The organism is Bradyrhizobium sp. USDA 4486 (assembly GCF_054057995.1).
This window is the reverse complement of the sequence record NZ_JBSRZV010000001.1, coordinates 1,190,590-1,415,016: the sequence shown is the minus strand read 5'-3', so window position 1 is coordinate 1,415,016 and position 224,427 is coordinate 1,190,590. Positions and strand designations below refer to the sequence as shown.

General features: G+C 64.1%; 221 protein-coding genes, 1 tRNA gene, 4 pseudogenes and 1 riboswitch (1 of these 227 only partly in view). Of the genes and pseudogenes, 111 read left to right on the top strand and 115 right to left on the bottom strand.

Annotation, left to right across the window (positions count from 1 at the left end):
- The 5 genes from ACVWY3_RS06850 to ACVWY3_RS06830 form a co-directional block, all read left to right on the top strand.
- Positions 1–9 carry the 3' end of a GNAT family N-acetyltransferase gene (locus tag ACVWY3_RS06850; protein ID WP_456843305.1) on the top strand. 420 nt of this gene lie to the left of the window's left edge, so the window shows 9 of its 429 coding nt (coding positions 421–429); the start codon falls outside the window, past its left edge; it ends in the stop codon at positions 7–9.
- Between the two features lie 267 nt (positions 10–276).
- Positions 277–1,524 (top strand): MFS transporter, encoded by a 1,248-nt coding sequence (locus ACVWY3_RS06845; RefSeq protein ID WP_456837788.1) that lies wholly within the window; start codon positions 277–279, stop codon positions 1,522–1,524.
- Positions 1,525–1,577: 53 nt separating this feature from the next.
- Positions 1,578–2,753 (top strand): MFS transporter, encoded by a 1,176-nt coding sequence (locus ACVWY3_RS06840; protein WP_456837787.1) that lies wholly within the window; start codon positions 1,578–1,580, stop codon positions 2,751–2,753.
- A gap of 57 nt (positions 2,754–2,810) precedes the next feature.
- Positions 2,811–3,422 (top strand): PilZ domain-containing protein, encoded by a 612-nt coding sequence (locus tag ACVWY3_RS06835; RefSeq protein WP_456837786.1) that lies wholly within the window; start codon positions 2,811–2,813, stop codon positions 3,420–3,422.
- 320 nt (positions 3,423–3,742) lie between these two features.
- Positions 3,743–4,366, top strand: coding sequence for a transglutaminase-like cysteine peptidase (locus tag ACVWY3_RS06830; RefSeq protein ID WP_456837785.1), 624 nt, complete (start codon positions 3,743–3,745; stop codon positions 4,364–4,366).
- A gap of 115 nt (positions 4,367–4,481) precedes the next feature.
- On the opposite strand, the gene ACVWY3_RS06825 is transcribed toward ACVWY3_RS06830, so the two are convergent.
- From ACVWY3_RS06825 to glsA, 5 genes are all read right to left on the bottom strand, one after another.
- Positions 4,482–6,245 carry a CYTH and CHAD domain-containing protein gene (locus tag ACVWY3_RS06825; RefSeq protein WP_456837784.1) on the bottom strand — a complete coding sequence of 588 codons (1,764 nt, stop codon included), beginning with the start codon at positions 6,243–6,245 and terminating at the stop codon, positions 4,482–4,484.
- Positions 6,246–6,694: 449 nt separating this feature from the next.
- A complete protein-coding gene (locus ACVWY3_RS06820; RefSeq protein WP_456843304.1) occupies positions 6,695–8,020 on the bottom strand; it encodes an amidohydrolase family protein in 1,326 nt (441 codons plus the stop codon).
- 40 nt (positions 8,021–8,060) lie between these two features.
- A complete protein-coding gene (locus ACVWY3_RS06815) occupies positions 8,061–8,624 on the bottom strand; it encodes an HdeD family acid-resistance protein (protein WP_456837783.1) in 564 nt (187 codons plus the stop codon).
- A gap of 386 nt (positions 8,625–9,010) precedes the next feature.
- A complete protein-coding gene (locus ACVWY3_RS06810; RefSeq protein ID WP_456837782.1) occupies positions 9,011–10,714 on the bottom strand; it encodes an MFS transporter in 1,704 nt (567 codons plus the stop codon).
- The gene (glsA, locus tag ACVWY3_RS06805) at positions 10,715–11,713 is read right to left on the bottom strand and encodes a glutaminase A (RefSeq protein WP_456837781.1); all 999 of its coding nucleotides are present in this window, start codon (positions 11,711–11,713) and stop codon (positions 10,715–10,717) included.
- 367 nt (positions 11,714–12,080) lie between these two features.
- Here glsA and ACVWY3_RS06800 point away from each other — a divergent pair, with 367 nt between their 5' ends.
- The gene (locus ACVWY3_RS06800) at positions 12,081–12,290 is read left to right on the top strand and encodes a hypothetical protein (protein WP_456837780.1); all 210 of its coding nucleotides are present in this window, start codon (positions 12,081–12,083) and stop codon (positions 12,288–12,290) included.
- A gap of 18 nt (positions 12,291–12,308) precedes the next feature.
- Here the strand turns inward: ACVWY3_RS06800 and ACVWY3_RS06795 are convergent, their stop codons facing one another.
- Positions 12,309–13,016 (bottom strand): GntR family transcriptional regulator, encoded by a 708-nt coding sequence (locus tag ACVWY3_RS06795; RefSeq protein ID WP_456837779.1) that lies wholly within the window; start codon positions 13,014–13,016, stop codon positions 12,309–12,311.
- A gap of 273 nt (positions 13,017–13,289) precedes the next feature.
- On the opposite strand from ACVWY3_RS06795, the gene ACVWY3_RS06790 reads away from it, so the two are divergent.
- The 6 genes from ACVWY3_RS06790 to ACVWY3_RS06765 all read left to right on the top strand — a co-directional run bounded on the left by ACVWY3_RS06790 (position 13,290) and on the right by ACVWY3_RS06765 (position 18,940).
- Positions 13,290–14,276: an ABC transporter ATP-binding protein gene (locus ACVWY3_RS06790; protein WP_456837778.1), complete on the top strand. Its 987-nt coding sequence runs from the start codon at positions 13,290–13,292 to the stop codon at positions 14,274–14,276.
- A gap of 42 nt (positions 14,277–14,318) precedes the next feature.
- On the top strand, positions 14,319–15,605 hold the full coding sequence (locus tag ACVWY3_RS06785; protein WP_456837777.1) for an ABC transporter substrate-binding protein: 1,287 nt from the start codon (positions 14,319–14,321) through the stop codon (positions 15,603–15,605).
- Positions 15,605–16,564, top strand: coding sequence for an ABC transporter permease (locus ACVWY3_RS06780; RefSeq protein WP_456837776.1), 960 nt, complete (start codon positions 15,605–15,607; stop codon positions 16,562–16,564). Before ACVWY3_RS06785 ends, ACVWY3_RS06780 begins: the two co-directional genes overlap by 1 nt.
- Positions 16,564–17,442, top strand: a complete 879-nt coding sequence (locus tag ACVWY3_RS06775; protein ID WP_456837775.1) for an ABC transporter permease — start codon at positions 16,564–16,566, stop codon at positions 17,440–17,442. Before ACVWY3_RS06780 ends, ACVWY3_RS06775 begins: the two co-directional genes overlap by 1 nt.
- A 21-nt stretch (positions 17,443–17,463) precedes the next feature.
- On the top strand, positions 17,464–18,195 hold the full coding sequence (locus tag ACVWY3_RS06770; RefSeq protein ID WP_456837774.1) for an aspartate/glutamate racemase family protein: 732 nt from the start codon (positions 17,464–17,466) through the stop codon (positions 18,193–18,195).
- 250 nt (positions 18,196–18,445) lie between these two features.
- On the top strand, positions 18,446–18,940 hold the full coding sequence (locus ACVWY3_RS06765; protein ID WP_456837773.1) for a hypothetical protein: 495 nt from the start codon (positions 18,446–18,448) through the stop codon (positions 18,938–18,940).
- Positions 18,941–19,124: 184 nt separating this feature from the next.
- Here ACVWY3_RS06765 and ACVWY3_RS06760 read toward each other — a convergent pair whose 3' ends face one another.
- Together ACVWY3_RS06760 and ACVWY3_RS06755 are read right to left on the bottom strand one after the other, a co-directional pair.
- Positions 19,125–19,520 carry a hypothetical protein gene (locus tag ACVWY3_RS06760; protein WP_456837772.1) on the bottom strand — a complete coding sequence of 132 codons (396 nt, stop codon included), beginning with the start codon at positions 19,518–19,520 and terminating at the stop codon, positions 19,125–19,127.
- A gap of 105 nt (positions 19,521–19,625) precedes the next feature.
- Positions 19,626–19,934, bottom strand: a complete 309-nt coding sequence (locus ACVWY3_RS06755; protein ID WP_456837771.1) for a hypothetical protein — start codon at positions 19,932–19,934, stop codon at positions 19,626–19,628.
- A gap of 140 nt (positions 19,935–20,074) precedes the next feature.
- Between ACVWY3_RS06755 and ACVWY3_RS06750 the strand changes: the two genes are divergently transcribed.
- Positions 20,075–20,239, top strand: coding sequence for a hypothetical protein (locus ACVWY3_RS06750; RefSeq protein WP_456837770.1), 165 nt, complete (start codon positions 20,075–20,077; stop codon positions 20,237–20,239).
- Here the strand turns inward: ACVWY3_RS06750 and ACVWY3_RS06745 are convergent.
- Both ACVWY3_RS06745 and ACVWY3_RS06740 read right to left on the bottom strand, forming a co-directional pair.
- A complete protein-coding gene (locus tag ACVWY3_RS06745; RefSeq protein WP_456837769.1) occupies positions 20,236–20,766 on the bottom strand; it encodes a gamma carbonic anhydrase family protein in 531 nt (176 codons plus the stop codon). The two genes, ACVWY3_RS06750 and ACVWY3_RS06745, sit on opposite strands and share 4 nt — an antisense overlap.
- Positions 20,767–20,850: 84 nt before the next feature.
- The gene (locus ACVWY3_RS06740; protein WP_456837768.1) at positions 20,851–21,180 is read right to left on the bottom strand and encodes a DUF6949 family protein; all 330 of its coding nucleotides are present in this window, start codon (positions 21,178–21,180) and stop codon (positions 20,851–20,853) included.
- 219 nt (positions 21,181–21,399) lie between these two features.
- Between ACVWY3_RS06740 and ACVWY3_RS06735 the strand changes: the two genes are divergently transcribed.
- The gene (locus ACVWY3_RS06735) at positions 21,400–22,107 is read left to right on the top strand and encodes a hypothetical protein (RefSeq protein WP_456837767.1); all 708 of its coding nucleotides are present in this window, start codon (positions 21,400–21,402) and stop codon (positions 22,105–22,107) included.
- Positions 22,108–22,607: 500 nt separating this feature from the next.
- On the opposite strand, the gene ACVWY3_RS06730 is transcribed toward ACVWY3_RS06735, so the two are convergent.
- Together ACVWY3_RS06730 and cysE are read right to left on the bottom strand one after the other, a co-directional pair.
- The gene (locus ACVWY3_RS06730; RefSeq protein WP_007602550.1) at positions 22,608–22,826 is read right to left on the bottom strand and encodes a DUF3126 family protein; all 219 of its coding nucleotides are present in this window, start codon (positions 22,824–22,826) and stop codon (positions 22,608–22,610) included.
- 122 nt (positions 22,827–22,948) lie between these two features.
- Positions 22,949–23,773, bottom strand: coding sequence for a serine O-acetyltransferase (gene cysE, locus ACVWY3_RS06725; protein WP_456837766.1), 825 nt, complete (start codon positions 23,771–23,773; stop codon positions 22,949–22,951).
- A gap of 291 nt (positions 23,774–24,064) precedes the next feature.
- Here cysE and ACVWY3_RS06720 point away from each other — a divergent pair, with 291 nt between their 5' ends.
- Positions 24,065–25,429, top strand: coding sequence for a hypothetical protein (locus ACVWY3_RS06720; protein WP_456837765.1), 1,365 nt, complete (start codon positions 24,065–24,067; stop codon positions 25,427–25,429).
- Positions 25,430–25,699: 270 nt separating this feature from the next.
- Here the strand turns inward: ACVWY3_RS06720 and ACVWY3_RS06715 are convergent, their stop codons facing one another.
- On the bottom strand, positions 25,700–26,113 hold the full coding sequence (locus ACVWY3_RS06715) for a hypothetical protein (protein WP_456837764.1): 414 nt from the start codon (positions 26,111–26,113) through the stop codon (positions 25,700–25,702).
- A 108-nt stretch (positions 26,114–26,221) separates the two neighbouring features.
- On the opposite strand from ACVWY3_RS06715, the gene ACVWY3_RS06710 reads away from it, so the two are divergent.
- Positions 26,222–27,157, top strand: a complete 936-nt coding sequence (locus ACVWY3_RS06710; protein ID WP_456837763.1) for a LysR family transcriptional regulator — start codon at positions 26,222–26,224, stop codon at positions 27,155–27,157.
- A gap of 432 nt (positions 27,158–27,589) precedes the next feature.
- On the opposite strand, the gene ACVWY3_RS06705 is transcribed toward ACVWY3_RS06710, so the two are convergent.
- The 5 genes from ACVWY3_RS06705 to ACVWY3_RS06685 all read right to left on the bottom strand — a co-directional run bounded on the left by ACVWY3_RS06705 (position 27,590) and on the right by ACVWY3_RS06685 (position 33,391).
- Positions 27,590–28,801, bottom strand: a complete 1,212-nt coding sequence (locus tag ACVWY3_RS06705; protein ID WP_456837762.1) for an IS91 family transposase — start codon at positions 28,799–28,801, stop codon at positions 27,590–27,592.
- 11 nt (positions 28,802–28,812) lie between these two features.
- Positions 28,813–29,739, bottom strand: coding sequence for a tyrosine-type recombinase/integrase (locus ACVWY3_RS06700; protein ID WP_456837439.1), 927 nt, complete (start codon positions 29,737–29,739; stop codon positions 28,813–28,815).
- A gap of 218 nt (positions 29,740–29,957) precedes the next feature.
- Positions 29,958–30,689, bottom strand: a complete 732-nt coding sequence (locus tag ACVWY3_RS06695; RefSeq protein WP_456837761.1) for a Crp/Fnr family transcriptional regulator — start codon at positions 30,687–30,689, stop codon at positions 29,958–29,960.
- Between the two features lie 693 nt (positions 30,690–31,382).
- A complete protein-coding gene (locus ACVWY3_RS06690; RefSeq protein WP_456837760.1) occupies positions 31,383–32,138 on the bottom strand; it encodes an alpha/beta fold hydrolase in 756 nt (251 codons plus the stop codon).
- A gap of 116 nt (positions 32,139–32,254) precedes the next feature.
- On the bottom strand, positions 32,255–33,391 hold the full coding sequence (locus tag ACVWY3_RS06685; RefSeq protein WP_456837759.1) for a hypothetical protein: 1,137 nt from the start codon (positions 33,389–33,391) through the stop codon (positions 32,255–32,257).
- A 307-nt stretch (positions 33,392–33,698) separates the two neighbouring features.
- On the opposite strand from ACVWY3_RS06685, the gene ACVWY3_RS06680 reads away from it, so the two are divergent.
- Positions 33,699–33,944, top strand: coding sequence for a zinc-finger domain-containing protein (locus ACVWY3_RS06680; protein ID WP_456837758.1), 246 nt, complete (start codon positions 33,699–33,701; stop codon positions 33,942–33,944).
- 19 nt (positions 33,945–33,963) lie between these two features.
- On the top strand, positions 33,964–35,166 hold the full coding sequence (locus ACVWY3_RS06675) for an FAD-dependent monooxygenase (RefSeq protein WP_456837757.1): 1,203 nt from the start codon (positions 33,964–33,966) through the stop codon (positions 35,164–35,166).
- 19 nt (positions 35,167–35,185) lie between these two features.
- Here the strand turns inward: ACVWY3_RS06675 and ACVWY3_RS06670 are convergent, their stop codons facing one another.
- On the bottom strand, positions 35,186–35,608 hold the full coding sequence (locus ACVWY3_RS06670; RefSeq protein WP_456837756.1) for a twin-arginine translocation pathway signal: 423 nt from the start codon (positions 35,606–35,608) through the stop codon (positions 35,186–35,188).
- A 173-nt stretch (positions 35,609–35,781) separates the two neighbouring features.
- Here ACVWY3_RS06670 and ACVWY3_RS06665 point away from each other — a divergent pair.
- Both ACVWY3_RS06665 and ACVWY3_RS06660 read left to right on the top strand, forming a co-directional pair.
- A tRNA-Leu gene (locus ACVWY3_RS06665) sits at positions 35,782–35,870 on the top strand.
- A 222-nt stretch (positions 35,871–36,092) separates the two neighbouring features.
- Positions 36,093–37,610, top strand: coding sequence for a hypothetical protein (locus ACVWY3_RS06660; protein WP_456837755.1), 1,518 nt, complete (start codon positions 36,093–36,095; stop codon positions 37,608–37,610).
- A gap of 34 nt (positions 37,611–37,644) precedes the next feature.
- Here the strand turns inward: ACVWY3_RS06660 and ACVWY3_RS06655 are convergent, their stop codons facing one another.
- Both ACVWY3_RS06655 and ACVWY3_RS06650 read right to left on the bottom strand, forming a co-directional pair.
- A complete protein-coding gene (locus ACVWY3_RS06655) occupies positions 37,645–38,973 on the bottom strand; it encodes a hypothetical protein (protein ID WP_456837754.1) in 1,329 nt (442 codons plus the stop codon).
- Between the two features lie 178 nt (positions 38,974–39,151).
- The gene (locus ACVWY3_RS06650; protein WP_456837753.1) at positions 39,152–39,931 is read right to left on the bottom strand and encodes a crotonase/enoyl-CoA hydratase family protein; all 780 of its coding nucleotides are present in this window, start codon (positions 39,929–39,931) and stop codon (positions 39,152–39,154) included.
- Between the two features lie 91 nt (positions 39,932–40,022).
- On the opposite strand from ACVWY3_RS06650, the pseudogene ACVWY3_RS06645 reads away from it, so the two are divergent.
- Both ACVWY3_RS06645 and ACVWY3_RS06640 read left to right on the top strand, forming a co-directional pair.
- Positions 40,023–40,609 (top strand): annotated as a pseudogene (locus ACVWY3_RS06645) (TetR/AcrR family transcriptional regulator).
- 109 nt (positions 40,610–40,718) lie between these two features.
- Positions 40,719–41,969 (top strand): multidrug effflux MFS transporter, encoded by a 1,251-nt coding sequence (locus ACVWY3_RS06640; protein WP_456837752.1) that lies wholly within the window; start codon positions 40,719–40,721, stop codon positions 41,967–41,969.
- A gap of 197 nt (positions 41,970–42,166) precedes the next feature.
- Here the strand turns inward: ACVWY3_RS06640 and ACVWY3_RS06635 are convergent, their stop codons facing one another.
- Positions 42,167–43,762, bottom strand: coding sequence for a glycosyltransferase family 39 protein (locus ACVWY3_RS06635; RefSeq protein WP_456837751.1), 1,596 nt, complete (start codon positions 43,760–43,762; stop codon positions 42,167–42,169).
- 298 nt (positions 43,763–44,060) lie between these two features.
- A complete protein-coding gene (locus ACVWY3_RS06630) occupies positions 44,061–45,230 on the bottom strand; it encodes a lactonase family protein (RefSeq protein WP_456837750.1) in 1,170 nt (389 codons plus the stop codon).
- A gap of 239 nt (positions 45,231–45,469) precedes the next feature.
- Between ACVWY3_RS06630 and ACVWY3_RS06625 the strand changes: the two genes are divergently transcribed.
- Positions 45,470–46,423, top strand: coding sequence for an ABC transporter substrate-binding protein (locus tag ACVWY3_RS06625; RefSeq protein WP_456837749.1), 954 nt, complete (start codon positions 45,470–45,472; stop codon positions 46,421–46,423).
- 311 nt (positions 46,424–46,734) lie between these two features.
- Here the strand turns inward: ACVWY3_RS06625 and ACVWY3_RS06620 are convergent, their stop codons facing one another.
- Entirely contained in the window at positions 46,735–48,345 is a 1,611-nt protein-coding gene (locus tag ACVWY3_RS06620) for an ABC transporter substrate-binding protein (protein WP_456837748.1), read from the bottom strand.
- A gap of 268 nt (positions 48,346–48,613) precedes the next feature.
- On the opposite strand from ACVWY3_RS06620, the gene ACVWY3_RS06615 reads away from it, so the two are divergent.
- The 8 genes from ACVWY3_RS06615 (at position 48,614) to ACVWY3_RS06580 (ending at position 58,837) form a co-directional block, all read left to right on the top strand.
- Positions 48,614–49,744, top strand: a complete 1,131-nt coding sequence (locus ACVWY3_RS06615; RefSeq protein WP_456837747.1) for a M20/M25/M40 family metallo-hydrolase — start codon at positions 48,614–48,616, stop codon at positions 49,742–49,744.
- 146 nt (positions 49,745–49,890) lie between these two features.
- Positions 49,891–50,832 carry an ABC transporter permease gene (locus ACVWY3_RS06610; RefSeq protein ID WP_456837746.1) on the top strand — a complete coding sequence of 314 codons (942 nt, stop codon included), beginning with the start codon at positions 49,891–49,893 and terminating at the stop codon, positions 50,830–50,832.
- 17 nt (positions 50,833–50,849) lie between these two features.
- The gene (locus ACVWY3_RS06605; protein WP_456837745.1) at positions 50,850–51,740 is read left to right on the top strand and encodes an ABC transporter permease; all 891 of its coding nucleotides are present in this window, start codon (positions 50,850–50,852) and stop codon (positions 51,738–51,740) included.
- 106 nt (positions 51,741–51,846) lie between these two features.
- Positions 51,847–53,496, top strand: coding sequence for an ABC transporter ATP-binding protein (locus ACVWY3_RS06600; RefSeq protein ID WP_456837744.1), 1,650 nt, complete (start codon positions 51,847–51,849; stop codon positions 53,494–53,496).
- Between the two features lie 205 nt (positions 53,497–53,701).
- Positions 53,702–55,207 carry a M81 family metallopeptidase gene (locus ACVWY3_RS06595; protein WP_456837743.1) on the top strand — a complete coding sequence of 502 codons (1,506 nt, stop codon included), beginning with the start codon at positions 53,702–53,704 and terminating at the stop codon, positions 55,205–55,207.
- 14 nt (positions 55,208–55,221) lie between these two features.
- Complete coding sequence (locus ACVWY3_RS06590; protein WP_456837742.1) at positions 55,222–56,385, top strand: M20 aminoacylase family protein; 1,164 nt, start codon at positions 55,222–55,224, stop codon at positions 56,383–56,385.
- Between the two features lie 2 nt (positions 56,386–56,387).
- Complete coding sequence (locus ACVWY3_RS06585; protein WP_456837741.1) at positions 56,388–57,806, top strand: amidase; 1,419 nt, start codon at positions 56,388–56,390, stop codon at positions 57,804–57,806.
- Between the two features lie 140 nt (positions 57,807–57,946).
- The gene (locus ACVWY3_RS06580) at positions 57,947–58,837 is read left to right on the top strand and encodes a crotonase/enoyl-CoA hydratase family protein (protein WP_456837740.1); all 891 of its coding nucleotides are present in this window, start codon (positions 57,947–57,949) and stop codon (positions 58,835–58,837) included.
- 137 nt (positions 58,838–58,974) lie between these two features.
- On the opposite strand, the gene ACVWY3_RS06575 is transcribed toward ACVWY3_RS06580, so the two are convergent.
- Positions 58,975–59,952, bottom strand: coding sequence for an NADPH:quinone oxidoreductase family protein (locus ACVWY3_RS06575; protein WP_456837739.1), 978 nt, complete (start codon positions 59,950–59,952; stop codon positions 58,975–58,977).
- Positions 59,952–60,560, bottom strand: coding sequence for a DsbA family protein (locus ACVWY3_RS06570; protein ID WP_456843303.1), 609 nt, complete (start codon positions 60,558–60,560; stop codon positions 59,952–59,954). Before ACVWY3_RS06570 ends, ACVWY3_RS06575 begins: the two co-directional genes overlap by 1 nt.
- Before the next feature lie 239 nt (positions 60,561–60,799).
- Here ACVWY3_RS06570 and ACVWY3_RS06565 point away from each other — a divergent pair, with 239 nt between their 5' ends.
- Positions 60,800–61,822, top strand: a complete 1,023-nt coding sequence (locus tag ACVWY3_RS06565; protein ID WP_456837738.1) for a methionine synthase — start codon at positions 60,800–60,802, stop codon at positions 61,820–61,822.
- Positions 61,822–62,055 carry a hypothetical protein gene (locus tag ACVWY3_RS06560; protein ID WP_456837737.1) on the top strand — a complete coding sequence of 78 codons (234 nt, stop codon included), beginning with the start codon at positions 61,822–61,824 and terminating at the stop codon, positions 62,053–62,055. The genes ACVWY3_RS06565 and ACVWY3_RS06560 overlap by 1 nt, the downstream gene beginning before the upstream one ends.
- Positions 62,056–62,068: 13 nt before the next feature.
- On the opposite strand, the gene ACVWY3_RS06555 is transcribed toward ACVWY3_RS06560, so the two are convergent.
- From ACVWY3_RS06555 to ACVWY3_RS06545, 3 genes are all read right to left on the bottom strand, one after another.
- On the bottom strand, positions 62,069–62,716 hold the full coding sequence (locus ACVWY3_RS06555) for a hypothetical protein (protein WP_456837736.1): 648 nt from the start codon (positions 62,714–62,716) through the stop codon (positions 62,069–62,071).
- A 156-nt stretch (positions 62,717–62,872) separates the two neighbouring features.
- Positions 62,873–63,400: a xanthine phosphoribosyltransferase gene (gene gpt, locus ACVWY3_RS06550; RefSeq protein WP_027560125.1), complete on the bottom strand. Its 528-nt coding sequence runs from the start codon at positions 63,398–63,400 to the stop codon at positions 62,873–62,875.
- Positions 63,401–63,434: 34 nt separating this feature from the next.
- Complete coding sequence (locus ACVWY3_RS06545) at positions 63,435–64,172, bottom strand: competence/damage-inducible protein A (RefSeq protein WP_456837735.1); 738 nt, start codon at positions 64,170–64,172, stop codon at positions 63,435–63,437.
- Between the two features lie 277 nt (positions 64,173–64,449).
- Between ACVWY3_RS06545 and ACVWY3_RS06540 the strand changes: the two genes are divergently transcribed.
- The 5 genes from ACVWY3_RS06540 to ACVWY3_RS06520 all read left to right on the top strand — a co-directional run bounded on the left by ACVWY3_RS06540 (position 64,450) and on the right by ACVWY3_RS06520 (position 69,528).
- Positions 64,450–65,868 carry a circularly permuted type 2 ATP-grasp protein gene (locus ACVWY3_RS06540; RefSeq protein WP_456837734.1) on the top strand — a complete coding sequence of 473 codons (1,419 nt, stop codon included), beginning with the start codon at positions 64,450–64,452 and terminating at the stop codon, positions 65,866–65,868.
- Positions 65,869–65,873: 5 nt separating this feature from the next.
- On the top strand, positions 65,874–66,818 hold the full coding sequence (locus ACVWY3_RS06535) for an alpha-E domain-containing protein (RefSeq protein ID WP_027560128.1): 945 nt from the start codon (positions 65,874–65,876) through the stop codon (positions 66,816–66,818).
- Positions 66,819–66,931: 113 nt separating this feature from the next.
- Positions 66,932–67,780: a transglutaminase family protein gene (locus ACVWY3_RS06530; RefSeq protein WP_456837733.1), complete on the top strand. Its 849-nt coding sequence runs from the start codon at positions 66,932–66,934 to the stop codon at positions 67,778–67,780.
- A gap of 206 nt (positions 67,781–67,986) precedes the next feature.
- A complete protein-coding gene (locus tag ACVWY3_RS06525) occupies positions 67,987–68,745 on the top strand; it encodes a peptidase (RefSeq protein WP_456837732.1) in 759 nt (252 codons plus the stop codon).
- A gap of 24 nt (positions 68,746–68,769) precedes the next feature.
- Positions 68,770–69,528 (top strand): SDR family oxidoreductase, encoded by a 759-nt coding sequence (locus tag ACVWY3_RS06520; RefSeq protein WP_456837731.1) that lies wholly within the window; start codon positions 68,770–68,772, stop codon positions 69,526–69,528.
- A 157-nt stretch (positions 69,529–69,685) separates the two neighbouring features.
- Here ACVWY3_RS06520 and ACVWY3_RS06515 read toward each other — a convergent pair whose 3' ends face one another.
- On the bottom strand, positions 69,686–70,951 hold the full coding sequence (locus ACVWY3_RS06515; protein WP_456837730.1) for an MFS transporter: 1,266 nt from the start codon (positions 70,949–70,951) through the stop codon (positions 69,686–69,688).
- A 133-nt stretch (positions 70,952–71,084) separates the two neighbouring features.
- On the opposite strand from ACVWY3_RS06515, the gene ACVWY3_RS06510 reads away from it, so the two are divergent.
- Positions 71,085–72,335: a NupC/NupG family nucleoside CNT transporter gene (locus ACVWY3_RS06510; protein ID WP_456837729.1), complete on the top strand. Its 1,251-nt coding sequence runs from the start codon at positions 71,085–71,087 to the stop codon at positions 72,333–72,335.
- A 26-nt stretch (positions 72,336–72,361) separates the two neighbouring features.
- Here ACVWY3_RS06510 and ACVWY3_RS06505 read toward each other — a convergent pair whose 3' ends face one another.
- The 3 genes from ACVWY3_RS06505 to ACVWY3_RS06495 all read right to left on the bottom strand — a co-directional run bounded on the left by ACVWY3_RS06505 (position 72,362) and on the right by ACVWY3_RS06495 (position 74,803).
- On the bottom strand, positions 72,362–73,573 hold the full coding sequence (locus tag ACVWY3_RS06505; RefSeq protein ID WP_456837728.1) for a rhomboid family intramembrane serine protease: 1,212 nt from the start codon (positions 73,571–73,573) through the stop codon (positions 72,362–72,364).
- 222 nt (positions 73,574–73,795) lie between these two features.
- Positions 73,796–74,323 carry a cupin domain-containing protein gene (locus ACVWY3_RS06500; protein ID WP_456837727.1) on the bottom strand — a complete coding sequence of 176 codons (528 nt, stop codon included), beginning with the start codon at positions 74,321–74,323 and terminating at the stop codon, positions 73,796–73,798.
- A gap of 192 nt (positions 74,324–74,515) precedes the next feature.
- The gene (locus ACVWY3_RS06495; RefSeq protein WP_456837726.1) at positions 74,516–74,803 is read right to left on the bottom strand and encodes an usg protein; all 288 of its coding nucleotides are present in this window, start codon (positions 74,801–74,803) and stop codon (positions 74,516–74,518) included.
- 396 nt (positions 74,804–75,199) lie between these two features.
- Between ACVWY3_RS06495 and ACVWY3_RS06490 the strand changes: the two genes are divergently transcribed.
- The gene (locus ACVWY3_RS06490) at positions 75,200–75,514 is read left to right on the top strand and encodes a co-chaperone GroES (RefSeq protein WP_456837725.1); all 315 of its coding nucleotides are present in this window, start codon (positions 75,200–75,202) and stop codon (positions 75,512–75,514) included.
- Positions 75,515–75,559: 45 nt separating this feature from the next.
- Complete coding sequence (gene groL / locus ACVWY3_RS06485; RefSeq protein ID WP_057029537.1) at positions 75,560–77,200, top strand: chaperonin GroEL; 1,641 nt, start codon at positions 75,560–75,562, stop codon at positions 77,198–77,200.
- Positions 77,201–77,267: 67 nt separating this feature from the next.
- Here the strand turns inward: groL and ACVWY3_RS06480 are convergent, their stop codons facing one another.
- Positions 77,268–77,423 carry a S26 family signal peptidase gene (locus ACVWY3_RS06480; RefSeq protein WP_456837724.1) on the bottom strand — a complete coding sequence of 52 codons (156 nt, stop codon included), beginning with the start codon at positions 77,421–77,423 and terminating at the stop codon, positions 77,268–77,270.
- Positions 77,424–77,580: 157 nt separating this feature from the next.
- Complete coding sequence (locus tag ACVWY3_RS06475) at positions 77,581–78,414, bottom strand: LysR family transcriptional regulator (protein WP_456837723.1); 834 nt, start codon at positions 78,412–78,414, stop codon at positions 77,581–77,583.
- 129 nt (positions 78,415–78,543) lie between these two features.
- Here ACVWY3_RS06475 and ACVWY3_RS06470 point away from each other — a divergent pair, with 129 nt between their 5' ends.
- Both ACVWY3_RS06470 and ACVWY3_RS06465 read left to right on the top strand, forming a co-directional pair.
- Positions 78,544–79,137 (top strand): cysteine hydrolase family protein, encoded by a 594-nt coding sequence (locus tag ACVWY3_RS06470; protein ID WP_456837722.1) that lies wholly within the window; start codon positions 78,544–78,546, stop codon positions 79,135–79,137.
- 12 nt (positions 79,138–79,149) lie between these two features.
- Complete coding sequence (locus ACVWY3_RS06465) at positions 79,150–79,773, top strand: glutathione binding-like protein (protein WP_456837721.1); 624 nt, start codon at positions 79,150–79,152, stop codon at positions 79,771–79,773.
- 78 nt (positions 79,774–79,851) lie between these two features.
- Here the strand turns inward: ACVWY3_RS06465 and ACVWY3_RS06460 are convergent, their stop codons facing one another.
- Entirely contained in the window at positions 79,852–80,916 is a 1,065-nt protein-coding gene (locus ACVWY3_RS06460) for a DUF2778 domain-containing protein (protein WP_456837720.1), read from the bottom strand.
- Between the two features lie 735 nt (positions 80,917–81,651).
- On the opposite strand from ACVWY3_RS06460, the gene ACVWY3_RS06455 reads away from it, so the two are divergent.
- Entirely contained in the window at positions 81,652–82,176 is a 525-nt protein-coding gene (locus tag ACVWY3_RS06455) for a FecR domain-containing protein (protein ID WP_456843302.1), read from the top strand.
- A gap of 75 nt (positions 82,177–82,251) precedes the next feature.
- The gene (locus ACVWY3_RS06450) at positions 82,252–84,141 is read left to right on the top strand and encodes a CHASE2 domain-containing protein (protein ID WP_456837719.1); all 1,890 of its coding nucleotides are present in this window, start codon (positions 82,252–82,254) and stop codon (positions 84,139–84,141) included.
- Between the two features lie 151 nt (positions 84,142–84,292).
- On the opposite strand, the gene ACVWY3_RS06445 is transcribed toward ACVWY3_RS06450, so the two are convergent.
- The gene (locus tag ACVWY3_RS06445) at positions 84,293–85,618 is read right to left on the bottom strand and encodes a hypothetical protein (protein WP_456837718.1); all 1,326 of its coding nucleotides are present in this window, start codon (positions 85,616–85,618) and stop codon (positions 84,293–84,295) included.
- 230 nt (positions 85,619–85,848) lie between these two features.
- Here ACVWY3_RS06445 and ACVWY3_RS06440 point away from each other — a divergent pair, with 230 nt between their 5' ends.
- The 7 genes from ACVWY3_RS06440 to ACVWY3_RS06410 all read left to right on the top strand — a co-directional run bounded on the left by ACVWY3_RS06440 (position 85,849) and on the right by ACVWY3_RS06410 (position 91,781).
- Positions 85,849–86,592 carry a class I SAM-dependent methyltransferase gene (locus tag ACVWY3_RS06440; protein WP_456837717.1) on the top strand — a complete coding sequence of 248 codons (744 nt, stop codon included), beginning with the start codon at positions 85,849–85,851 and terminating at the stop codon, positions 86,590–86,592.
- The gene (locus ACVWY3_RS06435; RefSeq protein WP_456837716.1) at positions 86,589–87,431 is read left to right on the top strand and encodes an NAD-dependent epimerase/dehydratase family protein; all 843 of its coding nucleotides are present in this window, start codon (positions 86,589–86,591) and stop codon (positions 87,429–87,431) included. The genes ACVWY3_RS06440 and ACVWY3_RS06435 overlap by 4 nt, the downstream gene beginning before the upstream one ends.
- A gap of 8 nt (positions 87,432–87,439) precedes the next feature.
- Complete coding sequence (locus ACVWY3_RS06430; protein WP_456837715.1) at positions 87,440–88,405, top strand: ATP-grasp domain-containing protein; 966 nt, start codon at positions 87,440–87,442, stop codon at positions 88,403–88,405.
- Positions 88,383–89,063 carry a metallophosphoesterase family protein gene (locus ACVWY3_RS06425; protein ID WP_456837714.1) on the top strand — a complete coding sequence of 227 codons (681 nt, stop codon included), beginning with the start codon at positions 88,383–88,385 and terminating at the stop codon, positions 89,061–89,063. Before ACVWY3_RS06430 ends, ACVWY3_RS06425 begins: the two co-directional genes overlap by 23 nt.
- A 9-nt stretch (positions 89,064–89,072) precedes the next feature.
- Positions 89,073–90,047, top strand: coding sequence for a glycosylase (locus ACVWY3_RS06420; RefSeq protein WP_456837713.1), 975 nt, complete (start codon positions 89,073–89,075; stop codon positions 90,045–90,047).
- The gene (locus ACVWY3_RS06415; protein ID WP_456837712.1) at positions 90,044–90,994 is read left to right on the top strand and encodes a hypothetical protein; all 951 of its coding nucleotides are present in this window, start codon (positions 90,044–90,046) and stop codon (positions 90,992–90,994) included. Before ACVWY3_RS06420 ends, ACVWY3_RS06415 begins: the two co-directional genes overlap by 4 nt.
- Before the next feature lie 73 nt (positions 90,995–91,067).
- Positions 91,068–91,781 (top strand): class I SAM-dependent methyltransferase, encoded by a 714-nt coding sequence (locus tag ACVWY3_RS06410; RefSeq protein ID WP_456837711.1) that lies wholly within the window; start codon positions 91,068–91,070, stop codon positions 91,779–91,781.
- A 138-nt stretch (positions 91,782–91,919) separates the two neighbouring features.
- Here the strand turns inward: ACVWY3_RS06410 and ACVWY3_RS06405 are convergent, their stop codons facing one another.
- Positions 91,920–92,660, bottom strand: coding sequence for a WbqC family protein (locus tag ACVWY3_RS06405; RefSeq protein ID WP_456837710.1), 741 nt, complete (start codon positions 92,658–92,660; stop codon positions 91,920–91,922).
- A 210-nt stretch (positions 92,661–92,870) separates the two neighbouring features.
- Positions 92,871–93,626, bottom strand: a complete 756-nt coding sequence (locus tag ACVWY3_RS06400; RefSeq protein ID WP_456837709.1) for a glycosyltransferase family 25 protein — start codon at positions 93,624–93,626, stop codon at positions 92,871–92,873.
- A 278-nt stretch (positions 93,627–93,904) separates the two neighbouring features.
- Between ACVWY3_RS06400 and ACVWY3_RS06395 the strand changes: the two genes are divergently transcribed.
- Positions 93,905–94,939, top strand: coding sequence for a dTDP-glucose 4,6-dehydratase (locus ACVWY3_RS06395; RefSeq protein ID WP_456837708.1), 1,035 nt, complete (start codon positions 93,905–93,907; stop codon positions 94,937–94,939).
- A gap of 158 nt (positions 94,940–95,097) precedes the next feature.
- Positions 95,098–96,306: a DegT/DnrJ/EryC1/StrS family aminotransferase gene (locus ACVWY3_RS06390; protein WP_456837707.1), complete on the top strand. Its 1,209-nt coding sequence runs from the start codon at positions 95,098–95,100 to the stop codon at positions 96,304–96,306.
- Between the two features lie 38 nt (positions 96,307–96,344).
- Here the strand turns inward: ACVWY3_RS06390 and ACVWY3_RS06385 are convergent, their stop codons facing one another.
- The 4 genes and pseudogenes from ACVWY3_RS06385 to ACVWY3_RS06370 form a co-directional block, all read right to left on the bottom strand.
- Positions 96,345–97,850: a glycosyltransferase family 39 protein gene (locus ACVWY3_RS06385; protein WP_456837706.1), complete on the bottom strand. Its 1,506-nt coding sequence runs from the start codon at positions 97,848–97,850 to the stop codon at positions 96,345–96,347.
- 6 nt (positions 97,851–97,856) lie between these two features.
- Positions 97,857–98,991 (bottom strand): annotated as a pseudogene (locus tag ACVWY3_RS06380) (glycosyltransferase family 2 protein).
- 240 nt (positions 98,992–99,231) lie between these two features.
- Positions 99,232–99,423: a hypothetical protein gene (locus tag ACVWY3_RS06375; RefSeq protein ID WP_456837705.1), complete on the bottom strand. Its 192-nt coding sequence runs from the start codon at positions 99,421–99,423 to the stop codon at positions 99,232–99,234.
- 112 nt (positions 99,424–99,535) lie between these two features.
- Positions 99,536–99,916 carry a hypothetical protein gene (locus ACVWY3_RS06370; RefSeq protein WP_456837704.1) on the bottom strand — a complete coding sequence of 127 codons (381 nt, stop codon included), beginning with the start codon at positions 99,914–99,916 and terminating at the stop codon, positions 99,536–99,538.
- Positions 99,917–100,031: 115 nt separating this feature from the next.
- On the opposite strand from ACVWY3_RS06370, the gene ACVWY3_RS06365 reads away from it, so the two are divergent.
- Entirely contained in the window at positions 100,032–100,853 is an 822-nt protein-coding gene (locus ACVWY3_RS06365; protein WP_456837703.1) for a DUF72 domain-containing protein, read from the top strand.
- Between the two features lie 109 nt (positions 100,854–100,962).
- Complete coding sequence (locus ACVWY3_RS06360; protein ID WP_456837702.1) at positions 100,963–101,424, top strand: DUF488 domain-containing protein; 462 nt, start codon at positions 100,963–100,965, stop codon at positions 101,422–101,424.
- Between the two features lie 84 nt (positions 101,425–101,508).
- Here the strand turns inward: ACVWY3_RS06360 and ACVWY3_RS06355 are convergent, their stop codons facing one another.
- From ACVWY3_RS06355 to ACVWY3_RS06315, 9 genes are all read right to left on the bottom strand, one after another.
- A complete protein-coding gene (locus tag ACVWY3_RS06355; protein ID WP_456837701.1) occupies positions 101,509–102,423 on the bottom strand; it encodes a PhzF family phenazine biosynthesis protein in 915 nt (304 codons plus the stop codon).
- Positions 102,424–102,545: 122 nt separating this feature from the next.
- Positions 102,546–103,439: an amidohydrolase family protein gene (locus tag ACVWY3_RS06350; RefSeq protein WP_456837700.1), complete on the bottom strand. Its 894-nt coding sequence runs from the start codon at positions 103,437–103,439 to the stop codon at positions 102,546–102,548.
- A gap of 22 nt (positions 103,440–103,461) precedes the next feature.
- Positions 103,462–104,703: an MFS transporter gene (locus ACVWY3_RS06345; RefSeq protein ID WP_456837699.1), complete on the bottom strand. Its 1,242-nt coding sequence runs from the start codon at positions 104,701–104,703 to the stop codon at positions 103,462–103,464.
- A 48-nt stretch (positions 104,704–104,751) separates the two neighbouring features.
- On the bottom strand, positions 104,752–105,483 hold the full coding sequence (locus tag ACVWY3_RS06340) for a GntR family transcriptional regulator (RefSeq protein WP_456837698.1): 732 nt from the start codon (positions 105,481–105,483) through the stop codon (positions 104,752–104,754).
- A 431-nt stretch (positions 105,484–105,914) separates the two neighbouring features.
- The gene (locus ACVWY3_RS06335; protein ID WP_456837697.1) at positions 105,915–107,222 is read right to left on the bottom strand and encodes an adenylate/guanylate cyclase domain-containing protein; all 1,308 of its coding nucleotides are present in this window, start codon (positions 107,220–107,222) and stop codon (positions 105,915–105,917) included.
- 109 nt (positions 107,223–107,331) lie between these two features.
- A complete protein-coding gene (locus tag ACVWY3_RS06330) occupies positions 107,332–108,495 on the bottom strand; it encodes an ABC transporter permease (RefSeq protein WP_456837696.1) in 1,164 nt (387 codons plus the stop codon).
- Positions 108,492–109,424 carry an ABC transporter ATP-binding protein gene (locus ACVWY3_RS06325; protein WP_456837695.1) on the bottom strand — a complete coding sequence of 311 codons (933 nt, stop codon included), beginning with the start codon at positions 109,422–109,424 and terminating at the stop codon, positions 108,492–108,494. The genes ACVWY3_RS06330 and ACVWY3_RS06325 overlap by 4 nt, the downstream gene beginning before the upstream one ends.
- A complete protein-coding gene (locus ACVWY3_RS06320; protein WP_456837694.1) occupies positions 109,421–110,209 on the bottom strand; it encodes an HlyD family secretion protein in 789 nt (262 codons plus the stop codon). The genes ACVWY3_RS06325 and ACVWY3_RS06320 overlap by 4 nt, the downstream gene beginning before the upstream one ends.
- A complete protein-coding gene (locus ACVWY3_RS06315; protein ID WP_456837693.1) occupies positions 110,206–110,895 on the bottom strand; it encodes a TetR/AcrR family transcriptional regulator in 690 nt (229 codons plus the stop codon). The genes ACVWY3_RS06320 and ACVWY3_RS06315 overlap by 4 nt, the downstream gene beginning before the upstream one ends.
- Positions 110,896–111,002: 107 nt before the next feature.
- Between ACVWY3_RS06315 and ACVWY3_RS06310 the strand changes: the two genes are divergently transcribed.
- Genes ACVWY3_RS06310 through ACVWY3_RS06300 form a run of 3 tightly spaced genes read left to right on the top strand, consistent with a single transcriptional unit; the run spans position 111,003 to position 112,222 of the window.
- Complete coding sequence (locus ACVWY3_RS06310; protein ID WP_027560176.1) at positions 111,003–111,338, top strand: ArsR/SmtB family transcription factor; 336 nt, start codon at positions 111,003–111,005, stop codon at positions 111,336–111,338.
- On the top strand, positions 111,335–111,796 hold the full coding sequence (locus ACVWY3_RS06305) for an SRPBCC family protein (protein ID WP_456837692.1): 462 nt from the start codon (positions 111,335–111,337) through the stop codon (positions 111,794–111,796). Before ACVWY3_RS06310 ends, ACVWY3_RS06305 begins: the two co-directional genes overlap by 4 nt.
- Before the next feature lie 12 nt (positions 111,797–111,808).
- On the top strand, positions 111,809–112,222 hold the full coding sequence (locus tag ACVWY3_RS06300) for a GFA family protein (protein WP_456837691.1): 414 nt from the start codon (positions 111,809–111,811) through the stop codon (positions 112,220–112,222).
- Between the two features lie 67 nt (positions 112,223–112,289).
- Here the strand turns inward: ACVWY3_RS06300 and adhP are convergent.
- The 11 genes and pseudogenes from adhP to ACVWY3_RS06245 form a co-directional block, all read right to left on the bottom strand.
- A pseudogene (gene adhP / locus ACVWY3_RS06295) lies at positions 112,290–113,313 on the bottom strand (alcohol dehydrogenase AdhP).
- Between the two features lie 139 nt (positions 113,314–113,452).
- Positions 113,453–113,863: a DUF2000 family protein gene (locus tag ACVWY3_RS06290; RefSeq protein WP_456837690.1), complete on the bottom strand. Its 411-nt coding sequence runs from the start codon at positions 113,861–113,863 to the stop codon at positions 113,453–113,455.
- A gap of 121 nt (positions 113,864–113,984) precedes the next feature.
- Positions 113,985–114,374 carry a DUF4189 domain-containing protein gene (locus ACVWY3_RS06285; protein ID WP_456837689.1) on the bottom strand — a complete coding sequence of 130 codons (390 nt, stop codon included), beginning with the start codon at positions 114,372–114,374 and terminating at the stop codon, positions 113,985–113,987.
- Positions 114,375–114,596: 222 nt separating this feature from the next.
- Positions 114,597–116,201: an NTP transferase domain-containing protein gene (locus ACVWY3_RS06280; protein WP_456837688.1), complete on the bottom strand. Its 1,605-nt coding sequence runs from the start codon at positions 116,199–116,201 to the stop codon at positions 114,597–114,599.
- On the bottom strand, positions 116,198–116,899 hold the full coding sequence (locus ACVWY3_RS06275; RefSeq protein WP_456837687.1) for an XdhC family protein: 702 nt from the start codon (positions 116,897–116,899) through the stop codon (positions 116,198–116,200). The genes ACVWY3_RS06280 and ACVWY3_RS06275 overlap by 4 nt, the downstream gene beginning before the upstream one ends.
- 2 nt (positions 116,900–116,901) lie before the next feature.
- Positions 116,902–117,225, bottom strand: a complete 324-nt coding sequence (locus tag ACVWY3_RS06270; protein ID WP_456837686.1) for an XdhC family protein — start codon at positions 117,223–117,225, stop codon at positions 116,902–116,904.
- Positions 117,226–117,235: 10 nt separating this feature from the next.
- Positions 117,236–118,438, bottom strand: coding sequence for a vWA domain-containing protein (locus ACVWY3_RS06265; protein WP_456837685.1), 1,203 nt, complete (start codon positions 118,436–118,438; stop codon positions 117,236–117,238).
- A gap of 122 nt (positions 118,439–118,560) precedes the next feature.
- Positions 118,561–119,484, bottom strand: coding sequence for an AAA family ATPase (locus tag ACVWY3_RS06260; protein ID WP_456837684.1), 924 nt, complete (start codon positions 119,482–119,484; stop codon positions 118,561–118,563).
- 61 nt (positions 119,485–119,545) lie between these two features.
- Complete coding sequence (locus tag ACVWY3_RS06255; RefSeq protein WP_456837683.1) at positions 119,546–120,352, bottom strand: FAD binding domain-containing protein; 807 nt, start codon at positions 120,350–120,352, stop codon at positions 119,546–119,548.
- A gap of 29 nt (positions 120,353–120,381) precedes the next feature.
- Positions 120,382–120,867 (bottom strand): (2Fe-2S)-binding protein, encoded by a 486-nt coding sequence (locus ACVWY3_RS06250; RefSeq protein ID WP_456837682.1) that lies wholly within the window; start codon positions 120,865–120,867, stop codon positions 120,382–120,384.
- A 134-nt stretch (positions 120,868–121,001) separates the two neighbouring features.
- Complete coding sequence (locus tag ACVWY3_RS06245) at positions 121,002–121,448, bottom strand: SRPBCC family protein (protein ID WP_027560188.1); 447 nt, start codon at positions 121,446–121,448, stop codon at positions 121,002–121,004.
- 186 nt (positions 121,449–121,634) lie between these two features.
- Between ACVWY3_RS06245 and ACVWY3_RS06240 the strand changes: the two genes are divergently transcribed.
- The 3 genes from ACVWY3_RS06240 (at position 121,635) to pcaC (ending at position 124,387) form a co-directional block, all read left to right on the top strand.
- Positions 121,635–122,990, top strand: a complete 1,356-nt coding sequence (locus tag ACVWY3_RS06240; protein ID WP_456837681.1) for a 3-carboxy-cis,cis-muconate cycloisomerase — start codon at positions 121,635–121,637, stop codon at positions 122,988–122,990.
- A gap of 96 nt (positions 122,991–123,086) precedes the next feature.
- Positions 123,087–123,869: a 3-oxoadipate enol-lactonase gene (pcaD, locus tag ACVWY3_RS06235; RefSeq protein WP_456837680.1), complete on the top strand. Its 783-nt coding sequence runs from the start codon at positions 123,087–123,089 to the stop codon at positions 123,867–123,869.
- A 125-nt stretch (positions 123,870–123,994) separates the two neighbouring features.
- Entirely contained in the window at positions 123,995–124,387 is a 393-nt protein-coding gene (gene pcaC, locus ACVWY3_RS06230; RefSeq protein WP_456745766.1) for a 4-carboxymuconolactone decarboxylase, read from the top strand.
- Here pcaC and ACVWY3_RS06225 read toward each other — a convergent pair.
- Positions 124,349–124,885 (bottom strand): hypothetical protein, encoded by a 537-nt coding sequence (locus ACVWY3_RS06225; RefSeq protein ID WP_456837679.1) that lies wholly within the window; start codon positions 124,883–124,885, stop codon positions 124,349–124,351. The two genes, pcaC and ACVWY3_RS06225, sit on opposite strands and share 39 nt — an antisense overlap.
- Positions 124,886–125,102: 217 nt before the next feature.
- Positions 125,103–125,270 carry a hypothetical protein gene (locus ACVWY3_RS06220; RefSeq protein WP_456837678.1) on the bottom strand — a complete coding sequence of 56 codons (168 nt, stop codon included), beginning with the start codon at positions 125,268–125,270 and terminating at the stop codon, positions 125,103–125,105.
- Positions 125,271–125,544: 274 nt separating this feature from the next.
- Here ACVWY3_RS06220 and ACVWY3_RS06215 point away from each other — a divergent pair, with 274 nt between their 5' ends.
- The 5 genes from ACVWY3_RS06215 (at position 125,545) to ACVWY3_RS06195 (ending at position 130,642) form a co-directional block, all read left to right on the top strand.
- Positions 125,545–126,462 carry an ABC transporter permease subunit gene (locus ACVWY3_RS06215; RefSeq protein ID WP_456843301.1) on the top strand — a complete coding sequence of 306 codons (918 nt, stop codon included), beginning with the start codon at positions 125,545–125,547 and terminating at the stop codon, positions 126,460–126,462.
- Between the two features lie 10 nt (positions 126,463–126,472).
- The gene (livM, locus tag ACVWY3_RS06210) at positions 126,473–127,798 is read left to right on the top strand and encodes a high-affinity branched-chain amino acid ABC transporter permease LivM (RefSeq protein WP_456837677.1); all 1,326 of its coding nucleotides are present in this window, start codon (positions 126,473–126,475) and stop codon (positions 127,796–127,798) included.
- The gene (locus tag ACVWY3_RS06205) at positions 127,795–128,625 is read left to right on the top strand and encodes an ABC transporter ATP-binding protein (RefSeq protein WP_456837676.1); all 831 of its coding nucleotides are present in this window, start codon (positions 127,795–127,797) and stop codon (positions 128,623–128,625) included. The genes livM and ACVWY3_RS06205 overlap by 4 nt, the downstream gene beginning before the upstream one ends.
- Complete coding sequence (locus ACVWY3_RS06200) at positions 128,622–129,362, top strand: ABC transporter ATP-binding protein (protein WP_456837675.1); 741 nt, start codon at positions 128,622–128,624, stop codon at positions 129,360–129,362. Before ACVWY3_RS06205 ends, ACVWY3_RS06200 begins: the two co-directional genes overlap by 4 nt.
- Positions 129,363–129,523: 161 nt before the next feature.
- Complete coding sequence (locus tag ACVWY3_RS06195; protein ID WP_456837674.1) at positions 129,524–130,642, top strand: branched-chain amino acid ABC transporter substrate-binding protein; 1,119 nt, start codon at positions 129,524–129,526, stop codon at positions 130,640–130,642.
- Between the two features lie 82 nt (positions 130,643–130,724).
- Here ACVWY3_RS06195 and ACVWY3_RS06190 read toward each other — a convergent pair whose 3' ends face one another.
- The gene (locus ACVWY3_RS06190) at positions 130,725–131,111 is read right to left on the bottom strand and encodes a response regulator (RefSeq protein WP_456837673.1); all 387 of its coding nucleotides are present in this window, start codon (positions 131,109–131,111) and stop codon (positions 130,725–130,727) included.
- Positions 131,112–131,339: 228 nt separating this feature from the next.
- Here ACVWY3_RS06190 and ACVWY3_RS06185 point away from each other — a divergent pair, with 228 nt between their 5' ends.
- The 3 genes from ACVWY3_RS06185 (at position 131,340) to ACVWY3_RS06175 (ending at position 135,562) form a co-directional block, all read left to right on the top strand.
- Positions 131,340–134,165, top strand: a complete 2,826-nt coding sequence (locus ACVWY3_RS06185) for a PAS domain S-box protein (protein WP_456837672.1) — start codon at positions 131,340–131,342, stop codon at positions 134,163–134,165.
- 138 nt (positions 134,166–134,303) lie between these two features.
- Positions 134,304–135,299 carry a P1 family peptidase gene (locus tag ACVWY3_RS06180; RefSeq protein WP_456837671.1) on the top strand — a complete coding sequence of 332 codons (996 nt, stop codon included), beginning with the start codon at positions 134,304–134,306 and terminating at the stop codon, positions 135,297–135,299.
- A 50-nt stretch (positions 135,300–135,349) separates the two neighbouring features.
- On the top strand, positions 135,350–135,562 hold the full coding sequence (locus ACVWY3_RS06175) for a KTSC domain-containing protein (protein WP_456837670.1): 213 nt from the start codon (positions 135,350–135,352) through the stop codon (positions 135,560–135,562).
- Between the two features lie 8 nt (positions 135,563–135,570).
- Here the strand turns inward: ACVWY3_RS06175 and ACVWY3_RS06170 are convergent, their stop codons facing one another.
- Entirely contained in the window at positions 135,571–136,374 is an 804-nt protein-coding gene (locus ACVWY3_RS06170; RefSeq protein ID WP_456837669.1) for an EF-hand domain-containing protein, read from the bottom strand.
- Between the two features lie 254 nt (positions 136,375–136,628).
- Here ACVWY3_RS06170 and rpe point away from each other — a divergent pair, with 254 nt between their 5' ends.
- A complete protein-coding gene (gene rpe / locus ACVWY3_RS06165; RefSeq protein ID WP_456837668.1) occupies positions 136,629–137,330 on the top strand; it encodes a ribulose-phosphate 3-epimerase in 702 nt (233 codons plus the stop codon).
- 287 nt (positions 137,331–137,617) lie between these two features.
- Here the strand turns inward: rpe and ACVWY3_RS06160 are convergent, their stop codons facing one another.
- Entirely contained in the window at positions 137,618–137,803 is a 186-nt protein-coding gene (locus tag ACVWY3_RS06160) for a hypothetical protein (protein WP_456837667.1), read from the bottom strand.
- A gap of 28 nt (positions 137,804–137,831) precedes the next feature.
- Between ACVWY3_RS06160 and ACVWY3_RS06155 the strand changes: the two genes are divergently transcribed.
- Positions 137,832–138,023 (top strand): hypothetical protein, encoded by a 192-nt coding sequence (locus ACVWY3_RS06155; RefSeq protein WP_456837666.1) that lies wholly within the window; start codon positions 137,832–137,834, stop codon positions 138,021–138,023.
- A 211-nt stretch (positions 138,024–138,234) separates the two neighbouring features.
- On the opposite strand, the gene ACVWY3_RS06150 is transcribed toward ACVWY3_RS06155, so the two are convergent.
- From ACVWY3_RS06150 to ACVWY3_RS06130, 5 genes are all read right to left on the bottom strand, one after another.
- Positions 138,235–139,668 (bottom strand): protein kinase domain-containing protein, encoded by a 1,434-nt coding sequence (locus ACVWY3_RS06150; protein WP_456837665.1) that lies wholly within the window; start codon positions 139,666–139,668, stop codon positions 138,235–138,237.
- Positions 139,669–139,674: 6 nt separating this feature from the next.
- Positions 139,675–140,415, bottom strand: a complete 741-nt coding sequence (locus ACVWY3_RS06145; RefSeq protein WP_456837664.1) for a metallophosphoesterase family protein — start codon at positions 140,413–140,415, stop codon at positions 139,675–139,677.
- A 116-nt stretch (positions 140,416–140,531) separates the two neighbouring features.
- On the bottom strand, positions 140,532–141,137 hold the full coding sequence (locus ACVWY3_RS06140; RefSeq protein ID WP_456837663.1) for a hypothetical protein: 606 nt from the start codon (positions 141,135–141,137) through the stop codon (positions 140,532–140,534).
- Positions 141,130–141,801, bottom strand: a complete 672-nt coding sequence (locus tag ACVWY3_RS06135; RefSeq protein ID WP_456837662.1) for a hypothetical protein — start codon at positions 141,799–141,801, stop codon at positions 141,130–141,132. The genes ACVWY3_RS06140 and ACVWY3_RS06135 overlap by 8 nt, the downstream gene beginning before the upstream one ends.
- Positions 141,798–142,583 (bottom strand): MotA/TolQ/ExbB proton channel family protein, encoded by a 786-nt coding sequence (locus tag ACVWY3_RS06130; RefSeq protein ID WP_456837661.1) that lies wholly within the window; start codon positions 142,581–142,583, stop codon positions 141,798–141,800. The genes ACVWY3_RS06135 and ACVWY3_RS06130 overlap by 4 nt, the downstream gene beginning before the upstream one ends.
- 201 nt (positions 142,584–142,784) lie before the next feature.
- Between ACVWY3_RS06130 and ACVWY3_RS06125 the strand changes: the two genes are divergently transcribed.
- From ACVWY3_RS06125 to ACVWY3_RS06115, 3 genes are all read left to right on the top strand, one after another.
- Positions 142,785–144,155, top strand: coding sequence for a sensor histidine kinase (locus tag ACVWY3_RS06125; protein ID WP_456837660.1), 1,371 nt, complete (start codon positions 142,785–142,787; stop codon positions 144,153–144,155).
- A gap of 7 nt (positions 144,156–144,162) precedes the next feature.
- Entirely contained in the window at positions 144,163–144,813 is a 651-nt protein-coding gene (locus tag ACVWY3_RS06120; protein ID WP_456837659.1) for a response regulator, read from the top strand.
- Between the two features lie 97 nt (positions 144,814–144,910).
- The gene (locus tag ACVWY3_RS06115; RefSeq protein WP_456837658.1) at positions 144,911–145,216 is read left to right on the top strand and encodes a hypothetical protein; all 306 of its coding nucleotides are present in this window, start codon (positions 144,911–144,913) and stop codon (positions 145,214–145,216) included.
- A 28-nt stretch (positions 145,217–145,244) separates the two neighbouring features.
- On the opposite strand, the gene ACVWY3_RS06110 is transcribed toward ACVWY3_RS06115, so the two are convergent.
- Entirely contained in the window at positions 145,245–145,832 is a 588-nt protein-coding gene (locus ACVWY3_RS06110) for a TetR family transcriptional regulator (protein WP_456837657.1), read from the bottom strand.
- Between the two features lie 546 nt (positions 145,833–146,378).
- Here ACVWY3_RS06110 and ACVWY3_RS06105 point away from each other — a divergent pair.
- Entirely contained in the window at positions 146,379–147,551 is a 1,173-nt protein-coding gene (locus ACVWY3_RS06105; protein WP_456837656.1) for a M20 aminoacylase family protein, read from the top strand.
- A 139-nt stretch (positions 147,552–147,690) separates the two neighbouring features.
- Here ACVWY3_RS06105 and ACVWY3_RS06100 read toward each other — a convergent pair whose 3' ends face one another.
- Positions 147,691–149,598: an acyl-CoA synthetase gene (locus tag ACVWY3_RS06100; protein ID WP_456837655.1), complete on the bottom strand. Its 1,908-nt coding sequence runs from the start codon at positions 149,596–149,598 to the stop codon at positions 147,691–147,693.
- A gap of 249 nt (positions 149,599–149,847) precedes the next feature.
- On the opposite strand from ACVWY3_RS06100, the gene ACVWY3_RS06095 reads away from it, so the two are divergent.
- Together ACVWY3_RS06095 and ACVWY3_RS06090 are read left to right on the top strand one after the other, a co-directional pair.
- On the top strand, positions 149,848–150,945 hold the full coding sequence (locus ACVWY3_RS06095) for a SecDF P1 head subdomain-containing protein (RefSeq protein WP_456837654.1): 1,098 nt from the start codon (positions 149,848–149,850) through the stop codon (positions 150,943–150,945).
- A 240-nt stretch (positions 150,946–151,185) separates the two neighbouring features.
- Entirely contained in the window at positions 151,186–151,992 is an 807-nt protein-coding gene (locus ACVWY3_RS06090; protein ID WP_456837653.1) for a Crp/Fnr family transcriptional regulator, read from the top strand.
- A gap of 7 nt (positions 151,993–151,999) precedes the next feature.
- Here ACVWY3_RS06090 and ACVWY3_RS06085 read toward each other — a convergent pair whose 3' ends face one another.
- Positions 152,000–152,641 (bottom strand): glutathione S-transferase family protein, encoded by a 642-nt coding sequence (locus ACVWY3_RS06085; protein ID WP_456837652.1) that lies wholly within the window; start codon positions 152,639–152,641, stop codon positions 152,000–152,002.
- A gap of 210 nt (positions 152,642–152,851) precedes the next feature.
- Between ACVWY3_RS06085 and murI the strand changes: the two genes are divergently transcribed.
- The 7 genes from murI to ACVWY3_RS06050 all read left to right on the top strand — a co-directional run bounded on the left by murI (position 152,852) and on the right by ACVWY3_RS06050 (position 159,771).
- Positions 152,852–153,649 (top strand): glutamate racemase, encoded by a 798-nt coding sequence (murI, locus tag ACVWY3_RS06080; protein ID WP_456837651.1) that lies wholly within the window; start codon positions 152,852–152,854, stop codon positions 153,647–153,649.
- Between the two features lie 61 nt (positions 153,650–153,710).
- Positions 153,711–154,484 (top strand): HpcH/HpaI aldolase family protein, encoded by a 774-nt coding sequence (locus tag ACVWY3_RS06075; RefSeq protein ID WP_456837650.1) that lies wholly within the window; start codon positions 153,711–153,713, stop codon positions 154,482–154,484.
- Between the two features lie 71 nt (positions 154,485–154,555).
- On the top strand, positions 154,556–154,939 hold the full coding sequence (locus ACVWY3_RS06070) for a cupin domain-containing protein (protein WP_456837649.1): 384 nt from the start codon (positions 154,556–154,558) through the stop codon (positions 154,937–154,939).
- Positions 154,940–155,052: 113 nt separating this feature from the next.
- Positions 155,053–155,820 carry an acyltransferase gene (locus tag ACVWY3_RS06065; protein ID WP_456837648.1) on the top strand — a complete coding sequence of 256 codons (768 nt, stop codon included), beginning with the start codon at positions 155,053–155,055 and terminating at the stop codon, positions 155,818–155,820.
- A 298-nt stretch (positions 155,821–156,118) separates the two neighbouring features.
- Positions 156,119–156,736, top strand: a complete 618-nt coding sequence (gene rpsD, locus ACVWY3_RS06060; protein WP_008564227.1) for a 30S ribosomal protein S4 — start codon at positions 156,119–156,121, stop codon at positions 156,734–156,736.
- A 462-nt stretch (positions 156,737–157,198) separates the two neighbouring features.
- Complete coding sequence (gene ltrA / locus ACVWY3_RS06055; protein WP_456837647.1) at positions 157,199–158,578, top strand: group II intron reverse transcriptase/maturase; 1,380 nt, start codon at positions 157,199–157,201, stop codon at positions 158,576–158,578.
- Between the two features lie 125 nt (positions 158,579–158,703).
- A complete protein-coding gene (locus ACVWY3_RS06050; RefSeq protein WP_456837646.1) occupies positions 158,704–159,771 on the top strand; it encodes a threonine aldolase family protein in 1,068 nt (355 codons plus the stop codon).
- Between the two features lie 55 nt (positions 159,772–159,826).
- On the opposite strand, the gene ACVWY3_RS06045 is transcribed toward ACVWY3_RS06050, so the two are convergent.
- The 4 genes from ACVWY3_RS06045 to grxD are packed head-to-tail and all read right to left on the bottom strand — an operon-like array spanning position 159,827 to position 163,305.
- Entirely contained in the window at positions 159,827–161,110 is a 1,284-nt protein-coding gene (locus tag ACVWY3_RS06045; protein ID WP_456837645.1) for a serine hydrolase domain-containing protein, read from the bottom strand.
- Positions 161,091–162,377 (bottom strand): serine hydrolase domain-containing protein, encoded by a 1,287-nt coding sequence (locus tag ACVWY3_RS06040; RefSeq protein WP_456837644.1) that lies wholly within the window; start codon positions 162,375–162,377, stop codon positions 161,091–161,093. Before ACVWY3_RS06040 ends, ACVWY3_RS06045 begins: the two co-directional genes overlap by 20 nt.
- Before the next feature lie 46 nt (positions 162,378–162,423).
- The gene (locus ACVWY3_RS06035) at positions 162,424–162,975 is read right to left on the bottom strand and encodes an O-acetyl-ADP-ribose deacetylase (protein WP_456837643.1); all 552 of its coding nucleotides are present in this window, start codon (positions 162,973–162,975) and stop codon (positions 162,424–162,426) included.
- 3 nt (positions 162,976–162,978) lie between these two features.
- A complete protein-coding gene (grxD, locus tag ACVWY3_RS06030) occupies positions 162,979–163,305 on the bottom strand; it encodes a Grx4 family monothiol glutaredoxin (RefSeq protein ID WP_027560233.1) in 327 nt (108 codons plus the stop codon).
- Between the two features lie 228 nt (positions 163,306–163,533).
- Here grxD and egtB point away from each other — a divergent pair, with 228 nt between their 5' ends.
- Positions 163,534–164,832: an ergothioneine biosynthesis protein EgtB gene (gene egtB / locus ACVWY3_RS06025; RefSeq protein ID WP_456837642.1), complete on the top strand. Its 1,299-nt coding sequence runs from the start codon at positions 163,534–163,536 to the stop codon at positions 164,830–164,832.
- Between the two features lie 49 nt (positions 164,833–164,881).
- A complete protein-coding gene (gene egtD / locus ACVWY3_RS06020; protein ID WP_456837641.1) occupies positions 164,882–165,853 on the top strand; it encodes an L-histidine N(alpha)-methyltransferase in 972 nt (323 codons plus the stop codon).
- A gap of 195 nt (positions 165,854–166,048) precedes the next feature.
- Here egtD and ACVWY3_RS06015 read toward each other — a convergent pair.
- Positions 166,049–167,252 (bottom strand): annotated as a pseudogene (locus ACVWY3_RS06015) (low temperature requirement protein A).
- 42 nt (positions 167,253–167,294) lie between these two features.
- On the bottom strand, positions 167,295–167,531 hold the full coding sequence (locus ACVWY3_RS06010; protein ID WP_456837640.1) for a BolA family protein: 237 nt from the start codon (positions 167,529–167,531) through the stop codon (positions 167,295–167,297).
- Between the two features lie 194 nt (positions 167,532–167,725).
- Between ACVWY3_RS06010 and ACVWY3_RS06005 the strand changes: the two genes are divergently transcribed.
- Complete coding sequence (locus tag ACVWY3_RS06005) at positions 167,726–168,085, top strand: DUF427 domain-containing protein (protein WP_456837639.1); 360 nt, start codon at positions 167,726–167,728, stop codon at positions 168,083–168,085.
- A 146-nt stretch (positions 168,086–168,231) separates the two neighbouring features.
- Here ACVWY3_RS06005 and ACVWY3_RS06000 read toward each other — a convergent pair whose 3' ends face one another.
- Positions 168,232–168,405 carry a DUF1328 domain-containing protein gene (locus ACVWY3_RS06000; protein WP_456837638.1) on the bottom strand — a complete coding sequence of 58 codons (174 nt, stop codon included), beginning with the start codon at positions 168,403–168,405 and terminating at the stop codon, positions 168,232–168,234.
- Positions 168,406–168,592: 187 nt separating this feature from the next.
- Between ACVWY3_RS06000 and ACVWY3_RS05995 the strand changes: the two genes are divergently transcribed.
- A complete protein-coding gene (locus ACVWY3_RS05995) occupies positions 168,593–169,780 on the top strand; it encodes an acyltransferase family protein (protein ID WP_456837637.1) in 1,188 nt (395 codons plus the stop codon).
- 90 nt (positions 169,781–169,870) lie between these two features.
- Here the strand turns inward: ACVWY3_RS05995 and purL are convergent, their stop codons facing one another.
- Entirely contained in the window at positions 169,871–172,081 is a 2,211-nt protein-coding gene (gene purL / locus ACVWY3_RS05990; protein WP_456837636.1) for a phosphoribosylformylglycinamidine synthase subunit PurL, read from the bottom strand.
- 187 nt (positions 172,082–172,268) lie between these two features.
- On the opposite strand from purL, the gene ACVWY3_RS05985 reads away from it, so the two are divergent.
- Complete coding sequence (locus ACVWY3_RS05985; protein ID WP_456837635.1) at positions 172,269–172,730, top strand: PaaI family thioesterase; 462 nt, start codon at positions 172,269–172,271, stop codon at positions 172,728–172,730.
- Between the two features lie 143 nt (positions 172,731–172,873).
- Here ACVWY3_RS05985 and ACVWY3_RS05980 read toward each other — a convergent pair whose 3' ends face one another.
- Entirely contained in the window at positions 172,874–173,470 is a 597-nt protein-coding gene (locus ACVWY3_RS05980) for a TetR/AcrR family transcriptional regulator (RefSeq protein ID WP_456837634.1), read from the bottom strand.
- Between the two features lie 138 nt (positions 173,471–173,608).
- Here ACVWY3_RS05980 and ACVWY3_RS05975 point away from each other — a divergent pair, with 138 nt between their 5' ends.
- Positions 173,609–174,007 (top strand): RidA family protein, encoded by a 399-nt coding sequence (locus tag ACVWY3_RS05975; protein WP_456837633.1) that lies wholly within the window; start codon positions 173,609–173,611, stop codon positions 174,005–174,007.
- A 28-nt stretch (positions 174,008–174,035) separates the two neighbouring features.
- Here the strand turns inward: ACVWY3_RS05975 and ACVWY3_RS05970 are convergent, their stop codons facing one another.
- From ACVWY3_RS05970 to purC, 5 genes are read right to left on the bottom strand one after another with little or no spacing between them, the layout of a single operon-like run.
- Positions 174,036–174,998: a tripartite tricarboxylate transporter substrate binding protein BugD gene (locus tag ACVWY3_RS05970; protein WP_456837632.1), complete on the bottom strand. Its 963-nt coding sequence runs from the start codon at positions 174,996–174,998 to the stop codon at positions 174,036–174,038.
- Positions 174,999–175,007: 9 nt separating this feature from the next.
- A complete protein-coding gene (purQ, locus tag ACVWY3_RS05965) occupies positions 175,008–175,709 on the bottom strand; it encodes a phosphoribosylformylglycinamidine synthase subunit PurQ (protein ID WP_456837631.1) in 702 nt (233 codons plus the stop codon).
- Positions 175,706–175,960, bottom strand: coding sequence for a hypothetical protein (locus ACVWY3_RS05960; protein ID WP_456837630.1), 255 nt, complete (start codon positions 175,958–175,960; stop codon positions 175,706–175,708). Before ACVWY3_RS05960 ends, purQ begins: the two co-directional genes overlap by 4 nt.
- A gap of 11 nt (positions 175,961–175,971) precedes the next feature.
- Positions 175,972–176,214, bottom strand: coding sequence for a phosphoribosylformylglycinamidine synthase subunit PurS (gene purS / locus ACVWY3_RS05955; protein ID WP_456837629.1), 243 nt, complete (start codon positions 176,212–176,214; stop codon positions 175,972–175,974).
- 13 nt (positions 176,215–176,227) lie between these two features.
- The gene (gene purC, locus ACVWY3_RS05950; protein WP_172782948.1) at positions 176,228–176,995 is read right to left on the bottom strand and encodes a phosphoribosylaminoimidazolesuccinocarboxamide synthase; all 768 of its coding nucleotides are present in this window, start codon (positions 176,993–176,995) and stop codon (positions 176,228–176,230) included.
- A gap of 332 nt (positions 176,996–177,327) precedes the next feature.
- On the opposite strand from purC, the gene ACVWY3_RS05945 reads away from it, so the two are divergent.
- Together ACVWY3_RS05945 and purB are read left to right on the top strand one after the other, a co-directional pair.
- Positions 177,328–177,651 (top strand): DUF1476 domain-containing protein, encoded by a 324-nt coding sequence (locus tag ACVWY3_RS05945; protein WP_456837628.1) that lies wholly within the window; start codon positions 177,328–177,330, stop codon positions 177,649–177,651.
- 94 nt (positions 177,652–177,745) lie between these two features.
- Positions 177,746–179,176 carry an adenylosuccinate lyase gene (purB, locus tag ACVWY3_RS05940; RefSeq protein ID WP_456837627.1) on the top strand — a complete coding sequence of 477 codons (1,431 nt, stop codon included), beginning with the start codon at positions 177,746–177,748 and terminating at the stop codon, positions 179,174–179,176.
- 69 nt (positions 179,177–179,245) lie between these two features.
- On the opposite strand, the gene cynS is transcribed toward purB, so the two are convergent.
- The 4 genes from cynS to ACVWY3_RS05920 form a co-directional block, all read right to left on the bottom strand.
- Entirely contained in the window at positions 179,246–179,734 is a 489-nt protein-coding gene (gene cynS, locus ACVWY3_RS05935) for a cyanase (RefSeq protein WP_456837626.1), read from the bottom strand.
- A gap of 100 nt (positions 179,735–179,834) precedes the next feature.
- Positions 179,835–180,764 (bottom strand): ABC transporter ATP-binding protein, encoded by a 930-nt coding sequence (locus ACVWY3_RS05930; RefSeq protein ID WP_456837625.1) that lies wholly within the window; start codon positions 180,762–180,764, stop codon positions 179,835–179,837.
- A 153-nt stretch (positions 180,765–180,917) separates the two neighbouring features.
- Positions 180,918–181,757, bottom strand: coding sequence for a nitrate ABC transporter permease (gene ntrB / locus ACVWY3_RS05925; RefSeq protein WP_456837624.1), 840 nt, complete (start codon positions 181,755–181,757; stop codon positions 180,918–180,920).
- A gap of 82 nt (positions 181,758–181,839) precedes the next feature.
- Positions 181,840–183,219 (bottom strand): CmpA/NrtA family ABC transporter substrate-binding protein, encoded by a 1,380-nt coding sequence (locus ACVWY3_RS05920; protein WP_456837623.1) that lies wholly within the window; start codon positions 183,217–183,219, stop codon positions 181,840–181,842.
- Positions 183,220–183,379: 160 nt separating this feature from the next.
- Here ACVWY3_RS05920 and ACVWY3_RS05915 point away from each other — a divergent pair, with 160 nt between their 5' ends.
- On the top strand, positions 183,380–185,326 hold the full coding sequence (locus tag ACVWY3_RS05915) for a sigma 54-interacting transcriptional regulator (RefSeq protein ID WP_456837622.1): 1,947 nt from the start codon (positions 183,380–183,382) through the stop codon (positions 185,324–185,326).
- Positions 185,327–185,443: 117 nt separating this feature from the next.
- Here ACVWY3_RS05915 and ACVWY3_RS05910 read toward each other — a convergent pair whose 3' ends face one another.
- Genes ACVWY3_RS05910 through ACVWY3_RS05900 form a run of 3 tightly spaced genes read right to left on the bottom strand, consistent with a single transcriptional unit; the run spans position 185,444 to position 188,070 of the window.
- Entirely contained in the window at positions 185,444–186,319 is an 876-nt protein-coding gene (locus ACVWY3_RS05910; protein WP_456837621.1) for a sulfurtransferase, read from the bottom strand.
- A 60-nt stretch (positions 186,320–186,379) separates the two neighbouring features.
- Positions 186,380–187,492, bottom strand: coding sequence for an acyl-CoA dehydrogenase family protein (locus tag ACVWY3_RS05905; RefSeq protein WP_456837620.1), 1,113 nt, complete (start codon positions 187,490–187,492; stop codon positions 186,380–186,382).
- A gap of 35 nt (positions 187,493–187,527) precedes the next feature.
- Positions 187,528–188,070 carry an OsmC family protein gene (locus ACVWY3_RS05900; protein ID WP_456837619.1) on the bottom strand — a complete coding sequence of 181 codons (543 nt, stop codon included), beginning with the start codon at positions 188,068–188,070 and terminating at the stop codon, positions 187,528–187,530.
- A 246-nt stretch (positions 188,071–188,316) separates the two neighbouring features.
- On the opposite strand from ACVWY3_RS05900, the gene ACVWY3_RS05895 reads away from it, so the two are divergent.
- Positions 188,317–188,970 (top strand): TetR/AcrR family transcriptional regulator, encoded by a 654-nt coding sequence (locus ACVWY3_RS05895; RefSeq protein WP_456837618.1) that lies wholly within the window; start codon positions 188,317–188,319, stop codon positions 188,968–188,970.
- A 121-nt stretch (positions 188,971–189,091) separates the two neighbouring features.
- On the opposite strand, the gene ACVWY3_RS05890 is transcribed toward ACVWY3_RS05895, so the two are convergent.
- On the bottom strand, positions 189,092–190,291 hold the full coding sequence (locus tag ACVWY3_RS05890; protein ID WP_456837617.1) for a TrmJ/YjtD family RNA methyltransferase: 1,200 nt from the start codon (positions 190,289–190,291) through the stop codon (positions 189,092–189,094).
- Between the two features lie 339 nt (positions 190,292–190,630).
- Here ACVWY3_RS05890 and ACVWY3_RS05885 point away from each other — a divergent pair, with 339 nt between their 5' ends.
- Complete coding sequence (locus ACVWY3_RS05885; RefSeq protein WP_456837616.1) at positions 190,631–191,845, top strand: NADP-dependent isocitrate dehydrogenase; 1,215 nt, start codon at positions 190,631–190,633, stop codon at positions 191,843–191,845.
- A gap of 129 nt (positions 191,846–191,974) precedes the next feature.
- On the opposite strand, the gene ACVWY3_RS05880 is transcribed toward ACVWY3_RS05885, so the two are convergent.
- Together ACVWY3_RS05880 and alaS are read right to left on the bottom strand one after the other, a co-directional pair.
- Positions 191,975–193,201, bottom strand: coding sequence for a cyclic nucleotide-gated ion channel (locus tag ACVWY3_RS05880; protein WP_456837615.1), 1,227 nt, complete (start codon positions 193,199–193,201; stop codon positions 191,975–191,977).
- A gap of 6 nt (positions 193,202–193,207) precedes the next feature.
- Positions 193,208–195,889 carry an alanine--tRNA ligase gene (gene alaS, locus ACVWY3_RS05875; protein WP_456837614.1) on the bottom strand — a complete coding sequence of 894 codons (2,682 nt, stop codon included), beginning with the start codon at positions 195,887–195,889 and terminating at the stop codon, positions 193,208–193,210.
- 222 nt (positions 195,890–196,111) lie between these two features.
- Positions 196,112–196,200: riboswitch (glycine riboswitch) on the top strand.
- 146 nt (positions 196,201–196,346) lie between these two features.
- Between alaS and gcvT the strand changes: the two genes are divergently transcribed.
- The 3 genes from gcvT to gcvP all read left to right on the top strand — a co-directional run bounded on the left by gcvT (position 196,347) and on the right by gcvP (position 200,912).
- On the top strand, positions 196,347–197,495 hold the full coding sequence (gene gcvT / locus ACVWY3_RS05870; RefSeq protein ID WP_456837613.1) for a glycine cleavage system aminomethyltransferase GcvT: 1,149 nt from the start codon (positions 196,347–196,349) through the stop codon (positions 197,493–197,495).
- An 8-nt stretch (positions 197,496–197,503) separates the two neighbouring features.
- Entirely contained in the window at positions 197,504–197,872 is a 369-nt protein-coding gene (gcvH, locus tag ACVWY3_RS05865; protein WP_456837612.1) for a glycine cleavage system protein GcvH, read from the top strand.
- 175 nt (positions 197,873–198,047) lie between these two features.
- Positions 198,048–200,912: an aminomethyl-transferring glycine dehydrogenase gene (gcvP, locus tag ACVWY3_RS05860; protein WP_456843300.1), complete on the top strand. Its 2,865-nt coding sequence runs from the start codon at positions 198,048–198,050 to the stop codon at positions 200,910–200,912.
- Between the two features lie 284 nt (positions 200,913–201,196).
- On the opposite strand, the gene ACVWY3_RS05855 is transcribed toward gcvP, so the two are convergent.
- The gene (locus ACVWY3_RS05855) at positions 201,197–201,820 is read right to left on the bottom strand and encodes a hypothetical protein (protein ID WP_456837611.1); all 624 of its coding nucleotides are present in this window, start codon (positions 201,818–201,820) and stop codon (positions 201,197–201,199) included.
- A gap of 337 nt (positions 201,821–202,157) precedes the next feature.
- A complete protein-coding gene (gene recA / locus ACVWY3_RS05850) occupies positions 202,158–203,246 on the bottom strand; it encodes a recombinase RecA (RefSeq protein ID WP_456837610.1) in 1,089 nt (362 codons plus the stop codon).
- A gap of 486 nt (positions 203,247–203,732) precedes the next feature.
- On the opposite strand from recA, the gene ACVWY3_RS05845 reads away from it, so the two are divergent.
- Positions 203,733–203,891, top strand: a complete 159-nt coding sequence (locus ACVWY3_RS05845; protein WP_456837609.1) for a hypothetical protein — start codon at positions 203,733–203,735, stop codon at positions 203,889–203,891.
- 802 nt (positions 203,892–204,693) lie between these two features.
- Here the strand turns inward: ACVWY3_RS05845 and ACVWY3_RS05840 are convergent.
- The gene (locus tag ACVWY3_RS05840; protein WP_456843299.1) at positions 204,694–204,951 is read right to left on the bottom strand and encodes a DUF2798 domain-containing protein; all 258 of its coding nucleotides are present in this window, start codon (positions 204,949–204,951) and stop codon (positions 204,694–204,696) included.
- A gap of 377 nt (positions 204,952–205,328) precedes the next feature.
- Here ACVWY3_RS05840 and ACVWY3_RS05835 point away from each other — a divergent pair, with 377 nt between their 5' ends.
- Positions 205,329–205,562 carry a DUF6894 family protein gene (locus ACVWY3_RS05835; protein ID WP_456837608.1) on the top strand — a complete coding sequence of 78 codons (234 nt, stop codon included), beginning with the start codon at positions 205,329–205,331 and terminating at the stop codon, positions 205,560–205,562.
- Positions 205,563–205,571: 9 nt separating this feature from the next.
- Here the strand turns inward: ACVWY3_RS05835 and ACVWY3_RS05830 are convergent, their stop codons facing one another.
- Positions 205,572–205,826: a hypothetical protein gene (locus ACVWY3_RS05830; RefSeq protein WP_456837607.1), complete on the bottom strand. Its 255-nt coding sequence runs from the start codon at positions 205,824–205,826 to the stop codon at positions 205,572–205,574.
- Positions 205,827–205,933: 107 nt separating this feature from the next.
- The gene (locus tag ACVWY3_RS05825; protein WP_456837606.1) at positions 205,934–206,233 is read right to left on the bottom strand and encodes a hypothetical protein; all 300 of its coding nucleotides are present in this window, start codon (positions 206,231–206,233) and stop codon (positions 205,934–205,936) included.
- A gap of 365 nt (positions 206,234–206,598) precedes the next feature.
- On the opposite strand from ACVWY3_RS05825, the gene ACVWY3_RS05820 reads away from it, so the two are divergent.
- Both ACVWY3_RS05820 and ACVWY3_RS05815 read left to right on the top strand, forming a co-directional pair.
- The gene (locus ACVWY3_RS05820) at positions 206,599–207,063 is read left to right on the top strand and encodes a PaaI family thioesterase (protein ID WP_456837605.1); all 465 of its coding nucleotides are present in this window, start codon (positions 206,599–206,601) and stop codon (positions 207,061–207,063) included.
- 227 nt (positions 207,064–207,290) lie between these two features.
- Positions 207,291–207,533, top strand: a complete 243-nt coding sequence (locus ACVWY3_RS05815; protein WP_456837604.1) for a PilZ domain-containing protein — start codon at positions 207,291–207,293, stop codon at positions 207,531–207,533.
- Between the two features lie 44 nt (positions 207,534–207,577).
- Here the strand turns inward: ACVWY3_RS05815 and ACVWY3_RS05810 are convergent, their stop codons facing one another.
- Positions 207,578–209,683 carry a pyrroloquinoline quinone-dependent dehydrogenase gene (locus tag ACVWY3_RS05810; RefSeq protein ID WP_456837603.1) on the bottom strand — a complete coding sequence of 702 codons (2,106 nt, stop codon included), beginning with the start codon at positions 209,681–209,683 and terminating at the stop codon, positions 207,578–207,580.
- The gene (locus ACVWY3_RS05805; protein WP_456837602.1) at positions 209,631–209,861 is read right to left on the bottom strand and encodes a hypothetical protein; all 231 of its coding nucleotides are present in this window, start codon (positions 209,859–209,861) and stop codon (positions 209,631–209,633) included. Before ACVWY3_RS05805 ends, ACVWY3_RS05810 begins: the two co-directional genes overlap by 53 nt.
- A 167-nt stretch (positions 209,862–210,028) precedes the next feature.
- Between ACVWY3_RS05805 and ACVWY3_RS05800 the strand changes: the two genes are divergently transcribed.
- Together ACVWY3_RS05800 and ACVWY3_RS05795 are read left to right on the top strand one after the other, a co-directional pair.
- A complete protein-coding gene (locus ACVWY3_RS05800; protein WP_456837601.1) occupies positions 210,029–210,433 on the top strand; it encodes a hypothetical protein in 405 nt (134 codons plus the stop codon).
- A 156-nt stretch (positions 210,434–210,589) separates the two neighbouring features.
- Positions 210,590–210,916 carry a hypothetical protein gene (locus ACVWY3_RS05795; protein WP_456837600.1) on the top strand — a complete coding sequence of 109 codons (327 nt, stop codon included), beginning with the start codon at positions 210,590–210,592 and terminating at the stop codon, positions 210,914–210,916.
- Between the two features lie 56 nt (positions 210,917–210,972).
- On the opposite strand, the gene ACVWY3_RS05790 is transcribed toward ACVWY3_RS05795, so the two are convergent.
- Positions 210,973–211,440, bottom strand: a complete 468-nt coding sequence (locus tag ACVWY3_RS05790; RefSeq protein WP_456837599.1) for a DUF6691 family protein — start codon at positions 211,438–211,440, stop codon at positions 210,973–210,975.
- A gap of 5 nt (positions 211,441–211,445) precedes the next feature.
- Positions 211,446–211,874 (bottom strand): YeeE/YedE family protein, encoded by a 429-nt coding sequence (locus ACVWY3_RS05785; protein ID WP_456837598.1) that lies wholly within the window; start codon positions 211,872–211,874, stop codon positions 211,446–211,448.
- 169 nt (positions 211,875–212,043) lie between these two features.
- On the opposite strand from ACVWY3_RS05785, the gene ACVWY3_RS05780 reads away from it, so the two are divergent.
- Positions 212,044–213,213, top strand: coding sequence for a GNAT family N-acetyltransferase (locus tag ACVWY3_RS05780; RefSeq protein WP_456837597.1), 1,170 nt, complete (start codon positions 212,044–212,046; stop codon positions 213,211–213,213).
- A 6-nt stretch (positions 213,214–213,219) separates the two neighbouring features.
- Here ACVWY3_RS05780 and ACVWY3_RS05775 read toward each other — a convergent pair whose 3' ends face one another.
- Both ACVWY3_RS05775 and ACVWY3_RS05770 read right to left on the bottom strand, forming a co-directional pair.
- Entirely contained in the window at positions 213,220–213,885 is a 666-nt protein-coding gene (locus ACVWY3_RS05775; RefSeq protein ID WP_456837596.1) for a DsbA family oxidoreductase, read from the bottom strand.
- A gap of 82 nt (positions 213,886–213,967) precedes the next feature.
- A complete protein-coding gene (locus ACVWY3_RS05770) occupies positions 213,968–214,789 on the bottom strand; it encodes a helix-turn-helix domain-containing protein (RefSeq protein ID WP_456837595.1) in 822 nt (273 codons plus the stop codon).
- A 57-nt stretch (positions 214,790–214,846) separates the two neighbouring features.
- Between ACVWY3_RS05770 and ACVWY3_RS05765 the strand changes: the two genes are divergently transcribed.
- Positions 214,847–215,221: a hypothetical protein gene (locus ACVWY3_RS05765; protein WP_456837594.1), complete on the top strand. Its 375-nt coding sequence runs from the start codon at positions 214,847–214,849 to the stop codon at positions 215,219–215,221.
- A gap of 131 nt (positions 215,222–215,352) precedes the next feature.
- On the opposite strand, the gene ACVWY3_RS05760 is transcribed toward ACVWY3_RS05765, so the two are convergent.
- Positions 215,353–215,607: a hypothetical protein gene (locus tag ACVWY3_RS05760; protein ID WP_456837593.1), complete on the bottom strand. Its 255-nt coding sequence runs from the start codon at positions 215,605–215,607 to the stop codon at positions 215,353–215,355.
- Positions 215,608–216,210: 603 nt separating this feature from the next.
- On the opposite strand from ACVWY3_RS05760, the gene ACVWY3_RS05755 reads away from it, so the two are divergent.
- Positions 216,211–217,650 (top strand): DUF1254 domain-containing protein, encoded by a 1,440-nt coding sequence (locus ACVWY3_RS05755; protein ID WP_456837592.1) that lies wholly within the window; start codon positions 216,211–216,213, stop codon positions 217,648–217,650.
- Positions 217,651–218,201: 551 nt separating this feature from the next.
- On the opposite strand, the gene ACVWY3_RS05750 is transcribed toward ACVWY3_RS05755, so the two are convergent.
- Complete coding sequence (locus ACVWY3_RS05750; protein ID WP_456837591.1) at positions 218,202–218,723, bottom strand: Cache 3/Cache 2 fusion domain-containing protein; 522 nt, start codon at positions 218,721–218,723, stop codon at positions 218,202–218,204.
- 1,002 nt (positions 218,724–219,725) lie between these two features.
- On the opposite strand from ACVWY3_RS05750, the gene ACVWY3_RS05745 reads away from it, so the two are divergent.
- Entirely contained in the window at positions 219,726–221,909 is a 2,184-nt protein-coding gene (locus ACVWY3_RS05745) for a PAS domain-containing sensor histidine kinase (RefSeq protein ID WP_456837590.1), read from the top strand.
- Position 221,910: 1 nt separating this feature from the next.
- Positions 221,911–222,306, top strand: coding sequence for a response regulator (locus ACVWY3_RS05740; RefSeq protein WP_456837589.1), 396 nt, complete (start codon positions 221,911–221,913; stop codon positions 222,304–222,306).
- A gap of 10 nt (positions 222,307–222,316) precedes the next feature.
- On the opposite strand, the gene ACVWY3_RS05735 is transcribed toward ACVWY3_RS05740, so the two are convergent.
- A complete protein-coding gene (locus ACVWY3_RS05735) occupies positions 222,317–222,676 on the bottom strand; it encodes a nuclear transport factor 2 family protein (RefSeq protein WP_456837588.1) in 360 nt (119 codons plus the stop codon).
- A gap of 365 nt (positions 222,677–223,041) precedes the next feature.
- Between ACVWY3_RS05735 and ACVWY3_RS05730 the strand changes: the two genes are divergently transcribed.
- Complete coding sequence (locus tag ACVWY3_RS05730; RefSeq protein WP_456837587.1) at positions 223,042–223,239, top strand: hypothetical protein; 198 nt, start codon at positions 223,042–223,044, stop codon at positions 223,237–223,239.
- Positions 223,240–223,268: 29 nt separating this feature from the next.
- Here the strand turns inward: ACVWY3_RS05730 and ACVWY3_RS05725 are convergent, their stop codons facing one another.
- Positions 223,269–223,607 carry a response regulator gene (locus ACVWY3_RS05725; RefSeq protein ID WP_456837586.1) on the bottom strand — a complete coding sequence of 113 codons (339 nt, stop codon included), beginning with the start codon at positions 223,605–223,607 and terminating at the stop codon, positions 223,269–223,271.
- Positions 223,608–224,427 lie beyond the last annotated feature (820 nt).

Sequence of the window (224,427 nt, the reverse complement as noted above, 5' to 3'; positions counted from 1 at the left end):
TTTATGTGAAGGCGCTGGCCGCGTAGCTTGCGACCACAACCACCGCCGTCATCTTGAGGTGCGCGCTCTTGCGCGCCTCGAAGGATGGGCTGCTAGCGCCTGTGGCTCATCCTTCGAGGCTTCTCCTTGCGTGCGAATGCATCGCAAGGTTCGCACCTCAGGATGACGACGGAGTGTGTGGCAACTGTGCATGGCAGATGCGCAAGCACGTCCAAGTGCCTTGAGCACTCACCTGCCAGCGTGTATGGCCGGATGAAATCCCATCCAGGTGCCCCCTTGAATCCCCTGCCCCATTCTCCCGTGGTCGCGTCCGGATCGTTCGCGGCGATGAAGTCCGTGCGGTACCGGCTCCAGTTCATCGCCTATGTGCTGGCAATGATGGCCGACAATATCGAGCATGTGATCAGCTATTGGGTGGTGTTCCAGAAATTGCACTCGCCGACATTGGGCGGCTTTGCCGTGCTGTCGCACTGGCTGCCGTTCCTGCTGTTCTCGGTCGCGGTCGGCGGGCTCGCCGACCGGTTCGATCCGCGCCGGATCATCCAGTGCGGCATGCTGCTGTTCATCGCGGCCTCCGCCGGCTGGGGCTTCTTCTTCCTCACCGACACGATCCAGATGTGGCACGCGATGCTGCTGCTGGTGATCCATGGCTGCGCCGCGGTCCTTTGGCAAACACCGAACCAGTTGCTGCTCTACGACCTCGTCGGCCCCGCCGATCTGCCGAGCGCGGTGCGGCTCAATGCGATGGCGCGCTATCTCGGCATCCTGGTCGGGCCTGCGGTCGGCGGCATCATCATGCTGACGCTCGGTACCTCGCACGGCATCATCTTCAACACGCTGTTCTACCTGCCGATGCTGCTCTGGCTGTTCTGGGCGCCGGTCCGCGACAGCAGCGTGGCGGTGCGGCGCTTCGCCGTCCGCGGCCTCGCCGACATTATGCTGACCATCCGCGCCATCGGCACCGAGCCGGTGCTGACGGCGATGACCTGGCTTGCCGGCCTCACCTCATTCATGATCGGCAATGCCTATCACGCCCAGATGCCGGGCTTTGCCGGCGATCTCGGCCATGGCGATCCCGGCGTCTCCTACAGCGTACTGCTCGCGGCGGACGCCGCCGGCGCGCTGCTCGCCGGCATCGCGCTGGAGTCCTGGGGGCGCCTGAAGGGCACGCCGCGCACCGCGATCATGCTCGCGATGCTCTGGAGCGCCGCACTGCTCGGTTTCGCCGCGATGCGGATCTATCCGGTCGCGATCGTGCTGCTGTTCTTTGCCGGCTTCTTCGAATTGTCGTTCAACACCATGGCGCAGGCGCTGGTGCAACTGAACGCGCCGCACGACATCCGCGGCCGCGTCGTCGGGCTCTACAACATGGCCGGACTCGGGATGCGGGCGTTCAGCGGCATCACCGTCGGCGTGTTCGGCGCTGCGATCGGCATCCACTGGTCGCTCGGCCTCTCGGCCGCGGTGCTGCTGGCGGTGCTGCGCCTGCTCTATGGGCGCGCGGCGAGGAAGGCGGCCGGTTGACTCCCGCCCCTTCCCACCGCACGCTCGGCGGAGGGACACGGGGAGACGAGGCGTTGCGCAATCGCTGGGGCATTCTTGCGATCCTGTTCCTGGTTCGCCTCACCATCGCGTTCCAATTCCAGAGCGTGGCCGCGGTCGCGCCGCTGCTGCAACAAAGCTTTGGCGTTGGCATCGCCGACATCGGCATCCTGATCGGGCTCTATTTCACACCCGGCATCGTCCTGGCACTGCCGGGCGGCGCGATTGGCCGGGCGCTCGGCGACAAACCCACGACGATCGCCGCGCTGGTGCTGATGACGGCGGGCAGCCTCGTCATGGCCTCAACCGACATCTGGGGCTGGCAGTTGGCGGGCCGGCTCGCCTCCGGCGCCGGCGGCGTGCTGCTGACCGTGCAGCTCACCAAGATGGCCACCGACTGGTTCACGGGAAAGGAGATCGCGACCGCCATGGCGATCTTCGTCAATTCCTGGCCGGCCGGCGTTGGGATCTCGCTGCTGCTATTGCCGGCGCTGGGCACTGGCTATGGCGCGGGCAGCGTATTCCTTGCCGCGGCCGCCCTGACCGCGATCGGCATTGTCCTGATCGCATTCTATCAGCCGCCGCCAGGAGCAACGGCCGGCCCGGCCGGCTCGGGCCGGCTCGATCCCCTGGCGCTGCTGGCGGTGATCGTCGCGGGCGCGATCTGGGGTCTCTATAATGTCGGCTTCGCCATGATCTTCTCGTTCGGCCCGTCCCTCCTCGTCGAGCGCGGCTGGAGCATCGCCGCGGCGGGCTCGGCGATCAGCGTGGTGATGTGGCTGTCGGTGATCTCGGTGCCTACAGGTGGCTATCTCGCCGACCGCTTCAAGCGACCCTTTACACTGGCGATCGCGGCAAGCCTCATGGTGGCCCTGCTGCTGGCTTGGCTGCCGAGGTCGGAGGCCGTCATCACCATCCTCGTTTTGATCGGCCTGATCGGCGGCCATCCGGCCGGCCCGATCATGAGCCTCGCCGCCCGCGTGCTCGCCCCGGAGACGAGGGCGATCGGGATGGGCGTGTTCTACACTCTGTTCTATGCCGCGATGATGCTGGGACCGGCCATTGCGGGCCGGCTCGCCAAATCGGCCGGCACCGCCGCGGTCGCGCTCGACCTCGGCGCGCTGACGGTCTTGGCCTGCCCGCCTTTGATGTGGCTTTTCGAGCGCATTGTGTCTGTCCGCCATCGCCGCGCGATCCTAACGCGGCATTAACCCTATGCACCTTAGGGTCGTGCCGGACTCCGCCAGGCGGGGGGTCGGGTAGTGAAAATGGCGTTGGCGAACAAAAAATTTCTTCCGGCCGCCGAGGAACGTCGGCGTTTCCAGCGGGTGAAGGTTCACCTGCTCGGCCGCTACATGCTGCCGGACCGCCGTGAATTCCCCTGCCAGGTGATCAACATGTCGCCGGGCGGCCTGGCGCTGCTCGCGCCCGGCATCGGCAATGTCGGCGACCGCGTGGTCGCCTATCTCGACCATATCGGCCGCGTCGAAGGCAAGATCACCCGCATCATCGACAATGGCTTTGCCATGACGATCGGCGCGACGCCGCGAAAGCGCGACAAGCTTGCGGCGCAGCTGACCTGGCTCGCCAACCGCGACATCCTCAATTTGCCCGAGGACCGCCGCCACGACCGTATCGTGCCGCGCAACCCAATCGCGGTGCTGACGCTCGAGGACGGCACCAAGATGACCTGCCGCATCATCGACCTGTCTTTGTCCGGTGCTGCCATTGCGGCGGAGAACCGGCCACCGCTGAGATCGACGGTTTTCCTCGGCCGGGTCCAGGGCCGTGTGGTCCGCAACCTCGAAGACGGCTTCGCGCTGGAGTTCATGCACGAGCAACCGGCCGAGACACTCGAAGAGAGCGTTACCGCGCGGTAAAGCGCGAGCGCAGCAAAACCACTGTTTTTCCAGCCCAAGAGGCGGCCTCCGCGATGCGGACGCCGCCTTTTTCGTGCGCCGTGACCGGGTTAACGCCGGCGCGCGGGCGCGCGGAAACGGTAGTTCCGTCAGCGTTTCCGCGTTAACCGCTAAAATTTGAATCAATTGCAATATTCTCAAACTTTATTCGAAATCGATTCAAGTATAGATCGAATTCGCCCGCAGTTTTACTTGCATTCATCTCGACTTGACTTGGTCGACTTAGCGGCAACTCAAAAGCTCCATGCGAAATGTGGTCCCAACAAGAAACGGGGGCCACGATGTTCGACTTCAGGGGACAGGGGAAAGGGCTGGCGGTCGCCGCCATGCTCTTCGGGATCAACGCGGCAGCGCAGGCCGGCGAAGGCCGTCTGCTCTACGCGAGCCTCGGCGACACCACGCGTGCGCCGATCGGCTGGGTCGAGTTCTGTGCGGATAATGCCGCGCAGTGCCAGGGCGGGCCGACGCAGCCGCGCGATATCGTGATGTCGCAGACGGCATGGCGCGACCTCGTCAAGGTCAATCGCTGGGTCAACGAGACCGTGAAGCCTTTGACCGACCAGGAGCACTGGGGCGTGATCGAAAAGTGGTCGCTGCCAACGGACGGCTACGGCGACTGTGAAGACTACGTGCTGTTGAAGCGCAAGATGCTGATGGATGCCGGATGGCCGCGCGAGGCCCTGCTCATCACCGTCGTGCGCGACAAGAAGGGCGAAGGCCACGCGGTGCTGACGGTGAAGACCGACAAGGGCGAGTTCGTTCTCGACAACCAGAACGAGAACGTCGTCGCCTGGACGGAGACCGGCTACCGCTTCGTCAAACGCCAGTCGCAGAGCGATCCCAACGTCTGGGTCTCGCTGGGCGATACCAGGCCGGCGATCTCCACCGCCAGCGCACGAGATTAGGAACGAGACAACGAGTTACGCGACCCGGTCACATCCCCACCCCTCCCCGTCCCAGACCGGTTCGCGCGCGCCCAGCCATCCCCCAATGGCTGGGCGCATCTTTTTTGGGATGCGATCAGCCTTGCGATGCCCACGGCACGCGCGCGGCAGTGAAATCGCGCCACGTGCTTTGCAAGGTGGGCTGCACGCCGACCGAGGCGCGCGCCTGCCAGCCGGCGATCGCGGCAGCCGCTATGGCACTCTCGGGGGACTCGCCACCGAGCCCTTCGAGCAGCGAGGCTGTGACGGCCATGTCGTTGAAGGCGCCGAGCTCCTCCTGCAGGCCGGCGAGCCGGCGCGAGTAGCGTCTTGCGGATTTGCGATCGGCAAACAGCGGCAGCAGGAACTCGCTGAGATAGCGCAGACGCTTGGCCGCGAGCCGCACCCGGTGCACCTGCTCGGCCGACAGCGACTTGAAGCGGCGGCCGCGCCTCAGCACCTTGGCGTGCTGCTCCGACAGGATGCGCTGCGCGAAATTGACCGCGGGCTCGGCGAGCTGGCCGAGATCTTCGGCGGCGACGTCGTTGCGCCAGCCCCGCGTCTCGATCCAGCCGCCGAGGCCGATCAGGAACAGCGCGCAGCGGCGATCGCCCAGCGCGCGATGCGCCTTGCGATAGGCCTCGGACTGGCGCCTGGCCGCGGCCCGCCCCAGCGTTTCGAAACCCGCGAACGCCGGGCAAGCCGCCGCGATCGTCGGCAAGGTGTCGAGCTGGAACACGTCCCAGTCGCGCGCGGCGGACAGGTCCTGCGCCAGCCATTTGGTTTCCGAGCGCAGCACATCGAGATTGCTGAGCGCGCCGACCGATCGCATCAGATCGAGCGCCGAGCGAAGCCGCCGCAGCGAGACGCGGAGCTGATGCACGCCTTCCGGATTGCGGCCATCCTCGGCCGCCGGCAGCGATTGCAGCAAATGGTGGAAGCAGGAGCGCAGGATGGTCTCGAAGGCCTCGTCGAGCGTCACCGCCGGGTCGAGCTGAAGCCTGCGCGGCCGGCGTGCCGACGGCGGCCTGCCGGCGGCAAGGTCGAAGCCGCGCGCCGACTTGCTCCGGATCGACGGCTTCACAGCCCCGTGCTCCGCAAGACGCAGTGCGATCTCGTAGATCGTGCTGGCGCTGCCGCTCTTGAGTTCAAGCTCGATCTCGCTCACCGGCAGCGATCGCTCGCCGGCGATCAGCTCGCCCTGGTCGAAGGCGATCTCGACCGTACCGGACGGCAGGTCGATGATCCGTGCGTGGCGATGGATGTCGGCGGTGAAGACGGCTTCGAGCGGCTGCATCTCGAGCTGCCCGCGGAGCTTCTCCGGAATGAAGGGCATCGCCAGAGCGAGATCCGGCGCGAGCGAGGGAACGCTCGCCTCCCATTCGCCGCGGCGCAGCGGATCGTCCGCAGCGTCGGTCTTCACGGTCTGCACGAAACGCGCGCCGTTCTGGCGCACGCGCAGGCTGAGGCCGCTCTTCCGAAGCGCGCGCTCAGGCGTGTCGTAGTAGACCGATTTGAGATGCTTGCGCGTCCCCTTGTTGCGCGCGTTGCTCGCGATGATCGGCGCGGCATTGAAATGCGCCATGCGCTCTGCATCGACGAGAAGCTTGAGCTCGATCTCGCCCGCGGCGCGCGCGGCGACAGTCGATTGGGCTGGTTCCGGCGCGGGCAGCGCATCCAGCGGCGGCGTCTGATCACTCACGGCGCCCTCGACGGTCTCTGAATCCGCGCCCCGCTCGGCCGGATCAATCTGGCCGTGGAAGCCGGCGACGACTTGCGTTCTCTTGTTGTCCTTTGGAACAGGATTCCCGTCCGGCGCGCCCGGAGTCTTGCGGGCCGGCGTTGCGTCTGACTTTAGCATTTTACGATGACATGACAGTTCGATGACAGAACGTCAGCATATAGCGGGTGCCGTGCGCGAGGAATAGTAACGTTACGCTGCAGCGCATGATCGTCCACACGACGTTCAGGACGCAAATTCAGGCAAAGCTTGTCACAATCGGCTTGACGCCCACGAATTAAATTTGCCGTGCGACCCGGCAAGTGATCGAATTGACAGCGAATCTCGTCACTCTCGAAAGCGAGATGAACGCGTCAGCGAGCTTGACTCAATGCTAGCCGAGAAATTCTTCCTGGTTCTGGAGACGCTTAGAAGTCACGCATCCGATGACCGGCCCGAAATTGTGACAAGCCCTGCGAGGCCGCCTGCAATCCCGGAGATTGCGTCGGCCTCGCCGCGCAAGAAGCCGGCACCCGACGATCGCAACTAGAAGCGCTCCAATGTCGCAAGGCCGCGATGCGCCATGCGCGTCAATGTGCAAGACTGTTCTTGTAGATCCGGCCGCCCTTCATGATCACGACAAAATTCTTCGCGGGATCTTCGACGAGCGCGATGCTGTCGAGCGGATTGCCGTCGACGAGCAGGAGATCGGCGAGTGCGCCCTCTTCCACCACGCCGAGCTTGCCGGGATAGGGATTGCGCAAGCCCGAGAGGCTCAACAATTCCGCATTGGCCGACGTCGCCATGGCCAATGCTTCAGCCGGCGTGTACCAGCGCGTCAGTGCAGCGAGCATTGAGCCCTGCTTCTCCGCCAATGCCTGTGAGAACAGGACGTCGGTGCCGAACGCGGTCTTGATCTTGTACTTCTTCGCGAGCGCGTAGACGCGATCGGTGCCGGCGACCACCTGCCGCATCTTGTCCTGCTCCGCGGGCCCGAGCGCCGCGGCACCGGACAGGTCGAGGAACGGCTGCGTGCTGAGCCAGATGCCCTTCTCTGCGATCAGTTTCGCACTCGCCTCGTCCATGAGATGACCGTGCTCGATGCATCTCACGCCGGCCGCGATCGAGCGCTGGATCGCGGCCGGCGTGTAGGCGTGCGTCGCAACGTAGGTGCCCCAACTGTCGGCGGCTTCGAACGCCGCGCGCAGCTCGGACTCGGTGAAGGTCGAGACGTCGAGCGGGCTGAATGGCGAGGCGACGCCGCCGCCCGCCGTGAGCTTGACCTGCGAGGCGCCCTGCATCAGTTGCTCGCGCGCGCGCACGCGCACCTCGTCCGGACTGTCCGCAACCATGCTGGCGCCGATCATCTCCATGCGGCTCAGCATGCCGCCGATCGTGCGCGGCAGATCGGAGAGCTGCCGGAAGTCGCCGTGTCCGCTGGTGATGGTGATCACGGCACCGGACGGATAGATGCGCGGACCGGCGACCAGATCTTCGTCGATGGCCTGCTTCAGGCCGAAGCTCGGTCCGCCCATGTCGCGTATCGTGGTGAAGCCGCGCATCAGCGTTGCAGTTGCCTCGCTGGCAGCGAGCAGATTGTTGTAGCCGATATCGCCTGCGAGCGCGGCCATCGGCGTCGGGCGCACCAGCATCGCGTGCCAATGCGCATCGATCAGCCCCGGCATCAGCACGCGCCCGCCGCCGTCGATCACCTGCCCAGTGGCCGCGATGTCCGCGGTCGCGATCTTCTCGATCGTCCCGTTTTTGACGAGGACATTGGACGCGGCGGAAAGCGCGGCGTTCTTTCCGTCAAAAATCCTGATGTTGCGGAACAGGACGGCAGAATTGTCTTGAGCCGTTGCGGGCAGCGCGCTGCAAGCAATCGCCGCCAGCAGGACGGCCAGCCTGGCGAGCATACTCAATCCCGGCATGGTCAATCTCCGCGCGTCGACGCCGCTACGCCGTTGCAGCCTTGGGCCGCCACGCCAGAGTCAGCCAGCCGATGCCGTGCGACAATAGGTCGATGCCGAGCAGCATTCCGAGCACCCAGAGCCCGGTCATTGGAAACCCCGTGAGGATGACGAGGCCCGCAAGCACGCCAAACAGACCGGACGCCAGCATGATGCCGCCGCCCTGCTGCCAGCGGCCAAATCCGATCAGGATGCGCACCACACCGGAGATGAAGAGTGCCAGTCCGAGCGCATAGGTCAGCAGCAGCACGCCAGTCAGCGGCTGGCTGACGAGAATGATGCCGAAGGCGATGTAGAGAATCCCGAGCACCACCTGCCAGAGGAACCCGCCCCAGCCCTTGGTCCAGAATGCGTGGAAGATCTCGAAGGCGCCGGTCGCGATCGCCATCCAGCCGATGAAGAGCGCGCTGATCACGGTGAAGAACGCAACGTCGCCCAGCACCATCAGTCCCGCGAACACCATGAAGAGACCCAGCAGGACGCACACCCAGCGGGATGGTTGCGGTAGGCCGGTTGAGCCCATCGGCGTGCTATGGTCGTAAGTCGTCATGACGTCCTCCCTCGATTAACGCCAACGCCAGCCACAATGCCGGCGTCCACGATGCCACCAGCATACCCAGCGCCGCCGCTTGCGATACCGCGGCCGCGGCCGATGTGGTGGACGGTGCGGCGGTCGGTGTGGTGGACGATGCGATGGGCGGTTGACCGTGTCCGGCAACGGACGGGCATCCTGCGCATAGATCTGGCCGGCAGGATCGCGCCGGCCCGGGGCTGGACGGTCGGTCGGTGAGGCCTCAGGCAGAGCCGCAGCATCCCCTGACCACAGGCTCGCGCCCGCGCCTGCAAGGATCACGCCTCCGAACAGCGTGCGCAGTGCAGCGCGGCGATCCATTTCATTCATCGGGCTCTCCTTCACCAAGCCTCCTGCCCACGAACTCACGTCTTTGCAGCGGATTCATCATTCGGAATCTCGCCCGGCAGATAATGCGGAAGCCGGCCGGCCGGGATGATCGCGATCAGGGCGAGGCCCGCCATGATGAGCAGCCCGATCTTCAGCGCGCGCAGCCTCGCGTCGGTATTGATGCGTACGGCTTCGGCGACCTGTTGCGGCGAGCCGTTGGTGCGTTCCAGAACGCTGCGCAGGCGGTCGTTGCTGACGAAGGTGATGTTGTCGAGATCGACCTGGGCCTGGAGCTCGGGCGTCAGCACCGGGCTCGCCGTGATCCTGCCGAGCGCGATCGTGCTGAGCAGACCGACCATCAGCGCACCCGCAACGGCCGTTCCAACCGCAGAGGCCAGGTTCTGCGTCGTCCCGCGTAGGGACCCGACGTCGCCGGCGAGTATCTTCGGCGATGACGTCACCAGGACGTTGAACAACAACGTCACGAGCGAGCCCTGGCCGATGCCGAACAGGACCAGCCCGAACAGCACCGGAACCTCGCTCCAGTCGTTACGCACCACGAACGCGAGCCAGGCCAGCCCGACGGTGCAGAAGACAAAGCCGTAGCGGCCGATCTGGCGCGGCGTCAGCCGGTCGTAGACATTGACGATCAGCATCGCGGCGAAGAAGACGGTGAGGTTGAACGGCATCATCGCGATCGCAGTGGCGAGCGGCGTGCGTCCCTGCACGATCTGGATGTAGAGCGGCACGGTGAAGTTCAAGGCGGCCTCGAGCGCCACCACCGCGAACAGCGCATAGACGGCGCAGCGTTCTTCGGGAGAGTCGATCACCGCTAGCGCCAACAGCGGTGTCCTGCCGGCCGCCTGCCGCCGGTGCGTCCACATCAGGAATGCCTGGCCCAGCACGATGCCGAGCACGATCATCACCGGCGCGGGCGAAAGGCCGAGCAGATCGAACGGCGCGTTCGCCGTCGCAACGGCAAGGCCCCATCCGTTCAGATTGTTGAAGCCGAAACTGATGAGGACGATCGCACTGGCGGCGAGCAGGACGCCGACGAGATCGATCTCCACATCGGGCCGGCCATGATCGGGCTTGAGACGGAAGCTCAGCAGGAACACAATGGCGGACGCTGCAATCAGGATACCGAACGCCGGCCGCCAGCCGATATAGGTCCCCAGCACGCCGCCGATGATGAAAGCAAGGACGCCGGCGGCCGCACGTGCCGAACCAAGCGCACCAAGTGCGGTTGCCTGCTGCTTGCCAGCATAATTCTCGGCAATCAGCGCAACCAGCGAGGGCACGATCACCGATCCTGCGGCGCCGCAGAGCGCCTGCGCCGAGATCATGACGGAAGCGGACGGGCTGAACGTCATCATCAGCTGTGAAATGAAAAACAGCACGACCGCGACGCGGAACACCTGCAACGCGCCGAAACGCTGGGCGAGCTTGGCGCCGAGCATCACGAAACCCGCGACCAGCATCGAGTAGGCTACGATCCCGGTCGCGACCGTGGTCGGCGGCACTCCGAAGCTTGCGACCATGCCGCCCATCGCCACAGGCAGCGACGCGACATTGTACGACATGATCATCTGCCCCAGCGCGATCGCGATCATGGGAATCCAGGACGCGCGCTCTTCCTGGTGAATGCCGCCGATCGACATTGTCTGCGTGACCATGGCGTCCTCCGGCTTGATCAGCGTTGCGATCGGTCGGCAAGAGCCGCCGATCCCTTTGACCATTCATTGTTCCGGTTGCGATACCAACAAATCCATCCCCAGCCGCTGCGACAGGAATTTTGCGGCCAGCTGTCCCCGCACACTGTTGCCGGCGGCATCGAGCGGCGGCGCAAAAGTGCCGAAACCGCCCTTGCCGGGCGACACGGCGACGATGCCGCCCCCGATCCCGCTCTTTCCGGGCAGCCCGATGTCGTAGAGCCAGTCGCCAGACGTCTCGTAGAGCCCGGCGGTGATCATGACGGCGAGCGCGTAGTGGCACACCGATGCATCGACCACGCGCTGCCTGGTGACGGGATTGACGCCGCCGTCGGCGAGCGTCGCGCCCATCACGGCAAGGTCACGGGCACTGACGTTGAGCGAACACTGACGCGTGTAGAGATCGGTCGCTTCCTTTGCGTCGCTATAAATGCGGTCATAGCTCTCCAACAGCCGCGCAATGCTGCGGTTGCGAAAATTGGTCTGCGACGCTGACGCGTAGACCTCCTCGTTAAGCGGGAGCTTGCGGCCGGCAAAACGCGAGAGCCCGTCATGGATAAACCTCCAGCGCGCTTCCGCAGTCGTGCCCGGCGCGAGGCTGGTTGTCGCAATCGCTCCCGCATTCACCATCGGGTTGGTGCGGCCGCTGCCCTGCTCGATCGCGGTGAGTGAGTTGAAGGGAAGCCCGGTCGCATTGGCGCCAAGCTTGGCGCGCGCCTCTTCGGGCCCGATGGCCTCGCAGACCAGCGCGAACAGGAACGGTTTTGATACGCTCATGATGGTGAATTCGTAATCGACGTCGCCGGCGCCGTAGACGCGCCCGCTGGTTCCAACGACACAGACGCCGAACAGCTCGCTCGGAACCCGGGCGAGCGCTGGATAGACCTGCGAATTGTTGCCGTCGCGATTTGATTTGAACCGTCGCTGCGCGTCGTCCACGAGCGCCTGCACCAAGTCCGGTCCAGGCAGATGGCCCGTCGATACGTAAGCCGGTTCCCGCTGATCGGCGACCGAACGCAACGCCATCGCACCACTCCGCAGAACGGACTTCAACCGAAGACGACTTCAGCTGAAGAGCTCAACGTCAGCTCCGTTCTAGAGCTCGATACGCACGATCACTTTGCCCGCAGACTCCGCATCGAGTCAATTTACAACCGAAGGGCGATTTAGCACTTCAGCCATCTCGTACGATAGGAGATGATTATTCTCTGGTAAGCAGGGCTGCCCGCTTGCATCGACTTCAAGTCAAATGGCAACCGTTCGCGCGGCAGATGCGGTCAACGAAAGATTGCAACCGCGCCACGCTAGAGTACGATCGCGGCCATGGTCCCGCGGGGATGGGCGGGACAACGGCTTGAAAGCGAGGGGCGAGATCTGAACGACGAGGCGTGACATGGTGGCGCAAACGAGTGACGGACACATTCTGCTGGTCAAGAAGCTCGGCGGACTCTTCGCAATCATCATCGGATGCCTGCTGACCGCGGTCGGCGTGACCTTTGAATCCAGTGGAACGACTTTCGTCGGCGTTCTCTTCCTGGTGCTGGGCGCTGTCTTGCTGGTGCTGAAGATCGTCAGGCGAAACGACGGATCGTCGCTGCCATAGCCAGCCGGCGCGGTTCGCTTATGCACCCAGAACGTCGGCGAGCCGCAGCTCGTCGGCGGCGGGATCCTTTAAAAACAGCTCGGCTTCGATCTCGTTCAGATGCGACAGCATCTGCGCACGCGCAGCCTGCTTGTCGCGCTTGCGGATCGCGGCGACGATGCCGGCGTGATGATCGGTGCCGCAGGCCGGCGTGTCGTGGCGGCGGTAGAGCAGGATGATGAGCGAGGAGCGCGCGATCAGCTCCTTCAGGAATCCGAGATAGATGCTGTGGCCGCTCATCTCTGCAATGAGACGGTGAAACTCGCCGGAAAGGCGGACGGAGGCGCGAGCATCGCCGCGCAGCTCGGCCTCGCGCTCTTCGGTAAGATGTTGCTGGAGACGATCGATCCAGACAGGTGACGCCGCATCGATCGCACGATCGACGATCGTCGGCTCGATCAGACGGCGCGCCTGGAACACTTCGCGGGCATCGGCCGGTGTCGGCCGCGCGACGAAGGCGCCGCGGTTCTTCTCGATGTTGACAATGCCTTCATGCGCGAGCTGTTGCAGCGCGGTACGCACCAGCGTGCGGCTCGCGCCATAGATTTCGCCGATCTCGTCCTCGCCGAGCTTCGTACCCGGCAGCAGACGGTGCTCGAGGATAGCTGCAGTCACGCCCGCCCTGATCCGGCTGACGCGATCGCTCGCATCTGGCGCATCGGATTTTTGGCGGGTCTTGGCGGCCATCAGTTGGAGGCGCTTGGGTTCGAGGGCTCGATCGGCGAATATCGGGCCCAAATGTTAGTCGACGAGCTGTATCCAATCACAGGCGAAACTTTATACAATCTTCGCCCGTTTTGTGTGCAGGTGTCTGCGCGCGCGCCAGGCAGACCGGATGCGCGGGATTCGATCTAACGATCTGACTCAGCAGCACAGTTTTTGGGATTTGGCGGACCGAAGCCTGTTGGCACGGACCTTGCGGAGAGAGGCGGAAAGCATCGCCCTCCCCTTGGACACGCCATGGCCACTCCCGCAGCTCTCGAATTGGTCGCCGTCACCAAGCGCTATGACACGACACTCGCGGTCGACAACGTCAACCTGAAGATCCCGGCGGGCACCTATTGCTGCCTGCTCGGTCCCTCCGGCTGCGGCAAGACCTCGACGCTGCGCATGATCGCGGGCCACGAGGCGGTCAGCGAAGGCGACATCATTCTGGGCGCGCAGAACGTCACTGATCTCGAGCCCGCCAAGCGCGGCACGGCGATGATGTTCCAGTCCTACGCGCTGTTTCCGCACCTGACCGTGCTCGACAACGTGGCGTTTGCCCTGAAAATGCGCGGCGTCGACCGGGCGACGCGGCACAAGCGCGCCGGCGAGCTGCTCGAGCTCGTGGCCATGAGCCCCTATGCAGGCCGGCTGCCGGCGCAGCTCTCCGGCGGTCAGCAGCAGCGCGTGGCGCTGGCCCGCGCGCTGATCACCGAGCCGCAGATCCTGCTGCTCGACGAGCCGCTCTCCGCGCTCGACCCGTTCCTGCGCGTCAAGATGCGGGGCGAGCTGAAGCGGCTGCAGCGCGAGCTCGGCATCAGCTTCATCCAGGTCACCCACGGCCAGGAGGAGGCGATGGCGCTCGCCGACCATATCGTGGTGATGAACCACGGCAGGATCGAGCAGCAAGGCTCAGCCCGCGACATTTTCCACCATCCCCGCACCGAATTCGTGGCGCGCTTCGTTGGCGGCCACAACGTCCTCAGCGACGCCGGCAACCTCATCGCCGTGCGCGCCGATCAGCTCGGCATCGTGCCGTTCGCCGAGGGCGCGTTCGGCGCGCCGGCGCTGCTGACCCAGACCGAGTACCAGGGCTCCTACATCGCCGTCTCGCTCACGCTCGACGACGGCACCGCCCTGTTCTCCCACATTCCGGAAGCCGCCTTCGACGTTCACCCGTTCCGTCCGGGCGATCGCGTGCTGGCCACCTGGGATCCCGCCAAGGCGCAGCGCCTGCAATAGCGCCGATCGATCACTGGAATGCGCAACAGAGGAGTGACTGACATGACCGAGACGACCAAGAAGGGTTTTAGCCGCCGCACCCTGCTCAAGGGCAGCGCGGGTCTCGCCGGCCTTGCCGCCGGCTCCGGCGCGATCACCGGGTTTCCCTATGTGATGTCGGCCGAGCCGAAAGTGCTGCGCTATCTCGGCACCGCCGTGAACGAGGGCGACGACATCTCCAAGCAGTGCCTGAAGGACACCGGCATCAAGATCGAATACATCACCGCGACCACCGACGACGTCACCAAGCGCGTGATGACCCAGCCGAACTCCTTCGACGTGCTGGACACCGAATATTTCTCGCTGAAGAAGATCGTGCCGTCGGGCAACATCCTTGCCCTCGACGCCAAGAAGATCAAGGAATTCGACAACATCACGCCGGTCTTCACCAAGGGCGAAACGCCCGGCGGCAAGAAGATCGGCGGCCAGGGCACCGCGCCCTGGAAGGTGCTGTATCTCGAAGGCAAGGACTCCAAGAAGTTCGCGACGTCGGCGACCGAGTTCGTCACGCTAATCCCGACCGTCTACAACGCCGACACGCTCGGCATCCGCCCCGATTTGATCAAGCGGCCGATCAGCACATGGGCCGAGTTGCTCAACCCCGAATTCAAGGGCAAGGCATCGATCCTCAATATCCCATCGATCGGCATCATGGATGCGGCGATGGTCGTGGAAGCCTCGGGCAAATACAAATATGCCGACAAGGGCAACATGACCAAGGAAGAGATCGATCTCACCATGAAGGTGATGACCGAGGCGAAGAAGGCCGGCCAGTTCCGCGCCTTCTGGAAGGACTTCAACGAGAGCGTCAACCTGATGGCTTCGGGCGAGACCGTTATCCAGTCGATGTGGTCGCCGGCGGTGACGAAGGTGCGTTCGATGGGGATCGCCTGCACCTTCCAGCCGCTGAAGGAAGGCTATCGCTCCTGGGCCTCGGGCTTTTGCGTGTCGAAAGGCGTGTCGGGCGCGAAGCTCGATTGGGCCTATGAGTTCGTCAACTGGTTCCTGTCCGGCTATGCCGGCGCCTATCTCAACCGCCAGGGCTATTACTCCGCCGTGCTCTCCACCGCGAAGGCACATATGGAGCCGTATGAGTGGGCGTACTGGATGGAAGGCAAGCCGGCCGAGAAGGACATCAAGGCGCCCGACGGCTCGCTGCTTGAAAAGGCCGGCGCGGTGCGCGACGGCGGCTCCTACGAGGACCGCATGGGCGCGGTCGCGTGCTGGAACGCGGTGATGGACGAGAACGACTACATGGTCCGCAAGTGGAACGAGTTCATCGCGGCGTAATGGATATGTCGGAAGAGGTTTTGCAACAGGCGTCCCCGGGCTTGATCCCGGGGGCGGGCACAGCGCGCGCCGCGAAGCCGACGCGCCTGCCGCCCTCCTTCGTCTCCTGGCTCCAGGCCGGGCCGATGATGCTGGTGTTTCTCGCCTTCTTCCTCATTCCCCTCGTGTTCGTCGTCATCGTCTCGTTCTGGGACTACAACGAATACCAGTTGCTGCCGGCCTTCTCCGGCCGCGGCTACACCGACACGTTCGAGGGCTGCATCGCGCAGCTTCCCGATCTCTGCACCATCGGCAAGACCTATCTGAAGACGCTGAAGCTGTGCTTCTTGGTGTGGGCGATCACGCTCTTCATTGGCTTCTGGGTCGCCTACTTCCTCGCCTTCCACGTCAAGTCCAAGACCTGGCAGATGGGATTGTCGTTGCTCTGCACGATCCCGTTCTGGACCTCGAACGTGATCCGCATGATCGCGTGGATCCCGCTGCTCGGCCGCAACGGTCTCGTCAACTCTGGCCTGATGAAGACCGGTCTGATCAACCATCCCGTGGAATGGCTGCTGTTCTCCGAATTCTCCGTGGTGCTCGCGCTGGTCCACCTCTTCACCTTCTTCATGGTGGTGCCGATCTTCAATTCGATGGTGCGCATCGACAAGTCGCTGATCGAGGCCGCCTATGATGCCGGCGCTAGCGGATTCCAGACGCTGGTCAACGTCGTCATTCCGCTGGCAAAACCCGGCATCGTGATCGGCTCGATCTTCGTCATCACCATCGTGATGGGCGACTTCATCACTATCGGCGTGATGGGTGGCCAGCAGATCGCCGCCGCCGGCAAGATCATCGAGACGCGGCTGAACGCGCTGCAATTCCCCGCCGCGGCGGCCAATGCCGTGATCCTGCTCGCGATCACTTTCCTGATCATCACCATGATGTCGCGCATCGTCGACATCAGGAAGGAGCTGTGATGAAGGAAGGACGCCCGCGCTCGTTCTATCTGCTCGCGATCTTCTTCGCGGCCTATGTGCTGTTCCTCTACGGCCCGATGATCGCGATCTACGTGCTGTCGTTCCAGGGGCCGCAGGGCGGCCTCACCTTTCCGATGAACGGCGTCTCGACGTTCTGGCTGGCAAAGCTGTTCGAGGGCACCGGCATCGTCGATCTCGGCGCCGCCTTCCGCCGCTCGCTGCTGCTGGGCCTCGTGGTGATGGCCGTCACCGTGGTGCTGTCAGTTGCCGCCGGCATGGCGTTCCGCAGGAAATTCAGGGCGCAGAGCATCTTGTTCTATTCGGCGATCGCGAGCCTCATCGTGCCCTCGATCATCACCTCGCTCGGCATCTCCCTGGAATTCCGCATCATCGACGATCTGATCAAGGCGCATTGGAACGAGAAATTCGAGACCTCGATGGGCCTGCTCACCTCGGGCCTCGGCGCGCACCTGACCTGGACGCTGCCGTTCGGCCTGCTCATCATGTTCGCAATCTTCAACCGCTTCGACCCGCGCCTCGAAGAAGCCGCGCGCGATCTCGGCGCGACGCCGTGGCAGACCTTCCGCTACGTCGTGCTGCCGATCATCCTGCCATCTGTGATCGGCATCGGCCTGTTCGGCTTCACGCTGTCCTGGGACGAGCTGGCCCGCTCCAGCCAGGCGATCGGCCCGGTGAACACGCTGCCGCTCGATCTGCAGGGCCTCACCACCACCGTCACCAAGCCCGATATCTACGCGCTCGGCACCGTGATCTCGGCGGTGTCGTTCGCGGTGATCGCGCTTGCGCTCGGCACCATCCACATGCTCAACAGGCGGCAGGCGGCCAAGGGCTCGGACGCCGGCAAAGGACTTGTCTGAGAAGGGGCTTGTCTGATCGCGATGCGGCTGCACATCGTCAATCCCAACACCACGGCGTCGATGACTGCGAAGATCGCTGCTGCGGCGCGCAGCGTGGCGCTGCCCGGCACCGTGATCGATGCGCGCCAACCGACGATGGGTCCGGCCTCGATCGAAGGCTTTTATGACGAAGCCTTCGCAGTACCGGGCATGCTCGGCTGCATCCGCGAGGCCGACCGCGATGGCGCGGATGCGCACATCATCGCCTGCTTCGATGACACCGGCTTGGATGCCGCGCGCGCGGCCGCGAAAGCGCCGGTGATCGGCATCGGCGAAGCCGGCTTCCACATGGCGAGCCTGATCGCGGCGCGCTTTGCCGTGGTGACGACGCTCGGTGTCTCCATCGTGCCGATCGAGCACAACTTGCGGAAATACGGCCTCGCCGAGCGCTGCGCCCGGGTCCGCGCCGCCGAGGTGCCGGTGCTCGCGCTCGAGGAGCGCAACGGTGATGCACTTGGAAAAATCTCCGCGGAGATCACCGCCGCGATCCGCGACGATCGTGCCGAAGCCGTCGTGCTCGGCTGTGCCGGCATGGCCGATCTCGCCGCTGAACTCGCCGCCACCCACGGCTTGCCTGTGGTCGACGGCGTCGCCGCGGCGGTGACGTTGGCAGAAGGATTGGTGCGGTTCGGGCTGAAAACGTCGCGGCTCGGGCCCTACGCCGCGCCGCGATCGAAGACCTATTCCGGCCCGTTCGCGCCGTTCCAGCCGTGAGCCTTGGCCGGCCGACCGGCACACTATTTTCGGGCCACCCCGTGCTAAGAGCCGTTTTTTGCCCGCCGATCCCGGTTCCGGAAGGCCGCCGGGGCTTGGCATAGTTACGTTTTCCGGCTCACGGCCTCTTTTTGGTCCCATTCCTTCCGGAAACGTAACGTTTTCGGGACCTCCCGGCCGCCCCCCGGTCTGCGTTCTCGGGTTGCCGGTCTTCGCCAATGACCAAGTTTCAATTTGGGTTTTGTCAGCGATGATCGATCTCGCCGAGGACACATCGTCCACCCCCCTCCTTCGTCTCGGCGCCCAGCCTATCGTGCTGACCGCCGCCGCCCTTCTGCTGCTGATTGCCGGCGTGACCTCGGTCGCGATCTGGCGCGCCTATACCGGCGCAGCTCCCGAGAGCGACCGGGTGGTGACGTCGCGGCAGCTCCAGGCCCGCACGGCCCAGGCCTCCGAGCAGCTGGTCGAGAAGACCAAGGGGCTGGAGGCCACCCAGCAGGAATCGATCGACCAGCTCCAGGTGGTGCAGGACCAACTCCAGACGATGAAGCGGCTGATGGCGGCGCAGCAGTCGGACACCAAGCGCCTCTCCGAGCAGGTCGCAACGCTGAACGAATCGATCGACGGCTTGCGGCAGTCCTTCGCCAGCGCGCGGGCGACAGAGGCGGAGACGCCCTCGGTTACCCGCCGGAAACCGGCACGGCACCGCGTGCACGCCAGCGCCCGCAAACGCTCGCGCGGCTGATTAACCGCGACCCGACTTTATTTTCGGCACTTGTGAACTGGATCACATTCCCGCGTGTGATTCCACGCCATGCTCGCCGTCACCGGATGGCGTGAGCCGATTTCAATATCCGGGGCTGGCAAGGTCGTTGACGGTATACTGCGTCAACGGCCTTGTTCTTTTGTGGGTTCGGCCGGCCGGCCGGCTATTCGCAAATATCGACGCGGGTGTATCGCCATCCCGCAGGCGTCATCACCCGCTTGCGCACGACGTAGCAACCACCATAACCACCGTCGTCGTAGCCGGTCCCATAATAATAGGGGTCGCCGTAATAATAAGGGTAGCCGTAGCCATAATAGCCGCCGTAAAGGCCGGCGCCGGCAAGTCCTGCCCCGAGAGCAACGCCGGGCCAGAAGCCGCCGCCATGCCAGTGGCCGCCATGGCCCCAGCCGCCACCACCGTGCCAGCCGCCACCGCCATGCCAGCCGCCGGCGTGGAATCCGCCACCATGTCCGAAACCGCCCGCAGCTTGAGCTGCCTGCGGCGCCCACAGTCCGACTGCCGCGACGGCCAGCGCCGCCATGATCATCTTGCGTAACATCGCTCGATCCTCCGCGTGGACAGCTCCACGCTTCAAAGCAGGATCAAGCTACTACCGTCGCTTGGGCATTCCCGACAGCCACACTGTCTCACTTCCGCGCGAGCATCAGCAGCCGCGGCAGATGCTCTTGAGCTTCTTGTCGAGCATCCGGTTCTCGGCGTTCACGGCGGCATCGGTCGATCCACCGCTGCCGGTCCCGGTGGTAGCTCCCGTGCCCGGGCCGGATGATTGAGCCGTACCCAAACTATTGGTCCCGGGCGGCGGAGCTGGGGAATTGGCGACACCGCCGGCCGATCCGGTTGATCCGGTAGAACCTGTGCCGCCGGTTGCTTGCGCGAACGATGCAGCCGGCATCGCCGCGAGACTGAGGATCGCGATCAAGGTCTTCATTGTAGCGGTTGGCAATCTGGCCATCAGGCACGCTCCTTTGACTGATCAACCACCCCGGCAAAGACCGGTTCCGGAACAAATGAGGTCCCATCAGCTTGAACCGACAGGCGCGCCCACGCGCGCTGATCACCGCGCCGCCGGAATAATGGGAAGGCAAAGTCACGATGACAGATCGCGATCCTTTTGCAGAAGGCGAACGCGCCGCACGCGAGAACATTCCGCCCGAAGCCAATCCTTACCCAGACGGCAGCGACGAGCATGCGCTGTGGTCGGCGGGGCACGGGAAAGTCGCAAGCGCCATGGAGGCCCGCGAGTCCGAAGGCAGCTAGCCGATCCGCTTCAGGCCTTTCTTGAAGCGCGGACCGTTGGCGACATAGAACCTCGCCGCGCTTCCCATCTTCTGGACCTGGGCGTCATCGAGCGTGCGGATCACGCGCGCGGGCGAGCCGATGATCAGCGAGCGCTCGGGAAATTCCTTGCCCTCAGTGATGACCGAGCCGGCGCCGACGATGCTGTTGCGGCCGATCTTCGCGCCGTTCATCACGATCGAGCCCATGCCGATCAGCGCGCCCTCCTCGATCGTGCAGCCGTGCAGGATGACGTTGTGACCGACGGTGCAGTTCTTGCCGATGACAAGCGGAAAACCGAGATCGGTGTGACAGGTCGAGCCGTCCTGGACGTTGGCGCCCTCGCCGATCTCGATCCACTCATTGTCGCCGCGCAGCACCGCGCCGAACCAGACGCTGGCGCCCGCCTTCAGGCGCACGCGGCCGATCACGGTCGCGGTCTCCGCGATGAAATAATTGCCGTCGGCGGGAAGATCGGGCGCCTGCCCATCGAGCTCGTAGATCGCCATGGAGGTCTCCTGTCAGGTTGACCCTGGCATAGCGAAACGACGGCGAAGAGGCAAAGGGCCGCCGCGCGGCCCTGCGGAACGGCGTCAGACCAGCACGCCGGCCGCGCGCAGCGTCATCAGGAAGAAGGTGCCGCTCATCATGCTCCAGAAGGCGGCGATGAGCGTCGCCATCATCACGAATTCCAGGCGGCGGCTTTCCAGCCGCATGCCGCGCAGCGTGTTGCGCATGATGATGAAGGGCGCCGCGAACACCAGGAACGGCACCGCCGCGAAGGTCTTCGGCGCCACGCCGGCCTGCAACAGGCCGAACCCGGCGGGCCGCTGCGTGGCGGCCTGATATCCGTTCACGAGCGCGCCGGCGAGCGCGAAACCGATGCAGATCGAGAAGAAGGTATTGAGAGCTTCTGGTGTCATCGGAACAGTCCGCCCTTACGCAAACGCGAGCAGCCTTCCTGTGACAAAAAGTGCTGGTTAACGCTACATTATCCTTAAGAGAAGGTTAACGCCGCCGGCTCGCCGGCGCAGGGCCCTCCCCGCTCCCCGCAGGCGGGGAGCGCTGCGCGAAATCGTCGCCGCATGGCATATTCGCCGCTGATTCGTCGGCCAGCGGCCGACCTCCGGCTCGCGCAACCCATGACGATGTTTTCGGCAGCTTCCCTCAGGTCCCCCCGGACGCGCCCCCGGGCACATGTCGTCCCGATCATGCTCGGCGGCACTGCAGCGGCGTGCGCGGTCGCGCTGGTGGCCTATCTGCTGTGGCCGACCTGGGGCACGGGCGGCGCCAACGCGCCGGACAAGCTGCCGGTGAGCGTCGGGGGCACGCTGTTCAACCTGCCGGCGGCGGCGATCCGCATGAAGATCCAGCGGCACACCGGGCCGCAGGAGCGCATCGATCTCGACTTCCTCTATCCCTCGCTGGAGCCGCCCGGCGCGCCGAAGCACGTCACCGCCGACACCGTGGACGTGGCGTTGCAATCGATCGACCGCATCTTCCTGTCGATCGCGGCCCACCACGAGGCGCTCTCGCCCGAGCAGCGCACCAGCACGATCTATCCACGCTATCTCGACCAGGCCGCAACCCAGCCGGAGGACGGGCTGACGATACGGATGTTCCGCGCTGAGACGCCTTACGGCAGCGAGGAGCTCTACACTGCCGCAAGCCCGGCGCTGACCGCGCGCTGCACCCGCGATGCGGCGACCCCGGGCATGTGCCTCTCCGAGCGCCGCGTCGGCGGCGCCGACCTCACCTTCCGCTTTCCGCGAAGCTGGCTGTCGCAATGGCGCGAGGTCGCCGAGGCGATGGAGAAGCTGACGGCGCAGTTGCGCGGACCGAAGAGCTGAGCGCCCTCTCTGCCTCACCCGCGGGACGAATCCGGAGCCGCCCGAACAAAAAATCGAAAACAACCATGCACAGTAGCCGGGCGGCCTGTGATGGCTTCGCGTTTTCAAAAATTCGCCTTTTTCGAAGTCACACTTGACCCGTCGGGCAAAACAGTGGCATGATGTCAGTATGGGCGATCGACGTGAACGGCGCGGCAACACCTCTCCTGCCTGGCTCGCAATGAGAATGTGGAGGGAGCGCGCCTGCGTGCCCCGGACGCAGCGCAGTGTCTCTTCGACGGTGCGCTGCTGAGCCGGGCCCATGTTGTAGAGATGGGCCGTTTGGATTCTGGGTCCCGGCTCTGCCCTGCAACGCCGTAAGCGCGTTTACGCGCGTCTTCGACGCGCTATGGGGCGTTGCCGTGCGTCCGGGACACGAGAGAATGCTGGGCAGTCGCCGCGCGGCTTCAATGCGAGCGCAGCGAAGGCTCCGCTTCGCTCGCGCGACGGCGTAACAACAACTATTCCTGATCGACGAGGTCGTCCTCGAGGATCGCCATCTGGAACTGGAACGAGCGATCGTCGTCCTCGTCGTCGACGAAGAGAACGCCGATGAACTCCTCGCCGATATAGACTTCGGCGCTGTCATCCTTCTTCGGCCGCGGCACGACGCGAATCTTGGGATTGCCGAATACACGCTTCAGATAGGCATCTAACTTTCTGACTTCTTTGACGTCCACGGCAAGTCTCCGATCGAAATTTGTCGGCGGGTTTTAAGACGTGACGCGACGAACCGCCAGCATGAATTGCCAAAGAATTTGGGGACGACAAGCGCCGGACAATCCGGCGCTTGCTCGTAAACTCAAAGCCCCATCGCGTTGATCATCTGGTCCATGGTGCGTGACGGCTCGGCGCAGCCGGCTTCGCCGACGATCTTCGCCGGCACGCCCGCGACCGTGACGTTGTGCGGCACCGGCTTGACCACAACCGAGCCGGCGGCGATGCGCGCACAATGGCCGATCTCGATGTTGCCGAGAATCTTCGCGCCGGCGCCGATCAACACGCCGTGGCGAATCTTCGGATGACGATCCTCGTTCTCCTTGCCGGTGCCGCCGAGCGTGACGCCGTGCAGGATCGAGACGTCGTCCTCGATCACAGCGGTCTCGCCGCAGACGAAGCCGGTGGCGTGGTCGAGGAAGATGCCGCGGCCGATGCGCGCGGCCGGATTGATATCGGTCTGGAACACCGCCGACGACCGGCTCTGGAGGTAATAGGCAAAGTCCTTGCGGCCCTTCAGATAGAGCCAGTGCGCCAGGCGATGGGTCTGAATGGCGTGAAAGCCCTTGAAGTAGAGCAAGGGATCGATGAAGCGCGAGGTCGCGGGATCGCGGTCGTAGACGGCGACGAGATCGGCACGGAAAGCGTTGCCGAGATCGGGATCGTCCCGCAGCGCCTCGTCATAGGTCTGGCGCACCAGATCGCCCGAAAGTGCGGAGTGATCGAGCCGGTCGGCGAGACGATGGATCACCGAATCCTCGAGGCGGCTGTGATGCAGCACCGTCGAATAGATGAAGGTTGCAAGCTCGGGCTCGCGATGGACGATGTCCTCCGCCTCGCTCCGAATCCGGTCCCAAATCGGATCGAGCGATGCGAGCTTTCCTCCCGGATTGACCTGATGCACTGCCATGATTTTCTCTCTGGGATCTGCTCTTTCGAATGGGCTGGTTTAGTTGGCTCTATAACACAGTCTAGGCGACAAAGTCCTGACGGGCTTGCCTGAGAGTGAACAGCGCCTTGCCCCGCGAAAACATGCCAACCTATTGAAACCAAACGGTTTCTTTTGACGCCCGCCCAAGCGGCAAGGTCGGCTCAAAATGGTCAGGGTTTGGCCAAATTCAAGCCGGGCGGCGTCAAACTATTGGTGAATTCCGCCTCGACCGTTATTGCGGGCATGGTCCCCGGGGACGACGGAGCAATCTTGAGCATCACCACCGATCAATTGCGCGCGCGCGCCGCTGATACGTTTTGGCTGCGGCTGGCGGCGGCGACCCTGCCCCTCCTGATGATCGCGCCGGCGTTCTGGAACGGCTACCCGCTATTGCAGTGGGATACCGGTGGCTATCTGGCGCGCTGGTACGAGGGTTATCTCGTCCCCAGCCGCTCCACCGTGTTCGGCCTCTACCTGCACTATGGCGAGAGCTTCAGCTTCTGGATCAACCTCGCGGTCCAGTCGCTGGCAACGCTGTGGCTGCTTCAGCTCACCCTGCGCGTGCTCTCGATGATGCAGACCTTCCGCTTCGTCGCGATCAGCCTGCTCCTGATCCTGTCGACCGCCCTGCCCTGGCTCGCCAGCATGCTGCTCACCGACATCTTTGCCGGCCTGTCGATATTGTCACTGTTCCTGCTGGTCGCCGGCGGAGCGCGCACGTCGCTGCTCGAAAAGATCTCTCTATTCGTCTTCACCGCCTTTGCCGCCGCGACCCACAGTGCCACGCTCGGCGTGCTGCTCGGACTCTGCGCCGCCGGCTGGATGGCGCGGCCGTTTCTTAAGTCTCGCCTGCCGCTTGCCGGATTAGCGCAGGCGAGCCTTACCATCGTCGCGGGCGGCGTGATGCTGGTGTCGGCGAATTACGCGCTATCGGGCAAATGGACCTGGACGCCTGGCGGCTATGGCGTCGCCTTCGGCCGCATGATGCAGGACGGCATCGTCGCACGCTTTCTCAGCGATCACTGCCCGCGCGAACGCTTCAAGCTCTGCCCGTATCGCCACGAGCTGCCGGCGAGCGCCGACGAGTTCCTGTGGGGCAAGAGCATGTTCAACACGCTCGGCCGCTTCGAAGGCATGAACGACGAGATGAGCTACATCGTCGTGCATTCGCTTGCCGACTATCCGGCCTGGCAGGCCGGCGCAGCGCTCCGAGCGATGGGCCAGCAATTGCTGCACGTGGCGACCGGCGAAGGCACCAACGGCTGGATCCCGCACACCCGCAGCATCATCGAGCGCTACATCCCGGCACAGGTCGGGCAGATGCGCGCGGCGCGCCAGCAGAACTGGGGCCTCAACTTCGACTACGTGAACTGGCTGCATGTCCCTGTCGCGCTGGTCTCGATGCTGACGCTGGTCGCACTGCTCGCGCATGCGCTCGCAAACCGCCGGCTCGACGATCTGACGCTGCTGGCCGCGACCGTGACGCTGGCGCTGCTCGGCAACGCCTTCATCTGCGGCGTGATCTCGGGCCCGCACGACCGCTACGGCGCGCGGATGGTGTGGGTCGCGACGTTTGTGGTGCTGATGGCCGCGGCGCGGCGTTTTGGCGAGGAGCCTACGCGCAACGAAGGATGAAGAGCCATCGCGATTCGTTTCGTCCCGAGCAGCTATCGTTTTCAGACGCAGGTCGAGCGAAATGGTTTTCAATGCCGCTGGTAGCGGCGTGACAATCTCATCTGGATGGAGCAAGCCATGCTCGGACGATGGGATGAAGCACCGATCGGCGTCCGCTCAATGTGCGCCTCGCCATGATGAAACAGGGCGAGACGTAGAGGTTGCGCGCGGCACACGGCTCCCAGAACTTGGTTCACGCCCAGACGAACAGAGGCCGTCGGGTCAATGCGTTCACATAGCTTTGGCGAGCGCGAACAGCCGGAAATCCTCGAGCGCCGCGTGCCGATGCGGGGCAACTTCGCGACGGTAAACCTCGGTGTCGACGATCGAGCGGAAGGTGGCGAAATCGCCGTATTCATTGATCGCCGCTTCGTCCCAGCGTTCGCCTGGCGAGCCGACGAGGCTCGTTAGGACCGGCCCGGAAAACATCCGCACGAGCGGCTTACCGGCCGCAAGACGCCGGAATGCAGGCCTATAGCGTTCATGAAGGGCTTCACGGCCCGAGCAGGGCGCGGCGTCGAAGCCGTCCTCGTACCGCGCATACGCGCGGTAGCGCAGCAGATTGAGCATATAAATCGGCTGGCCGGGTGGAATCGCGCGCTCGGCGGCGTCAAGGGCTTGCAGGGTGATTTCGACGAAGTTCATGGGACTTCCCGCGTTTTCCAGCGCCGCAGAATGCGCGCTGACGCTCCCTGTCTAGCCGCTCGGGAGGAGTTCTTGTAGTGACTGCTTAGCCATGATTATGTGGACCGCATGTCCACAACGACTTTACCTCCCGACGTCTCGCGTCTCCTCGCCTTCGTCCGCGTCGTCGAGGCGGGCTCCTTCGCCGAAGCCGCGCGGCGGGCGGGGACGACCACCTCGGCGATGTCCAAGGCGGTGGCCCGCTTCGAAAAGGCTCGCGGCTTGCGGCTGTTGCATCGCTCCACCCATTCGTTGGCGCTGACCGAAGAGGGTGACAGGCTGATGGCGGCGGGACGCGCGTTGGCCGAAAGTCTCGCCCGTGTCCAATCCGCGCTCGGCGAAGTCGCGCGCGACGATGGCGGACGGGTGCGCGTGACCGCCCCCGCCTCGTTCGCGCGCGCCTGCATCCTGCCGCGACTGCCCGCCTTCCTGCGGGAACGGCCGGAAATCGAGATCGAGGTCAAATTCCGCAACGAGATTCTCGATCTCGCGGCGGAAGGCGTCGACGTCGCGATCCGCTCAGGGCCCCTCGACCGCGCGCCCGGCCATCAGGCGCGGCGGCTTTGCACCTTCTCATGGATCGCTTGTGCCTCGCCGGCCTATTTGAGCGCGCGCGGCGCGCCGGCGACTCCTGACGAGCTTTCCACGCACGACCACGTCGGCTTCCGGAATCCCGCGACCGGTCAGATCCTGACCTGGCGCTTCGCCGACCCGCGCGGCAAAGGACCCATTCGCGTCACGCCCAAGCCCAAGCACATTTGCGACGACGCGCACGCTTCGCTTGCTTTGATCGCCGATGGGTTTGGGGTCGGCTGGGGGCCGGCGTGGCTCGTCAACGAAGACCTCCGCACCGGCCGGCTGGTCGAAGTGCTCGCGCCCTGGCGCGTGTCCGGGGAATCGCTATGGATGCTGCGCACCTCCGACCGCCGCCCGCCCCTGCGCACACAGCGCGTCATGTCGTTCCTCAAAACGCTTCCCGCCGCGTTCAGCGACGAGGCAGCGTGAAGCAACGGCGTCACCGGAATTTGGTCGCCAAGAAACCGAGCTCCAGGTCCCAGGGATTAGAGGCGAAGACCTCTCTTGTGCAGGTTTTTGGACGCCGGCAACGAGAGACGCTCCGCACGCTCAACTAGCCGGCGTCCAAAAAGCGCCAAGGCACGAAGTCGCGGGAAGTTGGGCACTGGCCGGGCAGCGAGTGCTATGCGGATTTGACGGCGGCGCCGACCTCGATGGTGGACGCGACGGAGGCAGGATGTGACCTGCGGATAGGGTCGCGGGCGAGATTGGGAGCATGCAATGGGCATCTCGGCGGCTGCTCGGAGTGCATCAACGCAGGATCCGGGCACTGCTGGATGCCATTGGGTTGAGCGAGAGCGCTACCGGCGTGGAGCCGGCATATCGGGCCAGGAAAACTGCAAGGCTTACACGCGGTGTTGGTCATGACGTGTCGATCCTGATCGGTGTTGGTCGCCAGCTCGGCGCGCAGCCGGGTGCGAAGGTCTCGATGACGATCATGCGCGCGCCACAGCGGGGACATGGGCACGGCAGCACCCGCGGTGGATCCGGCGCACCATCCGGCTCTTGTTGGGGATCGGCGGCAGACGGGACGACATTGAGGAGTGCGCGGGCGGTTGCGATGCTCTCGGCACGGTTGGTTGAGGCAAAGAGCCCGTAGTGGCGGATGCGGTGGAAACCCTTGGGCAGCACGTGCAGCAGGAAGCGCCTGATGAACTCGTGCGGGTGAAGCCGCATGGTCTTCCAACGGTCGGGGCCGCTGACGCGATAGTCCTTCCAGCGGAACGCAATCGCCTCCTCGTCGGCTGCAACGAGGCGGCGGTTGGAGATGGCGACACGATGGGTGTAACGGGAGAGATAGCGCAGCACCTGCGCGGGCCCCGCGAACGGGGCCTTGCAGTAGACCACCCACTTGATGCTGCGCAGCGGGGCGATGAAGCGCTTGAACGTTGTCTTGTCGGCAAGTCCGGCATGGGTGTTGAAGAACTTCAACTCGCCGGCGTCATGCGCATCCATGAGCATCGCCAGTATCTTGCCCCGGAACAGGCGCGCCAGCACGTTGACATGGACGAGGAAGTTGGAGCGCGCGGCGATCCATCGCGTGGTATCGAGCGAGAGCCCTCCACCCGGCACGATCATATGCACGTGCGGATGGTGGGTGAGCGCCGAGCCCCAGGTGTGCAGCACGGCCGTGATACCGATCCGCGCACCGAGGCGCTTGGGATCGCTTGCGATGGCGAGCGTCGTCTCGGCCGCTGCCTTCATCAGCAGGTTATAGATCACGCGTTTGTTCTGGTAGGCGATGTCACGCAACTCGCTCGGCAGCGTGTAGACGACGTGAAAATACGGCACCGGCAATAGCTCCGCTTCGCGGTCGGCCAGCCATCGGCGTGACGCCGCACCCTGGCACTTCGGACAATGCCGGTTGCCGCAGGAGTTGTACGCGATCTCGGTATAGCCGCACGCTGTGTTCTCGCAGCGTGCGACGTGGCCGCCGAGTGCTGCCGTACGACAGCGCTCGATCGCACTCATCACCTTCAATTGCCCGAGGCTCACATGCCCCTGATTGGCGTCACGCCAAGCAGAGCCGTGATCGCGGAGGATGTCCGCGACCTCCAGAACTGGCCGAGCCACCGCCGGCGGCGCTAGGGCGCTGGCGGCTCCTCACTGTCTCGCTGTCGCCGGCGGCGGCGCGAGGCGCTTAGGCCCTCGAGCGGGCTCTCGATCTTGGCAATCAGTCCGATCGCGACGCGACTGTAGCGGGCTGTCGTCTCAAGCTTGGAATGTCCGAGCAACGCCTGGATCACGCGAATGTCCCTGCCGCGCTCGAGCAGGTGGGTCGCGAAGCTGTGGCGAAGCGAATGCAGCGGGACCGTCTTGCGCAGCCCCGCGGCTTTGGCGGCCTCCTTGAACAACCGGCTGAACTGACGCGTGGTCAGTGGCTGACGTTGATTGCGACCGGGAAACAGCCAGCGCTGTTCGGGCGCGACGCCGTTGTTGGACGCGGTCGGCCCCGCCTTCCACCATTGCCGTAACAGCTTCAGGACCTCCGGCGGCAGCATCACGTGCCGGTCCTTGCGGCCCTTCGACTGCACAACGCGGATGATCTTCTGCTCGCTATCGATGTCGCCCGCCCGCAGCCGCACCACCTCGCCGGCGCGCAATCCGCAACCATAGGCCAGCGTTAGCATCGCTCGCGCTTTCAGGCTCGTCGCCATGGTCAGGACACGCTTGATCTCCTCAGGGCTTAGCACCGGCGGCAACCTCTCGGGCTCCTTGATGTGCCAGACCTCGGCCGCCAGATCGTGACGACGTAGCGTGACGCGGAACAGGAACCGCACCCCGGTCATGATCCGATTGCGGTTGCAGATGCTCATCCCGCTCTCGATCAGGTGCAGCTGAAATTGGCGCACCTCGTCGGGGGTTGCCGTATCGGGCGAACGTTTGAGCCAGGCGGCGAACCGCTTGCAACTGTAAATGTGGCCACGCCGCGTGTGCGGGTTGAGCTTGCGCGCAGCCATGTCTTCGATCATACGCTGACGCAGCGGACTGACTGTGTTGGTATCGCTCATGGAGAGCTCCTTCCTGAGTGAGGGTTGCAACACCTCGATTCTCAGGACGGGGGCTCTCCAGTGCTACCACTATCCTCTCAACTGGCTACCGGCCTCTCGGCTCTTGCTCCCGCGCAGCGGGCTGGAGCGCAGCGACTTTGTGCCCTGGCCCATCTGCGACATGGGCAACTGGATTTACTGTGATGCAAAACCGCGCTTCCCTTCAGCGTATATGCCCTTCATCCGGCACAGCCAGGTCGGGCCGTATTCATCGCGAAGATCTTCTCGAATCCGAGACGCATAGTGCGGTGGCATTCGCACGCCGCGGCCTCGAGTCGCAACCGGTCGATCTCGATTTGGCCTCGTCGATCAGATTTGATCGCTCCTGATGCGCGCAGGTCGCGCATCAGGAGCGTCACCGTCGGTCGTCGCACACCGAGCATTTGCGACAGTGCCTCCTGGGTGAGCGGAAGAACGTCGTGGCCGATGCGGTCGCAAAACTGGAGTAGCCAGCAAGCCATGCGAGCTTTGACCGGATGCAGTGCACTGCAGGCCATGCCGAGCTGAAACTTCATCAGCATCGCTGTGGCGTGAATCTTGACCGCGTGCCGGATCGCAGGGCTCCGGTTGAAAGCGGCGTGAAATCGCGACGCGGGGATTCGCGAGGCGGTGCCCGCTGCACGAACGACCGCGGTAGTGGCCGAAGGTGACGGTCCGAACATCGAAAGAAGGCCAAGTGCCCCCTCGCGCCCGACTACAGCGGTGTCGACCGTCTCCCCGTCCGCCATGTCGATCATCAGCGAGACGGCGCCGCTGCGAGGGAAGAAGACATAGTCGATCTCGTCCCCCGCTCGCGCAAGGATCGAGTCCTGATCGAGCGCGACCGTCTCCAGCGCGGGCCGCAACAGATCGAGATCCGATGCCGGCAGTGTTGCCAGAAGGCAGTTACGCATTCCGTCCGGATGCGTCACTGGAGATGACCCGCGGTGAGGGATCCTCCGCCTTCTTCATTCCGGGCGGCGCGGAACGGCGGCCTTAACATCTGTTTGGATCTGCTTTCGCTACTCGCGCTGAGATCCAACTCACTCGCAAACTCGGACATTCCAACTGTACGTCGGCTCAAGTTTGAGTCCTCATAGACACGAACGGATCAATTTTGGGGGCTTGCCTGCGACATGAGCGCGGCGAGTAAGGGAAGAGAGTCAGTGCAAACGGCAGTATCGATGCAGTTGCAGCTCGAAAGCGGCAAAAGGTGCTCTTCTCACCCGCCATGCGTAGCATCGATTTTTGGTTCCACTCATGTCGAATATGAGGGTCAGTCAGCCTTTGGCGCATGTCGCCTGTCACGCCATTGTCATACTTGGACCGGCCCGTTCGCTAGGGACGCTCGGGCCGTGAACAGTGCTGGGGTGATGTTCCCCGCGCTGACACCATGGCGTTCTGATCGCCAAGAGGTAACAGATTTAGCTGGCTTCCGGTTATGGCCCCTATGCCGACGTTCCTTGCAGCTTCGAGTCGACGTCTCGTCTCATCAGCGCCCTTAGCGGACTGCAGATATCTGCGCATGAAGGCGTTGACGGTCGCCCCGAAGGAAGTGGATAGCTCTGACTTGGGGCATTTCAGGATAATAGGGCAATGACCCGATCGCCTCAGCCAACGTCACGTCATCCCCGCCGTGACAGGAAGTCCAGCACGCCGGTCTTGTAGACCTTGTCGCCGACCGCGCGCATGTGGTCGCGGCCCGGAATATCGAGCACTTCCGAGCCGGGGATGATGGCGCCGAGCGCGCTGGCGGAGCCTGCGACATCGTCGGTCGAACCGACGGCGATCAGCACGGGCACGTCGATGCGTGCGGCCTCCTGTCTCGTCATCAACTCGCGCGTCCCGCGCAGGCAGGCCGCGAGCGCACGATGGTCGGAGCGGGTCTGGTCTGCGAATGCACGAAAGGTGCGGCCGACGGGATCGCAGACGTCATCGAGCGAAGGTGCCTCCAGTGCTTTGGCGACGTTCTCGCCGGGGCCGGTGCCTTCGATCAGCCCGCCGATGCCGATGCCGCCGAGGATCGCCGAGCGCAGGCGCTGCGGCTCGTTGAGGGCGAGCCAGGCCGTCATCCGCCCGCCCATCGAATAGCCCATGATATCGGCCTGCGGGATGGCGAGGTGGTCCATCAGCGCAAGCACGTCACCGGCCATGATAGGAATCGAATATTGCGCGGGCTCGTAGAGCTTTGCGCTCTCGCCGTGGCCGCGATTGTCGAGCGCGATCACGCGGCGGCCGTTCTTGCGCAGCTCCGAGACCCAGGTCGGATAGACCCAGTTCACGTTCTTGCTGGAGGCAAAGCCGTGCACGAGAATGATCGGATCGCCCTCGCCTTCGTCGAGATAGGCAATTTCAACGGCGCCGTTGTGAAAGCTCGGCATCATCAGTTCCGCAAATCTTGAGGGGGAGAGGGTGATCTTAGAGCATGATCCGGAAAAGTGTGCAGCGGCTTTCCGGCAAGATCATGCTCAAAGAATAGGCTGAAACGCGTTAGACTTCAGGCCGTGACGGCCGTGTTCGCCAGAGCAGCCTGGGCTGCGATCTGGGCATGGCGGAGGCGCCGCGCCCGTCTGCGATCGCACCACGCCTGCGTGAGGCGCTCGGTGGTCGCCTTGATCGAGGACAGCAGGCCGAACAGCGTCAGCGCCGCACTGAGCAGCCAGAGCGCCAGATCGAACGCGCCGCCGACCAGCAGCAACGCGCCGCGGCCGAGCAGCTTCATGATCGCGCGGGTCTTGCTGCCCTGCGCTTCCGCAAGCCGCGCCGCGCGCGCGACGTCCTTGGGGCCTTGCGCGATCCGCAAGCTATCCATGGCGCCGCGCGTGCCGGTCTTCTCGGCAACGCGCGTGACGTCCTTGCCGAGCCGGACCAGCGCGCCGGCCTTCTCGGCCCGGAATGCAGCCTTGATCGCGCTGACGGTCTCGCCAGGGCGGAACACCGAACCCTTGGCAACGGCATTCTGGAGCATCGGCGCATCGACCACCTCGCGTGCGGACCGGCCGGCCCATGCAGCAAGCCCTTCGCCGAGCCGCCCGACCTTGCGCGCATCCTTCACCAGCGTGAGCCCGGCGCGAACCGGCGCGGCACCGCCAACTGAGACGTAGGTCACGGCCGTCACCGCAAGACCCGCGGTCGCAAGGCCCAGCACCAGACGGTCGGTGTCCTCGCCCATCGCCAGATGCTTGCCCTCGCGCACGACATCCCTGATGTCGCCGATCACGAAAAGATCGCCGGCGATGGTTCCGGACAGGCTCGCGACATCGTCGGCGTTGCCTGTGACGAGGCCCGCGGCAAACCGTTTGGCGAAATGCGAAGTGGAGTTCTCGGCCTTGACCGCATCGCTCACGCGATTGATGAGGTCGTCGGGCAGCGCGACGTTGCGGTCACGCGCGAGCGCAACGAAACTGTCGGCGAGATCGGCATCGCCGGCGGCGAGCGCGGCCTCGATATTGTCCTGAACCAGGTGGTCGTTCTGCCGGAGCAGCGCATCGAGCTTGAGCTCGGAGAGCGCGGCTGGATCATCCTGGGCAGTGAGAATCGCACCGGCCTCGCGGGCATGCGGCGCGACCTGCACGAGCATGAACCCGCATGCCGCGATCCCGGTCAACGCTGTGGTGATTCGCAGCCACTTCATGCGGAAAGCCTGGACGTCCTGAAAATCGTCTCGCGCCTGATGGTTCGTCTTTCGTCGCAACCTGCGCTTGCCACAGACATAGTATGCCAAAATTGCGACACAACGTCCCCGACGAAAGAAGGGCTTCTCTCAGGCCGCAAGATTGTGTCGAATTTGCATGAGCAAATGAGCATGGGGCATTGCGAACCTTTCGGTTCCGCTGGACTAGCAATCATCAGCACCCACCATTATGGTCCGCGGCGCCTTAAAGATGCCGCGTCAGTTCTTGATTGTGTCTGCCGCCATTGCCACTCCAGGATGAACTACGATGTCCGACCATGTCGTCCCGCACTTCCATAACGATGCCGGTGTTCCGGTCATCGAGATCGGCTCGCCAGAGTTCATGTGCGTGGGCGCTAATCCTCCGTTCGACCATCCGCACGTCTTCCTGGACCTCGGCAATGACAACGAGATCATCTGCCCCTACTGCTCGACGCTGTACCGCTTCGCGGCGGACCTGAAGGCGGGCGAAGCCCGCCCGCCGGAATGCGTCTTGAAGGACAAGGTGGCCTGACCGTTCCCATCGGTCAGGGGTGGCCCTCTCCCGAACGATTGTCATCGCCGGTGCCGGAATCGGTGGACTGACGGCCGCGCTGGCACTCGCAGCCCGCGGCTTCCGCATCGTCGTGCTGGAAAGGACCGAGCGGCTCGAGGAAGTCGGCGCCGGCCTGCAACTCTCCCCCAATGCCAGCCGCGTGCTGGTCGAGCTCGGCCTCACCGAGCGCCTCAAGCTGCGCGCCGTGACACCGGAGGCGGTCTCGATCATGAGCGCGCGCGCCGGCGGCGAGCTCTTGCGCATGCCGCTCGGTGAAGCAGCGTCCGCGCGCGCCGGCGCCCCCTATTGGGTGGTGCACCGGGCCGATCTGCAATCGGCGCTCGCCGGCGCTGTGGCCGATCATCCTGACATCGACCTGAAATTGGGTGCGACATTCGAGGACGTCGCGCCGCACGCCAAGGGGCTGACCGTGGTCCATCGCAGCGGCACGATCCGCCGCAGCGATCCCGCCAGCGCGCTGATCGGCGCCGACGGCATCTGGTCGACTGTACGCCAGCATCTGTTCCCCGAGGTGCAGCCGCGCTTCTCCGGCCTGATCGCCTGGCGCGGCACGCTGGACGCCACGCAGCTGCCAAAGGACTACACCGCCCGCCGGGTGCAGCTCTGGATGGGCCGGAATGCCCATCTCGTCGCCTACCCGATCACGGGCGGACGCCAGATCAACGTGGTCGCGGTGCTGCCGGGCACCTGGAACAGGCCGGGCTGGAGCACGCCCGGCGATTCCATCGAGGTGATGGACGCCTTCGCCGCGCCGCGCTGGCCGCCGTCCGCGCGGATGATGCTCGCCGCGGTCGACAGCTGGCGCAAATGGGCGCTGTTTGGCGTGCCCGACGGCTGCCCCTGGAGCAAGGGTCCGGTCGCGCTGCTCGGCGATGCCGTGCATGCGATGCTGCCGTTCGCAGCCCAAGGCGCTGGCATGGCGATCGAGGATGCCGCCGTGCTGGCGCAACATCTCAGTCCGGAAGCTGCCGAGAGCGCGGCCGGTATCACCGCCGCGCTGAAGCAATATGGCCGCGCGCGCGAGGCGCGCGTGCGGCGGGTGCAGCGGACCGCGCGGCAGCAGGGCCGCATCTACCATCTGGGTGGGCCGCTTGCGCTCGCGCGCGATATTGCCATCCGCGCGCTCGGCCCGGAGCGCATGCTGGCGCGGCAGGACTGGATCTACGGCTGGCGGCCCTGATGCACTCGCTTGCGCGGGCTCAGCGGGCGGCGCTGCCAGGCTTCGGGGCGGGCTTGATGACCGGCGGCTGCGGCGTCGTGACTTGCTGCGGCGCATTCGGCGGCGTCTCCCGGCATCTGTTGCGGCGCCAGGCCTCGTCGGCGAGCTGCGCCGAGCCGCGCACAGCGACGTAGTCGTTGCGATAGGCGAGCTCGGACACGACGGCGCCTCCCGCCCCCGTCTCCGCCTTGTCCATCAGCCTCTGCAAATCGGCGGTGCGGACAGCAAGCGCCTTCCGTTCGGTCTCGAGCTGCTTGCAATCATACAATTCGTACTTGCCGGGATCGGCAAAGGCCGGCGCGACCGTCTCGCTCATGCCGGCGCAGCCGGACAACGCGGCACCCGGAGCGAGCAGCACAAGCGCGCCGCAGCAGCGCAGGCGGTGGGAAAACGAAGCAGCCATGCCGGATGAATAGTCCCCGTGGATTGAGATTGCCTAAAGCAGCAACAGATGTCCGGATTGAGGCTTTGCCTTGTGCGCCCGGCTCGCTTAAGGAAGAACCGGCCCTCCGGCTGCGCAAGTGCCGATTCCAGACCGCCGGAGGTGGACTTAAGTGTTTGATCTCGTTGGATCAAGCGGGCATGGCGGAATTGGTAGACGCAAGGGACTTAAAATCCCTCGGTGCGCAAGCGCTGTGCCGGTTCGACCCCGGCTGCCCGCACCAGCAGAGCTGAAGGCGTAGACTGCCGCGAAAGAGAGACGGCAACGTCGCGCCACCCGCGCAACCATCCATTCACCAACACGCCCTTCCCAGTCCGGAACGCGCGCTGTGCGCCCCACCTTTACCCCGCCTTAGGCCGTCGTCGCCTAAAGCGGACGATACCTGCCTGTCGACGCAGACCCGGGAAGAGGCCTGGCGCGGCTGGCATCGTTGGTGAGAGCTCCCATGGACGCGCGCGAAAATTGGTCCCGATCCGGGATTGGCGGTGCGCCTGCGGCGTCCGGACAGCGCCTGCCCGGGCTCGAGGTCTACATCTTCCTGATCGCCTTTCTCGGCGTGTTCTACCTGTCGAACGGGCCGCTGCTGCTCGGCCATTATGATCTCGGCTGGCACCTTGCCGCCGGCGACCTGATCCGCCAGGGCGGCGAGATTCCGTTTCAGGATCCCTGGGCGTTCACGCTCGGCAACAAGCGCTGGTACAATCTGTCGTGGCTCTGGGACGTCGTTGCCAGCGTGCTGTATCAGCACGCCGGCTTTGCCGGCATCGTCCTGATGGTCGTCGCCTCAGGCGTGATCATCGCGGCATATCTCGCCTTCTGCGGCTTGAGCAGCGGCGCATCGGCCCCCGCGGTCTCTATCGCGGTGTTCGCCGCCTGCCTGCTCTATCCCTGCTACGAGGCCGTGCCGAACATCTATGTGGCGGCCTCGCCGAACATCGCGACCATGCTGTTCGCGGTCATCTTCTACGCCGAATGCCTGCGACGCCGCCGATGGTTGCTGCTGCCGCCGATGATGGTGCTTTGGGTCAACCTCCATGGCGGCTTCATGCTGGCTTTTCCCATCATCGGCGTGTTCTGCGGCGTCGCCCTGCTCCGGCGGGACTGGGCGAACTTCCGGAACTATGTCCTCGCAGGCGCCGGATGTTTCGCTGCGATCTTCGTCAACCCGCTGGGATGGCATGTCTACGAGGGCGTGACGGCGACGCTCGGTCATTTCGTCCAGGCCGATATCGGCGAATGGCGCTCCTATTGGTTCAACATGCAGATACCGGGCAGCATTCCCGGCATCGCCTATGCCCTGACGTTCGTCGCGCTCGAGATCTGCTACCGCAACACGACGGGCGTTCCGCTAGAGGCACGCCTGCTTGCGTGGCTGTTCCTGTTTCTGGGTCTGCATCAGTTCAGGTACGCCGCGTTCTTCTTCATCTTCGCCAGCGTGCCGATGGCGCTTCATATCGACCGCCTGTTGCCGCAGCGCCTGTCGGGCCTCGAAGTCCGGCGCGCGATGCTGACGGCAGGCGCGATCGGCGTCCTGCTGCTGCCGCTCACCTTCATGCACGTGAGACCGGCGCTGGCATTGCCCGACATGCTGTCGGAGGAGGATGCCAATTATCTCAGGGCACATGCCTCGCATGCGCATGTGCTGAACCACTGGAATTTCGGCGGGCTCCTGATCTTCCGGACCCACGGCGCGGTGCCATTGTTCGTGGACGGCCGCGCGGCGACCGCCTATCCGGACGAGCTGCTGTATGATTATCGCAAGCTGGTCCGGTGGGAGATCGACCCGGCTGCCTGGGACAGTTTGATCCGCAAGTACAAGATCGACGCCGTGCTCTGGCTCAGAGGACATGAGCAATTGCGGCAATTCCTCGTTGGCGAGAGAGGCTGGAAGGAAGACTACACCGGCGTCTATGTGAGCTTCTACACGAGGCCGCAGAGCGCCGCGCGCGAGGGATCCAAATAGGCGGTGCGCGTCGTCGCGAACGCGGTGATGCTCATCAGTCCGCGCGTTTCGTCTCGAGCCGCACCGGCTCGGCGCGGAAGTCGAGCAGCAGGATCCAGAAGCAGATCAGGCCGATGATGAGCAGGATGAAGCTGCCCTCGAACGCCATCCCCAGGATCGAAATCAGCGCCGGAAAGGCAAGGCCGACGGCGAGGAAGGCTGCGAGCGCCATGGCGGGAAGGTCCACGACGAGGATCGCGGCATAGATCGCGAGCTCGAAAAAGGCATATTCCTTGAGCCGCGGCGAGCTGAGATAGAGCGCAAACATCGCAAACACGGTGAGGCGCATCGCCGCGCGCGGATGATCCATCAGCCAGCGGTCGAGCCGCTTCGGAAGCGATTCCCCTTCCCCTGCCGGCTGGCGCGTGACCGCGCGCAGGACGGACTGGGCGAACGGGCCGAGCACGAGCGCGAGAACTGCCAACGCATAGGCCGCGAACATCGCCGGCCTGCTGTCACCGAGGCCGGCGGCGTCGATGAGATCATGCGCCAGCAGCAGCAGCGAGGGATTGATCTCGAACAGATCGACGAAGTGCTGGGCGGGAATCTTTCCGGCCATCGCGAGCTGCCAGCTTGCGAACAGATCGGGATACGACAAGCGCGAGATCAGGATCGGCAGTGCGAAGGACAACGTCGCCACCGCGATCAGCGTCAGCTTGCGGCCGCGCGGCAGCGGAAGGAAGTAGAGTGCGGCCAGCACCGGAAAGAACACCAGCTTGAACGAGGTCACGAGGCCGAGCAGCGCAGCGCCGGCGAGCCGCAGGCGATAGCTCGGATCATTGGACGCTCCGGGCGCGGGCGGCGGCAACAGAAGCAGCAGCGCGATCGCCGTGAAGAGGCCGCTCAGGATCGCGAAATTGCCCGACGCCTCCACCCATTCGAAACCGATGAACCCGCCGAGCGCGCAAAGCATCCTGAGCGCGACATCGCGCGCGCGCGACCGTGTTCGGCCAAGGCCGGGCAAGAGCAGCCCGCACAGCACGGCGAGGACCGGCAGGATGGCTCTGTAGTGACTGACGAGGAAGCCGCCGCCGCACAGGGGCCGGAACACGTCCAGCGTCACAGGCAAATAGGGGTAAGAGAGCTTGGTGCCTTTCAGATTCTTGACGAAATAAGGATCAAGCCCGCTGGCATACGCATCGACTGCGGCGCAATTGACGCGAACGTCCCAGCCATACTTCATCTCCTGCACGGCGTCGTTGGCGAGATTGCCGAACACGAGCAGCGCGGTCAGCGCGATCAGGCAGGCGAGCCAGACGTTCCGCCGCGCGGCCGTATCGGCCGCGGGTTCCAACCATCGTGCTGCACCGGTGAGATCGGACACAATCGGGTACCTTGTACGGCGAGAATTCTGCTGGCGCCAGCAAGGGCACCCATCCGGTCACAATGGAGAGGATGGGTTGCCGATTCATCTCTCCGATGCGTGACCCTCGCTGTTATGGTGAATCCCTGGTTGCCAGCCTGCAATCCGGATCGCACGGAACCGGCCGAACCGGCGGCATCTACCGCGGCGCGCGGGCGGCGAGCCAGGCGTCCAGCGCCTCGCGGGTGTCCCGCGTTGCCGCCATGCGGGCGAACTGCTCGCTCTCGATGGCGAGGCCTTCCGAGATCGAGCTATTGAGGCCCCGCGTCGTGGCCGTGATGATACGGGCGACCGCAAGATGCGAGTGCCGCGTGACGCGGTCCGCCAGTGCGAAAGCTGCGTCCAGCAACTGCTCATGCGGCACGATGCGGTTGACCAATCCCATCTCCTGGGCTCGCTGTGGGGAAAAGGAATCGCCGGTCAAAAGATATTCCATCGCGCGCTTGCGGCCCGCGAGCCGCGGCAGGCGCTGCGTGCCGCCGAAGGTCGGCGTAATGCCGATGGCGATCTCGGGCTTGGCGAAACTCGCCCGCTCGCTGGCAACGGCGAGGTGCACGGCTTCCGTGATCTCGCAGCCGCCGCCGAAGGCGATACCGTTGACGGCGGCGATGATCGGCTTCGGAAACGCCTCCATGCGCGCCGTCATCCCCTGCCCGCGCCGCACGAACGCCTTTACCGCCGCATCCGGCCCGCATTTCACGCTCTGCGAGAACTCGGCGATGTCGGCGCCGGCCGAGAAGGCGCGCTCGCCCGCGCCGGTCAGGATGACGCCGCGGATATTCGCATCGTCCTCGATGCGGTCGAGGATCGACATCAGGCGGTCGATCAGCGCGTAGCTCAGCGCATTGAGCTTGCTCAGACGGTTCAACGTCAGCAGCGCGACGGCGCCGCGCGTTTCGCAGAGTATCAAGTCGGACAAGTGCCGCTCCTTCCAGGTCGAACAGGTCTGGAAGTCAGCCACAGCGGCCTTGTCGTGTATACTCAAACTCACTAGGCAGTATACATGGCGCATGTCCGAAAAGGGTGACAGCACACGCGAGCAGATCGTCACTGCGGCGACGCGCCTGTTCTATGGCGAGGGCATCCGCGCGGTGAGCATGGACGCCGTGGCCGAAAAGGCCGGCGTCACCAAGAAGACGCTCTACTATCACTTCACCAGCAAGGACGAGCTCGTCGCCGCAACCATCGCCGCCAGGGACCAGCCGACGCTGGAGCTCTACAAGCGCTGGTTTGCCGAGACCAACGGCACCGTGGCCGACAAGGTCCGCGGCCTCTTCACAAAGCTAGGGCGCTCTGTCGACACACCGCGCTGCGCGGCTGCGGCTTTCTGCGCACCATCGCCGAGCTCGCCAACACGCCGGCCCATCCGGCGGTCAAGGCCGGCGCTGAGCACAAGAAGCGCTTCGAAGCCTGGCTTGAGGCGGAGCTGATGCAGCACGGCGTCCCCGGCGCGGCGGCGCTCGGACGCCAGCTCCTGATCCTGCTCGATGGCGCCACCACCGTGATGCTGATCCACCGCGATCTCGCCTATGTCGAGACCGCCGGGCAATTGGCCCTCAGCCTGGTCGAGGCGGCTCGGAAGACGGGTCGCGCCTGAGGCCGATCACCAAGTCTTGTCCGCCTCCGCCTGCCAGCCATCCCGAAACATGGGTTGTGCATCGCAACATAACCACTAGAACAGCCTCTGATTTTCAGAGGTGAGCTGCTTGTCCGACGTCAATGCCGACGATTGGGTGTCCTCCGGACACCGCCCCATGGGTTTTCCCGAATTCGTCATCGTGATCGCGTCCATCATGGCGCTGAATCCGCTTGCGATGGACATGATGCTGCCGGCGCTGCCCAATATCGGGGCAGCCTTTCAGATTCCCGTCGCCAACCATCTCCAGCTCGTGCTGTCGACCTTCCTGATCGGCTTCGGCGCGGGCCAGTTCGTGATGGGACCGTTGTCGGACCGCTTCGGCCGCCGCCCGGTGCTGCTCGGCGGCATGGCCGTCTATGCGGTGGCGAGCGTGCTGGCGGTCGCCGCGCCCTCGTTCGAGACGCTGCTGCTGGCGCGCGCGCTGCAAGGGCTCGGCACCTCGGCAACGCGCGTGATCGCGACCTCGATCGTGCGCGACTGCTATGTCGGCCGCCGCATGGCGAGCGTGATGTCGCTGGCCATGATGGTGTTCATCGCGGTGCCCGTGATCGCGCCCTCGTTCGGACAGGCGGTGCTGCTGGTGACGGCGTGGCGCGGCATCTTCGTCGTGCTGATGCTCTACGGCTTGCTCGCGCTCGCATGGTGCGTGCTGCGGCTGCCCGAAACCCTCCCTGAGTCTGAGCGCCGATCGCTGGCGCCGGCCGACGTGCTCTCGGCGTTCCGGCAGACCGTCACCAATCGCCAGACCATCGGCTATGCCACCGCCGCCGGCAGCGTCATCGGCGCGCTGTTCGCCTATGTGTTCTGCGCCCAACAGGTGTTCACCGGCGTCTACCACCTCGGCCATTACTTCCCGCTCGCCTTCGCCGCGATCGCGGCCGGCACGGCGGTCGCCGGCTTCCTCAATTCGCGGCTGGTCGGACGGCTCGGCATGCGCGTGATCTCGCACGGCGCGCTGAGCCTCTATGCCGCGGTGGCCGGCGTCATGCTGCTGACGGAAAGTCTCGGCGTGCTGCCGCTCTCCCTGTTCATGGTGCTCTCGGCCCTGATGATGTTCTCGTTCGGCATGATGGTCGCCAACTTCACTGCGCTCGCGATGGAGCCGCAGGGCCGCATCGCCGGCACCGCCTCCTCGCTCTACGGCTCGATCACGACCCTGATCGGCATCGTTGTCGGCATGGCGATCGGCCAGAGCTTCGACGGCACGCTGCTGCCGTTCTCGATCGGCTTCTTCCTATCGACGCTCGCCGCGCTCGCGATCGTGCTGGTAGCGGAAAAGGGACGGCTGTTTCGGCCGCATCATCGTCCCATCGGTTGAGGAACTTCCCGGCGGCCTCGATGTTGTCCTGCAGCAATTCGAAAGGCTGCTCAATGGAACCAAAACATCGCGAAGACCGTGCCGACCAGGATGCGCAGGCGGCGGAGCAATCAGCGCCGAACGCCGATCGGACGGCATCCGCTCCGCCCTTCGCGAGCGAGGGCCTCGAGCAGGTACGCGACAGTCACTGCTGAAGCTTAGGGCGCCGAACGCCTGCTCGCACCGAACTCATCGACCGCACTCTCGGGCGCCGCGCTGTGGTCGCGCGGCGGCACCATCAGCACCACGACATCCCGCGTCACGCCGGGCCTGCCCCACAGCGTCGCCTGCACGGTGAACTCGCGCCGGACGAAGTGCCCGGCTCGCCCCGACACCGATTCCATCCAGCTGTTGCAATAGTCCTGGTCACTGAAGCACAGCGCAGCCCAGCCGCGGTCGAGTGTCGCCTTGCGCGGAAGGCCCCATTTGTATTGATACTCGAATGGCCGCGCGTAACGGGGATGGTCGGCGCTGTAGAACGCAATGGCAAAGGCCAGGGAATCGTCGCCGCTCACCGCACTCAACGGCTCGCCGGTCAGCTCGCGCCATTGCCGCGTCAGCTCGTTTGCCGCCGGCGCATAGAAATTCCGCCCCTCTTCGTAGCCGTGATTGTTGCGATAGACGGCGTGGATCGGCGCGGCGACGAGGACGGCAGCAAGCGCAACGCCGATGACGATCACCGTGACATTGACGGTGTAGAAGCGCTCGATCGGATAGCGCGCGCCGCAGACGATGAGCACGACGAAAAGGAACAAGCCCTGCAGCGCCCATAGCGAGGGCAGATCCGTTCCCATCGCGAGCGACGTCAGCACCGGCAGCACGATCGTGCTGATCGCGACGTAGAAGAGAAGCCGCAGGCCCGGACTCATGGCCGCGAAGTCGGCCGGAAACTGCTTGAGCCGCGTCCCCGCGATCAACACCCAGAGCACGGCCGATGCGCCCATGGCCGCCGCCAGGCCCAACACGAAGTTTTTCACTTCAATGAGCGAGCTTGCGGCATTGCCGTTGGCGTGGGCCAGCGCATAGGTGAAGGTCGAGGCGCCCGTCGTCGCGAGCCAGTAGATGTGCGGCGACAGCACGGCGAGCCCGGTCACCGCCGATATCCAGGGCGAAGCCGAGGTGAAATAAGCGCGCCGTGCCGGATGAGCGAGCGCGGCAAACGCGAAACTCGCGACCAGGAAGATCGAATAATATTTGCCGACCATCGCCAGCGCTGTCGTGCATCCCGTGGCCAACGCCCACGGCGCGGTGCGCGTCTCGAACGCACGCAGGAAGCACCAGGTCGCGAGCGGCCAGATCGCGAGCAGCACCGAATTGGCATTGAAGCGCTGCGCGTGGAATTGATAGGCCGGCGTCAGCATCAACAGCAGCAGCACCAGGATGCGCTTGTGCCCGGTCACGAACTGCCGCGCGACCAGATCGACGCAGAACAGCGCGAGCCCCGCATTGGCCATCGCCATCAATTGCAGTGACCAGTCGCTCAGCGGAAAGACCGAGGTCCAGCTCGCGGCAACCCAGCCCATCAGCGGCGGATGCTTGTGATAGCCGAAGGCGAAACTCCGGCCCACCGTCCAGGCCTCGAGCGTGTCGGGATGCAGGCCACTGCCGGCATAGGCGATGGCAAGATAGAGCGTCCAGATCGCAACGAAGCACGCAATGAGAAGCGGCACGGCCCAGCCTGTCTCGACAGCGTCGAGCCAGCGCAGGAACGGCCGGCGCCATCGCGCCGGCGCGCGATCGGACCGTTCGGCCATCGCCTGGAATGCAAAATCGATCGGCACCGGATTCGAATGAAGGAAAGTGATATGTCAGCTGCACACATCTATTTCAAAACAGAAACAAATAGCAATGATTGGAAACTGAAAGGGTTAAAAGCTGACACAGACTTGACCAAGTAAAACGGCACCGTTGATGACAGCAACGTCGCTCGACATTCGGAACGGAAGATGCGAGATGCACCCTTTGCTCGTCGGGTTTGTCCCAGGGCGCAGAATGAAGGCCCGATTTGAAGCGGGCCCTCGACTTCTCAGCGCTCGACAATTGGTCCCAGCGCTACGGCCCCATCCTGGCCGAGGCGGGATGCCCCGGCACCTGGAAGCGCTTGCCCGTATCCGATACGTTCGTGCCATCTACCTTCAGTATCGAGAAGTCCTGTGTCAGATAGTTGCCGACGAGAAGGTATTTGCCGTCAGGAGTGAATACCGCAGCCTCCGGCAACCCACCGACTTCGATATCTTGGAGCTTGGTCACTTTCTTTCCGTCAATCTTCAGCACGGTGATGCTGCCGTTCTTTTCGTAGAAGTATGCGTTCTTCATGTTGGAGCCACGCAGAATCACGGCAACCGCGACATCGCCCTTGGGACTGATTGCAAGACCCTCCGGACCGTCGCCCACCACCACGCGATCAATGATGCGCGGCGGATTGGCCTCCAGGTCGATGACACTCGTGGTATCCACGCTTCCATCGGAGGCACCTGCGTTGCCGTTGTCCGAAGTCAGGGCGATTTTCCCGCCGGGTGCGGCCGCAACATTGTAGGGCCACTGGCCGGCCGGCAAGTCAATCTTGTTGTACGTCACCTTGTCGCCTGCGATGTCCAGCATTGATATCTTGTGAGCAGGGAAGCGGGCGACCAGGGCTCTCTTGCCATCCGGGGTGAACGTCACGTGCGACGGACTGTCGGGCATCGCAACGGTATCCGTGATCTTCACGTCAGTGCCATTCACGGATAGGACGCTAATCGAATTGTCTCCGCGATTAGCGACGAGCGCCATCTTGCCATCTGGACTGAAGCTGAGCCCGGATGGCTGCTTCCCGCCAGTGAGCGTCGCGGCCAGCTTGGGCGGATCGGCCTGCAAATCTACGACGTAGATCTTATTGTCGAGCACCTGTTTCAGCACCTCTCCGTCCTTGACGACATCGACGGAGTCGGCGACCAGCGCCATCGTTCCGCTGGGATCGATCGCGACGTTGACGGGCGGTCCGACCACGGAGTTCTTCAGCGGCAGGGCAGCAACGATCTTGGGGGTTTCGGGAGCGGCGAGATCGATGATGAGAACCTGATCCTTGCCGGGTGCAGAGAGAACGGGCTTGCCGCTTTCGTCCCACAGAAGCTTCTCATCAAGTCCCACGATCATAAATGGCTTCGTGTGCCCAGTGCTAAAGCTCGTGCTAAGCAGCATGGCGGCCGCAAAAAATAATCCTATGGCATTGTTACGGGACATCTTCGCGTTCTCCCTAAATTTTTGTCCAGCCTCTGGAGGGCTGGTGTTGGCAGCTTACGCTGCGGAACATTCGTTCGCTAGAGGTCTCTCGTCTGCTCGTGGCCGACAAGCGGAGTTTATCGCCTAGTTTTGTGGGGGCTGCGTCTCCGACCCGATGCGGACATCAGCGACTCCCGAAGATTTCTGCTGAAATGCGATGTCCTCTGTGCAACCTTACCGCCAACTGTTTGGGGGAGGCCATGCGACGACGGCAGTTCATTGCTGGTTTGGTGGCTACGACAGCATTGCCGCTGGCGACCCACGCTCAGAAGGCGAGCCGCATGTACCGCCTCGGGCATCTTGCGGCCACATCGGAAACCGAAGCGCTGACCCGCCAGATAACTTTGCCAGAACTTGCAAGGCATGGCTTCGTTGAAGGCCGCAACCTGATTTTCGATGCGCGTGTCGGCGAATTGGATTCGATGCCGGCGCTAATGCGTGAATTGCTCGCCGGTCAGCCAGACGCAATCGTCGCCATCGGTACCGCATTAAAGCCTGCTGCCGCAGCAACACGTACTGTGCCGGTCGTCGCTTTCGGTAACGACCCGGTCGTACTTGGCCTCGCCGCGAGTTACGCGCGGCCGGGAAGCAATGTCACTGGCGTCGTGATCGCGGCGGACGAGCTAGAAGCAAAGCGGCTTTCCATTCTGCTCGAAGCAGTGCCTAATCGCCGGCGGATTGCGGCGCTGACTCCAGCCTTGAGCCGAGCGAGTGAGATCGTGAGAAAGGCGGCGGCGGAGCTTGGTATTGAAGTGCTAGTATTTCCGGTCGCCGCACCAAGCGAATATCCGGCTGCCTTTGCGGCGATGCGGGCTCAAGGTGCTGAGGCATTGATAATCAGCGCGCTTCCGCAATTATTGCGGGATGGCAGGCAGTTGGCGGGTCTTGCACTGGAAGCTCGACTCCCAACGGTGTGCGAATGGGCGGAAATGGCGCGCATGGGGTGTCTAATTGGGTATGGGCCTAACCGCGTAGAACTGCGAAAGCGCATGGCCGACCAGATTGCTCAGATATTTCGCGGCATCGCGGCCAGTGACATTCCGATCGAGCGGCCGACGTCATTTGAGTTTGCCTTGAACTTGAAAATTGCGAAGTCGCTCGACCTCATCGTACCTCCCTCGGTGCTGACACGTACTGACGAGGTGATCGAATAAGATGATGTCGCCTCTTGACCCATCGCAACCTTTGACGATGTCTGCTGCCTGTGCCGCTGTTGTGGGATGAGCGACATGTGGAGCGCCCAATAGTCAGACTTGCTCATATTCCACGGTGACGGTCTTGCCTGCGGCAAGAGCTGGCGAGGCCAGTGCCGAAAGCGCCACGACCGAAGGGAAGTTTTCTTCGGAGGCTCGCTTGGGAAGTTCTCTGGGACGTTCCGCCGGCAAGTTCTGCTGACGAGCGGCGCCGCTGGTGACAGCGGCGCCGCGCGACGATCTGGATGACGGCGTGGTAACGCGTCCTCGCCTCACTCGGACTTGTCGATGTTCCAGAACACCGGAGTTGCGGGGCCATCGAGCACGCCGGTCAGCGACTTGCGCCAGCCGCTCGGCAGCAGATATTGACCGAGCGGGATATAGATCACCTGGTCATAGGCTTCCTTCTGGATCTCGGTCGCGATCTTCTTCTGCTCGTCGACCGAGGCGGCGCGGACGAAGGCGTCCTTGAGCTGCTCGATCTTCGCGTCTTCCGCCCAGCCGAACCAGCCGCCCTTCTTGCCCTGGCCGCCGATCGAGAGATTGGCGATGGGGTTCGACACGTCGGCCGCGACCCAGTTGGTGAAGAACATGTTCCAGCCGCCTTCCTTCGGCGGCTTCTGGCTGGCGCGGCGGCTCACCACCGTCTGCCAGTCGGTCGCCTGCAGGTCCACCTTGAAGCCGGCTTCGCGCAGGAGCTGGGCCGCCACGATCGGCTGCGCCTTCAGCGTGGTGACGTCGCCGGGCGCCATGATCACCACGGGCGTGCCGTCATACCCGGATTCGGCGAGCGCCTTCTTGGCTTCCGCCATGCCGTTGCCCTTGATCAGGGTCTCGGCGCCGACGTCGGTCGCAAGCGGCGTGTCGCAGACGAAGAACGCGCCGCAGACCTTCTGGTATTTGGCGTTGCCGATCAGCGCGTCGAGCACGTCCTTCTGGTTCATCGCCAGGAAGGCAGCGCGGCGCACCTTGACGTTATCGAACGGCGGATAGAGGAAGTTCATCCGCCCGAGCGTCTGGAAGCCGAACTTGTTGGAGACCTCGATCTTCAGCTCGTTGTTCGCCTCCAGCACCGGCAGCATGTCGTAGGGCAGATTTTCCATGAAATCGATATCGCCCGACTGCAGCGCGTTCACCGCCGTCTGCGAGTCCGGCATGGTGATCCACTCGACGCGGTCGACCTTCACCACCTTGCCGCCCGAGGTCCAGCTCGACGGCTCCTTGCGCGGCACGTAGTCGGCGTTCTTGACGTAGACCGCCTTCACGCCCGGCTGGAATTCCGACTGCACGAACTTGAAGGGGCCGGAGCCGATCTGCTCGGGGATCTGCTTGTCCGGCGGCGTCTCGGCGAGACGCTTGGGCATCATGAAGGCGACGCGCGAGGACGGCTTTCCGATCGAGTCCAGCACGAGGCCGTAGGGCTCCTTCAGCTTCAGCGTGATGGTCTTGGCATCGGTCGCCTCGAGGCTCGCGGTGAAGTCCATCAGCTTCTGGCCCATGCCGTCGACCGCGGCCCAGCGCTTGAGCGAAGCGACGCAGTCTTCCGCCGTCACTGCCGCGCCGTCATGCCACTTCAGGCCGTCGCGCAAGGTGAAGGTGTAAGTGAGCTTGTCGTCGGAGACCTTCCAGTCCGCCATCTGCGGCTGGACCTTGAAGTTCGAATCGGTGGCCACCAGCGTGTCGTAGACCATGTAGCCATGGTCGCGTGTGATATAGGCCGTAGTGAAGATCGGATCGGTGATGCGCAGATCCGAATGCATCACCGCAGTGATGGTCTTGCCGGCCGCAAGCACTGGCGACGCCAGGCCGACCGAAAGCGCGACGACCGACAGCGCGAGTTTGGAGGCGAACGCGCGAGACCCCCGGCGCATGAAGTGGAACATGGAAAGTTTCTCCTGACGTGAAACTGTTCAAAGGCAGGTTATTGGTTGAGCATCCGGTCCGTTCTTTGGGCGAACCAACCTCATGCAATGCCTTTATCTTTTCGAGACTTGCAGACAGTCTTGAGCGCGTCAATCCGGTTTCATTGCAAGCCCTGGCGGCGCGCGCACGGGCTCCACAAGGATCGGTTTGGCTCTACAACTCTCTCCGCTCGTCCCGCTACACCGATGCAATGCGCGTTCCATCTTTCGAAGCCTGTGAGACATTGAGATGAATCCAGCCAATCTTCCTTTCGATTCCGAGGCCATGCTCGCGGGCCTGCGCACCTGGGTGGAGTGCGAAAGTCCGACCTGGGACGCGAACGCGGTGAACCGCATGCTCGATATCGCAGCGCGAGATATGGCGATCATGGGTGCGACGATCGAACGCATCGCCGGCCGCCAGGGCTTTGGCGGCGTCGTCCGCGCGCGCTTCCCGCACCCGAAGCAGGGCGAGCCCGGTATCTTGATCGCCGGCCACATGGATACGGTCCATCCGATCGGCACCATCGAGAAGCTGAAATGGCGGCGCGAGGGCAACAAATGCTACGGCCCCGGCATCTACGACATGAAGGGCGGCAACTATCTTACGCTGGAAGCGATCCGGCAGCTGGCGCGCGCCGCCTTCACCACACCGCTGCCGATCACCGTGCTGTTCACGCCGGACGAGGAAGTCGGCACGCCCTCGACGCGAGACATCATCGAGGCGGAGGCCTCGCGCAACAAATATGTGCTGGTGCCCGAGCCCGGCCGCGCCGACAACGGCGTCACCACCGGACGTTACGCCATCGCACGATTCAATCTCGAGGCGACGGGCCGGCCGAGCCATGCTGGCGCGACGTTGTCGGCGGGACGCTCGGCGATCCGCGAGATGGCGCGGCAGATCCTCGCCATCGACGCGATGACGACGGAGGATTGCACCTTTTCGGTCGGGGTCGTGCATGGCGGGCAATGGGTCAATTGCGTTGCCACGACGGCGACCGGCGAAGCACTCTCCATGGCCAAACGCCAGGCCGATCTCGATCACGGCGTCGAAAGGATGCTGGCGCTGTCGGGCACCACGAACGATGTGACCTTCAAGGTTACGCGCGGCGTGACGCGTCCGGTGTGGGAACCGGATGCCGGTACTATGGCGCTCTATGAAAAGGCTCGCGGCATTGCCAAATCGCTCGGCGCCGAGCTGCCACATGCGAGCGCCGGCGGCGGCTCCGACGGCAACTTCACCGGCGCCATGGGGATTCCGACGCTCGACGGCCTGGGCGTGCGTGGCGGCAACGCCCACACGCTGGAGGAGTATATCGAGGTCGAGAGCCTGGCCGAACGCGGCCGGCTGATGGCGGGGCTGCTGGCGACGCTGGAGTGATGCACCGCGCGCCCGTCATGGCCGGGGCTTGACGATCACCTAGGAACCGGGCCCGGATGGCACGGGAATTGCTGAAATGTTAGGCTGATGGCAACCTGCCGAAGGCCCTGCCGCAATTGACTCTAATCTAATCTGACGGATCCAACTTGCTGGGATATCTCGTTCGCCGAATTTTCGCCGCCGTGCCCGTGATGGGCGTCGTGGCGCTGTTCGTGTTCCTCCTGCTCCGCCTCACCCCGGGCGATCCCGCCGCGATTCTCGCCGGCGACAACGCGACGCCGGAACGGCTGGAGCGCATTCGCGCCTCGCTCGGCCTCAACGAGCCGCTGATCGTGCAGTTCATCACCTGGGTGAACAAGCTCTTGCACGGCGACCTCGGCACATCGCTGATCTCCAACCTGCCGGTGATGAAGATGATCGGCCAGCGCGTCGAGCCGTCGATCTCGATCGCGCTGTCGACCATCATCCTCGCCGTCATCGTCGCAGTTCCCTTAGGGGTGATCGCGGCGTGGAAGCACGGCACCTGGATCGACCGTTTCGTGATGGGCCTGTCCGTGCTCGGCTTCTCGGTGCCGGTGTTCGTGGTCGGCTACATCCTGATCGAGATTTTCGCCATCGACCTGCGCTGGGTGCCGGTGCAGGGCTTCCGCAGCATTACGAACGGTTTTGGGCCGTTCTTCGAGCGCATCATCCTGCCGACCTGCGCCCTCTCCTTCATCTACATCGCGCTGATCGCGCGCATGACGCGGGCCGCGATGCTCGACGTGCTCGGCGAGGACTACGTCCGCACGGCACGCGCGAAGGGCATCAACGAGGTCGCCGTGATGATGCGGCACGCGCTGCGCAACGCCGCCGTGCCCGTGATCACCGTGATCGGCACCGGCTTTGCGCTCTTGATCTCCGGCGTCGTCGTCACCGAGAGCGTGTTCAACATCCCCGGCATCGGCCGCCTCACTGTCGATGCGGTGCTGGCGCGCGACTATCCGGTGATCCAGGCGATGATCCTCCTGACGTCGCTGATCTATGTCGTCGTCAACCTCCTGATCGACGTTGCCTACACGCTGCTCGATCCCCGGATCCGGTACTAGGGCTAAGGATAACAACAATGTCTATCGATAGCCTGCCCCGGTCCTCCATTCCGGTCACCTCGCCGTTGCGGCCGCGGTTCGGATTCCTCACCTCGACGCCGATCATCGCGGCTGCCACGGTACTGCTCGCGCTGATCGTGCTGATCTCGATCCTGGCGCCGCTGATCGCGCCGCACGACCCGATCCAGCTTGCGCCCTCGCAGCGGCTGAAGCCGTCCTCGGCGCAGTACCTGCTCGGCACCGACGCCTATGGCCGTGACCTGTTGTCGCGCGTCATCTATGGCGGCCGCGTCTCGCTGCTGATCGGCATCGGCTCGGCGATCCTCTCGATCGCCATCGGCCTCATGATCGGCCTCGTCTCCGGCTTCTTCAAGCTGGTGGACGCCCTCATGATGCGCATCATGGACGGCCTGATGGCGATGCCGAGCATCCTGCTCGCGATCGCCGTGGTGTCGTTGTCCGGCGCCAGCATCTGGACCGTGCTGGTCGCGATCACCATTCCCGAAATTCCGCGCGTGGCGCGCCTGGTGCGCTCGGTCGTGCTGTCGGCGCGCGAGGAGCCCTATGTGGAAGCTGCGATATCGGTCGGCTCGTCGCTGCCGAAGATCATGTGGCGCCATCTGATGCCGAACACGATCGCACCGCTGATCGTCCAGGGCACCTATGTCTGCGCGTCGGCGATCCTGACGGAGGCCATCCTGTCCTTCCTCGGCGCCGGCATCTCGCCGGAGACGCCGACCTGGGGCAACATCATGGCCGAGGGCCGCCAGTACTTCCAGATCAAGCCGTCGCTGATCTTCTGGCCGGGCCTTTTGCTCTCGATCGCCATCCTAAGCATCAACCTGATCGGCGACGCCGCGCGCGACGCGCTCGATCCCCGCATGAAGCAGCGGGAGGGCGGAAAGTGATCCCATTTAGTCCGTCATTCCGGGGCGGCTCGCAGAGCCGAACCCGGAATCTCGAGGTTCCGGGTTCGCGCTCCCGCGCGCCCCGGAACGACGGTGGAGACCTTGCATGACCAATCCCGTCCTCGACATCAACAACCTCGTCGTCTCTGTCGGCAAGAAGCCGGGCGGCGCGAAGATCATCGACGGCATCTCGATCCAGGTGCGCCAGCGCGAGACACTGTGCCTCGTCGGCGAAAGCGGCTCGGGCAAGTCGGTGACCTCGCTCACCACCATGGGCCTCTTGCCCAAGGGCACGCTGGTGCCGACCTCCGGCAGCATCAAGCTGGTCGGCGAGGAGTTGCTCACCGCGACCGACCGCCGCCTGCGCCAGCTGCGTGCGACGCAAATGGCGATGATCTTCCAGGAGCCGATGACGGCGCTCAATCCGGTCGTGCCGGTCGGCCGCCAGATCGACGAGGTGTTGCGCGCCCACACCGATCTCGATGCGAAAGCACGCAAGAAGCGCATCCTCGACATGATGGAGCAGGTGCGCCTGCCCCAGGTCGAGCGCATCTTCGCCTCCTACCCGCATCGCCTCTCCGGCGGCCAGCGCCAGCGCATCATGATCGCGATGGCCCTCGTGCTGGAGCCGAAGCTGCTGATTGCCGACGAGCCGACCACCGCGCTCGACGTCACCACGCAGAAGCAGATCTTGACGTTGATCCGCGACCTCCAGCGCGATCATGGCACCGCCGTGCTGTTCATCACCCACGACATGGGCGTGGTCGCCGAGATCGCCGACCGCGTCGCGGTGATGCGGCAGGGCCGGCTGGTCGAGACCGGCCCTCTCGAGACCGTGCTGCGCAATCCATCGATGGACTACACCCGCAACCTGCTGGCCTCGGTGCCGAGCCTGGTGCCACGGTCGCCGCGCGAGGAGAGCCGCGAGCCTGTCGTGCTGGAGACCAACGAGCTCAGCAAGATATACAAGGAGCGCGCCTTCATCGGCAAAGGCCGCGAGGTCGTCGCCGCCGACAGGGTGACGCTGACGCTGCGCAAGGGCCGCACGCTCGGTATCGTCGGCGAGAGCGGCTCGGGCAAGTCGACCGTGGCGCGCTGCATCGTGCGCCTGATCGATCCGACCTCCGGCGGCGTGCGCCTCGCCGGCCGCGAGATCTCGGACATCTCGCGCCGCCTGCTCCAGCCGCACCGGCAGAAGATCCAGATCGTGTTCCAGGATCCCTACCGCTCGCTCAACCCGCGCGTCACCGTCGGCGAGAGCATCGCGGAGGGGCCGATCAATTACGGCGTCTCGCACCTTGATGCGATGAAGCGGGCGCGCGAATTGCTCGAGCTGGTCGGCCTGCCCGCCGATGCGGTGTCGCGCTATCCGCACCAGTTCTCCGGCGGCCAGCGCCAGCGCATCGCCATTGCGCGCGCGCTCGCGCTCGATCCGGACGTGCTGGTCGCGGACGAAGCGGTCTCCGCGCTCGACGTCTCCGTGCAGGCGCAGGTGCTGGAACTGCTCGACGAGATCCAGAAGCGGCTCGGTATCGCGATCCTGTTCATCACCCACGATTTGCGCGTCGCAGCGCAAATCTGCGACGAGGTCGTGGTGATGCAGCACGGCCGCGTGGTCGAACAGGGCCCCGCCGCCGAAGTGCTGACGCATCCGAAGGAGGCCTACACCAGGGCGCTGCTGGATGCGGCACCGGGCCGCAACTGGGATTTTGCGAACTTCCGGCCGGTGGCGGAGGGCGTGGGGGCCGCGGTGTAGCAACACTCACGGCGTCGTCCCGGGGCGTGCGCCTTCGCAGGGACGACACTGAGAGTTTGGATGCGCCGCCACTCACAACAACTACCGCATCCGCAGCATTCCCAAAACAGCTTGACCCTATGCGCGGCGCGATTGCTTCGCGCCTTGCTCTCCTCGCAAGGCCGAGGCTAACGTCGCGTCTTCTTGATCCACTGGACCTGAATCAATGACACGTATCGCCGTCGGCGGCTTCCTGCACGAGACCAACACCTTCGCCCCGACCAAGGCGACGTTCGCCGACTTCCAGCATGGCGGAGGCTGGCCGGCGATGACTGTGGGCGCCGACGTGCTCAAGGTGATGCGGCGCATCAATGTCGGTCTCGCCGGATTCGCCGACAGCACTGAGACCAATGGCTGGGAACTCATTCCGACCATTGCCTGCGGCGCGAGCCCGTCGGCGCATGTCACGGAGGATGCCTTCGAGCGCATCGTGAAGGTGATGATCGACGGTATTGCGGCCGCCGGCCCGATCGACGCGGTCTATCTCGACCTGCACGGCGCGATGGTGACCGAGCATCTCGACGACGGCGAAGGCGAGATTTTGGCGCGCGTGCGCCGCGTCATCGGCAAGGATGTTCCGCTGGTCGCAAGCCTCGACCTGCACGCCAACGTCACACCGGAGATGATCGAGCACGCGGACGCGCTGATCGCCTACCGCACCTATCCCCATGTCGACATGGCCGACACCGGCCGCGCCGCCGCGCGCCATCTCGCGCTGCTTCTGAAGACGAGGCAGCGTTTTGCCAAGGCGTTCCGGCAACTGCCGTTCCTGATCCCGATCAGCTGGCAGTGCACCAATGACCAGCCGACCAAGGGCATCTACGAGAAGCTTGCCGCGCTGGAGAACGACGCGGTTCCCACCCTCTCCTTCGCGCCCGGCTTCCCCGCCGCCGACTTCCGCGACTGCGGGCCGAGCGTGTTCGCCTATGGCAGGACGCAAGCGGACGCCGACGGTGCCGCGGATGCCATCGTCAAGCTGATCGAAAGCCACGAGGACGATTTCGACGGCAAGATCTGGACGCCCGACGACGGCGTGCGCCACGCCATGGAGCTCTCGAGGACCGCGAGCAAGCCGATCATCATCGCCGACACCCAGGACAATCCCGGCGCCGGCGGCGATTCCGACACCACGGGCATGCTGCGCGCGCTGGTGCGCAACAAGGCGAGCGCCGCGACCGGCGCGATCTACGATCCGGAATCGGCCAGGGCTGCGCATGCGGCCGGTGTCGGCGCCACCGTCACTCTGGCGCTCGGCGGCAAGTCCGGCATTCCCGGCGACGAGCCCTATCGCGAGACCTTCGTCGTCGAACAACTCTCCGACGGCCGCTTCATCGCGCCCGGTCCCTATTATGGCGGCCGCGAGATGGAGATGGGTCCGTCCGCAGCCTTGCGCATCGGCGACGTCCGCGTCGTCGTAAGTTCGCACAAAGCACAGCTCGCAGACCAGGCGATGTACCGCTATGTCGGCATCGAGCCGACGCAAGAGAAGATTTTGGTCAACAAGAGCTCGGTGCATTTCCGTGCCGACTTCGAGCCGATCGCGGAAAAGCTGATGATCTGCGCCGCGCCCGGCGCCATGCCGGCCGACACCGCGTCGCTACCCTGGACGCGGCTGAGGCCGGGCATCCGAATCAAGCCGAACGGCCCCGTCTTCAATCCTCCTTCACGCTAACCGGACAGGAACCCATGCCCACGATCGACCGCATCGACGGCTATGCCGACGAACTCACCACTATCAGGCGCGACCTCCATGCCCATCCCGAGATCGGCTTCGAGGAAGTGCGCACGTCCGGCATCGTTGCCGACAAGCTGAAGAGCTGGGGCATCGAGGTGCATCGCGGTCTCGGCGGCACCGGCGTCATCGGCGTCATCAAGGGCAAGGGGACGGGCAGCAAGCGCATCGGCCTGCGCGCCGACATGGACGCGCTGCCGATGGAAGAGAACACCAATCTGAAATGGAGCTCGAAGATCCCCGGCCGCTTCCACGGCTGCGGCCATGACGGCCACACCACCATTCTGCTCGGCACCGCGCGCTATCTGGCCGAGACCCGGAATTTCGACGGCACCGTGCATCTGATCTTCCAGCCGGCCGAGGAAGGCCTCGGCGGCGCCCGCGCGATGATCAAGGACGGACTGTTCGAGAAGTTTCCGTGCGACGAGCTCTACGGCCTGCACAACGCGCCCGACCTCAACCATGGCGAGATCGCGATCCTCCCCGGTCCGGCCATGGCCGGCGCCGACTTTTTCGACCTCCGCATCACCGGCTATGGCGCGCATGGCGCGATGCCCGAGCGCTCCAAGGACGCGGTGATCATCGCCACTACGCTGGCGCAGGCGATCCAGACCATCGTCAGCCGCAATGTCGAGCCGCTGCAGGCCGCCGTCATCTCGATCACGCAAATCCATGCCGGCTCGGCCTATAACGTCATTCCGGGCGATGCGCATCTGTGCGGCACCATCCGGACCTTCTCGAACGAAGTCCGCGCCCTGATCGCCGAACGCATCCGCACGATCTGCGCCGGCATCGCGGCCGCGTATCAGTGCGAGATCGAGGCCGACATCCGCGACACCTTCGGCGTGCTGGTCAATCAGGTCGAGCAGTCCAAGGTGGTCGAGGAGGTCGCGCGCACTGTCGTCGATCCCGCCAACGTGATCACCCGCGCGCAGCCGAAGATGGGCAGCGAGGATTTCGCCGACATGCTGCAGACCATTCCCGGCGCCTATTTCTGGGTCGGCCATGACGGCTCGGTGCCGGTGCACAATCCCGGCTTCGTGCTCGACGACAAGATCCTGCCGATCGGCGCCAGCATGTTCGCCCGGATCATCGAAACACGCATGCCGGTGAGCTAGCAATGCACAAGAGCGTCGACGAAGCCGTCACCTCGCTGCACGATCTTTCTGCGGTCGACCTGATCGCGGGCTATCGCGCAAAACAATTCTCGCCAAGCGAGGTGCTGGAGGACGTGCTCGCGCATGTCGCTGCGTGGGAGCCGCACCTGAAGGCGCTCTATGCATTCGATCCCGACGGCGCGCGCGAGGCCGCCAGGGCTTCGACCGCGCGCTGGACCGGCGGTGAACCGTCAGGCCCGCTCGACGGCGTGCCTGTCACGGTGAAAGACAACATCGCCACCAAGGGCGTGCCGGTGCCACTGGGTGCTGCCAGCGTCAAGCTGGTGCCGGCCGAGAAGGACGCCCCGCCCGCCGCGCGGCTGCGCGAAGCAGGCGCGGTGATCTTCGCAAAAACCACGATGCCCGATTACGGCATGCTGTCCTCGGGGCTTTCCTCTTTCCATGCGCTCGCGCGCAATCCTTGGGACCTCTCCAAGAATCCCGGCGGCTCCAGCGCGGGCGCAGGCGCGGCGGCGGCGGCCGGCTATGGTCCGTTGCATCTCGGCACCGACATTGGCGGTTCGGTACGCCTGCCCGCCGCTTGGTGTGGCCTTGTCGGCCTGAAACCGAGCTTTGGCCGCGTGCCGATCGATCCCACCTATGTCGGCCGCGTCGCCGGCCCGATGACCCGCACGGTCGATGATTGCGCGCTGATGATGAGCGTGATCGCAAAGCCCGACCGCCGCGACGGCATGAGCCTGCCCGCCGAGCCATTGAATTGGAAAGGGCTGGAGAAATCGCCGCGCAAGCTGCGCATTGGCCTGATGCTCGATCCCGGCTGTGGCCTGGCGCTGGAAAAGCCGGTGCGCGAGGTCGTGGTGAAGGCGGCGAAGGCGTTCGAGTCGGCAGGCGCGGTCGTGGCCGAAGTCGACGGGATCCTCACCCGCGAGATGCTCGACGGCCTCGACAATTTCTGGCGCGCGCGGATGTGGGACGATCTGTCCAAGCTGACGCCGGCCGAGCAGGCAAGGGTGCTGCCCTATATTTTCAAATGGGGCGAGTCCGGCGCGAAGCTCTCGGGCGTCGACGTCATCCGCGGCTTCAACCAGACCATGGCGATCCGCGCGGCGGCGTCAAAACTGTTCTGCGAGCTCGACTACGTGATCTCGCCGACCGCGCCGAACGTGAACTTTCCGGCGGAATGGGCCTCACCGATCAATGATCCCATGAAGCCGTTCGAGCACATCGCCTATACCGTGCCGTGGAATATGTCGGAGAACCCCGCGGTCTCGATCAACGGTGGTTTCGACGCCAAGGGCTTTCCCATCGGCGTGCAGATCGTCGGCCGCCGCTTCGACGATATCGGCGTGCTCGGCATGGCCAAGGCATTTGAAGGCCTGCGCGGCGCGCAGCGGCCCTGGCCGAAACCGCCGGCGCGGTAAACGCGCATCTAGCGTCTCAGCACAAATCGTCATGCGCGGGCTCGACCCGCGCATCCATCCTCTTCAAAAAAGATGGATTGCCGGGTCAAGCCCGGCAATGACAGAATTGATTCAAGAATGACAAGGGAAGGAAACCACCCATGGCGTATGAGACGATCAAATACGAGGTCGCCGAGCAGATCCTCACCATCACGCTGAACCGGCCCGACAAGCTCAACGCCTTCAACGCGCAGATGCAGGCAGAGCTGATCGACGCCTTCGACGCCGCCGACAAGGACGACAATGTCCGCGCCATCATCGTCACCGGCGCCGGCCGCGGCTTCTGCGCAGGCGCCGATCTGTCGTCGGGCGCCGATACGTTCGATCGCGATGCGCGGCGCGGGCCGGTGAAGCGGTTCGCCGACGGCAAGGTCGATTACAGCGATCCGCAGGTGCGCGATGGCGGCGGTCAAGTGACCTTGCGCATCTTCAAATGCCTCAAGCCCGTGATCGCCGCGGTGAACGGCCCCGCCGTCGGCATCGGCGTCACCATGCAGCTCGCAATGGACATCCGCATCGCCTCGGATGCCGCACGGTTCGGCTTCGTGTTCTCCCAGCGCGGCATCGTACCGGAGGCCGCATCGAGCTGGTTCCTGCCGCGCATCGTCGGCATTTCGCAGGCGCTGGAATGGTGCTATTCGGGCCGCGTCTTCCCGGCGCAGGAGGCCCTCGCCGGCCGCCTCGTCAGCAAGGTCGTGGCCCCCGATGATCTGCTGCCGACTGCGCGCGCTCTCGCGAAGGAGTTCGTGGCGAAGACCGCACCTGTGTCGGTGGCGCTGATCCGCCAGATGATGTGGCGCATGATGGGTGCCGACGATCCGATGGAGGCCCACAAGGTCGACAGCCGCGGCATCTACGCTCGCGGCCGCTCGGACGACGTCAAGGAAGGCGTGGTGTCGTTCCTGGAGAAGCGGCCGGCGCAGTTCAAGAACAAGGTGTCGAGCGACATGCCGGATTATTTCCCGTGGTGGACGGAGCGGGAGTACAAATAGCGCTCTCGTAGGGTGGGCAAAGGCGCTCTTGCGCCCTGCCCACCATCTGTCAGTAACCAAAACCAAATCGTGGGCACGCTTCGCTTTGCCCACCCTACGGCACCGTCATCACCCGCGAAGGCGGGGGCATGACGACCTCACTCCATCACCAGCGCCACGCGTCCGATCGCCTTGCGGTCGATCAGGAGCCGCATCGCCTTCGCGCAATCCTCCAGCGGCAGGCGGTGCGAGACGTTCGGGCGCAGCTTGCCCTCCTCCGCCCATCGCAAGAGCGCCTTCAGCCGCACCTCGCCCAGCGCGGGATTTTTCCGCACCGCTTCGCCGGCGCGCACGCCGAGCACGCTGGCGCCCTTGATTAGCAGCAGATTGGTCTTGGCCGAGCCGATGCCACCCGTGAAACCGATCACCAAGAGCCGAGCGCCCCAGGCGATGCAGCGCATCGAATTCTCGAAGACCTCACCGCCGACGGGATCGAACACCACGTCGGCGCCGCGGCCGTCGGTGATGCGCTTCACGGCATCGCGGAACGGCTCGCGATCGTAGCGCACCAGATGATCGGCTCCGCGCGATTTCGCGATCGCAAGCTTCTCGTCGCTCGAGGCCGTCGCGATCACGGTTGCGCCCAGCATCTTGCCGATTTCGACCGCCGCGAGCCCGACACCACCGCCGGCGCCATGCACCAGCAGGACCTCGCCGGGTTCGACTCGGCCGCGATCGATCAGTGCGTGATAGGCGGTGCCGTGGCCGGCGAGATAGGTCGCGGCCTCCGCATAGTCGAACGTCGACGGCACCGGCGTGAGCTGTGAAGGCATAACCACTGCCTCATTCGTGAACGCACCGTGTCGCATCTTGACGATGACCTTGTCGCCGACGGCAACACCGCTCACCTCCGCACCGACCTCGGTCACGTCGCCGGCGGCCTCCATGCCCGGCGTGAACGGCAGCTCCGGCTTGAGCTGGTATTCGCCGGCTGCCATCAGCACATCAGGGAAATTCAGCCCGGCGGCACGGATCGCGACACGGACTTCGCCCGGCTTCAGGGCGCGCGAGGGAAACTCCTCGAGCCGCAGGGTCTCGGGCGCGCCGAGCGCGCGGCAGACGACGGCCCGTACCATCAGGCCGCGCTCGCCTTGGTGCGCAGAAGCGCCTCGCGGATCAGCGGCAGGCGGTCGTTGCCGAAATACATGTCGGTCTTGTTCACGAAGATCGTCGGCGAGCCGAAACCGCCGCGCGCCACGACCTCCTCGGTATTGGCCTTGAGCTGGTCCTTGATGCCCTGCTCTGAAATGCCCGCGAAAAACTTCTGCTCGTCGATGCCGATTTTCTTACAGATCCCGGCGAGCACCACGTCCTGCGAGATGTCCTTGTCCTCGCCCCAATAGGTCTCGAACACGGCGGTCGCGAACGGCACCATGTCCGCAGCCAACCAGATACAGCCGCGCATTGCCTTGACGCTGTTCACGGGAAATACCGTCGGCGGCATCTTGATGGCGAGCCCCGCCGAGCGCGCCCAGTCGGCGAGGTCCTTCTTCATGTAGCGTGCCTTCAGCGGCACCGGCTTCTCGCGCTGTGCGTAGACGCTCGGATTGACCGTGTTGAAGATGCCGCCGACCAGGATCGGCCGCCAGACGATCTCCGCGCCAAGCTCCTTTGCCAGCGGTTGGATGTTGTGGAACGCGAGATAGGTCCAGGGGCTGGAGCAATCGAAGAAGAATTCGATCATGGCGTTTTCCTTTGTCATTTGACTCGCTCTCTCCGCCGTCATTGCGAGCGAAGCGAAGCAATCCGGACTTTTCCCAAGCACTCTGGATCGCTTCGTCGCAAGGGCTCCTCGCAACGACGTGGAGAGAGCGGAGGCCCATTTCTTTCCCGCCTGGACCTGCGGCCGACTTTCGTCGTTCTGTACCGCGACGTTAAGACATGGCAGGAAGGGGCGCAACTCAACCTGCCGGGAGGGCCGCCATGCTGTTTCCAACCACGATCGCCGGCTCCTTGCCGAAGCCGGAATGGCTCGCCGAGCCCAATATGCTCTGGGCGCCCTGGAAGTCCGGAGGCGACGAGCTGATCCGCGCCAAGCGCGACGCGACACTGATCTGGCTCAAGGTCCAGGAAGACGCCGGCATCGACATCGTCACCGAGGGCGAGCAGGCCCGGCAGCATTTCGTGCACGGTTTTCTGGAGAAGATCGAGGGCATCGATTTCGCCCACAAGGTCGAGATGGGCATCCGCAAAGACCGCTACAAGGCGATGGTGCCGCAAGTGGTCGCCCCGCTCCGGCTCAAGGGCCGCGTCCACGCCTTTGAGGCGCAAGTGGCGCGCACGCACACGAAGAAGAAACTGAAATTCACTCTGCCCGGCCCGATGACCATCATCGATACCATCGCCGACCGCTACTACGGCGACCGCGTCAAGATGGCGTTCGCCTTCGCCGAACTGCTGAACGAGGAAGCCAAGGCATTGCAGGCCGACGGTGTCGATCTCGTGCAGTTCGACGAGCCCGCCTTCAACGTCTACATGGACGAGGTCAACGACTGGGGCATCAAGGCGCTGGAGCGTGCGGCGCAGGGCCTGACCTGCACCACCGCCGTGCACATCTGCTACGGCTACGGCATCAAGGCCAACACCGACTGGAAGGAGACACTCGGCAGCCAATGGCGGCAGTACGAGCAGATCTTTCCGGCGATCGACGCCAGCCCGATCCAGCAGGTCGCGATCGAGTGCCGCAACTCGAAAGTGCCGCTCGACTTGCTCGCGCTGCTCAAGAGCAAGATCGTGCAGGCCGGCGTCATCGATGTCGCCAGCGACACGGTCGAGACCGCCGAGGACGTCGTTCAGGTGATCGAGGCAGTGTCGAAGTTCGTGCCCAAGAGCAACATCATCGCCACCACCAACTGCGGCATGGCGCCGATGCGGCGCGAGATCGCCGAAGCCAAGCTGATGGCGCTCGGCGCCGGCGCCGCGCTGGCGCGCAAGAAGCTCGGCTGATGGTGGACGCTCGGACGCTGTTCGTCGCCGCAGCCTTTGCGGCCATCAGCTTGCCTGCGCACGCGGAGGATCGCTCCGTGATGCTCAGCTGCAAGACGATGGTGGAGCGTGCGGAAAAGGCGGCCGGCAGCGTCAGCGAGGCCGAACTCACCCGCTGCCGCCAGATCATCCGCGAATGGGCGCTGCGCGACGCGCGCACGACGGTCGACGAACAGGGACGGCCGCTCAAATAGGCCACGCGCCGCGCTACGTTCCCTCCCCCCTTGCAGCGGAGGGAGCGCACCGTACACTCGGATGTAGTGTGGCCTGATAGCCGCCATTCATGGCGCGCAGCGTCGAAGGTGGTGTCAGCAACTGGGCGCCTTCAAGTTCGCGCGCATCGGCAACATAACCCGCCGGCGACCACAGGAACGCCCTGCCCTGCACCACCAGAAAACTCTCCTCGCCCTGCTGCACCATCGCGCCGTCAGGGAGCTGGTCGAGTGGCACCAGCAGCGCATGCAGCCGCTTCCTGCCCTGGTCGAGCCGCTCGTGATGCAGCACCGTGTCGATGTCGTGCATGCGGACGTCATGCACATGGTTGCCCTTCTCCCATGCGGTCCGAAACTGATTGGCCTCGTCGCGGCGGCAATAGAAACAGGGGCGATGACCGGCAGCGAGCGCGGTAGCCTCGTCCAGGAAGAACAGCTCGGTCCAGCTTCGCTGCGCCATCACCTCGCGATGGCGGCCGCGGAATTCGCAGGTGCAGGTGAGCCAAGCCGGTGACGACCAGCGCTTCTTCAGAAGCGTCTTGGTGGCGGGATCATGGATGATGCCGCGATTGCCGGTGAACATGCCGCGATGGGGGGTGGCGATGATGTCGCCGGTGGGAGTGACGCGGTTTTGCAGGGGCATGGGGCGCAACTCTTCTCCTTCTCCCCGCGTGCAGGGAGAAGGTCGGGATGAGGGGGAGCCTCCGCAAACTCGGTGAGAGCTGGACTCGCGAAGAGTCCCCCTCACCCGCGCCTTCGGCGCGGCCTCTCCCCGCACGCGGGGAGAGGCGAAGAAAAACTACGCCGCCCCGTCGCGCAGCGGCGGATGGTACGACAGCGCGGTGTCCCACGGGAAGAATATCCACGTGTCCTGCGACACCTCGGTGATGAAGGTGTCGACCAGCGGACGTCCCATCGGCTTGGCATAGACCGTGGCGAAATGCGCATCAGGCAGCATCTCGCGTACCATTCGGCCGGTCTTGCCGGTGTCGACGAGGTCGTCGACGATCAACAGCCCCTTGCCGGTGCCATTGCCCAGTTTCATCGCGGCTTCCGAGATGCCCTTGAGCACCTGCAGCTCGCCCTGCTTGTTGTGGTCGTAGCTGGCAATGCAGACCGTATCGATCACGCGCACGCCGAGCTCGCGCGCAACGATCGCGGCCGGCACCAGGCCGCCGCGGGTGATCGCGATCACCGCGTGGAACGGGCCGACCTCGTTGAGGCGCCAGGTCAGCGCTCGGCAATCCCGGTGGAACTGGTCCCAGGACACCGGGAAGGCCTTGCCGGCCTTCTCCTGCGCATTCAGTTCCGGTGCTTCACCAGCCATTGTCGTCTCCTGCCATTGGTCCGCGGGCAGTTTGCTAGCGGGTGATGTTCAATCCCGCCAGCATTTCCTTCACGGCTGCCATCGCGGCCGCCAGCTTATCCGCATCGCGCGAGCGCACCACCAGGTTGGTGTTCGGCCTCTGCTCTTCGTCCATGAACGGATAGCTGCCGATGATGGTGTCGGGATGAGCGGCCGCGATCGCCCGCAACGGGCCGCCGATGTCGCCCTCCCGCGCATTGGCGCGGACCGATTCGGAGAGCATGCGCACGCCAGATTTCAGCTTGGGCGCGACGATGTCCATCATCGCTTGCATGATCGAGGGCACGCCGGCCATCACGATGACATTGCCGATCTTGAAGCCGGGCGCCAGGATGGTCGCGCTTTGGATCAGCTCGGCGCCGTCGGGGATGCGGGCCATGCGCAGGCGGGCTTCGTTCAGATCCTGCTCGCTCCAGCGCTCGCGGAAACGGGCAACCACCTCGGGGTGATGGTCGATGCCGACGCCAAAGGCCTTGGCGACGCTGTCGGCGGTAATGTCGTCATGGGTCGGCCCGATGCCGCCGGTGGTGAAGACATAGGTGTAGCGATGCCGCAGTGCATCCAACGCGGCGATGATATCGGCCTCGTCGTCTGAGACGATCCGGACTTCCTTCAGATCGATGCCGATGTTGGTCAGGTATTCGGCGATGAAGCCGATATTCTTGTCCTTGGTACGGCCGGACAGGATTTCATCCCCGATGACCAGAATGCCCGCCGTGACGATCTCGCTCATGCCTTCAGTCCCTCACCTGTGGTCCCGACTTTGCCGAGGTAACGCGTTGAAGTCACGCGGTTTTGCTGCCGAAATAAGCAGCCCTCAGCCATTTTTTCAGGCAAGCCGCCAGTCATCCCGGCAAATGCCCCTCCACCATGCTTATCGCGCTGGCCCGGCCCTTGCTACCACATGAAAGTCATGCACTCTTGCCGCATGGCCAGGACGTTGTGGTCTTCACCAAGGGCCTCGCGACCTGTCGAATGGCGCAACGCCTTGCGGAGACAAGTCGGGATCTATGGCAGTCGCGTTTGATGAAATGAATATTCCCGGCGGGGACCTTCGCCCCGCCTATCAGGAGCTGGCACGCTGGCTCAAGGAGACGCCTCCCGAGGCGCTCGAATATCGCCGGCAGGAAGCCGAGCTCCTGTTCCGCCGGATCGGCATCACCTTCGCGGTCTATGGCGATTCCGAATCCACCGAGCGCCTGATCCCGTTCGACGTGATCCCGCGGATCATGTCCGGCAAGGAATGGGCGCTGCTGGAGAAGGGCCTGAAGCAGCGCGTGAAGGCGCTGAACATGTTCCTGCGCGACATCTATCACGGCCGCGACATCCTTCGCGCCGAGGTCGTCCCCGACGATCTGATCTTCCAGAACCCGGTGTTCCGCCCCGAGATGAACGGCCAGCAGGTGCCGCACGATGTCTACGTGCACATCGCCGGGATCGACATCGTCCGGGTCGACGCCGAGGACTTCATCGTGCTGGAGGACAATGCGCGCACGCCCTCCGGCGTGTCCTACATGCTGGAAAACCGCGAGATCATGATGCGGCTGTTTCCGGACCTGTTCGCCCGCCACAAGGTGGCGCCGGTCGAACGCTATCCCGACGAGCTGCTCGCGGCCTTGCGCTCGGTCGCGCCGCACAGCGCATCCAGCGAGCCGACCGTCGCGCTGCTCACGCCGGGCGTCTACAATTCCGCCTATTACGAGCACTCGTTCCTGGCCGACAAGCTAGGCATCGAGCTGGTCGAAGGCCGCGACCTCATCGTCAAGAACAACGAAGTGTTCATGCGGATGACGGAAGGGCTGAAGCGGGTCGACGTGATCTATCGCCGCGTCGACGACGACTTCCTCGATCCCCTCACCTTCCGTCCCGATTCCGTGCTCGGCGTCCCCGGACTGATGTCGGCCTATGCGGCCGGCAACATCACGCTCGCCAACGCGGTCGGCACCGGCATCGCCGACGACAAGGCGATCTACTCCTACATGCCGGATATCGTGAAATTCTATCTCGGCGAGGAGCCGATCCTGAAGAACGTGCAGACCTGGCGCTGCCGCGAGCCGAAGGATCTCGGCTATGTGCTGGACAATCTGAGCGAGCTCGTCGTCAAGGAAGTGCACGGCTCCGGCGGCTACGGCATGCTGATCGGCCCCGCCGCGACCAAGGCGACAATCGAAGCGTTCCGCGAAAAGCTCAAGCGCGAGCCGGAGGGCTTTATCGCCCAGCCGACGCTGGCGCTCTCGACCTGCCCGACCTGCACGGCCTCCGGCCTTGCCCCGCGCCATGTGGACTTGCGGCCCTTCGTGCTGACCGGCAGCAAGCGCACCACGATCGTGCCGGGCGGACTGACGCGCGTCGCGTTGAAGGAAGGCTCGCTCGTGGTGAATTCGAGCCAGGGCGGCGGCACCAAAGACACCTGGATTTTGGACGAGTAGAGAGAATGCTGTCGCGTACCGCCGAAAACCTCTACTGGCTCGCCCGCTACGTCGAACGGGCCGAGTATCTCGCGCGCACCATCGATGCGACCTTGCGCGTCACCGCCTTGCCGGCCGCCTATATCGGCAAGACCAACGAATGGGACTCCGCGCTGCTCACCGCCGGCGTCGCCGCCAGCTTCTACCAGACCTACGAGGAAGCCAACGAGCACAACGTCGTCGACTACCTCTCGTTCTCGGCCGACAATCCGTCGTCCATCCGGAACTGCATCGAGGCGGCGCGGCTGAACTCGCGCTCGGTGCGCACCGCGCTCACCAGCGAGATGTGGGACACCATCAACTCGGCCTGGATCGAGCTGCAGGCGGTGTGGAGCAAGGGCACCTCGACGCGCGAGGATCTCGCAAAGTTCCTGCGCTTCGTGCAGGAGACCTCCTTGCGCTTCGACGGCTCGGCCTACCGGACCATGCTGCGTAACGACGCCTACTGGTTCTCGCGGATGGGCGTGCATCTCGAGCGCGCCGATAACACCGCGCGCATTCTCGACGTGAAGTACCACGTGCTGCTGCCCGAAGAGGAGCATGTCGGCGGACCGCTCGACTTCTACCAGTGGAGCTCCATCCTGCGCTCGGTCTCGGCGCTGACGGCTTATCACTGGGTCTATCGCGAGACGCTGAAGCCGTGGCTGATCGCGGACCTGCTCATCCTCAACGACACGCTGCCGCGCTCGCTTGCCAGCTGCTACGGCAATCTCGTACGCAACCTCGACCAGATCGGCGTCGCCTATGGCCGCCAGGGTCCGGCCCAGCGCCACGCCCGCGGCATCCGCAACCGGCTGGAACACAGCAACATGAACGACATTTTCCAGCACGGCGTGCATGAATTCATTCAGGAATTCATCGCGGATAATTCCAGGCTGGGCGAAATCATCACGAAGCAGTATTTGATCTAGTCGAACAGGAACTCTCACTCATCGTCATTCCGGGGCGCGCGCAGCGCGAACCCGGAATCTCGAGATTCCGGGTTCGGTCCTGCGACCGCCCCGGAATGACGGAATTGAAAACCATGCGCCTGCGAATCCAGCACACCACGACCTATCGCTACGAGCCGCCGGCCACCAGCGTGATCCAGATCCTGCGCATGACGCCCGGCAGCCATGACGGGCAATATGTGGCGGAGTGGCAGATCGACGTCTCGACCGACACCAAGCTCGACACCCACGAAGACGCGTTCGGCAACGTCACCCATGTGCTGTCCTGCGGCCCCGTCGGCGACATCAAGATCACCGCCGAGGGGCTGATCGAGACTCACGACACTGGCGGCGTGCTGCGCGGCGCCGACGAGCGCTTTCCGGCCGGCATGTTCCTGCGCACGACCGACCTCACCTCGGTCAATCCGGCCATGACGGCGGTGGCGCGCCAGCTGCGCAGCGAGGCCGAGAGCGACACGCTCGGCTTCCTGCACACGCTGATGACGCAGATCAGCGAGCACATGACCTTCGACGAGGACCCGACCAACAGCGGCACCTCTGCGGCCGAAGCGTTCACGCTCAAGCGCGGCGTCTGCCAGGACTACGCGCACATCTTCATCGCCTGCGCCCGCACCGGCGGCGTGCCGGCACGCTTCGTCTCCGGCCATTTCCTGCGCGCCGACGGCACGGTGCATCAGGATGCCGGCCACGCCTGGGCGGAGGCCTATGTGCCCGACCTCGGCTGGGTCGGCTTCGATCCCGCCAACAGCATCTGCGCCACCGAGGCCCATGTCCGCGTCGCGATCGGGCTCGACTATCTCGGCGCAGCCCCCGTGCGCGGCACCCGCTATGGCGGCGGCACGGAGACGCTGACGGTGGCGGTCAAGGTCGACCAGGCCGGCCGCGGCGGCCAGTCGCAATCGCAGTCCCAGCGGCAGAGCTAGGTGCCATTCCCGGGCGCGCGTAGCGCGAACCACCGTGCGCAATTGCGCACCTGAGCATCCATTCATCCGCGAACTCTGCGCCCCAACGCATTCCGGGCTAGCGCTGCGCGCGCCCCGGAGCGCCAGCCTAGCCCGCGGGAATCGGGGGTTTCATGCCTCCCCGAAATTGGCTAGTAATTCCGCGCAAACGCGTTCGGGGACTGGAAATGACCTATTGCTGCGGAATCCTGGTTCGGGACGGTCTGGTGATGATCGCCGATACCCGCACCAATGCCGGACTCGACAACGTCTCGACCTTCCGCAAGCTGCACATCTTCTCAAAGCCCGGCGAGCGCATCATGGCGATCGCCAGCGCCGGCAACCTCGCCATCAGCCAGTCGGTGCTGTCTACCCTGACCGAAGGCCTCGAGGACCCCAACACGGGCGAGATCGAGACGCTGATGAACGCGCCGACCATGTTCCAGGCCGCCCAGCGCATCGGCCGGGCGATCCGGGCGGTCCACGCCACCGAAGGTCCGGCGCTGAAATCCGAGGACGTATCGTTCGACGTCTCCTTCCTGTTCGGAGGCCAGATCAAGGGCGCGCGGATGCGTCTGTTCATGGTCTACACCGCGGGCAATTTCATCGAGTGCACCACCGACACGCCGTACCTTCAGATCGGCGAGCACAAATACGGCAAGCCGGTGCTCGACCGCGCCATGCATTACGACGTCGAGCTCTACGAGGCGCTGAAGACCGGCCTGATCTCGATGGACTCGACGATGCGTTCCAATCTCGGCGTAGGCCTGCCGATCGACGTGCTGGTGGTGCGCTCGGATGCCTGTGATGCCGATCTCAACCACCGCATCGAGGCGGGCGAGCCCTACTTCCACGACCTGCGCTCGCGCTGGTCGGCGGCCTTGCGCGCGGCGCATCAGAACATCCCGCGGCCGCCCTACAAGAACGACAAAGAACCCAAAACCTGACAGCAAGAGAAAAGGCAGGAAACGATGAGTGAAGCGAAAAAGATCGCATTGGTGACGGGCGCCGGCACCGGCGTCGGGCGCGCCGCGTCGCTGGCGCTGATGAACACCGGCTTCACCGTGGTGCTCGCAGGCCGCCGCCTCGATATGCTCGAGGAGACCGCAAAGCTCGGCCCCGCGGGAAAAAGCCTGTGCGTCACCGCCGACATGACCAAGCCGGATTCCATTGCCGCGCTGTTCGACAAGGTGAAGGCGACCTATGGCCGCCTCGACGTGCTGTTCAACAATGCCGGCATGGGCGCGCCGGCCGTCAATTTCGAGGACCTCAGCCTCGAGCAGTGGCAGGCGGTGGTGAACACCAACCTCACCGGCCCGTTCCTGTGCACCCAGCACGCCTTCCGCATCATGAAGGACCAGAACCCGCGCGGCGGCCGCATCATCAACAACGGCTCGATCTCGGCGCATGCGCCGCGGCCGTTCTCGGCGGCCTACACCTCGACCAAGCACGCCATCACCGGCCTGACCAAGGCCTCGAACCTCGACGGCCGCATGTACGACATCGCGGTCGGCCAGATCGACATCGGCAATGCCGCAACGCCAATGACCGACCGCATGGTCAACGGCCCCGGCGTGCTGCAGCCCGACGGCACCACCAAGCACGAGCCGCGCATGGACGCGAAGGCGGTCGGCGATGCCGTTGCCTACATGGCCGGCCTGCCGCTCGATGCCAACGTGCTGACCATGACGGTGATGGCGACGAAGATGCCGTTCGTGGGACGGGGCTAGTCCAGAACCGCTCTCGTGCCCCGGACGTAGCGCGGCATGCAATGACGCGCTGCAGAGCCGGGGCCCATGCCTTAGCGATCTCGTGATTGGCCTTGGGGCCCGGCTCTGCGCCGCAACGCTGACGCGTTGCAGCTTGTCCGGGACACGAGACCTTCGCCTACTCCAAACTCTCCACCTGCCGCAGGCTCGGGAACAGCTTCATCCAGAGCAGCGCCACCGCGACCGTGCAAACACCGCCGAGCACGGCAGCGGGCATCGCGCCGAACAGCGCGGCCGTCAGGCCGCTCTCGAACTGGCCCAGCTGATTGCTGGCATTGATGAAGAGGAAGTTCACCGCGCCGACGCGGCCGCGCATCTCGTCGGGGGTGGCGAGCTGCACCAGCGAGAAGCGGATCACGACGCTGATCGTGTCGGCGGCGCCCAGCACGGCGAGCGAGAGTACCGACAGCCACATCCACTGCGACAACGCGAACACGATCGTGGCAACGCCGAACACGATGACGGCCTGGAACATGCGCAAGCCCACATGCCTGGAGATGGCGTGACGCGCCAGCACCATAGTCATCAGCAGCGCACCGACCGCGGGCGCCGCGCGCAGCACCCCTAACCCGACCGGGCCGGTCTGAAGAACGTCACGGGCATAGATCGGCAACAACGCCGTGACACCGCCGAACAGCACAGCGAACAGATCGAGCGAGATGGTGCCGAGGATCGCCGAATTGCTGCGGATGAAGCGAACACCTGCAAAGATGTTGTCAGACTCCGTCCCCTCCTCGGCGATCGCCTGCGGACGCGGCCGGATGAAGCCGGTCAGGATCATACCCAAAATCCAGAACACCACCATGACGGCGTAGGCCAGATGCGGCGCGATGGCGTAGGCAAAGCCGCCGAGCGCGGGGCCCGTGATGGTCGCGACCTGTGCCGCGCCGCTGGAGACGGCCGTGGCGCGCTGGAGCGAGCCCCGCGGCGCGATCAGCGGCAGCAGCGCCGCGGTGGTCGGGCTCTCGAATGCGCCAGCGATGCCGAGCACAAAGGTCGCGACGAAGATCTGCACCTCGCCGACCGCGCCGAGATAAGTGATGACAGCGAGGTACAGCGCGGTCGCGGCTTCCGCGAGCTGGCAGAGCTGGACCACGCGCTTGCGCTCGAAACGGTCGGCGGCATGGCCGGCGACGAACACCAGCAGCGCCGTGGGGAGGAACTGCACGAGGCCGACCATGCCAAGGTCGAAGGCCGAGCCGGTGAGATCGTAGATCTGCCAGCCGATCGCGACCGCCGCGATCTGGCTGGAGAATCGCGACAGGCTGCGCGATAGCAGGAAGAATAGGAATGCGCGGTGGGCGAGGAGCTGGCCGGCTGTCACCGGCGCACTGGCCTGTAACGGCTGCGCTTCGCTTGCGTTTTGGCTCACCTTCCTGACCATCCGCGCCTGGTATTGACGATGCCCCGCGTGGCTGACGCGGACCAGCTTGTCAACAGCGGGCGGGCCCCAGGGCCATCCGGCATTGCGTTTGCAACGCACCCGCGGCCATAATCATTGAGGGTTTGGGGACATCATGCTGCGGCTGCAATCGGCACTTGGCATTTTCGCATTGCTGCTGCTCGCCTATGCGCTGGCGGAGAATCGGCGCGCCCTCTCGCTGCGGCAGGCCGGGATCGGCCTCGCCGTGACCTTCGTCACCGCGCTCGTGCTGTTGAAGCTGCCCGTCGTCGCGCACGCCTTCGGCGCCATCAACGACGCGGTCGGCGCGATCTCGGCGGCCTCCCGCGCCGGCTCCGCCTTCGTCTTCGGCTATGTCGGCGGCGGCCCCCTGCCCTTCGACCTCAAGGCGCCGGGCGCCGATTTCATCCTGGCCTTTCAGGCGCTGCCGATCGTGCTGGTGATGAGCGCGCTGACGACGCTGTTGTTCTACTGGCGGGTGCTGCCGCCCATCGTGCGCGGCATGGCCTGGCTGCTCGAACGTACGTTGGGGGTCGGCGGCGCGGTGGGCCTGTCCACCGCCGCCAATATCTTCCTCGGCATGGTCGAGGCACCGCTGTTCGTGCGGCCGTACCTGAAACAGATGACGCGCAGCGAATTGTTCCTGGTGATGACCGGCGGCATGGCCGGCATCGCCGGAACGGTGCTGGTGCTCTATGCGACGCTGCTGGCACCGCTGATTCCTGACGCCGCCGCGCATTTCGTCATCGCCTCGGTGCTGGGCGCACCCGCCGCGATCCTGGTCAGCCTGATCATGGTGCCGGAGACGAGTGACAGGCGCACCGGCGGCGCGCTGGAGGATCCTGACATGGACGTCGCCAGCGCAATGGACGCGATCGTGAAGGGCACCACCGCCGGCCTCGAGCTGCTGCTCAACATCGTCGCGATGCTGCTGGTGCTGGTGGCGCTGGTCTACCTCGTCAACGCCGCGCTCGGATTACTGCCGGATATCGGCGGCGCCGCGATCTCGTTGCAGCGCCTGCTCGGCCTCGTGATGGCGCCGGTGTGCTGGCTGATGGGTCTGCCCTGGGACCAGGCGATCACCGCCGGCAGCCTGATGGGCACCAAGACCGTGCTCAACGAACTGATCGCCTATGTCGATCTCTCAAAACTGCCGCCCGACGCGCTCGATCCGCGCTCGCGCCTGATCATGCTCTATGCGATGTGCGGCTTTGCCAATTTCGCCAGCCTCGGCATCATGATCGGCGGCCTGGGAGTGATGGCGCCGGAGCGGCGCGAGGAGATCAACGCGCTCGGGCTGAAGTCGATCGTATCGGGGACGTTGACGACGTGTCTGATGGGCGCGGTGGTGGGGGTGCTCGCGTAGGTCGCTCCGCCGTCATTCCGAGGCGCTCAACCGCACAATTTTTGCTTCTGCAAGATGCGACGCACGTCAGCCATCTTGGCGCGGCAGGGTTCGGCCGCCATGGCTTTCGCCTCGCCGGTCCGTCCCTGCACCATCAGCAACACCGCCATCAAACCCTGCGCCCCGGAGCGCACCGGCCCGCCCGCTACATCCGAGGCTGCGAGCGACATGGCGGCCCGCACTTCCACCTCGGCGGCACCGAGATTCTCCTGCTCCAGGAAGTAGACCGCACGGAAAAAATGAGCCCTCGGGTCTTTCGGGTAGCGCGTGACCAGATCGAAGGACCGGGCAGCCATTTCGCCAGCCTTGTCCGGGTATTCCGAGATCCGGACATACTGTCTGGCGTCGGCCATGTAGGACGCAAAATGAGCGGCGGCGAAGCCGGCGCAGATCAGAGATCCGACGCATCCTGCAAGCAACGTCATGCTCGCGCTCCGCGGCAGGCTGTCATAGGAACAGAACAGCAGCCACGGCATGACGGCAAGCGCGCCGCCGGCCAGCGCACCGCCTGCATGGGCAAAATAGTCGACATTGCCGGAGGCGCCAAAGGCAAGCGGCAGCAGTGCGGGAACACCGAAGAAGAGCGACGTCTTCAGCCTCGACATCGTCTGATCGGCGTCCGCTTCGGGATCGAAGCTCGAGACGAACAGCGCGGCGATCAGGCCGGTAATGGCGCCGGACGCACCGACGCCCGGCTGGCCGGGCGCATTGCCGAGGAGCGAGGCGGCCTCGCCGGCTAGCGCACTGGCAACAAAGATCAGCGCAAAGCAGCCACGGCCGATCAGAGGCTCCAACCTGACGCCGACGATGAACAGCGCAATGCAGTTGCCAATGAGGTGCCAATCGCTGCCATGCAGAAGCGGCGCGAGACCGATCCGCCACCACTCTCCCCTTCCAACCACCAGATCATAGCTGGTCGCGCCATAAGCGATCAGCGAGCGGACATCGAGTGAGCCGTCGCGCGCAACGTCGATGGCCAGGCTGCGTTGCAGGGCGAAGATCAGCAACAGACCGAAGATCAGGCCAATGGTGAGGAAGGGGATATCGGCCAGCAGCTTGTTGTCGGCAAAGAGCGTCCCCTCACTGGGCAAGGGCCGAGGAGCGATCGGCGCGGCCACGGGTTGAAGCGATGCGCGTTGAAACGATCCACTTGGTGGTGGCGCCACGACGCCGCGTCGGCCAAAAGTGTTGGTCGCCATGAAAGCATGTCCTGCATGTTCACAGCCCTGAGTTGACGCAAGAGGTGTTTTCGACTGGTTAGCGCCGCCCTCCCGGGCGGCTGAAACCATCCGATCGGTAACTTCGCGGTTTCGCGGATCGGTCGCTTTTTAGCGATCGCTCGGGAACGCTGACGACGTGTTTGCTGGGGGCGGTGGCGTTCGCGCTGCGGGCGCGCCGGAATGACGGCTGAGAGAGCGTGCCTACGCCTTCAACTCGACCGTCCTGAACTCCGCCGGCAAGATCACCTCCAGCAGCTCCGCGTCGTCCGAGTAATCCAAAATCATGTGCTTGATCTTCGGCGGCTGGGTCCAGGCGCTGCCTTCCTTCATCAGGGTCTCGCCCTGCCCCTCCATGTAGGTCCTCACCCAGCCCTTGAGCACGTAGACCATCTGGAATTCGACGTCGTGAAAATGCAGTTTCGACACCTCCGCTGGATTGCACGGACCCTGCAGGCGGATCACATGCGCTTGCGCCAGGCCGTGAGTGGCATCTGCGATGCCGAGGTCGCGGTATTTGGCGTAAGCGCGCAGGCCGTCGGCTTTGAAATCTTCCTCGCGGTGGTGGCTGATGGCGATGCGCTGCTTGGGACGGGCAGGCTTTTTCGGCGCAACCGTGCGGGCTTTCGTCTTCACTGCCTTACGCGCGGGAGATCGCGCAGCGGCTTTGGCGCCGCTCCGCTTCTTCACCGCGGTCTGGACTGCGCTGCGCGATTTCGCCTTCTTGGCCATGGGCCGCCTCCCGTTGTTGTTATGGGAAAAGGCTAGCACAGAACAAGATGCCGTAGGGCGGGCAAAGCGACTTGTCCGCCATTGCTCCAAGAGCGACGGCGGAAGCGTGCCCACCTATGTCAGTTGCGATCGCTGAGAGATGGTGGGCACGGCGCCTACGCGCCTTTGCCCCCTACAAGCCCGGTGCTCGCCTCAATGCAGACGGAACACGCCGTCCACGGAACGCAGTTCGGCGGGTTTGATCAGCTTGGAATGCGCGACCGTGACCGAGTGCAGCGGCCCGTCGAGCTTCTCCTGCCAGAAGGCCAGGAAGTCGGTCAGCGCCGGGAATTTCGGAAACATATCGTAGTTCTGCCAGACATAGGTCTGGAGCAGCGACGGGTGATCCGGCATCCGGTAGAGAATTTGTGCCGTCGTCAGCCCGTAACCCAGCATCTGTTTCCGGAAATCCTCGGAAACGCCCCCAACGCGCAGTCCCATGCCAAACCTCCTTTGCAGGAGCGCATTCGGGAGTGGCTTGATCGGTGCCCCGGGAGCCACCCGGAAACGATGCGCTCACATGAGAGAAATGTGACGCAAACTGACAATCCATCTCAAGCCCAAAAGTTTAACAAGCTGTTGAAATTCAAAGCGTTAGCAGCAGATGCGGCTCCGTGCTAATACGGTCCGCCAACGGCCTCCACGCGGCTCTGCGGCCGGTTAACGATGGTAAAGAATATCTGGCAATCCGCGCTTTCGAGTGCTGATTTTTCTGCTAGAAGCCCTTGCCCCCGCAAAATTCCTGTCCTATTTCAGCGTCGCCCGTGCTAGCACTCACGGGCAACGACTGCTAACAACTCAAAATCCTCAACTCGTGCAAATGTTTAGGAGGACTGCATGAAATTCCGTCCGCTTCACGACCGCGTCGTGGTCAAGCGCATCGACGCAGAAGAGAAGACCGCTGGCGGCATCATCATTCCCGACACTGCCAAGGAAAAGCCCTCCCAGGGCGAAGTCGTCGCTGTTGGCCCGGGTGGCCGCGACGAAGCTGGCAAGCTGACCCCGATCGACCTGAAGGTCGGCGACCGCGTGCTGTTCGGCAAATGGTCCGGCACCGAGGTCAAGATCGACGGTCAGGACCTGCTGATCATGAAGGAGAGCGACGTGATGGGCGTTCTCGAGGTCAGCGATTCCAAGAAGAAGGCGGCTTAAGAGCCCCTCTCCCCTTCCAGTCAACATCCTCAAGGAAAATTCCAGATGGCAGCCAAAGAAGTCAAATTCTCGGTTGAAGCGCGCGACAAGATGCTGCGCGGCGTCGACGTCCTCGCCAACGCGGTGAAGGTCACGCTCGGTCCGAAGGGCCGCAACGTCGTGCTCGACAAGTCGTTCGGCGCTCCCCGCATCACCAAGGACGGCGTCACCGTCGCCAAGGAGATCGAGCTCGACGACAAGTTCGAGAACATGGGCGCCCAGATGGTGCGCGAAGTCGCTTCCAAGTCCGCCGATGCGGCCGGCGACGGCACCACCACCGCCACCGTGCTCGCCCAGGCGATCGTGAAGGAAGGCGCGAAGTCCGTTGCCGCCGGCATGAACCCGATGGACCTCAAGCGCGGTATCGACCTCGCGGTGGAGGCCGTCGTGGCCGACCTCGAGAAGAACTCGAAGAAGGTCACCTCGAACGACGAGATCGCCCAGGTCGGCACCATCTCGGCCAACGGCGACGCCGAGATCGGCAAGTTCCTCGCCGACGCCATGAAGAAGGTCGGCAACGAGGGCGTCATCACCGTCGAGGAAGCCAAGTCGCTCGAGACCGAGCTCGACGTGGTCGAGGGCATGCAGTTCGACCGCGGCTACATCTCGCCCTACTTCGTCACCAACGCCGACAAGATGCGCGTTGAGATGGACGACGCCTACATCCTCATCAACGAGAAGAAGCTGTCCTCGCTGAACGAGCTGCTGCCGCTGCTCGAGGCCGTGGTGCAGACCGGCAAGCCGCTGGTTATCGTCGCCGAGGACGTCGAGGGTGAAGCGCTCGCGACCCTGGTCGTGAACCGTCTCCGTGGCGGCCTGAAGGTCGCGGCCGTCAAGGCTCCGGGCTTCGGCGATCGCCGCAAGGCCATGCTGCAGGACATCGCGATCCTGACCGGCGGCCAGGCGATCTCGGAAGACCTCGGCATCAAGCTCGAGAACGTCACGCTCAACATGCTCGGTCGCGCCAAGAAGGTGATGATCGACAAGGAGAACACCACGATCGTCAACGGCGCCGGCAAGAAGGCCGACATCGAGGCGCGCGTGGCCCAGATCAAGGCGCAGATCGAGGAGACCACCTCGGACTACGACCGTGAGAAGCTCCAGGAGCGTCTCGCCAAGCTGGCGGGCGGCGTCGCGGTGATCCGCGTCGGCGGCGCGACCGAGGTCGAGGTGAAGGAGCGCAAGGATCGCGTTGATGACGCGATGCATGCGACCCGCGCGGCTGTCGAGGAAGGCATCGTCCCGGGCGGCGGCGTCGCCCTGCTCCGTGCCTCCGAGCAGCTCAAGGGCCTGCGCACCAAGAACGACGATCAGAAGACCGGCGTCGAAATCGTGCGCAAGGCGCTGTCGGCACCGGCTCGTCAGATCGCGATCAACGCTGGTGAAGACGGCTCGGTGATCGTCGGCAAGATCCTGGAGAACAAGGCCTACAATTACGGCTTCGACTCCCAGACCGGCGAATATGCCGACCTCGTCAAGAAGGGCATCATCGACCCGACCAAGGTGGTCCGTACCGCGATCCAGAACGCTGCCTCGGTGGCCGCGCTCCTGATCACCACGGAAGCCATGGTCGCCGAGCTGCCCAAGAAGGGCGGCGCCGGCCCGGCGATGCCCCCCGGTGGCGGCATGGGCGGCATGGACTTCTAAGGTCCAACCACCTCGAGACTTGCGAAACCCCGGCAGCGATGCCGGGGTTTTTGTTTATGGCGGTCATTCACCACACCTTCCCGAGCCGCTCCATGTGCGGCTCGCCGTTTTCGTCGAGCGACCACAAGATTCGCGTTACCTTGCCGACGAGATTGTCCATGGGGATGAAGCCCATCGCTGCCATGCGGCTGTCGCTGGAGTTGTCTCTGTTATCACCGAGCACGAAGAAATGGCCCGGCGGAACGGTGAAGACGTTGGTGTTGTCGAGATGGCCGTTGTCGGTGCAGTCATAGGTGACGTAGGACGCGCCGTTCGGCAGCGTCTCACGCCAGCGCCTGACTTTCGTGGCATCGTCGGTCCCGCAGGCCGAGCCGGCGACGTCAACTCCGTGACGTCTCCTGGAAACAGGCCCTCACCCAGTCGATGGTGACGCGTGTCGCGGCGTCGCGCTTGAGATGATTTTGCACGAGCAGCCAGACGTCGCGCGGCTTCGGCAGCAGCGTCGCGCGCAGGCGGCGATCACCGAGCAGGTCCGCGCAAACATATTCCGGCAGCACGCCGCTGGCCTGATGCGCGCGGATCAGGTTGCGGATGACGCGGACGTTGTCGGTGACGCAGCGCGCGCGGGCTTTCCTGGTGCGCAGGAATTGCGTCTCGGGGATGGCGCCGAGCTCGTCCGGATAGGCGCACAACATCGGCTCGCCCTCGGTCGTGACGGGCTCAAAATAGTAAATGCGAATTTCGCCGAGCTTCGAGATCGCGAAATCACCCTTGTCGGGCTTGCGCAGGCGGATGGCGAGATCGGCCTCCCAGCGCGAGAACCTGACGTTCTCGCTCGAGGTGAGGAATTGCAGCGTCAGGCCGGGATTGGCGCGCAGGAACTCGCTCGCGCGCGGCGACAGCACCTCCTCGGCGACCGTGTTGGTGGAGGCGATGCGCAGGCGTCCCACCGGACCTTCGAGGCTCTCACTGAGACGACCGATCTCGGCGGCATGTGCAGCCATCGCCTCGACATGCGCCAGCACCGCTTCGCAACTGCGCGTCGGCCTGCGGGCGCCGTCGGCCGCCTCGAACAGACGGAGACCAAGCGCACGCTCGATGCGTGACAGCCTGCGCCCGACCGTGGTCTCGTCGATGCGCAGCCGCGCGCTGGCGCCGGCATAAGTGCCTTCGTCCCTGACGGCGGCGATGATGCGAAGATCGTCCCAGTTCATCGTTCGAGGCTATATCGCCCCGCGCCTGCCTGCAATATCGCAGCCGCCCGCTGCAATATCCCTGCACAACAGCAGGCATAGCCGGCGCTATGTTCCGAAAGCATCTTGCCTCCGGAGATTTCAGAGATCATGACGACCGCAAAGACCCTGCTGCAGCTCGCCGACGCCGACCTCAACCCAGCGCGTCTTGGCGAGGCCGCACTGGTGCTGATCGACATCCAGAACGAATATCTCGCAGGGCCCCTCGCCCTGCCCGACGCCAAGCCCGCGATCGCGCAGGCTAGCGCCCTGCTGTCACGCGCCCGCGAGGCCGGCTCCGCCATCATCCACATCGCCCATCGCGGCAAGGCGGGCGGCCTGTTCGACCGCAGCGCCGATCGCGGCGCCATCGTCGCCGAACTGAGCCCCGGTGCCGGCGAGCTGGTGATCGAGAAGGAGCTGCCGAACGCCTTTGCGGGCACCGATCTGCAGGCGCGCCTTGCCGCAACCGACAGGAAGAACATCGTGCTGGCCGGCTTCATGACGCATATGTGCGTCTCCTCCACCGCCCGTGCCGCCCTCGACCTCGGCTTTCGCACCACGATCGATGCTGACGCCTGTGCCACGCGCGACCTGCCCGACGGCTTCGGCGGCACGCTCAACGCCCGGACCATCCACGAGGTCGCGCTCGCCGAGTTATCCGACCGCTTCGCGATCATCGCGCGCGGCGACGCGCTGAGATGATGGAGCAACGCGATGCTGCAACTCTATTTCTCGCCGATGGCCTGCTCGCTTGCGAGCCGGATCGCGCTGATGGAAGCGGGCCTCGAGGCGCGCTATCATCTGGTGCAGCTCCAGACCAAGAAGGTCGTTGACGACGGCGATTTCCACAGGATTTCACCGAAGGCCGCGGTGCCGGTGCTGGTGCTGGAGAACGGCGAGCGGCTGACCGAGAGCGCGGCGGTGCTGCAGTACATCGCCGATCTGAAGCCGGAGGCGGGTCTCGCGCCCCGCCCCAGTGAGCCCGACCGCTACCGCCTGCAGGAATGGCTGAGCTTCACCGGCGCCGAGATCCACAAGGCGTTCCTGTTTCCGACCTTCTGGTATCAGGACGACGGCTCGCTGGCGAAGCCGCGGACAAGGATCGTGCAGACGTTGCAGGTGCCGTCAGCGCATCTGACGGAGCGCGAATTCCTGGTCGGCAACAGGTTCACCGTCGCCGATGCGCACCTCGCCTGGGCCTTGCTGCTGCTCCGCCCCGCCGGGATCGACATCGCGCAATGGCCGTCGTTGGCGGCTTATCTTGCGCGCATGCAGGCGCGGCCTGCCATGAAAGAGGCGATCGCGATCGAGATGGCGCTGCGCAAGACGATGACTTGAACGTCCTAAAGCGCATCGCGCTTTGAAAGACCGCTTCGCACTTTGCGCTAACGCGGCCCTCCGGGTCCGGATCAGGCTTTAGTCGACCCGTGCCAGCACCGCGAGCTTGCGGATGCCCTTGTTGCGGTAGGCGTCGAGGAACGCGTAATAGTCCTTGAACGACACGCAGCCGTTGGAGTCGCCGTTCGGCCCAAGCATGAAGGTGTGCGCGAGCAGGCCGTCGCGGCCGTAGATCGCGCTCTCGCCGCCGATCGGGGTCAGGCGCAGCGCCGGCACGCCGTGGAACAGCGCTTCGCGCGGCTTCAGCGTGTAGATGTGCGGCGGCGTCACGCCGCGCATGCGGACTTTCGAGGAGCGCGGATCGTCGAGATTGGAGCCGAGGCCGGAATGCGCCTCGAGCTTGGTGCCATCGGGCAGGTAAACCGTCTTGGCGGTGATGTCGTAGACCGCCGTGTCGCGCTCATAGGGCGGCGCGCCGCCGAACATCGGGTTCTGCTCCTTCGGCGCGATGACGGCGGTCACGCTGGCATCGGCGGAGGCATAGGCGAGCAGCCCGCCGGACGGTTCACGCTTGCCCCAGAGCTTTTCCACCATCGACTGCCGCGGCCCGGTGATCGACATCACCGCGGCCTTGGCGCGGTCGGCGAACGATTTCGGCTTGGCCTCGGGCGCCGGCACGATCTCGGCCGGATCGGCCGAAGCCAGCTGCATCTGTGCATCCGTGGCGCGCTTGGCCTTCGCGGCATCCGCAGTTTTGGCAGGAGCCGCCGGCTTCAGCGCTTCGGCGACCTTGGCGATCACGCTCTGCTTCGGGGCCTCGGCGACCTTGGTCTCAGGCGCGGCACTGGCCGCATTCGACTCCACGCCTTGCGTGGCAGCCGCGGCGAAGCGCTCGTTGAACATCTCGCGCGAGATCGGGGCTGCGACCTGCAAGCGGTCGGGCAGCAGCGCAAAAGCTTCCTTGATGGCCTCGCCCGCCTCGCGCATCGCGACCTTGGGCGCGCGCTTGATCACGGGCTCGTTGTAACCGGCGCTGCCGACGGACGGGTAGACGCTGGCGGCGAAGATGTTGTTGTAGACGGTCCAGCCGGCAAGCACGACGCAGCCGATCACAGCCGCGCCAAGCACGTTTTGGGTGGTCATTTTCCGGGAAGGCTTCCGATGTGAATGCTTGCCAGAATTGTTGGACTTCCGTGCCGCGTTACTCTGCGCAGCGATACTCGTACTCATTCGCCTTGCGTCCAGGACGGTGTCACTCAGTCCCCCTTCGAAGTGCCGCTGGTCACGATCCGGGAACAGCATCTCGCAGGAGGTCGGAGCGTCATTAAGGCGACTTTTAGTTAAATGCGGATTAAGTTCGGGCAGATATGGGGCAACTCGTTAACGCTGTGCCATTTCGAGAAAAACGCCCGCAGAACTACGGACTTAGGCGCGTCTGTTAACCATAATTCTCGGCCTAATCGGCGCGGTCAGCGGACCTCTTCAGGCCGCCTCTCTAAACGCACCAACCAAGTCCTTTTCGTGGTCTTCAATACCCGCACAATAGCGGAGAAGCGTTGCGCGAGGCTGGTGCGCGCTATCTCGATCTTCGCCTCTCCCGCGCCTGCGGGTGAGGGGAGCCTCCGCGAGTTCAACTCTTACCGCATGCGCGGAAACAGCCCCTCGCCCCACCCTCTCTCCGTGAGTACGGGGAGAGACAGGAGATTGAGTGCTCACACAACACGGCGCCCTGACTGAAAGTTGATCGTGCCGCACTGGAAAATACCGCAGCGAGAAAATAGCTGCGAGAGCGGCACTTTTCAGCAGCCTCTGCGTGTGATACGGTGCCGTATCGAACATCGCCTTGAACTGTGCCAAGCACGCAAAACGGAGGCTGGCATGAGAAGGTTTTCGCGCGCCGGGTTTTTGGCGTTGGCATGGTCGTTCCTGTCGATTGGATCCGCGATTGCACAGCCTGCAGCCCGTGCGGGCTGCAGCGCATCGCCAGCGGCCGCCGGCACGCAACTCTGGCGTTGCGACAACGGCATCACCATCGTTGCGGAAAATGGCGCCAGATTTGAACTTAAGGACGCCAACCGCGACGGACATATTGACTCCCTGGAGTTGAGCAGCAAGGCGCTGCTGGTCGAGGTGCCCAAGAAACCCGGCGGCAACCCCTTCAAGGTGCTGACGCCGCAGGCGATCGCCGCCGTGCGTGGCACCAAATGGGCGGTCGATGTCGCCGAGGCCAAGACCTCCGTGTTCGTTGCGGATGGCCGTGTCGGCGTGAGCCCCAGAGCTCGCGGGCGCGGCGTCGTTTTAGGCCCCGGCGAAGGCGTCGATGTCGAGGCAACCGCTCCGCTGACGGTCAAGACGTGGGGCCAGGCGCGTGTCGACGCGCTGATGGCAAGACTCGGACAATAAGGTCCGGACGAAAGGCCTGGGCCGGTAGGGCCGGCAAATGAGATTTGGGACAAGAGAAGATTGCAAAGCGACCGCATGAGTAGCCGACGCGTTCAGATCCTGGTGGCACTCGTTCTCACCGCGCTGTGGGGCGCGGGCATCTATGCTGCTCACGCCAGCGGCCATTTGCAGTTTCTCGACCGGATCGAGGCAACGCTGACCGATCTGCGGACCCAGGTTCGCGGGGTGCAGCATCCGCCCGATCTCGTCACCATCGTCGCGATCGACGACACCGTGATCAAGCGCGGCGGCAGCTATCCGCTGCCGCGCGCCGATCTCGCCCGCGTCGTCGACACCATCGTGCAGTTCAAGCCGAAGGTGGTCGCGATCGACCTGCTGCTGGTCGACCGCAGCGCCGCGATCGGCGATGCCACGCTGGCGAACACGCTCGCCACGGGCCCGATCGTGCTCGCCGCCGCCGCGATCTTCCCGTCCGCCAGCGAGACCGTGGAGTCCGGCAGCGAAGGTCCTCTCGCCGTCCTGCCGCAGGCCGAGCGCTTCCTGCTGCCGCTGCCCGCCTTCGCCAACCATGCCGAGGTCGGCGTCGTCAATGTCGCGACGGGCCAATCCGGCTCGCCGCTGTCGGTGCCAATGCTGTTCCGGACGCGTGACACGGTCGAGCTGTCGTTCCCGCTGCGCGTGGCGACGCGCGCGCTGGACAAGCCGCTGACGATCGCGCCGGACCATCTCATGCTCGGCGACCGCGCGGTGCCGACCGACACCGACTTTGCGCTGCCGATCACCTATTACGGCCCGCGCCGCACCATCCGCACCGTCAGCGCGCAGAGCATCTTCGACGGCACGCTCGATCGCGCCGCGATCGAGAACCGCATCGTCGTGATCGGCGCCGCGGTCGCCGGCGGCGGCGACTTCTATCCGACGCCGTTCGATTCCCTGATGCCCGGCGTCGAGGTGGTCTCGACCGCGATCACCCATCTCGTCGCCGGCGACGGCATCGTGCGCGACCGCAAGGTCCACATCGCCGACGCGCTCACCGCGATCCTGCTGCCGATGCTGCTGGTCGGCCTGCTCGCCTGGCGGCGCAGCGCGCTCGGCATCATGGCGGCGGCTATCGTGATGATCGCCTGGGCTGGGCTCAATCTGTTCGCGTTCACGCACGGCATCTGGCTGAATGCCGCAACCACGCTCGCCGCCGCGGTGCCGCCGCTTGCGGTGTTTGCCGGCGTGCAGCTGTGGGCGGGCGGCCGCCGCACGCAATATCTCGCCGCCAAGAGCCAGTCGCTGGCGCAATTGCAGGCACCCGCCGTGCAGGAGTGGCTGGCACGCGATCCGAATTTCCTGTTGAAGCCGGTCCGGCAAGACGCGGCGGTTGTCTTTATCGACCTCTCCGGATTCACGACGCTGAGCGAGAAGATCGATCCGGACGAGCTCCAGGATCTGCTGAGGGCATTTCACGCGCTGATCGACAGGGCTGCGGTCGATTGCGGCGGCATGATCACCGGATTCCTTGGCGACGGCGCCATGATCCTGTTCGGCCTGCCCGGCGCGATGCCCGACGATGCGGCGCGCGCGCTGAAGTGCTCGATTGACATCTATCGCAGCGTCGATCGCTGGATCGCTGCGCTGCCATCGGCGATCCGCGGTCAGCTCGGATTCAAGATGGGCGCGCATTTCGGCCCGATCATCGCCTCCCGTCTCGGCGAAAGCCATCAGCACATCACCGCGACGGGCGACACCGTCAATGTCGCGAGCCGCCTGATGGAAGTGGCCGCGCAGAACTGTGCGCGGCTCGCGCTGACCGACACGCTGCTAGATGCGGCCGACTTCCAGGGCGCTCCAGAGGGCATCCTGTCCGGCCCTCTGCTCACTCAGGTGCGCGGCCGTTCCGGCGTCGTGACCGTCTGGTTCTGGCGCGACCGGAACGGGCCGAACCAGATCAGCACCAAGGCCGAGATGATCGACTAAACCGCGATGAGATCGGGATGAATCGTCATCGCACTTTAGGTTGTTGTTTGCGCATGATCTTTCCGGAAAACCGCTTCGCACTTTTCCGGATCATGCTTTAGTGCCGCTGCGCCTTGCGCCTCAGCATCCCAAGCGCCGCGAGCTCTACCGACTAATTCGGCTCGCGTACGAGCCTCTTGAGATAAGCCGCCACGCTCTGGTCGGGGACAGCATCGACGCGCAGCCCTCGCTCGGCCCAGATTTTTCCCCAGAGATGGACGCCCGAAACACGGGGGTCGCTCAAGATCTCGAAGCCGTCCCGGCCTTCGGAGACCAGCAAGTCGATCTCGCAGCCGTCGATCGCATTGAAGGCCGTCGGCGGCAGGATCGACGACCGGAGCTGCTCGTCGTCAGACAGAAGCAGATATTCGCTGAGCAGCAACGGCCCCACCGCGCCGTATTCGACCCGCCGCTCGTTGAAAAGCCGCTGGAGCGACAGGGCATACAGATTGGCCATATGCAACGAGCCCTTGGGCGCGCGCATCACGCCGCCGACGCAGACATGGCCGTTCTCGACTCCCGACCATTGCGTGGAAAACACGTGCTCCGATGCGAAATCCAATGGCTTGAGGAGGACGATGTCCGCATCGAGCCACCACCCGCCGAACTCTTGAAGAACGGCATAGCGGAAGATGTCGCCGAAGTAGCGGACCTCGCTGTGCACGAGGGCATGATGGTAGGTCGACTTCGGCACGACGCTCTCCGCGTCGGTCACCACGATTCCAGGCGGCACGACCGCCTGCATGATGGCTACGTCATCGTAAGTGTACAGCTTGACCGGATGGCCCTGGCGGATCATCGACTGAAGCGAGAGATACGACATCTCGTTCAGCAGCATGTCCGACCAGAAGCAATGAATGGGATCGCGGGCCGCATCCGATCGCGCCAGGTTGCGAAGGTGAGGATTGAATTGCTCCGTCAGGGCATTCCAGCCGCCGCGGCGAGCAGAACGGCATTCCGCCAGGAACGGCATTTTTTGGTAGGCCCGCGCGATCACGAAGCACAGGTTCGCCTGGTTGCCGTGCCCCGCCCTGTTCAAGGCGTGGCCATAGTTCTCCCAGATTGACGGATCGACGGCATCGAGCTCCACCGCGCGCTGAAACGCTTCCAGCGCCTGCTCCTGCATCCCCTTGCCCTGCAGGGCGGCCCCGAACGTCGCAAGATACGTCGCCTTCATCTCGTTCGTGAGGGCGCGGCCGGCCCACTGGATCGCGGCATCGTAGTCGCCGTTGAGCAGCGACACACCGGCCATCAGATGAAGCAAGCCGGCTTGGTTTGCGTCTGCGGCCAGCCCTTCCCGGCAACGCGCTTCGGCCTGTGCAAGCTCGCCCGTCTTCAGGTGCCGCAGGCAGATCTGATAATGTTCATCCCGCGTCAGCGACCGCGGCTCCATCGAGATCTCGTTTGCTGTTGCGAGAGTGCCGTCGTGATAATTCATCGGGGACCTTCCAGATCATGGGACAGCAGGCAGCAACCCGCCTCCCAACTCTTCGGAAAGCTCGCCGCCTTTCGACTATCCGGCCTGTAGCTTGCACGAAGCTTGACACCGCCTTCGCCTCATCGCCGCGCCGCGTGGCGAATCAAAGGGGGCGCTGGTATGGCAGCAAATAGCGACCGGCGCACCTTGTCCGGTCTTTCGATCCGGTCTTCGGTGGAGAGGACGGTCATTTGACCACGAGCAATCAACTGGACGTCCATGTCGCGGCCTATCAAGGCAAGAACATCTACGATTTCGACAACGAAATTCTGCTGACCTGGTATCCGAAACGGATTGCTCACGTCGTCAAGGATCCGCGCTCCGTTCTGGATCTGGGACTGGGCCATGGTTTTGCCACCGAGATTTTCTCGGACCGATGCGCGCGCCATGTCGTTCTCGAAGGCTCTCCCGCCGTCATCCAGAACTTCAAGCTGAAATTTCCGGACAACAGAAGCGAAGTCATCGAAACCTACTTCGAGGAGTTCGATACCGAGGAACGATTCGATCTCATCGTCATGGGGTTCATCCTCGAGCATGTCGACGACCCCCTTTTGATCTTGAAGCGTTTTAGAAAGTTCCTGACAGCTACAGGCAAGCTTTTTGTAGCGGTCCCGAACGCCGAGGTCATGAACCGGAGGGTGGGCCATCTAGCGGGGATGCTGCCCGACATGGAGGCTCTCTCGGAGAACGATCTCCTCCTCGGGCATCAGCGCTACTTTACGGTCAGCTCACTCGCCAAGCTGGTGAGCGATGCCGGTTACAAACTTGAAAAACTGGAAGGTATCTATCTAAAGCCCCTCGCAACCAGCCAGCTCCTGTCGCTGAATCTCGCGGACAACATCATTCGGGCCATGTGCGAGATCGGAATTGACTACCCGGAACTGTCCTGTGGAATGCTGGCCCAGCTCACTCCAGTCGATCCGCCACGATCATGAGAGTCCTGCTCGTTGGGGGGACCTCTTCGCTGGCTCAGACGCTCATCCCGCTTCTTCGTGAACGGTGCGAGCTGCTGACGGCTGGGCGCAAGGGCTGCGATGTCGAACTGGACTTGAGTTCGCGCGACCTTCAAATTCCCGACGGGATCGACTGCGTCGTGAACGTGGCCGCGGCTTTCGGCGGCAGGGAACCGACCGACATCCTGCAAGCGATGGATGTTAACGTGCTTGGTGTGATGAAGCTCTGCCATGCCGCCTCGGAGGCAGGTGCAAAGCACCTCGTGCACATCTCCAGCATTTTTTCGGATCTCGGGAGCGCGTCTCCCTTCTTCGGCGCTTACTCGCTCTCAAAGAGGCACTCGGAAGACGTCGCGCGGTTTTGCAGCCGGGAATTCCACCTGCCGGTCGCGATCCTGAAGCCCTCGCAGATTTATGGTGTGGGACCAGGGTTTCGAAGGCACCAGCCATTCCTGTACGCCATCATGGACAAGGCCCAGGGCCATCAAGACATCAATCTGCTTGGCTCGAACGACCCGTTGCGGAACTTCATTCACGCGCAGGACGTAGCCAAAATCATCTCGGCCGTCATTGCGACGAAGATTGAAGGCACCTACCCTTGCGTGCACCCCGACAATGTCACCTACTCGCAAATTGCGGCGGCGGCCATCTCCGCCTTCGAGAGCAAAAGCAAGGTCACCTTCCTGAGAGACAAGCCTGACATCCCGAGCAATGGCTTTGCTTGTGACGAGACGCTGTTCCGACTGCTCGACTACTTTCCCCGCATCTCCATGGCGCGGGGAATGCAGATGGAAGCGGCGCATCGAAGGCAAGCGTCATGAGAACGATATTGGTCTCCGGCGCCGCGGGAATTGTCGGCTACGGAATCTTGCGCTCCCTGAAAAGATCGAACAACCCGACGAAGCTCATCGGCACGTCGATCTATGCCGACTCGGTGGCATCAGGATTCTGCGACGTCTTTGAACGGGTGCCAAGGACGGATGCGCCGGACTACCTCGATTGCCTTCTCGAGTTGCTGCGCAAGCATCGCGTCGACGTGGCGATCCCCGGCATCGATGCAGACATGTACAAATGGGCGGACCGACTGGCCGAGATTGAATCGACCGGAACCAGGGTCGTCCTGAATTCACCCGACCTGATCTCCAGATGCTCCGACAAATGGGCGTTTTACCAGCGCCAGCTCGAACTGAAGCTGCCCTATGCGATCCCGAGCCATCTGGAAATGGACTTCGACCTTCTCAAAGAGAAATGCGGCCTGCCGTTCCTGCTGAAACCTCGCCGGGGTTTCGGCTCCAAGGGAATCGTGGTGGTCGCAACTGCGGAGCAATTTGCCGGGATTGATCCCGCGACAAGGCCGATACTGATGGCCCAACCTATCGTCGGACGCGATGACGAGGAATTCACGGTGTCCGCGTTTTGCGATGGCCGTGGGAGCTATTCGGCGATCATGGCGCTTCGACGAAAACTCTCCAAGGACGGGTACACGGAAAAGGCCGAGGTCGTCGATGAGGCGGAGTTTTACGAAGCGGTTCGGGATCTATGTCAGGCGTTCTCTCCCGTCGGACCGACCAACTTTCAGTTTCGCAGGACCGATCACGGCCTGAAGCTGCTCGAGATCAATCCGAGGATCTCCTCGTCCACGTCGATACGCGCCGCCTTTGGATATAACGAAGCACTGATGGCGGTTGACATGGCGGTCGAGAACCGGATGCCGGTCCAGCCGGACATCAAGCGCGGTCGAGCCGTCCGCTATACGGAGGATCACATCTTCTATGAAAACAGCGTTCATCTCTGACATCCATGGGAATTTCGAGGCGCTGACGGCGGTTCTCGCCGAACTCGACCGCATGCGCGTGACCGAGATCTTCTGCGTCGGCGACGTGGTCGGATACTATTCCCAGGTGAACGAATGCTGCGACGAGCTGAAAAGGCGCGGCATCAAAAGCCTTCTTGGCAACCACGACTGGTACCTGGGCTTTGGCGGCTTTTGCATCCGATCCAAGAGCGTCAACGAATGTCTGGCCTATCAGCGCAAGGTGATCACGCCCGAGAATCTGAACTGGCTAAGGACGTTTCAGGTGCACATGCAAGCGGGGGACGCTCAAGTCGTACATGGCGGATGGTCGGACCCGATCGATGAATACATCAGGGAGCCCGACGAAGCCTATTTTGCGCGACTGCCCGGCAGCATGTTTGTAAGCGGCCATACCCATGTGCAAGGTGTCCATCACTTCGGCGGAAAGACCTATTGCAATCCCGGATCGGTCGGGCAACCGCGCGACGGCGATCCACGCGCGGCGTTCGCAACGTTCGACGGCGAGAGCTTCGAACTGCATCGGGTCGAATACAACATGCCGAAAGTATTCGAGCTGATGGAAGCCGCAGGCTTCAACGACCATTACTACGGCGGACTGAAGACCGGCGCGAACCGGCTTCGACGGCTCGAGGATTGAGATCAGACCATGCTGCAATGGCAAAAGCTTGGAAAGCTCTTTGACCCCCGCGACCATAAGGATCATCCTTGGATGCGCGAATTCGCGCAATCTCCAAGCGTCCTGATCTTCGACGATGTCGTCAGAGTCTATTTTTGCTCCAGGCCTGCGCCGGACGAGCTCGGCCAATACAAGAGCTACATTGCGTTCATCGAATTGGACCGAAGGACGCCGACGCGGGTGGTTCGAATTTGCAACGAACCGGTGATGAGACTCGGCGGGTGCGGAACCTTTGACGAATTCGGAACGAATCCGGTCTCGGTGATCCGGCACGACAACCAGATCCGTGCGTATTATGCGGGGTGGACGCGATGCGAGTCGGTCCCCTTTAACGCCGCCATCGGCATCGCCATCAGCAAGGACAATGGCGACTCCTTTGAGAGAATTGGCAAAGGACCGGTCCTTGCATACACCCCGGACGAACCGTTTCTCCTCGGAAGCCCGCGGATTCGAAGATTCAACGGCCAATGGTACCTCTGGTACGTCGCGGGCAAGCGGTGGCTGAAGACTTCGGGCAGGCCCGAGCCGGTCTACAAAATTCGCATGGCCACCTCCTCTGACGGATTGAGCTGGCGAAAGGCCGGCCTCGACTTGATCGAAGACAAGCTGGGTAAAGACGAATGCCAGGCGGGCGCCGACGTCATCGAACGGGCGGGCCGTTTTCACATGTTCTATTCCTATCGGCAGAGCCAAAACTACAAAGGCCGGGATGGCGGATATCGCATTGGCTACGCTGTTTCCGAAGATCTCACGAACTGGAACAGGAAAGACGAGGTCGCGGGAATGGAAGTTTCCGCCGAAGGCTGGGATTCTGAAATGGTGAACTATGGCCACGTGTTCGGTTTGGACGGCGAGACGTACATGATCTATCAGGGAAATGAGATGGGCCGCGCAGGCATCGGTTTGGCTCGCCTGCAGAACTCCCCGGATTGGTTCAAGCCATGAGGTGGAGGAAGCTCGGAAAGATTTTCGATCCCACCGAACATACGCTGCCAAACGATTGCTTGGAGTTTGCCCAGTCGCCGCAAGCGCTGGTTCTGAAGGATCGGGTGCGGGTCTATTTCTCAACTCGTAGACGAGACGAGGTCGGGAAATATCTGAGCCACGTCGCCTATGTGGATTTCGCCAGGAACATGGGCGAGATCCTCGATGTCTGCGACCACACGGTCATAGAGCTCGGCGAGCTCGGAGCCTTCGACGAGCATGGCATTTTCCCCATGCATGTTTTTGATGACGGCGACAGAGTGCTAGGATTCACCACCGGCTGGAATCGAAAGGCCTCGGTCAGCGCGGATTCATCGATTGGCCTTGCCGTAAGCACGGACGGCGGGCGGACGTTTCAAAAGCACGGACCGGGTCCGGTCATGACCGCCTCTCTGCACGAACCCTTTTTGATCGCCGATTCATTCGTGATGTCGATCGGCGGACTTTACTACATGTGGTATATTTTCGGAACGAGATGGAAATCGTTCTCCGAGACCGACCCACCCGACAGGGTCTACAAGATCGCCTGCGCCACATCCACAGATGCAATCAACTGGCAAAGGAATGCAAAGCAAATCATCGCTGATCGCATCGGCGACGATGAATGCCAGGCCTTGCCGACGGTATTCAGCCGGAATGACGTCTATCATATGTATTTCTGCTTCCGTCCCTGCCATGGCTTCCGGGAAAAAGGCAGGAATAGCTATCGTCTCGGATACGCCTATTCGCAGGACCTGATCAACTGGACGCGCGACGACTCGAAGGCAGGCATAGATCTTTCGCAGGAAGGCTGGGATTCGCAGATGCAATGCTATCCGCATGTTTTCGCCTGCGATGACAGAGTCTACATGCTCTACAATGGAAACGAGTTTGGCAGATTCGGTTTTGGATTGGCCGAATTGATATAAACGCGGAAGCTTCGAAAGACCCCTTATGTCGCAAATGAGAGACTACAATCGCGAGTTGAACGACACTGGCAACGTGGACAATCAGAAATACGCGTACCAGTTCGATTTCGATGTGATGCAGCCATTCATGATCCGATCCTTTGCGCCCTTCTTCAGAGGCGAAAGTCTTCTCGAATTGGGAAGCTACACCGGCGAATTCACCAAGAGGTTTCTGCCGTTTTTCGAAGATATAACCTGCGTCGAAGCATCGGATGTCGCGATTGCGGAAGCCAAGAGCCGTTTCGGTTCCAGGATTCACTTCATCAACTCGACATTTGAAACGGTGCAATTGCCGCGGCGATACGACAATATCGTGATGACCCACGTTCTCGAGCATCTTGACGATCCCCAACTTGTCTTGCGCTTGATCAACGAAAAGTGGCTTTCGGAACATGGGAGATTGTTTTTGGCATGCCCGAATGCGCATGCCCCATCGAGGCAGATTGCGGTCAAGATGGGACTGATCTCGCACAACTCCGCCATTACTCCTGCAGAAGCAGAGCACGGCCATCGCATCACCTATTCGTTGGATACGTTGGAGCGGGATGCGGTTGCGGCGGGTCTCAATGTGATCCATCGCTCCGGCGTGTTTTTTAAAGCCTTGGCCAACTTCCAGTGGGATCGCTTGCTGCAGACGGACATCATTTCGGAAGCCTATCTCGAGGGAGCCTACAAATTGGGCCAGCAGTATCCGGATCTCTGCTCGAGCATTTTCTTGGTTTGCGAACCCGGACGACCGAAGGCTTGACGCCGACGGTTTCTCCTCGGCTTAGCGACAGGGCCGGCTCCCGCCATTTACCCAATGGCGGGATTTTTCATGCAGGCGCGCACGCCGCGCGAAAGCGGTCGATCTGCGCTGCAAGCACCGGCTCAGCCAAACAGCCTTCTACATCTGGGAGAGTAAGCGCGGCGGTTCGGGGCAAGCGCCTCCAACCAGGTCGTAGTTGCCGGCTATGGCTTCCCGGAGCTTCGCAACCGAATTGAACATCAGCAGATCGACAATCGAAAGATACGGCACCTGGGCCTGGCCGAATTGCTCGTAGGGAAACGGCCTCGTTCGGAGAGCCCTAAATTCGATTCCGCGGGCTCCAAAAGCATCTGGATCATAGAGCTCGAGGCCGCCGATCGCGTTGATATATTGTCGTGCCCCCATCGCTTCGCACAATGCAAGGACCTTGTCCTGAAACTTGAGCGAATGGTCGATGGGAATCTCGGACGAGATCTTGAAGGCGGTCTTTAAGCCCAGATGCTCGCAAGTCATGCGCAGCGAATTGAAGATATAGCGAAACAGATTGGGGTCCTGAAAACCGACAATCTCTTCCAGAAGCGGAAAGGTCTCCTTGAAGAAAGGCGCGCTGCGATAGGCTCCCCGCCATTGGTTGAGCAGCTTTGCACGATCGAAATCGGCCGCCAATTCTCTGTCACGAATATCCAGGGCATCGGAATCCTTCTTCAACGAAAGTGAAAACAGGACGTCCTTTCCGTTGACCAGCATCCGGTTGCGGTTGATCCATCCCTTCTTGGTATATTTGATGTTGTCGTAGACGACAAACACATCGACCGCAGCAATGAGCTGATAGTAGCCGATGTAGGGAAGAAAATACGGCTGCATGATCGCGAGTTTCATTTTGTGCAACGCCCTGCCACCTGAAGAAGCTCATTCGCAAACTTCGCCCGCCACCGCCGAATCCATATTGGGGTCAACCGGCAGGCAAGCCGCCCGCCGAGCCGCGCAAAACGCACTCAGGCAATGATGACCGGCTCTCGATCTGCGGTCATCAGCTCTGCACCCGCGTAAAGGTGATGTGCATCTGGCGCCAAGTCCTAACCCGAAATCTTACCCCCAAGTCCGCGCGGCACTCGGGACATGACTTAGAGTCGTTGAGGTCGCATTATTGTTGCGGGGCACTACAAGGGGCGCCAAACAAGCATACGCCTTGACGAAGCGATAGATGCTGTTGCCCATCATATCGGCCCCCATCGTCGTCACTGCGCGGTTGCCAAGTGCCTCGATGGTCACCAGCCGATTGTCCATCGGGAGCCAATACGGATACATTCTCCGCGCTCCTGCAGGGGATAACACGTACCCGCCCGGCCCAAAACAGCAGTTCAACCTGAAGGCCGCAACCTGGGACGTCGCTCGCTGGAAAGCGGCGTCGCTCACGTCATCCGGGCGCTGCGGCCGAAAGATCATCATCGACTTCATGCCTGGCGCCAGCTCGATATCGAGTACCGAGTCCGTATTGCAGCCAAGTACCAGAATATCCCAGTCGCCAAGGGACGGAAGAAGCGTCTCCAGGCGCGCGAGAATGTCGTGACGGATCGTGCAATCGTCCTCAAACACGAGGGCCGGCTCATCCTGCTCGGCGACCATCTTCCATATCCGCGACATCGAGGCGGTACCACCGACGGCGCCCGGGGCGAACCGCGAACCGGGAGCGACGATCCCCATCGCCATGACTTCCTCCTCGGTCAATTTCAATCCGTCAACCGCTGGGAAACGTTCGAAGGCAATTCCGCAGCCTTCATTCCGTTTCAGGAATCTTTCGAACTTCTCCGGCTGGCGATCGAGATTGACGACGAAGTTCTTCATTTTTTTCAACCGTGGCGTTAAGGCGGATGCCGATGCGATCCATTAGCCAGCAGTCGCCCCTGATTCGCCATACCCGCACCATTCCAAATGTGCGTGTTTTCGGAAAACCCGCGCGGCGCGGCATGCTTCGCGCAAGCTAGGGACGATATCGGTGACCAGTAGACATCGTGGATTCGATATGACTGACGCTGCCGCCATGCATGACATTGGGCGACGTGGCGTTCAGCCTAGAACTCGGGCTTTCATGGCCTTGCAACGCGTTGCGAATAGGATTCCGAATGCGAACCGTTCTGGTTACCGGGGGTGCAGGGTTTATCGGTGCAAATCTGATTCACTACCTCATGGAGAAGTATCCCCTCGACAGGATCCTTGTCCTTGACGCGCTGACCTACGCGGGCGCCGTCGAAAATCTTCCGCCCGATATGGTTCGCTCGCACGACTCCCGCGGGGTGCTCTGGTACGGCGATGTTTGCAATGCCGCGCTGGTCGACACGCTTGTGGCAGAAGCCGATGTGGTGATCCATCTTGCGGCAGAGACCCACGTCACGCGCTCGATTCACGATAGCCTCCAGTTTTTTCAAACTGACGTGCTCGGAACTCAGACGCTTGCGAATGCGGTCGCCAGGTTCGGACGCAACATCAAACGCTTTGTCCATGTCTCGACGTCCGAGGTTTATGGAAATGCGGTCAGGGACATGATGGATGAAGATCATCCGCTGAATCCGATGAGCCCTTACGCAAGCGCCAAATGCGGTGCCGACCGGCTGATCTATTCCTATTGGGCTACCTACAATATTCCCGTTGTGATCGTTCGGCCTTTCAACAATTTCGGCCCGATGCAGCACCTCGAAAAGCTCGTTCCTCGCTTTATCACGAGCGCGATGCTCGACGAACCGCTGACGGTTCATGGCGGCGGCTGCGCGGCGCGCGATTTTGTCTACGTCGAGGATACCTGCCGCGCGATCGATCTTGTCCTTCAGGCCCCCGACGAGCTCGTCCATGGCGAAGTCTTCAATGTCGCGACCGGCCAACACCGCACGATCAACGAGATCGCCCACGACATCATATCCAAGATGAATTATTCGCCCGCGAAGATCGAATTTGTCGGCGACCGGCCCGGGCAGGTCGTGAGGCATACCGGTGATTGGTCAAAGATCAATCGCGTGCTCGGCTGGAAACCAAGCTTTAGTTGGCAGGATGGCCTCAACCGGACGATCGATTGGTATCGCGAGAATACGGAGCGGTGGTCGCGGCAGCTTTGGCTGCGGAGAATCCCGATCACGTCGGCGGCAGGAAAGAAAGAGTATCACTAGTCGACCTGCCTCCCTGTTTGGCTGTGTTTGCAGGGGAAGTTGCCTCAACTGCGAGTGCATCAAACCCGCAGCGGCTTAGAATGTGCATGGTTGCCGCGAGCTGATGTCGGTCGCGAGTACCCGTGGCGTGGGCATGTCACATCACCATGGAGCCAAAGTTGCAGGACTATATCGCTATTCGTCGTAGACTGGAGGGGGCTGACGCGGTGGTGCCTGAATTTCCGATGCCCCGGGCACAAAATCCTCTCAACATCGTGCGTCCAGGCTTTCCAAAAACAGAGCAGTTCCTGGCCGCCTTTGAGACGGCGCTGGAAACCGGCCAGGTCGCGAACAATTCCCGTTGGGTCGTCGAATTTGAGAGACGTTTGAGCGAATATCTGGGTGTCCCCTCCCTCGTCTTCTGCAATGGTCAGATCGGGTTGATGGCCATGCTGCGGGGCGCTGGAGTCACCTCTGGCGAAGTGATCGTGCCGTCATTCACGTTCTGCGCCACACCTCATGCTGTCGAATGGGTGGGCGCCGAACCGGTCTTCGCGGATATCCTTGACGATCTGACCATGCGCCTCGACCCGCAGGACGTGGAGCGCAGGATTACGGATCGCACCGTCGCCATCCTTGCCGTCGACGCCTACGGAGTAGCCAGCGACTACGCTTCGCTCGCCGACATCGCCAGGCGCCATAAGCTCAAATTTCTTGTCGATGGCGCGCCCTCGTTCGGCACCCGCGTCAATGGCCAGCCGGTCGGGAGATTCGCGGACGCGCAGATGTTCAGCTTCCACGCCACCAAGACCTTCTCGACCATGGAGGGCGGATGCGTCTGCAGCGACGATCCGGAATTGCTCGCCCGCGTCAAAGCGATACGCAACTTCGGGCAAATCGACAGTTCCGATTGTGGTGAGCCGGGCCTGAACGGCAAGATGCTGGAAATATCGGCCCTCATCGGCATCGAGCAGCTCAAGACGTTCGAGCTCGCCGTTGCGACACGCCGTCGGGCCGTCGAGCGCATGCGCCGCGGGCTTTCCGAAATTCCCGGCCTGCTGGTGGGGCGAGAGCCCGCAGGTGTAGAGGCGAACTGGCTATTCCTGCCGGTGGTTGTCGACGCCGAGCAGTTCGGACTCGATCGTGAAGCGCTGGCATCGGCGCTCGAGAAATGTAACGTCTTCGTCCGGAAGTATTACAGCCCGCCATGCCACCACATGACGGCTTACAGGACTCAGAACGACTTGAAATTGGACGTCACGGAGCGAACTGCCTACAACGTGATTGCGCTGCCCGTTTATAATGACATGACCGATGACGAGTGCGATCTCATCGTCGCCGCCCTGCAGTACGTGCACCAATCGTCCCGTGGCGCGAACAAGCCTTAAGCACAAGAGAAAATAGACGTCAGCCCGAACATGATCGCTCAAGGCACAAGTTCAGGCGGCGGCGAGCGGTCCAGCGCGTCGCCCCTGGCGCCTTCGAGCAGATCGATGCCGTAGGTTTCGACGACGAGCGGCCCGCGCTTGCGTTGCAATTGCGCAACCCGTGTCACCCGCGCGAACAGGTCGTTGAGAGCGGGATGGTCGCCTTCGCGCAGCTCATCGACGAAGAGCAGCTTGCCGGCCAGCAGCTTTGGATCGGGCTCGCCCATGTTGACCCAGCGAATGCGCTGGTTCTGCTGCGCCACGCAGGTGCCGCGCGGCAGGTAGAAGGCGAGCCAGCTCGTCGTGCCGTAGTCGGGCGCGAGCACGCAGGCGGCGCCGGTGCGGACGCGCACCGCCTCGATCTCGGCCGCAAGCTCCCGCCAGCCGACGCCGACGCTGCGCACGGTCGCATCGCGTCGATAGCCGGACAGCCAGCCGGTGTTGGCCTGCACGATGAGCGCGGCAAACATCACGATGCCGGCCGGCGCGGCCCAGCGCAGGCAGAAATCCACCAGGCGCCGCTGGCGCGGCGGCCACTGCACGAGATTGGCGGCTGCCGCCGCGGCGACGACGAAAGGCGGATAGACCGGCGCGAACCAGTTGGCCTCGACGCGGGCGTGCAGTGAGTGCCAGACGAAATAGACGACGATGGTCCAGAACATCGTCTCGATCAGCACGCGCGAGGCCAGCGCGCCGGCCCGGCGCCAGGTCAGTGCGTGTAGTCCCATCGCGCCAAGGATGAAGACCAGTGGGGTGGCGAATGCGATCTGGGTCGGGATCAGCTCGGCGATGAAGACGGGGCGGAAGTCCTCGATTTTGGCGCGGCCGAGCTGCTTTGCGAACGAGACCCACTGATGGTCGGCGTTCCAGAGGATCACCGGCGAGAACAGCGCGAGCGCAACGAGGCCGCCGAGATAAGGCCACGGCGAGAGGAACCAGCGCCGCAGCTTCGGCACCGCAGCGAGCCAGATCAGGATCGCCGCGCCAAAGAACATCGCGGTGTACTTTGACAGCAGCGCCGCGCCGACCGCGGCACCGACGGCAAGCCACCAGACGCCGCGGCCGGTCTCCAGCACTTTTGCGAGGAAGAACAGCACGAAGCTGGAGGCCACCAGGAGCGGCGCATCCGGCGTGACGATCAGCGTACCGACCGAGGCCATCATAGTCACGTTGAGCAGGATGGCACTGGTCGCCGCCACGCGCGCCCCGCCGAGCAGGATCGCGGCGGAGCGATAGATCGCATAGCTCATCGGCAGCGCGAGCAGGATCGAGACCAGACGGACGCCGAGCTCGGTGTCGCCGGCAATCATGGTGCCGGCACGGATCACAAAGGCAACCATCGGCGGGTGGTCGTAATAACCGCCGGCCAGGCTCTTCGACCACATCCAGTAATAGGCTTCGTCAAAGGTGATCGGCGTGAACCCCGCCGCGACGAGGCGCAAGGCGACCAGCGCGACGATCACCAGCGCGGTGTTGCGGACGATCCGCGCGTCTGCCCCGCCCATCTTGCGCTATTTCTTGCGCCAGACGAACAGTCCGGACATCGCGTAGTTCCAAACCACGCCCATCAGCGCACCGGCCATGCCGGCCAGCCACCAGATCGGCTCCTGGTCGTAGACCGAGAAGGCGACGCCGACGTTGGCGAGCAGCCCGACGCTGCACACGATGTAGAACGCGATCAGGCCGCGCAGCAGCGCAAAGCCCTTCAGCCGCTGGTCGCGATAGGTGAGGAAGTTGTTGAGGACGAAGTTGCTGGTCATGGCGACGATGGCGCCGGCGGCCTGCGCCTCCGCGAACGGCGCCTTGAACAGCTGAAGGGCGATGAACAGGGTGGTGAGATGCACCACGAGACCGATGCCGCCGACCATGGCGAACAGGATGAAGCGCAGCGAGACGATGTCGTTGGTGAGCTTGGCCAGCAGGAGACCGAGGAAGTCGAGGGCGACCATGGAATCGAGCTTGCTCTCGCCATGCTGGCGGGCACCGAAGGTGTAGGGAACCTCGACGGTGCGCAAGCCGCCTTGCGCGCTTGCGACGACGTCGAGCAGGATCTTGAAGCCGTGCACCGACAGTTTCGGCGCGAGCTGCTCGAAACGGTCGCGGCGCATCATGAAGAAGCCGCTCATGGGATCGGCGATCTCGACCCGCAGCATCTTTCCTGGCGAGCTCGGTCGCCAGCGCGCTGGCGCCGGCGCGCTGCTTGTTGAAGCCTTCGCTCTTGTAACCCTCGATGTAGCGGCTGCCGACGACGAGTTCGGCCTGCTCGCTCGCGAGCAGCAGCAGCATCTTCGGCAGCTGCGTCTCGTCGTGCTGGAGGTCGGCGTCGATCACGGCCACATAGGGCGCGCTGGAGGCCAGGATACCCTCAATGCAGGCGCCGGACAGGCCGCGGCGGCCGATGCGGCGGACACAGCGCACGCGGCTGTCGCACTGGGCCAGCGCGCGCACGACGTCCCAGGTGCCGTCGGGTGAATTGTCATCGACGAACACGACCTCCCAGAGGACGTTGGCGAGGGTCGCCTCGAGCCGCCGGTACAGCACCGTGACGTTGTCGCGCTCGTTGAAGGTCGGGACGATGACCGACAGTTCCGGCGCCTCGTGAGCCTGTGGCGGGCTGTCGATGCCCGGTCTGATCGCTTCATTCATGACGGCAGCGTATATCCGCCGCGTCCTGCGCTGCCAAGCCGGGGTTTTCTCTGGGACTGGGCCCGAAGGGGCCCCAAAATGCCAACGACCCCGGAACGGCGGACCGCGCGTACATCCGGCGCAGGCCCAAGCTATTCCAAGGTCGTCCCAGCGCCGGAGTTTTCGCTCAACGTCGCCGTTAAATGCTAGATAGGAACGACAAACCGGCTTCGCAAGGGGCGAAAGGGTTGATTTTCCGCCCTATTGGTTGGGGACTTCCTTGATCACCGGGCCGCGCGGCGCGGGGGCTGCGGGTGCCGCCGGGGCAGGCTCGACCTTCGCCGGCTTGGGCGGCTTGCCGTACTGGCCGATCGGCCCGAGGACGACGGCGACCGCAAGCACGATCGCCGCGACGATCGCGCCCAGAATGCCCCCCACCGACTCAGACGACATGGGACCCTTCCCTGTTCCAGATGCAGTGAGTGATACCACGGATGCGCGCTGCACCGAAAGGCCCCGGGGCGAATAGCGATAGGCGCACCGCGAGGAGCGATTCGCCACTCCCCTATTTCGTGGGCGCGCGGCGCTTGACGAAGGCCGTCACGATATCCTTCTGCGCCGATTCGACGGCCCTGTTCGCGGTGGCGAGATGCGCGGCGGAATCGATGCCCGGGTATTGCGTCGTGAGATAGTCGAGTAGCGCTACCCGGTAGTACTGCCGCTCCGACGGACAGGCGCCGGCAACCGAGCGGCCAAAATCCTGTTCCGACAGGCCCTGATTGCTGTCGCGCGAGTACTCCCGCGCCAGACAATGCCAATAATCGTCTCGGCCCTGCTGGGCGAGCTTCTGTGCGCTCTTTGCGTCGTCGTCATTCGCGATGGCCGAAGATGTCATGGCAGGAGAAGTCATGATGACGAGCGCCGTTCCCACCACCAGCATCCGCATCTTGATCTCCTTTTCGCGGGTCACCTCGCAAGCTTAGACCGGAGGCGGCAACTGGCCAATCACATCTGGTTTGACTAGGATTGAGGTCCCTTCCCGTCGATGCGAGATCCCTCCCGTGGCCAAAGCGAAAACCGCGTCCAAAAAATCCGGCAACATCTTCATCGGCATCGGCGGCTGGACCTTCGAGCCCTGGCGCGGCGTGTTCTATCCGGAGAAGCTGGCGCAGGCGAAGGAGCTGTCCTACGCCGCCTCGAAGCTGACCTCGATCGAGATCAACGGCACTTATTATGGCTCGCAGAAGCCGGAGAGCTTTCGCAAATGGGCGAGCGAAGTCCCCGACGGATTCGTCTTCTCGGTGAAGGGGCCGCGCTTCGCCACCAATCGCCGTGTGCTCGCGGAAGCCGGCGATTCCATTAAGCGGTTCTACGATTCCGGCGTGCTGGAGCTCGGCGACCGACTCGGGCCGGTGCTCTGGCAGTTCGCGCCGACGAAGAAGTTCGACGGCGCCGATTTCGGCAAGTTCCTGGAGCTGCTGCCGCGCAAGCTCGACGGCCGCGCGCTGCGCCATGTCGTCGAGGTCCGCCACGACAGCTTTTGCACGCCTGACTTCATCGCGCTGATCCGCGAGTTCGAGACGCCGGTAGTGTTCGCCGAGCACGGCAAATATCCGGCAATCGCCGATGTCGCCAGCGACTTCGTCTATGCGCGGCTGCAAAAGGGCAACGACGAGATCAAGACCTGCTATCCGCCGAAGCAGCTCGATGCCTGGGCCGAACGCTTTCAGGCCTGGGCCTCCGGCAGTGAACCCGATGACCTGCCAAAGGTTGACAAGGCCAAGCCAAAGAAGGAGCCGCGCGACGTGTTCGCCTATGTCATCCACGAGGGCAAGGTCCGCGCGCCGCACGGCGCCATGGAACTCATCGCGCGCGTGAGCTGAGCGGGCTACCGCCTATGACACTCTCAGTTAAGGCCACGGAAGCTTCCACAGCGTCATGGGGGACAAGCCCGGGCATGACGACCTCCCGTGTCGTGACCTGAGGTGTCTCATGGCCAAAGCGAAGAAGCTCTTCACCATCGGTTATGAGCAGACGCCGCCCAAGGCGGTGCTGGACGAGCTGGAGCAGGCCGGCGTCAAGCTCGTGGTCGACGTGCGCGCGGTCACCTCATCGCGCCGGCCGGGCTTTTCCAAGAAGCAGCTCGCTGCCGGCTTAGACGAGCGCGGCATTGCCTATGTCCATCTCGCAGCGCTCGGCACGCCCAAGGAAGGGCGCCTTGCCGCGCGCAGCGGGCAATATGACGTGCTGGAGAAGATCTTCTCGAAGCACCTGAAGGCGCCTGAAGCCAGGGAAGCGATGGACGAGCTTTCGGCTCTGGTGAAGAAGGCCGGGCCCGTCTGCCTGCTCTGCTACGAGCGCGATCACACCCACTGCCACCGCCAGATGATCGCCGAGATCATCGAGGCGCGCGATGGAGTGGCGGTGAAAAATTTGGCTGGACGGCAAGTCTGATTGTCGTTCCGGGCAGCCCGCAGGGCTGAACCCGGAACCTCGAGATTCCGGGCTCAGCGCTTCGCGCTGCCCCGGAATGACAACCTACCCCTCCCCCGCCAGCTTGAACGTCCCCTCCATCATCTGCACGCAGCTGCCGCCGACATGGGCGGAGACGATCTTGCCGTCCCGCTTGCGCACACGCGTCCGGAGGATGCTGGGCCGCCCCATGTCAAAGCCCTGGCCGATGGTGAGCTTCAATTCGCCATCACGAATGGGATCGAGATCGGCGAACAGCGCCGCGGCGGCGACCGTGGCGCTGCCGGTGGCGGGGTCTTCGACGAGACCGGAGGCGCCGCGCATGAACATGCGCGCCTGCCGTTCGCAGGGCGCCTCCGCTGGCGGCACGTCGCACGTATAGAGCCACACAGAGCGGGCACCGTCGCGCGGCAAGACCTTGCTGTAGGCCACAGCATCGGGCCGGGCCCGCTTGAGCGCCTCGCGCGAATGCAGCTCCATCACCAGGAACGCGTTTCCGACGGTGACGACATGCGGTGCGTGGTTGTCGGTCTTGATGTCATCCGCACTCAGCGAGATGCAGCTCGCGGCCTCAGCCGGTGACAACGGCGCATACCGCGCCAGGGGCTGCGGGGCGGTGAGCTCGGTCCTGATCACCCGACCCTGCTCTCGTACGATCTCGACCGGCACGAGACCGGCCTTCTCCTCGAACAGCAGGCGCGGCTTCGGCTCCTTTGCCATCGAGGCCAGCACGAAGGCGGTGCCGACATTGGGATGGCCGGCAAAGGCGATCTCCTGCACCGGCGTGAAGATACGCACCTCGGCGTCATTGGCCTTGTCGCGCGGCGGCAGCACGAAGGTCGTCTCGGAATAGTTGAACTCGGTCGCGATCGCCTGCATCTGCGCGGTCGACAGCCCGCCGGCGTCGAGCACCACGGCGAGCTGGTTGCCGCCGAAGGCGCGGTCGGTGAACACGTCGACGGTGATGTAGCGGCGCTGCATCGTCACTTCCCCATGCAAGTCGCGGCCACGACCGGCCGCATCGCGCGGCAGTCTACAGGCCTACGACATCGTCCGTCATGTCCCAAAATTCGGAGCAATCGGAGCAATGGCGCAAGCGGGAGTCAAAAGCGGAAGAGCGACCGTGGTGACGCCAATACTTGCGCCCGCACCGCCGCATCAGTGATCAGCGTGTCGAGAAATTGCCGGTTCTTCTGGTAGCTCTGCGAAGCCTCGAACTGCGTATGCGGCCAGTCGCTGCCCCACAACAGGCGATCCACGCCGTAGGCGTCGCGCAACAGCGGATAGGCCGCTTTCGCAAAATCTTCGCCGGCCGCGCCGTTGCGATACGGTGCCGAGATCTTGACCCAGACGTTCCTCGCGGCGCCGAGCTTCAGCACCGACTGGAAGCCGGGATCGGCGACACCAAGCTTAGGATCGGGCAGCGCGTAGTGATCGAGCACGACCGTGACGCCATGATCGAGCAGTTGCAGCGCGAGCACGGCGAGATCTGACGCATTGCGCTGGACCTCGACCTGCCAGCCCATGGCTTTCACGTTTGCGAGCAGTGCCTTCCATTCGACGGCGGCGAGATCAGGCAAGGGCTGGCCGACGAGATTGAGACGAATGCCGACCACGCCGGTGCGGTCGAGCGCGCGCAGCTCGTCCGCCGTGACGGTGGGATCGACCACGGCTATGCCGCGCAGGCGCCCGGCCGCCTGCTTCAGGCTCTCGACGAGGCACGAATTGTCGGTGCCGAGAAAGCTCGGCTGCACCAGCACGCCATGCGTCATGCCGTTGCGATCGAGCTGCGCCAGATAGAGCGCCAGCGGCGCGTCGTAGTCCGGCGCATAGCGCCGGCCCGGTGCGAGCTTGAGGCTGCGGTGGAAGACATGGGCGTGGGTGTCGATGGTCGGCAAGGCCGGCTCACTCCTGAGTGTGCTCGCACCCACCGTGGCGAGCGACGCGAGACCCGTGCCGAACTGGCGGCGCGTGAGGCCGCGCTGGGCAAATGTCATGGTAGCTACTCCCCATCCCACATCACGCAGGCGTTGACGCGGCCTGCTCGAACACCTTGCCGCGGGTCTCGGGCAGCAGCAGCACCGCGATCAGCACCAGCGAATAGGCGAAGGCCGCATCGATGCCGATCGCGGGTCCAAGCCCGATGTGATCGCTGAGGAAGCCGACCAGAAAGGGGAATGCCGCGGAGACGACGCGCCCGAAATTGTAGCAGAACCCGACGCCGGTGCCGCGCACGCCGGCGGGATAGAGTTCGCTGAACAGCGCCGCCATGCTGGCCGGGATGCCGGCCGAGAAGAAGCCGAGCGGAAAGCCCAGCACCAGCATCTGCCCATTCGTCAGCGGCGCGAAAATGTAGATCAGCACTGTGATGATGCAGGCGCTGGCGAAGAAGGCGACGTTGGCCCGGCGGCCGATCCGGTCGCTGATGATGCCGCTCGCGACGCAGCCGCAGAAGAAGGCGGCGATGATGACGGCGAGATAGCCGCTGGAGCCCAGCACCGAGAGCTGCCGCACTTCGCGCAAGTAAGTCGGCAGAAAGGTGGTGAGTGCGGCGTAGCCGCCATGAGCGCCGATACCGAACAGGCCGCCGATCAGCGTCGAGCGCAGCACGTCGCGATGGAAGATGCCGGACAGAGTGGCGAAGAACGGCGTCTTCTCTGCGGCCACAGATCGCGGCGGCTCCTTCAGGCCGCGGCGGATGAAGATGATGAGGAGCGCCGGCAACAGCCCGAGTGCGAACAAGAGCCGCCAGGCGATATCGGCCGGCGCATAGGTGAAGACCACTGCCGAGAGCAGCACGGCGGCGCCCCACCCGACGGCCCAGGCGCTCTGCACCGAGCCGAGCGCCTTGCCGCGATGCTCGGGGCGGATGATCTCGGCCATCAGCACCGCGCCGCAGGCCCATTCGGCGCCGAAGCCGAGGCCCTGGATCGCCTTGAGGATCAGGAGCTGGGTGTAGGTCATCGCGAAGGCGCAGGCGAAAGTCGCGAGCGCAAAGGTCGCGACCGTGATCTGCAGCGCCTTGACGCGGCCGAAGCGGTCGCCGAGCGCGCCGCCGATCCAGCCGCCAAATGCGCCGAAGAACAACGTGATCGAACCGAGCAGGCCGGCATCGGCCTTGCTGATGCCGAAGGCCGCGATCAGCGCGGGGATGGCGAGGCCGAACATCTGGACGTCGAGCGCATCCAGCGCCCAGCCGCCAAAGCTTGCCCAGAACGTGCGCCGCTCCAGCGGCGAGCTTTCGCTGTACCAGTTCGACATGTTTTCTCCCTGTACTCGTTATTGCTTGATGTCGTCGAAAAAGCCGCGTCAGCGGATCTCGGCGTGGTAGCGGAAGCGGTCAGCCGGTCCGCGCGAGCGGCGCCATTCGATCGGCCGCCGCTCGAGGTCGAGCGCGAGGCGCTCGATCACGATCAGCGGCGCGCCGGTCTCGAGCCTGAGCAGGCGCGCCTGCATCTCATTTGCAGTCTCGACCGTCAGGATTTCCTCGGCGGAAACCACCATCTCGCCGCAGCGCTCCTCGTAGAGCGGATACAGCAAGTCGCCGAATTCGGCGGTGTCGATCTCGAGGATCTTCGCGAAGCGCGACTGCTGCAGCCAAATCTCTTCGGCGAGCAGCGGCACGTCGTCGATCAGGCGCAGGCGCGATAGGCTGATCACGGGCTCGCCGACGGGAATGCGCAGCGCGGAGGCGACGGCCGAATTCGCCGGCACGCTTTTGCGGCGGATGATGCGGCTCTTCGGCACACGCCGCTCGCCGCTCTCGGACTGGAAGCGGAAGAAGCGGAACAGCGAGGAGTTGAAGCGCGCGCGGCGCACGAAGGTGCCGCGGCCCTGCTGACGCTCCAACACGGCATCGCTGACGAGCTGGTCGATCGCCTTGCGCACGGTGCCGATGGCGACGCCGTAATGCGCACCGAGCTCGGCCTCCGACGGGATCGGCTCTCCCGGCCGCCACTCATTGCGGTTGATCCGCGCGGCGAGATCGTCGCGCAGGCGCTGGTAGCGTGGAAGGCGGTCGTCGTGCGGAGCTGCATTCATATAGTCATATAGATGACTATATGAAATCGGAGTCAAGCGCTACGATAATACCACGCACGGCGAGAGGGCGGAAAAGCGGGTGTCGGGCTGGCAGACCTGCCGGCCCGACGCCGCTCGGAGCGTCAGTTCGCTGCCTTGGGCATGCAGGGCGGCCGCTTGTAAGGCGCCGACGCAAACGCCCCTGCCGCTGGCGCTCTCACGCAATCCGCAGTTGCCGGGGGCTGGGCGTGGCGCGGGACCGCGTCGCGGGCGGCGGCGGCCTGCATCTGGCAGGCGGCCGCAGCGATGAGGATGGCTGAGACAAGGGTCAATCGAGACATGGATCTTCTCCGCATGGCAAACGGAAGCCAAGAGCTTTCGACTTCCTGAGTGCGAGAGCGCAAAACGAGGCGGGATATTTCATCACGCGCGTTCAACGAAATGCGAGCAGTCTACCCCAGTTGAAACACCGGCACCGGCTGCTCGTAGCCGCGCACCTCGACTTCGCCGAGCGCGACGGCATCCTTGCCGTCATCGCCGAGCGCCTCGCGCACAGATGCAGAGATCAACAGCTGCGAGCCGAACTCCTTGTTCAGCGCCTCCAACCGCGAGGCGAAATTCACGGTATCGCCGATAACGGTGTATTCCTTGCGCCGGGGCGAGCCGATATTGCCGGCGACGACCTCGCCGAAATGGATGCCGATGCCGATCCGCAGCGGCCAGTTCGTCTCGGCGTTGATGCGGTCCATCGCGGTCAGCATCTCGCGGCCGGCCGCGACCGCGCGATGCGCGGCATCCGAGGCCTCCAGCGGCGCGCCGAACAGGGCGAGAAAACCGTCACCGAGAAACTTGTTCACGATGCCGCCTTCGCGGTCGAGGATATCGACCAGCACGGCGAAGGCGCCGTCGAGGCGGTCGACCACCTCCTGCGGCGTGCGCGACTGCGCCCCGGCGGTGAAGCCGCGGAAATCGACGAACATCACGGCAACGCGGCGAATGTCGCCGCCGGCGCTGGTGCCCTCCGCCATCAATCGTTCCACGACCTGCGGCGAAACGTGCTGGCCGAACAGGTTGGTGACCCGGTCGCGCGCGGTTGCCGCCGCAATGCTCGCTGCAAATTGGCGGCGAAGCTGCGCGCCGACCGTCCCCGCGAGCACGCCGCAGACCAAGATGATGAGGCTGCGCACTGCGTGGAAATAGGCCTGCGGCTCGCCGATACCGCTCGAGGGATCGTAGATCAACGCAACCGTCAGCAGTTGAGCGGCGGCGACGAGGCCGGTGAACGTGGAGAGCCAGAAGTCGAGCCGCAGGGTCGAGAGGATGACGAAGATGAAGTAGATCAGCGGCACGGCGAAGCCGAGCGCCGCGCTGGCGCCCATGGTGTGGATCTGGAGGAGAAGGATGAGCGTCGGCAGCGACGTCTCGATCAGCGCACCGACATAGCGCCTGACAACCGGGACGTCGCGATTGAGCCGGAGGTTGCGACGGATCTGGGCGTGGATCCAGACCTCCAGCAGGATGAAACCGGCCAGCAGGCCGTATTCGCCGACGAGCCCATTCGTTCCGTGCCAGACCCGGTTCACGACGGCAGGATCCACCAGGTAGATCGCGGTGAGGAGGACCATCATGACGCAGCCCGTCGTGATCAGCGTCCGCACCCGCAACAGTTCGGTACGGAGCACCTCCCGCGTGAGCTCGCGCTCGAAATCTTCCGAGAGCCCGGCGTGCTGCCGCGCCTTCCTGCTCGCGAACTTGGCCATTCCACCCCCTGGTCATTCCGGGGCGCGACGCAGTCGCGATCCCGGAAATCTCGAGATTCCGGGTCCACGCTACGCGTGCCCCGGAATGACTCTCAAGAGTTAGTTTGCCTCAATCTAGCGTGCGGCGGAAGCGCGTCACGGCGATGACCATGGCGAGCAGCATCAGGGCCGCCAGCGCCAGGGCGTCGAACCGCAGATTCTGCATGGTCGCGCCCTTCAACATGATCGCCCGGACGATGCGCAGATAATGCGTCAGCGGCAGGCCTTCGCCGAGATATTGCGCCCAGGCCGGCATGCCTGCGAATGGGAACATGAAGCCGGACAGCAGAATGCTCGGCAGGAAGAACATCATCGACATCTGCATGGCCTGGAGCTGGTTCTGCACCACGGTCGAGATCGTGTAGCCGATCGCGAGATTGGTGGTGATGAACAGTGTCGAGAGCAGCGCCAGCAGGACGAGATTGCCGAGCACCGGCACGCCGAACAGGAACACGCCGATGCCGATGATGAGGAAGGCCTGGACGAAGCCGACCAGCACGTAAGGGATGATCTTGCCGAACATCACCTCCACCGGCTTGATCGGCATCGACAACAGGCTCTCCATGGTGCCGCGCTCGACCTCGCGCGTGACCGACAGCGCGGTGAAGATCAGCATGGTCATGGTGAGGATGGTGCCGACCAAGCCCGGCACGATGTTGAGGCTGGAGGCCGCCGCCGGATTATAGCGGGCATGCGCCCGGATCTCGAACGGCATCTCCGGAGGATCGCCGATATAGAGATCGTGTGCGAGTGCAGTCTGCACCACCATGCCGAGCGAGCCGAGCGCCGAGCTGGCCGCCACCGGGTCGGTCGCGTCGGCGGCGACCAGCAGCGCCGGCTTGTCGCCGCGCCGTACCGCCCGCTCGAAGCCGCGCGGGATCTCGACCCCGAACAGCACCTTGCCGGATTTCAGCAGATTGTCGAAATCGTCGACGTCGTGCACCTCGTAGATGAAGCGGAAATAGGCGGTGTTCTCCAGCGCCTTCAGGATCGAGCGGGCGAGATCGGAATCCTCCTGGAGCAGCACGGCGCTCGGCAGATTGCGCGGCGTGGTGTTGATGGCGTAGCCGAACAGCAGAAGCTGCATGACCGGCAGCATCACGATCATCGCGAACGAGACGCGGTCGCGCCTCAGCTGGATGAACTCCTTGATCAGCATCGCATAGGAGCGCTTCCAGAAACCGAAGCGCTCGCGGATTTCGTGCCGTGGTGCGGCTTGGTCGACAGCGCTCATTGGAAATTGTCCTTGGAGCGGCTCATCAGCTCGATGAAGACGTCTTCGAGCGAGGGCGAGGATTTATGCCAGTGCAAGCCGCTCTTCTCGCGCCAGGGCGCGATGCTGGCTTCAAGTGCGGCGACGTCGCGGCCCGAGACGTGCAGCGAGGTTCCGAACGGCGCCACCATATCGATGCCGGGCTTGCCGGTGAGCTCGGCCGCGAGGCCGTTCAGGCGCTCGCCCGTGACGGTGTAGGTCGAGAGCGCGGATCCCGCGATCACCTCCTCGACCGTGCCGTGGGTCAGCAAATGGCCATAGGCGATATAGGCGATCTCGTGGCAGCGCTCAGCTTCGTCCATGTAGTGGGTCGAGACCAGCACGGTCAGCCCTTCAGCTGCGAGCGCGTGGATCTCGTTCCAGAAATCGCGCCGGGCCTTGGGATCGACGCCGGCGGTCGGCTCGTCCAGCAGCAGCAGCTTTGGACTGGGCAGCGTGCACGCACCCAGCGCCAGCCGCTGCTTCCAGCCGCCGGAGAGCTCGCCAGCGAGCTGCTCCTCGCGCCCCGACAGCCCGAGCCGCGTGATCATGTCGCGCGCGGCGTCGCGCGCATCGGCAAGACCATAGAGCCGCGCGACGAATTCGAGGTTCTCGCGCACCGAGAGGTCCTGATACAGGCTGAAGCGCTGGGTCATGTAGCCGACCTGGCGCTTGATCTTCTCAGCGTCCTTAAGGATGTCGTAGCCGAGGCAGGTGCCCTGGCCGCTGTCGGGCGTCAGCAGACCGCAAAGGATGCGGATGGTCGTGGTCTTGCCCGACCCGTTCGGCCCGAGGAAGCCGTAGATCGAGCCGCGCTTCACCTGCATCGACAGATCGTGCACGACCTCGCGCCCGCCGAACGATTTGGTCAGGCCCTTGACGTCGATTGCGATGTCGCTGCGGTCGTTCATCGCTTGTCCGCCACCGGCGTCTTGGGGTTGAGATAGACGTTGATCGGCTGCCCGACGCGCAAGGCGTCGGGACGCGAGGGCCGCGCCTGGATCAGATAGACCAGCTTATTGCGCTCCTCGAGGCTGTAGATGACGGGCGGCGTGTACTCCGCCGAAGTCGCGATGAAATAGATCTTCGCGGTAAGGTCCGCGGCGCAATTGTCGCAGGCGATGCGCACCGTGTCGCCGATCGCAAGCTTCGGCAGCTCGGTCTCCGGCACGAAGAAGCGCAGCTTCATGTTGCCGGGTGGCATGATCGACAGCACCGGCCGCTGTGCCGCTACCATCTCGCCCTCGCGGAAGTAGATCTGCTGGATGGTGCCGGCGACCGGCGCAAAGCCCTTGCGCCGCGCCATGCGCGTCTCCGACGTCGCCACCCGCGCCTCGGCAACGCGCAAGGCCGACACAGCCGAATCGAGATTGGCTTGCGTGCCCGATCCGGTCTTGCTCAGCGAGGCCGCGCGATCATAGGTCTGCTGCGCATTCGCCAGCGTCGCCTTGTTCTGGTTGAGGTCGGCGAGCTGGAGATCATCGTCGACTGAATAGAGGTGGTCGCCGACCTTGACCTCGTCGCCCTCGCGCACGTTCAGCTTCGTGACCCGGCCCGCTTCATCCGGGCTGACGAAGATCATGTCGGCCTCGACCCAGCCCTGGAAACCGGGGTCGCGCTTCTCGTTGCAGCCGGCAAGCCCGGTTGCGAGCACGAGGGTCAATGCAAACGTCAAAAATACCCGCGACGACCTCATGTCGTCCTCCGTTCGCCAAAAATCAAATCGAGATGGACGCGCAGCATGTCCTGCGCATCAAGGGGCGCGTGCCGCGCAAACAGGCTCTGCCAGATCACCGCGATCATCGCGGGCGCGACCAGGATCTGCGGATAGCGCGCAAGATCCTTCTCCTGGATCTCGCCGCGGGCGATGCCAAGCTCGATCAGGGTGCGCATCGTGGCGATGCCGCGCGAGACGACCTCGCGGTAGTAGAAGTCGGCGACGGAAGGAAAGCGCGGCCCCTCCGCCACGATCAAGCGCACCAGATCGCCGCGCCTGGTGCCGATCACTTCTTTCAGGAAATTGCGGGCGAAGGCCTCGACGAGATCGCGCACCGAGCCCGCCGGCGGCGGCAACTCCGTCAGCCGCGCCACCACGGGCACGATGACGATGCGCACCAGCTCCTCGAACATCGATTCCTTGTCCTTGAAGTGCAGGTAGATCGTGCCCTTGGCGACACCGGCGCGCTTGGCGATGTCGTCGAGCCGCGTCGCCGCGAACCCGCGCGCGATGAACTCCTCCATTGCGGCCTCCACGATCGCCGCACGCCGCTCGGCCGCGCGTGTGGCACGGTTCGAGGCAGGCCCCTCCTCGCTCGCTGCGGGGACGTTCGCGTTGGCGCGAGTTGCGGACGATGTGGTGGCTTTGATCGACTTCTTTGGCATCCTCAATATATGACTGACTAGTCAGTCATAGTCAAGTGACGCTTCGGTCCTGTTCGTCCGACGAATTAGTATTGACTAATGCATTAGCATTCGCTAGTTTAACTCACATGATTGAGCCCGCCCCAAACCCCGTCACCACCGTGATGCGCGCCCTCGCCGATCCGACCCGCCGCGCCGTGTTCGAACGTGTGTTCGAGAGCAAGGAGATCAGTGTTGCCGAGCTGACCCGCGGCAGCGGAGTCACCCAAGGGGCCATCTCGCAGCACCTGAAATCGTTGAAACAGGCCGGCCTCGTCGCCGAGCGCGCCGAGGGCCGTAACGTCTATTACCGCGCCGCGCCGCAAGGCCTCGCGCCGCTGGTCACCTGGATGGACCATTACGGCGTGTTCTGGCGCGAGCGTTTCCAGAACCTGCGTGACCTCTTGAAGGAGATCGACCCGTGAGTGCAGCCGCATCGCAAGCCGAAACCAAGGACATCGTCATCGACGAGGTGCTCCCTCATGCGCCGGAGACGGTCTGGAAGGTGCTGACCAATGCACAGCTGATCGCGCGCTGGCTGATGCAGCCGACCGGCTTCGAAGCGGTCGAAGGCAAGACCTTTACATTCCAGACCACGCCGGGCGGCCATTGGGATGGCGTCATCCATTGCCGGGTTCTCGAAGTCGTGGCTTTCAGCCGCCTCGTCTATGCCTGGAAGGGCGGCGACGAGCGCAACACCGGCTACGGCGCGCCGCTCGACACGGTCGTGACCTGGTCCCTCACCCCGGTCGAGGCCGGCACGCGGATCCGGCTCGTTCATGCCGGTTTCGTCCTGCCGAGGAACGAGTCGGCCTACAATGTCATGAGCGGCGGCTGGAAGAAGGTCGTTCGCCAGCTCGACGACATCTGCGGCGAGAAGTGAGGAGTTATCGCGATGACCAATCCCTTTACCGGCGGCTGCGCCTGCGGAGCCATCCGCTATTCGATTGTCGGTGAGCCGCTGTTCAGCAACCACTGCCAGTGCCGGGACTGCCAGCGCGAAAGCGGCAGCGGCCACGGCTCGTACGCGACTTTCGCGCGCGCCGGCGTCACGCTGACCGGCGAAGCGAAGCACTGGGACATGGTCGGCGACAGCGGCAATGTGAAGACGCGCGGCTTCTGCGTCCGCTGCGGCTTGCCCGTCTACATGACCTTCGCAGCGATGCCCAACATCTTCACCATCCGCGCCGCGAGCCTCGACGAGCCCGCCCGCTACAAGCCGCAAGCCGTGACTTACGCCGCACGCGGCCATGACTGGGATCGCCTCGATCCTGACCTGCCGACATTCGCGGGCATGCCGCCGGGCTGAGCCGCCAGATTCTTGTCTTGGCGCCTTTCCTTTACGCGAACCGGTATCCACTTCGCTCGAAAACGCTTTAGGCAAAATCCAGCACCATGCGGCCGTCGATCTTGCCGGCCTTCATCCGGTCGAAGACGTCATTGATTTGCGCAAGGGGCACCTTCGTCACCTCGGCCTTGACCTTGCCGTCGGCGGCGAAGGCGATGGCTTCGTCGAGATCACGCCTCGTGCCGACGATGGAGCCGCGCACCGTGATGCGCTTGAGCACGACGTCGAAGATCGGCGTCGGGAATTCGCCCGGTGGCAGGCCGACGAGGCTGACGGTACCCTTGCGGCGCACCATCTTCAGCGCCTGCGCGAACGCGGCGGTCGACACCGCGGTCACCAGCACGCCGTGGGCCCCGCCTCCGGTTGCCGTCAGAACCTTGTCCACCGCATCGGCTGCAAGCGCGTTGACCGCGAGGTCGGCGCCCGTCTCGCGTGCGAGCGCAAGCTTGTCCTCGGCGACGTCGATGGCGGCGATCTTGAACCCCATCGCCTTGGCGTACTGAACCGCGACATGACCAAGCCCGCCGACGCCTGAGATCGCGACCCACTCGCCGGGCCGGGCGTCGGTCTCCTTGTCCCTTGTAGGTGGTGACGCCGGCGCACAGGATCGGCGCGATGGCGGCGAAATCGATCGTCACCGGCAGCTTGGCGGCGAAGGCGACCGAGGCGATGACATATTCGGCGAAGCCGCCGTTCACGCTGTAGCCGGTGTTGTGCTGGTGCTCGCACAGCGTCTCCCAGCCGGTCTGGCAATATTCGCAAGCCATGCACGCATCGTGCAGCCAGGCGACACCGACGGCATCGCCGACCCTCAGACTCTTCACGCCGGGCCCGAGCGCGGCGATGATGCCGGCAGCCTCATGGCCGGGAATGAAGGGCGGCACCGGCTTCACCGGCCAGTCGCCGTGGGCGGCGTGCAGGTCGGTGTGGCAGACGCCGCACGCTTTGACCTTGACCAGGACCTCGCCCGGACCGGGCTGCGGCACCGGCACATCCTCGATCACCAGCGGCTTGCCGAATTGTTTGACGATGGCGGCTTTCATGGTCGGCATGAGTCTGCTCCATTGCAAGAATTGGAGCAGACTAGCGATGCCGTGCGGTGCGCCCTTGATTGGGGTCAAACGGCGCAACTTTATGCGCCGCAGACATATGATGACAGGGGCGTGATGACGTAGGCTAGTTGACGTCACGTCAGCTATGAAACTTCAAACCATCGACGATCTTGTCGATCACCTTGCGCTCGGCGCGCATCGCGATTCCGACGAGATTGAGATCGGTGCGCGCCACCGCCCGCACCGCCTCGCGATTGGCGGCATCATGCGTGGTCTTGAACATGTCCTCAGTATAGACGGCCGGCTTCACGTTGCGCGTGAGCGCACGATCGAGCGCCCGCGACAGCGCTGGGCCGTCGGCGCCGTAGATCAGGATCGGCTGGCCGATCAGCGAAAGATATTTTGTGCTTGAGGCGTCCTCATAGGGCTCGCCGATGCATTCGGGAAATGCGGCAGCGATGCCGCTGGTGAGAAAGGACGCGACGTTGAGCTTCTGCCAGGCCTGAAGATCGGTGCGGATTACGACGGCGATCTTGGTCTCGAATTGCATGCATGTCTCCACAAATTGTCATTCCGGGATGCGCCGTCAGGCGCAGACCCGGAATCTGGAGATTATTGCACGAATTCCGGGTTCGTCACTGCGCGACGCCCCGGAATCACGGCGGAGAAGTTCACCCCTTGGCGTCGCAGGCCCAGGCGCGGATCACGCATTCCTTGCCGCCATATTTGTAGCATTCGCGCGTAGCGGCATTGAGCGAGGCGGAGATCTTCGGCTTGACCGCATAGCCATAGGCGCCGCAGGGATTGGCGAGATCGACCGACATCGCCGCGCAAGCGCGCTTCATCGTGACCGTCGTGCATTCGCCCTTGCACTGCTTCTGCGCCGCGGCGCGCGCCTCGTGCTCGGCGCCGTAGTCATAGGCCTGGCCGTAGGCGCCGCACTTGCCGACCGCAATGGCGCCAGCCGCGTGCGCATCCGTAATGTGGCGAGCGCCAGCGACACAAACCGACAGCGCAAAGAAAAACATCGCGCAACGGCGCGCGATGACGTTTGAAGTCATGGAAAGCCCCTCCCCCCAAGGCAGGTGGAGGGAACTCTAAGCGGCGGTCGTTTCCACTTGGTGAACGGAGGATTGAAATCGATGATCTGTAATGTGTCACCATGCAAACTGTGCCGTAAGGTGGGCAAAGCGAAGCGTGCCCACCAATTCCGCGACATCGCGCAGAGAGATGGTGGGCACGGCGCTGCGCGCCTTTGCCCACCCTACGGCACTACGGCAGCGTCATCCGCGGCGTGCCGCTTCCAGCGCCTGCGGGGTGTCGATGTCGAGGAAGGCGCTCTCGCCATCAACGGGCACTTCGGCAACTGCCTCGGTATGCTTGGCGATCAGATGCCGCGCGCCGACATCGCCGTCGAGCGTCATCAATTCCTTGAAGAAGCGGCGCGACCACAGCACGGGATTGCCGCGGCGGCCCTCGCTCACGGGTACGACGATCAGATTGCCGCGATCCGGCGCAAAGCCATCGATGAGGCGGTCGATCAGGCCGGCATCGATCAGCGGCATGTCGCCGAGACAGACGATCGCGCCGTCGCAGGTCTCCGGCACTGCGGCGATGCCCGCCTTGACCGAGCTTGCGATGCCACCGGCGAAATCCGGGTTCTTGACGAAGCGCACCTTCAGGCCTGCGAGCGCCTGCTCGACCAGCTCGGCCTGGTGGCCGGTGACGACGATCACCTCGGAGGCCTTGGAGGCGAGCGCTTGCTCGGTCGCGATCCGTACCAGCTTCTTGCCGTCGAGTTCGGCGAGCAGCTTGTTGGGCCCACCCATACGGGTCGAGCGGCCCGCCGCGAGCACGATGGCCGCGACCTGGCTGTTGCCCTCGGTCTCGGGCTTGGCGCGCGGCTGCGGCCGCGTCACGATCTCCATCAAGAGGCCGCCGACGCCCATGCCCATCAGCTCGGAGCGGGTCACCTTGATGCCGGCAAGGAGCCGCATCAAGACCCAGTCAAACCCGTTCTCGACCGGCGAGCGCGCGCAGCCCGGCGCGCCCAGCACCGGCACGCCACCGGCACGCGCGATCAGCAGGAGATTGCCGGGATCGACCGGCATGCCGAAATGTTCGATCTCGCCGCCGATCCCGGTGACGGCGGCGGGGATCACGTCGCGGCGGTCGGCGATCGCGGACGCGCCAAAGACGATGACAAGCTCGGCCCCTAAGCCGAGCAATTCCGTGATGGCCGCCGACAGCGCACGTTCGTCGTGCTGCACCCGCCGCTCGGCGATGATGCTGGCGCCGGCCGGCGCGAGCCGCTCGGCGGTGACGCGCAGGGTCTTGTCGACGACCTTCGAAGAGAGGCCGGGCAGCAGCGTCGAGACTACGCCGACACGCTTGATGACGTAAGGTGCGACCTTCAGCACGTCCTTGCCGGCGGCCTTCACCGCGGCATCGCGCAAGGTCCCTTCGACGCCGAACGGGATGATCTTGACGGTGCCGACCATCTCGCCTTCGACCACCGGCTTGTAGGCGGTGAGCGTGGCGAAGGTGATGGCCTCGTCGATATTGTTGATGCGGTCGACCGCGGCGCGGTCGATCACCAGCACGCCGGGCCGGGCCGCGAACAGATTGGCGCGGCCGGTGAAGGCGCGTTCGACATGGATGCCCTCGCCGCCGACGGCAAGGGCGATGCTGGCGGCCGCGACGTCCTCGGAGACATCGCCGTCCTCCATGCGCACCACGACGATGTCCTTGATGCCGGCGCGCTCCAGCGCCTCGACCTCGGCAGGCCCGATCGTCGTGCCCTTCTTCAGCACCAGCGGTCCCTGGCGCAGGGTGTGGACGGTCACCCCGCCGATCGCATCCTTGGGGCTCGCCGGTCCGAACTTCATGCCGCTTCTTCTTTTTCTTTGGGTGGCAGGCGGAGCACCGCCGTGATCTCGGCCATGATCGCTACCGCGATCTCGGACGGCGAGACCGCGCCGATCGCAAGACCAATCGGCGCGTGGATGCGCGCGATGTCGCTCTCTTTGGCGCCCTGTGCCCGCAGCCTGTCGCCGCGCTTGGCGTGCGTCTTCCGCGAGCCGAGCGCACCGATATAGAAGCAGTTGCGCTCGAAGGCGTGCAGCAGCGCGGGATCGTCGATCTTGGGATCGTGCGTCACCGCGACGAAGGCCGTGTAGGCATCGACATTGAGCGGCGGCAGCGCCGTATCCGGCCATTCGGCAACGAGCGGAATGTCCGGGAAACGCTCGGGGCTCGCAAAGGCCGTGCGCGGATCGACGACGGTGACGTCATAGCCGAGCGAGCGTGCCAGCGGCGCCAGCGCCTGGCTGATATGGACCGCGCCGACGATGACGAGCTTTGCGGTCGGCGCGTAGACGTTGAGGAAGAGCTTCTTGCCGCCGGCCTCGACAATGGCGCTCTTGCCCATGCGAAGCTGCTTTTCCAGCTCAGCGCGCAGCGGGTCCTTGGCGAAATCGGCTGATTTCACCAGGCGCTGCTCGCCGCTCTCGGTGTCCGTCACCAGAATGACCGGCCGGCGCGCGGCGCGTTCGGCATTGAGTTCGTGCAGGATCGCGAGCTTCACGGCTAGCCGACCTTCTCGACGAAGACGCGAATGGTGCCGCCGCAGGACAGACCGACATTCCAGGCGGTCTCGTCGGCGACGCCGAATTCCAGCATCTTGGGCTTGCCGCTCTCGATCACGTCCATGGCCTCGGTCACCACGGCACCCTCGACGCAGCCGCCGGAGACCGACCCCAAGAACGTGCCATCATCGTTGATGACGAGGCTCGAGCCCGCCGGGCGCGGCGCCGAGCCCCAGGTCTCCACAACCGTCGCCAGCGCGACGCCACGGCCAGCCTTCTGCCAGTCCTCCGCCGCCTTCAGAATATCCTCGTCGCGATCGAGCATGGGTTGCCTCTCAAGCTGCGGAGCGGATCAGGCTGCGGTGATGCGGCGGCAGCGGCTGGGAGAGCGTCGTGATCAGCTCCTGGATCGAACTCAAATTATGTACCGGGCGGAATTCGTCAACGTGCGGGAGCATCATTTTGATGCCGTGGGCCTTGGCCTCGAAGCCGCCGAAGCGCAATAGGGGATTGAGCCAGATCAGGCGGCGGCAGGAGCGGTGCAGCCGGTCCATCTCAAAGGCCAGCCTGGAATCGGCCTCTCGCTCCAGCCCGTCCGAGATCAGGAGCACGATGGCGCCCTGGCTCAGCACCCGCCTCGCCCACAATTTGTTGAAGTTGTGCAGCGAAGCCGAGATCCGCGTGCCCCCGGCCCAGTCCTCGACCGAGGCCGAGCAGCTCGCCAGCGCCTCGTCCGGGTCGCGCTGGCGCAGTGCCCGTGTGACGTTGGTGAGACGGGTGCCGAACAGAAACACCGACACGCGCTTGCGGGCGTCGGTGATGGCATGGAGGAAGTGCAGGAACAGGCGGGTGTACTCGCTCATCGAGCCCGAGATGTCGAGCAGCGCGACGATCGGCGCCGGCTTCTCGATCCGCCCGAGGCGATGGATGTCGATGATGTCGCCGCCAGTGCGCAGCGACGCGCGAAGCGTGCGGCGCAGGTCCAGGCGCAGCCCGCGCGGATCGCGCTGGTGCCGGCGCGTCAGGAGCTCGGCCTGCGGCAGGTGCATCCGTTCGATCGCCCGCAAGGCCTCGCTGATCTCCGCCGCGCTCATCTGCGCGAAATCCTTCTTCTGCAGGATCTCCTTGTCGGAGACCGACAGGCGCAAATCCTGCTCCTGGTGCTGCGGCGTCTCGGTCATGCGCGGCTGCGACATCGCCTCCTGCACGCGGCGGGCGCCGGCCTGCGGCTTCTTCTTGGCCTGATCCGGCAGCGGCACCGAATCCAGCATGTGCTTCCACTCCTCCGAGGCGCGGAAGAACAGGTTGAAGGCGTGCCTGAAAATCAGCGCATGCTCGTGGCGCTTGACGAAGATCGCCTCCAGCGTGGTGAAGACGTCGGCGCGGTTGCCGATCTCGATCACCTGCAGCGCGCTCATGGCATCGATGACCGCGCCTGGGCCCACCGGCATGCCGGCAGCGCGCAGCGCGCGGGCGAAGCCGACGATGTTGTCGGCGAACAGCTCGGTTTGCTCCGGGGCAAGGTGGTTGATGGCCATGGTCTATCCTCGCTCCGTCATTCCGGGGCGTCGCGAAGCGACGAACTATGGTGCGCAATTGCGCACTTGAGAATCTCGAGGTTCCGGGTTCGATGCTGCGCATCGCCCCGGAACGACGACGATCAATTCTCGTTCGTCGCTTCCTTCAGCACCTTCTGCAAGGCATCGCCCTGCATCCGGGTAATATCGTCCTGGTACTTGAGCAGCGCGCCCAGTGTGTCGCCAACCACTTGCGGGGTCAGCGAGCGGGCATCGAGCTCCGACAGCGCAGTGGCCCAGTCGATGGTCTCGGCGACACCCGGCGACTTGTAGAAATCCTGGTCGCGCAGCGCCTGTACGAAGCGCACGACCTGCCGCGAGAGTTTTGCCGAGATGCCGGGCACGCGCGTCTTGACGATCGCGAGCTCGCGCTCGGCCGCGGGATAATCGACCCAGTGATAGAGGCAGCGCCGCTTCAACGCGTCGTGGATCTCGCGGGTACGGTTGGAGGTGATGATGACGATCGGCGGATGCGGCGCCTTCACGGTGCCGAATTCGGGGATGGTTACCTGGAAGTCACTGAGGATCTCGAGCAGGTACGCCTCGAACGCCTCGTCGGCGCGGTCGAGTTCGTCGATCAACAGCACCGGCGGGCCGGCGACGTCGGGCTCCAGCGCCTGGAGCAGCGGCCGCTTGATCATGTAGCGGTCGGCGAAGATGTCACTCGAGAGCTGATCGCGATCGGTATCGCCGGCGGCTTCCGCCATCCGGATCGCGATCATCTGCGCGGCGCTGTTCCACTCATAGACCGCGGAAGAGACGTCGAGGCCCTCATAGCACTGCAGGCGGATCAGCTTCCGACCCAGGGCCATCGAGAGCACCTTCGCGATCTCGGTCTTGCCGACGCCGGCTTCGCCTTCCAGGAACAGCGGCCGGCCCATGCGCAGCGACAGATAGGTCACCGTCGCCAGCGACCGCTCGGCGAGATAGCCGCGCGAGGTCAGAAGTTCGAGCATCGCATCGACCGATGCCGGCAAAGCACCGGAAGAATTGGCCGCTGAATTCATGAAAAAGCCAGTCTCGCTACGCCCCCACCAGGGACAAGTTTGGCCGAGGCGTGAGGTTCACTCACGCCTTGGCGTTGGCGGCGTCGAGGGCACGCCGCGTCAGCACCCCGATCAGATGCGCGCGATATTCGGCGCTGCCGTGGATGTCGCTGTTGAGGCCGTCGGCCCGCACCTCGATGCCTTCGATCGCCTTCGACGCGAAGCGCTTCTTCAGGGCTTCCTCGAACGCGGTGACGCGGAACACGCCTTCGGAGCCGGCGCCGGTGACCGCGACCCGCACATCCGACGGGCGCCGTGCCACGAACACGCCGACCAGCGCATAGCGCGAGGCCTGGTTGCGGAATTTGACGTAGGCCGCCTTCTTCGGCAGCGGGAACATCACCTTGGTGATGATCTCGTCGGCCTCGAGCGCGGTCGAGAACAGGCCCTGGAAATATTCTTCCGCCTTGAGGCGGCGCTTGTTGGTGACGATGGTCGCCCCGAGCGCGAGCACCGCGGCTGGATAATCGGCGGTTGGATCATTATTGGCGAGCGAGCCGCCGATCGTGCCGCGGTGGCGCACGGCGGGATCGCCGATTCCGCCGGCAAGGCTTGCCAGCGCCGGGATGGCCTCACCGACGATGGCGGAGGTCGCGACCTCCGCGTGCTTGGCGGTGGCACCGATCACCAGCGAGCGGCCTTTCATCTCGATCGTGTTGAGCCCCTCGATATGGGAGAGGTCGACCAGATGTGGGGGGCTGGCGAGACGCTGCTTCATGACGGGAATCAGCGTGTGGCCGCCGGCGATCACCTTGGCGTCCTCGTTCTTCACCAGGAGGTTGGCGGCCTGCCGCACGGTCCCGGGGCGGTGATATTTGAATTCGTACATCTGAATGTCCTGATCGCGGGATGCGCGGGTTAGGCGAGATCTGATTTCGCCATCGCCTTGGCGCCGGCGGAGATCGAGGCGACGATGTTCTGGTAGCCGGTGCAGCGGCAGAGATTGCCTTCTAGTTCTTCCCGGATCGTGTGGTCGTCGAGTTCATGGCCCTTGCGATAGACGATGTCGATCGCGGTCATGATCATGCCGGGCGTGCAGAAGCCGCACTGCAGGCCATGGTGCTCGCGGAAGGCCTCCTGCATCGGATGCAGCGGCGCGCCGTCGGCAGCCAGTCCCTCGATCGTCTTGACCTCATGGCCGTCGGCCATCACGGCAAGCGTGGTGCAGGACTTCACGGCCTTGCCGTCGAGATGCACGACGCAGGCGCCGCACTGCGAGGTGTCGCAGCCGACATGGGTGCCGGTCAGCCGCAGATTCTCGCGCAGGAACTGCACGAGGAGCGTGCGGGGATCGACATTGGCCGTTACAGGATTGCCGTTCACGATGAGGGAGATTTTTGCCATAAGCACTCTCTATCAGCACCCCGACGGGTCCCGTCGAAGCGTTCTTATAATTATTCCAACCCATCATATGGGCCATTGTGCCCTGGGGCAACATCACCCCGGACGCAAGCCGCCATGCCGAAAGGCGATAGGCCTCAGCCCTGTACCGCCTTGGCGAAGTTCGCGAAAAACTCGTCGGCCAGTTTCTTGGCGGTGCCGTTGATCAGGCGCTGGCCGAGCTGCGCCAGCTTGCCGCCGATCTGCGCCTCGACATCGTAGGAGAGCAGCGTCCCGCCGTCCTTCTCGGCGAGCTTGACCGCGGCGCCGCCCTTGGCGAATCCGGCCACGCCGCCCTCGCCTTCACCTGATATCTTATAGCCGTTCGGCGGGTCGAGATCGCTCAGCATGACCTTGCCCTTGAAGCGCGCCGAGACCGGCCCGACCTTCATTTTTGCCGTTGCACGGAAGCCGCCGTCCTCGGTCTTCTCCAGCTCCTCGCAGCCGGGGATGCAGGCCTTGAGCACCTCGGGATCGTTGAGCTTCTCCCAGACGGCCTCGCGTGGCGCTGCAAGCTGGACTTCGCCGTTCATCGTCATGGCCATGGGGCGCCTCCCGGGGATATCAGATTTGGATCGGATCAGAATAATATTGCTCAAGTAACGCACGGAGGCCGCAAAGGAAAGGGCGGTGCCCGGTCACGTGCAATGCATATTCGCAACTGCAAAAGACTTGCGTCGATGGTTTGGGATTGGCACAGGCGGGTCATTGGTGGTTAGGTCACGCATAATATGAGCACATCCCTCTCCCCCCTGCTCGCGCCGATGCTGTCGAGCCCGGCCATGCGCGTGGTCTGCGACGACCGGTCGACCCTCCAGAACATGCTCGATTTCGAGGCAGCCCTGGCACGCGCAGAGGCCGCAACAGGCGTGATTCCCACATCCGCCGCCAGCGCGATCGAAGCCGCCTGCAAGGCCGATGCCTTCGACATGGCCGCGCTGGCGGAGGCCGCGACGCGGTCCGGCAATCTCGCGATTCCCCTCGTCAAGGTGCTGACCGCCAACGTCGCCAAGGCCGACGCAGAGGCCGCCCGCTACGTCCATTGGGGCGCGACCAGCCAGGACGTCATCGACACCGCGACCATGCTCAGCTTGCGCGCCGGCGTCGACGCGCTGGACGCCGACCTCAGCCGCGCCATCAAGGACTTTGCCGCGCTCGCGCGCAAGCACCGCGACACCGCGATGGTGGCACGGACGTGGCTGCAGCACGCGCTGCCCATGCCGTTCGGCCTGAAGGCCGCGGAATACGCATCAAGCCTTGCCCGCGCGCGCTGCCGCTTGCGGCGACTCGCCCGCGAGGGCCTCGCGCTACAATTCGGCGGTGCCGCCGGCACGCTCGCCGCGCTCGGCGACAAGGGACTCGTCGTTGCGGAGCGATTGGCTCAGGAGCTGAACCTGCCGCTACCGGAAGCGCCCTGGCACACCCATCGCGACCGCATCGCCGAGGCGGCTTCGAGCTTTGCGATTCTCGCCGGCAGCTGCGGCAAGATCGCCCGCGACGTCTCGCTGATGATGCAGACCGATGTCGGCGAAGCGTTTGAGCCGGCCGGCGAAGGCCGCGGCGGCTCCTCGACCATGCCGCACAAGCGCAACCCGGTCGCCTCCGCCAGCGCGCTCGGCGCCGCTATCATGGCGCCGCAACTCGCCGCGACGATGTTTGCCGCGCAGGTGCAGGACCATGAGCGCAGCGCCGGCCCCTGGCACGCGGAATGGCCGACGCTGCCGCAATTGATGCTGGTCGCCTCGGGCGCGCTTGCCGCGATCGTCGACATCGCCGAAGGCCTCGACGTCGATGCCGCGCGGATGCGCAGCAACCTCGATGCCACACACGGACTGATCATGGCGGAAGCGGTCACCTTTGCGCTCGCCGAAGAGATCGGCAAGAGCGATGCGCATCATCTGATCGAGGCCGCGAGCAAGCGCGCGGTTGCCGAGAAGAAGCATCTGCGCGAGGTGCTGTCGGCAGATTCTCAGGTCACCGCGCACCTTGCGCCGGAAAAAATTGCGGCATTGTTCGAGCCGATGGCCTATCAGGGAGCTTCGCAAGCCCTGATCGACCGCCTGCTCGATTCATTGGATATCTCCTGATGTCCTTGCCGGGCTTGACCCGGCAATCCATCATCGGAGAAACATGCATTCGAGATGGATCCGCGCGTCAAGCCCGCGCATGACGAGGAAAATATCATGCCCATGATCGATGCCGACGGTTGCCTGATCAACGTCTCCGTCGAGGGCCGCGACGGCGGGCCGACCCTGATGCTCTCCAATTCGCTCGGCTGCACGCTGCAGATGTGGGAGCCGCAGATGAAGGCGCTGACGCAGGTGTTCCGCGTCATCCGTTACGATCGCCGCGGCCACGGCAAGTCCAACGTTCCGCCCGGCCCCTACACGATGGAGCGCTTCGGCCGCGACGTGCTCGCGATCCTCGACGACCTCAATATCGAGAAGGTGCATTGGTGCGGCCTGTCGATGGGCGGCATGGTCGGACAATGGCTGGGCGCGAATGCGCCGGAGCGTTTCGGCAAGCTGATCCTCGCCAACACCTCCTGCTACTATGCCGAGCCGACCAAATGGCTGGAGCGCATCGACGCTGTGAAGAAAGGCGGCATCGCAGCGGTGGCCGATGCCGTGCTCGCGGGCTGGCTGACGGCGGATTTCCGCGAGCGCGAGCCTGAGATCACCGCAAGAATGAGGTCGATGCTACTTGCCTCTCCCGTGGAGGGCTACCTCGCCTGCTGCGAGGCGCTGTCGACGCTCGACCAGCGCGCGCTGCTGCCGAAGATCAAGAGCCCGACGCTTGTGATCGCCGGCCGCCACGACATGGCAACGCCAATCTCGGCGGGCGAATTGATCCGCTCCAACATTCCCGGCGCTAGCATGACCATCATCGACGCCGCGCACATTTCCAATGTCGAGCAGCCGCACGCGTTCACCGAGGCGGTGGTCGGCTTTCTGACACAGCACTAGCTACCCCGTCATTCCGGGGCGCCTCGAAGAGGCGAACCCAGAATCTCGAGATTCTCAGGTGCGCAATTGCGCACCATAGTTCGATGCTTCGCATCGCCCCGGAATGACTGCCTGGAGGAAACATTATGGACGACCAGAAGCGCCGCGATGCCGGCATGAATGTGCGCCGCAAGGTGCTGGGCGATGCCTGGGTCGACAAGTCGATCGCGAACCGCAATGCCTTCAACACCGACTTCCAGGACCTGATCACGCGATACGCGTGGGGCGAGATCTGGACCCGGCCGCATTTCGACGAGCGCACGCGACGCGTGCTCGTGATCGGCACCATGGTCGCGCTCGGGCAATGGGACGAATTCCGCCTGCACGTGCGCGCGGCGCTGGCCGAGGGCGGCTTCACACCCGACGACATCAAGGAAATCCTGTTGCAGCAGGCGATCTATTGTGGCGTGCCGGCGGCGAACCACGCCGTCAAGGAGGCTTCAGCGATTGTGCAGGAGCTCGGCCTGCTCAAGAGCTAACGGCGCGGGGGCCTCGACGGCCTTCTGGACCATCTTGGGCGCTGCCGCCGGCTTCTCGATCACCACCACGATCGCGGCGCCAAGCAGGAGCAGGAGCTCGGTGGCGTGCAGCCGCAGCGCGGCCATTTCGCCGACCTTGGAGGCCATCACCATGCTCGCGAACGAGATCAGACTGCCGATTGCAAGCGCGATGCCCAGCGCTTCGTCGCCGCTGCCGCTCTTGCGGGTGCGCGGAATGCACAGCAGCACGAGATAGATCGCGAAGAACGCCACCACGGTCGCCCGGCCGAGCGCCAGCAGCCAGGCCGCGCGCACCGTTTCCATCCCCGCCATCAGGAGATGGTCGCTGAGGAACAGGGCCACCGCGACGCTCGGCCGCTCGTAAAGGCCGTGCACCGGCGAGATCACGATGTTGAAGGCAACGAGGGCCCAGGCCGGGATGAAATAGGCCGCCAACAGCGCGCCGTTGACCGAGCCGATCCGCCAATTCCTGAACATGCCGCTTCCCGCTTCGCCTGCCACGCGCCTTCGTTGGGAAGGCTTTGCCGGGAGCTAACTCGCATCAGACTGTGGCGGCAATTTAAACCCTTTGTTTACCTTAACCGGCCCGGCGCATCGCCCGCCGGAGAAAAAAAGGCCCCGCCTTTCGGCGGGACCCCCTTTACTCCCCTTCACCCCTGGACTCCCTTGGTGGACTCCCTTGGGCTCCCAAAACTTATTCCTGACTACGCTGGCCACTCTGCTGGCCGGGGCGGTCGCCCTGGCGCATCGGATCCTGCTGCTGCTGTCCGGGTTTCTGGCCGCCGCCCTGCTGCTGTTGCGGGGTGCGCTGGCCGGGATTCTGACTCTGCTGGCCCGGATTCTGGTTCTGCTGCTTCGTCATTCGGGGAAACTCCCTTGTTGGACGTCAGAGCGGAGATAACCGGCCGCCCGCATTTTGGTTGCCCCCAGGAACCCGGTTCCTCGCACCTGCGGAACCGCCGAAATGGCGTTCGTAGCCGAAATGACCTCTGTACAAGCCTCGATGCCAAGGCCTCGGCTGTTGCGGCGGCCAGTTCCCTCCTGTTAGAAAACGAGACGAACGCTCAAGGGCTGCCGGGGCCCAAGAACTCTCTCAAGAGCTCCCTTTGAGCCGCGTCAGGTTGGTACGGCAGTCCATGGATTATTTCGCCCAGCAGCTCATCAACGGCCTCGTGCTTGGCTCGATCTACGGCCTCATCGCCATCGGCTACACGATGGTCTACGGCATCGTCGGCATGATCAATTTCGCCCATGGCGATATCTTCATGATCGGCGGCTTCATCGCGCTGATCACTTTCCTGATCCTGATCTCGCTCGGCCTGACCGCGATCCCGGTCATTCTGCTCGTCGTGCTCCTGGTCTCGATGACCATCACCGCACTCTATGGCTGGACCATCGAGCGCATCGCCTACCGCCCGCTGCGCCATTCCTTCCGCCTGGCCCCGATGTTGTCGGCGATCGGCATGTCGTTCGTTCTGACCAACTATTCGCAAGTTGCGCAAGGCGCGCGCGTCAAACCGATCCCGCCATTCATCACCGGCGGCTACACCCTGCATGAGAGCCCGGACGGTTTCGTCATCCAGCTCTCCAACATCCAGATCATGGTGGTCATCACCACCATCGTGCTGCTGGCGATCTTCACCTGGCTGGTCTCACGCACGCGGCTCGGGCGCGACATGCGCGCCTGCGAGCAGGACCAGACCATGGCGGCGCTGCTCGGTGTCGACGTCGACCGCACCATCTCCATGACCTTCGTGATCGGCGCCGCGCTCGCCGCGGTCGCTGGCCTGATGTACCTGCTCTATTACGGGCTGGTCGATTTCTTCATGGGCTTCGTCGCCGGCATTAAGGCGTTCACCGCGGCCGTGCTCGGCGGCATCGGTTCGCTGCCCGGCGCCATGCTCGGCGGCCTTGCGATCGGCCTGATCGAGACGTTCTGGTCAGCCTATTTCTCGGTCGAGTACAAGGACGTCGCGGCGTTCTCGATCCTGATCGTCGTGCTGATCTTCATGCCGACCGGCCTGCTCGGCCGTCCCGAAGTCGAAAAAGTCTGACGGTCCGCGCGTGACAGTCCTCTCGCCAGATACCACATCCGCAAGTCGCGCCTCCGGCATTCTCCCCCTTCTGAAGACAGCCTTCGTCAACGCACTGATCGCGCTGGTTATGTTCTCGCTGATGGTCGGCATCCGCACCGAGGCGGGCTCCGAGGGCCAGCTCACCTATTGGACGCGCTACGGCGAGCTTGCATCCCTCGTTGCCGCGGTGTTCGGCGGCTCGATCGTGATCGAGCTGCTGCGGCAATGGATCGGCCCAACCGGCGCCGAGAAGCTGGTACCACCAGCCGTGCAGAGCAGCATCTCGTTCATCGGCCGCTATCTCGCGCCGGCGCTCTTGATCTTCACGTTGCTGGTGCCCGTCATCTTCTATAACCAGCGCTACATCCTCGACCTCGCCATCCTCGTCCTCACTTACGTCATGCTGGGTTGGGGATTGAACGTGGTGGTGGGCCTCGCCGGCCTGCTCGATCTCGGCTACGTCGCCTTCTATGCGGTCGGCGCCTATTCCTACGGGCTGCTCGCCACCAATTTCGGGTGGTCGTTCTGGATCTGCCTGCCGCTCGCGGGCATTCTCGCCGCGTTCTGGGGGGTGCTGCTCGGCTTTCCCGTGCTGCGCCTGCGCGGCGACTATCTCGCCATCGTGACGCTCGCCTTCGGCGAGATCATCCGCCTCGTCATCATCAACTGGCAGGAGCTCACCGGCGGCCCCAACGGCGTTTCCGGCATTCCGCGCCCCACTCTCTTCGGCATTCCGCTCGACAACAGCGACGACGGGCTCGCTGCAAAGCTCGGCATCGAGTACTCCCCGACCCATCGCATCGTCTTTCTGTTCTATCTGATCCTGGCGCTCGCGCTGCTGACCAACTGGGTCACGATCCGGCTGCGCCGCCTGCCGATCGGCCGCGCCTGGGAAGCCTTGCGCGAGGACGAGGTCGCCTGCCGCGCGCTCGGCATCAACACGACGACGACAAAGCTCACGGCGTTCGCGACCGGCGCAATGTTCGGCGGTTTTGCCGGCGCGTTCTTCGCGACGCGCCAGGGCTTCATCAGTCCCGAGTCCTTCACCTTCCAGGAATCGGCGCTGGTGCTCGCCATCGTCGTGCTTGGCGGCATGGGCTCGCAGCTCGGCGTTGCGCTTGCCGCCCTCACCATGATCGGCGGCTTCGAGCTGTTCCGGAGCCTGGAGGGCTACCGCATGCTGGTGTTCGGCATGGCGATGGTGCTGATCATGATCTGGCGGCCGCGCGGCCTGATCGGCCATCGCGCCCCGACCGTGTACCTGACCAAGGCGCAGGCGATCTCCTCCGACCTCGTCAAGGAAGGGCACGGATGAGCGGCGACAAGATCCTCAGTGTTGACCGGCTGACCATGCGCTTCGGCGGCATCGTCGCGGTGCAGGACCTGTCCCTCGCGGCCGAGCGCAAGAAGATCACCGCGCTGATCGGACCGAACGGCGCCGGCAAGACCACCGTGTTCAACTGCATCACCGGCTTCTACAAGCCGACCGGCGGCGCCATCCGCCTCACCCATGACGATGGCAGGGTGATCGCGCTGGAACGGCTGAACGATTTCCGCATCGCCAAGCAGGCCAAGGTGGCGCGCACCTTCCAGAACATCCGTCTGTTTCCCGGCATGACTGCGCTGGAGAACCTGATGGTGGCGCAGCACAACGCCTTGATGCGCGCCTCCGGCTTCACCTTGCTCGGCCTCGTCGGCGCGCCCGCCTACCGGGAGGCCGAAAAGCAGGCAATCGACCTCGCCACCGATTGGCTCAGGCGCGTCAATCTGCTCGAGCGCGCCGATGACGCTGCCGGCAATCTCGCCTATGGCGACCAGCGCCGGCTCGAGATCGCGCGCGCGATGTGCACCGAGCCCGCGCTTCTATGCCTCGACGAGCCCGCCGCCGGCCTCAACGCGCGCGAGAGCGCCGCTCTCAGCGAACTGCTGCTCTCGATCCGCAACGACGGCACCTCGATCCTGCTGATCGAGCACGACATGTCGGTGGTGATGGAGATCTCCGACCACATCGTGGTGATGGATCATGGCGTCAAGATTGCGGAAGGCTCTGCCCGCGAGGTCCGCGACGATCCCAAGGTGATCGCCGCCTATCTCGGCACCGACGAGGAGGAGGCGGCGGCGGTGATGGAGAGCGGGTCGTGACGTCGCCCACTCCCCTGCTCGCGATCCGAGGCCTTCGCGCTGCCTACGGCAAGATCGAGGCGCTGAAGGGCGTCGACGTCGAGATCAATGCCGGCGAGATCGTGGCACTGATCGGTGCCAACGGCGCCGGCAAGTCGACGCTGATGATGACGATCTTCGGCAAGCCCCGCGCCCGCTCGGGCCAGATCCTGTACGAAGGCCGCGACATCACCGGCGTTCCCACCCACGAGATCGCGCATTTGCGCATCGCGCAATCGCCGGAAGGACGCCGCATCTTCCCGCGCATGAGCGTTGCCGAGAACCTCCAGATGGGTGCCGATGCCACCGGATGCACGGACGCGGAACGCGAGACGACGCTGCAACGCGTCTTCACGCTGTTCCCGCGGCTGAAGGAACGCTACGCTCAGCGCGGTGGAACCCTGTCGGGTGGCGAGCAGCAGATGCTGGCGATCGGCCGCGCCTTGATGAGCCGGCCCCGCCTGCTCCTGCTCGACGAGCCCTCGCTCGGGCTCGCGCCGCTGATCGCCCGCCAGATTTTCGATGCGATCCGCACCCTGAACCGGCAGGACAGCCTCACCGTGCTGATCGTCGAGCAGAACGCCAACCACGCGCTCAAGCTCGCCCATCGCGGCTATGTCATGGTCAATGGCCTGATCACGCTGGCGGGCACCGGCGCAGAGTTGCTGCAGCGCCCTGAGATCCGCGCCGCGTATCTGGAAGGCGGCCGGCACGGCTGACCGGGCTTGAGGCGGACCGCTTGCGGCGGAATGTGGCGAGATATCTCCGCACATGCCCGTATTTTGCCGGTGACTTCTCCTCGAATTCATTCAAGAATGGCGCCGGTTTGGACCGGGCTAGCCCGGCAATTTCCACAGGCCGACCACCCGCGAGGTATCTCATGAAATCACTGAAGCTCATCGGTCTGGCATTCGGCGCATCGCTCGCGCTGTCGAGCGCGGCATTCGCGCAGGATGTCACCGTCGCAGTCGCTGGCCCGATGACCGGCGGCGAATCCGCCTTCGGCCGCCAGATGAAGAACGGCGCCGAGATGGCCGTGGCCGACATCAACGCCGCCGGCGGCGTCAATGGCAAGAAGCTCGCGCTCTCCGTCGAGGACGATGCCTGCGATCCGAAGCAGGCACGCTCGGTGGCCGAGAAGATCGCCAGCGCCAAGATGCCGTTCGTCGCCGGGCATTATTGCTCGTCGTCGTCGATTCCCGCCTCGGAAGCCTATGCCGACGGTAACGTGCTGCAGATCACCCCGGCCTCGACCAACCCGCTGTTCACCGAGCGCAAGCTCTGGAACGTGGCGCGCGTCTGCGGCCGCGACGATCAGCAGGGCCTGATCGCGGCGCAGTACATCGCCAAGAACTACAAGGGCAAGAACATCGCCATCCTCAACGACAAGACCACCTACGGCAAGGGTCTTGCGGACGAGACCAAGAAGGCGCTCAACAAGGCCGGCATCACCGAGAAGATGTACGAGTCCTACAACAAGGGCGACAAGGACTTCAACGCGATCGTCTCGCGCCTGAAGCGCGAGAACATCGATCTCGTCTATGTCGGCGGCTATCATCAGGAGAGCGGCCTGATCCTGCGCCAGATGCGCGACCAGGGTCTCAAGACCGTGCTGATGGCCGGCGACGCGCTCGCCGACAAGGAGTACGCCTCGATCACCGGCCCCGCCGGCGAAGGCACTCTGTTCACCTTCGGCCCCGATCCGCGCAACAAGCCGACCGCCAAGAAAATCGTCGACGCCTTCAAGGCCAAGGGCATCGATCCCGAAGGCTACACCCTCTACACCTACGCGGCGATGCAGGTCTGGTCGCAGGCCGCCAAGAAGGCCGGCAGCACCGACGCCAAAAAGGTCATGGAAGCGATGAAGGCCGGCAAGTGGGATACCGTGATCGGCCCGATCGAATATGACGCCAAGGGCGACATCAAGCAGATCGACTACGTCGTCTACAAATGGGACGCCAAGGGCGGCTACGCCGAGATCAAAGGTAACGGCACCTAACCGCGCTCGCCGGGCCTGAGGGCCACTATCCCGATTATCAACGCGCCCCGGCTCGCCCGGGGCGTTTCTTCTTGCGGCAAGCTCAGACGGCCGCGGGCAGCTCGCCGCAGGCGGCGGCCTGGGCCCTCCGCAACGCCTGCAGCAGATCGTTCGGGCGAAACGGCTTTTGCAGGCAGACCACGTTGGCGAGGTGGGACGATTGTTCCATGAAGTCGAGGGCCGTCATCCCGGACACCGCTATGACGGGAAGGCCCGGCGCACGCTCGCGCAGGGTCGCGATGACGTCGACGCCACTGGTGTCACCAAGGAAGATGTCGATGATCGCCGCATCGAACGGCTCGTCCGCGAAGGCTTTCAGCCCCGCAGCACCGCTCTCCGCCTCCACGACCTCGAAACGATTGACCCGCAGCACGATCGCGATCATCGCGCGGACGTCCTTCTGGTCGTCGATGATGAGAACGCGGGGCATGGGGGCCAACTCCCGACAATCAGGATCGAAATCGTCTGATTTAAACCTGGAACCCGCCGCGGCGGACGGGCATTATGACACCGTCCAGTAAAGCGCATCTTACCCGCCGCCCATTCCGTGTTCCCATCCCAGTTAAGTAAGTTCTAACCTTCGGTTGAGTCGCGGTCACAACGGCTCGGGAATCGAGCCCAGAACCCGCTACCATGGAGCAAGGCTGCGGGACTCCGGATGAAGTCGGCGAAGATGGCGAAGACCGGTCGGCGAGAGGTGGACGTGCCCGCAACGATAGACCGAAGCACATTCCTTTCGACCCTGCCGGCGACCTCGACTGACCGCAGCGCAGCATTGTGGATCGTCGGCGTGTCCTCGGTCCTGTTCGCGCTGGCCGTGCCTTTCGCGGGTATCCCGCTGTTGCCGGTCCCAGCCTTCGTGGCAAGCTATCAATCCGCCCTCGCCGTCAGCGACATCGTCACGGCCGTGCTGTTGCTGTCGCAGTTCGCGGTCTTGCGGACCCGCGCACTCCAATGGCTTGCGACCGGCTACCTGTTTACCGCCGCAGCCGCGCTGCTCCATGCCCTCACCTTCCCGGGCCTGTTCGCCCCGACCGGCCTATTCGGCGCCGGCAGCCAAACCACGGTCTGGCTCTACATGATTTGGCACGGCGGCTTCCCGCTGTTCGTGCTGGGCTATGCCTGGCTGAAGGAGAAGGACGGCGGTCCCAAGGTCCAGAGCACGATGAGCGCCGCCATCTATGCGAGCGTCCTCGGCGTCATCGCCGTGATGGGCTTGTTCGCCTGGATCGTGACTGCTCATCACGATCTGCTGCCGGTCCTGCTGCGCGACGGCCGCTACACGCCGGCCATGATCGGCGTCGTGTCCTTCGTGTGGTCCTTGAGCTTTGCCGCTCTCGTCTCGCTCTGGTTCCGCAGGCCGCATTCGGTGATCGACGTCTGGCTCATGGTGGTCATGTGCGCCTGGCTGTTCGACATCGCGCTCTCGGCCATCGTGAACGACGCCCGCTTTGATCTCGGCTTCTACGCCGGCCGCCTCTACGGCCTCTGCGCCGCAACCTTTGTCCTCGCCGTGCTGCTGATCGAGAATGTCCGTCTGCAGGCGCAGACCGCGGGCATGGTCGACGCCTTGAAGCGCCGATCGGATGAGGAGCGCAACTATCACGTCGAGCGCGAACGGCTGTTCACCGCCGTCGTCGAATCCTCCAACGACGCCATCATCACCAAGTCGCTCGACGGCACCATTACGACCTGGAACAGTGCGGCCGAGCGCGTCTTCGGCTACTCCGCCGATGAGGCGATCGGCCGTTCCATCGACATCATCATGCCGGAGGATCAGCGCGACGAAGTCGCCGAGAACCTGGCCCGCACGCGCAACGGCGAGGTCATCGACCAGCAGGAGACGGTGCGGCTGCACAAGAGCGGCCAGCCGATCGACGTGGTGCTGAGCCAGGTCCCGCTGCGATCGAGCGATGGCAAGATCATCGGCGCCTCCAAGGTGGCCCGCGACATCACCGAGCGGAAGCGGACCGAGACCGCGCTCAACCGCGAGATCGAGGAGCGTCAGCGCATCTTCGAGACCTCCCAGGACCTCATCCTGGTCACCGACGGTTTCGGCAATTTCATCCAGGTCAGCCCCAGCGTGAAGAACATCCTGGGCTTCAGCCCGGAGGACATGGTCGGGCACAGCGCCGTCGAGTTCATCCACCCCGATGACCTCGAGAAGACCAGGAACGAGATGCGCGCGGCCAGGCGTGGCGCAGTCAAGCGCAGCTTCGAGGCGCGCTACTATCACCGCGACGGGCACGAGGTGACGCTGAACTGGATGGGCACCTGGTCCGAGCCGGTGAAGCGCCATTTCTTCATCGGCCGCGACCTCACCGAGAAGCAGGCCGCCGAGGCCCAGCTCAGGCAGGTCCAGAAGATGGACTCCATTGGCCAATTGACCGGCGGCGTCGCCCACGACTTCAACAACGTGCTGACGGTCATCACCGGCACGATCGGCATCCTGGCCGATGCCGTCGCCGACCGGCCCGAGCTCGCCGCCATCACCAAGCTGATCGACGATGCCGCCGAGCGCGGCGCGCAACTGACCAAGCATCTGCTCGCCTTCGCCCGCAAGCAGCCGCTCCAGCCGCGCGAGATCGATGTCAATGCGCTGGTGCTCGAAGCCGCCAAGCTGCTGCATCCAACGCTGGGCGAGCAGATCACAATCATGCCGCAGCTGACCGAGGATGCCTGGCCGACGCTCGTCGACCCGGGCCAGCTCTCCACGGCGATCCTCAATCTCGCGCTGAACGCGCGCGACGCCATGCCCGACGGCGGCACCCTCGTGCTGGAGACCCGCAACGTCTTCCTCGACGACGGCTATGCCAGCATGAACCCCGACGTCGCCGCCGGCAATTACGTGATGATTGCGGTCAGCGACACCGGCAGCGGAATTCCGGCTGAACTGATCGACCGCGTGTTCGATCCGTTCTTCACCACCAAGGATGTCGGCAAGGGCACGGGCCTCGGGCTCAGCATGGTGTTCGGCTTCGTCAAGCAGTCCGGCGGCCACATCAAGATCTACAGCGAGGAAGGACACGGCACCAGCGTGAAGATCTACCTGCGGCGGTCGAGCGGCGTGCAAGAGACCGAGTACGAGGCGCTCCAGAACGTGCCAATCGCCGGCGGCGACGAGAAGATCCTGATCGTGGAGGACGACGCGTTGGTGCGGCAGTACGTCGTGACCCAGGTCAAGAGCCTCGGCTATACCGCACTCGAGGCTGCCAATGCGGCCGAAGCTCTCGCCATCATCGACGCCGACGAGAACATCGACCTGCTGTTCACCGACGTCATCATGCCCGGCAACATGAACGGCCGGCAGCTCGCCGACGAGGCGGCACGGCGGCGCCCTGACCTGAAGACGCTGTTCACCTCGGGCTATACCGAGAACGCCATCGTGCATCACGGCCGGCTCGATTCCGGCGTGCTGCTGCTGGCCAAGCCCTACCGCAAGTCCGAGCTCGCCAAGATGCTCAGGACGGCGCTGGCGAGTTGACCGGCGCGGATGCCTTGCGCGGCGTCAATCATTTCAACACGACGAAAGCTCGCGGCGCAACCGCGATTGACGGGCCCTTCCGCCGGCGGATAATGCCGCCCTTCGCATCGCAAAAATCGAACGTGAGGAACCGTCGCCGTGAACAACCTGCTGACCGACATCGCCGGCGTCCGCGTCGGCCACGCCGAAGATACGAAAATCGCCTCGGGCGTGACGGCGGTCGTGTTCGACCAGCCGGCTGTTGCGGCGATCGACGTGCGCGGCGGCGGCCCCGGCACCCGCGAGGATGCCCTGCTCGATCTCGCCAACACGGTCGAGCGCGTCGATGCGATCGCGCTGTCCGGCGGCTCGGCCTTCGGACTCGAGACCGGCGGTGGCATCCAGGCCTGGCTCGCCGAGCAGGGCCGCGGTTTCCGCGTCCGCGAGGCGCTGATCCCGATTGTGCCGGGCGCAATCCTGTTCGACCTGCTCAATGGCGGCGACAAGGCCTGGGGGCGCTTTGCGCCCTATCGCGACCTCGGCTACGCCGCGGCGGCCTCGGCGGCATCCGATTTTGCGCTCGGCAGCGTTGGCGCCGGTTTTGGCGCCACGACGGCGACGTTCAAGGGCGGGCTCGGCTCGGCGTCCGCCATCACGAGCAGCGGCGCCAGGGTGGCGGCCATCATCGCCGTCAATGCGGTCGGCAGCGTCACCATCGGCGACGGCCCGTGGTTCTGGGCGGCGCCATTCGAGATGGGCGGCGAGTTCGGCGGACGCGGCCTGCCAAACAAGTTCACGGAAGACATGCTCCGGATGCGCATCAAGGGCGGCCCCGCCGCGGCCGAGCGCGAGAACACCACGATCGGCGTCGTCGTCACCGACGCCACGCTGACCAAGCCCCAGGCCAAACGCCTTGCCATGATCGCGCACACGGGTTTTGCCCGCGCGATCTATCCGGTGCATGCGCCGAACGACGGCGACGTGCTGTTCGCCGCCGCGACCGGCGAGAAGCCGGTCGAGCCGCTCGTCGGCCTCACCGAGCTCGGCATGGTCGCCGCCAACGTGGTCGCGCGCGCGATCGCCCGCGGCGTCTACAGCGCGAATGCCCTGCCGTTCCCGGGCGCGCAGCCGGCGTGGAAGGATCGGTTCGGCTAGAAACGAAATGGCGGATCTGGCGTTTCCCTGATGGGCCAAGGTGCACCATCATGCCGTCTTCCGTGATCAGCTTCTTTCGCTATGCACCCGACACACGTGAGCTGAAGGTGACTTTCGTCAGCGGTCGCGTCTATGCCTACGAAGATGTTCCGCCCGAGGCCGTCGCCGCATTCAGGGGCGTGCGCTCGAAGGGAACGTTCTTCAACCAGCAGATCCGTGACCGCTATGCCTGTCGCGAGATCACGCGCAAATACTCCGACTAGGACGAAGCTCACACGCTCATCGACATCGACGAAGCCGCGGACCCCGCCGCCGGCTGCGCCTGGCGCTGCATCATCTGTCCGAACCAGTCATAGGGCGAGTTGCCGCCGCCATTCGCACTGGACGAACGGGAGGCGCCCGGCACCGTCGTCGACATCTTGAAGCCATCGGCATAGGTGACGGTGGTGGTGGCCGAGCCGTCGGCATTGGTCGTCGTGGTCGAGGTCGATCCGCCGCTCGACGAGGACGAGGAGTCCGAGCCGCCGGATGCCTCGCCCGCGCCGCTCGCGCCACGCGCATGATGGCCGTGATGGCCGCTCTTCAGCGCCTTCGACATCTCGTCCATGCTGACGCTGCCGTCGGAATTCGTGTCCATCTTGGAGAAGACGTCATCGGCCTGCGCCAGATTGGTACCGCCGGCTCCGAGCGCGTTCTCGAATTCGGACTGGGTGATGTTGCCATCGCCGTCCGCATCGATCTGCGAGAACAGGTCCTTCAGCGCCGCTTCCCGGCTCGTCGACGTCGAGGAGGCAGAGCCCGACGAAGCCGAGCTGCCGGTCGCGTCCGACGACTGGCTCTGCGCCGCGATCAGCGCGCTCATCGTCTCCGGCGAAATCTGTGCGCAATTGCCCGAGTTGACCGACGAGGTCGCGCCGCTGCTCGTGCCGCTGCCGCTGCCGCTGTCGATCGCAAACGGATTAATCGCCGCGCTTTGCGAGGATCCGGTCTTCTGCGTCGAGGTGGATGATTTCGAGTTTGTCAGCGACTGGATCGCATCGAGCGCGCTCGATACGGCACCAAGGGCGAACAACATTGCACAACTCCAACCGATGCGGCATGCCGCGGCCAATGTTCTGGCGGTGAAGTCAGCAAGCGTCGTGCCAGCGTAAAAAGCTCAATGAAATCCGCCCGCGCCGCACCTGGCGGGGTGCGGGAACACCGGCAATTCATGCCGGTCGCGGCAGAAATTTCCGCCCACAGGAAGCACGCCTCCCCTGCATTGCCCGGCGTAGATGCCCATGTTAGGCGGAGCCTGATCTTCCTACGGCCGCCACGGGAAACCGCGTCATGACCCAAGCCTTCGCCCCCCGCCCTCTGGCCATCGCGCCCTCGATCTTGGCTTCGGATTTCTCCAGGCTGGGCGAAGAGGTGCGCGCGGTGGACGCTGCCGGCGCCGACTGGATCCATCTCGACGTGATGGACGGGCACTTCGTTCCCAACATCTCCTACGGTCCCGATGTCATCAAGGCGATGCGCCCGCACACCAAGAAGATCTTCGATGCGCATCTGATGATCTCGCCCTGCGATCCCTATCTCGAGGCCTTTGCGAAAGCCGGCTGCGACCACATCACCGTACATGCTGAGGCCGGCCCCCATCTGCACCGTTCACTTCAGGCGATCCGCGCACTCGGCAAAAAGGCCGGCGTCTCGCTCAATCCGGCCACCCCGATCGGCGTGCTCGAATACGTCATCGACCTCGTCGACCTCGTGCTGGTGATGTCGGTCAATCCCGGCTTTGGCGGTCAGGCTTTCATCCCATCCGCGATCGGCAAGATCCGCGACATCCGCGCGATGACGGCGGGCCGCCCGATCGACATCGAGGTCGACGGCGGTGTAGGCTCCGACGTTGCGGGCGCGCTGGCAGCAGCCGGCGCCAACGCCTTCGTCGCCGGCACCTCCGTGTTCAAGGGCGGCACGCAGGACGCCTACAGGACCAACATCGCCGCGATCCGTAACGCTGCGCTCGGCGCCCGCGGCGAAGCGATCTGAGCTGATCAGGAGGCGCCGCGGCTACGAAAAATCCCGCGGCTCCTATGGGTGTTGCAGCGCGCAATGCCTAAAATTGCAACTTCGATCCGTACTCATCCGGACTTCACTGATTCGCGCAAATCACCCCAACTGAGTCCTGTCTGCTTTTGACGGGAGCACATCATGACGACGACCCTGGTTTGGACTGGCGTGGCGTTGTGGCTCGGGTTCAATGCTGCGATTGCGGCTCGCTGCATCTACGTGACGCGACCGGTGAGGGCTGCGGCTTCCGCCCGCATCATCCACCATCATCGTCGCCGGAGCTGAGCGCCGTGCAGATCACGCTCGTGAAACGCCAGCCAAAGCGCAGGTGCCGGATCCCGCGTCGGCCGCATCCGGGCCTCGACCATTTCTTCGGTCGCCTCGAATGCACCGATGGCACGCTGGACGACGATGCCGGGCTCGACAATCCGGATCTCGACCAACGTCACCACTGAGACTTCCTTCTTCCGGAACGACCCCATGAACCCGCACTGCCCGAACTGCCTGAAGGAAATGACCAAGGCATCCGCGTCGCGTAGCCTTTACAATTGCGAGCCCTGCCGCGAGATCATCCAGTACTTTGGCGGCGGCGCAGATCATTGCGAAACCGGCCCGCACTTCTCCTGGCCGGTCCGCCGCAAGCGCGCCGTCCACACCGCTCACGCGGTGTGATCTTTCCCAAAGCATGATCCGGAAAAGTGCGCAGCGGTCTTCCGAAAAGATCATGCGCAAACAACAAGCTAAAGCGCGATGATGTTCATCCAACTCTCATCGCGCTTTTAGAGCATGGTCCGGAAACGTGCGCCGCGCTTTTCCGAAAAGATCATGCATGCTCAAACAACAACCTAAAGCGCGCTGATGTTCATCCAACTCTCATCGCGCCTCAGCCCCACACCACGCCGGCGTCTGGTTTGGCCGCGGCCATCCGCGGCGGCCGCACCACCGTGACCGTGCAGGTCGCCTCCGCGGCCACTTTGGCCGAGACGCTGCCGAGCCAGGTACGCTTGAACGAATTTTGCCGCGCGCCGATGATGACGTGGTCGACCTGGTTGACCTCGGCAAATTCCAGCAGCGCCATGGCGGGATCGACCGCCTCCAGCACGTGAACCGACAGCCGGCTCTCGTCGAGCTTGAGCGGCGTCGCCCAATGCCGGAGCGCCACCAGGCGGTCGATGTGCTTGTTGGAGCCCTGCTCGTCGAGCGTCTTGTCAATGGCGATGCGGTTGAGCTTGAGGACATTGACGCAGGCAAGTCGCGCCGAAGGTAACGTCGCCAGAATGCGCTCTGTGGTAATGCGCAGCGCCTCGTTCAGCTCCGGCGCGCCTTCGGCGGTATCGAGCGCCACCGCGAGGATCGGACTCGATGCGATCTGTTCCGCGACGTCAGATTTGGCGCGCGGCCGCATTACGCCCTGATTGAAGCGGCGCCGCCAGGCGACGCTCAGCGGATCGCGCTTCAGCCGCTCCGAGCGCGCGGTGAGCTTGACCTGGTCCGGATGGGCAAGATCGAACGCAAGCTGGGACGCGGTCGGATAGCGCCACACCGGCTCGATCTCCAGACACCGCAGCACGATCTCCTGGAGCCAGGGCGGATAGTCGGCGCGCAATGCCCGCGGCGGATGCGGATCGCGCCACAGCCGCCGCCGCATCGCGCGCAGCGTCTCGCCCTCGCCGAACGGGCGCTCGCCCGTGGTGAAGAAATAGAGCAGCACGCCGAGCGAGAACAGATCGCTGCGCGGATCGTCGCGCACGCCCAAGAGCCGCTCCGGCGCCATGTAGGGCGCGGTGCCGTAAGGCAGGCGGAACTCCTCCTGCAACAGATCGGGCAGATGGTCATGATGCGACAGGCCGTAGTCGATCAGCACCGCCTCTCCGCTCTCGCGGAACATGATGCTGCTCGGCTTGATATCGTGATGGATCACGTTCTGCCGGTGCAGGTCGGCAAGCCCGGTCGCGACCTTGGCGACGAGCTGCCGCGCCTCGTCGTAAGGCAGCGGCAGATCGGGGAGCCGCTTGTAGAGCGTGGTGCCGGCGATGCGCTCGATCACGACATAGGCTTGATGCGCGAAGTCGCCGGTGCCGAAACACGACGGCACGTGGGGCCCTGCAAGCCGCGGCAGGATCATCATCTCCATCTCGAAAGAGACGATCGCGGCGGGATCCTCGCCCTCCGACACCCGCGGGATCTTCATCAGCAGCGGCACGTCGATGCCGGGATGGGTGACCGTCCACAGCGTCGCCATGCCGCCGGCATGGACGCATTCGCCGATGGTGTAGCCGTCGATGACGGCGCCTGTCTTGACCAGGGGTTTGGGCATCGGCCGCTAACGCCCCTGCGACAGCCGGTCGGCCAGCCAGTGCGGCAGGCCGTTGTCGCGGATCCGGCTCGCGGCCGCCTCGATATCGTAAGGCGCGCGGCAATAGGTGATCTCGTAGGAGGCCGTGTCGAACAGCACGAAGGCCGCGGACGGATCGCCGTCGCGGGGCTGGCCGACCGAGCCGAGCACGGCGAGCCATTGCCGGCCGCGCAGCAGCGGCACGGAGACGTCGGTCCTGGGTACGAGGCTCGTCATCTTCGCCGTGACCGACATCGAATAGAGCGCCGGACGGTGGATGTGGCCGCAGAAGGTCACATGGGCGGGCGTCGAGATCAGGCTCTTTGCGGCATCGGCCGTCGAGCGGACATAGTGCCAGCGCTGCGGGCTGGAGGCTTCCGAGTGGACGTAAAGGCGGTCGCTGTCCTCCACCAGCATCGGCAGGTCAGCCAGGAACCGCCGCTGCGCGGCGTCGAGCCGACCGCGGGTCCATTCGATCGCGATCTGCGCCTCGGCATTCATGGCCTCAGTCGAGGAATTCACCGCCTGGTCGTGGTTGCCGCGCACGGCGACTGCGCCCTGGGCAACCAGCGCCATCGCGGTCTCCACGACCCATTCCGGATCGGCGCCATAACCGACGAAATCGCCGAGCAGGACGAACCGCTCTGCGCCCTTTGCGCGCGCCGCCTTCAGGCAGGCCTCGAACGCCTGCCGGTTGCCGTGGATATCCGAGAAGACCGCGAGAAGCACGCACCCTCCACCCTCAAACCTTATTGGGAGCCGATAAAGCCAATTTGAGGGACGTCAACAAGATGCGCCAGCTGGGTGCGGTTTTCCAGCGCGGCCCTGATGCGATGGTGAAGGGCCTATTGCTCGTCCTTAGGCGGCATCCGGGGCGGCGGAATCGGGGTGAAGACGGCGCCCTGCGCGCCGGCGGGCGGGGCAACGAACTCGCCGGTCGAGGAATCGCCGCCGCTGGTCTCCATGATCGTCTTGGGCGTCACATATTCCCGGACCATGTCGATCAGGCTGCCATCGCCGCCGCCGAAATCGGCGGCGCGGCCGCCTTGCGGATGCCCGGCGGCGATCTCGTTCTCCGCCGCGTGGGTCTTGTCGGCAAGCCGGTCATTGTAGGGCACGCGGAAGGCGCGCGGGATGCCGCTCGGGCGATTGTCCTCATCGAGCTGCTCGACCCACAGATAGATCGAGCCGGGATCGCCTTCGAGCGAATGCGGCTCGACGATGCGCGACTTCAGCAGCTTGAAAGTAGTCGGCAGCCGGTCCGTGCTGGGCCAGCCGAGCAGCCCGCGCATCTCGGTGAAGCTGACGACATAGAAGGCGCTGGTCACGACCACCGCGACCGCCTTGAACGACCAGTGCAGCCGGGCATAGACCAGCACGACCAGCAGCAGCGCCCCGATGACGGCGTAGGCGATCGACAGCGTCAGGATGACCGTCTGCAAATCACTCACGGCGTACCCTCACCCGGGTCTTCGGATCGACATCGGCGCCGTTGCGCCAGCTGCTGCGAAACGTCTCCAGCAGCGATTTCGGCCGCTGGTCGACGTTGATCACCTTGCCTTCGGCATCGAGCCGGAACCGCACCGCGGTCTTCTCGTCGCCGGTGTGGTCGAGCGTGAACTTGTTGTCGAAGATCACCTGCGCGGTCGGATTGAGCTTCTGCACCTTCACATTGGCCGTCACGGGCTCGCCGGTCGTCGCAACGAAATGCGAGACGTTGACGGTGTATTCGCCGGCGAGGATGCCGCGCACGGTGACGATCTCTTCGCGGATCGGCGAGGCGATCTTCTTGCCGGCGACCATGATGAAGTCGTTGGCGCCACCGCGGTCGTCGCGATCGAGCGTGAGGAAGCCGGCCTCGCGGTGGCGATACCAGGCAATGTTGCCGGCGGGATCCTGCACGAACAGGTCGAGATCGTCGGGGTGATTGTCCGGCCAGTCCAGCGTGATCATGAACTCGGCCTTGGAATCGATTTTGCCGTCCTTGGCATCGGGCGAGACCGCGAGCAGCGCCAGGAAGAACAGGAACGCGATCACCTGGAGCGCCTTGAACAGCATCACGCCCAGGGGATCAAACGGCTCCTCCCGCGGATAGAGACCGAAATCATCCATCATGACGGAGTTCCGGCGCCTTTGATTCCAGCGCCTTGTCGCTCGAGGACCGGCGTCACATAGGTCTCGGTCAGCATCACCGCATCCGAGAACACCCGCTGGGTCGCGGCATCCAGCATGTAGTACTGGATGCGGACCAGGATCGAGCCGACGAGGCCGGCAAGCGTCGTGTACATCGCGACTGCCATGCCGTCGCTCATCAAGCCCATCGAGGAGCGCATCGCGACCTTGTCGGCGGCATCCAGTCCCGCGATCGGCGCCAGCATGATGATAAAGCCGATGATGGTGCCGAGCAGGCCGAGCTTCATCAGCGTGTCCGAGACGAAGGCGCCGAAACCGTTGGAGCCGCGAAGGCGATCGGCGAGCGTCCGCAGCAACAGCGTCTGGTCCACCGGACGGTAGTCCTGCGCTGCGGCCTTGGTCACGAGGCTTTCGATGTGATCGCGCACCAGCCCGCGCGGCAGCGCCGCCGCGCGCGCATCGAGCACCTTGCTGCCGTCGGGCGCCGCGAGCGCAGCCCGGCAGCGCCGCGCCGCCGCGCCCTCCCGCGCGATCGCCCGTGTGCGCAGGAAGCAATGGCCGCAGGTCAGGACATAGAGCACCGCGATGACGCTGGAAATGTAGGTACGGTCCGAGGTCAGCATCAGATGGATCAGGCCGAACCGCCACAGCAGCACGACGGCGAAGACCGAGAGCCCGGTGAAGATCATCCAGAACAGCAGCGCGCTACGCTCGGACGGGTCGGCAGCAGACCCCGCGATCGGTCCAATCGTCATCGAACTCATGCTGCACCGCTCCTCACCTTGCAACGATTGGCCTGCAACGATTCCATCGCGATTAGATCAAAGTCGCCGCGCCCGGTCCAAAGAGCCATGCCCAATCCGGATTGGGAAATTTGCCCGAGCTACGATCCGGTCCAAACCCTGCAATTGGCAAGGCGCGGCGGCATTGTTAGGCTGACCTTACCAAACGTCGGGGATGATCGCATGCGCCTCGTGCTTCAGCTTGTCGCCCGTCTGCTTCTCATTGTGGTGCTGTGCCTTGGCGCCGCGACCGTATGGGCCACGTTCGACGCCTATCGCAGCGTCGACCGGGCGACCGCGGCGTCCGCCCAGCGGGTCGCGCAGGCGCTTCAGGCACTATACTGGCACGAGTTCTTGTTGCGCAGCAGCAGAACGCGCGAACAGCTTCTGCCGGTTCCGGAATGGCGCACGCTGGAGACGATGAAGCTGATCTCGCCTGGCGTGTGCGTCGAGTTCCAGCCGGCCATCGCGTTCGAAAAGCCGCTCTGCGGCCAGAGCGAGGGGCTAGGCAAGACGCCGCCGCGCTGGTTCGCATCGATCGTGCCGACCTTCCTGGGCAGCCATGCCGAGGTGGTGCGGCCGGTCAGCCCCCGCGCGGCGTCGGCCGGCACCGTCGTCGCAACGCCGGATGCGGCGGCCGCGATCTCGCTCGCCTGGGAGTACATCCTCAACGTGATCGACGTCGCGCTTTTGATGGCGGCGGCGATCGCGATCCTCGCCTCGCTTGCGATCGCGCATGCGCTGGCGCCGGCGCGTGCGATCGTTACCGCGCTCCAGCGCATGGCACGGGGCCAATATCGCACCAAACTGCCGCGCTTCCGTTCCATGGAGCTGGCGATGATCGGCAGCGCCGTCGGCGAGCTCGGCGGCCGGCTGGAGGAAGCCACCGAGCAGCGCGCGGCGCTCACGCGGCGCCTGATCGAGATCCGCGACGACGAGCGCCGGGCGCTTGCCCGCGAGCTGCATGACGAGTTCGGGCAAAATCTGTCCGCGATCCTCGCCTTCGCCAACACCATCGAGACGGCGAGCGCGAAGCAGGGCAAGAACAGCGGGATCGCGCAGGACGCCCGCATGATCTCGCAGGCCACCCATCATCTGATGGCATCATTGCGTGATGCCTTAAAGAGGCTGCGCAATCCTCTGCCCGAGGAGCTTGGGCTGGAAGCAAGCCTCGTCAATCTCGTCGACAGCTGGCGTTCGCAGAGCGCGGCGCGGCCGACCATCCAGCTCGACGTCAAAGGCGATCTCACCGACATCAGCGGCCCGGCCGCCACCACCGCCTATCGCGTCGCGCAGGAATGCCTGACCAACGCGCTCCGCCACAGCTCCGCGCGCGAGATCAGCTTGCGGATCGAGCGCCGTGCCGGTGATGAGGATGCACTGCTGATCCGCGTCGAGGACGACGGCGGCGGCGATGCGGAACGCGTCACGCGGTCCGCCGGCTTCGGCCTCACCGGCATCCGCGAGCGCGTCACGGCCGCCGGCGGATCGCTGTCGATCCTGCCTGCGCGCGGCGGCCTCAGCGTCGCCGCCACCATCCCGCTCGCCGCATGAGGCCGTCATGAGCGAGGTCGCGGCAACAGGCATCTCCGTGCTGCTGGTCGATGATCATCCGATCGTGCGGCAAGGCTATCGGCGCGTGCTGGAGAGCCAGGGTGACCTGCATGTCGTGGCGGAGGCCGACAATGCCGCGGATGCCTACGGCGCCTTCAAGGCGCACGACCCCGACGTCGTCGTGCTCGATATCTCGATGCCGGGCGCGAGCGGGTTGGAGGCGATCCGCAACATCCGCGCCCGCAGTCCGCGCGCGCGCATCCTCGTCTTCACCATGCACAACGAGGCCGTGCTGGTGAAAGCCGCCTTTGCCGCCGGCGCGAGCGGCTTCGTCACCAAGAGCAACGAGCCATCTGCGGTCGTCACCGCGATCCGCAGCGTCGCCCGCGGCGAGCGCGCCATGAGCGACGACATCGCGCATATCCTCGCCGAGGACAGCCTGTCATCGGGCTCGGCGCTGGACCAGTTGGGCGAGCGCGAGATCGAGATCCTGCGGCAGTTTGCCGGGGGTGCCACCACCGAGCAGATCGCGGCGCATCTCAATCTCAGCGTCAAGACGGTGCAGAATTATCACTATCTGATCAAGACCAAGACCGGTGCGCGCACGGATGCGCAGCTCGTGCGGCTGGCAGCGGCTTGCGGGTTGACGCAGATATAGCAGCAAATCTGCCGCATTTGCGTTCAGGCGACCTCGAGGGGATTGGAACGGACACCATCCGGTTCCGATTGGTAGCAGAGTGAAGGAGTAGAATGTCATGAGCAAGGGTCATCACAACCCGGTCGCCCATCCCCCCATCATCACCGTCGGCGAGCTTATCGACGAGCTATGCCGATTGCCGGACACCGCAGTCGTCCACTTCCGCTGTCCCATGCTCGATCAGGAGCTGACCTTCTACCGGCTCCGCAAGCGGTCAAAGGACAGCGTCGAAATCGCGGTCAATGCATATCCGGAAAGTCCGCCAGTCGTGCCATCGCCGGGCCCGACCCTTCATGCGCGGAGGCGCCCGACGGCCTCGCCGGCCACTCATAATGGCGGGCTTCTTCAGAAGGCAAGGGGCTGATCGGCACGCGGTAAGGAGGCGCGGCGATCTATCGTGCCTTCAGCCCGCGCAGCAATAGCGCGAGCGTCGCATCGACGCGAGCGGGCAGCTCGGCGTCTTTCCACTCGTCGGCATGGGCCGGATGATGGAAGCGGCAGGTCGCATCGAACAGCGCGCGTGCCGTGGTCTTGACGTCGTCCACGGCGAACTCGCCCTGCTTGACGCCGTCGGACAGGATCGCAGCGATCTGGTCGACCATCGCATCTTTGTGGCACTTCACGGCTGCGCAGGCCTCGCGCGCCAGCGTCAGATAGGTCTCGAACATCTCGGGGTCGTCGAGCACACGCGAACGCTTGGCCGCGAACAGCGTGCGCAGCCAGCGATCGAGCCGGTCGGGCGCAGGGCCCTGCTCCCTGGCGATCGCCAGGAGCGGCGCGTCGATGCGGTCGAGCCAGCGTTTGGCGACTGCCTCGCGGAGCGAGGCCTTGCTGGGGAAATGGCGATAGACGCTGCCGTGGCTCACATCGAGCGCACGGGCAACGTCGACCACGGTGGCCTTGGCAAGTCCGTAGCGCCGCAGAACGTCCTCGGTGACTTCGAGGATCCGCTCCGGCGTCAAGACAACGGCTTCATTCATGCCAGCACCTTGTTCCCGTTCAGGGTTCACCGGCGATAGGGCTGCTTCCGAAGCGCCCGTGCCGGTCGTTTCGGAAAGCTCTCGCCTTAATGAGGCAGTTTTGCAGCCTGCGCCGCGATCTGGCGCGCCACCAGCAAATTGAGCCAATGCCCAATCGCGCCGGTGAAATTGAGGATTTCGGTCGTCATTTTCTTAAGTCTCCATTCCGTCCACGGTCCCCATCCCAACTACGCCCCTCGATCCGCCAGTGTTTCGGACCTCGGGCCCCCGGGACGGGATGACCACGGGAACGCCCAATCGGAGCGTCCGCGAACGGATATACACGTCTCGCTGACAGATTTCAATATCTGTCAGTCAATGATCCGTGATTGACAGTTAATTTTCGCGCGTCTCCCCGGGATGGGCGATCGGCCCGCCGGCCCCGCTCATCCCCGCCAAACCTCGTCCCGCCATCGGTTTCGCCCTCCCCCTCTGCCAAATCAGGGCGTAAAAAGCCGCTTCGCTCATGCGGGCGCCAAGAAGACCACAGAAACGGATTCCCACCCCATGCCCATCCTTAACCGCGTTGCCGCCCTCACCGACGACATGGCCGCCTGGCGCCATGACTTCCACGAGAATCCCGAGTTGCTCTACGAAGTCCACCGCACCGCCGGCATCGTCGCCGACAAGCTGCGTGAGTTCGGCTGCGACGAGGTGGTGACGGGCATCGGCCGCACCGGCGTGGTCGGCGTGATCCGCGGCCGCAAATCCGCCTCCGGCAGAACCATTGGCCTGCGCGCCGACATGGATGCGCTGCCGATCATGGAGACGTCGGGCGTGCCTTACGCCTCAAAAGTCCCCGGCAAGATGCATGCCTGCGGCCATGACGGCCACACCGCGATGCTGCTCGGCGCTGCCAAATATCTGACCGAGACGCGCAATTTCGATGGCACCGCGGTTCTGATCTTCCAGCCCGCCGAGGAAGGCGGCGGCGGCGGCAAGGCCATGGTCGAGGATGGCATGATGACGCGCTGGAACATCGAGGAGGTCTACGGCATGCACAACATGCCCGGCCTGCCCGAAGGCCATTTCGCCACGACCGCGGGCGCGATGCTCGCCTCCTCCGACAACATCCAGATCACGGTTCACGGCAAGGGCGGCCACGCCGGCGCCGGTCCGCACAAGGCGGTCGACAGCGTGCTGATCGGCGCGCAGATCGTGGGCGCGCTGCAATCGATCGTCGCGCGCAACATCGATCCGCTCAAATCGGCCGTCATCTCGATCACCCAGTTCCACGCCGGCACCGCCTTCAACATCATCCCGGAGGTCGCCGAACTCGCCGGCACCGTGCGCACACTCGATCCTGAAGTCCGTGATCTCGTCGAGCGCCGCATCGGTGAGGTCGCCGACAGCGTCGCCCGCGCCTATGGCGGCTCGGCCGAGACGAAATACACGCGGATGTATCCGGTGACGATGAATCATGCGCGCGAGGCCGGCCTTGCCGCCGACGTCGCCCGCGACATCGTCGGCGCCGAGCGCGTCAACGACAAGTTCGTTCCGATGATGGGCGCCGAGGACTTCTCCTTTATGCTCGAAGCGCGTCCCGGCGCGATGGTGCTGGTCGGCATGGGCGACGGCAACGAGTGCCACCACCCGGCCTATGTCTTTAACGACAACATTTTGGGCCACGGCGCGTCGTTCTGGGCGCGTCTGGTCGAGACCCGGATGCCGGCGGGGTAAGAGCGCGATGAGTTTTGGTTGAATCGAGGCGCGTTCAGGACTCGGTTCACCTCTCCCGCTAGGGGCCCCCGGACAGTCCGCCGAACCTAATTTCACTAGCCCTTAGCTAGATCGAGCCAACCTCGCAGCAAACCTTCAGCTAGGCATGCACCACCTCGTGCCTCATCACGAACGGCGCGAGCAGCGCGTGCACCTCGCCGGCGACGATTTCGCGCTGGTCGGCCGGCAGGCCCGCAAGCGTCACGGTCGCGATCGAGCCGTGGCTGCCGTGTGGGCCGACCTTCACCTTGCAGTCGATGCCGCGTTCGGTGATGGGCGTCAGCACCTTGGTGAACACGCGCTGGGCGGCGTCCCAGCGCAGTTGCGGCTTGAACACCTTGCCGACACCGGTGACCGGCATCGGATCGATCGGGATGACCTGCACCGGAACGGCGGCGCGCTCCGGCGTGCGCTCGCGCACCCACGCTTCCAACTCGCCCGGCTCGACGCTCGCGCCCGGCTTCAATTGCACGTAGCCGACAGGCAGCTCGCCGGCATAGGCATCGGGCTGTCCGACCACCGCGGCGAAGCCGACCGCGGGATGGCGGAACATGATTTCCTCGATCGGCGCCGGATCGATGTTGTGGCCGCCGCGGATCACGAGATCCTTGGCGCGGCCGGTGATCCAGAGATAGCCGTCGGCATCGAGGCGCCCGAGATCGCCGGAATTGACCCAGACCTCGTCGACGAAGGCGCCCTTGTTGTGCTCGTCGTTGAGATAGCCGCCGAACACGCCGGGCCCGGCCATGATGACGACGCCGATCTCGTCGGGCTTGCAGTCCCGGATCAGGCGGCCATCGGCATCTAACTGCACGATGCGAACGCGTGCATAAGGCATGGGAAGGCCGACGGAGCCGAGCCGGATCGGCCGTGAGGGATAGGCCAGCGTATGCACGCTCGAGGTCTCGGTCATGCCGTAGACCTCGATCACAGGAAGCTTGAGCTTGTCCTGGATCGCCGAGCCCACCGCGACGGGGATCGCCGAGCCGCCACCGGCGGCATATTTCAGGCTTGAGATATCGGCATTGCCGGGCGGCACTCCGAGCGCTGCCGCGAGCACCGTCGGCACGCTCGACAGCGCCTCGGGCCTATAGCGCTCGACCAGTCGCCAGATGTTCTTCACCGAGTTCGGATTGCGCCAGCCGCTCGGCGACAGCACGACGAGCGACCCGCCGCTCGACAGCGTCAGCAGCACCTGCGTCAGCGATCCGCCGACGTGAAACAGCGGCATGCCGAACAGCAGATTGGCGCCAGGCCTGGCCTTCAGCATAAGGTTGAGCGCCCAGGCCTGATAGACCTGGTTGGCGTGGGTGTGCCGCACCAGTTTTGGCGTGCCGGTGGTGCCGCCGGTGTGGAAATAGGCGGCGATGTCGCTGCCCAGAATCTTGCGCCCGCTGACAAGCCGATCGGAGGGCTGCTGCTTGATCAGATCGTTGAAAGCAAAGATGCCGTTGTCGGGATCGCCGCCGCCGAACACCTGCACGATCGCGTTGAGATGCTTTAGCTGCGGGCGGATCTGCTCCACCTTCTGCCAGATATCGGTGCCCGGCACCGGCCCGAGCGCCACCAGGATCTTGGTGTTCGCAGCCTCCAGGATTTCCGCGATCTGATGCGGCTCGAGCAGCGGATTGACGGGATTGGCGATGCCGGCCGCCTCCGCGCCGAGCAGGGTCACGAAGGCATCGGGCACCAGCGGCAGCATGAAGCTGATGACGTCGTCTTTTCCCACGCCAAGCGTGTGAAACATGTTCGCCGCCTGGGTCACGCGTGCGATCAGATCGCGATAGGTGACCACCACCGGCGTATCGGCCGGATCGGCATTTTGCAGGAACTGGATCGCCGCACCGTCCGGATTGAGCGCCGCGCCGAGCCTGACGGCGTCATAGGTGCTCGCCGCGGCGACGCGACCGGCATAGGAGACCTGCTCGAAAGCCCGAACCTCCGCGTCCGTTGAAAAGTCGGGGTAGTCGTCGCCGATGAACCGATCGAGCGCGTGGATGCCCGCCATGGAATTCCGTCCTCCCTCAGATGCATGTCCCCGCCCGCTGTCTTTTGACATTTGGTTCAGGCGGAGCCTCGACCGATGGCCGGTCGAGCGTGGACAGAATGATGGATGATTTGGCGTTCGTCCATGGCTTAACGGCTACGGTCGTGGCACTCGGGTTCGAGGCGTTTGAACCTCCGCAGCGGATCGGGGGACCAAGAACAAGCATTGGGCTTCGCCTGTCAGCGTCCTGCCGCAAGACTTGAGGTGATCATGACCACGCCCCCGCGGGGCCGCATCACACGGCTGCTCGCCGCGCTCGCCGCGACGTCGATGATCACGGCATCGGCGATCGCCCTGCCCCGCGCCGCGCTCGCCGAGGACAGCCAGTTCGACAAGATGCGCGCCAGGATCGCCGCCTTCGTCGGCGACAAGATGCAGAAGCTGGGCGGCTCGCGCATCGTCTACAAGGTCGACACCGACGGCCTGCGCGAGAGCGTGGTCGCGGACTTGCGCGATGACCTCTACAAGATCCTGCGCGAGGGCAAGATCGCGTTCTCCGGCCTCGCGATCCGCGATGGCGCCGTCGAGGTGAAGATTGCCGATGCCAAGGGCCGCGAAGAGCTGAGGCGCAAGCTCGCCGCAGCCGCGGAAGGATTACCGTCGCATGCGCTCGCCGTGACAGACGGCGGCGACGGGCTGGTCAGGCTCGCGCCGACCGATGCCGCCTCCGCCGCACGGCTGCGCGAGTTCGTCGAGGATTCCATCGCAATGATCGAGCAGCGCCTTAAGGACGCCGACATCAACCTCGCGAACGTCCAGCCCGACGGGACTGACCGCATCCGCATCTTCATCCCGGGACTGATGGAACCGGAGCGCGTGACCGCGATCTTCGCGACGAAGGTCAAGGTCAGCTTCCGCATGGTCGACCTCTCGATGTCGGCAGAGCAGGCGCAATCGGGCACGCCGCCTGCGGGCACGGAAGTCCTGCTCGGTTTCAAGGACAAGCGTCCCTATCTGGTTGCCAAGGATAGCGCGATCGACGGCGACGACATCAGCTATGCCGGCCCGGGATTTGCGAGCGGCACGAAGGACCCGATCGCCTCGTTCCGCTTCAACGGCCGCGGCACGCGCCGCTTCGCACACGTCACCGAAGAGAACGTCGGAAAGCCGTTCGCTATCGTGCTTGACGGCAAGGTGATCTCCGCCCCCGTGATCCGCGAGCCCATCACCGGCGGCTCGGGCCAGATCTCCGGCAATTTCACGCTGGAGGAAGCGAGCAGCGTCGCCATGCTGCTGCGCGCCGGCGCGCTGCCGGGTCACCTTGCCCTGGTCGAGCAGCAGGTCGTGCAGCCCGCCGCCAAGCCTTAACGCCAACATCGCCTGGCGCCCGCCTCGGCGTGCACGCCGGCCCCACCGGGATCCGAATCACGAGCGCGTCAAAGCCATACGCCCAACCAACGGGCAATTGCCGAAACGCTCGATCAGGCTAAAATTTGCCTCTTGCGGCAGGGCGACCGAAGGCTTCATTTCAACCGGTCGTCATTCGATTTCGGCTATAGCTGCCGCGAATACCGACCGGGACTGAAGGCCTTACGCGGGGTTAGTACCATGCCGTCCGGCAGCGCAGACGTTTCGTCGATCCTCGACCGCATCCTCGACGCGGCGACGGACAATCTCAGGATCGCGAAGATCCTGGTCCAGATGGGCCTCGACCCCAACAACGTCACCTACGACGCGATCTTCAACCGCCTGCTGGAGATCTTCGTCCACAACATCACGCTCGCCAATCTGTTCGCCGCGGTCGGCGCCGGCTTCTTCGTCGCCACGCTCTTGATGCGGACGATGGTGCCCTTGCGTGTGGCCAACATGATCGGCTGCGCGTTCTTTGCCGTTTTCGGCGCGCTCTCCGCCAACGTGTCGACCTTCCTGCTCTATCTGCTCTTGCTTCCGATCAACGCCCTGCGCCTGCGGCAGATGCTCAAGCTGGTCAAGAAGGCCCGGCATGCGGCCGAAGGCGACATGTCGATCGAATGGCTGAAGCCATTCATGACCGAGCGCAAATATCGCCGCGGCGACACGCTGTTCAAGCTGGGCGATCCCGCCAAGGAGATGCTCCTCACCGTGACCGGCAAATTCCTGGTCAAGGAGATCAATGTCGAGATTTTGCCGGGTGCGCTGATGGGTGAGCTCGGCTTCCTCACGCCGGACAACCGGCGCACCGGAACGATCGAATGCATCGAGGACGGACAGGTGCTGACGATCACCTATGACCGCCTGCTCGAGATCTATTTCCAGGACCCGCAGTTCGGCTACTATTTCCTGGTGCTGACCAGCCAGCGCCTGTTGCAGAACATCGACCGCTTGCAGCAGCAGCTGGCCAGCGCGCGGGCGGCCACCACCAACAGGATCGCGTGATCGCTGCTCAGCTAAGGAGCAGCGCCATGCCCGGATCGCCCTTCTCCATTGCGCGCCGGTAGGCCGGACGTGCACCGATGCGGTCGAGATATTTGACCACGTTCGGACAGCGCGCCAGATCGTAAGGCTGGAAGTAGCGCATCGTGGTAAGCGAGAACACGGTCATAATGTCGGCCGTGGTGAAGGCGCTGCCCGCGAGATATTCGGACTCGCGAAGCCGTGCGTCGAGAAGATCGTAGGCGCGGTCGAGGCGACCCTTCATGGCGAGCAGGGTCGGGTTGTCCCTGGCGAGATCGAGCCGGCTTAGGATCATCATCCGCCCCATGCCGGGCTGCAAGGTGCCGTTGGCGAAATGAACCCAATACAGAAATTGCGCGAAGGCGGGATCATTGGGACCGAGCACAAGCCGGCCGTTGCCGTATTTTGCAACGATGTAGTCGACGACGGCGCCCGATTCCGCAAGCACCAGCTCGCCGTCGGTGATGACCGGCGCCGTGCCGGCCGGATGCAGCGCCTTGTACTCGGCCGGGGCCAGCATAGTCGTGGCATCGCGCGTGTAGCGCTTCATCTCATAAGAAATTTCGAGCTCCTCGCAGAGCCAGACAATGCGTTCGGATTGCGATTTACCGAGATGGTGGACTGTAAGCATGTTGCTTTCCCTGCGAGATCGCCTTCCGGCGAGACGCCGTTTTGTTCCGCGGCTTGGAGGGGGCTGTCAACCTGCAAGCGGACGCCTCGGCCAAACCCCATGAAGAATATCGGATAAAGCGAAAATTGAGCATTCCAACTTCCGACCAGCCCGACGCCGCAAAATCGCCCTAAAAACCGAATGGTAACCATGAGGGGCTAGGGTAAAGCTGTGACCAATCCTCCAACCATCCTGGTGTTCGATTCCGGCCTTGGCGGGCTCACGGTGCTCCGCGAGGTCGTGGCCGCGCGCCCGGACGCGCATTACGTCTACGTCGCCGACGATGCCTTCTTCCCCTACGGTCACCACAGCGAGGACGAGATCATCGCCCGTGTCGTGCCGCTGATGGGAGAGCTGATCGGCACCCATGATCCTGACCTCGTCGTCATCGCCTGCAACACGGCGTCCACCCTGGTCCTGTCGCACTTGCGCGCCGCCTATTCCCTGCCCTTCGTCGGCACGGTGCCGGCAATCAAGCCGGCCTGCGCGCAGTCCAAGACCCGCCGCGTCTCGGTGCTCGGCACCAAGGGCACGGTGAAGCGCGAATACACCAAGGCCCTAATCCGCGATTTCGCGCAAGGATGCGAGGTGACGCTGGTCGGCTCGCCCGAGCTCGCCTCGCTTGCCGAACGCGAGCTCGGCGGCCATCCGATCAGCGACGCCGATATCCTCGCCGAACTCGTGCCCTGCTTCGTCGGCGATGCCGCGGATGCGACCTCGCGCACCGACACGGTGGTGCTCGCCTGCACGCATTACCCCCTGCTGCTCGACCGGCTGAAGAAGCTCGCGCCGTGGCCGGTGGAGTGGATCGATCCCGCGCCGGCGATCGCCCGCCGCGTCTCGGATCTGCTCGGCGCGAGCGTCAGCGGCATCGCGCAGTCGGGTGCCGAGATGTTCTTCACCTCGAACCGTGTGCATGGCCTTTCCGCCACCTTGACGCCGTTCTTCGGCGGCCGCGCGGTGGTCTGACTTTTCGGAAACACGGCGCGCTGCTAGGCTTTGCCGTCGTCATCCCTGCGCAGGTCATCCCATGCCGGTCCCCGCAAAGCCGCTCAATCGCCTCCGCCAATTGTGGAGCGAGGGCCGTCCCGCCTTTGGCGCGATCGCGACCATCCCGAGCGTGCAATTGGTGCAGATCATGGCGCGCTCGCTCGACTGGATCATCGTCGATCTCGAGCACGGTCCGATCGGCCTCACCGAAGCGCATGCGATGATCGCGGCGACCACCGGCACGCCGTGCATGCCCCTGGTGCGGATCGCAGCGAACGAGCCGTGGCTTGCGAAAGCGCCGATGGACGTCGGCGCTTTCGGCATCAACTTCCCGATGATCACCAATCGCGACGAGGCCGAGAAGGCCGTGCGCAGCGTGCGCTATCCACCGCGCGGCGATCGGCTGTGGGGTCCGTTCCACGCCCCGTTCCGCTGGGGCCAGTCGATGCCCGAATACATGGCCTCTGCCGACGACGAGATGATCTGCATGGTCACTATCGAGCATATCGATGCAGTCAACCGCATCGACGAGATCATGGCGACGCCCGGCATCGACGTCGCCGTGATTGGCCCCGGCGATCTCGCGACCTCCATCAACAAGCGAGGCCGGATGGATGATCCGGAATTGCTGGAGCTGGTCGCCCGGGCCGAGGCCGGCATTCTCAGAAGCGGCGTGCCGATCGGCGGCGTCGCCCGTACCGCCGACCAGGCCAACGAGCTGATCGACCGCGGCTACCGCGCGATCGCGCTCGGCTTCGACTGGTCGCTGTTCCAGCGCGGCATCATGACAGCCTTCAACGGCATCAGGCGCTGAGCAGCCGATTACCACCTTGCCGGGAACTCCCGCGCTGCTAGGGTCGGCGACTCCCAGGAGGAAAAACAACCATGCTCAAAAAGACTTTGCTCGCTTTGTCCTTCGCAGGCCTTGCCTTTGCGGCCTTCGCCCAGCAGCCCGGCATCAAGCGCACCCCGCTCCAGAAAGTCGAATTCCCAGACGGCTACGCCACCGTCACCGCGATCGCGGAAGTCCCCGCTGGCGGCTCGGCCGGACGCCACACTCATCCCGGGGTCGAAACCGGCTATGTGCTGGAAGGCGAGCTCAATCTCCTCATCGACGGTCAGCCCGAGAAAACCCTGAAGGCCGGCGACTCCTATCAGATCCCGGCAGGGGTCGTGCACGACGCCAAAGCTCATGGCGATAAGGCCATGAAAGTGCTTGGAGTTTACGTCGTCGACAAGACCAAGCCGCTGGCCTCGCCGGCGCCCTGATGCGGCGAACCGACCGCGCCCCAAGCGGGTTGGTTCGTGCTAGAGCGTGGTGGAGCGGCGAGCGTGATCCCGCTCGCTGCCCAAATTTTCATCCACGGGAACCAAAAGAGCCGATGCGCGGGACGCCCAAGACCATTTCGCTGCCGCGCCGCCTGATTTGCGACCTCATGCACGCCTCGATGGACGTGCCGTTCGTCTCGCTCTCCCGTTCGCTCAATATCCGTCCCCTTCTGGAGGCCCGCGCGGGGGCGATGGCGCCCGCCGGCTGGGCGGCGATATTCGTAAAGGCCTTCGCCCTCGTCGCCAGAGACGAGCCGGTCCTGCGCACTGTCTACGCCAAATGGCCTTGGCCGACGCTCTATGAGCTCCCCCAGAGTGTCGCGTCCGTGGCGATCGCCCGAGTCGAGGACGGCGAGGCATGCGTGATGCCGCAGCGGATCGCGGCCCCTGAGGCCATGACGCTGGCGGCGGTCGATGCCGAGATCCGGCGCGCCAAGTCGGCCCCGGTCGACGACGTTCCCATGTTCCGCAAGGTCATGCGCGCCACCCGCCTGCCACTGCCGTTGCGGCGGCTGTGCTGGGCGGTGGGACTCAATTTCGGCCGGCAGCGCGGCAATTGGTTCGGTAGCTTCGCCGTGAGCTCCGTGGCCGCCTATGGTGGCGGCGAGTTGCACCCGGTCACGCCCGGTCCTTTCATTCTCAGCTACGGGGTGGTCGAGGGCGAACAGACCATCCATGTCGTGATCCGCTGGGACCACCGGGTGACCGACGCGGCGCCCATCGCCCGGGTCCTGACCCGGCTGGAACAGGTCCTAAACACTGAAATCGCAACCGAATTACGGGCGGCGGGGCCAAAGCCGATTCGGGCGGTCGGGACCTAAGTACCGTCGTTCCGGGGCGGCTCGCAGAGCCGAACCCGGAACCTCGAGATTACGGGTTCGCCCTGCGGGCGCCCCGGAATGACGGGCTAGCACCCCGGAACGACAGGGCTAAACAATTGACAACAAACCCCACCTTCCCCTAAAAGCCGCCTGCTCGCGGGCCGATTTCGGCCCGCGAAGCGTTTCGCGACCCGTGGTCCGCTCCCTCCAGCTTTGGGGATCAGACCTGTCGGTGCCGGGATCATCCCGTCACACAGGAGGGCGCGTTTCCTCAAACCATGCAACCGAAGAGGACGCGATGACTAAGCGCAGTGAGGCGAAGTACAAGATCGATCGCCGTATGGGCCAGAACATCTGGGGCCGCCCGAAGAGCCCCGTGAACCGCCGCGAGTACGGCCCCGGCCAGCACGGCCAGCGCCGCAAGGGCAAGCTCTCCGACTTCGGCGTGCAGCTGCGCGCCAAGCAGAAGCTGAAGGGCTATTACGCCAACATCAGCGAGCGTCAGTTCCACGGCATCTATGTCGAGGCGAGCCGCCTCAAGGGTGACACCGGCGAGAACCTGATCGGCCTTTTGGAGCGGCGTCTCGACGCGGTCGTGTACCGTGCCAAATTCGTCTCCACGATCTTCGCCGCCCGCCAGTTCATCAACCACGGCCACGTCAAGGTGAACGGCCGCAAGGTCAACATCTCGAGCTACCAGCTCAAGGTCGGCGACGTGATCGAGGTCAAGGAAGCCTCCAAGCAGCTCGCCCACGTGCTCGAAGCCAGCCAGCTGCCCGAGCGCGACGTCCCCGACTATCTCGAAGTCGACCACGGCAAGATGACCGCGAAGTACACGCGCATCCCCGGCCTCTCCGACGTGCCGTTCCCGGTGCAGATGGAGCCGCACCTGGTCGTCGAATTCTATTCGCGCTAAGATCTGAATATCGAAAGGCCCCGGTTCGCCGGGGCCTTTTTGCTGTGTGCCGAGTATGAACGACAGCTTGGAGGTGGAAGTCCTCTATCCAGCCTGATGGCGGCGAAGGATTAGCGAAGCGCAAGGGCGTCACCGCGAGGTGGGGTCTGAAGAAAGCGTGGAGCAAAGCCGCGGCCCGATGGACAAACACCGGATAACGAGGCCTACCCGGCCGGACGAGCGAGCAACTGATCGCGAAGTCCAGGGTCATCAAGGGTCGGGGTGGTAAATTCGGCGGGCGCGCGGTGAAGGCGGTCGGTCTTACCTCGGGAGGTCTGCGTTGTGTCCCGGCAACGGGACTGAGGTCGTCGTAAGGCGGCCCGACCGCAGCGCAGAAGTCAGCTGAGGGCATAGTAGGTGGCGTGTGCCGCCGAAGGCCCGAACGGTGGAAGTGGTTAGTAGAGCAACGATCTCGCGCGAGCCATGCGGCAGAAGAATCAGGTCGAACTGAACTTGGGCACCGGAGCAGGCGGTGAAGCCGCAAGCTCCGCCGCCGGAGAGACCGAAGCAAGCGCGGTGAGAGCCAGCCTCGAACGCCCGGCGGTCGCAGGACCGTCGATGGAAGTAGTCGTCGAGCGTGAGAATCTGCAAGCAGCATTGGCGCAAGTGAAGCGCAACAAGGGTGCGGCAGGCGTCGATGGGATGACCGTCGGCGAGCTATCGGCCTATCTGAAGGAGCACTGGCTCACGATCCGCGCCCAGTTGCTTGACGGCACCTATAAGCCACAGCCGGTGCGGCGGGTGGAGATACCGAAGGCGTCGGGCGGCCTGCGGCCGCTCGGCATCCCGACGGTGCTCGACCGCTTCATCCAGCAGGCGGTGATGCAGGTGTTGCAGGCAGATTGGGACGGAACGTTCTCCGAGGCGAGCTTCGGCTTCCGGCCGACCCGCTCGGCGCATCAGGCGGTGGAACGGGCGCAGACCTACATCGCATCCGGTTACGCCGTCGTCGTCGACATCGATCTGGAAAAGTTCTTCGACCGGGTCAACCACGACATCCTGATGGGGCTCATTGCCAAACGGGTCGCTGACAAGCGCCTCCTCAAGCTCATCCGTGGCTTCTTGACTGCGGGTGTGATGGAGGCAGGGCTGGTCAGCCCGACGGAGGAGGGTACGCCGCAAGGCGGACCGCTCTCGCCGCTGTTGTCGAACCTGATGCTGGATGTGCTGGACAAGGAACTGGAGAAACGCGGCCATCGCTTCGTGCGCTACGCCGACGACTGCAATATCTATGTACGCAGTCAGAAGGCGGGCGAGCGGGTGTTGGCCGGCCTCGAACGGTTCCTCGAAAAGCACCTCAAGCTCAAGATCAACAAGGCCAAGAGTGCGGTCGCCAAACCGAGCGTTCGCAAGTTCCTGGGCTTCAGCTTTACCGGCGGAAGTGAACCACCGCGACGGCGCATCGCGCCGCAGGCGCTCGCCCGCTTCAAGGTAAAAGTTCTGGAGCTGACGCGACGCACGTGCGGTCGAAGCCTCGTGCAGATTACCAAGGAGCTGTCAGCCTACCTGATCGGGTGGCGCGGCTACTTCGGCTTCTGCCAAACCCCGTCGGTGTTGCGCGTGCTTGACCGGTGGATCAGGCGGCGGCTGCGCGCCGTCGTCTGGAAGCAATGGAAGTATGGACCCGCTCGCTTCGCCGAGCTGCGACGCCGTGGCGTCGGCCGGGATCTGGCAGCGCAAACTGCCGGCGCCCCGCATGGCCCTTGGCGGCTCGCGAACAGCCCCGCGCTCGCCATTGCTCTGCCAAACAGCTTCTTCGCTTCGCTCGGCTTGGCTTCCGTCACGGGACAGTGGCCTGCATAATCCGCCGAACCGCCGTATACGGACCCGTATGTACGGTGGTGTGGGAGGGGAGGAGTCGCGAGACTCCCCCCTATCCCGATTAAGAGCCACACTTGAGTGGCCTTCATGCCTTCAGGAGGCGTCGCATGCTCTACACCCCTCCCCCCATCGATCCCAAGGCACCGCCGGTGCGCATCAATCTGCTGTCGGACACGCAAACGAAACCAACGGCTGGGATGCGCGAGGCGATGGCGCGGGCGGAGGTCGGTGACGAGCAGGTCGGCGACGATCCGACCGTGAATGCGCTATGCGAGCGCGTTGCGGACCTCCTCGGGAAGGAAGCGGCCGTATACATGCCCTCCGGCACGATGTGCAACGTCACCGCGACGCTGGTGCATTGCCGTCCTGGCGACGAGATCTTGGCGCATGAGACCGCGCACATCATCGCCCGCGAAGGCGGCGCGCATGCCGCGATCGGCGGTTTTCAGGTGACGCAGCTCAAGGGCCCCGACGGCCAGTTCACGCCGGAGACCTTTCGCGAGGCGTTGCACCCGCGCACGCGCTACCAGCCGCCGCAGACCGTGGTCAGTGTCGAGCAGACCGCCAATATTGGCGGCGGCACGATCTGGAAGAAGGCCGCACTCGACGAGATCGTCGCGATCGCGAAGCAGCACGGCCTCATCACCCACATGGACGGCGCGCGCCTGCTCAACGCCACGGTCGCGAGCGGCATCTCCCCGCGCGACATGACCGCGGGCTGGGATTCGGCCTGGATCGACTTCTCAAAGGGCTTAGGCGCGCCGATCGGCGGTGTGCTCGCGGGCACGCGCGCCTTCATCGATGCGGTCTGGCAGTGGAAGCAGCGCCTCGGCGGCTCCATGCGGCAGGCCGGAATCTGCGCGGCGGCCTGCATCTATGCGCTCGATCATCACGTTGAGCGCCTTGCCGACGATCACGCCAATGCGCGCACGCTCGCCCGCGGTCTGTCGCAGATCGCAGGCATCGAGGTGCAGGAGCCCGAGACCAATCTCGTGTTCTTCAAGCCTGACGGCGCGGGCATTCCCGGCGACAAGATGGTGGCGGCGCTGCGCCAGCGCGGCGTCGCGCTCGCGATGATGGACGGCCGTATCCGCGCCTGCACCCATCTCGACGTCAATGCGAGCCAGGTCGAGGAGACCATCGGGCACGTCCGCGAGATCGTGCGCGCGGCGTAGCCAAAGCGTTTTCAAGCTACCGGTTCGCGTCAAGAAAACGCGTCGAAGCAAGAATCTACCGCCCCATCGCCTGATAGATCAGCGTCTTCAGTGCGAGCTGGATCCGGCCGCGCTGCGACGGCGTCTGCACCATGAAGATCCCGAACAGATCGTCCTCGGGATCGATGAAGAAAAACGTGCCGCCGACCCCGTCCCAGCGATATTCGCCGAGCGGCCATGAGGTGCCTGATGGCACCGAGGTGCGCACCGCGAAGCCGAGGCCGAAGCCGCTCGTCCCGCCCGGATAATAGTTCTGGTCGCGCCCGATCCTGGTCTCGGGGCCGATGTGGTCCGACGTCATCAGCGCGATGGTCTCGGGCTTGAGATAGCGCCGGCCGTCATACGTGCCGCGGTTCAGCAGCATCTGCGCGAAACGGGCGTAGTCACCGATCGTGCCGACCATGCCGCCGCCGCCCGATTCCCATTTCAGCGGCAGCCGGATATCGCGAACCTGCGTCGTCGGATTGATGTTGCGATCCGCCGGCATCGGCTCGGCAATGCGCGCGAACTTTTTGGGATCGGCGACGAAGAACGCGGTTTCGCTCATGCCGAGCGGATCGAGCAGCCGCTCCTTCTCGAACTGGAGCAGCGTCTTCCCTGACACCACCTCAATGACGCGGCCGAGCACGTCGGTGGAATAGCCGTAATCCCACATCGTGCCGGGCTGCTCGACCAGCGGCAGCGTGGCGATCTTCGCGGCAAACTCGGCATTGCTGAGATTGCTGTTGAAGAGATTGGCCTCGGCATAGAGCTCGCGCACCATGCCGCCGCCGACATAGCCGTAAGGCAGCCCGGAGGTGTGGCGCATCAGATCTTTGATCGTGACCGGGCGATTCACCGGCTCCATCACCAGCGAAACCTTGCCGTCCTCGGCCTTCGTCTCGACGCCGACCTTCATCTTGCCAAAGGCCGGAATATATTTGGCGACGGGATCGTCGAGCGAGAGCTTGCCCTCCTCGACCAGCATCATCGCCACGACTGATGTGATCGGCTTCGACATCGAGTAGAGGCGGAAGATCGTGTCCGCGCTCATCGACAGCTCGGTCGCAACGTCGCGGACGCCGAAATTCTCGTAATAGACCGGCTTGCCGTGCTGCTGGAGCAGCAGGATCGCGCCCGGAAACGTCCCCGCGGCGATCTCGCTCCGGATGTAGTCGGAGACCTTTGCCAAACCTTCGGGCGAGAGATTGTGCGCGACGCGCCCCACCGAGCCCGCCTGCGCACCGACTGCACAAGACAAAAGGACGAGCGCCGCAATCAGCGTGCGGCGCCCGAACGTGTCAATTCTCCATGGCTTCATAGACCAACTGCTTCAATGTCCGCTGCACGCGCTGGCGCTCGGTGGGGGTCTGCTCGAGCAGGACGAAGAACATGTCCTGCTTGGGGTCGATCACGAAGTAGCAGCCGGAGGCGCCGTCCCACTTCAATTCCCCGAGATCGCCGGGCGGCGGCGGCTTTGCGTTGCCGGGATCGGTGCGGACGGCAAGGCCGAGGCCGAAGCCAAAGCCGTCGCCGGGGAAATAGAAATAGTCGCGATCAACGCCCGATTTCGGGCCGATCTGGTCGGTCACCATCAGCTTGAACGTCTCCGGCTTGAGGATGGTCTTGCCATCGAGACTGCCGCCGTTGAGCAGCATCTGCGCGAAGCGCTCATAGTCGGCCATGGTCGTGACCATGCCGCCGCTGGCGAACTGGATCTTCTTGACGACGGTCGGATCGTTGATGCGGCCGACGCGGAAATCGCTGTCGTTCGGCACCGGCTGCGCCAGCAGCTTCTGCTTCTCGGGAGCGGTGACGAAAAAGCCTGTATCGACCATGCCGAGCGGATCGAGCAGCTTCTCCCGCATGATGTCGATCAGCGGCTTGCCGGCCGCGACTTCCATCACGCGCGCCAGAATGTCGGTAGAGTGGCCGTATTGCCAGAGCGCGCCCGGCTGATTGTGCAGCGGCAGCTTGGCGATGCGCTCGGCGAACTCGGCGAGGTCGAAATCGCCGTCATAGATCTTGGCGTCGCGATAGGCCTTGCGCACCAGGCTGTCGCCGTAGAAGCCGTAGGTGACGCCGGAAGTATGCGTCATCAGATCCTTCACCGTCATCGGGCGGTTCGGCGGCACCAGCTCGAGCGACCTGGTGCCGTCCTCGGCCTTTTTCTCGACGCCGACCTTCACATTGGCAAAGGACGGAATGTATTTCGAGACGGGGTCGTCAAGGTTGATCTTGCCGTCCTCGACCAGCTGCATCGCGACCACTGAGGTGATCGCCTTGGTCATCGAGAACAGGCGGAAGATCGTCTTGTCGGTGATCGGCGCCTTGCTGACGACGTCCTGCACGCCGAAGGCCTCGCGATAGACCGGCTTGCCGTGCTGTTTGATCAGCACGGTTGCACCGGCGATCTTGCCGGCCGCAACCTCGTTCTTGAAGAACTCGCTGATCCTGCCGAGCTTCTCCTGGTTGAAATGCGCGCCGGCCGGAATCTCGTAGGTGCCCTCGGCGCGCGCGAACGACATCGCACTCAGCGACACCAGCGCGCTGCAAACCAGCGCACGCAGTCCAGAATTTGAAATCATATCCCCTCCCCGGAACCCGACCAGCCGGAGTGTACCGGCCGCGCCATCAGGCACAAGGGCTGCCGTAGCGCGCCAGAACGTCGGCGTGGAGGGCGGCGCTTGCCTCGGAGAAACAACAGAATATGACGCGGGTGACCGCCGGCGCAGCCGGAAGTGCTTCTATGGTGGCATGGACCGCGATCTTCGCGGCCCGGTCGGCCGGGAAGCGATAAACACCGGTCGAGATCGCGGGGAATGCCACCGAAGTCAGCTCGTGCTCGCCGCACAGCTCGATCGAACGGCGATAGCAGGAGGCGAGCAGGTCGTCCTCGCCGATTGTGCCGCCGTTCCAGACCGGCCCGACGGTGTGGATCACATGCGCAGCCTTGAGCCGGTAGCCTTTGGTGATCTTGGCATCGCCGGTCGGGCATCCGCCGAGCGTCCTGCACTCGGCAAGAAGCTCAGGCCCGGCGGCCCGATGGATCGCACCATCGACGCCGCCGCCGCCAAGGAGCGAAGAATTTGCGGCGTTGACGATCGCGTCAACGCCAAGCGTGGTGATGTCAGCGACGATCACCTCAAGCTCCGCGCCGCCAATCCGGCGCGTCAGCGCGGTCACACCTCAGGCCGCGACGGCGACGCCCTTCTCGGTGAAGAGCTGCTGCAATTCGCCGGCCTGGAACATCTCGCGGACGATGTCGCAGCCGCCGATGAACTCGCCCTTCACATAGAGCTGCGGGATGGTCGGCCAGTTCGAATATTCCTTGATGCCGTTGCGCAGCTCGGCGGATTCGAGAACGTTGAGGCCCTTATAGCCGACGCCGATGTGGTCGAGGATCTGGACGACCTGGCCGGAGAAACCGCACTGCGGAAATTGCGGCGTGCCTTTCATGAACAGAACCACGTCGTTCGACTTCACTTCGTTGGCGATGAATTCCTCGATGCTCATATCCGTGTCCTTCTGGGGCGGAGCCCTCAACGATTCCCTCGGGCCGGCTCAGCCGATCTAACCCGATCCTTGGCTATATATGTAGCCCAAACCGTTGTGCATCCAAAGCAAAATGGCGGCGACGGCCGGCCGAACCGGCTCCCGGCCGATGGGCTGATGACACTAATATTAACGGCGAGGAGGACTTTTATCCCGTAACGGAGGCCCCATCTAGGACGAACCTCGGTTTTGGAACCGGCCAACGCCAACAACGTTCTCTTGTTCTGTCTGGAGAAAAACGTGACGAAAACAGCCTCCGCTACGGCCACTACCCCGCTTTCGTCACCGTCCTCCGCCCCCGGCAACCTCGCCCAGCGGCTCCAGGACGCGTTCGCGGCCGTCCGCAACGAAACCGAGCGCCGGGCCGGCCCGCTATCGCCCGAGGACCAGCAGATCCAATCCATGCCGGATGCGAGCCCGGCGAAATGGCATCGGGCCCACACCACCTGGTTCTGGGAGCAATTTCTGCTCGGCGAGCATGTCCCTGGCTACAGGCCCTTCCACCCTGACTTCGCGTTCCTGTTCAATTCCTATTACGTCAGCGCCGGCCCGCGTCATGCGCGCAATCATCGCGGCGACATCACCCGTCCCAGCGCGGACGAGGTCGGCGCCTACCGCCGCCATGTCGATGCGGCGGTCGTCAAATTCTTCCGCGAGGCCGGTGAGGACAAGCTTCGCTCCGTCGCGCCGCTGGTCGAGGTCGGGCTCAACCACGAACAGCAGCATCAGGAATTGATGTTCACCGATATCCTCCACGCCTTCGCGCAGAACCCGGTCTACCCGGCCTATGATCCGGACTGGCGCTTTCCGCCTGCGACACGCACCGGCGACGACTGGCTGACGCTCAACGAAGGCATCCACACCGTCGGCCATGTCGACGACAGCTTCCATTTCGACAATGAGAAGCCGGCGCACCGCGCCCTCGTCGGCCCGGTCAAGATCGCCCGCAATCTCGTCACCAACGCCGAATGGCTCGCCTTCATGCGCGAGGGCGGCTATCGGACCGCAACGCTGTGGCTGATGGATGGCTTTGCGGCGGCCAGCAAGGAAGACTGGCAGGCGCCTGGCCATTGGCGCGAGGTCGATGGCGGATGGCAGGTGATGACCCTCGCCGGCCTCAAGCCGGTCGATCCCGACGCGCCGGTCTGCCACGTCAGCTATTACGAAGCCGATGCCTACGCGCGCTGGGCCGGCAAGCACCTGCCGACCGAGATGGAATGGGAGGTCGCGGCGCGCACGGGCCAGCTCAATGATGCGTTCGGCATCGTCTGGCAATGGACGCGATCTTCGTACTCGCCCTACCCCGGCTACCGCGCCATCGAAGGCGCACTCGGGGAATACAACGGCAAGTTCATGGTCAACCAATTGGTGCTGCGCGGCTCCTCGCTTGCAACTCCCGAGGGCCACAGCCGTATCACCTATCGCAACTTCTTCTATCCGCACCACCGCTGGCAGTTCACGGGGCTGCGGCTCGCCGATTACGTCTAGTTCTTATCCGACGACAATGCGCGCCGGACAGCGCGTTCAGGAGAGTATCATGAATGTGCACGCCAGCGCTTTGGCCGAAGCCCATTTGCCCGACGAGCAGACCACCGCTTTCGCCCGCGAGGCCATCGAGGACCTCTCGCAGCAGCCGAAAAAACTGTCGCCGAAGTATTTCTACGATGCGACCGGCTCGGAGCTGTTCGAGGCGATCACCAAGCTGCCGGAATATTACCCGACTCGCATCGAGCTATCGATCCTGAAGGAGCGCGGCAGCGAGATCGCAAAAATCATTCCGGAGCATGCCGCGCTGGTCGAGTTCGGCGCCGGCGCGACCACGAAGGTCCGCCTGCTGCTCAATCATTGCAAGTTCGCTGCCTATGTGCCCGTCGACATCTCGGGCGACTTCCTCAAGGCGCAGGTCAACGGCCTGAAGCGGGATTTTCCGGCGCTCGGCATCTATCCGGTCGCAGCCGACTTCACCACGCCATTCGAGCTGCCGAAGGCGGTCGCGACGATGCCCAAGGTCGGCTTCTTCCCCGGCTCGACCATCGGCAATTTCGAGCCTCATGATGCGCAGGGCTTCCTGAAGAGCGCCCGCCAGATCCTCGGCAAGGGCGCCCAGATGATCATCGGTGCCGACCTCGAGAAGGACGAGCGCGTGCTCTTCGACGCCTATAATGACGCTGCCGGCGTCACCGCGCGCTTCAACCTCAATGTTCTCGTGCGCATCAACCGCGAGCTCGGTGGCAATTTCGACCTCTCCGCCTTCACCCACCGCGCGATCTACAATCGCGAGCGGCACCGCATCGAGATGCATCTGATCAGCAAGAAGAGCCAGACCGTGCGCCTGCTCGGCACCAGTTTCTCGTTCCGCCCGGGCGAGAGCATCCACACGGAGAACAGTTATAAATACAGCATCGAGCGCTTCGCCGCGCTGGCGCAGGGCGCCGGCTGGCGGGTGCGCGAGAGCTGGACGGATGCAGCCAAGATGTTTTCGGTGCATGCGCTGGAGGTGGCGGAGTAGACGCTCGGACACTGCGGCGCATCCTTCGAGACGCCCGCTTAGGCGGGCTCCTCAGGATGAGGACGGAGTGTGCGGCGGCAGCTTCAACGGGCGCTGACGCGAATTAGCCTCATCCTGAGGAGACCGCCACCGGGTCCGCGCTAAGCGTGGCCCGGTGTCAGGCTCAGCGGTCGTCTCGAAGGACGAGGCGCTTGCTCACGCGGGTTCCGAGTCCTCAACCTCCTCCGCCTTCGACCCCAGCGACACCGACTCCCACACCGCGACCACGATCAAGATCAGGCTGGTCGCAACCGACAGCCAGAGCGGCGACAGATCGGCGGCGAACCACCACAGCGCCAGCAGCAGGATGATGCCAATGCCGTGCGAGAGCTGGAGGAAGCCGCGGATCGAATGCTTGAACAGGATGGTGCCGACCAGGAACACCAGCGGACCGCCGATCGTGCTCACGATGGTGCGGACGTCGGAATGGCCGGTCGGGTGCTTGAGCACCAGCTCGTCCGAGACCGCGGTCAGGATGATGCCGGCGACGATCGGCGTGTGCAGGTAGGTGTAGGCGAGCCGGGCCAGGCGGCCGGATTCGGCGGATTTCGAGATGCGTTCGGAGCCGGCCTCGGCCCCCTTGTGGAAATAGACCCACCACATCGCGATGCTGCCGACCAGCGCCGAGACGAAGCCAAGGATGTTGTCGGCGGTCCACTCCAGCTCGGCGAAGGTGGCGCCGTTGACGACGATGGCCTCGCCGAGCGCGATGATGATGAAGCCGGCGCAGCGTTCGGCCATGTGGCCGCCCTCGACGGCCCAGGCCTCCACCGACGAGAATCCCAGCTTCGGGACCCAGAAGCGGACCGCCGGCGAGACGTATTCGATCGTCAGCGCCGCGATCCAGAACCACAGCCGCTGCTGCCCGTGCGCGAGGCCACCGAGGATCCAGAACACCGCGGAGCCGCAGAGCCAGACCAGGATGCGGATCGCGTTGTGCCGCACCGCGGTGCGGTGGCGCGGGGTCGCGAACATCCAGAACGCGGTGCGTCCAACCTGCATGGTCGCGTAGGCGAGCGCGAACCACAGGCCCCGGCCCTCGAACGCGGTCGGGATCGTCGTCGACAGCACGAGCCCACCCAGCATCATCAGGAAGAGCAGGATGCGGAACCGGCGTCAGCTCGGGATTGAGCCAGTTGGTGACCCAGGCGGTGTAGACCCACACCCACCATACCGCCAGAAACAGCAGTGTGACCTCGACCGCGCCGAGCGGCGTGAAATGGTGCAGCAGCGTGTGCGAGACCTGCGTGATCGCAAACACGAAGACGAGGTCGAAGAACAGCTCGGCATTGGTGACGCGGCTGTGCTGGTTCGGCACGATGACGCGAAACATCGCGCCGCGCGGATTGTCCGCAGCCATCATCGTGCCCTCGGTCGCGAAATCAGGTCAGGTGCAATTCGGTCAAGTACTTGGCACCCCGGTCTGCAGCGCGAGCGCATGCAGCACGCCGCCCATCTGGCCGCGCAGGGACTGATAGACGATCTGGTGCTGCTGGACGCGGGACTTGCCGCGGAAGGATTCGGAGATCACGGTCGCGGCATAGTGATCGCCATCGCCAGCGAGGTCACGGATGGTCACCTCGGCATCGGGGATTGCTGCCTTGATCATCGCCTCGATATCGTGGGCGTCCATGGGCATTCGGGTCTAGCTCCTTAATCTCGGCTTGGATCAGCCTCACCGTCGAATCGCTGCCGGGGTCCCCTCGCCGGCAAGGGCAAACTTAGCGTGATCGGGCTTCTGCGTCACGCGTTCCGGCACTATATCCCTCGTGCCATCAGGATAAAGGCACGACAAAGTGCCGCGCGGCAGATTGATCGAAAAGGCGTGAAATCATGAAGCTTCCAGGGCCCGACCACCCCATCACCATCAGCCAAAACCCCCGACGCGTCCGCGTCACGGCGGGCGATATCGTGATCGCCGAGACCAGCAGGGCGCTGACCCTGAAGGAGGCGAAATATCCGGCAGTGCAATATGTGCCGCGGGAGGACACCAACATGGCGCTCCTGGAGCGCACCGACCGCGTCACCCACTGCCCCTACAAAGGGGACGCGAACTATTACAGCGTCAAGGCCGACGGCAAGACGCTGGACAACGCGATCTGGACCTACGAGACGCCCTACCCCGCGATGACCGAGATTTCCGGCCATCTCGCCTTCTATCCGGACAAGGTGAAGATCGAGGAAGTGGGGTAATTGCCTCGCACGCCGCCGTCATGGCCGGGCCTTGTCCCGGCCATCCACATTCTTGGCCGCAATCGATAAGACGTGGATGCCCGGGTCAAGCCCGGGCACGACGACTGAGCGTGCTGACGCAGACCGGCTGCGCCCACGCAACCCTGCTAGGCCCTGAAGACCGTGAGCCCTAATATCAGCAGCACCAGGAAGATCACGACGAAGATATAGAACAGGAAGCGGGCGATGTCGGCGGAGGCGGCCGAGATGCCGGTGAAGCCGAGCACGCCGGCCACGATCGAGACGAGTAGGAAAATCAGCGCCCATTTCAGGATCGTCATTGCCAGCTCCGAAATAGCTGCCGCTCGTCGCGGCCCCGTCAAGCCCATTCGCGAAGGCTAACTTCGCTGCCCGGAACTGGTTCCTAATGTCGCCACGGGCTGACCTACCGCCTAAACTGCCCTTGCTGAATCGAGTTCCCGGCGGCACAGTCCAGCCGGGAGCAGGAACGCGATCGGGGCGGCCACGATGACGATGTCACATTCAGCGACGATCGGCGCAGAGGTGCATGCCGCGCCGAAGAGCAAGGCGCGCAATTTGGCGATCGATCGCGCCCGCACCTTCCTCACTCTGGTGGTGCTGCTGCATCACGCGGTGATCCCCTATACCTATTTCGGTCATACCGATCCGAAGTACTTCTTCGGCTTCGACATGATCGTGCTCGCCACCGACAGTTTCTTCATGGCGATGTTCTTCTTCCTGTCGGGACTGTTCGCCTGGTCCGGTATCGCCCGGAAGGGACCGTTGAACTATTTGCAGGATCGCCTGCTTCGACTCGCGCTGCCATTCGTGATCTGCGCCTTCACGGTTATTCCGCTCGCCTATTACGCCATCTCACTTCGGCAGCATCCCGAGATCGGCTTTTCGGAATATTATTGGAATATGATCACGAAGGGCCCGTGGCCGAGCGGTCCGGTCTGGTTTCTCTGGGTCTTATTCGGCTTCGACCTGGTTGCCTGCCTGCTGTACCGGCTGTCGCCCAATCTGCTCGATCCAATCAATCGCCTCTCGCTATACGGTCGCCGTCGGCCCGCCGCGTTCTTCGCAGTCATGCTTGCCGTGACCGCGGCCTTCTACATTCCCGGGCGGGTTCACTTCGGAGCAAGCAGTTGGTTCGAGTTCGGGCCGTTCTCGGTCCAGCACGGGCGCGTGATGCTCTACGCGACCTATTTCTTTTTCGGTGCCGGCATTGGCGTTGCGCAAATGGATCGCGGGCTGCTCGCCGTCGACGGCCGGATGGCGAAGGTCAGCTGGGACTGGATGGTGCTGACGATCGTTCCGTATTGCCTCTTGTGGGGACTGATCTTTATCAAGCGCGAAATACTGGGCAATCCGACGCCGTTGCCGGACTGGTATGAAGCGCTCTATGCCATCTGCTTCACTGTCTTCAGCGTAGCCATCATGTTTCTGATCCTGGCCTTTTTCCAGAGGTTCAAGCAATCAGGTTCAGCCAAGTTGCTCGATCCAATGCAGAGCGACGCGTATGGCATGTTCCTGGTGCACTATCCGATCGCACTGTGGCTGCAATACTGGCTGTTCGACTATGATCTGCCAGCGATCGCCAAGGCGACGATCGGGTTCGTGCTGACAGTCGCGTTCAGTTGGGCGCTAACGCGCGCCTTGCGCCAGATCCCCGGGGCAACGAACGTGCTGTGATTGAGCCTAGCCATTCCGGGGCGATGCGTAGCATCGAACCCGGAATCTCGTGATTCCGGGTTCGCGCTTTCGCGCGCCCCGGAATGACCCTCAGGCCGCCTTCCCGCTCATATACTCAGGCAGCCAGCGCTCGAACGACTTCCGAAGCGCGTCGATCGTAACCGGCGCCTCGCCCGCGATCGCGATGGCATCGCCACCGGTGGTGCCGATGCGCACGCAGGGCACCTCGCAGCCGCGCATCTTGGCGAGCACGCGGCCGGCTTCCGTTTCCGGCACGGTGACGAGATAGCGCGCCTGGTCCTCGCCGAACCAATAGGCCTGGGGGACCAGCGCGGTCGGCGCCGCCAGCAGCTTGGCGCCGATGCCGCCCGCGATCGCCATTTCGGCAAGCGCGATCAGCAGGCCGCCGTCGGAGAGGTCGTGCACGGCGGTCGCGGTGCCCGCATGGATCATTCCGCGCACGCAGTCACCATTGCGCTTCTCCGCGGCGAGATCGACCGGCGGCGGCGCGCCCTCCTCGCGGCCGCAGATGTCGCGCAAATAAACCGACTGGCCGAGCCAGCCGTGGGTTTCGCCGATCAACAGGATCGCCTCGCCTTCGGCCTTGAACGCGAGCGAGGCCGACTTGGTGAAGTCGTCGAGCAGGCCGACACCGCCGATCGACGGTGTCGGCAGGATCGCGCGGCCGTTGGTCTCGTTGTAGAGCGAGACATTGCCGGAGACGACCGGGAAATCCAGCGTGCGGCAGGCTTCCGAGATGCCCTTCAGGCAGCCGACGAACTGGCCCATGATCTCGGGCCGCTCAGGATTGCCGAAGTTGAGATTGTCGGTGATCGCGAGCGGCTTGCCGCCGACCGCGGTGATGTTGCGCCAGGCTTCCGCCACCGCCTGCTTGCCGCCTTCGAACGGATCGGCCTCGCAATAGCGCGGCGTGACGTCGACGGTGAGCGCGAGGCCCTTCGGACCGTCCTGCACGCGCACCACCGCGGCATCGCCGCCAGGACGCTGCACGGTGTTGCCGAGGATGACGTGATCGTACTGCTCCCACACCCAGCGCTTGCTGCACATATCGGGCGTGCCGATCAGCTTCTCCAGCGCAGCACCGACACCCATCGGCGCCGGTACGTCCCGCGCATGCACGATCGGCAGCGCGGCCGAGGGGATATGCGGGCGGTCATAGACCGGCGCCTCGTCGCCGAGCTCCTTGATCGGAAGGTCAGCCATGACGTCGCCGCCATGCTTGACCACGAAGCGCTTGCTCGGCGTGGTGTAGCCGACCACGGCGAAGTCGAGGCCCCACTTCTTGAAGATGGCCTCGGCTTCCTGTTCCTTCTCGGGCTTGAGAACCATGAGCATGCGCTCTTGACTCTCCGAGAGCATCATCTCGTAGGCGCTCATACCGGTCTCGCGGGTCGGCACCGCATCGAGATCGAGATCGACGCCGAGGTCGCCCTTGGCGCCCATCTCCACCGCCGAGCAGGTCAGACCGGCCGCGCCCATGTCCTGGATCGCGATGACGCAGCCCTTCTCCATGATCTCGAGGCAGGCCTCGAGCAGCAGCTTTTCGGCGAAGGGGTCGCCGACCTGCACCGTCGGGCGCTTCTCCTCGGATTTGTCGTCGAACTCGGCCGAGGCCATCGAGGCGCCGTGGATGCCGTCGCGCCCCGTCTTGGAGCCGAGGTAGACGATCGGCATATTCACGCCGGAGGCGGCCGCATAGAAGATCTTGTCCGCGTCGGCGAGGCCCACCGCCATCGCGTTGACGAGGATGTTGCCGTCATAGCGGGTGTGGAAGCGCACCTGGCCGCCGACCGTCGGCACGCCGAAGGAATTGCCATAGCCGCCGACGCCTGCGACCACGCCGGAGACGAGATGGCGCGTCTTGGCGTGCTCGGGCGCGCCGAAGCTCAGCGCATTCAGGCAGGCGATCGGCCGTGCGCCCATGGTGAAGACGTCGCGCAAGATGCCGCCGACGCCGGTGGTCGCGCCCTGATAGGGCTCGATGTAGCTCGGGTGGTTGTGGCTCTCCATCTTGAAGACGACGGCCTGGCCGTCGCCGATGTCGATCACGCCGGCATTCTCGCCGGGCCCCTGGATCACCCAGGGCGCCTTGGTCGGCAGGCCGCGCAGATGGATGCGCGAGGACTTGTACGAGCAGTGCTCGTTCCACATCGCCGAGAAGATGCCGAGCTCGGTGAAGGTCGGCTCCCGCCCAATCAGCTTCAGGATGCGCTCATATTCGTCGGGCTTGAGCCCGTGGGCGGCAACCAGTTCGGGGGTGATCTTCGGTTCATTCTTCATGGCTTCAGGGGCTTTCGGCGGCGTTTGGCCGTTCTTAGGAACATCGGATGGCTTCGAAAAGCCCTTTATGACGCATTTTCCCGCTGTCCCACGTTTTGCGGCCGAGGGCCTTCTCGGGAACAGGAATTGCATTGCGCGAACGGATCGGATCTAAGGGCTCAAGACCCGCAATTGAAGGCCTATTTCCTTGCACGAATTGACCAAACCGCTCCCGCCCCGCCGCCCCGACCTCCACGTCGCCGCCGAGGGGGAGTTTGCCGGCTGGCGGACCTGGATTCGCGACAGTTTTGAGTCCCATGTCGGGCCCTTCTGGCACCGGATCGAACAGGATGGCAGCGTCCGCTGTGCCTTCAGGGTCGAGAAGAAGCACCTCAACGGCTCGGGCAACGTCCACGGCGGCTGCTACATGGCCTTTGCCGACTATTCGCTGTTCGCGATCGCCACCCACGAGCTGGATGGCAGGGCCGTGACCACCAATTTCGCCTGCGAATTCCTCGATGCGGCACGGGAGGGCGAGTTGATCGAATGCACCGGTGAGGTGAGCCGGGCCGGCGGCTCGCTGATCTTCCTGCGCGGCAAGATGATGTCCGGCGGACGGGCGCTGTTCACCTTCTCGGGCACGATCAAGCGGATGAAGCGGAAGGCGTAACAGCAGGCAAACGCATCGCGCGACGCCTTCCCTTTGCGCGCCCGGATGCGAAGCAATTAATAACCCACCGACGCGAAGAGCCGAACCGCTCGCGACCTGGCAGTTGATCAACTCGATCTTCCCAGCCTGGAGATCACCAGGCGTCAAATGGGCTTGAGCAACAATCCGCTGGCCAATTCCCGAAAGGCTTCAACGGCCTTGTTCAGCACGGATGGCGGATCGTCGGCTGCGGCGACCCATAGCGCTGCGCTCAGCGCGGCTCCGTTCAGCAGTCGTCCTGCCGCTTCGACATCAACCGGCTTCACGAGCCTCTCTTCGATGAGTGACCGGATCGTTCGCATGGTGATATCTAGGCAGGCGTTCTCACCGGGCCACTTCGATGGATCACCGAGTACTGCGGGTCCATCCAAAAGCATGATGCGCTGAATTTCAGGATCGAGCGCCATTTCGATATAGGCGGAGCCCTCTGCGAGTAGGCCTTGCCACAAGGTGGGCGCTTGCTCCCGTACCGCGCGCAGCCGCTCCGCCATTTCGCCATCGATCTGCTCGACGACGGCCCAGAGCAGCCCCTTCTTGTCTTCGAAATTGTGATACAGCGCGCCCCGCGTCAGCCCCACCGAGGCCGTCAGCTCATCCATCGAAGCGTCTGCATAACCTTGCGTGGCGAATGCCTTACGCGCGGCGCCGATGAGCTTGGCCCGATTTTCCGCCATGGCTGCGGCGCGCTTTCCCTCGGCCATGCTCGCTCCATTTTCCAGTTGACATACGCCACGTATGTGAGTGATATCTCGCATACGAAGCGTATATGAACGATGCCACGGCCGGCGCCGTAAGGCAATTCGGCCGTCTTTCCGGTGTTTTTTCGAAAGGCTCAAAACATGCCCCAGCCCGAGGCCATCTTTCCCGCTAACCGCCATGCACTTTACGAAGCGCACCGCTACTCGGCTGCCATCCGGTCCGGCGACTTGCTGTTCGTCTCGGGGCAGGTCGGTAGTCGCGAGGACGGCTCACCCGAGCCGGTTTTCCAGCACCAAGTCCGGCGTGCGTTTGCCAATTTGCGCGCCGTGCTCGCAGCGGCCGGATGCACGCTGGACGATGTGGTTGACGTCACCACGTTTCACACCGATCCTGAGAAGCAGATCGAAACCGTGATGGCTGTCCGTAGCGCGGAGATCGGCGACGCGCCCTATCCGAACTGGACGGCTGTCGGCGTGAATTGGCTTGCCGGGTTCGACTTCGAGATCAAGGTCGTCGCCCGGATTCCTTCAGCTGCGTAAGGTCGCTTCCCGCCAATGCGGGAGCCGCCTATTGCTTGGCATCATCCGCCAGCATCTTGCGATACTTCTCGACGTCGCGCATCACCAGCTTCTGGAGAATTTCGGGCGTGTGCTCGTCGGGATCCGGCGCGACGGTCGACAGGTCGGCAAAGCGCTTCTTCACCGCCTCCGTTTCCACGGCGGTGCGGGCGGCAGCATTGAGTTTTGCGATGATGGCGGGCGGCGTGCCCTTCGGCGCGAACAGGCCGTTCCAGCCCTGCGCCTCGAAGTCGGGCAGCCCGGCTTCGGCCGACGTCGGCAGCTCCGGCAGTGTCGCGAGCCGCACGGTCGAGCCGACGACCAGACCCTTCACCAGCTTCTCGTTGATCGACTGCGAGACAGAGGCCGCCGCGTCGCAGACGCCGTCGATCTGGCTGCCGACCGCATCGGTGAGCGCGGGCGCGGCGCCGCGATAGCCGACCAGCGTCGCGTCGATCCCCGCCGCGGTAACGAAGCTCTTGCAGATCAGGTAATTCGAGGAGCCGACCCCGGCATGGCCGAGATTGATCTTGCCGGGATTGGCCTTGGCATAGGCGATGAACTCTTTCAGATCCTTCGCCGGAAAATCCTTGCGCAGCGCGATGATGCCGAACGTCTTCGCCACCATTGCGATCGGCACGAAGGAGTCGGGCGTGAATGGCAGCTTTGGATAGATCGTGTAGGTCGCGGCATTGGTGCCGGCATTGCCGATCGCGATGGTGTAGCCGTCAGGCTCGGCGCGCGAGGCGCGGGCCAGCGCGGTCGAGCCGCCGGCGCCCGCGACATTCTCGATCACGATGGTCTGGCCGAGCGCGATGCCCATCTGCTCGGCCACCGTGCGCGCGATCACGTCCGAGGTGCCGCCGGCCGCGAACGGCACGATCATGGTGATCGGACGCTTGGGAAAGTCCTGCGCGAATGCCGCCGTCGCAAACGCAATGACCACGGCGGCGGCCGACAGCCGCTTCAACACGAACCGGGATCACGCGGCCTTTTCCAGGTGTGCGGTGAGGCCGGCGAACAGGCCGCGGCCGTCGGTGCAGCCCATGATGTCTTCGACGTGATTTTCGGGATGCGGCATCATGCCGAGCACATTGCCCCCCTCGTTGATGATCCCGGCGATGGAATGCGCCGCGCCGTTAATGTTGTTGGCCTCGTCGACCACGCCGTCGGCCGAGCAGTAGCGATAGAGCACCCGCCCCTCGCCTTCGAGCCGCTTGATGGTCTCTTCATCTGCTTCGTAATTGCCCTCGCCATGGGCGACGGGCACGCGGATCACCTGACCGGCATTGTAGCCGCGGGTGAACGGCGTGTCGGAGCGCTCTACGCGCAGATGCACGTCCTTGCAGATGAATTTCAGCCGCGCATTGCGCATCAGGATGCCCGGCAGCAGGCCGGACTCGCACAGGATCTGGAAACCGTTGCAGACGCCGAGCACCAGCCCGCCCTTGCCCGCATAATCGCGCACCGCATCCATCACCGGCGACCGCGCCGCGATCGCGCCACAACGCAGATAGTCGCCGTAGGAGAACCCGCCCGGCACGACGACGAGATCGGTGCCCGCCGGCAGCGACGTCTCGGCGTGCCAGACCATCGCGGGCTCACGGCCAGAGACGAGCTTCAGCGCACGAGCCATGTCGCGCTCGCGATTGATTCCGGGGAAGACGAGGATGGCGGCTTTCATTGTGCGGGTGCGTCATTCAGTTCGAGGCGAGTTTCAATACGGTCCAAGCGAGTTTCGTGGCGGACTAGGGTGGCATGAATGCTCGAAATCTCCTGAAAAACGCTGGTGATTTCGTGGCGGATGCCAGTCTGGGACGTTCGCATGGGCTGCATTTCTTGCTTGAGGTCGTCGATCTTTCCATCGACCTGCGTAAGCCGCGCTTGGATCGACTTCATCACCTCGAACATCAATTCCGGTGTGACGTCGGCCATGCTGCCGGTCCCTATGCCTTCATCTCGATGGCGTAGTTCTCGATCACGGTGTTCGCCAAGAGCTTGTCGGCGGCTTCCTTGAGCGCCGCCTCCGCCTTGGCCTTATCGGCGCCGGCGAGCTCGATGTCGAACACCTTGCCCTGGCGGACGCTGGCGACGCCGTCGACGCCGAGCGACTTCAGCGCGCCTTCGATGGCCTTGCCTTGCGGATCGAGGATGCCGTTCTTCAGGGTAACGGTGACACGTGCCTTCACGTCAAAATCCTCTTCAGCTCTTCACCAGCACGGGACCCGTGCCCTGCGGACGCTCGTTCTCCATGAGGATGCCGAGGCGCTTTGCGACTTCCGTGTAGGCCTCGAGCAGGCCACCGAGATCTCTGCGGAAACGGTCCTTGTCGAGCTTCTCGTTCGACTTGATGTCCCACAGACGGCAGCTATCCGGCGAGATCTCGTCGGCGACGATGATGCGCATCATCTCGTTCTCGAACAGGCGGCCGCACTCCATCTTGAAATCGACGAGGCGGATGCCGATGCCGAGGAAGAGGCCGGTGAGGAAGTCGTTGACGCGGATGGCGAGCGCCATGATGTCGTCGATCTCCTGCGGCGTCGCCCAGCCAAAGGCGGTGATGTGCTCTTCCGACACCATGGGGTCGTTGAGCTGGTCGTTCTTGTAATAGAACTCGATGATCGAGCGGGGCAGCTGCGTGCCCTCCTCGATGCCGAGGCGCTGCGACAGCGAGCCGGCGGCGACGTTCCGCACCACCACTTCCAGCGGCACGATCTCGACCTCGCGAATCAGCTGCTCGCGCATGTTGAGGCGGCGGATGAAATGGGTCGGCACCCCGATGTCATTGAGGTGCTGAAACAGGTACTCCGAGATCCGGTTGTTGAGGACACCCTTGCCCTCGATCACCTGATGCTTTTTGGCATTGAACGCGGTGGCGTCGTCCTTGAAGTGCTGGATCAGGGTACCGGGCTCGGGACCTTCATAGAGTACCTTTGCCTTGCCTTCATAAATACGACGCCGACGGCTCATGGGGATGTACCGTGTTTTGTTGAAATCCATGTATTTGGTGTGCTCCGGTTACCAGGTTACGACCCACAGCGGAGCTGCCGTGAACGGCCGGGAACCAGTCTATAACCCCAAGGAAACCTGAGGAAACAGAACGGGAACCAAGCCTTCAGGCAACCTATCCGATTGGCTGTCGCAGCACAATCGATCCGGTCCATCCGACGCTGACTTATACCGCCTTGCCTGCGGCTTAACGGCTCGTTGTTTTGCCGATTCCTGCCCTCTATCTAGGCATGCACGTGGGCCATCGCAACGAGGCGGACCGGGGCCCGGAAAGCGAAGGAATTGGAAGAGGCATGAGCGAAATCAACAAGCGCGAGGAAGGCTTTGAGAAGAAGTTCGCCCTCGACGAGGAGCAGAAGTTCAAGGCGGAAGCCCGCCGCAACCGGCTGCTTGGGCTGTGGGCGGCCGAAAGGCTCGGAATCACCGGCGAGGCCGCCACGGCCTATGCCAAGGAGGTCGTCGCAGCCGATTTCGAGGAGGCCGGCGATGGCGACGTCCTGCGCAAGGTGATGGGCGATTTCGCCGCAAAGAACGTGGCGATCACCGAACAGGCGATTCGGGCCAAGATGAGCGAGCTGCTCGCGGTCGCGGCCGCCGAGGTGAAAGCCGGGACATAAGGCGACAGGAAGCGGCGAACGACGTTGTCAACCCCGTTCGCCGCCTCCCGCATAACAACTTGCGGCAAGGCCCGGTCAATGCCAAATGAGCGGCATGCCTCAGGATCAAATCTCGAACGTCCTCGCCGAACGCTATGCCTCGCCCGCGATGCGCGCCATCTGGAGCGGCGAAGGCAAGGTTCGCCTCGAACGCGACTATTGGATCGCCGTGCTGAAGGGTCAGCGCGATCTCGGCATCCCGGTGCCGGATGGCGTGATCGAGGCTTACGAGCGCGTCAAGGACCAGGTCGACCTCGCCTCGATCATGCGCCGCGAGCGCATCACCCGCCACGACGTCAAGGCGCGGATCGAGGAGTTCTGCGATCTCGCCGGTCACGAGCACCTGCACAAGGGCATGACCAGCCGCGACCTCACCGAGAATGTCGAGCAGCTCCAGGTCTATCGCGGGCTGCAGCTGATCGAGACCAAGAGCATCGCCGCGCTGATCCGGTTTGCCAGGCACGCAAAGCAGCTGCGCGACGTGCCGTTCACGGCGCGCACGCACAACGTCGCCGCGCAGGTCACCACGCTCGGCAAGCGCGTCGCGATGTTCGGCGAAGAGATGCTGCTGGCGCATCAGAGCCTCGTCAACGTGCTGAACACCTATCCCGCGCGCGGCCTGAAGGGCGCGGTCGGCACACGGCTCGACCAGATCACTTTGTTCAACGGCGACGCCGGCAAGGCCCGCGCCCTCGAACAGCGCATCCTCGTCCATCTCGGCCTGCCCAGGAGTTTCGATGCCGTCGGCCAGGTCTATCCGCGCAGCCTCGACTTCCGCGCCGTCAGCGTGCTAGTCGATCTCGCCAGCGGCCCCGGCAGCTTCGCCAAGACGCTGCGCCTGATGGCCGGCCATGAGCTCGCCAGCGAAGGTTTTGCCAAGGGCCAGGTCGGCTCCTCCGCGATGCCGCACAAGATGAACAGCCGCTCCTGCGAGCGCATCAACGGCCTGCATGTGGTGCTGAAGGGCTATCTCGCGATGGCCGCGGGCCTTTCCGGTGACCAGTGGAACGAGGGCGACGTCTCCTGCTCCGTGGTCCGCCGCGTCATGCTGCCCGACGCCTTCCTCGCCATGGACGGCCTGCTCGAGACCCTGCTCTCGGTGCTCGACCAGATGGAGATTTTCGACGCGGTCGTCGCGACCGAGCTCAACCGTTATCTGCCCTTCCTGCTGACCACCACGGTGATGATGGAAGCGGTGAAGAAGGGCGCGGGGCGCGAAGGCGCGCACGAGGCGATCAAGGAGCATGCGGTCGCGGCCATCCGCGACCTGCGCACCGGAAAGATCGTGCAGAACGACCTGTTGCAGCGTCTCGCTGCCGACCAGCGTCTTGGCCTCAGCGAAGCCGAGCTGCAGCGCGTGCTCGATCACGGCCGCGCCAATTCCGGCGATGCCGGCGCGCAGGTCGATCATTTCGCCGAGCAGGTCGATGCGCTGGCAAAAGCGAAGCCCGAGGCGGCCAGCTACGCGCCGGGCGCGATTTTGTAAGCGAATAGTGAGTGGCGAGTAGCGAATAGGAAAAGTCCATTCGCTACTCGCAATTCGCCGTTCGCCCCCTCACTCCTCCTTGAAGCCGTACTCCGGCACATTGCCGCTGGCACCGTAATATTTGTACGGCAGGAATTTTCCGCTCATCGTGATCTTGACGCGGTCGCCCTTCGGGTTGGCGACGCGCTCCATGGCCATGTCGAAGTCGATCGCCGACATGATGCCGTCGCCGAATTCCTCCTCGATCAGCGCCTTCCAGGCCGGACCGTTCACCATCACCATCTCGTAGAAGCGGTAAATCAAGGGATCGGTCGGCGGCATCCGCGTGCCGGTGCCGCGCATCGGCACCTCGTTGAGCATCGCAACTTCCGCCTTCGACAGGCCGAACAGCTCGCCCGCATTCGCCGCCTGCGGCTTTGTCAGCTTCATCTGGCCGAGGATCGCGCCGACGATCAGAACTTCGGAGTAGCCGCCGATCTTCTCGCAGATGTGTTTCCAGCTCCAGCCCTTCTCGCGCTTGATGTCGAGCAGCTTTTCGGTGAGGTCTTCGCGTTTCATTCTCGGGTCTCCTCTTCGTTGGATGTCAGTGCGCCCGGGCAAAAGCGCAAAGCGCCTCTTCAAATAGAATGTCCCGGGCATCCACGTTCTTGGCCGTGGTTCAAGAAGACGTGGATGGCCGGGACAAGCCAGGCCATGACGTCTCTCCAGGCGGCTCCAGCTTCGCATCTGATGCGATCGTCAGCCCGGGCTTGCCGATGTGGACCACGGGCACGTTGCGCGGATCGTGATCGGGCGTCTCGGCGGCAAAGCTCTTGCTGCGCGTCACCAGGAAATCGATGATGTGGTTGCGCAGCGCGTAGTAGAGCGGATGGCGGTGCAGGTCGGTACGGCCGCGATCCCTGGGCAGCGGGTTCTCGACGACCTCGGCCAGCACCGCGCCCGGGCCGTTGGTCATCAGGAAGATCTTGTCGGCGAGATAAATGGCCTCATCGACGTCATGGGTGATCATGAACGCGGTCTGCCCGGTTTCGAGACAAATCCGCCGCACCTCGTCCTGGAGCGTGCCGCGCGTCAGCGCGTCCAGCGCCGAGAACGGCTCGTCCATTAGCATCATCTTCGGCGTGATCGACAGCGCCCGCGCGATGCCGACGCGCTGCTTCATGCCGCCTGACAGCTCGGAGGGACGCTTGTGCTCGGAGCCGGAGAGGCCGACGAGGTCAATGAAAGTCTGCGCATGCGCCCTCACCTTCGCCCGATCCCAGCTCCGCCATTTCGAGCTCACGGCATAGGCGACGTTGCCGAGCACGGTGCGCCAGGGCAGCAGCGCGTGGCTCTGGAAGATCACGGCACGGTCGAGGCTGGTGCCCGCGATCGCCTGCCCGTCAACGATGACGGCGCCCTCGCTCGGCGCATCGAGGCCGGCGAGAATGTTGAGCACCGTGGTCTTGCCGCAGCCGGAATGGCCGATCACGCAGCAGAACTCGCCGCGGGCCATCGACAGCCAGAGATTCTCGAATATCGTCGTCGCGCCGCCCGCGCCCGGATAGCGCTTGGCAATGCCTTCGATGGAGATGAATTTGTCGGTCATGTCAGGTCTGGTGTCCCGCACGCGGTGCAGCGTGCAGCGGTGCGCCGCAGATGCGGGACCCATGTCGCCACAATGGGTCCCGGTTCAACACTGCAACTCTGCGCGCTGCAGTGCGCCCGGGACACGGGAGTGATGGTCATTGAACCCACAGCCCTACTCCGGAAACGTGACCATGCGCGTGAAGCGCGCCAGGATCTGGTCGAGCAGCATGCCGACGATGCCGATCAGGAGGATGGCGATGATGACGTTGGTGATCGAGAGGTTATTCCACTCGTTCCAGACGAAGTAGCCGATGCCGGTGCCGCCGACGAGCATCTCGGCCGCGACGATGACGAGCCAGGCGATGCCGATCGAGATGCGCATGCCGGTCAGGATCGTCGGTGCCGCCGCGGGGAGGATGACGGTGAAGGCGCGCCTGACGGTGCCGACCTCCAGCGTGCGCGCCACGTTGATCCATTCCTTGCGCACGCTCGCGACGCCGAACACGGTGTTGAGCAGCATCGGCCAGATCGCGCAGATGAAGATCACGAAGATCGCGGAGGCCGAAGAGTCCTTAATGGTGTAGAGCGCCAGCGGCATCCAGGCCAGCGGCGAGATCGGCTTCAGCACCTGGATGAAGGGATCGAGCGCCTTGCTCAGCAGCGGCGACATGCCGATCAGGAATCCGAGCGGAATGGCGACGAGCACGGCGAGCAGATAGCCGGTGCCGACGCGCGCGATCGAATAGGCGAGCTGGATGCCGAGCCCCTTGTCGTTGGGGCCGTTGTCGTAGAACGGCCGCTTCAGATGCTCCCAGAGCTTGGCGCCGACATCGAGCGGCCCGGGCATCGCGGATTTGCCCTGCGTTGCCGTCAGGCCCATCAGCTTGGCGTATTCCGGGCTCATCGTCGCGACCGGCGCGGTGGAGCGCGTAGCCAGATGCCAGATGCCGAGGAAGGCAGCGAGCAAGACGATGGAGAGGAGGCTGGCGCGGAGACGGAGGGAGGACGTCATGACGCAACCTCCGCCACGCGTGTCCCGGACGCGATGCAGCACGAAGCGCTGCGCCGCGCCCGGGACACGAGAGCGGCGGACATCACGACGCCCTCCTGATCTTGAAGCTCGCGACGTAATCCTCAGGCTTCTGCGGGTCGAACGTCTTCCCCATCACGGCGAACGATTTGTAGGCGGTTGCCGGCGGCGACAGGCCCATCTCGGTCATCAGCTTCTTGGTGTCGGTGGCGAGATACACCTGCTCGGCGACCGCCTTGTAGTCGACATCGCCCTTGATCTGGCCCCAGCGCTTCATCTGCGTCAGCATCCACACCGCAAAGGATTGCCAGGGGAACGGATCGAAATCGACGCGCTTGGCATCGGTCTTCACCCCGCCGAAGCCGTCGGCGTAGGTGCCGGTCAAGACCTGCTCCAGCACGGTGACCGGCGCGTTGATGTAGTTGGCGGGCGCGATCGCTTCCGCAATCTGCTTGCGGTTCTCCGCCTTCGACGCATAGGCCGTGGCATCGACGATGGCGCGCGTCAGCGCCGCAAAGCTGTTCGGCGCTGACGTGATGAACTCCTTGCTGGCGGCGAAGCTGCAACAGGGATGGCCGTCCCAGATCTCCTTCGACAGCAGATGCATGAAGCCGACGCCGTCATAGATCGCGCGCTGGCAGATATTGTCCGGCGCAAGGAAGCCGTCGATATTGTCGGCGCGCAAATTGGCGACCATCTCCGGCGGCGGCACCGAGCGCAGCTGCACGTCGGTGTCAGGGTCGAGCCCGTGCTCGGCGAGGTAATAGCGCAGCAGGTAATTATGCATAGAATAGTCGAACGGAATCGCGAATTTCATGCCCTTCCAGTCCGCAGGATTGCGTTTGTCCTTGTGCTTGGTCGCCAGCACGATGCCCTGCCCGTTGATGTTCTCGATCGCCGGCACGGCGAACGGAATCGCGTTGGCACCGAGCCCCAGCGAGATCGCGATCGGCATCGGCGCCAGCATGTGCGCGGCGTCGTATTCCTTGTTGATGGTCTTGTCGCGGATCACGGCCCAGCCGGCGGTCTTGACCACCTCGACATTGAGACCGTGCTTGGCATAGAACCCCATCGGCGCCGCCATGATGATTGGCGTCGCGCAGGTGATCGGGATGAAGCCGACCTTGAGGTCCTTCTTCTCGGGCGCGCCGGCTTGCGCGAACACCTCGGTCGCCGTCTTCAGCGGGAAGAACTGCGACAGTGCCGCGAGCGCAGTCGACGCGCCGACCGACTTCAGGAAGGCACGCCGCGCCACGTCCTGCGGAAACATCGCGCGCATCACGGCGGAGGCGACCACGCCCTCGTAACGCTTCTCCGCGCTCGCGAGCGGTTCGCAATGCAGCGACGTCGCCTGCTCGTGCTCAGCCGCGGAACGATGCTGGCCGCAGCCACAGCCGGCTCGAAGCTTGCGATCGGGATCAAACGGATTGTCGAACGTGGACATCGGCCCTCCTGCGCGTCGTTGCGAGGAGCAATTACGCAAGGAGCATGCCATGCCCCTTCGGGCGTCCAGTGCCTTGACGACGCAGCACTTTCGCCCGCGCTTGGCCGCTACGAAAACTCGTGATAAACGAGATTTCGTAGTTCAATTACGAGATTTCGCAATGGCAACGACGCCAATCTCCGTCCACGACGATGTGGCTCCTGTCATCGACCCGCGCATCGCAGCTTTCGAATCCTCGGTCGAGGCGACGCTGCTGGTCGATCCTTTCGCCGACCAGATCGTCGATGCCAATCCCGCCGCCTGCGCCCTGCTCGGCTACGACCGCGCCCTGCTGCGGCAGACCAGGGCCAGCACGCTTCACGCCGGCGAGCTTGCCGCCCTCACCGTCTTCACCCAGGCCGTGCTGCACAAGGGCGCCTATTGGACCACGGCGCTCAATCCCCGCCACGCGACCGGACAAGATCTCCGGCTCGAATATGCCGGCTGCCTGCTTCCGCATGGCGGCCGCACGCTGCTGCTGCTGACGCTGACCGATCTCGAAGCGCGCCGCCGGCGCAATGTCGATGCCGCCGCCGAAGACCATATGCGCGGCGGCATCTCGACCTGGCAGCGGGTCGAGCGCGTGTTCCAGGACATCGAGCGCGAGAACCAGCTGATCCTGCGCGCGGCCGGCGAAGGCATCTATGGCGTGAACGCGGAAGGCAAGACCACCTTCGTCAATCCAGCGGCCGAACGGATGCTGGGCTGGACCGCCGAAGAGCTGGTCGGCAAGGAGATCCACCCGATCGTCCACCACACCCACCACGACGGCCGGCACTATCACAATCATGATTGCCCGATCTATGCGGCGTTCCGAGACGGCGCCGTGCACCAGGTCGACGGCGAGGTGTTTTGGCGCAAGGACGGCTCGCCGGCCTGGGTCGAATACACCTCGACACCGATCCGCGATCGCGGCGTCGTGGTCGGCGCGGTCGTGGTGTTTCGCGACGTCAGCCAGCGCCGCGAGGCCGACGAGAAGCTGCACGCAGCGCTGGCCGAGGTCGACCGTCTGCGCGAGCGGCTGGAGTTGGAGAACGCCTACCTCCAGGAGGAAATCCGCATCGAGACCAATCCGCGCGGCATTATCGGCGGCAGCGAGGCGATCCAGAAGACGCTGCGCCAGGTCAAGCTGGTGGCGCCGACCACCGCGGCGGTGATGATCACCGGCGAATCCGGCACCGGCAAGGAGCTGATCGCGCGCGCCATCCACGAGGACTCCACCCGCAGCGACCGCCCGCTGATCCGCGTCAACTGCGCCGCGATCCCGCGCGAATTGTTCGAGAGCGAGTTCTTCGGCCATGTCCGCGGCGCCTTCACTGGCGCAACGCGCGACCGCATCGGCCGCTTCGAACTCGCCGACGGCGGCACGCTGTTCCTCGACGAGGTCGGCGAGATTCCGCTCGAATTGCAAGGCAAGCTGCTGCGCGTGCTGCAGGAAGGCCATTTCGAGCGCGTCGGCGAGGCGCGCACCCGCGCGGTCGACGTTCGCGTCATCGCCGCGACCAATCGCGATCTCAAGCAGGAGGTCCAGCGCGGCCGCTTTCGCGAAGACCTCTATTTCCGCCTCAACGTATTCCCGATCGAGACGGTGCCCTTGCGCGAGCGGCGCGAGGACATCCCGCTGCTCGCCCAGCATTTTTTGACACGCGAAAGCAAGGCGCTGAAGTCCAACCTGCGCCTGTCGGAAGGCGATGCGCGGCGGCTGACCCGCTATGACTGGCCCGGCAACGTCCGCGAACTGCAGAACGTGATCGAGCGCGCCGCGATCCTGTCGCAGAATGGCCGCTTGCGCATCGATCTGCCGGATACATTAGGCGCACAAGCTCCGGCCGGAGCCACCCGCCAGAAGGCCGACGCGCGCCCCGCCGTCATGACATCGTCGGAGATGCGCGACCACGAGCGCGCCAACATTCTGGCCGCGCTCGAGGCCTGCGCCGGAAAAGTCTTTGGCCCCGGCGGCGCTGCCGAGATGCTCGACATCAAGCCGACCACGCTGGCCTCGCGGATCAAGGCGCTAGGAATCGCGCCTCGTCCCCAAGCGGCCCATCCTTCGAGACGCCCGCTTTAGGCGGGCTCCTCAGGATGAGGGCGGAGTGCGCGGCAGCAGTTTCAACAGGCACCGATGCCGCTTAGCCTCATCCTGAGGAGACCGCGAAGCGGTCGTCTCGAAGGACGAGGCGCGCGCTCAAGCCGCCTTGGTCGTCACACCTGCCATCGGCAGCCCCTGCTCGATCGGCAGCGAGGGATCGCGCGACCATTCGTTCCAGGAGCCGAAATACATCCGCACGTCCTTCACGCCGGCGTTCTTTAGCGCGAGGAACGTGTTCGAGGCGCGCGCGCCCTTGAAGCAGTAGAGATAGACCGGCGTGGTCTGCGAGATGCCGACCGTGGCGCATTCGGCCAGAATCTCGTCCTTGGACTTGAAGCGCGGGCCTTCGGCTGTCGGCTTCATCATCCGATACCATTCCAGCCACACCGCGCCCGGAATGCGGCCCTTGCGCGGGCAGAAATCCTTGCCGTACGGGGAGGAGCTGTCACCGATCCACTCGTCGACGTCCCGCACATCGAGGATCGCGATGCCCGGCTTGCCGACCGCGGCGAGCATGGTCTTGGCGTCGATCAGGATCTCACCGGCTTCAGGCACGACCGCGAACGAAGCCTTCACTGGCGTCGGCACGTCCTTGGTCACCGGCAAGCCCGCCGTCGACCAGGCGTCGAAGCCGCCATGCAGCACCTTCACCTTGGGATAGCCGAGCATGGTGAGCAGGTAATAGCCGCGGCAGGACTGGCCGAAGCCGGAGTTCATCGACTGCTCGTAGACCACGGCGGTCTCCTTGCCCGAAAGGCCGGCAGCGCCGAACGCATCGGCGAATTTGGTCTTCAGCTCGGCGATGCCATCCGGCGTCGAGGTTGCGAGGAAGGTGAAGATTTCATGCACGTTGACGGCGTTCGGCAGATGTCCGGCCGCGTAGGCGTCGGGATTGCGGGTGTCGATCATGACACATGGCTCTGTCTTCAAGAGATCGGCGAGTTCGACGGCATTGATCAGAACGTCAGTCATGGAAGCCTCTCCGTTGAGGTGGGTGGTCACGAGGGTCGTCTTGGGGTGGACTCGTAGAGATCAGGCATCGGCGAGCATCTTGCGCAGCTGCTTGGTGGCCGGCGTGACGATCGCAACGAAATAGGCCTCGCGCAGGCGACGCTGCGCGCGATGGCTTTTGAGATAGCCGCGCGCGCCACAATGCAGCATCGCGGCATGGGCCGCCGCGACACTGGCTTCGCCGGCGCGCAGGCGCAGCGCGACCACTTTGCGCCAGTAGGTCTCCTCCTCATTGTAGGGATCGCGCGCCAGCGCCATGGTCTCGCTCTCGAGCTCGGCGGCGAGATCGCGGAAATGGACGGGCTGCTGCGGCAGGTAGCGATTGACGTGGCCGAGGGAACCATCGACCTCGTCCATGATGTTGATGCAGTCCCTGATGACGCCGAGTGCCATGCCGGCCTGGAGCAGGATGAAGCCGGCGCGGATCTTCTTGACGAAGGGTTCGGCGGGATCGGCCAGGATCAGCTCGTCCGGCACGAAGACGTCTCGGAACTGCACGCCATAGGTGCCGGTGCCGTCCATCGCGAGGAACGGCTTGCATGGCGTCAGCGTGATCGCGGGGTCCGAGCAATCGGCCAGAAACATCACCGTGCCCTGATCCTCCTCGCATTCGAAGATGGTGCCGAAGAAATGGTCGGGGCCGAGATTGGACACCCAGGGCAACGCGCCGCGCACGATGTAGCCGCCGTCGACCTTCTTCCCCTTCAGCTTCAGTTTCTCGATGCCGAAGAAGCTCTTCATCGGGTTGGACAGCCCGGTGCCGCCGAGCACCCGGCCGGTCGAGAAGGCATCGCCGAAGCGTTTGGCCAGCTTCAAATTAGTCGAGTTCGCTGCGTACCAGACCAGCGTGTTCTGGCACCAGGCCATGAAGGCCGTGGCGCCGCAGACCTCGCCGATCGCCGCCATCGCCTGGATGGCGCAGCGCAGATCAGCGGGACCTTCATGGGGCACGTGGCTGCCCCAGGCGCCCACCGTGCCGAGTTCGCGCAGCACCTCGGACGGATAGACCGATCCGTCGTCGATGCCTGCGGCGAGCGGCGCGAGCCGCTCCCGCGCAATCCGCGCCACCTCGCCGGTGATGGACGGTGCGGGCTGATCCAGAACGGCGGCCCGCGATAAAGCCAGTGAACCCATGATCGTCTCCCGCACCCTGTCCTGCCTGTCCGCCGCTAGATGCCGACCTCGAGATTGACCGGGCGGGTGAAGGTGTTGGCGACCGGCGACCATTTCTTCACATGTCCGACCAGCGCGTTGATCTCGTCCGGCGAGATGCCCTCGCATTCCATGTCAACCTTGACGCGGACATCGGTGAAGCCCACCGGCTTGTCGGAGGTGTCGCCGGTGCCCCAGACTGCGGTGATGTTGAGGTCGCCTTCGAGCTCAAGCTCGAGCTTGTTGACGGTCCAGCCGCGATGCACGGCGTTGGCGTGCAGGCCGACGGCGAGGCAGGAGCCGAGCGCGGCGAGCGAAGCCTCCGACGGGTTGGGCGCGGTATCGTCGCCGAGTAACCCCGGCGGCTCGTCGACGATGTAGGGCGGCAGGTTGCGGATGTAGTTGGCGTGGCGGAATTTGCCTTCCGCGACCGTCTTGCACTTCAAGGTCTTGATGACCTTCGGATTCGCCTTGCCATTGGCGATCAGTTGCTCGAGGCCATTCTTGTCGATCGGCGCGAGGCAACCCGTCAGCACGGTCTTCTGAACGACGGCAGTCATCTTCTTCTCCCTGGCAGAAGTGAAAATCGGCAGGATACCGAACGGTCTGTTTTCTTGCATGGAGCGTGCCAGAGCAGCCCGAGAACGAAATGCGAAGCATTCGAGCCGCTTAGCCGCCGCTGCCTGCCGATTGACCAGCGCCCGCTTGCTCAAGGGCAATGCAGATGGGCGAGCCTCTGCGAATCTTTTCAGCGCGGAACAGATGCGGCTTGCTGATGCGGCGCGGCTGCGGCTAAGTTTGGACTTATGGCAAAAGCTTCCTCGAAGAAGACTGCAAACGCGCCGCATTCGGGCGCAGGCGACGACGAGTCCGCACGTGGGCGCCTGCTCAGCGCCGCAACGCATCTGTTCTGCAAGAACGGCATCAACGCCACCGGCATCGACGCGATCATCGAGGAAGCCGGCACCGCCAAGACCACGCTGTACAAACTGTTCGGCTCCAAGACCAATCTGGTCAACGCGGTGCTGGAGAGCGAAGGCAAGCAGTGGCGCGAATGGTTCATCGGCGCCATGGAAGCGGGTGGCGGCGACGCGCAGGCGAAGCTGGCGCGCATCTTTCCGGCGCTGAAGAGCTGGTTCGCCGAAGAGCGTTTCTACGGCTGCCCCTTCATCAATGCGGTCGGCGAGCACGACAAGGACGCCAAGCAATTCCGCAACATCGCGCTGAAGCACAAAAAGATCGTGCTCGGCCACATCGAGAAGCTCGCCGGCGAGCTCGGCTCCAGCGAGCCCGCAGTGCTGGCGCACCAGCTCGGCCTCATCATCGACGGCGCCATCGTCGCGGCGATGATCTCGCGCGACCCGGGCGTGGCCGATACGGCGGCGCTCACGGCCGGCCCCCTGCTCGGGCAGCCTAAGGCGAAGAAGAAGCGCGCGGCGGATCAGCTCGAGACGGTGTGATCCTGGCGTGATCTCGTAGGGTGGGCAAAGCGGAGCGTGCCCACCATCTCTGCGACACACAAAGTGTGGGCCCGGCGCTGCGCGCCTTTGCCCACCCTATGAGCCCTGTGCGCGACAAGACCTACGCGCTCTGCTCCACCATGCCCTGCAGCCGCACCAGCTCCGCCTCCAGATCGCGCTCCACGTCAGCGGCTCGGATATCCAGCACCCGATAGTCACGCGCCTCAAGCCACGCCCGCCGCGACGCGCGGTCGGCGGCGATGCTCTCACCCTCGCCCGGGTTCACCAGCTCGATCGCGATCCGGTGCGGGAACGAGACGAAGTCCGGAATGTGGCGCCCCACCGGGGTCTGGCGCTTGAACTGGCCGGCGAAGCGGCGGTCGCGGGTGAGCGCCTGCCAGAGCAGGCGCTCGGCATCGGTAGGATTGCGGCGGAGCAGGCGCGCGAGCCCGCGCACGGTCGAGGCGCTGTCGGAGGCGCCGCCGGCCTGGCCGTGCTCGGCGAGCAGCGCGCGCAGGCGCGTCGCCTGCTCGCCGTCGAGCACGCCGCCCTTGGCCGGGCCCTTGCGTCCCTCGGCGATCGCCATGACGACTCCGTGCAGCGTGTGCATGTCCTGCTTGGTCGGGTCCATCCGGGTGAAGATGTTGCGCAGGTTGACCAGCATGGTGTCGCGCTTCTCGGCCGGCCGCAGGAACTCCACCTTGTCGAGCTCGCGCACGAGGTTCTCGAAGAAGGCCTGGATCTGGTGCTGCGAGGCGCGCTCGGAACGCTCCGGCATGGCATGCGGCAGCGCGCCGGAGGTGGCCCGCTTGAACCATTCATAGCCGACCAACAGCACGGCCTGGGCAAGGTTGAGCGAGGCAAAGCCCGGATTGACCGGGAAGGTGATGATGCGGTTGGAGAGCCCGACCTCCTCGTTCGTCAGCCCCCAGCGCTCCCGGCCGAACAGGATACCGCACCTGCCGCCGGTCGCGACGTGCCCGGCGATTTCGCTCGCTGCGGCCTCCGGACCGACCACGGGCTTGGCCTGGTCGTGGGGGCGAGCCGTGGTGGCGAACAAGAGGTCGAGGTCGGCAACCGCCTGCTCCACCGTGTCGAACAATTCGACGTTTTCCAGAATATGGTCGGCGCCGGCCGCGGCCCGCTGGGCCGCGATATTCGGCCAGCCGTCCCTGGGATTGACGATGCGCAAGCGGCTCAGCGCGAAATTGCCCATGGCGCGCGCGGCCATGCCGATGTTCTCGCCGAGCTGCGGCTCGACCAGGATGACGATGGGACCATCGAGGGACAGGCCCGCCTTGCTCTTGTCAGTCCCCGACATCTCGCTTCGCTTTCACACTGTCTCTCAAGGCCTTGGCAAGGCGCTCTCAGGAATAGATTCAAGGCCGGACGCAGGGCCGGCCATGGCCGTCAGCCTGTCGTTTGCCTGTCCTGACGAAATTCTCAAGAGAAATAACGGGGTTAGATTCGACTTTTGAATCTCCCCTGAAACTTCATCCGCTCCCGCCGGTAGACCCCGCCCGTCCCCCATCTGTGGAAGCTGGATGAGCTAAAAGTGCATAATCCCTTGGCTTTCGCCCGCTGCTATCAGGTGCTAAGAGGCGGCGGATCTTCACGTTGGCGCGCCACTAGCGCCGTTCCCAAGAGGGCTTCCCCGATCATGGCAAAAATCAAGGTATCCAATCCCGTCGTCGAACTCGATGGCGACGAGATGACCCGGATCATCTGGCAGTACATCAAGGACAAGCTGATCAACCCGTTCCTTGACGTCGAGCTGCTGTATTTCGACCTGGGCATGGAGTACCGCGACCATACCAACGATCAGGTCACTATCGACGCCGCCGAGGCGATCAAGAAGGTCGGCGTCGGCGTCAAGTGCGCCACGATCACCCCGGACGAGGCCCGGGTGAAGGAGTTCAATCTCAAGCAGATGTGGAAGTCGCCGAACGGCACCATCCGCAACATCCTCGGCGGCGTGATCTTCCGCGAGCCGATCATCTGCAAGAACGTGCCGCGCCTCGTTCCCGGCTGGACCAAGCCGATCATCATCGGCCGCCACGCCTATGGTGACCAGTACCGCGCCACCGACGTCAAGTTCCCGGGCAAGGGCACCCTCTCGCTGAAGTTCGTCGGCGAGGACGGCACCGTGATCGAGAAGGAAGTGTTCAAGGCGCCGGGCGCCGGCGTCGCCATGGAGATGTACAATCTCGACGACTCCATCATCGACTTCGCCCGCGCCTCGTTCAACTACGGCCTCTTGCGCGGCTATCCGGTGTACCTCTCGACCAAGAACACGATCCTCAAGGTCTATGACGGCCGCTTCAAGGACATCTTCCAGGAGATCTTCGACAAGGAGTTCAAGAAGGAGTTCGATGCCAAGGGCCTGACCTACGAGCACCGCCTGATTGACGACATGGTGGCCTCGGCCCTGAAGTGGTCGGGCGGTTATGTCTGGGCCTGCAAGAACTACGACGGCGACGTGCAGTCGGACACGGTGGCGCAGGGCTACGGCTCGCTTGGCCTGATGACCTCGGTGCTGCTCACCCCGGACGGCAAGACCGTGGAAGCCGAAGCTGCCCACGGCACGGTGACCCGCCATTACCGCGAGCACCAGAAGGGCAAGGAGACCTCGACCAACTCGATCGCGTCGATCTTCGCCTGGACCCGCGGCCTGTCGCACCGCGCCAAGCTCGACAACAATGCCGAGCTCGCCAAGTTCGCGGTGACCCTCGAGAAGGTCTGCGTCGACACCGTCGAGGCCGGCTACATGACCAAGGACCTCGCGCTGCTGGTCGGCGCCGACCAGCGCTGGCTCTCGACCACCGGCTTCCTGGACAAGGTCGCGGAAAACCTCGTCAAGGCGATGGCGGCGTAAGCTGCCATCCGCAATTTTCGCCCGACTGGGCCAGACATCATCCCGGGCCGCGCCAAAAGCGCGGCCCGTTTCTTTTTCGAGAGCCATTGCGGAGACGCCGGCTACGTTTCAAGAAGAAAGGCTGGCCGCTCAGCCGTCCGTCCCTTCCTTCTCCGCCTGCGCCAGTTCCGCCGCCGCAAGATCGCCGGTCTCCTCCAGCCGCGCTTTTGCGGTTTCGTGGACGTGAGCGGCGAGCGTCGGCATGCGCGCGATCAGGGCGTGAAAGTCCTGGGCGTCGAGCAGCAGGAGCCGCGTCTTGCGCGTCGCCGTCACCGTGCCGCTGCGTTTGGTTTTATGCAGCAGCGCGATCTCGCCGAAGAAGGTGCCGTCGCCGAGCCGCACCTGCTGGCTCGGCAGCGATATCTCGACCTCGCCGGCGGTGATGAAATACATCGACGAGGCGACGTCGCCGCGGCGTACCAGCACCTCGCCCTGCTCGATGGTGCGCGCCCGCAACAGGCGCATGATGTCGGCGATCTCGGCGGCGGATAGATGCGAGAACAGCGGCACCCGCGCCAGCATGCCCCAGGTGACGACGAAATCGCGCCGCCTCACCTCTTCCGCGAAGGCTGAGGAGATGATCGCGACCGGCAGCGCGATCATGGCAAAGCCCGAGATGATCGCGAACACCGAGATGAATTTGCCGAGCGGCGTCACCGGCACGACGTCGCCATAGCCGACGGTGCCGAGCGTCACGATCGCCCACCACATCGCCTGCGGGATGGTGCCGAGCTTGTCCGGCTGCACGTCGCGCTCGACGGCATAGAGCAGCGAGGCAAACGTCAGCACCACACCGAACAGGATGACGACGCAGCCGATCAGCGCCCTTCGCTCGGCATGGACGGCCGCGAGCAGCGAGCGCATCGCCGGCGAGTAGCGGATCAGCTTGAAGAACGGCAGCACGCCGAGCCCGGCCAGGGTCGCGTGCCGGCCGGTGGCGAGCACGATCGCAGCCGGCAGGAACGCCAGGAGGTCGATGATGCCGAGCGCGGAGAAGGCATAAGAGAGCCGGTCGGAGAGCGCCGAGCCCTCGCGCTGGGTGTGCCCCGCCACCGTCCACAGCCGCGCCAGATATTCCAGCGCGAACACGATCACGGCGAAGACGGCGATCGCGCTGAACAGCGTGTCGAACCGCGCGTCCAGCTCCGGCACCGAAGCCAAAATCATTGCGGCGACGTTGAGCACGATGACGCCGATGATGAGCTGGATGAAGCGCGATCCGACCGAATAGGCCAGCGGATCGTGCTCCAACAATTCGTAGAGGCGATCCCTCAAGTCGGGATCGGAAAGCCCACGTCCTCGCGGAACGAGGCGCATGGTGCTTTACGCAGCCTCCATGGCTTTTTCGATCGCAGCCAGCGCCTCGGTCGCCTTGGCGCCGTCGGGGCCGCCGGCCTGGGCCATGTCAGGCCGGCCGCCGCCACCCTTGCCGCCGAGCGCTTCGGAGGCAACGCGCACCAGGTTCACGGCGTTGAAGCGCGCGGTGAGGTCGGCGGTGACGCCGACCACGACGCCGGCCTTGCCGTCCTCGGTGACGCCGACGATCGCGACCACGCCCGAGCCGATCTGCCTCTTGCCGTCGTCGGCGAGGCTCTTGAGATCCTTCATCTCGATGCCTTCGACCGCGCGCGCCATCAGCTTGACGCCGCCGGCCTCGCGCACGCTTGCCGCTGCGCCATTGCCGCCGGCCGAGGCGCCGCCGCCCATCGCGAGCTTCTTGCGGGCATCGGAGAGCTCGCGCTCGAGCTTCTTGCGCTCCTCCATCAGCGCGGCGATGCGCGCCGGGACGTCGTCGAGCGAGGTGCGCAGCTCGTTGGCCGCAGTCTTCGCCAGCGCCATGGTGTCGTTGGCGTGCTTGCGCGCGTAATTGCCGGTCAGCGCCTCGATGCGGCGGACGCCGGAGGCGACCGCGCTCTCGCTGGTCAGCGTGATCAGGCCGATATCGCCGGTGCGCTTGACATGGGTGCCGCCGCAGAGCTCGACCGACCAGCCGAGCGCATTGGAGCCGCGCTCGCGCGCGGTCCTGCCCATGGAGACGACGCGGACCTCGTCGCCGTACTTCTCGCCGAACAGCGCGCGCGCGCCGGCCTCGCGGGCCTCGTCGACCCCCATCACGCGGGTGGTCACCTCGTCATTTTCCAGCACGACGTCGTTGGCGATGTCCTCGACGCGGGCAAGCTCCTCCGCCGTGATCGGCTTCGGATGCACGAAGTCGAAACGCAGGCGGTCCGGCGCCACCAGCGAGCCGCGCTGGGCGATATGGTCGCCGAGCACCTGGCGCAGCGCCTCGTGGATGAGGTGCGTCGCCGAGTGATGCGCGCGGATCGAGGAGCGCCTGCCGTGATCGACCTCGAGCTGCAGCGCGCTGCCGACCTTCACTTCGCCGCTCTCGACGGTGCCGATATGCACGAAGAAGTCGCCGAGCTTCTTCTGCGTGTCGGTGACGCGGAATTTGACGCCGCCCTCGCCGGTCAGAACGCCGGTGTCGCCGACCTGGCCGCCGGACTCCGCATAGAACGGCGTCTGGTTCAGCACGATCGAACCCGTGTCGCCGGCCTTGAGGCTGGCGACCTCCGTGCCGTCCTTCACCAGCGCGGACACCACGCCTTCGGCGCTCTCGGTCTCATAGCCCAGGAATTCGGTCGCCCCGAGCTTCTCGCGCAGCGGGAACCAGATCGCCTCGGAGGCGGCTTCGCCCGAGCCCTTCCAGGACTCGCGCGCCTTGGCCTTCTGCCGCTCCATCGCGTCGGTGAACGCGGCCTGGTCGACGCCGATGCCGCGCGACTTCAGCGCGTCCTGCGTCAGGTCGAGCGGGAAGCCGTAGGTATCGTAGAGCGTGAAGGCGACGTCGCCGTCGAACATGTCGCCCTTCTTCAAGGACGCCGACTTCTCGTCCAGAATTGCCAAGCCGCGCGACAGCGTCTTGCGGAAGCGGGTCTCTTCCAGCCGCAGCGTTTCCTCGATCAGGTTTTCCGCGCGCATCAGGTCGGGATAGGCCTGGCCCATCTCGCGGACCAGCGCCCAGACCAGCCGATGCATCAGCGGCTCCTTGGCACCCAGTAGCTGCGCATGGCGCATCGCGCGGCGCATGATCCGGCGCAGCACGTAGCCGCGGCCCTCATTCGAAGGCAGGACGCCGTCCGCGACCAGGAAAGCCGAGGAACGCAAATGGTCGGCGATGACGCGGAACGAGGCGGCGTTCTGCTGGGTCGGTCCGCTGCCGAGCGCGGACGCGGTCGCGTCGATCAGATGACGGAACAGGTCGGTCTCGAACACGCTGTCGACGCCCTGCAGGATGCAGGCCATGCGCTCGAGGCCCATGCCGGTGTCAATCGAGGGACGCGGCAGATCGACGCGCTCCTCCTTCGTCACCTGCTCATATTGCATGAACACCAGGTTCCAGAACTCGAGGAAGCGGTCGCCGTCCTCTTCCGGCGAGCCCGGAGGTCCGCCCCAGATGTGATCGCCGCGGTCGATAAAAATCTCCGAGCACGGCCCGCACGGGCCGGTGTCGCCCATCGCCCAGAAATTGTCGGAGGTCGGGATGCGGATGATGCGGTCGTCGGAGAAGCCGGCGATCTTCTTCCAGAGGCCATGCGCCTCGTCGTCGGTGTGATAGACGGTGACGAGCAGCTTGTCCTTCTTCAGCCCGAAATCTTTCGTGATGAGCTTCCAGGCGAGCTCGATCGCGCGCTCCTTGAAGTAGTCGCCGAAGGAGAAGTTGCCGAGCATCTCGAAGAAGGTGAGATGGCGCGCGGTGTAGCCGACATTGTCGAGGTCGTTGTGCTTGCCGCCGGCGCGCACGCATTTCTGCGACGTGGTGGCGCGCTGATAGGGCCGCTTCTCCACGCCGGTGAAGACGTTCTTGAACTGCACCATGCCGGCATTGGTGAACATCAACGTCGGATCGTTGCGCGGCACCAATGGCGAGGACGACACGATCTCGTGGCCGTTCTCGGCAAAGAAGTTCAGAAAGGTCGACCTGATGTCGTTGACGCCGCTCATGTTCATCCAATCGGGTGTGCTTGGACCCGCCGATTTGCCATCCAAACCTGTCGATTGGGCTGATATCTGCGGGCCAATGCGCTTTTAGACAAGGCCAGCTTCGCTGTCCAGAAACTGTGCAGAGAGATCAGTGGGTTGCCGCAGGCGCGCAATCCCGTTGAAAGCCAAAAGGAGCGCGTTGACAGGCTTGGCTCCCCTGTGGTCTCTACCCATCTGTATCGTACGGCCACGTCGGGAGAGACCGGCTTCATTGCCGGCGCCGAAGGAGCAACCGCCCCGGAAACTCTCAGGCAAAAGGACCGCGTGGCTTTGACGACATCTGGAAAGAGGCGCCGGCGGGCTTAGGGCCCGGATAGCGTCCGCCGACGGGATAATACTCTCAGGCACAGCGACAGATGGGGCTTCGACTGGTTTGTCTCGGGGAATCGTCCCCGGGGAACCGCCGAGGGCCCCTGTGATGCTTGTTCCAGACGACAAGAACTCCCTGAAGCGTACCCCCCTTTACGACCTTCATGTGTCGCTCGGCGGCAAGATGGTGCCGTTCGCGGGCTATGACATGCCTGTGCAGTATCCCGCGGGCGTGCTGAAGGAGCACCTCCAGACACGTTCATCTGCCGGCCTGTTCGACGTCTCTCATATGGGCCAGATCGCGCTCCGGCCGAAATCCGGGAGGATCGAGGACGCCGCCCGCGCGCTGGAACGGCTGGTGCCGCAGGACATCGTGGCGATCGCGCCCGGCCGGCAACGCTACGCCCAGTTCACCAATGAAGATGGCGGCATCCTCGACGATCTCATGGTCGCCAATTTCGGCGACCACCTGTTCCTGGTCGTCAACGCCGCCTGCAAGGACGCGGACGAGGCCCATCTGCGCGCGCATCTCTCGGGCGACTGCATCATCGATTCGCTCGCCGATCGCGCGCTGATCGCGCTCCAGGGCCCGAAGGCTGAGGCCGCGCTGGCGAAATTATGTGCAGAGGCTCCTGCCCTGAAGTTCATGGATGCCGGCCCGCATGAGGTCGCCGGCCTCGCCTGTTTCGTCTCCCGCTCGGGCTACACCGGCGAGGACGGCTTTGAGATTTCGGTCGCCGCTGCTGACGCCGAACGCCTCGCCAAGATGCTTCTGGAAAACCCGGACGTGATGCCAATCGGCCTTGGCGCCCGCGACAGCCTGCGGCTCGAGGCCGGGCTTTGCCTCTATGGTCACGATATCGACACCATGACCACACCGGTCGAAGCCGCGCTGGAATGGTCGGTGCAGAAGAGCCGCCGCACCGGCGGTGTGCGCGCCGGCGGCTTTCCCGGCGCTGAAAAGATCCTCGCTCACTTCGACACCGGCGCATCCCGCCGCCGGGTCGGCCTGCGGGCCGAGGGCCGCGCGCCGGTGCGCGAGGGCGCGCTGCTGTTTGCAGATGACGCAACCGGCGAGCCCATTGGAAAGGTCACCTCGGGCGGCTTCGGCCCGAGCCTGAATGCGCCCGTGGCGATGGGCTATGTGCCCACGTCCCTGAGCGCGCTCGACACAAAAATCTTCGCCGAGGTGCGCGGGCAACGTTTGCTGCTCACCGTCGCCGCCATGCCCTTCGTGAAAAACACCTACAAACGCTGAGGATCGACATGACCACGACGCTGTACACTTCCGATCACGAGTGGCTCGCCATCGACGGCGATATCGCCACCGTCGGCATCACCGACTATGCGCAGCAGCAGCTCGGCGACGTCGTGTTCGTCGAATTGCCCAAGATCGGCCGCGCCTTGAAGAAGGCCGAAGCCGCCGCCGTCGTGGAATCCGTGAAGGCCGCCTCTGACGTCTACGCCCCAATCTCGGGCGAAGTGCTCGCGACCAACCCCGAACTCGCCGCCGAGCCGGCGCTGGTGAACACGGACGCGCAAGGCAAGGCGTGGTTCTTCAAGATCAAGATTGCCGACAAGAGTGAGCTCGGCGGCCTCATGGATGAAGCCGCCTACAAGGCCCATACGGCGTGAGATGAAGCGAACTCTGAGCTCATATTCGGTGTCATCGCCCGCGAAGGCGGGCGATCCAGTACGCCGCAGCTTCTCGGTTCAAGACGTGACGCCTGCGTGTACTGGATGCCCCGCCCCCGTGCGCAATTGCGCACTAGGCGGAGCATGACAGAGAAATCTAAAGCGAGGACCCATGATGACCGCGCACCGCAAATCCAACGGCGACACCGCCGCCTTCGTCCGCCGCCACATCGGCCCTTCGGCCCGCGATGTCACCGCCATGCTCGAAACTGTCGGCGCTAGAAGCGTCGACGCGCTGATGGCGGAGACGCTGCCGGCCTCGATCCGGCAGGCCGCCCCGCTCGATCTCGGCATGCCGCTCAGCGAGACCGAGGCGATCGCGCATATGAACGAGCTTGGCCGACAGAACCAGGTCTTCACCTCGCTGATCGGCCAAGGCTATTCCGGCACGATTTTGCCCGCGGTGATCCAGCGCAACATCCTGGAGAATCCGGCCTGGTACACGGCGTACACGCCCTATCAGCCCGAGATCAGCCAGGGCCGGCTCGAGGCGCTGCTCAACTTCCAGACCATGATCTGCGACCTCACCGGGCTCGACGTCGCCAATGCCTCGCTGCTCGACGAGGCAACCGCTGCGGCCGAAGCCATGGCGCTCGCCGAGCGGCATTCGCAGGTGAAGGCCAAGGCCTTCTTCGTCGACAAGGACGTGCATCCGCAGACGCTGGCGGTGATGCGCACCCGCGCCGAGCCGCTCGGCTGGAATCTGGTCGTCGGCGATCCCCTCACCGATCTCGACAAATCAGACGTGCTCGGCGCCCTGCTGCAATATCCGGGCTCTTCGGGCGCGGTCCGGGACTTGCGGCCCGCAATCGCGGCGCTGAAGGCCAAGGGCGCGCTCGCGATCGTTGCGGCGGACCTCCTGGCACTCACCCTGCTCGCCTCGCCCGGCGAGCTCGGGGCCGACATCGCAATCGGATCGGCGCAGCGTTTTGGCGTGCCGATGGGCTATGGCGGCCCGCACGCGGCCTATATGGCGGTGCGCGATGCGCTGAAGCGCTCGCTGCCCGGGCGCATCGTCGGCCTCTCCGTGGATTCGCGCGGGGCACCGGCCTATCGCCTTGCGCTGCAGACGCGCGAGCAGCACATCCGCCGCGAGAAGGCGACCTCCAACATCTGCACCGCGCAGGTGCTGCTCGCCGTGATCGCCTCGATGTATGCGGTCTATCACGGCCCCGAGGGCCTGACGCAGATCGCGCGCACCGTGCATCGCCGCGCCGCGGTGCTCGCGGCGGGCCTGCGCAAGCTCGGCCTTGCGTTGCAATCGGAAAGCTTCTTCGACACGCTCAGCGTCGATGCCGGCGCCAGGCGCGCCGAGATCGTCGCGCGCGCGGCAGCTGAGAAGATCAATCTCGGCGTCAGCGAGACCAGCTTGCGCATCGCGCTCGACGAGACCACGACGCCTGCGACGGTGGAAGCTGTCTGGCGCGCCTTCGGCGGCCAGCTTGCCTATGCCGAGATCGACGCGACCACGCGCGAGGCGCTGCCGGACGCGCTGAAGCGCACGACCGATTTCCTCACCCATCCCGTTTTCCACGCGCATCGCTCGGAGACCGAGATGCTGCGCTACATGCGCAAGCTCTCGGACCGCGACCTCGCGCTCGACCGCGCCATGATCCCGCTCGGCTCCTGCACGATGAAGCTGAACGCGACCACCGAGATGATGCCGCTGACCTGGCCGGAGTTCGGCTCGCTGCACCCGTTCGCGCCGCGCGAGCAGGCGGCCGGCTATCACACGCTGTTCGCGCGGCTGGAAAAATGGCTCTGCGACATCACCGGCTATGACGCGATCTCGCTGCAGCCGAATTCCGGCGCGCAAGGCGAGTACGCCGGACTTCTTGCCATCCGCGGCTATCACGCCGCGCGCGGAGAGAGCCACCGCAAGATCTGCCTGATCCCCTCCTCCGCGCACGGCACCAACCCCGCCTCGGCCGCGATGGTCGGCATGGACGTGGTGGTGGTCGCCTGCGAGAAGAACGGCGACGTCGACGTCAACGATCTCCGCGCCAAGGCGGAAAAGCATGCGAGCGACCTCGCCGCTGTCATGATCACCTATCCCTCGACCCATGGCGTGTTCGAGGAGCATATTCGCGAGATCTGCGACATCGTGCACGGCCATGGCGGCCAGGTCTATCTGGACGGCGCCAACCTCAATGCGCAGGTCGGCCTTAGCAGGCCCGGCGATTACGGCGCCGACGTCAGCCATCTCAATCTGCACAAGACCTTCTGCATCCCGCATGGCGGCGGCGGCCCCGGCATGGGCCCGATCGGCGTCAAGGCGCATCTCGCGCCGTTCCTGCCCGGTCATCCTGCGACGCAGGCAGATGCACCGGTCGGCCCGGTCTCGGCCGCGCCGTTCGGCTCGGCTTCGATCCTGACCATCTCCTACATCTACATCCTGATGATGGGCGGCGAAGGCTTGAAGCACGCCACCGAGATCGCGATCCTCAACGCCAACTACGTCGCAGCGCGCCTCGATCCGCACTTCCCGGTGCTCTACAAGAACGCCAAAGGCCGCGTCGCGCATGAGTGCATCGTCGATCCCCGTCCGCTCAAGACGACGTCTGGTGTTACGGTGGACGACATCGCCAAGCGCCTGATCGACTACGGCTTCCATGCCCCGACCATGAGTTTTCCGGTGCCGGGCACGCTGATGATCGAGCCGACCGAGTCGGAATCCAAGGCCGAGCTGGATCGCTTCTGCGATGCCATGATCGCGATCCGGAAAGAGATCGCCGAGGTCGAGGCCGGCCGCTTCAAGATCGAGGCCTCGCCGCTGCGCCACGCCCCGCACACGGTGCACGACATCGCCGACGACGATTGGAAGCGCGCCTACTCTCGCGCCGAGGGCTGCTTCCCCGCGGGCACCTCGCGCACCGACAAATACTGGTGCCCTGTGGGCCGGGTCGACAATGTCTACGGCGACCGCAACCTCGTGTGCTCGTGCCCGCCGGTGAGCGATTACGCGGAAGCCGCGGAGTAAGACGCAACGGAGGTTTCGTAGGGTGGGCAAAGCGGCTTGTCCGCCGTAGCTCGAAGAGCGAAGTGCCCACCATCTTTGCATGCGATGAAGGATGTGGGCACGGCGCTTGCGTGCCTTTGCCTATCCTACGGCACTGAACGCTTGTTTAAGGCGCGACCAACGATCGGCTTTCGCGATCCCACCGCCAGAGCCATTCGTTCGTCAGTTCGGTACCGCCCCACCAACGCTCGATCGGGTTGTAGAATCGGAAATCCTCGTCCCCTGCCAGCACCGATTTCCCGAGTTCAGTGACGACAAGCGGGATTGTTTGTATCGTGCGCGACGGAGAGCATCGTCATGCATATCGAGCGAGAATGGTCCCTCTTCCAACCGGCTACGGCCGGCACCGCACATCGCGCGAGGCCATCAAGCAGCGCGCCGACTTCCCAGTAGTCGAACACGCGACGCTCGTTGCGCTTCAGATAGCCCGGGAAGACGTCAAAGGGCTGCACGTCGCCCGCCGCGACTAATTCGAGTATCCGCGTTTCTGTGGCTCCAAGACCTGTGGTGAGGTTTGGAAGCTCTTGGAGCAGGTCAAGGGCACATCGCTCAAGCTGCGGAAGCGGTTTCAAATCCGCCTTGAGGAGGTCGAACCAAGCCTGTGGCGTCGGCGCGCGATAGGCCCGCCACGCATGACCAGCCAGCTGCAGGTGACCTTGCGCGGGCTTGATAACAGGCGGATCCAGCTGCGCAAGTCGATCTGGCTCGATACCACCAACAGCAATGTCCAGGCGACGTATCATGAGTTTGGAGATTGCCGCTCTGTCGCTGCTGCAGTGATCGAGCAGCCAGAGCAGAACCAATTGCCCATTTGGTTCTGGCCCCATCCACAATTCAGCCGAGTCGCATTCCGACAGCAGCTCGATCAATCCCCGCCCGCCAACGCCCGATTTCTCAATACGCCAGGCTGGCGTATCGTCCAGCCAATGCAGGTGAGGTTGCTGGGTCGTACGCGCCGCGAAGAATGCCTCGAGCTCGGAGTCGGACGGCAGCGGCCCCCCAGACGAGCCGGCGCTCGATCGCGATCACGAGATCGGCGAGACCGGCGCGTTGCAGAGCGCCGGCGGCGGACGATTCTGTTGTCAGAATGAGCCGGGTCAACGAGATCACCCGCTCTCGTTTAGTCCTGCCAAAACGAAACGGACACCGAAGACGTCGGCAACTCAACGTCCTCAGTGCCCGCTCCTCGCGAAAATTCGCTAGGTCTTACTCTTCGGCCGGCTCCTCGCCGTCAGCGTCGCGCTCGGGGGTGCCGGCGAGAATCTGCTCGGCGATCAGGCCGGAGTTCTGGCGGATCGAGGTCTCGATCTTGGCCGTGATGTCGGGGTTGCCCTTCAAGAACGCCTTGGCGTTCTCGCGGCCCTGGCCGAGGCGCTGGCTGTCATAGGAGAACCATGCGCCGGACTTCTCGACGATGCCGGCCTTGACGCCGAGATCGAGGATCTCGCCCATCTTGGAGACGCCCTCGCCGTACATGATGTCGAACTCGACCTGCTTGAAGGGCGGCGCCAGCTTGTTCTTGACCACCTTCACGCGCGTGGTGTTGCCGACCACTTCGTCGCGCTCCTTGATCGCGCCGATGCGGCGGATGTCGAGACGAACGGAGGCGTAGAACTTCAGCGCGTTGCCGCCGGTCGTGGTCTCGGGCGAGCCGTACATCACACCGATCTTCATGCGGATCTGGTTGATGAAGATCACCATGGTATTGGACTTGTTGATGGAGGCCGTCAGCTTGCGCAGCGCCTGGCTCATCAGACGCGCCTGCAGGCCCGGCAGCGCATCGCCCATCTCGCCCTCGAGCTCGGCCTTCGGCACCAGGGCCGCAACCGAATCGACCACCAGCACGTCCACCGCACCCGAGCGCACCAGCGTGTCGCAGATTTCCAGCGCCTGCTCGCCGGTGTCGGGCTGCGAGATCAGAAGCTCGTCGATATTGACGCCCAGCTTGCGGGCATAGACCGGGTCGAGCGCATGCTCGGCGTCGATGAAGGCACAGATGCCGCCCTTCTTCTGCGCTTCCGCCACCGTGTGCAGCGCCAGCGTGGTTTTTCCCGAGGATTCCGGCCCGTAGATCTCGACGATGCGCCCCTTTGGCAGGCCGCCGATGCCGAGCGCGATATCGAGCCCGAGCGAGCCGGAGGACACCGCCTCGATGTCCATCGACCGGTCGCTCTTGCCGAGCTTCATCACCGATCCCTTGCCGAACTGGCGCTCGATCTGGGAGAGCGCGGCGGCCAGGGCTTTACTCTTGTCCATGGAAGATCCTTCGACGATACGCAGGGCAGTGGCGGACATTGGGTCGTGCTCCTTATGGCGAGGATTCGCGTGTGGGACAAACGATTGGCGAGGCGCTCGGCGATAAAAGCAATGTACACCATCTGTTCTATGTTCGCAATATGTTCTTTTCACAGGTCGGGGACAGCACCACAGGTCGAGTACTGTCCGTATTTGACCCCCGGTGTCCCAAGTTGATTGTCGCCGTGTGCAAGCCGCCTGATCCGCCTCAGCGGGTGTCCCGCCACGTGACACAAAACCTTGGCACAGATCGTGCAGACTATTCATCACCGGGGAATTGCTCGTTCCGACCCGGGGCTGGAAAGCCGCCGCCCGCGCTCAATTTAAGCGGGCGGCGTTTTTGTTGGCCGTGCCTCTGTTCGATTGAAGCTGATCCACAGCAAAGACGCAGCCGCGGCGCCGTCATAAATCCGCAATGCTGCGGCACCGAACTTTCTGGGGCCACCGGCTTTGTCGGGTAGCGGGGCCGCCACAGCGGGGATCTCCATGACGGAAAACACGCACCACGATGCGACGAGGCGCAATCACCTCCTCGAGGCGGCGCTCGAGGAGATGGCGAAGTTCGAGCGCAGGGAAAACGAGTTCCGTAGGAAGGACCGCGAAGAGCGCGCCGCCGAGCTGCGCCTTCCCATCAAGGTTCATTAGGCCGCGGCAGGAGCTGGTTTCGCCGGGACCTTTTTCGCCAGGACCTTTTCGCCAAGACCGTTTCGGAAGCTGACCCGGTTTCTACCGGCGCCGCTCCCGTGCCTGTCCCGCATTCGACCAGGAATGGCTCGGGACAAAGCGGCGTTATAGGTACTTAAATACCTAAATCGAGCCGTTGATTCCGCAGCGACATCTCCCCGCGTCCTACTGTGCATGGGGTTGTTTTCGGTTCTTGAAAGCCGCCATTGTGCGGATCCGATGGCTCGGGCCCGCTTGCGGCTGCGCCTGACGCCGCCCTACAGCAGCATCAGCAGCGCGACGCCGATGACCAGCACCACGAAGCCAGCCGCCGTCGCGGCGGCAAATGACCGCTCTACGTTATCCATGATGCCACCCCGTTCTCGGCGCGCCACGTTTCCCCCATGGCCTCGCCGATGGAACGGAATCTCGCCCGCCGGTGTGGCTCCAGTTGTGCGATCGGATGGCCAAATTGGGACCGGTGCGGGGCCAGTCTGCGACCTCCTGGCGCGCCGCTTTCAGGACAGCCGTCAGGCGCCTGTAAGCCGACTCTCCTAATTTCGTCTCGCCCGGTGGACCAACACCGGGCCTCCATACCAGTCGATGACCCCGCTCGGCACCGAGCGGGGTTTTCTCGTTGCACGACACGCAAGCGGCGCGATCTGCCGGAATGTCAGGCTGCCGTAAGCTGAGGCCGCTAGGGTCGTCGGGCTATGGTGTTGCAGCCCAGCACCTCAGCCTCCAATAACCTCTAACCCGCTTGGCTCTCCCCAAGCGGGTTTTTTCAGGCCTGCCCGCCCGTTCGCGGGGCGGTCTCCTCCCGCGTCAGCCGCAGCGAGAAGGCGCGGATCGCGGGTGCGGCCACGAGCACGATCGGCAGCATCGCAGCCCATGCGACCAGCCACGACAGCGTCCAGTGCTGCAGGAAGAGCGTCGCGCTTGCCGCGGGAAAGCTGGCGATCCCTGCCGCGATCAGCGAGGTCAGTCCGGACTGGACGACGCCGAAGACGAAATGACTGTAGCGGCGAGGGATGCCGAGCATGATTCGCCCATGTCGTTGCTTGTTGCTGCCGTCGTGAGGCCAAGCAAGGCACATGCCGGTGCCCGCAGAGATGCGGCCCGATGCGCGCTGCCGCGCGCCGGCGTCGATCAGTGTCGCGCGCCGGTTCGGAACTCTGTTCATGGTCGGAGAACCACGGAGTACCGCCTCTCGCGGATGGCCTCTTTCGAAATTCGACCTCGTCTGTTTCGGAACACGACTTGAGCAAGGCGGCGGGCCGGTCTCGGCGCAGCATGCCGTCGCGGTTCGACGGGGGCCCATTCCGTAGCCACCCGGAATTGATCTGGGCATGGTTTGGGACTGCACTGCGCGCCCGTGGCCTTGGGGGGCGGGGCCGTCACGCATGATCGGTGCCAGCCATGCCGCTCTACTTCTTTCGAATCCGGAACGGCCGCTATTCCGGCTGTGCGGACCAGGCGACGGAATTTGTCGATCGCGATTCGGCCTGGCGGGAGATGACCAGCGTCTGCGCCGACATGGCGGCCGGCATCGCCCGCAAGCTCCAGCAGAATTCTGAATGGCATATGGAGCTGCTCGACGAGGCCAAGGAGCCCGTGTTCCGGATCCGCATCGTCGCAGAAACCTTGGAATAGGGGCCCGCCCTAATCCGCGCTGGGCAGCCGCCGCATGGTGAACTCGATCTCGCCGCCGGGCAGCTCGCGCCAAGTCTCGACGGCGCTCATATAGCCGGCCTTGGGGTAGCGGGCGAAGAAGGCCTCCGCCCTCGCCCGCGCCGCCGGGCGCGGCAGGATGAAGGTCTCGCGCAGATAGCCGTCGCCGGTGGTCGCGCCCGGCTTGCCGCCGGTCTTGCGACGGCGCGCCATCCGTTCGGCGAGATCCCTCGGCCGGTCGGCCATGTCCGCCCTCCTCTACGCAATACTGACCGGCTCAATGTAGGGAGCGAGTTGCCGGAAGAGGAGTCCTATTCCGGAGGCGTCGTTGCGGCCTCCGACGGACGTCGCAGTCAGTTGGCCGTGGTACCCATCTTGCCCTTCTTCGGTGCGCTGGTTGCGGCCGAGGCCTTCGGCGCCGCCGGCTGCTTCGGCGGGTCGGAGCGCATGCCGCCCCAGGGATCACTGGACGATTTGGCGTCCGGAATCTTCTTCAGCGTTTCCTTGTAGGCCTTCTCACGTTCGGCGTCCGCGGCCTTCTCCTCGGGGGTCTTGCCCGGGCCCTCCTGCAGCAGATTGAGATTGGGCATTTGCGCGTAGGCAGGTCCCGCCACCACGGCCAGCAGCACCGCCGCCATACGGAAAAGCTTCATCACTCACTCCTCGATCATTCAATCAGGGGCGGATCAACCGCGCCTAGTCATCCCTGTCAACGGCCGCTCGGGGCCGAACGGCGCGCTAGAGCCGGTCCGACCGGCACGATTTCGGCGTGTGCAGCCAATCGTCCCAGATCGGGCCGCATCTGGTGCAGCCCTCCAGTACGAGGCCAAGTGCCATCAGCGAAAACACGAGGACACACCGACGCAACATCGTCCACCCGCTCCCAAGCGCGCTATCATACCGGGCGAAGTCAGGCATTTTCAAGCCGACGGGGCCAGCGCCGGGACGGGTGACTTTGCCGCGCCGATCCGCGCAGAATGCGCCGAGACATCCGGCAACGATGGAGGACACGACAGCAATGCAAACGCAGCCAGAAGCCGAGTTCGGCATCGCTGATGCGAGACGGATCCTCGGCGAGGTCTTTGCGCCCTGGGTCCAGGATCTCAACCTCGCCGTCGAGCGCATCGAGCACATCCAGCCGGCGGACGTGCCGGACTGGCAGCCCGGCGCGCTGCTGCGAATGCCGTTTTCGGAGCGGCTGTGCCGCAACGGCGGCGTGGTCTGCGGCCAGGCGCTGATGGCGCTCGCCGACACCGCGATGGTGATCGCGAACCTCGCCGCCAATCGCGGCTACCGTCCGATGACGACGGTCGACCAGACCACGCATTTCATGCGCGCCGTCTCCTCGTCGGACGTGCTGGCCGATGCGCGCGTGGTGCGACTCGGACGCTCCATGAGCTTTGGCCGCGTCACGCTGCTCTCGGCCGCCGACAACAAACAGGTCGCGATGGTGTCGAGCGCGTTCGCGATGCTGCCGGGCTGAGCATTGGCCGGCAAAGAAGAGAGCCGCGAGAGCGCAAAGCGCCGCGGCTCTCCATCTCCATCGGAGCGTAAGGCCATAAAGCTTGTCGGAAAATCGGCGAGCAAGTGACCCACCGCTTCAACGTCGTAAACGAAATCTGAAGTGTTGCACAAGTAGCGCCAGTATTGAGTTTAGTTCAACGTAATTTCTATGCACTATCTCACTATCGTCGTTTTGGATGAATCCCAATGATCGAGAAGCGTGCAGCGCAGCGTCACCGTGTTTTCAAGGGAGGGACGATCACCTTTGAAAACACCGGCATCGCGTGCACGGTGCGAAACATGTCTGAAGGCGGCGCGGCGATCGACCTCGATTCACCCGTCACACTGCCGCAATCATTCACGCTCTCCATCGCGCGCGATAATTTCGTGCGCAATTGCCGCCCCGTATGGCGTAGCGACCGGCGCGTCGGCCTCGGCTTCGTGCAATAATTCGCGCGATGTGAACAAGCGTTCGCATCGCATGCACATCGCGATCAAGAGGGCGTGATACGACGACGGCGTCGCCAGCGCAGCGCCGCGGTCACAAGCGCGATGATCGCGAGAGCGATCGTCGTCGATGCCGCAACAAATCGTCCGCCCGGACGATCGATCGTGCGCGACCATAACGATAGCGCTTCGCCGGGCCGTGCCAGACGAAACGCAACGACGCTGTCGCCGATCGAGGTGCCCGCCTCGGAGTGGCCACCGGCGCCGATCGCGACATATTGCTCGCCCTTCCAGAGATAGGTCATGGGATTGGCGACGCCGGGCACCGGCAGCCGGCCCTGCCAGAGCTCCGCGCCGCTGCGCGCATCGAAGGCACGCAGATAAGCATCCATCGCGCCGGTGAAGACGACACCGCCGGCGGTGACCGCCGGCCCGTTGAGGAGCGGCGCGCCCCAAGGCAGCGGCACGCCCAATGGCGCAAGATCCTCAGTGGTGCCGACCGTCGCGCGCCAGAGGATTTTTCCGCCCTTCAGATCGACCGCCACCATCTCGCCCCATGGCGGCTTGTTGCAGAGCATGCCGAGCGGCGAGGTCACCATCGCGCGTGACATCGCGAATGGCGCGCCGCGCTGCCGGCCGAAATCATGACCGGGCGGCGGATTGAATCCGGCCGCCTCCGCGCGCGGGATCAGCTTGATGAGATGAACGGCACGGCTGGTGTTGACATAGAGGATCTGACCAGCCGGATCGAACGCCGCACTGCCCCAGTTCACCCCGCCGCCGGTGAATGGAAATTCCAGCGTGCCCTGCACCGAAGGCGGCGTGAACAGCCCCTCGTTGCGCGCCTCGGCGAACTGCCGCTCGCAAGACGCGCGGCCCAGCCCGGGCAGGAGCGAGAGCGCATCATCGGCCGAGATCGTTTGCGACGTCAGTGCCGGCACATGCGTCGGGAACGGCTGCGTCGGCGACAATCTTTCGCCTTCGGCGCCGCCCTGCGGCACCGCGCGCTCCTCGACCGGCCAGACCGGCTTGCCGGTGTCGCGATCGAGCACGAACACAAAGCCCTGCTTGGTCGCCTGAATCACGACATCGCGTAGGCCCTCGCCGGTGTCGAGGCGCGCGAGCGTCGGCTGCGCCGCCAGATCGTAATCCCAGACGTCGTGATGCACGGTCTGGAATGCCCATACGAGCTCCCCGGTTTCGACGCGCAGCGCGACGACCGAATTGGCGTGTTCATTATTGCCCGGCCGCCTACCGCCCCAAAAGTCCGGCGACGGGGAGGTCGTCGGCAGGAAAACCAGCCCGCGCGTCTCGTCGACCGACATCGGCGCCCAGACATTGGCGTGGCCGGCTTCAATGCCGTCACGCTGGAGTGGCTCGAAGGTCCAGCGCGCCTCGCCGCTGCGCGCGTCGAACGCGCGGACCCTGCCGCTCGGCGCATCGACGCGGCTGTTGTCGGCGATCGCGGAGCCGACCACGACGATACCGTGGCCGACCGCCGGTGGCGAGGTGATCTGGAATTCGCCCGGCCAATCCAGCCGCATGCCGGTATCGAGCTTGATCTCGCCGTGCCTGCCGAAACCGGCGCAGGGAATGCCGGTCTTCGCATCGAGCGCGATCAGGCGGACATCGTTTGTGCCCATGAAGATGCGCGATCGGCAAGCGGCATCTGGCGGCGCCTGATCGTCAACCCACCAGGTGACGCCGCGGCAGACATAGCGATTGGCGGGACGCTGATTGGTCGCGATCTTCGCATCGTAGCGCCATTTCTGCGCGCCCGTGCCGGGATCGAGCGCGATCACCTCGTTGAACGGCGTGCAGAAGATCAGGCTGTCCTCGACGAACAGCGGCGTCGCCTCGAATTTGGTTCGCCGCATCACCTCGGGGGCGCGCGCGGCGAGATCGCCGGTGTGATATTCGAAAGCACGGACGAGCTGGCCGACATTGTCGGGCGTGATCTGTCGTAGCGGCGAGAAGCGCGAGCCGCCGGCATCGCCGCCCCAGCTCTCCCAAGCCGAGCACGGCGGCGCGGCACACAAGAGCGCAATGAGCGCGCCGGCGATATGCAGGCGGATGCGCAAGCGCAACGCCCGTCTCGCTTTATTTCGGCTTCTTGGCGGGCTCGGTGGGGCGGGCCCCGCCCCACGGATCATATTTTTCTTTGGGCTCCGGAATGCGCTCGAGCGCAGCCTTGTAGGCCTTGTCGTCGAGCTTGGGCTTGTTGTCCGCCTTCTGGCCGCCTTCATTGGGCTGACCTCTGCCGCGGCCCTGCGCCTCGGCCGAGACAGCCGTCAGCGCCAGCACGGCGGCCGCAATGACCAAAATCTTCATTGGTGCAATCCCCCACCTCTGGCGGACAAACTAGTCTGCAATCCCATAATAGCAAATGCCGCGCGGCGCATGTTTTCAGCAAACCGGCCTTCAGCAAATGTTGATCGGCCGGTACTTCGCCAGATCGCATTCGTGCCTATCTGTTCGCCCGCAGGGGACCTCCAGGGATGTTGCGGATCATTGCTCATGCGGCGCTGCTCGGCGGCGCACTCGCGCTCGGTGCCTGCGGCTTTGCCGACAGCCGGGCGCCCTTGCCCGAGTTCATGCGCGTGAAGGAAGCCGAGCCGCCGCCGCCCGAGCCGCCCCCCGACGTCAAACGCGTGGTACGCGAGCAGCTCGATGTGGTCTTTCTTAACACCTCCTATCCACGCGAGGTGCATGTGGCACCGCCACATCATCAGGTGCGAGGACCCGGCTGGACCGCCTGCGTCCGCGCACAGCTGACCTCGGCGACCGGCACCGCGCTCGGCATGCAGACCTACATTGTGACGATATCAAGCGGAAAGGTCGTCGATCGCCGGCGTGCCGAAGCCGACGACATGTGTGGAACGGAAACCTACGAGCCTATCTAGGACCAAGACCTGGGACCAAGACCTGGGACCAAGACCTGGGACCAAGACCTGGGACCAAGACGCCTCGCGCAGTTCCGGGAAAAACCTGTAAATGGGCCGGAACGATCCCCGCCTCCGCTTCTTGTTACCGCCGAGGGCAGTATCGAGGAGGACGTGATGAGGACGTTTACGATTGCACTGCTGGCTGGCGTCGGAGCCCTGGCAGCGGCAAGCGGCGCAAAGGCCGCTGACATCTATACGACCAGCGAATACGCCAGCCCGGATCTGATCCAGGAAGTGCGGCTCGTGTGCGACGATGCCGGCAATTGCTATCGCACGCATGGCGGCGCGCGCGTGGTCGTGCGCGACTCCTACGCCAGGATGCCGCGTGAGCGCTATTACGAGCGTCGCACCTATCGCGACTGGGACGATGGTCCGCGGGCCGGCGTCGGCATTCACACGCCGGGCGTCAGCGTGGGCGTCGGTGTCGGCGACCGCTGGTAATCGATGAAGTGATGATGGGCGGGACCGGGCGAGACAATTCGCCCGGTCTCGTCGTTTCAGGTCTCGAGCGGATCGCTTGCCGCGGCAACGCGCGCCGACCACGGAAGGTTCGCGATGAAGCGCGCGAGCATCATGCCAGCGCACATCGCAGCGACGAAGACGAAGGCCGACCGCGAACCGAATCCGAGTGCGGTGAGTGCCGGACCGGGACAGAAGCCCGCCAATCCCCAGCCGATGCCGAAGATCGCGGGACCAACGACAATCCTGGAGTCGATGTCCTTTCGGGTCGGTACATAGAAGCGCTCGGCGAGAAACGGACGTGGAAGCTTGAGGACACGGCTGAATCCGATGAAGGTCACTGCGACCGCGCCGGCCATCACGAAGGCGAGGCTGGCGTCCCATGTGCCCGCGGTGATGCCGCCGACGTCCAGGAAGTTCAGCACCTTCGCCGGGTTGGACATGCCGGAGATGATGAGGCCGAGACCGAAGATCAGGCCGATCGCGAATTGAACGAGGATTGTCATCGTCGTCAGCTCCAGTGACGCAGGACGAAGACGGTGGCGACGCCCGTCGCCATGAAGGTGATGGTCGCAACCAGCGAGCGCGCCGACAGCCGCGACAGGCCGCAGACGCCATGGCCGGACGTGCAGCCGCTGCCCCACACCGAGCCGAAGCCCACGAGCAATCCGGCGATGATCAGCGCCGGAATCGTCGCGGCGATCGCTTGCGCCGGCAGGCGTCCGGTCACAAGCAGAACCAGGAGAGGTGCGGCGACGAGTCCCGCGACGAAGGCCAGCCGGCCGGCGAACTCGCGGTCCTCATAAGGCGGAAACAGCCGCGCCGCGATGCCGCTGACCCCGGCGATACGCCCCGTCGCCCACATCAGGAGCACGGCGGACAGACCGATCAACGCGCCACCTAGGAGCGAAGCAATCGGCGTGAATGATGTCGCGATCATGGTGATCCTCCGGGGCGAGAGCAATCCTTCGTCCATCAATACGGCCGGCGATCGTCGGCCCGGATGCTGAACGGGGTGTTAATATTACCACTCGAATTGAAGCTGCGTCCCAACGGTATTTTCCAATCTTTGCGCTAAGCATAACCTCCTGAACGGGGAACAACGGGACGTGGTCGACATCGCTCACCAGGCTGCGATCAATCCGGCATCGGCAAGGCACGCCGCGGCCATGGCCGCGCGCGTCCCGCTCACTGCGATCGACGTCAGCCAGTGGCGCGCGCTGGCGCAGCGCGCGGTCGAGCCGAACGGATATTATCTGCCTGCCTGGGAGCTCGCCGTCAGCGCGAGTGCGCGCAGCCGCACCGATGCCTCCGCGCTTGCCGCATATGATGGATCCTCGGTGCGGCTGATCGGGCTGATGCCGGTGATCTCGCTCCGGCGCGCCTGGAAGATCCCCCTCCCCGCGCTGGTCAGCGCGCATCCTTATGGCACGCTGTGCAGCCCGCTGATCGACCGCGACGCCCCGATCGAGGCCGCCGCGCATCTGTTGCAGCAGGCGCGTGAGGCCGGCGCGCATGCGCTCGTGCTGAACGACGTCGCGCTCGACGGCGCGGCGATGAATGCGCTCAAACAGGTTCTGGATCGCGACAGCCTGAAGCCTCGCGTGCTCAGTTGCTACATCCGCGCCAGCCTCGATGCGACGCAGGATGGCGAGATGCTGCTGCGCGAGGCGCTCGGCACCAAGAAGCTCAAGGAGCTGCGCCGCCAGCGTCATCGTCTGGAAGAGCACGGGCCCGTCGCCTTCGAAGTCGCGCGCAAGCCGGACGAAATCAGGCTTGCGCTCGAAACATTCTTGCAGCTCGAAGCCAGCGGCTGGAAAGGCAAGCGCGGCACCGCCCTGATCCAGCATCCGGGCGATGAAACCTTCATCCGCCGCGCCGTGCCGGCCCTGGCGGAAACTGCACAGTGCGAGATCGTCAGCTTGCGTGCCGGCACGACGCCGATCGCGGCCGGCATCGTGCTGCGCCATCAGCAGCGCGCCTTCTTCTTCAAGCTCGGCATCGACGAGCATTTTGCAAAACTTTCGCCGGGGGTGCAGCTCACGCTCGACCTCACCCGCCATCTCTGCGCCGATCCGGCCATTGCGAGTGCGGATTCCACCGCGAGCGCCGACCATCCCATGATCAATCCGATCTGGCGCGGACGCTTCGCCATCGGCGACGTGCTGATCCCGCTGCGGCGAAACGATCCGATCGTCGCGCTGATTCACGCAACCCTGGCTGGCCTCAACGCTGCTCACGAGGCGGCGCGACGCGTGGTGCACCGCCTCCGAACGTAGCGAAGACTACTCCGCCGCTTGCGCGTTGATCTCCTCCGAGACCTGGCGGATGGCACGGGCGAGCAGATTCGGATCCTGCGCACCGGAGACGGCATACTTCTGCGCGAAGACATAGGTCGGAACGCCTGAGATGCCCTTTTCGGCGGCTTCCTGTGCGTCGGCAGACACGCGTGCAACGTCCTCGTCAGTGGCGAGGCGCTTGCGCACGTCTTCGGCGTCGAGGCCGATATCGGCGGCCGCCTGCACCAGCACATTGAGATCAGTGAGATCGCCGCCGTCGCGGAAGTAGAGCTCCATCAGGCGCTGCTTCATCTCGGGCGCCTTGCCGATCGCCTCGGCCCACAGGATCAGGCGATGGCAATCGGTGGTATTGGGCTGGCGCGCTACCAGCTCGGGCTTGTAGACGAGGCCCTCTTCGCTTGCAGCCGCAACGACGCGCCCGGCAATGCCTTTGTACGCTTCGACCGAACCGAACTTCTGGGTGAGATAGGCCTCGCGGCTGATGCCCTCGCGCGGCACCCAGGGATTGAGGAAGAAGGGACGGAAATTCAGCTTCACCGGAACGTCAGGCACGAGCGCCAGCGCGCTCTCGATCCGGTGCTTGCCGATATAGCACCAGGGACACACCACGTCGGAGACGACGTCGATCTGGAGCGGTTTGAGCGTGCTCATGTCAGGCGCCTCCTTCGGGCGGTGCGAGTTCGCTCCAAGATAAGCCGAACCCGTCCCGAGGCAAGGGCGCCCGATATGGCCGCTAGGACATGACTGCTGCCATCTGCTTGAGCCGCTCGGCCGTGCGTTCATCCGCCGGAAAGAACGTCTCCAGCGCCAGCTCGGACAGCGTGATGTCCACGGGCGTGCCGAACACCATGGTGGTGGAGAAGAAACTTAGTATCTCTCCATCGTGGCGCAGCTTGAAGGGAATCGCGACAGTGTCGCTGGACAACGGCGCCGAGCGCGCTGGAATGGGATAGCTCTTGAGATCGTTGTAGAGCTTGATCAGCTCAGGGTCGGCCGTCGCCTCGCATTGCCGGTGCAGCCGCTCGAGCAGATGTCCGCACCATTCCGCGAGATTGACGGTGCGCGGCGCCAGCGCCTCGGGATGAAAGGCAAGCCTCAGCACATTGAAGGGCTGGCCGAGCAGCCGCGGCGGAATGCCGTCGAGCAGCGGCGCGACCATGCGATTGGCGGAGACCAGGTTCCAATGCCGGTCGACCGCCAGCGCGGGATTGGGCTCATGCGCTTTGAGGACAAGGTCGATTGCCTGGCGGGCTGATTTCAAGGCGGGATCCTCCAGCGGGCGCTGCGGGAACGCGGGCGCGAAACCCGCCGCGACCAGCAGCACGTTGCGCTCGCGCAAGGGCACGTCGAGCCGCTCGGCGAGCCTGAGCACCATGTCGCGCGAGGGCGCAGCGCGTCCGGTCTCGACAAAACTCAAGTGCCGCGCCGAGATTTCCGCTTCGCCGGCAAGATCGAGCTGGCTCATGCGGCGGCGCTGCCGCCATTCGCGCAAATGATCGCCGATATGGACCGGCTGGCTGCGTTCGGCCTGTGCCGTGGATGCGTGTGCGTTCATGGTCCAAAACCTAGCATGCGGATTTCAGCCCTTCCATTACCCGCGAGGTAATGGAAATTGGCACTTAACAACCTGAAATTGCTTTGTTTTTTTGCGGCGGTCACGCGCGATACCAACAAAAATACCAACATTTCGGAGTCAACGACCGACGGCGGAAAAATTTCCGATGGGCTGACTTGTCATCGGCCAGCAAAGCCGGTGACGAGCCCTCAACCCAATCAAATTGTTTGTCCAGTGATGCTCGTTGAGCCAATGACGCTCGCTGAACAAGTCCAACTAGACTCCGGCTGCTCTAGAAAGGCAGCCGACAATTTCGAGACCGCTGAAGGCGTGGTCCGATTTCCTAATCGCATCATCGGCGATCTATTCGAAACTGGAGCAAGGAGCCAAAGGTACCGAGAGCGCGCCGTGGTTCGGCCGGCAGAAACATGAGCGAAGAATAGACCCGCTGCTGAATTACCTGCACATGGCGAGAAACTCTAATGAGCACGGCATCGACCGCGTCGCCGCACGCGGCGGCAACTCTCACGACCTAATCAGCGGTGGAGGCCATGAACTGAAATTCAACGAACGCCGAGCATATCGCATCGATACGGTTCGAGATGGTGAAACCGGCGACGTGAAAATGAGAGATATCCCAGTTTATTTGTACGGCCCATCGCTTCAATGGTCACTGTGTACGATAGGCGTACTGGAGTGTCTCGCGAACCGCCAACCGAACATCTCGGCAAGCCCTCCGTATCGAGCATGAAGATCGCGTAATCGACAATCGCGTTGACCATCAGTTCGAGGCTGCCGGCATCCCCGACGGCGGTCATTTTTGGAACTCGAAAGGGAGTGGGACCAACTTAAAAGCTTGGGACAGGTTCCGAGCCAGCGCAAGCCGCATGGAGGCGAACGTCAGCTCGTGGCCCATCAGCGAAGTTGCGCCGCGCCTGACGGAGGTCCGCTTATCGCGGCAGGGCAGACCAGATTTGCTCAACTGAGTTCTTCGCGCTTTGACCCAAACCGGTCATTGGGACCGTGCAATGACTTGGCTCGCTCAATGCAAAGCGGTTGGCACTACTTTGTGATCCCGCCGTGAGAACACCTGCCGGAACTGCATCGCGCACTGAGTGCGCTTCGGACAGTTTGTCGCACACAAAGGCGACCGACAGCCTGAATGAGCCTGAAGCGACTGGCCAAGGACCGTCGGCTCGAGTGGGCAAAGCTGCGGCCCGGGCTTCAGCAGCCAACACTGAGGGAAGCAATCATGAAGCTCAGAACGCACGGGGGCGCTCTGGTCCTGTCGTGTTTTGACCGACGCGAATGACCTGAAGCTGACGAGGGCCAAACTGGGATGCTGTTGATCCATGTCAAGTTCTATCTAAGATAGCGATAGCAGATTGCTTGGACGATTTCTTTTCAGGGAGAAAATATCCATGATCGTCAGCCGCCGTCAGGCACTCGCCACTTTCGCTGTCGCCGTCTCCACCCTCGCTCTTGCCCGCTCGGCCCGTGCCGAGTTTGAAGGCCCGCTATTGAGGGCGGCGGAGGCTGGCGACGACTTCTGGCTGGCGACCGATGCATACGTTTACGGCTACCCGCTCGTGACGATGGAGATGACCCGGCGCATTGTTACCAACGTCGCTTCTCCCATCGGTACGCGCGGCCCGATGGGGCAATTCATCAAATTGCGTCAGTATCCGGACGCCAGCTTTCGCGATGTAACGGCACCCAACGCCGACACACTGTACACAACGGCATTCGTTGATGTCGGCGACGAGCCTTGGGTCATTAGCCTTCCCGACATGAAGGATCGCTACTTCCTTTTCCCGATGCTGGACGGGTGGACCAACGTGTTCCGGGTACCTGGAAAGAGGACCACTGGCGATAAGGCGCAGACTTACGCCATCACCGGCCCGGGCTGGAAAGGCACGTTGCCATCCGGCGTGAAGGAGTACAGATCGCCCACCAGTATCGTCTGGATATTGGGACGCATCTATTGCACGGGGACGCCCGAGGACTATGCGGCGGTCCACGCGCTGCAGGATCAGTGCAAGCTTGTTCCGCTCAGCTCGTATGGCAAGCCATATACCACGCCGCCGGGCAAGGTCGATCCCTCAGTCGACATGAAGACGGCCGTCCGTGAGCAGGTGAATGCGATGGATGCCGTCGCCTACTTCACCCTGCTGGCGCAGCTTATGAAGCGAAACCCTCCCGCGGCAGCAGATGCTCCAGAGCTGGCGAAGTTCGCTAAGATCGGCCTCGTACCCGGCAAGGAATTTGACACCAGCAAGTTCGACCCAGCGCTCGCCAAGCGCATACCGCAGTTCGCGTTTGACCGGATCATGCTTCAGTTCAAGATTGGCAAGTCGATCCGGAACAAGAACGGGTGGGCCTACGACAGCGAGACCGGGATTTACGGCACCGACTATCTCAATCGGGCTCTCGTGACCGCAATCGGGCTTGGTGCAAATCGCGTTCAGGATGCCGTGTATCCGACCTCGTTAAAGGATGCCGATGGCCGCGACTACGAAGGCAAGAACAAATACGTGATGCGCTTTGCCAAGGGCCAGCTTCCGCCGGTCGGCGGGTTCTGGTCGTTGACGATGTACGATGCCGATTATTTTTTCGTGCCGAATCCGATCAATAGGTACTCGATCAGCCCGCGTCAGAACCTGAAGGCAAGCGCCGACGGATCCGTCGATCTCTACATCCAGAAGGACTCGCCGGGTTCCGACAAGGAGAGCAACTGGCTCCCGGCTCCGGCTGGCAAGTTCGTATTGATGCTACGGATGTACTGGCCGAACGAGAAGTCTCCTTCCATTATTAATGGAACCTGGACGGTCCCGCCGGTCCGAAAAGTCGCGACCAGCTAAGTCGCTGTCGTCATTGTGCCCGACGGCTCGGTTGTGGCCCTGGTGTCTCACCGGGGCCAAATTCGTTGAAAGCCCGACAGTCGTCTCCCTCCCGCTATTCGAACTCTGAAAGTCGCCTTACCGTCGGCCGCAACAAACGTCTGCAACTGGGCCCAGGCTGTGTAAAAACTCAAAAATCGAAACGCAGCGAAGAATGAAATTTTTCAGTCCCACCCCTAAGTTTAACCAGCTTGCGCGTTGAGCGACTGAAGCGGTCTTGAACGAATAACTTCTTCTATCGCGATTGAGCGCGTTGGCGTTTTCACACAGCCTGGGCCCGTTGCTGCCCTTGAGCCTGATCGTCGTCGCGTCTGCTCTTCGGTCGACCAGACAAACGGCAGGGCCCACGTCCACAGCCGATTTTGCCCAAGGCAGACATTCCGCAACTCCAGGGAAGCGCGAACTGAGAAATGTAGTCACCGATGCAAGCGTTTCGTACCCTCACCGCGCGCCAAGCGCGGTTGGCATGGACGTTGAGGCACGTTGGCCGCGCGACAGACGGCAGAGGCGATCTACTTCAAATAGCCGACGTAGTAGACGCCGACCACGTTTTGCGAGGCATCCCGGATAGGCTTGTAGCCGGTGACGTAGGGCTTGCCGAGGATGTCGACCTCGCCATAGAACGGTTCGCCCTTCTTGATGGACTCGATCGCCTTGCCCTTAGGATCCAAAATGGTTCCGATCGCTCGGGAGCCATCATCTCTCTTCACGTTAGTCGCGACCCGAACATACTCGTCACCGTTTCTGACGAAGATTGTGGCGGTGCCCTGCGCTTTCCTCACGACCTCGTCGACTAGCTCGAAACTATTGTTCATCTTTGCCGAACCAAAATAAATGATAGGTACCTCCTTGCCGGCAACGGGTTCGGTACCTTCGATCCTTGGCGGACCAAGCTGGGCCGCGATCGACACCAAGAGGTCCATGGCCGCCTTGATTCTTGGGTCCTGAGGTTCGCTTGGCTGCGCCAAAACTGACGTGGTCCAGGTGAGACACGCGGCGACAAACATGCGGATTGTGGTTTGCTTGAGTTGCATGAGGTCTCCTCCTTCCCTGGAAGGCAGCGATACCTCTGGATGACTCGGATCTGGGCTCTTCCGCACAAGGTGCGTCGTCAGTTCGCATTGCGAGCCGCATTGCGACTCATACAAACGTATCCGCTGATGTGAACCTTGCGGGAGTCTTAACTCCCGTCAGATATCTGTGTTTGTTCGACGGATCCCAAAGTTCAGGCGATGAGGCAAAAAGTCGCGCGCCGAGATAAAGGCGGTTGGAAATGAGTCAGCATTTCTAACGCGAAGGGCAGTCATTGGCCCGAGGCTGACCTTAAGTCAAAGCGTCGCGAGGTCTGCTTCCCGTAGGTGACCCGAACAGGGTGATGCGAGTAAGGCAGACTTTGACCCTGATGTATGGTCCGGCCGCGCGTTGCAAGAGGCTTTCGTCGATCCGGCGGAGAACGGCCTGCATCAATGTATCCGGCCTCTGATTGAAGCGCGCGCTCCCGGGCCACATGGATATCAGCGCGCATGCGATCTGATTAGCGGACAGGCCTCGACCGGGCCATCAGGGTCACCAGTGTTCGCATGCGTCGGGAAGACCGATCCTCTGTCGTATCATCCTCTCGCAGACCTCGGCGGGTACCCGGCAACTCGGCGCGCAGGGAATGCAGGTCTTGCCGCAAGCTGTTCAAGTTGCACTGCGCGCTCAAGATACTCGGTCAGCAGCTTCATCGGATTTCGCGCGTCGCCTTTGCTGTCAGGTGCCCAAGCGCAGACGGTGGCGTGAGCCTGGCGTCGACAGGGGGAACTTCATCGAGAATAACCAGGCGCCCGCCTGGATTCCCCTCGAGCCACACCACCCGGGGCTGGACGCGAGACCTCGCACCAGTCGAGCATCGCCAGGCGGCTCTGAGTAGGGCACAGGGGAACCATCAGCTCTCTAACGCGTTAGGGCTTGTTCGGCGACCCAACGGGGGAGTCCGCCATTTCCGAACAGAATCGCCCGATGTCGGGCCCCCTCTCGCCCCGAGAGATGCATTTATGTCCAATGTCGAGGAATTTCCGCTCTCCGTCCATCGACGGCCTACGGAGTTCGAGGCGCTGGTGGCGGCCGGTAGTGCCGCGCTCGATGCCATTCCTGGGGCGGTTTATCTTTGCGACAACGAGGGACTCCTGGTCGCTTACAACACCGAGGCCGTGGAATCGTGGGGCCGAACGCCCGACCCTGCCAAAAAGGAACGCTTCTGCGGTTCGCATCAACTCTACCTGCTCGACGGTACCCCGCTTGCCCATAGCGATTGTCCGATGGCGACCGCGGTTCGGCTTGGCACGCCCACGCGCAATGCCGAAGTCATCATGGCGCGGCCGGACGGGTCTCGGTTTACGGCACTAGTCAACATCCGCGCACTGCGTGACCATTCCGGTCATATCCAGGGCGCCATCAATTGCTTTCAGGACATCACCGGACGCAAACAGGTTGAGGACGAACTCCGCCGGAAAACGCAGGATCTGGAGGACTTCTTCGAGAATGGGGCCGTTGGGCTTCACTTCGTTAGTGGCGAAGGAATTATCCTTCGCGCCAACAAAGCCGAGTTGGATATGCTGGGGTACAGGTCCGAAGAGTATATCGGCCGCCACATTGCAGAGTTTCATGCCGACGCGCCGGTGATTGGCGACATCCTGCACCGCCTCTCGTGTGGGCAGGCGCTCGATGCTTATCCGGCGCGGTTGCGGGCGCGCGACGGTTCCGTGAGGCATGTGCTAATTACGTCAAACAGCCGGTTTGTGGACGGCAAATTTACCAACACGCGCTGCTTCACAGTCGATGTGACGCAATTGCGTGCGGCTGAAGAGCAGCGGCAGGCCAGCGAAGCGCGGCTCGCGGCTACCTATGAGGCAGCAAACGTCGGCATCTCGGAAACTGATGAAACTGGCCGGTTCTTGCGGGTCAATGATGCCCTCTGTCGAATCACGGGACGCTCCCACGACGAACTGCTCGGAACGACTTTCTCCGACTACACCGATCTCGACGACCGGTTGCAGGATGGCGAGCTATACGCGCAGCAGGTACGCGGTGAGATCGCGAACTATGCCATTCGCAAGCGGGTCGTACGGCCCGACGACTCCGTCCGACATCTTGATATTTTCAGCTCGTCCGTGCGCGATGCGGAAGGCCGCTTTCTCTATGGCGTGCGCGTCGCCCAGGATGTCACTGCCACCCAACAGCTCGAGGATCGTTTGCGGGAAGGCGAGCAGCGTATGCGCGATCTGCTTGAGGCCTTGCCCGCTGCGATCTACACGACCGATGCTGAGGGGCGCATCAATTTCTTCAACAGGGCCGCAGTCGAGATGGCGGGCAGGACACCGCAGCCAGGCGACGAATGGTGCGTCACCTGGAAACTCTACTGGCCTGACGGTTCACCCCTGCCGCACAATGAATGTCCGATGGCAGTGGCCTTGCGTGAAAACCGTCCCGTTCGCGGTGCTGAGGCAATCGCTGAGCGACCTGACGGAAGAAGGGTGCCCTTTATTCCCTACCCGACGCCGCTGCGCGACGCAGACGGAAAATTGATTGGTGCCATCAACATGCTCGTCGACATCAGCGAGCGCAAGCGAGGGGAGAATGCCCAGAAGGTGCTCATTGACGAGCTGAACCATCGTGTAAAAAACACCCTCGCGACGGTGCAGTCCCTCGCGAGCCAAACTGCTCGGCATGCTGCCGACCTGGATGAGTTTGTGTCAACGTTCACCGGTAGGCTGTTGGCGCTTGCTCGTGCGCATGATCTGCTCACGCTGCGAAACTGGCAAGACGCGCCTTTCGAAAAGCTAATCCATGACATCGTCGGGCCGGTCTCGGGCGGACGGGTCGTGGCGAGCGGGCCCGATGTCAACCTGGATGCACGGACAGCGCTGAGCGTCACCATGGTCTTCAACGAGCTTCTGACCAATGCGGCAAAATACGGTGCGCTCTCTGCGCCGGATGGATGCGTATCACTCACTTGGAAGATTCGTGGCGGCGACCAATCGCAAGGCACTCTTGAATGCGAATGGCTCGAACGTGGGGGGCCCCCTGTGACACCGCCCAAGAGGCGTGGATTCGGCACGCGACTGATGGAGCGCTGTGTGGAACATGACCTCGCAGGAGAGTTCGATTTGATCTTCGATCAGCAGGGCGCACGCTGCACCATTGTATTTCCCGTTATGCTTCAGGCGGAGCATGGCTAAGATGTCCGGCACCAGGGTTCTCCTCGTCGAAGACGAAGCGTTAGTTGCGCTCATGGTCGAAGACATGCTCGACGAATTGGGATTGAAGGTGGTTGCCTCCGCAGCCCATGTGAAAAAGGCATGCGAGCTTGCAACTACCGCGTCTTTCGATCTGGCACTCCTTGACGTCAATCTGGCTGGAGAGCAGGTTTTCCCTGTAGCGCGCATATTGCGCGAGCGAAGAATCCCATTCCTGTTCAGCACGGGCTATGGCGCTCCACGTTTGGAGGAGGAGTTCAGAGATGCGCCCGCGATCGGTAAACCCTTTTCTGTAGACCAGTTGAACGAAAAGTTGCGGGCGCTGCTGTCCGCAGGTGACCAGACGTTGTACGATAGTGGCGGCGACCGCCGCTCGTGACCCGTGACCCTTAGCAGACTTCGTCTTGGCAGGAGCTGGACGAGGCCTGATGTGTCGGCCTGCAGCTCAGGGTCCTGATTTTCCCCGCATCATTAAAGTCCAAGACCGCGTGCACCACGTTTTCCCCGCTGACGTACGAGATCATCGCGCCACCGTGCGAGGGCTGAAGATCGTCCAGCTCGGCAGCTGGGTGTTCCTGCAGATGGATAGTCCAGTAGCCTCGCAGGTGTTCTCTGCCGGAGATCGCCAATTGGTCACAATCGCAGTAGACCATGGCATCTTCGGCGTACATTTCGAGCAGCGCTTCGATATCGCCTGCGCGGTAGGCATCGAGCCAGTCGACGGCGGCGGCCATCGGGTCAAAAGACATACGAGCGTCTCCTCCGCGAGAAACAGAGATTGGCCGGGGTATCCAGCTGATTCTCTGCGCCAGTCGATTGGCGAAGTCTTTGATTTTCACTCGGCCAAGCCCATATACCGAATGCCATAAGGCGCATACTTATCCGCTGGCTGTGATGCCCGTGTCGGACGCTGTGACCGGTCTCCATGTGGCCCCATGGCTGCCACGCCCCAGGGCCTAGGATATGTAGGCTGTCAGGGATAGACCCGACCTAACTTAAACAGGGCGAAACCGTCGCGATTGACCGATGTCGACTTTTCGATGATCGCGCGCGTTCCGGCATAGGAACAAATGCTGCGCTTGGCCAGTTAGACGGCCCATGGAGGGCGCGCGCAATGAAGCTGTTGGTCGAATATCTAGAGCGAGCTGTTCAGCTTGAACGATTGGCAGCAAGCGAACGCGATCTGATGTTCAGAGAGCAACTGCTTACACAGGCGCAAGCCTATCGCAAGCTTGCCGCCAAACGAGCGAAAGATTATGGCCTTCCTGCACCAAGCCCGTCAGAAATAGCGCGTCTATCCTCCGCTAACTGAGGGCGGGCGCGGTCTGTTGTCTTTTCAAACTAGGCCAGCAATCGAGCGATGCAGCGTTCAAGCTGCTCGAAAGGCTTTTGCAGCCGCGGCCGTTCGCGAAATTGTTCTGGCGCTCCGTCCGCGCCAAAGCCGCTTGCGAATGCGAACGGGATATTTCGATTTGCGAGAGCCTTCGCCACAGGCTCAATGCTGTCACGCCCTAGCATTACACCTAGCACAGTCACGTCAAAGACCGCGTTGTTGGCGTGCTCCAACGCCGAAGGCAAATCACCAGTTTCGGCCGCGACGGTATGGCCAAGATCCGTCACCATGTCGGCCACCATCATGCGGATGAGTACTTCATCCTCCACCAAAAACACCGAAGCCATTGGCTACCCCTCAACTACTACCGAGTGACATTCCTTGCGCTCGCGAGAGTGCGAAGATCCACGCTGCTAAGCCGGCCCGAAGGCTTTGGCCTTTCTCCGTGCAGCGGTTCTCCAGTCTTGTCCAATCGCGCCTCGTACAGAAACTGAAGTCGTGGCGGCCCCAGCATCGGGCCGGGGGGCATGATGATGCTCGGGCCTCCGGACAGGCTCTTGCCTCGTGGGACTGAGGCCGTCACCGGCAACACAAGCGGATGTTGGCCCCTGGGTTCCTTGGATTGCTCTGCATTCCCAGAAGTGTGGCCAAATCCACACACGACGAGTGGTGAAGAAAGCTTGGGGCTATGGCCACGGCCGCCACGCCAGGGAGCTGGCGCACAAATAACTACGGCTCCAGGTTGGGCAACACTGGAGCCGCCATTTCCTCTTCTGGCCACGGGTTGGGGACGCGGGGGCCAGAAGCGCACGGTAAACGCATCGCCCGAAAGGTTGGTTCCTACCCACGACCAGTAGGAAAGCAAAGGCCCGTCTAGGCCGCCAATTGAGGCGACCACAACACACGCGTCGTTCCGATAGCTGCTCTTCAGGTTGTGCGCTGCAAGCAAAAAAACGGCCCCAGCACATCCGCGGGAGCCGTTGGAAGCCTCGACGGTAATGGGGGGCGCCGCCCAGGTAGCTAAAGTCTAGGAAGATTCGGCCATCCGGTCTGTATCCCTTTGGACATAAGCAGCGCTCTGATCGCGCTCTCTGACCACATGCTTAGCTTCTCCACACTCCTGACAGTAAGGCGATCACTCTTGCTGTCCGCCTGCCAGGTGGATTC

Bases quoted from the DNA above. Each gene is read 5' to 3' on its own strand.
- ACVWY3_RS06835 (WP_456837786.1), top strand. From the start codon at position 2,811: ATGGCGTTGGCGAACAAAAAATTTCTTCCGGCCGCCGAGGAACGTCGG.
- ACVWY3_RS06830 (WP_456837785.1), top strand. From the start codon at position 3,743: ATGTTCGACTTCAGGGGACAGGGGAAAGGGCTGGCGGTCGCCGCCATG.
- ACVWY3_RS06825 (WP_456837784.1), bottom strand. From the start codon at position 6,245: ATGCTAAAGTCAGACGCAACGCCGGCCCGCAAGACTCCGGGCGCGCCG.
- ACVWY3_RS06820 (WP_456843304.1), bottom strand. From the start codon at position 8,020: ATGCTCGCCAGGCTGGCCGTCCTGCTGGCGGCGATTGCTTGCAGCGCG.
- ACVWY3_RS06815 (WP_456837783.1), bottom strand. From the start codon at position 8,624: ATGACGACTTACGACCATAGCACGCCGATGGGCTCAACCGGCCTACCG.
- ACVWY3_RS06810 (WP_456837782.1), bottom strand. From the start codon at position 10,714: ATGGTCAAAGGGATCGGCGGCTCTTGCCGACCGATCGCAACGCTGATC.
- glsA (WP_456837781.1), bottom strand. From the start codon at position 11,713: ATGGCGTTGCGTTCGGTCGCCGATCAGCGGGAACCGGCTTACGTATCG.
- ACVWY3_RS06800 (WP_456837780.1), top strand. From the start codon at position 12,081: ATGGTGGCGCAAACGAGTGACGGACACATTCTGCTGGTCAAGAAGCTC.
- ACVWY3_RS06795 (WP_456837779.1), bottom strand. From the start codon at position 13,016: ATGGCCGCCAAGACCCGCCAAAAATCCGATGCGCCAGATGCGAGCGAT.
- ACVWY3_RS06790 (WP_456837778.1), top strand. From the start codon at position 13,290: ATGGCCACTCCCGCAGCTCTCGAATTGGTCGCCGTCACCAAGCGCTAT.
- ACVWY3_RS06785 (WP_456837777.1), top strand. From the start codon at position 14,319: ATGACCGAGACGACCAAGAAGGGTTTTAGCCGCCGCACCCTGCTCAAG.
- ACVWY3_RS06780 (WP_456837776.1), top strand. From the start codon at position 15,605: ATGGATATGTCGGAAGAGGTTTTGCAACAGGCGTCCCCGGGCTTGATC.
- ACVWY3_RS06775 (WP_456837775.1), top strand. From the start codon at position 16,564: ATGAAGGAAGGACGCCCGCGCTCGTTCTATCTGCTCGCGATCTTCTTC.
- ACVWY3_RS06770 (WP_456837774.1), top strand. From the start codon at position 17,464: ATGCGGCTGCACATCGTCAATCCCAACACCACGGCGTCGATGACTGCG.
- ACVWY3_RS06765 (WP_456837773.1), top strand. From the start codon at position 18,446: ATGATCGATCTCGCCGAGGACACATCGTCCACCCCCCTCCTTCGTCTC.
- ACVWY3_RS06760 (WP_456837772.1), bottom strand. From the start codon at position 19,520: ATGTTACGCAAGATGATCATGGCGGCGCTGGCCGTCGCGGCAGTCGGA.
- ACVWY3_RS06755 (WP_456837771.1), bottom strand. From the start codon at position 19,934: ATGGCCAGATTGCCAACCGCTACAATGAAGACCTTGATCGCGATCCTC.
- ACVWY3_RS06750 (WP_456837770.1), top strand. From the start codon at position 20,075: ATGACAGATCGCGATCCTTTTGCAGAAGGCGAACGCGCCGCACGCGAG.
- ACVWY3_RS06745 (WP_456837769.1), bottom strand. From the start codon at position 20,766: ATGGCGATCTACGAGCTCGATGGGCAGGCGCCCGATCTTCCCGCCGAC.
- ACVWY3_RS06740 (WP_456837768.1), bottom strand. From the start codon at position 21,180: ATGACACCAGAAGCTCTCAATACCTTCTTCTCGATCTGCATCGGTTTC.
- ACVWY3_RS06735 (WP_456837767.1), top strand. From the start codon at position 21,400: ATGACGATGTTTTCGGCAGCTTCCCTCAGGTCCCCCCGGACGCGCCCC.
- cysE (WP_456837766.1), bottom strand. From the start codon at position 23,773: ATGGCAGTGCATCAGGTCAATCCGGGAGGAAAGCTCGCATCGCTCGAT.
- ACVWY3_RS06715 (WP_456837764.1), bottom strand. From the start codon at position 26,113: ATGAACTTCGTCGAAATCACCCTGCAAGCCCTTGACGCCGCCGAGCGC.
- ACVWY3_RS06710 (WP_456837763.1), top strand. From the start codon at position 26,222: ATGTCCACAACGACTTTACCTCCCGACGTCTCGCGTCTCCTCGCCTTC.
- ACVWY3_RS06700 (WP_456837439.1), bottom strand. From the start codon at position 29,739: ATGAGCGATACCAACACAGTCAGTCCGCTGCGTCAGCGTATGATCGAA.
- ACVWY3_RS06690 (WP_456837760.1), bottom strand. From the start codon at position 32,138: ATGCCGAGCTTTCACAACGGCGCCGTTGAAATTGCCTATCTCGACGAA.
- ACVWY3_RS06685 (WP_456837759.1), bottom strand. From the start codon at position 33,391: ATGAAGTGGCTGCGAATCACCACAGCGTTGACCGGGATCGCGGCATGC.
- ACVWY3_RS06680 (WP_456837758.1), top strand. From the start codon at position 33,699: ATGTCCGACCATGTCGTCCCGCACTTCCATAACGATGCCGGTGTTCCG.
- ACVWY3_RS06670 (WP_456837756.1), bottom strand. From the start codon at position 35,608: ATGGCTGCTTCGTTTTCCCACCGCCTGCGCTGCTGCGGCGCGCTTGTG.
- ACVWY3_RS06660 (WP_456837755.1), top strand. From the start codon at position 36,093: ATGGACGCGCGCGAAAATTGGTCCCGATCCGGGATTGGCGGTGCGCCT.
- ACVWY3_RS06635 (WP_456837751.1), bottom strand. From the start codon at position 43,762: ATGGCCGAACGGTCCGATCGCGCGCCGGCGCGATGGCGCCGGCCGTTC.
- ACVWY3_RS06630 (WP_456837750.1), bottom strand. From the start codon at position 45,230: ATGTCCCGTAACAATGCCATAGGATTATTTTTTGCGGCCGCCATGCTG.
- ACVWY3_RS06625 (WP_456837749.1), top strand. From the start codon at position 45,470: ATGCGACGACGGCAGTTCATTGCTGGTTTGGTGGCTACGACAGCATTG.
- ACVWY3_RS06620 (WP_456837748.1), bottom strand. From the start codon at position 48,345: ATGTTCCACTTCATGCGCCGGGGGTCTCGCGCGTTCGCCTCCAAACTC.
- ACVWY3_RS06615 (WP_456837747.1), top strand. From the start codon at position 48,614: ATGAATCCAGCCAATCTTCCTTTCGATTCCGAGGCCATGCTCGCGGGC.
- ACVWY3_RS06605 (WP_456837745.1), top strand. From the start codon at position 50,850: ATGTCTATCGATAGCCTGCCCCGGTCCTCCATTCCGGTCACCTCGCCG.
- ACVWY3_RS06600 (WP_456837744.1), top strand. From the start codon at position 51,847: ATGACCAATCCCGTCCTCGACATCAACAACCTCGTCGTCTCTGTCGGC.
- ACVWY3_RS06595 (WP_456837743.1), top strand. From the start codon at position 53,702: ATGACACGTATCGCCGTCGGCGGCTTCCTGCACGAGACCAACACCTTC.
- ACVWY3_RS06590 (WP_456837742.1), top strand. From the start codon at position 55,222: ATGCCCACGATCGACCGCATCGACGGCTATGCCGACGAACTCACCACT.
- ACVWY3_RS06585 (WP_456837741.1), top strand. From the start codon at position 56,388: ATGCACAAGAGCGTCGACGAAGCCGTCACCTCGCTGCACGATCTTTCT.
- ACVWY3_RS06580 (WP_456837740.1), top strand. From the start codon at position 57,947: ATGGCGTATGAGACGATCAAATACGAGGTCGCCGAGCAGATCCTCACC.
- ACVWY3_RS06575 (WP_456837739.1), bottom strand. From the start codon at position 59,952: ATGGTACGGGCCGTCGTCTGCCGCGCGCTCGGCGCGCCCGAGACCCTG.
- ACVWY3_RS06570 (WP_456843303.1), bottom strand. From the start codon at position 60,560: ATGATCGAATTCTTCTTCGATTGCTCCAGCCCCTGGACCTATCTCGCG.
- ACVWY3_RS06565 (WP_456837738.1), top strand. From the start codon at position 60,800: ATGCTGTTTCCAACCACGATCGCCGGCTCCTTGCCGAAGCCGGAATGG.
- ACVWY3_RS06560 (WP_456837737.1), top strand. From the start codon at position 61,822: ATGGTGGACGCTCGGACGCTGTTCGTCGCCGCAGCCTTTGCGGCCATC.
- ACVWY3_RS06555 (WP_456837736.1), bottom strand. From the start codon at position 62,716: ATGCCCCTGCAAAACCGCGTCACTCCCACCGGCGACATCATCGCCACC.
- gpt (WP_027560125.1), bottom strand. From the start codon at position 63,400: ATGGCTGGTGAAGCACCGGAACTGAATGCGCAGGAGAAGGCCGGCAAG.
- ACVWY3_RS06545 (WP_456837735.1), bottom strand. From the start codon at position 64,172: ATGAGCGAGATCGTCACGGCGGGCATTCTGGTCATCGGGGATGAAATC.
- ACVWY3_RS06540 (WP_456837734.1), top strand. From the start codon at position 64,450: ATGGCAGTCGCGTTTGATGAAATGAATATTCCCGGCGGGGACCTTCGC.
- ACVWY3_RS06535 (WP_027560128.1), top strand. From the start codon at position 65,874: ATGCTGTCGCGTACCGCCGAAAACCTCTACTGGCTCGCCCGCTACGTC.
- ACVWY3_RS06530 (WP_456837733.1), top strand. From the start codon at position 66,932: ATGCGCCTGCGAATCCAGCACACCACGACCTATCGCTACGAGCCGCCG.
- ACVWY3_RS06525 (WP_456837732.1), top strand. From the start codon at position 67,987: ATGACCTATTGCTGCGGAATCCTGGTTCGGGACGGTCTGGTGATGATC.
- ACVWY3_RS06520 (WP_456837731.1), top strand. From the start codon at position 68,770: ATGAGTGAAGCGAAAAAGATCGCATTGGTGACGGGCGCCGGCACCGGC.
- ACVWY3_RS06515 (WP_456837730.1), bottom strand. From the start codon at position 70,951: ATGGTCAGGAAGGTGAGCCAAAACGCAAGCGAAGCGCAGCCGTTACAG.
- ACVWY3_RS06510 (WP_456837729.1), top strand. From the start codon at position 71,085: ATGCTGCGGCTGCAATCGGCACTTGGCATTTTCGCATTGCTGCTGCTC.
- ACVWY3_RS06505 (WP_456837728.1), bottom strand. From the start codon at position 73,573: ATGGCGACCAACACTTTTGGCCGACGCGGCGTCGTGGCGCCACCACCA.
- ACVWY3_RS06500 (WP_456837727.1), bottom strand. From the start codon at position 74,323: ATGGCCAAGAAGGCGAAATCGCGCAGCGCAGTCCAGACCGCGGTGAAG.
- ACVWY3_RS06495 (WP_456837726.1), bottom strand. From the start codon at position 74,803: ATGGGACTGCGCGTTGGGGGCGTTTCCGAGGATTTCCGGAAACAGATG.
- ACVWY3_RS06490 (WP_456837725.1), top strand. From the start codon at position 75,200: ATGAAATTCCGTCCGCTTCACGACCGCGTCGTGGTCAAGCGCATCGAC.
- groL (WP_057029537.1), top strand. From the start codon at position 75,560: ATGGCAGCCAAAGAAGTCAAATTCTCGGTTGAAGCGCGCGACAAGATG.
- ACVWY3_RS06475 (WP_456837723.1), bottom strand. From the start codon at position 78,414: ATGAACTGGGACGATCTTCGCATCATCGCCGCCGTCAGGGACGAAGGC.
- ACVWY3_RS06470 (WP_456837722.1), top strand. From the start codon at position 78,544: ATGACGACCGCAAAGACCCTGCTGCAGCTCGCCGACGCCGACCTCAAC.
- ACVWY3_RS06465 (WP_456837721.1), top strand. From the start codon at position 79,150: ATGCTGCAACTCTATTTCTCGCCGATGGCCTGCTCGCTTGCGAGCCGG.
- ACVWY3_RS06460 (WP_456837720.1), bottom strand. From the start codon at position 80,916: ATGACCACCCAAAACGTGCTTGGCGCGGCTGTGATCGGCTGCGTCGTG.
- ACVWY3_RS06455 (WP_456843302.1), top strand. From the start codon at position 81,652: ATGAGAAGGTTTTCGCGCGCCGGGTTTTTGGCGTTGGCATGGTCGTTC.
- ACVWY3_RS06450 (WP_456837719.1), top strand. From the start codon at position 82,252: ATGAGTAGCCGACGCGTTCAGATCCTGGTGGCACTCGTTCTCACCGCG.
- ACVWY3_RS06445 (WP_456837718.1), bottom strand. From the start codon at position 85,618: ATGAATTATCACGACGGCACTCTCGCAACAGCAAACGAGATCTCGATG.
- ACVWY3_RS06435 (WP_456837716.1), top strand. From the start codon at position 86,589: ATGAGAGTCCTGCTCGTTGGGGGGACCTCTTCGCTGGCTCAGACGCTC.
- ACVWY3_RS06425 (WP_456837714.1), top strand. From the start codon at position 88,383: ATGAAAACAGCGTTCATCTCTGACATCCATGGGAATTTCGAGGCGCTG.
- ACVWY3_RS06420 (WP_456837713.1), top strand. From the start codon at position 89,073: ATGCTGCAATGGCAAAAGCTTGGAAAGCTCTTTGACCCCCGCGACCAT.
- ACVWY3_RS06415 (WP_456837712.1), top strand. From the start codon at position 90,044: ATGAGGTGGAGGAAGCTCGGAAAGATTTTCGATCCCACCGAACATACG.
- ACVWY3_RS06405 (WP_456837710.1), bottom strand. From the start codon at position 92,660: ATGAAACTCGCGATCATGCAGCCGTATTTTCTTCCCTACATCGGCTAC.
- ACVWY3_RS06400 (WP_456837709.1), bottom strand. From the start codon at position 93,626: ATGAAGAACTTCGTCGTCAATCTCGATCGCCAGCCGGAGAAGTTCGAA.
- ACVWY3_RS06395 (WP_456837708.1), top strand. From the start codon at position 93,905: ATGCGAACCGTTCTGGTTACCGGGGGTGCAGGGTTTATCGGTGCAAAT.
- ACVWY3_RS06385 (WP_456837706.1), bottom strand. From the start codon at position 97,850: ATGGGCGGGGCAGACGCGCGGATCGTCCGCAACACCGCGCTGGTGATC.
- ACVWY3_RS06375 (WP_456837705.1), bottom strand. From the start codon at position 99,423: ATGTCGTCTGAGTCGGTGGGGGGCATTCTGGGCGCGATCGTCGCGGCG.
- ACVWY3_RS06370 (WP_456837704.1), bottom strand. From the start codon at position 99,916: ATGCGGATGCTGGTGGTGGGAACGGCGCTCGTCATCATGACTTCTCCT.
- ACVWY3_RS06360 (WP_456837702.1), top strand. From the start codon at position 100,963: ATGGCCAAAGCGAAGAAGCTCTTCACCATCGGTTATGAGCAGACGCCG.
- ACVWY3_RS06355 (WP_456837701.1), bottom strand. From the start codon at position 102,423: ATGCAGCGCCGCTACATCACCGTCGACGTGTTCACCGACCGCGCCTTC.
- ACVWY3_RS06350 (WP_456837700.1), bottom strand. From the start codon at position 103,439: ATGACATTTGCCCAGCGCGGCCTCACGCGCCGCCAGTTCGGCACGGGT.
- ACVWY3_RS06345 (WP_456837699.1), bottom strand. From the start codon at position 104,703: ATGTCGAACTGGTACAGCGAAAGCTCGCCGCTGGAGCGGCGCACGTTC.
- ACVWY3_RS06340 (WP_456837698.1), bottom strand. From the start codon at position 105,483: ATGAATGCAGCTCCGCACGACGACCGCCTTCCACGCTACCAGCGCCTG.
- ACVWY3_RS06335 (WP_456837697.1), bottom strand. From the start codon at position 107,222: ATGGCCAAGTTCGCGAGCAGGAAGGCGCGGCAGCACGCCGGGCTCTCG.
- ACVWY3_RS06330 (WP_456837696.1), bottom strand. From the start codon at position 108,495: ATGAGCGCTGTCGACCAAGCCGCACCACGGCACGAAATCCGCGAGCGC.
- ACVWY3_RS06325 (WP_456837695.1), bottom strand. From the start codon at position 109,424: ATGAACGACCGCAGCGACATCGCAATCGACGTCAAGGGCCTGACCAAA.
- ACVWY3_RS06320 (WP_456837694.1), bottom strand. From the start codon at position 110,209: ATGAGGTCGTCGCGGGTATTTTTGACGTTTGCATTGACCCTCGTGCTC.
- ACVWY3_RS06315 (WP_456837693.1), bottom strand. From the start codon at position 110,895: ATGCCAAAGAAGTCGATCAAAGCCACCACATCGTCCGCAACTCGCGCC.
- ACVWY3_RS06310 (WP_027560176.1), top strand. From the start codon at position 111,003: ATGATTGAGCCCGCCCCAAACCCCGTCACCACCGTGATGCGCGCCCTC.
- ACVWY3_RS06300 (WP_456837691.1), top strand. From the start codon at position 111,809: ATGACCAATCCCTTTACCGGCGGCTGCGCCTGCGGAGCCATCCGCTAT.
- ACVWY3_RS06290 (WP_456837690.1), bottom strand. From the start codon at position 113,863: ATGCAATTCGAGACCAAGATCGCCGTCGTAATCCGCACCGATCTTCAG.
- ACVWY3_RS06285 (WP_456837689.1), bottom strand. From the start codon at position 114,374: ATGACTTCAAACGTCATCGCGCGCCGTTGCGCGATGTTTTTCTTTGCG.
- ACVWY3_RS06280 (WP_456837688.1), bottom strand. From the start codon at position 116,201: ATGAAGTTCGGACCGGCGAGCCCCAAGGATGCGATCGGCGGGGTGACC.
- ACVWY3_RS06270 (WP_456837686.1), bottom strand. From the start codon at position 117,225: ATGCTCGATCGCGACGAGGATATTCTGAAGGCGGCGGAGGACTGGCAG.
- ACVWY3_RS06265 (WP_456837685.1), bottom strand. From the start codon at position 118,438: ATGGCCATCAACCACCTTGCCCCGGAGCAAACCGAGCTGTTCGCCGAC.
- ACVWY3_RS06260 (WP_456837684.1), bottom strand. From the start codon at position 119,484: ATGAATTCAGCGGCCAATTCTTCCGGTGCTTTGCCGGCATCGGTCGAT.
- ACVWY3_RS06255 (WP_456837683.1), bottom strand. From the start codon at position 120,352: ATGTACGAATTCAAATATCACCGCCCCGGGACCGTGCGGCAGGCCGCC.
- ACVWY3_RS06250 (WP_456837682.1), bottom strand. From the start codon at position 120,867: ATGGCAAAAATCTCCCTCATCGTGAACGGCAATCCTGTAACGGCCAAT.
- ACVWY3_RS06245 (WP_027560188.1), bottom strand. From the start codon at position 121,448: ATGGCCATGACGATGAACGGCGAAGTCCAGCTTGCAGCGCCACGCGAG.
- ACVWY3_RS06240 (WP_456837681.1), top strand. From the start codon at position 121,635: ATGAGCACATCCCTCTCCCCCCTGCTCGCGCCGATGCTGTCGAGCCCG.
- pcaD (WP_456837680.1), top strand. From the start codon at position 123,087: ATGCCCATGATCGATGCCGACGGTTGCCTGATCAACGTCTCCGTCGAG.
- pcaC (WP_456745766.1), top strand. From the start codon at position 123,995: ATGGACGACCAGAAGCGCCGCGATGCCGGCATGAATGTGCGCCGCAAG.
- ACVWY3_RS06225 (WP_456837679.1), bottom strand. From the start codon at position 124,885: ATGTTCAGGAATTGGCGGATCGGCTCGGTCAACGGCGCGCTGTTGGCG.
- ACVWY3_RS06220 (WP_456837678.1), bottom strand. From the start codon at position 125,270: ATGACGAAGCAGCAGAACCAGAATCCGGGCCAGCAGAGTCAGAATCCC.
- ACVWY3_RS06215 (WP_456843301.1), top strand. From the start codon at position 125,545: ATGGATTATTTCGCCCAGCAGCTCATCAACGGCCTCGTGCTTGGCTCG.
- ACVWY3_RS06205 (WP_456837676.1), top strand. From the start codon at position 127,795: ATGAGCGGCGACAAGATCCTCAGTGTTGACCGGCTGACCATGCGCTTC.
- ACVWY3_RS06195 (WP_456837674.1), top strand. From the start codon at position 129,524: ATGAAATCACTGAAGCTCATCGGTCTGGCATTCGGCGCATCGCTCGCG.
- ACVWY3_RS06190 (WP_456837673.1), bottom strand. From the start codon at position 131,111: ATGCCCCGCGTTCTCATCATCGACGACCAGAAGGACGTCCGCGCGATG.
- ACVWY3_RS06185 (WP_456837672.1), top strand. From the start codon at position 131,340: ATGAAGTCGGCGAAGATGGCGAAGACCGGTCGGCGAGAGGTGGACGTG.
- ACVWY3_RS06175 (WP_456837670.1), top strand. From the start codon at position 135,350: ATGCCGTCTTCCGTGATCAGCTTCTTTCGCTATGCACCCGACACACGT.
- ACVWY3_RS06170 (WP_456837669.1), bottom strand. From the start codon at position 136,374: ATGTTGTTCGCCCTTGGTGCCGTATCGAGCGCGCTCGATGCGATCCAG.
- rpe (WP_456837668.1), top strand. From the start codon at position 136,629: ATGACCCAAGCCTTCGCCCCCCGCCCTCTGGCCATCGCGCCCTCGATC.
- ACVWY3_RS06155 (WP_456837666.1), top strand. From the start codon at position 137,832: ATGAACCCGCACTGCCCGAACTGCCTGAAGGAAATGACCAAGGCATCC.
- ACVWY3_RS06150 (WP_456837665.1), bottom strand. From the start codon at position 139,668: ATGCCCAAACCCCTGGTCAAGACAGGCGCCGTCATCGACGGCTACACC.
- ACVWY3_RS06135 (WP_456837662.1), bottom strand. From the start codon at position 141,801: ATGATGGATGATTTCGGTCTCTATCCGCGGGAGGAGCCGTTTGATCCC.
- ACVWY3_RS06130 (WP_456837661.1), bottom strand. From the start codon at position 142,583: ATGAGTTCGATGACGATTGGACCGATCGCGGGGTCTGCTGCCGACCCG.
- ACVWY3_RS06125 (WP_456837660.1), top strand. From the start codon at position 142,785: ATGCGCCTCGTGCTTCAGCTTGTCGCCCGTCTGCTTCTCATTGTGGTG.
- ACVWY3_RS06120 (WP_456837659.1), top strand. From the start codon at position 144,163: ATGAGCGAGGTCGCGGCAACAGGCATCTCCGTGCTGCTGGTCGATGAT.
- ACVWY3_RS06115 (WP_456837658.1), top strand. From the start codon at position 144,911: ATGAGCAAGGGTCATCACAACCCGGTCGCCCATCCCCCCATCATCACC.
- ACVWY3_RS06110 (WP_456837657.1), bottom strand. From the start codon at position 145,832: ATGAATGAAGCCGTTGTCTTGACGCCGGAGCGGATCCTCGAAGTCACC.
- ACVWY3_RS06105 (WP_456837656.1), top strand. From the start codon at position 146,379: ATGCCCATCCTTAACCGCGTTGCCGCCCTCACCGACGACATGGCCGCC.
- ACVWY3_RS06100 (WP_456837655.1), bottom strand. From the start codon at position 149,598: ATGGCGGGCATCCACGCGCTCGATCGGTTCATCGGCGACGACTACCCC.
- ACVWY3_RS06095 (WP_456837654.1), top strand. From the start codon at position 149,848: ATGACCACGCCCCCGCGGGGCCGCATCACACGGCTGCTCGCCGCGCTC.
- ACVWY3_RS06090 (WP_456837653.1), top strand. From the start codon at position 151,186: ATGCCGTCCGGCAGCGCAGACGTTTCGTCGATCCTCGACCGCATCCTC.
- ACVWY3_RS06085 (WP_456837652.1), bottom strand. From the start codon at position 152,641: ATGCTTACAGTCCACCATCTCGGTAAATCGCAATCCGAACGCATTGTC.
- ACVWY3_RS06075 (WP_456837650.1), top strand. From the start codon at position 153,711: ATGCCGGTCCCCGCAAAGCCGCTCAATCGCCTCCGCCAATTGTGGAGC.
- ACVWY3_RS06070 (WP_456837649.1), top strand. From the start codon at position 154,556: ATGCTCAAAAAGACTTTGCTCGCTTTGTCCTTCGCAGGCCTTGCCTTT.
- ACVWY3_RS06065 (WP_456837648.1), top strand. From the start codon at position 155,053: ATGCGCGGGACGCCCAAGACCATTTCGCTGCCGCGCCGCCTGATTTGC.
- rpsD (WP_008564227.1), top strand. From the start codon at position 156,119: ATGACTAAGCGCAGTGAGGCGAAGTACAAGATCGATCGCCGTATGGGC.
- ltrA (WP_456837647.1), top strand. From the start codon at position 157,199: ATGCGGCAGAAGAATCAGGTCGAACTGAACTTGGGCACCGGAGCAGGC.
- ACVWY3_RS06050 (WP_456837646.1), top strand. From the start codon at position 158,704: ATGCTCTACACCCCTCCCCCCATCGATCCCAAGGCACCGCCGGTGCGC.
- ACVWY3_RS06045 (WP_456837645.1), bottom strand. From the start codon at position 161,110: ATGAAGCCATGGAGAATTGACACGTTCGGGCGCCGCACGCTGATTGCG.
- ACVWY3_RS06040 (WP_456837644.1), bottom strand. From the start codon at position 162,377: ATGATTTCAAATTCTGGACTGCGTGCGCTGGTTTGCAGCGCGCTGGTG.
- grxD (WP_027560233.1), bottom strand. From the start codon at position 163,305: ATGAGCATCGAGGAATTCATCGCCAACGAAGTGAAGTCGAACGACGTG.
- egtD (WP_456837641.1), top strand. From the start codon at position 164,882: ATGAATGTGCACGCCAGCGCTTTGGCCGAAGCCCATTTGCCCGACGAG.
- ACVWY3_RS06010 (WP_456837640.1), bottom strand. From the start codon at position 167,531: ATGCCCATGGACGCCCACGATATCGAGGCGATGATCAAGGCAGCAATC.
- ACVWY3_RS06005 (WP_456837639.1), top strand. From the start codon at position 167,726: ATGAAGCTTCCAGGGCCCGACCACCCCATCACCATCAGCCAAAACCCC.
- ACVWY3_RS06000 (WP_456837638.1), bottom strand. From the start codon at position 168,405: ATGACGATCCTGAAATGGGCGCTGATTTTCCTACTCGTCTCGATCGTG.
- ACVWY3_RS05995 (WP_456837637.1), top strand. From the start codon at position 168,593: ATGACGATGTCACATTCAGCGACGATCGGCGCAGAGGTGCATGCCGCG.
- purL (WP_456837636.1), bottom strand. From the start codon at position 172,081: ATGAAGAATGAACCGAAGATCACCCCCGAACTGGTTGCCGCCCACGGG.
- ACVWY3_RS05980 (WP_456837634.1), bottom strand. From the start codon at position 173,470: ATGGCCGAGGGAAAGCGCGCCGCAGCCATGGCGGAAAATCGGGCCAAG.
- ACVWY3_RS05975 (WP_456837633.1), top strand. From the start codon at position 173,609: ATGCCCCAGCCCGAGGCCATCTTTCCCGCTAACCGCCATGCACTTTAC.
- purQ (WP_456837631.1), bottom strand. From the start codon at position 175,709: ATGAAAGCCGCCATCCTCGTCTTCCCCGGAATCAATCGCGAGCGCGAC.
- ACVWY3_RS05960 (WP_456837630.1), bottom strand. From the start codon at position 175,960: ATGGCCGACGTCACACCGGAATTGATGTTCGAGGTGATGAAGTCGATC.
- purC (WP_172782948.1), bottom strand. From the start codon at position 176,995: ATGAGCCGTCGGCGTCGTATTTATGAAGGCAAGGCAAAGGTACTCTAT.
- ACVWY3_RS05945 (WP_456837628.1), top strand. From the start codon at position 177,328: ATGAGCGAAATCAACAAGCGCGAGGAAGGCTTTGAGAAGAAGTTCGCC.
- purB (WP_456837627.1), top strand. From the start codon at position 177,746: ATGCCTCAGGATCAAATCTCGAACGTCCTCGCCGAACGCTATGCCTCG.
- cynS (WP_456837626.1), bottom strand. From the start codon at position 179,734: ATGAAACGCGAAGACCTCACCGAAAAGCTGCTCGACATCAAGCGCGAG.
- ACVWY3_RS05930 (WP_456837625.1), bottom strand. From the start codon at position 180,764: ATGACCGACAAATTCATCTCCATCGAAGGCATTGCCAAGCGCTATCCG.
- ntrB (WP_456837624.1), bottom strand. From the start codon at position 181,757: ATGACGTCCTCCCTCCGTCTCCGCGCCAGCCTCCTCTCCATCGTCTTG.
- ACVWY3_RS05920 (WP_456837623.1), bottom strand. From the start codon at position 183,219: ATGTCCACGTTCGACAATCCGTTTGATCCCGATCGCAAGCTTCGAGCC.
- ACVWY3_RS05915 (WP_456837622.1), top strand. From the start codon at position 183,380: ATGGCAACGACGCCAATCTCCGTCCACGACGATGTGGCTCCTGTCATC.
- ACVWY3_RS05910 (WP_456837621.1), bottom strand. From the start codon at position 186,319: ATGACTGACGTTCTGATCAATGCCGTCGAACTCGCCGATCTCTTGAAG.
- ACVWY3_RS05905 (WP_456837620.1), bottom strand. From the start codon at position 187,492: ATGGGTTCACTGGCTTTATCGCGGGCCGCCGTTCTGGATCAGCCCGCA.
- ACVWY3_RS05900 (WP_456837619.1), bottom strand. From the start codon at position 188,070: ATGACTGCCGTCGTTCAGAAGACCGTGCTGACGGGTTGCCTCGCGCCG.
- ACVWY3_RS05895 (WP_456837618.1), top strand. From the start codon at position 188,317: ATGGCAAAAGCTTCCTCGAAGAAGACTGCAAACGCGCCGCATTCGGGC.
- ACVWY3_RS05890 (WP_456837617.1), bottom strand. From the start codon at position 190,291: ATGTCGGGGACTGACAAGAGCAAGGCGGGCCTGTCCCTCGATGGTCCC.
- ACVWY3_RS05885 (WP_456837616.1), top strand. From the start codon at position 190,631: ATGGCAAAAATCAAGGTATCCAATCCCGTCGTCGAACTCGATGGCGAC.
- ACVWY3_RS05880 (WP_456837615.1), bottom strand. From the start codon at position 193,201: ATGCGCCTCGTTCCGCGAGGACGTGGGCTTTCCGATCCCGACTTGAGG.
- alaS (WP_456837614.1), bottom strand. From the start codon at position 195,889: ATGAGCGGCGTCAACGACATCAGGTCGACCTTTCTGAACTTCTTTGCC.
- gcvT (WP_456837613.1), top strand. From the start codon at position 196,347: ATGCTTGTTCCAGACGACAAGAACTCCCTGAAGCGTACCCCCCTTTAC.
- gcvH (WP_456837612.1), top strand. From the start codon at position 197,504: ATGACCACGACGCTGTACACTTCCGATCACGAGTGGCTCGCCATCGAC.
- gcvP (WP_456843300.1), top strand. From the start codon at position 198,048: ATGACCGCGCACCGCAAATCCAACGGCGACACCGCCGCCTTCGTCCGC.
- recA (WP_456837610.1), bottom strand. From the start codon at position 203,246: ATGTCCGCCACTGCCCTGCGTATCGTCGAAGGATCTTCCATGGACAAG.
- ACVWY3_RS05845 (WP_456837609.1), top strand. From the start codon at position 203,733: ATGACGGAAAACACGCACCACGATGCGACGAGGCGCAATCACCTCCTC.
- ACVWY3_RS05840 (WP_456843299.1), bottom strand. From the start codon at position 204,951: ATGCTCGGCATCCCTCGCCGCTACAGTCATTTCGTCTTCGGCGTCGTC.
- ACVWY3_RS05835 (WP_456837608.1), top strand. From the start codon at position 205,329: ATGCCGCTCTACTTCTTTCGAATCCGGAACGGCCGCTATTCCGGCTGT.
- ACVWY3_RS05830 (WP_456837607.1), bottom strand. From the start codon at position 205,826: ATGGCCGACCGGCCGAGGGATCTCGCCGAACGGATGGCGCGCCGTCGC.
- ACVWY3_RS05825 (WP_456837606.1), bottom strand. From the start codon at position 206,233: ATGAAGCTTTTCCGTATGGCGGCGGTGCTGCTGGCCGTGGTGGCGGGA.
- ACVWY3_RS05820 (WP_456837605.1), top strand. From the start codon at position 206,599: ATGCAAACGCAGCCAGAAGCCGAGTTCGGCATCGCTGATGCGAGACGG.
- ACVWY3_RS05815 (WP_456837604.1), top strand. From the start codon at position 207,291: ATGATCGAGAAGCGTGCAGCGCAGCGTCACCGTGTTTTCAAGGGAGGG.
- ACVWY3_RS05810 (WP_456837603.1), bottom strand. From the start codon at position 209,683: ATGATCCGTGGGGCGGGGCCCGCCCCACCGAGCCCGCCAAGAAGCCGA.
- ACVWY3_RS05805 (WP_456837602.1), bottom strand. From the start codon at position 209,861: ATGAAGATTTTGGTCATTGCGGCCGCCGTGCTGGCGCTGACGGCTGTC.
- ACVWY3_RS05800 (WP_456837601.1), top strand. From the start codon at position 210,029: ATGTTGCGGATCATTGCTCATGCGGCGCTGCTCGGCGGCGCACTCGCG.
- ACVWY3_RS05795 (WP_456837600.1), top strand. From the start codon at position 210,590: ATGAGGACGTTTACGATTGCACTGCTGGCTGGCGTCGGAGCCCTGGCA.
- ACVWY3_RS05790 (WP_456837599.1), bottom strand. From the start codon at position 211,440: ATGACAATCCTCGTTCAATTCGCGATCGGCCTGATCTTCGGTCTCGGC.
- ACVWY3_RS05785 (WP_456837598.1), bottom strand. From the start codon at position 211,874: ATGATCGCGACATCATTCACGCCGATTGCTTCGCTCCTAGGTGGCGCG.
- ACVWY3_RS05775 (WP_456837596.1), bottom strand. From the start codon at position 213,885: ATGAGCACGCTCAAACCGCTCCAGATCGACGTCGTCTCCGACGTGGTG.
- ACVWY3_RS05770 (WP_456837595.1), bottom strand. From the start codon at position 214,789: ATGAACGCACACGCATCCACGGCACAGGCCGAACGCAGCCAGCCGGTC.
- ACVWY3_RS05760 (WP_456837593.1), bottom strand. From the start codon at position 215,607: ATGACCGCCGTCGGGGATGCCGGCAGCCTCGAACTGATGGTCAACGCG.
- ACVWY3_RS05755 (WP_456837592.1), top strand. From the start codon at position 216,211: ATGATCGTCAGCCGCCGTCAGGCACTCGCCACTTTCGCTGTCGCCGTC.
- ACVWY3_RS05750 (WP_456837591.1), bottom strand. From the start codon at position 218,723: ATGCAACTCAAGCAAACCACAATCCGCATGTTTGTCGCCGCGTGTCTC.
- ACVWY3_RS05745 (WP_456837590.1), top strand. From the start codon at position 219,726: ATGTCCAATGTCGAGGAATTTCCGCTCTCCGTCCATCGACGGCCTACG.
- ACVWY3_RS05740 (WP_456837589.1), top strand. From the start codon at position 221,911: ATGTCCGGCACCAGGGTTCTCCTCGTCGAAGACGAAGCGTTAGTTGCG.
- ACVWY3_RS05735 (WP_456837588.1), bottom strand. From the start codon at position 222,676: ATGTCTTTTGACCCGATGGCCGCCGCCGTCGACTGGCTCGATGCCTAC.
- ACVWY3_RS05730 (WP_456837587.1), top strand. From the start codon at position 223,042: ATGAAGCTGTTGGTCGAATATCTAGAGCGAGCTGTTCAGCTTGAACGA.
- ACVWY3_RS05725 (WP_456837586.1), bottom strand. From the start codon at position 223,607: ATGGCTTCGGTGTTTTTGGTGGAGGATGAAGTACTCATCCGCATGATG.